The sequence below is a fragment of the Streptomyces sp. NPDC018029 genome (genome assembly GCF_044327655.1).
Classification (GTDB): domain Bacteria; phylum Actinomycetota; class Actinomycetes; order Streptomycetales; family Streptomycetaceae; genus Streptomyces.
Window position 1 is genome coordinate 114,513 of record NZ_JBIRFV010000003.1, and the last position, 225,502, is coordinate 340,014.

The 225,502-nt window shown below is 71.0% G+C and carries 217 protein-coding genes, 2 pseudogenes and 2 riboswitches (1 of these 221 running past the window's edge); of the genes and pseudogenes, 156 read left to right on the forward strand and 63 right to left on the reverse strand.

Annotation, left to right across the window (positions count from 1 at the left end; all coding sequences use genetic code 11):
* Positions 1-135: 135 nt before the first annotated feature.
* From rpsL to truA, 35 genes are all read left to right on the forward strand, one after another.
* On the forward strand, positions 136-507 hold the full coding sequence (rpsL, locus tag ACH4D5_RS09085) for a 30S ribosomal protein S12 (protein WP_003948652.1): 372 nt from the start codon (positions 136-138) through the stop codon (positions 505-507).
* Between the two features lie 2 nt (positions 508-509).
* Complete coding sequence (gene rpsG / locus ACH4D5_RS09090) at positions 510-980, forward strand: 30S ribosomal protein S7 (RefSeq protein ID WP_003974303.1); 471 nt, start codon at positions 510-512, stop codon at positions 978-980.
* 39 nt (positions 981-1,019) lie between these two features.
* Positions 1,020-3,146, forward strand: a complete 2,127-nt coding sequence (gene fusA / locus ACH4D5_RS09095; RefSeq protein ID WP_362994424.1) for an elongation factor G — start codon at positions 1,020-1,022, stop codon at positions 3,144-3,146.
* Positions 3,147-3,290: 144 nt separating this feature from the next.
* A complete protein-coding gene (gene tuf / locus ACH4D5_RS09100; protein WP_150171078.1) occupies positions 3,291-4,484 on the forward strand; it encodes an elongation factor Tu in 1,194 nt (397 codons plus the stop codon).
* A 596-nt stretch (positions 4,485-5,080) separates the two neighbouring features.
* Positions 5,081-5,389 (forward strand): 30S ribosomal protein S10, encoded by a 309-nt coding sequence (gene rpsJ, locus ACH4D5_RS09105; RefSeq protein ID WP_003948644.1) that lies wholly within the window; start codon positions 5,081-5,083, stop codon positions 5,387-5,389.
* 14 nt (positions 5,390-5,403) lie between these two features.
* Entirely contained in the window at positions 5,404-6,048 is a 645-nt protein-coding gene (gene rplC / locus ACH4D5_RS09110) for a 50S ribosomal protein L3 (RefSeq protein ID WP_030782583.1), read from the forward strand.
* Positions 6,049-6,056: 8 nt separating this feature from the next.
* Positions 6,057-6,710, forward strand: a complete 654-nt coding sequence (gene rplD, locus ACH4D5_RS09115; RefSeq protein ID WP_150171088.1) for a 50S ribosomal protein L4 — start codon at positions 6,057-6,059, stop codon at positions 6,708-6,710.
* Positions 6,710-7,129 (forward strand): 50S ribosomal protein L23, encoded by a 420-nt coding sequence (rplW, locus tag ACH4D5_RS09120; RefSeq protein ID WP_055564827.1) that lies wholly within the window; start codon positions 6,710-6,712, stop codon positions 7,127-7,129. The genes rplD and rplW overlap by 1 nt, the downstream gene beginning before the upstream one ends.
* 39 nt (positions 7,130-7,168) lie before the next feature.
* Positions 7,169-8,005, forward strand: a complete 837-nt coding sequence (rplB, locus tag ACH4D5_RS09125) for a 50S ribosomal protein L2 (protein WP_268772968.1) — start codon at positions 7,169-7,171, stop codon at positions 8,003-8,005.
* A 12-nt stretch (positions 8,006-8,017) separates the two neighbouring features.
* Positions 8,018-8,299 (forward strand): 30S ribosomal protein S19, encoded by a 282-nt coding sequence (rpsS, locus tag ACH4D5_RS09130; RefSeq protein WP_030782571.1) that lies wholly within the window; start codon positions 8,018-8,020, stop codon positions 8,297-8,299.
* 41 nt (positions 8,300-8,340) lie between these two features.
* Complete coding sequence (gene rplV, locus ACH4D5_RS09135; RefSeq protein ID WP_004571827.1) at positions 8,341-8,688, forward strand: 50S ribosomal protein L22; 348 nt, start codon at positions 8,341-8,343, stop codon at positions 8,686-8,688.
* Positions 8,688-9,521: a 30S ribosomal protein S3 gene (gene rpsC / locus ACH4D5_RS09140; RefSeq protein ID WP_055564829.1), complete on the forward strand. Its 834-nt coding sequence runs from the start codon at positions 8,688-8,690 to the stop codon at positions 9,519-9,521. The genes rplV and rpsC overlap by 1 nt, the downstream gene beginning before the upstream one ends.
* A gap of 5 nt (positions 9,522-9,526) precedes the next feature.
* A complete protein-coding gene (gene rplP, locus ACH4D5_RS09145) occupies positions 9,527-9,946 on the forward strand; it encodes a 50S ribosomal protein L16 (RefSeq protein ID WP_055698227.1) in 420 nt (139 codons plus the stop codon).
* Positions 9,946-10,170: a 50S ribosomal protein L29 gene (gene rpmC / locus ACH4D5_RS09150; protein WP_006347226.1), complete on the forward strand. Its 225-nt coding sequence runs from the start codon at positions 9,946-9,948 to the stop codon at positions 10,168-10,170. Before rplP ends, rpmC begins: the two co-directional genes overlap by 1 nt.
* Positions 10,170-10,457, forward strand: a complete 288-nt coding sequence (gene rpsQ, locus ACH4D5_RS09155) for a 30S ribosomal protein S17 (RefSeq protein ID WP_164321735.1) — start codon at positions 10,170-10,172, stop codon at positions 10,455-10,457. Before rpmC ends, rpsQ begins: the two co-directional genes overlap by 1 nt.
* 100 nt (positions 10,458-10,557) lie before the next feature.
* Positions 10,558-10,926 carry a 50S ribosomal protein L14 gene (gene rplN / locus ACH4D5_RS09160; RefSeq protein WP_003974257.1) on the forward strand — a complete coding sequence of 123 codons (369 nt, stop codon included), beginning with the start codon at positions 10,558-10,560 and terminating at the stop codon, positions 10,924-10,926.
* A 2-nt stretch (positions 10,927-10,928) separates the two neighbouring features.
* Complete coding sequence (gene rplX, locus ACH4D5_RS09165) at positions 10,929-11,252, forward strand: 50S ribosomal protein L24 (RefSeq protein ID WP_030685463.1); 324 nt, start codon at positions 10,929-10,931, stop codon at positions 11,250-11,252.
* Positions 11,252-11,809 (forward strand): 50S ribosomal protein L5, encoded by a 558-nt coding sequence (gene rplE / locus ACH4D5_RS09170; protein ID WP_362994433.1) that lies wholly within the window; start codon positions 11,252-11,254, stop codon positions 11,807-11,809. Before rplX ends, rplE begins: the two co-directional genes overlap by 1 nt.
* A gap of 5 nt (positions 11,810-11,814) precedes the next feature.
* Positions 11,815-12,000 carry a type Z 30S ribosomal protein S14 gene (locus tag ACH4D5_RS09175; protein WP_003956452.1) on the forward strand — a complete coding sequence of 62 codons (186 nt, stop codon included), beginning with the start codon at positions 11,815-11,817 and terminating at the stop codon, positions 11,998-12,000.
* 221 nt (positions 12,001-12,221) lie between these two features.
* A complete protein-coding gene (rpsH, locus tag ACH4D5_RS09180; protein ID WP_018528360.1) occupies positions 12,222-12,620 on the forward strand; it encodes a 30S ribosomal protein S8 in 399 nt (132 codons plus the stop codon).
* Between the two features lie 21 nt (positions 12,621-12,641).
* Entirely contained in the window at positions 12,642-13,181 is a 540-nt protein-coding gene (rplF, locus tag ACH4D5_RS09185) for a 50S ribosomal protein L6 (protein ID WP_055527119.1), read from the forward strand.
* Between the two features lie 3 nt (positions 13,182-13,184).
* Positions 13,185-13,568 (forward strand): 50S ribosomal protein L18, encoded by a 384-nt coding sequence (rplR, locus tag ACH4D5_RS09190; protein WP_398300201.1) that lies wholly within the window; start codon positions 13,185-13,187, stop codon positions 13,566-13,568.
* A 41-nt stretch (positions 13,569-13,609) separates the two neighbouring features.
* Complete coding sequence (gene rpsE, locus ACH4D5_RS09195) at positions 13,610-14,215, forward strand: 30S ribosomal protein S5 (RefSeq protein WP_055564834.1); 606 nt, start codon at positions 13,610-13,612, stop codon at positions 14,213-14,215.
* Positions 14,215-14,397, forward strand: coding sequence for a 50S ribosomal protein L30 (gene rpmD, locus ACH4D5_RS09200; protein WP_005481207.1), 183 nt, complete (start codon positions 14,215-14,217; stop codon positions 14,395-14,397). The genes rpsE and rpmD overlap by 1 nt, the downstream gene beginning before the upstream one ends.
* 1 nt (position 14,398) lies before the next feature.
* Positions 14,399-14,854 (forward strand): 50S ribosomal protein L15, encoded by a 456-nt coding sequence (gene rplO, locus ACH4D5_RS09205; protein ID WP_062775150.1) that lies wholly within the window; start codon positions 14,399-14,401, stop codon positions 14,852-14,854.
* A 224-nt stretch (positions 14,855-15,078) separates the two neighbouring features.
* Positions 15,079-16,392: a preprotein translocase subunit SecY gene (gene secY, locus ACH4D5_RS09210; protein WP_398300204.1), complete on the forward strand. Its 1,314-nt coding sequence runs from the start codon at positions 15,079-15,081 to the stop codon at positions 16,390-16,392.
* The gene (locus ACH4D5_RS09215; protein WP_398300206.1) at positions 16,392-17,045 is read left to right on the forward strand and encodes an adenylate kinase; all 654 of its coding nucleotides are present in this window, start codon (positions 16,392-16,394) and stop codon (positions 17,043-17,045) included. The genes secY and ACH4D5_RS09215 overlap by 1 nt, the downstream gene beginning before the upstream one ends.
* A 124-nt stretch (positions 17,046-17,169) precedes the next feature.
* Complete coding sequence (gene map / locus ACH4D5_RS09220; protein WP_398300208.1) at positions 17,170-18,006, forward strand: type I methionyl aminopeptidase; 837 nt, start codon at positions 17,170-17,172, stop codon at positions 18,004-18,006.
* A gap of 315 nt (positions 18,007-18,321) precedes the next feature.
* Positions 18,322-18,543, forward strand: a complete 222-nt coding sequence (gene infA, locus ACH4D5_RS09225; protein ID WP_003948620.1) for a translation initiation factor IF-1 — start codon at positions 18,322-18,324, stop codon at positions 18,541-18,543.
* Positions 18,544-18,601: 58 nt separating this feature from the next.
* The gene (rpmJ, locus tag ACH4D5_RS09230) at positions 18,602-18,715 is read left to right on the forward strand and encodes a 50S ribosomal protein L36 (protein ID WP_003948619.1); all 114 of its coding nucleotides are present in this window, start codon (positions 18,602-18,604) and stop codon (positions 18,713-18,715) included.
* Positions 18,716-18,905: 190 nt separating this feature from the next.
* Positions 18,906-19,286 carry a 30S ribosomal protein S13 gene (gene rpsM / locus ACH4D5_RS09235; RefSeq protein WP_030782528.1) on the forward strand — a complete coding sequence of 127 codons (381 nt, stop codon included), beginning with the start codon at positions 18,906-18,908 and terminating at the stop codon, positions 19,284-19,286.
* Between the two features lie 65 nt (positions 19,287-19,351).
* Positions 19,352-19,756, forward strand: a complete 405-nt coding sequence (rpsK, locus tag ACH4D5_RS09240) for a 30S ribosomal protein S11 (protein ID WP_003948617.1) — start codon at positions 19,352-19,354, stop codon at positions 19,754-19,756.
* Between the two features lie 118 nt (positions 19,757-19,874).
* Positions 19,875-20,897, forward strand: a complete 1,023-nt coding sequence (locus tag ACH4D5_RS09245) for a DNA-directed RNA polymerase subunit alpha (RefSeq protein WP_016645160.1) — start codon at positions 19,875-19,877, stop codon at positions 20,895-20,897.
* A gap of 135 nt (positions 20,898-21,032) precedes the next feature.
* Positions 21,033-21,521, forward strand: a complete 489-nt coding sequence (gene rplQ, locus ACH4D5_RS09250) for a 50S ribosomal protein L17 (protein WP_398300211.1) — start codon at positions 21,033-21,035, stop codon at positions 21,519-21,521.
* Between the two features lie 92 nt (positions 21,522-21,613).
* Complete coding sequence (gene truA / locus ACH4D5_RS09255; protein WP_398300213.1) at positions 21,614-22,468, forward strand: tRNA pseudouridine(38-40) synthase TruA; 855 nt, start codon at positions 21,614-21,616, stop codon at positions 22,466-22,468.
* Between the two features lie 15 nt (positions 22,469-22,483).
* Here the strand turns inward: truA and ACH4D5_RS09260 are convergent, their stop codons facing one another.
* Complete coding sequence (locus ACH4D5_RS09260; protein ID WP_398300215.1) at positions 22,484-23,350, reverse strand: hypothetical protein; 867 nt, start codon at positions 23,348-23,350, stop codon at positions 22,484-22,486.
* Between the two features lie 74 nt (positions 23,351-23,424).
* Between ACH4D5_RS09260 and ACH4D5_RS09265 the strand changes: the two genes are divergently transcribed.
* The 4 genes from ACH4D5_RS09265 (at position 23,425) to glmM (ending at position 27,388) form a co-directional block, all read left to right on the forward strand.
* Positions 23,425-24,651: a glycosyltransferase family 87 protein gene (locus ACH4D5_RS09265; protein WP_398300217.1), complete on the forward strand. Its 1,227-nt coding sequence runs from the start codon at positions 23,425-23,427 to the stop codon at positions 24,649-24,651.
* 244 nt (positions 24,652-24,895) lie between these two features.
* Entirely contained in the window at positions 24,896-25,339 is a 444-nt protein-coding gene (rplM, locus tag ACH4D5_RS09270; protein WP_030782512.1) for a 50S ribosomal protein L13, read from the forward strand.
* Positions 25,340-25,381: 42 nt separating this feature from the next.
* A complete protein-coding gene (gene rpsI, locus ACH4D5_RS09275) occupies positions 25,382-25,903 on the forward strand; it encodes a 30S ribosomal protein S9 (RefSeq protein WP_150185750.1) in 522 nt (173 codons plus the stop codon).
* Positions 25,904-26,020: 117 nt separating this feature from the next.
* A complete protein-coding gene (gene glmM, locus ACH4D5_RS09280; RefSeq protein WP_398300219.1) occupies positions 26,021-27,388 on the forward strand; it encodes a phosphoglucosamine mutase in 1,368 nt (455 codons plus the stop codon).
* Here glmM and ACH4D5_RS09285 read toward each other — a convergent pair.
* Together ACH4D5_RS09285 and coaA are read right to left on the reverse strand one after the other, a co-directional pair.
* Entirely contained in the window at positions 27,385-28,332 is a 948-nt protein-coding gene (locus ACH4D5_RS09285) for a DUF389 domain-containing protein (RefSeq protein WP_398300221.1), read from the reverse strand. The two genes, glmM and ACH4D5_RS09285, sit on opposite strands and share 4 nt — an antisense overlap.
* A gap of 22 nt (positions 28,333-28,354) precedes the next feature.
* Entirely contained in the window at positions 28,355-29,353 is a 999-nt protein-coding gene (gene coaA, locus ACH4D5_RS09290) for a type I pantothenate kinase (protein ID WP_398300223.1), read from the reverse strand.
* Positions 29,354-29,458: 105 nt separating this feature from the next.
* Here coaA and ACH4D5_RS09295 point away from each other — a divergent pair, with 105 nt between their 5' ends.
* The 6 genes from ACH4D5_RS09295 (at position 29,459) to ACH4D5_RS09320 (ending at position 34,742) form a co-directional block, all read left to right on the forward strand.
* Positions 29,459-29,827, forward strand: coding sequence for a holo-ACP synthase (locus tag ACH4D5_RS09295; RefSeq protein ID WP_398300225.1), 369 nt, complete (start codon positions 29,459-29,461; stop codon positions 29,825-29,827).
* 28 nt (positions 29,828-29,855) lie between these two features.
* A complete protein-coding gene (locus ACH4D5_RS09300) occupies positions 29,856-31,292 on the forward strand; it encodes an NAD(P)H-hydrate dehydratase (protein WP_398300227.1) in 1,437 nt (478 codons plus the stop codon).
* 96 nt (positions 31,293-31,388) lie between these two features.
* On the forward strand, positions 31,389-32,549 hold the full coding sequence (gene alr, locus ACH4D5_RS09305) for an alanine racemase (protein ID WP_398300229.1): 1,161 nt from the start codon (positions 31,389-31,391) through the stop codon (positions 32,547-32,549).
* Positions 32,550-32,562: 13 nt separating this feature from the next.
* On the forward strand, positions 32,563-33,771 hold the full coding sequence (locus ACH4D5_RS09310) for an alpha/beta fold hydrolase (RefSeq protein ID WP_398300231.1): 1,209 nt from the start codon (positions 32,563-32,565) through the stop codon (positions 33,769-33,771).
* A gap of 78 nt (positions 33,772-33,849) precedes the next feature.
* Positions 33,850-34,362 carry a tRNA (adenosine(37)-N6)-threonylcarbamoyltransferase complex ATPase subunit type 1 TsaE gene (gene tsaE, locus ACH4D5_RS09315; RefSeq protein ID WP_398300233.1) on the forward strand — a complete coding sequence of 171 codons (513 nt, stop codon included), beginning with the start codon at positions 33,850-33,852 and terminating at the stop codon, positions 34,360-34,362.
* A 248-nt stretch (positions 34,363-34,610) separates the two neighbouring features.
* Complete coding sequence (locus ACH4D5_RS09320; protein ID WP_398300235.1) at positions 34,611-34,742, forward strand: hypothetical protein; 132 nt, start codon at positions 34,611-34,613, stop codon at positions 34,740-34,742.
* A gap of 51 nt (positions 34,743-34,793) precedes the next feature.
* On the opposite strand, the gene ACH4D5_RS09325 is transcribed toward ACH4D5_RS09320, so the two are convergent.
* A complete protein-coding gene (locus ACH4D5_RS09325; protein WP_398300237.1) occupies positions 34,794-35,342 on the reverse strand; it encodes a hypothetical protein in 549 nt (182 codons plus the stop codon).
* Between the two features lie 112 nt (positions 35,343-35,454).
* On the opposite strand from ACH4D5_RS09325, the gene tsaB reads away from it, so the two are divergent.
* From tsaB to ACH4D5_RS09345, 4 genes are read left to right on the forward strand one after another with little or no spacing between them, the layout of a single operon-like run.
* On the forward strand, positions 35,455-36,111 hold the full coding sequence (tsaB, locus tag ACH4D5_RS09330) for a tRNA (adenosine(37)-N6)-threonylcarbamoyltransferase complex dimerization subunit type 1 TsaB (protein ID WP_398300239.1): 657 nt from the start codon (positions 35,455-35,457) through the stop codon (positions 36,109-36,111).
* A 41-nt stretch (positions 36,112-36,152) separates the two neighbouring features.
* The gene (gene rimI / locus ACH4D5_RS09335) at positions 36,153-36,635 is read left to right on the forward strand and encodes a ribosomal protein S18-alanine N-acetyltransferase (RefSeq protein WP_398301389.1); all 483 of its coding nucleotides are present in this window, start codon (positions 36,153-36,155) and stop codon (positions 36,633-36,635) included.
* Positions 36,628-37,734 carry a tRNA (adenosine(37)-N6)-threonylcarbamoyltransferase complex transferase subunit TsaD gene (gene tsaD / locus ACH4D5_RS09340; protein ID WP_398300241.1) on the forward strand — a complete coding sequence of 369 codons (1,107 nt, stop codon included), beginning with the start codon at positions 36,628-36,630 and terminating at the stop codon, positions 37,732-37,734. Before rimI ends, tsaD begins: the two co-directional genes overlap by 8 nt.
* A complete protein-coding gene (locus ACH4D5_RS09345; protein ID WP_398300243.1) occupies positions 37,731-37,988 on the forward strand; it encodes a hypothetical protein in 258 nt (85 codons plus the stop codon). The genes tsaD and ACH4D5_RS09345 overlap by 4 nt, the downstream gene beginning before the upstream one ends.
* Here ACH4D5_RS09345 and ACH4D5_RS09350 read toward each other — a convergent pair.
* The 3 genes from ACH4D5_RS09350 to ACH4D5_RS09360 form a co-directional block, all read right to left on the reverse strand.
* Positions 37,985-38,998 (reverse strand): hypothetical protein, encoded by a 1,014-nt coding sequence (locus ACH4D5_RS09350; RefSeq protein WP_398300245.1) that lies wholly within the window; start codon positions 38,996-38,998, stop codon positions 37,985-37,987. The two genes, ACH4D5_RS09345 and ACH4D5_RS09350, sit on opposite strands and share 4 nt — an antisense overlap.
* A gap of 64 nt (positions 38,999-39,062) precedes the next feature.
* Complete coding sequence (locus ACH4D5_RS09355) at positions 39,063-39,692, reverse strand: class I SAM-dependent methyltransferase (protein WP_398300247.1); 630 nt, start codon at positions 39,690-39,692, stop codon at positions 39,063-39,065.
* 28 nt (positions 39,693-39,720) lie between these two features.
* Complete coding sequence (locus ACH4D5_RS09360) at positions 39,721-40,470, reverse strand: TetR/AcrR family transcriptional regulator (protein ID WP_398300249.1); 750 nt, start codon at positions 40,468-40,470, stop codon at positions 39,721-39,723.
* Between the two features lie 108 nt (positions 40,471-40,578).
* Here ACH4D5_RS09360 and ACH4D5_RS09365 point away from each other — a divergent pair, with 108 nt between their 5' ends.
* The 3 genes from ACH4D5_RS09365 to ACH4D5_RS09375 all read left to right on the forward strand — a co-directional run bounded on the left by ACH4D5_RS09365 (position 40,579) and on the right by ACH4D5_RS09375 (position 43,839).
* Entirely contained in the window at positions 40,579-42,099 is a 1,521-nt protein-coding gene (locus ACH4D5_RS09365) for an MFS transporter (RefSeq protein ID WP_398300251.1), read from the forward strand.
* 42 nt (positions 42,100-42,141) lie between these two features.
* A complete protein-coding gene (locus ACH4D5_RS09370; protein WP_398300252.1) occupies positions 42,142-42,495 on the forward strand; it encodes a YciI family protein in 354 nt (117 codons plus the stop codon).
* A 72-nt stretch (positions 42,496-42,567) separates the two neighbouring features.
* Entirely contained in the window at positions 42,568-43,839 is a 1,272-nt protein-coding gene (locus ACH4D5_RS09375; RefSeq protein WP_398300254.1) for an RNA polymerase sigma factor, read from the forward strand.
* On the opposite strand, the gene ACH4D5_RS09380 is transcribed toward ACH4D5_RS09375, so the two are convergent.
* Entirely contained in the window at positions 43,836-45,086 is a 1,251-nt protein-coding gene (locus tag ACH4D5_RS09380) for a methyltransferase domain-containing protein (RefSeq protein ID WP_398300256.1), read from the reverse strand. The two genes, ACH4D5_RS09375 and ACH4D5_RS09380, sit on opposite strands and share 4 nt — an antisense overlap.
* 82 nt (positions 45,087-45,168) lie before the next feature.
* On the opposite strand from ACH4D5_RS09380, the gene ACH4D5_RS09385 reads away from it, so the two are divergent.
* From ACH4D5_RS09385 to groL, 3 genes are all read left to right on the forward strand, one after another.
* Positions 45,169-46,095, forward strand: a complete 927-nt coding sequence (locus ACH4D5_RS09385; protein WP_398300258.1) for a polysaccharide deacetylase family protein — start codon at positions 45,169-45,171, stop codon at positions 46,093-46,095.
* A 517-nt stretch (positions 46,096-46,612) separates the two neighbouring features.
* Positions 46,613-46,921, forward strand: a complete 309-nt coding sequence (gene groES, locus ACH4D5_RS09390) for a co-chaperone GroES (RefSeq protein WP_006347174.1) — start codon at positions 46,613-46,615, stop codon at positions 46,919-46,921.
* 113 nt (positions 46,922-47,034) lie between these two features.
* On the forward strand, positions 47,035-48,663 hold the full coding sequence (gene groL / locus ACH4D5_RS09395; protein WP_398300260.1) for a chaperonin GroEL: 1,629 nt from the start codon (positions 47,035-47,037) through the stop codon (positions 48,661-48,663).
* Between the two features lie 173 nt (positions 48,664-48,836).
* Here groL and ACH4D5_RS09400 read toward each other — a convergent pair whose 3' ends face one another.
* A complete protein-coding gene (locus ACH4D5_RS09400; RefSeq protein WP_398300262.1) occupies positions 48,837-49,610 on the reverse strand; it encodes an SDR family NAD(P)-dependent oxidoreductase in 774 nt (257 codons plus the stop codon).
* 9 nt (positions 49,611-49,619) lie between these two features.
* Positions 49,620-50,300 carry an MOSC domain-containing protein gene (locus tag ACH4D5_RS09405; RefSeq protein ID WP_398300264.1) on the reverse strand — a complete coding sequence of 227 codons (681 nt, stop codon included), beginning with the start codon at positions 50,298-50,300 and terminating at the stop codon, positions 49,620-49,622.
* Positions 50,301-50,381: 81 nt separating this feature from the next.
* Between ACH4D5_RS09405 and ACH4D5_RS09410 the strand changes: the two genes are divergently transcribed.
* The gene (locus ACH4D5_RS09410; protein ID WP_398300266.1) at positions 50,382-51,278 is read left to right on the forward strand and encodes a LysR family transcriptional regulator; all 897 of its coding nucleotides are present in this window, start codon (positions 50,382-50,384) and stop codon (positions 51,276-51,278) included.
* A 40-nt stretch (positions 51,279-51,318) separates the two neighbouring features.
* On the opposite strand, the gene ACH4D5_RS09415 is transcribed toward ACH4D5_RS09410, so the two are convergent.
* On the reverse strand, positions 51,319-51,648 hold the full coding sequence (locus ACH4D5_RS09415) for a WhiB family transcriptional regulator (RefSeq protein ID WP_362993416.1): 330 nt from the start codon (positions 51,646-51,648) through the stop codon (positions 51,319-51,321).
* A 390-nt stretch (positions 51,649-52,038) separates the two neighbouring features.
* On the opposite strand from ACH4D5_RS09415, the gene ACH4D5_RS09420 reads away from it, so the two are divergent.
* The 4 genes from ACH4D5_RS09420 to ACH4D5_RS09435 all read left to right on the forward strand — a co-directional run bounded on the left by ACH4D5_RS09420 (position 52,039) and on the right by ACH4D5_RS09435 (position 56,377).
* Complete coding sequence (locus ACH4D5_RS09420) at positions 52,039-52,650, forward strand: response regulator transcription factor (protein WP_003948568.1); 612 nt, start codon at positions 52,039-52,041, stop codon at positions 52,648-52,650.
* Between the two features lie 245 nt (positions 52,651-52,895).
* On the forward strand, positions 52,896-53,471 hold the full coding sequence (locus ACH4D5_RS09425) for a sigma-70 family RNA polymerase sigma factor (RefSeq protein ID WP_127909693.1): 576 nt from the start codon (positions 52,896-52,898) through the stop codon (positions 53,469-53,471).
* Positions 53,472-53,621: 150 nt separating this feature from the next.
* On the forward strand, positions 53,622-55,139 hold the full coding sequence (gene guaB, locus ACH4D5_RS09430; RefSeq protein WP_398300268.1) for an IMP dehydrogenase: 1,518 nt from the start codon (positions 53,622-53,624) through the stop codon (positions 55,137-55,139).
* 113 nt (positions 55,140-55,252) lie between these two features.
* Complete coding sequence (locus ACH4D5_RS09435) at positions 55,253-56,377, forward strand: GuaB3 family IMP dehydrogenase-related protein (protein ID WP_362993411.1); 1,125 nt, start codon at positions 55,253-55,255, stop codon at positions 56,375-56,377.
* A gap of 65 nt (positions 56,378-56,442) precedes the next feature.
* Here ACH4D5_RS09435 and ACH4D5_RS09440 read toward each other — a convergent pair whose 3' ends face one another.
* Positions 56,443-57,696 carry a nucleotide sugar dehydrogenase gene (locus tag ACH4D5_RS09440; RefSeq protein WP_398300270.1) on the reverse strand — a complete coding sequence of 418 codons (1,254 nt, stop codon included), beginning with the start codon at positions 57,694-57,696 and terminating at the stop codon, positions 56,443-56,445.
* A 227-nt stretch (positions 57,697-57,923) separates the two neighbouring features.
* Here ACH4D5_RS09440 and ACH4D5_RS09445 point away from each other — a divergent pair, with 227 nt between their 5' ends.
* The 8 genes from ACH4D5_RS09445 (at position 57,924) to ACH4D5_RS09480 (ending at position 73,778) form a co-directional block, all read left to right on the forward strand.
* Complete coding sequence (locus tag ACH4D5_RS09445) at positions 57,924-59,633, forward strand: glycerol-3-phosphate dehydrogenase/oxidase (protein ID WP_398300272.1); 1,710 nt, start codon at positions 57,924-57,926, stop codon at positions 59,631-59,633.
* Between the two features lie 344 nt (positions 59,634-59,977).
* Positions 59,978-62,086, forward strand: coding sequence for a protein kinase (locus ACH4D5_RS09450; protein WP_398300274.1), 2,109 nt, complete (start codon positions 59,978-59,980; stop codon positions 62,084-62,086).
* A 128-nt stretch (positions 62,087-62,214) separates the two neighbouring features.
* Positions 62,215-64,614, forward strand: a complete 2,400-nt coding sequence (locus ACH4D5_RS09455) for a protein kinase (protein WP_398300276.1) — start codon at positions 62,215-62,217, stop codon at positions 64,612-64,614.
* Between the two features lie 132 nt (positions 64,615-64,746).
* Positions 64,747-66,348 carry a serine/threonine-protein kinase gene (locus ACH4D5_RS09460; protein WP_398301391.1) on the forward strand — a complete coding sequence of 534 codons (1,602 nt, stop codon included), beginning with the start codon at positions 64,747-64,749 and terminating at the stop codon, positions 66,346-66,348.
* A 112-nt stretch (positions 66,349-66,460) separates the two neighbouring features.
* Entirely contained in the window at positions 66,461-68,272 is a 1,812-nt protein-coding gene (locus ACH4D5_RS09465; protein ID WP_398300277.1) for a protein kinase, read from the forward strand.
* A 145-nt stretch (positions 68,273-68,417) separates the two neighbouring features.
* Positions 68,418-70,169 carry a protein kinase gene (locus ACH4D5_RS09470; RefSeq protein ID WP_398300278.1) on the forward strand — a complete coding sequence of 584 codons (1,752 nt, stop codon included), beginning with the start codon at positions 68,418-68,420 and terminating at the stop codon, positions 70,167-70,169.
* Between the two features lie 144 nt (positions 70,170-70,313).
* The gene (locus tag ACH4D5_RS09475) at positions 70,314-71,930 is read left to right on the forward strand and encodes a succinic semialdehyde dehydrogenase (protein ID WP_398300279.1); all 1,617 of its coding nucleotides are present in this window, start codon (positions 70,314-70,316) and stop codon (positions 71,928-71,930) included.
* A 27-nt stretch (positions 71,931-71,957) separates the two neighbouring features.
* Positions 71,958-73,778, forward strand: a complete 1,821-nt coding sequence (locus tag ACH4D5_RS09480) for a GMC oxidoreductase (protein ID WP_398300280.1) — start codon at positions 71,958-71,960, stop codon at positions 73,776-73,778.
* 79 nt (positions 73,779-73,857) lie between these two features.
* On the opposite strand, the gene ACH4D5_RS09485 is transcribed toward ACH4D5_RS09480, so the two are convergent.
* The gene (locus ACH4D5_RS09485) at positions 73,858-74,973 is read right to left on the reverse strand and encodes an LAETG motif-containing sortase-dependent surface protein (protein WP_398300281.1); all 1,116 of its coding nucleotides are present in this window, start codon (positions 74,971-74,973) and stop codon (positions 73,858-73,860) included.
* A 259-nt stretch (positions 74,974-75,232) separates the two neighbouring features.
* On the opposite strand from ACH4D5_RS09485, the gene ACH4D5_RS09490 reads away from it, so the two are divergent.
* From ACH4D5_RS09490 to ACH4D5_RS09500, 3 genes are all read left to right on the forward strand, one after another.
* Entirely contained in the window at positions 75,233-75,598 is a 366-nt protein-coding gene (locus ACH4D5_RS09490) for a hypothetical protein (RefSeq protein ID WP_398300282.1), read from the forward strand.
* Positions 75,599-75,713: 115 nt separating this feature from the next.
* Positions 75,714-76,535, forward strand: coding sequence for a hypothetical protein (locus ACH4D5_RS09495; protein WP_398300283.1), 822 nt, complete (start codon positions 75,714-75,716; stop codon positions 76,533-76,535).
* Between the two features lie 167 nt (positions 76,536-76,702).
* Complete coding sequence (locus ACH4D5_RS09500; RefSeq protein WP_398300285.1) at positions 76,703-77,431, forward strand: hypothetical protein; 729 nt, start codon at positions 76,703-76,705, stop codon at positions 77,429-77,431.
* A gap of 679 nt (positions 77,432-78,110) precedes the next feature.
* Here ACH4D5_RS09500 and ACH4D5_RS09505 read toward each other — a convergent pair.
* Complete coding sequence (locus ACH4D5_RS09505) at positions 78,111-78,416, reverse strand: chorismate mutase (RefSeq protein ID WP_398300287.1); 306 nt, start codon at positions 78,414-78,416, stop codon at positions 78,111-78,113.
* Positions 78,417-78,861: 445 nt separating this feature from the next.
* Here ACH4D5_RS09505 and guaA point away from each other — a divergent pair, with 445 nt between their 5' ends.
* Positions 78,862-80,448, forward strand: a complete 1,587-nt coding sequence (gene guaA / locus ACH4D5_RS09510; protein WP_398300289.1) for a glutamine-hydrolyzing GMP synthase — start codon at positions 78,862-78,864, stop codon at positions 80,446-80,448.
* An 83-nt stretch (positions 80,449-80,531) separates the two neighbouring features.
* Here the strand turns inward: guaA and ACH4D5_RS09515 are convergent, their stop codons facing one another.
* Positions 80,532-81,011, reverse strand: a complete 480-nt coding sequence (locus tag ACH4D5_RS09515; RefSeq protein ID WP_398300291.1) for a pyridoxamine 5'-phosphate oxidase family protein — start codon at positions 81,009-81,011, stop codon at positions 80,532-80,534.
* A gap of 154 nt (positions 81,012-81,165) precedes the next feature.
* Between ACH4D5_RS09515 and ACH4D5_RS09520 the strand changes: the two genes are divergently transcribed.
* The 4 genes from ACH4D5_RS09520 to ACH4D5_RS09535 all read left to right on the forward strand — a co-directional run bounded on the left by ACH4D5_RS09520 (position 81,166) and on the right by ACH4D5_RS09535 (position 84,875).
* A complete protein-coding gene (locus tag ACH4D5_RS09520; RefSeq protein ID WP_398300293.1) occupies positions 81,166-81,951 on the forward strand; it encodes a class II aldolase/adducin family protein in 786 nt (261 codons plus the stop codon).
* A 151-nt stretch (positions 81,952-82,102) separates the two neighbouring features.
* Positions 82,103-83,368 (forward strand): hypothetical protein, encoded by a 1,266-nt coding sequence (locus tag ACH4D5_RS09525; protein ID WP_398300294.1) that lies wholly within the window; start codon positions 82,103-82,105, stop codon positions 83,366-83,368.
* 131 nt (positions 83,369-83,499) lie between these two features.
* Positions 83,500-84,093, forward strand: coding sequence for a DoxX family protein (locus ACH4D5_RS09530; protein ID WP_398300296.1), 594 nt, complete (start codon positions 83,500-83,502; stop codon positions 84,091-84,093).
* Positions 84,094-84,134: 41 nt separating this feature from the next.
* Positions 84,135-84,875, forward strand: a complete 741-nt coding sequence (locus tag ACH4D5_RS09535) for a class I SAM-dependent methyltransferase (RefSeq protein WP_398300298.1) — start codon at positions 84,135-84,137, stop codon at positions 84,873-84,875.
* A 131-nt stretch (positions 84,876-85,006) separates the two neighbouring features.
* Here the strand turns inward: ACH4D5_RS09535 and ACH4D5_RS09540 are convergent, their stop codons facing one another.
* Both ACH4D5_RS09540 and ACH4D5_RS09545 read right to left on the reverse strand, forming a co-directional pair.
* Complete coding sequence (locus ACH4D5_RS09540; RefSeq protein ID WP_398300300.1) at positions 85,007-85,249, reverse strand: hypothetical protein; 243 nt, start codon at positions 85,247-85,249, stop codon at positions 85,007-85,009.
* The gene (locus ACH4D5_RS09545) at positions 85,236-86,597 is read right to left on the reverse strand and encodes a PspC domain-containing protein (RefSeq protein WP_398300302.1); all 1,362 of its coding nucleotides are present in this window, start codon (positions 86,595-86,597) and stop codon (positions 85,236-85,238) included. The genes ACH4D5_RS09540 and ACH4D5_RS09545 overlap by 14 nt, the downstream gene beginning before the upstream one ends.
* Positions 86,598-86,781: 184 nt before the next feature.
* Here ACH4D5_RS09545 and ACH4D5_RS09550 point away from each other — a divergent pair, with 184 nt between their 5' ends.
* Entirely contained in the window at positions 86,782-88,071 is a 1,290-nt protein-coding gene (locus tag ACH4D5_RS09550; RefSeq protein WP_398300304.1) for a PspC domain-containing protein, read from the forward strand.
* Positions 88,068-88,799, forward strand: a complete 732-nt coding sequence (locus ACH4D5_RS09555; protein WP_398300306.1) for a LuxR C-terminal-related transcriptional regulator — start codon at positions 88,068-88,070, stop codon at positions 88,797-88,799. Before ACH4D5_RS09550 ends, ACH4D5_RS09555 begins: the two co-directional genes overlap by 4 nt.
* Before the next feature lie 27 nt (positions 88,800-88,826).
* On the opposite strand, the gene ACH4D5_RS09560 is transcribed toward ACH4D5_RS09555, so the two are convergent.
* Positions 88,827-89,876: an NlpC/P60 family protein gene (locus tag ACH4D5_RS09560; protein WP_398300308.1), complete on the reverse strand. Its 1,050-nt coding sequence runs from the start codon at positions 89,874-89,876 to the stop codon at positions 88,827-88,829.
* 346 nt (positions 89,877-90,222) lie between these two features.
* Between ACH4D5_RS09560 and ACH4D5_RS09565 the strand changes: the two genes are divergently transcribed.
* Positions 90,223-90,576 (forward strand): hypothetical protein, encoded by a 354-nt coding sequence (locus ACH4D5_RS09565; RefSeq protein WP_398300310.1) that lies wholly within the window; start codon positions 90,223-90,225, stop codon positions 90,574-90,576.
* Between the two features lie 94 nt (positions 90,577-90,670).
* Here ACH4D5_RS09565 and ACH4D5_RS09570 read toward each other — a convergent pair whose 3' ends face one another.
* Positions 90,671-91,909: an NlpC/P60 family protein gene (locus ACH4D5_RS09570; protein WP_398300312.1), complete on the reverse strand. Its 1,239-nt coding sequence runs from the start codon at positions 91,907-91,909 to the stop codon at positions 90,671-90,673.
* 7 nt (positions 91,910-91,916) lie between these two features.
* Positions 91,917-92,073, reverse strand: a riboswitch (cyclic di-AMP (ydaO/yuaA leader).
* 254 nt (positions 92,074-92,327) lie between these two features.
* On the opposite strand from ACH4D5_RS09570, the gene pcrA reads away from it, so the two are divergent.
* Positions 92,328-94,805 (forward strand): DNA helicase PcrA, encoded by a 2,478-nt coding sequence (gene pcrA / locus ACH4D5_RS09575; protein ID WP_398300314.1) that lies wholly within the window; start codon positions 92,328-92,330, stop codon positions 94,803-94,805.
* A gap of 35 nt (positions 94,806-94,840) precedes the next feature.
* Here pcrA and ACH4D5_RS09580 read toward each other — a convergent pair whose 3' ends face one another.
* Entirely contained in the window at positions 94,841-96,307 is a 1,467-nt protein-coding gene (locus tag ACH4D5_RS09580; protein WP_398300315.1) for a peptidoglycan DD-metalloendopeptidase family protein, read from the reverse strand.
* Positions 96,308-96,536: 229 nt separating this feature from the next.
* Positions 96,537-97,472 (reverse strand): lipase family alpha/beta hydrolase, encoded by a 936-nt coding sequence (locus ACH4D5_RS09585; RefSeq protein ID WP_398300316.1) that lies wholly within the window; start codon positions 97,470-97,472, stop codon positions 96,537-96,539.
* A 422-nt stretch (positions 97,473-97,894) separates the two neighbouring features.
* Here ACH4D5_RS09585 and ACH4D5_RS09590 point away from each other — a divergent pair, with 422 nt between their 5' ends.
* Positions 97,895-98,305: a cobalamin B12-binding domain-containing protein gene (locus ACH4D5_RS09590; protein WP_398300317.1), complete on the forward strand. Its 411-nt coding sequence runs from the start codon at positions 97,895-97,897 to the stop codon at positions 98,303-98,305.
* Between the two features lie 62 nt (positions 98,306-98,367).
* On the opposite strand, the gene ACH4D5_RS09595 is transcribed toward ACH4D5_RS09590, so the two are convergent.
* Positions 98,368-99,981, reverse strand: a complete 1,614-nt coding sequence (locus ACH4D5_RS09595; RefSeq protein WP_398300319.1) for a DUF5691 domain-containing protein — start codon at positions 99,979-99,981, stop codon at positions 98,368-98,370.
* 116 nt (positions 99,982-100,097) lie between these two features.
* Positions 100,098-101,450 (reverse strand): SWIM zinc finger domain-containing protein, encoded by a 1,353-nt coding sequence (locus ACH4D5_RS09600; protein ID WP_398300321.1) that lies wholly within the window; start codon positions 101,448-101,450, stop codon positions 100,098-100,100.
* 153 nt (positions 101,451-101,603) lie between these two features.
* Between ACH4D5_RS09600 and ACH4D5_RS09605 the strand changes: the two genes are divergently transcribed.
* The 7 genes from ACH4D5_RS09605 (at position 101,604) to sucD (ending at position 111,082) form a co-directional block, all read left to right on the forward strand.
* Positions 101,604-102,728: an AAA family ATPase gene (locus ACH4D5_RS09605; RefSeq protein WP_398300323.1), complete on the forward strand. Its 1,125-nt coding sequence runs from the start codon at positions 101,604-101,606 to the stop codon at positions 102,726-102,728.
* On the forward strand, positions 102,725-105,286 hold the full coding sequence (locus tag ACH4D5_RS09610; RefSeq protein ID WP_398300325.1) for a DUF5682 family protein: 2,562 nt from the start codon (positions 102,725-102,727) through the stop codon (positions 105,284-105,286). Before ACH4D5_RS09605 ends, ACH4D5_RS09610 begins: the two co-directional genes overlap by 4 nt.
* 199 nt (positions 105,287-105,485) lie before the next feature.
* Positions 105,486-106,655, forward strand: a complete 1,170-nt coding sequence (locus tag ACH4D5_RS09615; protein WP_398300327.1) for a VWA domain-containing protein — start codon at positions 105,486-105,488, stop codon at positions 106,653-106,655.
* Between the two features lie 651 nt (positions 106,656-107,306).
* Complete coding sequence (locus ACH4D5_RS09620) at positions 107,307-107,642, forward strand: hypothetical protein (protein WP_398300328.1); 336 nt, start codon at positions 107,307-107,309, stop codon at positions 107,640-107,642.
* A gap of 139 nt (positions 107,643-107,781) precedes the next feature.
* Positions 107,782-108,642 carry a hypothetical protein gene (locus ACH4D5_RS09625; RefSeq protein WP_398300330.1) on the forward strand — a complete coding sequence of 287 codons (861 nt, stop codon included), beginning with the start codon at positions 107,782-107,784 and terminating at the stop codon, positions 108,640-108,642.
* Positions 108,643-108,997: 355 nt separating this feature from the next.
* On the forward strand, positions 108,998-110,176 hold the full coding sequence (gene sucC / locus ACH4D5_RS09630) for an ADP-forming succinate--CoA ligase subunit beta (RefSeq protein ID WP_398300332.1): 1,179 nt from the start codon (positions 108,998-109,000) through the stop codon (positions 110,174-110,176).
* Positions 110,177-110,197: 21 nt separating this feature from the next.
* A complete protein-coding gene (gene sucD, locus ACH4D5_RS09635) occupies positions 110,198-111,082 on the forward strand; it encodes a succinate--CoA ligase subunit alpha (protein WP_398300334.1) in 885 nt (294 codons plus the stop codon).
* A gap of 210 nt (positions 111,083-111,292) precedes the next feature.
* Here the strand turns inward: sucD and ACH4D5_RS09640 are convergent, their stop codons facing one another.
* The gene (locus ACH4D5_RS09640; protein ID WP_398300336.1) at positions 111,293-112,465 is read right to left on the reverse strand and encodes a helix-turn-helix domain-containing protein; all 1,173 of its coding nucleotides are present in this window, start codon (positions 112,463-112,465) and stop codon (positions 111,293-111,295) included.
* 150 nt (positions 112,466-112,615) lie between these two features.
* Between ACH4D5_RS09640 and ACH4D5_RS09645 the strand changes: the two genes are divergently transcribed.
* On the forward strand, positions 112,616-114,475 hold the full coding sequence (locus ACH4D5_RS09645; RefSeq protein ID WP_398300338.1) for a DUF6350 family protein: 1,860 nt from the start codon (positions 112,616-112,618) through the stop codon (positions 114,473-114,475).
* Positions 114,476-114,527: 52 nt separating this feature from the next.
* Here ACH4D5_RS09645 and ACH4D5_RS09650 read toward each other — a convergent pair whose 3' ends face one another.
* Positions 114,528-115,391 carry a hypothetical protein gene (locus ACH4D5_RS09650; protein WP_398300340.1) on the reverse strand — a complete coding sequence of 288 codons (864 nt, stop codon included), beginning with the start codon at positions 115,389-115,391 and terminating at the stop codon, positions 114,528-114,530.
* A 276-nt stretch (positions 115,392-115,667) separates the two neighbouring features.
* On the opposite strand from ACH4D5_RS09650, the gene purN reads away from it, so the two are divergent.
* Together purN and purH are read left to right on the forward strand one after the other, a co-directional pair.
* Complete coding sequence (gene purN / locus ACH4D5_RS09655; protein WP_398300342.1) at positions 115,668-116,306, forward strand: phosphoribosylglycinamide formyltransferase; 639 nt, start codon at positions 115,668-115,670, stop codon at positions 116,304-116,306.
* On the forward strand, positions 116,303-117,898 hold the full coding sequence (gene purH, locus ACH4D5_RS09660; protein ID WP_398300344.1) for a bifunctional phosphoribosylaminoimidazolecarboxamide formyltransferase/IMP cyclohydrolase: 1,596 nt from the start codon (positions 116,303-116,305) through the stop codon (positions 117,896-117,898). The genes purN and purH overlap by 4 nt, the downstream gene beginning before the upstream one ends.
* A gap of 119 nt (positions 117,899-118,017) precedes the next feature.
* On the opposite strand, the gene ACH4D5_RS09665 is transcribed toward purH, so the two are convergent.
* Positions 118,018-118,758: an RDD family protein gene (locus ACH4D5_RS09665; RefSeq protein WP_398300346.1), complete on the reverse strand. Its 741-nt coding sequence runs from the start codon at positions 118,756-118,758 to the stop codon at positions 118,018-118,020.
* Between the two features lie 254 nt (positions 118,759-119,012).
* Here ACH4D5_RS09665 and ACH4D5_RS09670 point away from each other — a divergent pair, with 254 nt between their 5' ends.
* The 4 genes from ACH4D5_RS09670 (at position 119,013) to ACH4D5_RS09685 (ending at position 122,542) form a co-directional block, all read left to right on the forward strand.
* Entirely contained in the window at positions 119,013-119,867 is an 855-nt protein-coding gene (locus tag ACH4D5_RS09670; RefSeq protein ID WP_398300348.1) for a bifunctional methylenetetrahydrofolate dehydrogenase/methenyltetrahydrofolate cyclohydrolase, read from the forward strand.
* A 19-nt stretch (positions 119,868-119,886) separates the two neighbouring features.
* Positions 119,887-120,375 carry a DUF3017 domain-containing protein gene (locus ACH4D5_RS09675; protein WP_398300350.1) on the forward strand — a complete coding sequence of 163 codons (489 nt, stop codon included), beginning with the start codon at positions 119,887-119,889 and terminating at the stop codon, positions 120,373-120,375.
* Positions 120,376-120,644: 269 nt separating this feature from the next.
* Positions 120,645-121,832, forward strand: coding sequence for a sensor histidine kinase (locus tag ACH4D5_RS09680; protein ID WP_398300351.1), 1,188 nt, complete (start codon positions 120,645-120,647; stop codon positions 121,830-121,832).
* Positions 121,829-122,542 carry a response regulator gene (locus ACH4D5_RS09685; RefSeq protein WP_398300353.1) on the forward strand — a complete coding sequence of 238 codons (714 nt, stop codon included), beginning with the start codon at positions 121,829-121,831 and terminating at the stop codon, positions 122,540-122,542. Before ACH4D5_RS09680 ends, ACH4D5_RS09685 begins: the two co-directional genes overlap by 4 nt.
* Positions 122,543-122,569: 27 nt before the next feature.
* On the opposite strand, the gene ACH4D5_RS09690 is transcribed toward ACH4D5_RS09685, so the two are convergent.
* The gene (locus ACH4D5_RS09690) at positions 122,570-122,911 is read right to left on the reverse strand and encodes a hypothetical protein (protein ID WP_398300355.1); all 342 of its coding nucleotides are present in this window, start codon (positions 122,909-122,911) and stop codon (positions 122,570-122,572) included.
* 600 nt (positions 122,912-123,511) lie between these two features.
* Here ACH4D5_RS09690 and ACH4D5_RS09695 point away from each other — a divergent pair.
* Both ACH4D5_RS09695 and ACH4D5_RS09700 read left to right on the forward strand, forming a co-directional pair.
* Positions 123,512-124,579, forward strand: a complete 1,068-nt coding sequence (locus ACH4D5_RS09695) for a DUF2690 domain-containing protein (protein WP_398300357.1) — start codon at positions 123,512-123,514, stop codon at positions 124,577-124,579.
* A 458-nt stretch (positions 124,580-125,037) separates the two neighbouring features.
* A complete protein-coding gene (locus ACH4D5_RS09700) occupies positions 125,038-126,027 on the forward strand; it encodes a malate dehydrogenase (RefSeq protein WP_398300359.1) in 990 nt (329 codons plus the stop codon).
* Positions 126,028-126,143: 116 nt separating this feature from the next.
* On the opposite strand, the gene ACH4D5_RS09705 is transcribed toward ACH4D5_RS09700, so the two are convergent.
* On the reverse strand, positions 126,144-126,485 hold the full coding sequence (locus ACH4D5_RS09705) for a hypothetical protein (protein ID WP_398300361.1): 342 nt from the start codon (positions 126,483-126,485) through the stop codon (positions 126,144-126,146).
* Positions 126,486-126,557: 72 nt separating this feature from the next.
* Between ACH4D5_RS09705 and ACH4D5_RS09710 the strand changes: the two genes are divergently transcribed.
* The 7 genes from ACH4D5_RS09710 (at position 126,558) to ACH4D5_RS09740 (ending at position 134,625) form a co-directional block, all read left to right on the forward strand.
* Positions 126,558-126,803 (forward strand): helix-turn-helix transcriptional regulator, encoded by a 246-nt coding sequence (locus ACH4D5_RS09710; RefSeq protein ID WP_398300363.1) that lies wholly within the window; start codon positions 126,558-126,560, stop codon positions 126,801-126,803.
* The gene (locus ACH4D5_RS09715; RefSeq protein WP_398300365.1) at positions 126,803-127,363 is read left to right on the forward strand and encodes a hypothetical protein; all 561 of its coding nucleotides are present in this window, start codon (positions 126,803-126,805) and stop codon (positions 127,361-127,363) included. The genes ACH4D5_RS09710 and ACH4D5_RS09715 overlap by 1 nt, the downstream gene beginning before the upstream one ends.
* Before the next feature lie 84 nt (positions 127,364-127,447).
* The gene (locus tag ACH4D5_RS09720; RefSeq protein ID WP_398300367.1) at positions 127,448-128,977 is read left to right on the forward strand and encodes an aldehyde dehydrogenase family protein; all 1,530 of its coding nucleotides are present in this window, start codon (positions 127,448-127,450) and stop codon (positions 128,975-128,977) included.
* A 51-nt stretch (positions 128,978-129,028) separates the two neighbouring features.
* Positions 129,029-130,561, forward strand: coding sequence for a GMC family oxidoreductase (locus tag ACH4D5_RS09725; RefSeq protein ID WP_398300369.1), 1,533 nt, complete (start codon positions 129,029-129,031; stop codon positions 130,559-130,561).
* Positions 130,558-131,667: a glycine betaine/L-proline ABC transporter ATP-binding protein gene (locus ACH4D5_RS09730; RefSeq protein ID WP_398300371.1), complete on the forward strand. Its 1,110-nt coding sequence runs from the start codon at positions 130,558-130,560 to the stop codon at positions 131,665-131,667. The genes ACH4D5_RS09725 and ACH4D5_RS09730 overlap by 4 nt, the downstream gene beginning before the upstream one ends.
* On the forward strand, positions 131,667-133,643 hold the full coding sequence (locus ACH4D5_RS09735) for an ABC transporter permease (RefSeq protein WP_398300373.1): 1,977 nt from the start codon (positions 131,667-131,669) through the stop codon (positions 133,641-133,643). The genes ACH4D5_RS09730 and ACH4D5_RS09735 overlap by 1 nt, the downstream gene beginning before the upstream one ends.
* 1 nt (position 133,644) lies before the next feature.
* Positions 133,645-134,625 carry a glycine betaine ABC transporter substrate-binding protein gene (locus ACH4D5_RS09740; RefSeq protein ID WP_398300375.1) on the forward strand — a complete coding sequence of 327 codons (981 nt, stop codon included), beginning with the start codon at positions 133,645-133,647 and terminating at the stop codon, positions 134,623-134,625.
* Between the two features lie 57 nt (positions 134,626-134,682).
* On the opposite strand, the gene ACH4D5_RS09745 is transcribed toward ACH4D5_RS09740, so the two are convergent.
* From ACH4D5_RS09745 to ACH4D5_RS09755, 3 genes are read right to left on the reverse strand one after another with little or no spacing between them, the layout of a single operon-like run.
* The gene (locus ACH4D5_RS09745; protein WP_398301393.1) at positions 134,683-135,411 is read right to left on the reverse strand and encodes an isocitrate lyase/phosphoenolpyruvate mutase family protein; all 729 of its coding nucleotides are present in this window, start codon (positions 135,409-135,411) and stop codon (positions 134,683-134,685) included.
* Complete coding sequence (locus ACH4D5_RS09750; RefSeq protein WP_398300377.1) at positions 135,408-135,854, reverse strand: carboxymuconolactone decarboxylase family protein; 447 nt, start codon at positions 135,852-135,854, stop codon at positions 135,408-135,410. Before ACH4D5_RS09750 ends, ACH4D5_RS09745 begins: the two co-directional genes overlap by 4 nt.
* Positions 135,851-136,345 (reverse strand): carboxymuconolactone decarboxylase family protein, encoded by a 495-nt coding sequence (locus ACH4D5_RS09755; RefSeq protein WP_398300379.1) that lies wholly within the window; start codon positions 136,343-136,345, stop codon positions 135,851-135,853. Before ACH4D5_RS09755 ends, ACH4D5_RS09750 begins: the two co-directional genes overlap by 4 nt.
* A 46-nt stretch (positions 136,346-136,391) precedes the next feature.
* On the opposite strand from ACH4D5_RS09755, the gene ACH4D5_RS09760 reads away from it, so the two are divergent.
* Complete coding sequence (locus ACH4D5_RS09760; protein ID WP_398300381.1) at positions 136,392-137,798, forward strand: PLP-dependent aminotransferase family protein; 1,407 nt, start codon at positions 136,392-136,394, stop codon at positions 137,796-137,798.
* Between the two features lie 23 nt (positions 137,799-137,821).
* On the opposite strand, the gene ACH4D5_RS09765 is transcribed toward ACH4D5_RS09760, so the two are convergent.
* Positions 137,822-138,706, reverse strand: a complete 885-nt coding sequence (locus ACH4D5_RS09765; RefSeq protein ID WP_398301395.1) for a hypothetical protein — start codon at positions 138,704-138,706, stop codon at positions 137,822-137,824.
* A 154-nt stretch (positions 138,707-138,860) separates the two neighbouring features.
* Between ACH4D5_RS09765 and ACH4D5_RS09770 the strand changes: the two genes are divergently transcribed.
* Together ACH4D5_RS09770 and ACH4D5_RS09775 are read left to right on the forward strand one after the other, a co-directional pair.
* Positions 138,861-139,277 carry a hypothetical protein gene (locus tag ACH4D5_RS09770; RefSeq protein WP_398300383.1) on the forward strand — a complete coding sequence of 139 codons (417 nt, stop codon included), beginning with the start codon at positions 138,861-138,863 and terminating at the stop codon, positions 139,275-139,277.
* An 18-nt stretch (positions 139,278-139,295) separates the two neighbouring features.
* Complete coding sequence (locus ACH4D5_RS09775; RefSeq protein ID WP_398300385.1) at positions 139,296-140,480, forward strand: glutathionylspermidine synthase family protein; 1,185 nt, start codon at positions 139,296-139,298, stop codon at positions 140,478-140,480.
* Positions 140,481-140,492: 12 nt separating this feature from the next.
* On the opposite strand, the gene ACH4D5_RS09780 is transcribed toward ACH4D5_RS09775, so the two are convergent.
* Positions 140,493-141,518 carry an NADP-dependent oxidoreductase gene (locus ACH4D5_RS09780; protein ID WP_398300387.1) on the reverse strand — a complete coding sequence of 342 codons (1,026 nt, stop codon included), beginning with the start codon at positions 141,516-141,518 and terminating at the stop codon, positions 140,493-140,495.
* Positions 141,519-141,705: 187 nt separating this feature from the next.
* On the opposite strand from ACH4D5_RS09780, the gene ACH4D5_RS09785 reads away from it, so the two are divergent.
* Positions 141,706-145,056: an AfsR/SARP family transcriptional regulator gene (locus ACH4D5_RS09785; protein WP_398300389.1), complete on the forward strand. Its 3,351-nt coding sequence runs from the start codon at positions 141,706-141,708 to the stop codon at positions 145,054-145,056.
* A gap of 36 nt (positions 145,057-145,092) precedes the next feature.
* Here ACH4D5_RS09785 and ACH4D5_RS09790 read toward each other — a convergent pair whose 3' ends face one another.
* Both ACH4D5_RS09790 and rocD read right to left on the reverse strand, forming a co-directional pair.
* Positions 145,093-146,316 (reverse strand): serine hydrolase domain-containing protein, encoded by a 1,224-nt coding sequence (locus ACH4D5_RS09790; protein ID WP_398300391.1) that lies wholly within the window; start codon positions 146,314-146,316, stop codon positions 145,093-145,095.
* Positions 146,317-146,473: 157 nt separating this feature from the next.
* Positions 146,474-147,655 (reverse strand): ornithine--oxo-acid transaminase, encoded by a 1,182-nt coding sequence (gene rocD, locus ACH4D5_RS09795; RefSeq protein ID WP_398301397.1) that lies wholly within the window; start codon positions 147,653-147,655, stop codon positions 146,474-146,476.
* 234 nt (positions 147,656-147,889) lie between these two features.
* Positions 147,890-147,980: riboswitch (ZMP/ZTP riboswitch) on the forward strand.
* Positions 147,981-148,020: 40 nt separating this feature from the next.
* Here rocD and glyA point away from each other — a divergent pair.
* Complete coding sequence (gene glyA, locus ACH4D5_RS09800; RefSeq protein WP_398300393.1) at positions 148,021-149,349, forward strand: serine hydroxymethyltransferase; 1,329 nt, start codon at positions 148,021-148,023, stop codon at positions 149,347-149,349.
* Between the two features lie 30 nt (positions 149,350-149,379).
* Here glyA and ACH4D5_RS09805 read toward each other — a convergent pair whose 3' ends face one another.
* The 3 genes from ACH4D5_RS09805 to ACH4D5_RS09815 form a co-directional block, all read right to left on the reverse strand.
* Positions 149,380-150,156, reverse strand: a complete 777-nt coding sequence (locus ACH4D5_RS09805; RefSeq protein WP_398300395.1) for a hypothetical protein — start codon at positions 150,154-150,156, stop codon at positions 149,380-149,382.
* 71 nt (positions 150,157-150,227) lie between these two features.
* Positions 150,228-151,064, reverse strand: a complete 837-nt coding sequence (locus ACH4D5_RS09810; protein WP_398300397.1) for a hypothetical protein — start codon at positions 151,062-151,064, stop codon at positions 150,228-150,230.
* Positions 151,057-151,659 (reverse strand): RNA polymerase sigma factor, encoded by a 603-nt coding sequence (locus ACH4D5_RS09815; protein WP_398300398.1) that lies wholly within the window; start codon positions 151,657-151,659, stop codon positions 151,057-151,059. Before ACH4D5_RS09815 ends, ACH4D5_RS09810 begins: the two co-directional genes overlap by 8 nt.
* Before the next feature lie 89 nt (positions 151,660-151,748).
* Between ACH4D5_RS09815 and trpS the strand changes: the two genes are divergently transcribed.
* The 4 genes from trpS to ACH4D5_RS09835 all read left to right on the forward strand — a co-directional run bounded on the left by trpS (position 151,749) and on the right by ACH4D5_RS09835 (position 155,971).
* Positions 151,749-152,762 carry a tryptophan--tRNA ligase gene (trpS, locus tag ACH4D5_RS09820; RefSeq protein WP_398300400.1) on the forward strand — a complete coding sequence of 338 codons (1,014 nt, stop codon included), beginning with the start codon at positions 151,749-151,751 and terminating at the stop codon, positions 152,760-152,762.
* A gap of 88 nt (positions 152,763-152,850) precedes the next feature.
* Complete coding sequence (locus tag ACH4D5_RS09825; RefSeq protein WP_398300402.1) at positions 152,851-153,432, forward strand: 2'-5' RNA ligase family protein; 582 nt, start codon at positions 152,851-152,853, stop codon at positions 153,430-153,432.
* A 34-nt stretch (positions 153,433-153,466) separates the two neighbouring features.
* Entirely contained in the window at positions 153,467-154,645 is a 1,179-nt protein-coding gene (locus ACH4D5_RS09830) for a hypothetical protein (protein WP_398300404.1), read from the forward strand.
* Positions 154,646-154,654: 9 nt separating this feature from the next.
* Entirely contained in the window at positions 154,655-155,971 is a 1,317-nt protein-coding gene (locus tag ACH4D5_RS09835; RefSeq protein WP_398300406.1) for a hypothetical protein, read from the forward strand.
* Positions 155,972-156,024: 53 nt separating this feature from the next.
* Here the strand turns inward: ACH4D5_RS09835 and ACH4D5_RS09840 are convergent, their stop codons facing one another.
* Positions 156,025-156,780 carry a decaprenylphospho-beta-D-erythro-pentofuranosid-2-ulose 2-reductase gene (locus tag ACH4D5_RS09840; RefSeq protein ID WP_398300408.1) on the reverse strand — a complete coding sequence of 252 codons (756 nt, stop codon included), beginning with the start codon at positions 156,778-156,780 and terminating at the stop codon, positions 156,025-156,027.
* 13 nt (positions 156,781-156,793) lie between these two features.
* A complete protein-coding gene (locus tag ACH4D5_RS09845) occupies positions 156,794-158,194 on the reverse strand; it encodes an FAD-binding protein (RefSeq protein WP_398300410.1) in 1,401 nt (466 codons plus the stop codon).
* Between the two features lie 165 nt (positions 158,195-158,359).
* On the opposite strand from ACH4D5_RS09845, the gene ACH4D5_RS09850 reads away from it, so the two are divergent.
* From ACH4D5_RS09850 to ACH4D5_RS09865, 4 genes are all read left to right on the forward strand, one after another.
* On the forward strand, positions 158,360-158,878 hold the full coding sequence (locus ACH4D5_RS09850; RefSeq protein ID WP_398300412.1) for a phosphatase PAP2 family protein: 519 nt from the start codon (positions 158,360-158,362) through the stop codon (positions 158,876-158,878).
* Entirely contained in the window at positions 158,871-159,821 is a 951-nt protein-coding gene (locus tag ACH4D5_RS09855) for a decaprenyl-phosphate phosphoribosyltransferase (RefSeq protein ID WP_398300414.1), read from the forward strand. The genes ACH4D5_RS09850 and ACH4D5_RS09855 overlap by 8 nt, the downstream gene beginning before the upstream one ends.
* A gap of 74 nt (positions 159,822-159,895) precedes the next feature.
* Complete coding sequence (locus ACH4D5_RS09860) at positions 159,896-160,363, forward strand: GtrA family protein (RefSeq protein ID WP_398301398.1); 468 nt, start codon at positions 159,896-159,898, stop codon at positions 160,361-160,363.
* Entirely contained in the window at positions 160,351-161,250 is a 900-nt protein-coding gene (locus tag ACH4D5_RS09865; protein WP_398300416.1) for a YihY/virulence factor BrkB family protein, read from the forward strand. Before ACH4D5_RS09860 ends, ACH4D5_RS09865 begins: the two co-directional genes overlap by 13 nt.
* Here ACH4D5_RS09865 and ACH4D5_RS09870 read toward each other — a convergent pair.
* Positions 161,240-161,650, reverse strand: coding sequence for an SgcJ/EcaC family oxidoreductase (locus tag ACH4D5_RS09870; RefSeq protein WP_398300418.1), 411 nt, complete (start codon positions 161,648-161,650; stop codon positions 161,240-161,242). The two genes, ACH4D5_RS09865 and ACH4D5_RS09870, sit on opposite strands and share 11 nt — an antisense overlap.
* Before the next feature lie 115 nt (positions 161,651-161,765).
* Between ACH4D5_RS09870 and ACH4D5_RS09875 the strand changes: the two genes are divergently transcribed.
* Positions 161,766-162,425: a TetR/AcrR family transcriptional regulator gene (locus tag ACH4D5_RS09875; RefSeq protein ID WP_398300420.1), complete on the forward strand. Its 660-nt coding sequence runs from the start codon at positions 161,766-161,768 to the stop codon at positions 162,423-162,425.
* A gap of 139 nt (positions 162,426-162,564) precedes the next feature.
* Here ACH4D5_RS09875 and ACH4D5_RS09880 read toward each other — a convergent pair whose 3' ends face one another.
* Positions 162,565-163,827, reverse strand: a complete 1,263-nt coding sequence (locus tag ACH4D5_RS09880; RefSeq protein ID WP_398300422.1) for a D-alanyl-D-alanine carboxypeptidase family protein — start codon at positions 163,825-163,827, stop codon at positions 162,565-162,567.
* Positions 163,828-163,936: 109 nt separating this feature from the next.
* Here ACH4D5_RS09880 and ACH4D5_RS09885 point away from each other — a divergent pair, with 109 nt between their 5' ends.
* From ACH4D5_RS09885 to ACH4D5_RS09905, 5 genes are all read left to right on the forward strand, one after another.
* The gene (locus ACH4D5_RS09885; protein ID WP_062778448.1) at positions 163,937-164,179 is read left to right on the forward strand and encodes an SCO4848 family membrane protein; all 243 of its coding nucleotides are present in this window, start codon (positions 163,937-163,939) and stop codon (positions 164,177-164,179) included.
* 2 nt (positions 164,180-164,181) lie between these two features.
* Entirely contained in the window at positions 164,182-165,474 is a 1,293-nt protein-coding gene (locus ACH4D5_RS09890) for a metallophosphoesterase (RefSeq protein WP_398300424.1), read from the forward strand.
* 143 nt (positions 165,475-165,617) lie between these two features.
* Positions 165,618-166,016: an ATP-binding protein gene (locus ACH4D5_RS09895; RefSeq protein ID WP_398300426.1), complete on the forward strand. Its 399-nt coding sequence runs from the start codon at positions 165,618-165,620 to the stop codon at positions 166,014-166,016.
* A gap of 71 nt (positions 166,017-166,087) precedes the next feature.
* Positions 166,088-166,480 (forward strand): hypothetical protein, encoded by a 393-nt coding sequence (locus tag ACH4D5_RS09900; RefSeq protein ID WP_398300428.1) that lies wholly within the window; start codon positions 166,088-166,090, stop codon positions 166,478-166,480.
* Positions 166,480-168,963, forward strand: coding sequence for a DUF4132 domain-containing protein (locus ACH4D5_RS09905; protein ID WP_398300430.1), 2,484 nt, complete (start codon positions 166,480-166,482; stop codon positions 168,961-168,963). The genes ACH4D5_RS09900 and ACH4D5_RS09905 overlap by 1 nt, the downstream gene beginning before the upstream one ends.
* 131 nt (positions 168,964-169,094) lie before the next feature.
* Here the strand turns inward: ACH4D5_RS09905 and ACH4D5_RS09910 are convergent, their stop codons facing one another.
* The 8 genes from ACH4D5_RS09910 to ACH4D5_RS09945 all read right to left on the reverse strand — a co-directional run bounded on the left by ACH4D5_RS09910 (position 169,095) and on the right by ACH4D5_RS09945 (position 175,818).
* Positions 169,095-169,505, reverse strand: a complete 411-nt coding sequence (locus tag ACH4D5_RS09910; protein WP_398301400.1) for a VOC family protein — start codon at positions 169,503-169,505, stop codon at positions 169,095-169,097.
* Between the two features lie 99 nt (positions 169,506-169,604).
* The gene (locus ACH4D5_RS09915) at positions 169,605-170,690 is read right to left on the reverse strand and encodes a hypothetical protein (RefSeq protein ID WP_398300432.1); all 1,086 of its coding nucleotides are present in this window, start codon (positions 170,688-170,690) and stop codon (positions 169,605-169,607) included.
* Positions 170,678-171,319: a hypothetical protein gene (locus ACH4D5_RS09920; RefSeq protein WP_398300434.1), complete on the reverse strand. Its 642-nt coding sequence runs from the start codon at positions 171,317-171,319 to the stop codon at positions 170,678-170,680. Before ACH4D5_RS09920 ends, ACH4D5_RS09915 begins: the two co-directional genes overlap by 13 nt.
* Positions 171,320-171,634: 315 nt before the next feature.
* Complete coding sequence (locus tag ACH4D5_RS09925; RefSeq protein WP_398300436.1) at positions 171,635-172,405, reverse strand: succinate dehydrogenase iron-sulfur subunit; 771 nt, start codon at positions 172,403-172,405, stop codon at positions 171,635-171,637.
* A complete protein-coding gene (sdhA, locus tag ACH4D5_RS09930) occupies positions 172,405-174,159 on the reverse strand; it encodes a succinate dehydrogenase flavoprotein subunit (RefSeq protein WP_362993247.1) in 1,755 nt (584 codons plus the stop codon). Before sdhA ends, ACH4D5_RS09925 begins: the two co-directional genes overlap by 1 nt.
* Before the next feature lie 16 nt (positions 174,160-174,175).
* Entirely contained in the window at positions 174,176-174,670 is a 495-nt protein-coding gene (locus ACH4D5_RS09935; protein WP_398300438.1) for a succinate dehydrogenase hydrophobic membrane anchor subunit, read from the reverse strand.
* An 8-nt stretch (positions 174,671-174,678) separates the two neighbouring features.
* A complete protein-coding gene (gene sdhC, locus ACH4D5_RS09940) occupies positions 174,679-175,059 on the reverse strand; it encodes a succinate dehydrogenase, cytochrome b556 subunit (RefSeq protein ID WP_369214962.1) in 381 nt (126 codons plus the stop codon).
* A gap of 147 nt (positions 175,060-175,206) precedes the next feature.
* The gene (locus ACH4D5_RS09945; RefSeq protein ID WP_398301402.1) at positions 175,207-175,818 is read right to left on the reverse strand and encodes a 2-oxo-4-hydroxy-4-carboxy-5-ureidoimidazoline decarboxylase; all 612 of its coding nucleotides are present in this window, start codon (positions 175,816-175,818) and stop codon (positions 175,207-175,209) included.
* Between the two features lie 249 nt (positions 175,819-176,067).
* Here ACH4D5_RS09945 and ACH4D5_RS09950 point away from each other — a divergent pair, with 249 nt between their 5' ends.
* The 5 genes from ACH4D5_RS09950 (at position 176,068) to ACH4D5_RS09970 (ending at position 182,981) form a co-directional block, all read left to right on the forward strand.
* Positions 176,068-177,666: a glycoside hydrolase family 20 protein gene (locus ACH4D5_RS09950; RefSeq protein ID WP_398301404.1), complete on the forward strand. Its 1,599-nt coding sequence runs from the start codon at positions 176,068-176,070 to the stop codon at positions 177,664-177,666.
* Between the two features lie 47 nt (positions 177,667-177,713).
* On the forward strand, positions 177,714-178,229 hold the full coding sequence (locus ACH4D5_RS09955; protein ID WP_398300441.1) for a hypothetical protein: 516 nt from the start codon (positions 177,714-177,716) through the stop codon (positions 178,227-178,229).
* 64 nt (positions 178,230-178,293) lie between these two features.
* Positions 178,294-178,881, forward strand: a complete 588-nt coding sequence (locus tag ACH4D5_RS09960; RefSeq protein WP_398300443.1) for a hypothetical protein — start codon at positions 178,294-178,296, stop codon at positions 178,879-178,881.
* Positions 178,882-179,140: 259 nt separating this feature from the next.
* Positions 179,141-181,360 (forward strand): hypothetical protein, encoded by a 2,220-nt coding sequence (locus ACH4D5_RS09965; RefSeq protein WP_398300444.1) that lies wholly within the window; start codon positions 179,141-179,143, stop codon positions 181,358-181,360.
* A 28-nt stretch (positions 181,361-181,388) separates the two neighbouring features.
* Complete coding sequence (locus ACH4D5_RS09970; protein WP_398300446.1) at positions 181,389-182,981, forward strand: amino acid ABC transporter substrate-binding protein; 1,593 nt, start codon at positions 181,389-181,391, stop codon at positions 182,979-182,981.
* Between the two features lie 60 nt (positions 182,982-183,041).
* Here the strand turns inward: ACH4D5_RS09970 and ACH4D5_RS09975 are convergent, their stop codons facing one another.
* Complete coding sequence (locus tag ACH4D5_RS09975; protein WP_398300448.1) at positions 183,042-185,672, reverse strand: FG-GAP-like repeat-containing protein; 2,631 nt, start codon at positions 185,670-185,672, stop codon at positions 183,042-183,044.
* 199 nt (positions 185,673-185,871) lie between these two features.
* On the opposite strand from ACH4D5_RS09975, the gene ACH4D5_RS09980 reads away from it, so the two are divergent.
* From ACH4D5_RS09980 to ACH4D5_RS10000, 5 genes are all read left to right on the forward strand, one after another.
* Positions 185,872-186,717, forward strand: a complete 846-nt coding sequence (locus ACH4D5_RS09980; protein WP_398300450.1) for a hypothetical protein — start codon at positions 185,872-185,874, stop codon at positions 186,715-186,717.
* Between the two features lie 117 nt (positions 186,718-186,834).
* A complete protein-coding gene (locus ACH4D5_RS09985; RefSeq protein ID WP_398300452.1) occupies positions 186,835-187,476 on the forward strand; it encodes an RNA polymerase sigma factor in 642 nt (213 codons plus the stop codon).
* Positions 187,473-188,294, forward strand: coding sequence for a hypothetical protein (locus ACH4D5_RS09990; RefSeq protein WP_398300454.1), 822 nt, complete (start codon positions 187,473-187,475; stop codon positions 188,292-188,294). The genes ACH4D5_RS09985 and ACH4D5_RS09990 overlap by 4 nt, the downstream gene beginning before the upstream one ends.
* Positions 188,295-189,184: 890 nt before the next feature.
* Positions 189,185-189,850, forward strand: coding sequence for an RNA polymerase sigma factor (locus ACH4D5_RS09995; RefSeq protein ID WP_398300456.1), 666 nt, complete (start codon positions 189,185-189,187; stop codon positions 189,848-189,850).
* Complete coding sequence (locus tag ACH4D5_RS10000) at positions 189,850-191,070, forward strand: hypothetical protein (protein ID WP_398300458.1); 1,221 nt, start codon at positions 189,850-189,852, stop codon at positions 191,068-191,070. Before ACH4D5_RS09995 ends, ACH4D5_RS10000 begins: the two co-directional genes overlap by 1 nt.
* 231 nt (positions 191,071-191,301) lie before the next feature.
* Here the strand turns inward: ACH4D5_RS10000 and ACH4D5_RS10005 are convergent, their stop codons facing one another.
* The gene (locus tag ACH4D5_RS10005) at positions 191,302-192,150 is read right to left on the reverse strand and encodes a L,D-transpeptidase family protein (protein WP_398301406.1); all 849 of its coding nucleotides are present in this window, start codon (positions 192,148-192,150) and stop codon (positions 191,302-191,304) included.
* A 108-nt stretch (positions 192,151-192,258) separates the two neighbouring features.
* Here ACH4D5_RS10005 and ACH4D5_RS10010 point away from each other — a divergent pair, with 108 nt between their 5' ends.
* Entirely contained in the window at positions 192,259-193,842 is a 1,584-nt protein-coding gene (locus tag ACH4D5_RS10010) for a methylmalonyl-CoA mutase (protein WP_398300460.1), read from the forward strand.
* Positions 193,843-193,953: 111 nt separating this feature from the next.
* Positions 193,954-194,616: a leucine efflux protein LeuE gene (gene leuE / locus ACH4D5_RS10015; protein ID WP_398300462.1), complete on the forward strand. Its 663-nt coding sequence runs from the start codon at positions 193,954-193,956 to the stop codon at positions 194,614-194,616.
* A gap of 38 nt (positions 194,617-194,654) precedes the next feature.
* Here leuE and ACH4D5_RS10020 read toward each other — a convergent pair whose 3' ends face one another.
* The gene (locus tag ACH4D5_RS10020; RefSeq protein WP_398301408.1) at positions 194,655-195,056 is read right to left on the reverse strand and encodes a MerR family transcriptional regulator; all 402 of its coding nucleotides are present in this window, start codon (positions 195,054-195,056) and stop codon (positions 194,655-194,657) included.
* 48 nt (positions 195,057-195,104) lie between these two features.
* Between ACH4D5_RS10020 and ACH4D5_RS10025 the strand changes: the two genes are divergently transcribed.
* Positions 195,105-196,034, forward strand: a complete 930-nt coding sequence (locus tag ACH4D5_RS10025; RefSeq protein WP_398300464.1) for an NAD(P)-dependent oxidoreductase — start codon at positions 195,105-195,107, stop codon at positions 196,032-196,034.
* 3 nt (positions 196,035-196,037) lie between these two features.
* On the opposite strand, the gene ACH4D5_RS10030 is transcribed toward ACH4D5_RS10025, so the two are convergent.
* Complete coding sequence (locus ACH4D5_RS10030; RefSeq protein WP_398300466.1) at positions 196,038-196,505, reverse strand: MarR family winged helix-turn-helix transcriptional regulator; 468 nt, start codon at positions 196,503-196,505, stop codon at positions 196,038-196,040.
* 34 nt (positions 196,506-196,539) lie between these two features.
* Positions 196,540-198,006, reverse strand: a complete 1,467-nt coding sequence (locus tag ACH4D5_RS10035) for an FAD-dependent monooxygenase (RefSeq protein WP_398300468.1) — start codon at positions 198,004-198,006, stop codon at positions 196,540-196,542.
* Positions 198,007-198,044: 38 nt separating this feature from the next.
* Between ACH4D5_RS10035 and ACH4D5_RS10040 the strand changes: the two genes are divergently transcribed.
* On the forward strand, positions 198,045-198,704 hold the full coding sequence (locus ACH4D5_RS10040; RefSeq protein WP_398300470.1) for a TetR/AcrR family transcriptional regulator C-terminal domain-containing protein: 660 nt from the start codon (positions 198,045-198,047) through the stop codon (positions 198,702-198,704).
* On the opposite strand, the gene ACH4D5_RS10045 is transcribed toward ACH4D5_RS10040, so the two are convergent.
* From ACH4D5_RS10045 to ACH4D5_RS10055, 3 genes are read right to left on the reverse strand one after another with little or no spacing between them, the layout of a single operon-like run.
* A complete protein-coding gene (locus ACH4D5_RS10045; RefSeq protein ID WP_398300472.1) occupies positions 198,685-199,854 on the reverse strand; it encodes an acyltransferase family protein in 1,170 nt (389 codons plus the stop codon). The genes ACH4D5_RS10040 and ACH4D5_RS10045 overlap by 20 nt on opposite strands.
* Positions 199,851-201,239, reverse strand: coding sequence for a polysialyltransferase family glycosyltransferase (locus ACH4D5_RS10050; protein WP_398300474.1), 1,389 nt, complete (start codon positions 201,237-201,239; stop codon positions 199,851-199,853). Before ACH4D5_RS10050 ends, ACH4D5_RS10045 begins: the two co-directional genes overlap by 4 nt.
* On the reverse strand, positions 201,239-202,216 hold the full coding sequence (locus ACH4D5_RS10055; protein WP_398300476.1) for a glycosyltransferase family 2 protein: 978 nt from the start codon (positions 202,214-202,216) through the stop codon (positions 201,239-201,241). The genes ACH4D5_RS10050 and ACH4D5_RS10055 overlap by 1 nt, the downstream gene beginning before the upstream one ends.
* Positions 202,217-202,414: 198 nt before the next feature.
* On the opposite strand from ACH4D5_RS10055, the gene ACH4D5_RS10060 reads away from it, so the two are divergent.
* From ACH4D5_RS10060 to ACH4D5_RS10075, 4 genes are read left to right on the forward strand one after another with little or no spacing between them, the layout of a single operon-like run.
* A complete protein-coding gene (locus ACH4D5_RS10060) occupies positions 202,415-203,746 on the forward strand; it encodes a DUF6716 putative glycosyltransferase (protein WP_398300478.1) in 1,332 nt (443 codons plus the stop codon).
* Between the two features lie 44 nt (positions 203,747-203,790).
* Positions 203,791-205,104 (forward strand): cytidylyltransferase domain-containing protein, encoded by a 1,314-nt coding sequence (locus ACH4D5_RS10065; protein ID WP_398300480.1) that lies wholly within the window; start codon positions 203,791-203,793, stop codon positions 205,102-205,104.
* Positions 205,105-205,117: 13 nt separating this feature from the next.
* Positions 205,118-206,071: an N-acetylneuraminate synthase family protein gene (locus ACH4D5_RS10070; protein WP_398300482.1), complete on the forward strand. Its 954-nt coding sequence runs from the start codon at positions 205,118-205,120 to the stop codon at positions 206,069-206,071.
* A 29-nt stretch (positions 206,072-206,100) separates the two neighbouring features.
* Positions 206,101-207,213: a hypothetical protein gene (locus tag ACH4D5_RS10075; protein WP_398300484.1), complete on the forward strand. Its 1,113-nt coding sequence runs from the start codon at positions 206,101-206,103 to the stop codon at positions 207,211-207,213.
* A 25-nt stretch (positions 207,214-207,238) separates the two neighbouring features.
* Here ACH4D5_RS10075 and ACH4D5_RS10080 read toward each other — a convergent pair whose 3' ends face one another.
* Positions 207,239-207,700: a protein phosphatase gene (locus tag ACH4D5_RS10080; protein ID WP_398300486.1), complete on the reverse strand. Its 462-nt coding sequence runs from the start codon at positions 207,698-207,700 to the stop codon at positions 207,239-207,241.
* A gap of 34 nt (positions 207,701-207,734) precedes the next feature.
* Here ACH4D5_RS10080 and ACH4D5_RS10085 point away from each other — a divergent pair.
* Positions 207,735-208,027, forward strand: a pseudogene (locus ACH4D5_RS10085) (hypothetical protein).
* A pseudogene (locus tag ACH4D5_RS10090) lies at positions 208,024-208,419 on the forward strand (GNAT family N-acetyltransferase). Before ACH4D5_RS10085 ends, ACH4D5_RS10090 begins: the two co-directional pseudogenes overlap by 4 nt.
* Here ACH4D5_RS10090 and ACH4D5_RS10095 read toward each other — a convergent pair.
* The 3 genes from ACH4D5_RS10095 to ACH4D5_RS10105 all read right to left on the reverse strand — a co-directional run bounded on the left by ACH4D5_RS10095 (position 208,406) and on the right by ACH4D5_RS10105 (position 211,978).
* The gene (locus ACH4D5_RS10095) at positions 208,406-208,804 is read right to left on the reverse strand and encodes a hypothetical protein (RefSeq protein ID WP_398300488.1); all 399 of its coding nucleotides are present in this window, start codon (positions 208,802-208,804) and stop codon (positions 208,406-208,408) included. The pseudogene ACH4D5_RS10090 and the gene ACH4D5_RS10095 sit on opposite strands and share 14 nt — an antisense overlap.
* 568 nt (positions 208,805-209,372) lie before the next feature.
* On the reverse strand, positions 209,373-209,978 hold the full coding sequence (locus tag ACH4D5_RS10100; protein ID WP_398300490.1) for a hypothetical protein: 606 nt from the start codon (positions 209,976-209,978) through the stop codon (positions 209,373-209,375).
* A gap of 521 nt (positions 209,979-210,499) precedes the next feature.
* On the reverse strand, positions 210,500-211,978 hold the full coding sequence (locus ACH4D5_RS10105; protein WP_398300492.1) for an MFS transporter: 1,479 nt from the start codon (positions 211,976-211,978) through the stop codon (positions 210,500-210,502).
* 99 nt (positions 211,979-212,077) lie between these two features.
* Between ACH4D5_RS10105 and ACH4D5_RS10110 the strand changes: the two genes are divergently transcribed.
* The 13 genes from ACH4D5_RS10110 (at position 212,078) to ACH4D5_RS10170 (ending at position 225,261) form a co-directional block, all read left to right on the forward strand.
* The gene (locus tag ACH4D5_RS10110) at positions 212,078-212,965 is read left to right on the forward strand and encodes a LysR family transcriptional regulator (protein WP_398300494.1); all 888 of its coding nucleotides are present in this window, start codon (positions 212,078-212,080) and stop codon (positions 212,963-212,965) included.
* A gap of 76 nt (positions 212,966-213,041) precedes the next feature.
* Positions 213,042-213,551, forward strand: a complete 510-nt coding sequence (locus ACH4D5_RS10115; protein WP_398300496.1) for a carboxymuconolactone decarboxylase family protein — start codon at positions 213,042-213,044, stop codon at positions 213,549-213,551.
* Positions 213,552-213,632: 81 nt separating this feature from the next.
* Positions 213,633-214,154, forward strand: a complete 522-nt coding sequence (locus ACH4D5_RS10120; protein ID WP_398300498.1) for a hypothetical protein — start codon at positions 213,633-213,635, stop codon at positions 214,152-214,154.
* Between the two features lie 131 nt (positions 214,155-214,285).
* Entirely contained in the window at positions 214,286-215,566 is a 1,281-nt protein-coding gene (locus ACH4D5_RS10125; RefSeq protein ID WP_398301409.1) for an amidohydrolase, read from the forward strand.
* Positions 215,567-215,766: 200 nt separating this feature from the next.
* Positions 215,767-216,867, forward strand: a complete 1,101-nt coding sequence (locus ACH4D5_RS10130) for a BMP family protein (protein WP_398300500.1) — start codon at positions 215,767-215,769, stop codon at positions 216,865-216,867.
* A 230-nt stretch (positions 216,868-217,097) separates the two neighbouring features.
* Positions 217,098-218,150 carry a BMP family protein gene (locus tag ACH4D5_RS10135; protein ID WP_398300501.1) on the forward strand — a complete coding sequence of 351 codons (1,053 nt, stop codon included), beginning with the start codon at positions 217,098-217,100 and terminating at the stop codon, positions 218,148-218,150.
* Between the two features lie 67 nt (positions 218,151-218,217).
* Positions 218,218-219,909 carry an ABC transporter ATP-binding protein gene (locus ACH4D5_RS10140; protein WP_398300503.1) on the forward strand — a complete coding sequence of 564 codons (1,692 nt, stop codon included), beginning with the start codon at positions 218,218-218,220 and terminating at the stop codon, positions 219,907-219,909.
* Positions 219,906-221,036, forward strand: coding sequence for an ABC transporter permease (locus ACH4D5_RS10145; protein WP_398300505.1), 1,131 nt, complete (start codon positions 219,906-219,908; stop codon positions 221,034-221,036). Before ACH4D5_RS10140 ends, ACH4D5_RS10145 begins: the two co-directional genes overlap by 4 nt.
* On the forward strand, positions 221,033-222,295 hold the full coding sequence (locus ACH4D5_RS10150; protein WP_398300507.1) for an ABC transporter permease: 1,263 nt from the start codon (positions 221,033-221,035) through the stop codon (positions 222,293-222,295). The genes ACH4D5_RS10145 and ACH4D5_RS10150 overlap by 4 nt, the downstream gene beginning before the upstream one ends.
* A complete protein-coding gene (locus ACH4D5_RS10155) occupies positions 222,292-222,693 on the forward strand; it encodes a cytidine deaminase (protein ID WP_398300509.1) in 402 nt (133 codons plus the stop codon). The genes ACH4D5_RS10150 and ACH4D5_RS10155 overlap by 4 nt, the downstream gene beginning before the upstream one ends.
* 129 nt (positions 222,694-222,822) lie before the next feature.
* Complete coding sequence (locus ACH4D5_RS10160) at positions 222,823-224,100, forward strand: thymidine phosphorylase (protein WP_398300511.1); 1,278 nt, start codon at positions 222,823-222,825, stop codon at positions 224,098-224,100.
* A 126-nt stretch (positions 224,101-224,226) separates the two neighbouring features.
* The gene (locus ACH4D5_RS10165; RefSeq protein ID WP_398300513.1) at positions 224,227-224,817 is read left to right on the forward strand and encodes a Uma2 family endonuclease; all 591 of its coding nucleotides are present in this window, start codon (positions 224,227-224,229) and stop codon (positions 224,815-224,817) included.
* A gap of 63 nt (positions 224,818-224,880) precedes the next feature.
* The gene (locus tag ACH4D5_RS10170; RefSeq protein WP_398300515.1) at positions 224,881-225,261 is read left to right on the forward strand and encodes an STAS domain-containing protein; all 381 of its coding nucleotides are present in this window, start codon (positions 224,881-224,883) and stop codon (positions 225,259-225,261) included.
* On the opposite strand, the gene ACH4D5_RS10175 is transcribed toward ACH4D5_RS10170, so the two are convergent.
* Positions 225,172-225,502, reverse strand: the 3' end of a protein-coding gene (locus ACH4D5_RS10175; protein WP_398300517.1) for a sigma-70 family RNA polymerase sigma factor. 653 nt of this gene lie beyond the right edge of the window; 331 of the gene's 984 nt are visible here — the last part of the coding sequence; the start codon falls outside the window, past its right edge — the gene reads right to left on this strand; it ends in the stop codon at positions 225,172-225,174. The genes ACH4D5_RS10170 and ACH4D5_RS10175 overlap by 90 nt on opposite strands.

The window sequence follows — 225,502 nt, forward strand, 5'->3', positions numbered from 1 at the left end:
GTCAACAAGGCCACCGTGATCTGCGCCCCTTTCCGCCTTGCGGCGGGAGTCTGCAGGATTCGACACACCCGACCGCGTGGGTCGGCGACGTTCCGGGTTAGCTTTACTATTCGGCACACAGAAACCGGAGAAGTAGTGCCTACGATCCAGCAGCTGGTCCGTAAGGGCCGGCAGGACAAGGTCGAGAAGAACAAGACGCCCGCACTCGAGGGTTCGCCCCAGCGCCGTGGCGTCTGCACGCGTGTGTTCACGACCACCCCGAAGAAGCCGAACTCGGCCCTCCGTAAGGTCGCGCGTGTGCGTCTGACCTCCGGGATCGAGGTCACGGCCTACATTCCGGGTGAGGGACACAACCTGCAGGAGCACTCCATCGTGCTCGTGCGTGGTGGCCGTGTGAAGGACCTGCCTGGTGTTCGTTACAAGATCATCCGCGGTTCCCTCGACACCCAGGGTGTCAAGAACCGCAAGCAGGCCCGCAGCCGCTACGGCGCCAAGAAGGAGAAGTAAGAATGCCTCGTAAGGGCCCCGCCCCGAAGCGCCCGGTCATCATCGACCCGGTCTACGGTTCTCCTCTGGTGACCTCCCTCATCAACAAGGTGCTGCTGAACGGCAAGCGCTCCACCGCCGAGCGCATCGTGTACGGCGCCATGGAGGGCCTGCGCGAGAAGACCGGCAACGACCCGGTCATCACGCTGAAGCGCGCGCTCGAGAACATCAAGCCGACCCTCGAGGTCAAGTCCCGCCGTGTCGGTGGCGCGACCTACCAGGTCCCGATCGAGGTCAAGCCGGGCCGTGCGAACACGCTCGCCCTGCGCTGGCTGGTCGGTTACTCCCGCGCCCGTCGCGAGAAGACCATGACCGAGCGTCTGCTCAACGAGCTCCTCGACGCCTCCAACGGCCTCGGTGCCGCTGTGAAGAAGCGCGAGGACACCCACAAGATGGCCGAGTCCAACAAGGCCTTCGCGCACTACCGCTGGTAGTCGCTACCCACATCGAGACCGAGAGAAGACTGAGCCGACATGGCTACCACTTCACTTGACCTGGCCAAGGTGCGCAACATCGGCATCATGGCTCACATCGACGCGGGCAAGACGACGACCACCGAGCGGATCCTGTTCTACACCGGTGTCTCGTACAAGATCGGTGAGGTCCACGACGGCGCCGCGACGATGGACTGGATGGAGCAGGAGCAGGAGCGTGGCATCACGATCACCTCTGCTGCCACCACCTGTCACTGGCCGCTGAACGACGTCGATCACACCATCAACATCATCGACACCCCGGGCCACGTCGACTTCACCGTCGAGGTGGAGCGTTCGCTCCGCGTGCTCGACGGTGCCGTGACGGTGTTCGACGGCGTCGCCGGCGTTGAGCCCCAGTCCGAGACCGTGTGGCGTCAGGCGGACCGCTACGGCGTCCCGCGTATCTGCTTCGTCAACAAGCTCGACCGCACGGGTGCCGAGTTCCACCGCTGCGTCGACATGATCGTCGACCGCCTCGGTGCGACCCCGCTGGTCATGCAGCTGCCCATCGGCGCAGAGGCTGACTTCAAGGGCGTCGTCGACCTCGTCACCATGAAGGCCTTCGTCTGGTCCGCCGAGACCAAGATGGGCGAGGCCTACGACATCGTCGACATCCCCGACACGCACACCGAGGCTGCCGAGGAGTACCGCGGCAAGCTGCTCGAGGCCGTCGCGGAGAACGACGAAGAGATGATGGAGCTGTACCTCGAGGGCCAGGAGCCCTCGGTGGACCAGCTGTACGCGGCGATCCGTCGCATCACCATCGCCTCCGGCAAGGGCGGCGACACCACCGTCACCCCCGTCTTCTGCGGTACCGCGTTCAAGAACAAGGGCGTCCAGCCCCTGCTCGACGCGGTCGTGCGCTACCTGCCTTCCCCCCTGGACGTCGAGGCCATCGAGGGCCACGACGTCAAGGACCCGGAGCAGGTCATCAAGCGCAAGCCGTCCGACGACGAGCCGCTGTCGGCCCTCGCGTTCAAGATCGCGAGCGACCCGCACCTCGGCAAGCTCACCTTCGTCCGGATCTACTCCGGTCGCCTGGACTCCGGCACCGCGGTGCTGAACTCCGTCAAGGGCAAGAAGGAGCGCATCGGCAAGATCTACCGCATGCACGCGAACAAGCGTGAGGAGATCGAGTCGGTGGGCGCCGGTGACATCGTCGCCGTCATGGGACTGAAGCAGACCACCACGGGTGAGACGCTCTCCGACGACAAGCAGCCGGTGATCCTGGAGTCCATGGACTTCCCGGCGCCGGTCATCGAGGTCGCCATCGAGCCGAAGTCCAAGGGTGACCAGGAGAAGCTGGGTGTCGCCATCCAGCGTCTCTCGGAGGAGGACCCCTCCTTCCGCGTTCACTCGGACGAGGAGACCGGCCAGACCATCATCGGTGGTATGGGCGAGCTTCACCTCGAGGTGCTCGTCGACCGCATGAAGCGCGAATTCCGCGTCGAGGCGAACGTCGGCAAGCCGCAGGTGGCGTACCGCGAGACGATCCGCAAGGCCGTCGAGCGCGTCGACTTCACCCACAAGAAGCAGACCGGTGGTACCGGTCAGTTCGCGAAGGTGCAGATCGCGATCGAGCCCATCGAGGGCGGCGACGCGTCGTACGAGTTCGTGAACAAGGTCACGGGTGGCCGCATCCCCAAGGAGTACATCCCTTCGGTGGACGCGGGTGCTCAGGAGGCCATGCAGTTCGGCATCCTGGCGGGCTACGAGATGACGGGCGTTCGCGTCACGCTCATCGACGGCGCCTACCACGAGGTCGACTCCTCCGAGCTCGCCTTCAAGATCGCCGGTTCGCAGGCCTTCAAGGAGGCCGCGCGCAAGGCCAGCCCCGTGCTGCTCGAGCCGATGATGGCCGTCGAGGTCACCACGCCCGAGGACTACATGGGCGATGTCATCGGTGACATCAACTCCCGCCGTGGCCAGATCCAGGCCATGGAGGAGCGCAGCGGCGCTCGCGTCGTGAAGGGCCTCGTGCCCCTCTCGGAGATGTTCGGCTACGTCGGAGACCTCCGCAGCAAGACGTCGGGTCGCGCAAGCTACTCAATGCAGTTCGACTCCTACGCCGAGGTTCCGCGGAACGTCGCCGAGGAGATCATCGCGAAGGCCAAGGGCGAGTAACTCACCCGAGTTAACGCTTTAGGCTTGACACCATCCGCCGGGGTTCGACCCCAGCAGGGCGAGAACCCCGGCGGCTGGCTTCCCAGCAAAGATCACCTGGCGCCGATGAAGCAAGGCGTACAGAACCACTCCCAGGAGGACCCAGTGGCGAAGGCGAAGTTCGAGCGGACTAAGCCGCACGTCAACATCGGCACCATCGGTCACATTGACCACGGTAAGACGACCCTCACGGCCGCCATTACCAAGGTGCTGCACGACGCGTACCCCGACCTGAACGAGGCCTCGGCCTTCGACCAGATCGACAAGGCTCCCGAGGAGCGCCAGCGCGGTATCACGATCTCGATCGCGCACGTCGAGTACCAGACCGAGGCGCGTCACTACGCCCACGTCGACTGCCCCGGTCACGCGGACTACATCAAGAACATGATCACGGGTGCGGCGCAGATGGACGGCGCCATCCTCGTGGTCGCCGCCACCGACGGCCCGATGCCGCAGACCAAGGAGCACGTGCTCCTGGCCCGCCAGGTCGGCGTTCCGTACATCGTTGTCGCCCTGAACAAGGCCGACATGGTGGACGACGAGGAGATCCTGGAGCTCGTCGAGCTCGAGGTCCGTGAGCTCCTCTCCGAGTACGAGTTCCCGGGCGACGACCTGCCGGTCGTCAAGGTGTCCGCTCTGAAGGCCCTCGAGGGCGACAAGGAGTGGGGCAACACCGTCCTCGAGCTCATGAAGGCCGTGGACGAGTCCATCCCGGAGCCCGAGCGCGACGTCGACAAGCCGTTCCTGATGCCGATCGAGGACGTCTTCACGATCACCGGTCGTGGCACCGTCGTCACCGGCCGCATCGAGCGTGGTGTCCTCAAGGTCAACGAGACCGTCGACATCATCGGCATCAAGACCGAGAAGACCACCACCACGGTCACCGGCATCGAGATGTTCCGCAAGCTGCTCGACGAGGGCCAGGCCGGTGAGAACGTCGGTCTGCTCCTCCGTGGCATCAAGCGCGAGGACGTCGAGCGCGGCCAGGTCATCATCAAGCCCGGTTCGGTCACGCCGCACACCGAGTTCGAGGCCCAGGCCTACATCCTGTCGAAGGACGAGGGTGGCCGTCACACCCCGTTCTTCAACAACTACCGCCCGCAGTTCTACTTCCGTACGACGGACGTGACCGGCGTCGTGACCCTCCCCGAGGGCACCGAGATGGTCATGCCGGGTGACAACACGGAGATGTCCGTGGAGCTCATCCAGCCCGTCGCCATGGAAGAGGGCCTGAAGTTCGCCATCCGTGAGGGTGGCCGGACCGTCGGCGCCGGCCAGGTCACCAAGATCAACAAGTAAGCTTCCCGCTTACGCGTTGATCGGGGTTGCCCGGTCGCTCTGAACTGAGCGCACAGCAGTACCTCGCAGTAGCGGAAGGGCCCGTACGACTTCGGTCGTACGGGCCCTTCTGTGCGCGTGACGTGCGCGTGTCGTGCGCGTGACGCGTGCTGTGGCGGCGCGTCCCGGGTTTGATCTGCGTCACTCAAGGGGTACGCTCTTCGGCTCGATTGGCACCAGACGTGCCCCGTATGGCAGACTGTCATGGTTGCTCGGTTGAGTGCCGATGCTGCGCGCCTCCCGCCGGGAGGACCGGAAGCGAGTCCCACAGTACTCGTCGCCTTATCTGTCGCAGGGCCCGTAAAGGCCCGCAGGCAGCGCTGGGGCGGAAGTACGGGAATCTTTCGGGAAGTGCAGCGCGGTGGTTCAGCCAGGCGCCCGGTGGGTTTCTTCCCCCGGACCCGCGGTCATCAGGGCCGCAGCCCCTAGCAGGGATTCTCCTTCGGGAGAACTGTGTGAGCGGGACTGCGACACGCCCGACCGCGTGGGTCGGAGGAAGTAGAAAAAAGGGCCTATCGGGAGCCAGAGCGTTCGAGACAAAGGACTACTAAGTAGCCATGGCGGGACAGAAGATCCGCATCCGGCTCAAGGCCTACGACCACGAGGTCATCGACTCTTCGGCGAAGAAGATCGTCGAGACGGTGACTCGCACTGGTGCGTCGGTCGCGGGCCCGGTGCCGCTGCCCACTGAGAAGAACGTGTACTGCGTCATCAAGTCGCCGCACAAGTACAAGGACTCGCGCGAGCACTTCGAGATGCGCACGCACAAGCGCCTGATCGACATCCTCGACCCCACCCCCAAGACCGTTGACTCGTTGATGCGCCTGGACCTTCCGGCCGGCGTCGACATCGAGATCAAGCTCTGAAGGGCGCGAAGAAGATGACCAAGCAGATCAAGGGCATCCTGGGCGAGAAGCTCGGCATGACCCAGGTCTGGGACGAGAACAACCGTGTCGTCCCGGTGACCGTGGTCAAGGCCGGGCCCTGCGTCGTTACCCAGGTCCGTACGAATGACAGCGACGGCTACGAGTCGGTCCAGATCGCCTTCGGCGAGATCGACCCGCGCAAGGTGAACAAGCCCCTCAAGGGCCACTTCGCCAAGGCCGACGTGACCCCCCGTCGCCACCTCGTCGAGATCCGTACCGCTGGTGCCAGCGAGTACACCCTCGGCCAGGAGCTGACTGCCGAGACGTTCGAGGCCGGTATCAAGGTCGACGTCACCGGCAAGAGCAAGGGCAAGGGCTTCGCCGGTGTGATGAAGCGTCACAACTTCCACGGCGGCAAGGCCTCCCACGGTGCCCACCGCGTGCACCGCAAGCCCGGTTCCATCGGTGGCTGTGCCACCCCCGGCCGTGTCTTCAAGGGCATGCGCATGGCGGGTCGCATGGGCAACGAGCGGGTCACCACCCAGAACCTGACCGTCCACGCCGTTGACGCGGAGAAGGGTCTGCTGCTCATCAAGGGCGCGGTCCCCGGTCCGAACGGCGGCCTCGTCCTGGTCCGTACCGCGGCCAAGGGGGCCTGAGGTAACCCATGAGCACCATTGACATCCTTTCGCCGGCAGGCGACAAGACCGGGACGGTCGAGCTCCCCGCGGAGATCTTCGACGTCGAGAAGATCAGCATCCCGCTGATCCACCAGGTCGTCGTCGCGCAGCTGGCCGCGGCCCGTCAGGGCACGCACAAGACCAAGACCCGCGGTGAAGTCCGTGGTGGTGGCAAGAAGCCTTACCGCCAGAAGGGCACCGGCCGCGCGCGCCAGGGTTCGACCCGTGCGCCGCAGTTCGCCGGCGGTGGCGTCGTCCACGGCCCCGTGCCGCGTGACTACTCCCAGCGCACCCCCAAGAAGATGAAGGCTGCCGCCCTGCGTCACGCCCTCACCGACCGGGCGCGCAACTCCCGCATCCACGTCGTCTCCGGCGTGGTCGAGGGCGAGATCTCGACGAAGGCCGCGAAGAGCCTGCTCGGCAAGGTCAGCGAGCGCAAGAACGTGCTCCTGGTCATCGAGCGCTCGGACGAGCTGTCGCTGCTCTCCGCCCGCAACCTGCCCCAGGTCCACATCCTGGAGCCGGGCCAGCTGAACACGTACGACGTGCTCGTCTCGGACGACGTGGTCTTCACCAAGGCCGCGTTCGAGTCCTTCGTGTCCGGCCCGAAGGCCACCGACACCGAAGGGAGCGAAGCCTGATGGCCATCCGTCACCAGAGCATCGCGTCCAAGGCTGCGAAGGCCGCCAAGGCCGCGCGCGTCGCCAAGGCGAAGCGCATCGCGACCGAGGGCAAGATCGCCGTTGAGCCCACCCCGCTGAGCAAGTCCTTCTCGGACCCGCGCGACGTCCTCGTCAAGCCGGTCGTCTCCGAGAAGTCGTACGCGCTGCTCGACGAGGGCAAGTACACGTTCATCGTGGCCCCGGGCGCCAACAAGACCCAGATCAAGCAGGCCGTCGAGGCGGTCTTCTCGGTCAAGGTCACCGGCGTCAACACGATCAACCGTCAGGGCAAGCGGAAGCGTACGCGCACCGGTTTCGGCAAGCGTGCCGACACCAAGCGCGCGATCGTGACCCTTGCTGAGGGCGACCGTATCGACATCTTCGGCCAGGCCTCCTAACGGAGCGCCCTGGTCCGAATATCGGACGAGGACTGAGAAATGGGAATCCGCAAGTACAAGCCGACTACGCCGGGCCGCCGTGGCTCCTCCGTAGCCGACTTCGTCGAGGTAACGCGGTCCACGCCGGAGAAGTCGCTGGTTCGCCCGCTGCACAGCAAGGGCGGCCGTAACAATTCCGGTCGTGTGACCGTTCGCCACCAGGGTGGTGGCCACAAGCGCGCCTACCGCGTGATCGACTTCCGTCGCCACGACAAGGACGGCGTGCCGGCCAAGGTCGCGCACATCGAGTACGACCCCAACCGCACCGCGCGCATCGCGCTGCTGCACTACGCGGACGGCGAGAAGCGCTACATCCTCGCCCCGCGCGGCACGCAGCAGGGTGACCGGATCGAGAGTGGCGCCGGCGCCGACATCAAGCCCGGCAACAACATGGCGCTGCGCAACATCCCGGTCGGTACGACCATCCACGCCATCGAGCTGCGGCCCGGCGGCGGCGCGAAGTTCGCCCGCTCCGCGGGTGCCTCCGTGCAGCTGCTCGCGAAGGAAGGCGCCATGGCGCACCTTCGCATGCCGTCCGGTGAGATCCGTCTGGTCGACGTCCGCTGCCGCGCCACCATCGGCGAGGTCGGCAACGCCGAGCAGTCGAACATCAACTGGGGCAAGGCCGGCCGTATGCGCTGGAAGGGCGTCCGCCCGACCGTGCGTGGTGTCGTGATGAACCCGGTCGACCACCCGCACGGTGGTGGTGAAGGCAAGACCTCCGGTGGTCGTCACCCGGTCTCGCCGTGGGGCAAGAAGGAGGGTCGTACTCGTGATCGCAACAAGGCGAGCAACAAGTACATCGTCCGCCGCCGCAAGTCGAACAAGAAGCGCTAGGAGCGGGTTTAGATGCCGCGCAGTCTCAAGAAGGGGCCCTTCGTCGACGACCACCTCGTAAAGAAGGTGGACGCCCAGAACGAAGCCGGCACCAAGAACGTCATCAAGACCTGGTCCCGTCGCTCGATGATCATTCCCAGCATGCTGGGTCACACGATCGCGGTGCACAACGGCAAGACCCACATCCCGGTGTTCGTCACCGAGTCGATGGTCGGCCACAAGCTCGGCGAGTTCTCGCCGACTCGCACCTTCCGCGGCCACGTCAAGGACGACCGGAAGTCGAAGCGCCGCTAACGCGGGGTGGAACGACTATGACTAACACCGAAGGGACAACCATGGAAGCCAGGGCCCAGGCGCGGTACATCCGCGTCACGCCCATGAAGGCCCGCCGCGTGGTGGACCTCATCCGTGGCATGGATGCCACGGAGGCTCAGGCGGTCCTGCGTTTCGCCCCGCAGGCCGCGAGCGTGCCGGTCGGCAAGGTGCTGGACAGCGCCATTGCCAACGCCGCGCACAACTACGACCACACCGACGCCTCTTCGCTGGTCATCAGCGAGGCGTACGTGGATGAGGGCCCGACCCTGAAGCGGTTCCGTCCGCGTGCTCAGGGCCGTGCCTACCGGATCCGTAAGCGGACCAGCCACATCACCGTGGTCGTCAGCAGCAAGGAAGGAACCCGGTAATGGGCCAGAAGGTAAACCCGCACGGGTTCCGGCTCGGTGTCACGACCGACTTCAAGTCGCGTTGGTACGCCGACAAGCTGTACAAGGACTACGTCAAGGAAGACGTCGCCATCCGTCGGATGATGACGTCCGGCATGGAGCGCGCCGGCATCTCGAAGGTTGAGATCGAGCGCACCCGTGACCGCGTGCGTGTGGACATCCACACCGCCCGTCCCGGCATCGTCATCGGCCGCCGTGGCGCCGAGGCCGACCGCATCCGCGGTGACCTCGAGAAGCTCACGGGCAAGCAGGTCCAGCTGAACATCCTCGAGGTCAAGAACCCCGAGGTCGACGCTCAGCTCGTGGCCCAGGCCGTGGCGGAGCAGCTGTCCTCCCGCGTCTCCTTCCGTCGCGCCATGCGTAAGAGCATGCAGTCGGCGATGAAGGCGGGCGCCAAGGGCATCAAGATCCAGTGTGGTGGCCGTCTCGGCGGCGCCGAGATGTCGCGCTCGGAGTTCTACCGCGAGGGCCGCGTGCCCCTGCACACGCTCCGTGCCAACGTCGACTACGGCTTCTTCGAGGCCAAGACGACCTTCGGCCGCATCGGCGTGAAGGTCTGGATCTACAAGGGCGACGTCAAGAACATCGCCGAGGTCCGCGCCGAGAACGCCGCTGCCCGCGCCGGCAACCGCCCGGCCCGTGGTGGCAACGACCGCCCGGCCCGTGGTGGCCGCGGTGGCGAGCGTGGCGGTCGCGGCCGCAAGCCGCAGCAGTCGGCTCCGGCCGCCGAGGCCCCCAAGGCCGAGGCGCCCGCCGCTGCTCCGGCTGCTGAGAGCACCGGAACGGAGGCCTGACCGAAATGCTGATCCCCCGTAGGGTCAAGCACCGCAAGCAGCACCACCCGAAGCGCAGCGGTATGTCCAAGGGTGGCACGCAGGTTGCGTTCGGCGAGTACGGCATCCAGGCGCTGACCCCGGCGTACGTGACGAACCGTCAGATCGAGGCAGCTCGTATCGCGATGACGCGTCACATCAAGCGTGGCGGCAAGGTCTGGATCAACATTTACCCGGACCGCCCCCTCACCAAGAAGCCTGCCGAGACCCGCATGGGTTCCGGTAAGGGTTCTCCGGAGTGGTGGGTCGCCAACGTCAAGCCCGGACGCGTCATGTTCGAGCTGTCGTACCCGAACGAGAAGATTGCTCGTGAGGCGCTTACCCGCGCTGCTCACAAGCTTCCGATGAAGTGCCGCATCGTCCGGCGCGAGGCAGGTGAGTCGTGATGTCGGCCGGTACCAAGGCGTCCGAGCTGCGCGAGCTGGGCAACGAGGAGCTTGTCAACAAGCTTCGCGAGGCCAAGGAAGAGCTGTTCAACCTCCGCTTCCAGGCGGCGACGGGCCAGCTCGAGAACCACGGTCGGCTCAAGGCCGTCCGTAAGGACATCGCGCGGATCTACACCCTGATGCGTGAGCGCGAGCTGGGCATCGAGACGGTGGAGAGCGCCTGATGAGCGAGAGCAACGTGACTGAAGAGACGAAGGCCGCGCGCGGCTTCCGCAAGACCCGTGAGGGTCTTGTCGTCAGCGACAAGATGGACAAGACCGTCGTCGTCGCCGTCGAGGACCGCGTCAAGCACGCGCTGTACGGCAAGGTCATCCGCCGTACCAACAAGCTCAAGGCGCACGACGAGCAGAACGCTGCCGGCGTCGGCGACCGCGTCCTCCTGATGGAGACGCGTCCGCTGTCCGCCACCAAGCGCTGGCGCATCGTCGAGATCCTCGAGAAGGCCAAGTAATCCCTCTGAGGGGCACCCCCCTCGGAGTTCGTTCCGCCAGGCTCCCGGGGCAGTTCGCTGAACTGCCCCGGGGGAACCGGCAGACAATCAGGAGATAGACGTGATCCAGCAGGAGTCGCGACTGCGCGTCGCCGACAACACGGGTGCGAAGGAAATTCTCACCATCCGTGTTCTCGGTGGCTCGGGTCGCCGCTACGCGGGCATCGGTGACGTCATCGTCGCCACCGTCAAGGACGCGATCCCCGGTGGCAACGTGAAGAAGGGTGACGTCGTCAAGGCGGTCATCGTTCGCACCGTCAAGGAGCGCCGCCGTCCGGACGGCTCGTACATCCGCTTCGACGAGAACGCCGCCGTCATTCTGAAGAACGACGGCGACCCTCGCGGCACCCGTATCTTCGGCCCTGTCGGCCGTGAGCTGCGCGAGAAGAAGTTCATGAAGATCATCTCGCTCGCGCCGGAGGTGCTGTAAGCATGAAGATCAAGAAGGGCGACCTGGTCCAGGTCATCACCGGTAAGGACAAGGGCAAGCAGGGCAAGGTCATTGCCGCTTACCCGCGCGAGGAGCGCGTCCTGGTCGAGGGTGTCAACCGGGTCAAGAAGCACACGAAGGCCGGCCCGACCGCCAGCGGCTCGCAGGCCGGCGGCATCGTGACCACCGAGGCCCCCGTCCACGTCTCCAACGTCCAGCTGGTCGTGGAGAAGGACGGCAACAAGGTTGTCACGCGCGTCGGATACCGCTTCGACGACGAGGGCAACAAGATCCGCGTTGCCAAGCGGACGGGTGAGGACATCTGATGACGACCACCACCACTCCGCGTCTCAAGACGAAGTACCGCGACGAGATCAAGGACAAGCTGCGTGAGGAGTTCTCTTACGAGAACGTCATGCAGATCCCCGGCCTGGTCAAGATCGTGGTCAACATGGGTGTCGGCGACGCCGCCCGTGACTCGAAGCTGATCGACGGCGCCATCCGCGACCTCACCACGATCACCGGCCAGAAGCCGGCCGTGACGAAGGCCCGGAAGTCCATCGCGCAGTTCAAGCTGCGCGAGGGCCAGCCGATCGGCTGCCACGTCACGCTCCGTGGCGACCGCATGTGGGAGTTCCTGGACCGCACCCTGTCGCTCGCGCTGCCGCGCATCCGCGACTTCCGTGGTCTGTCCCCCAAGCAGTTCGACGGCCGTGGCAACTACACCTTCGGTCTCACGGAGCAGGTCATGTTCCACGAGATCGACCAGGACAAGATCGACCGCGTCCGGGGTATGGACATCACCGTGGTGACCACGGCGACCAACGACGCTGAGGGCCGTGCGCTCCTTCGTCACCTCGGCTTCCCGTTCAAGGAGGCGTAAGCGAGATGGCGAAGAAGGCTCTGATTGCCAAGGCTGCTCGTAAGCCCAAGTTCGGTGTGCGTGCGTACACCCGCTGCCAGCGCTGCGGCCGCCCGCACTCCGTCTACCGCAAGTTCGGCCTCTGCCGCGTGTGCCTTCGTGAGATGGCTCACCGTGGCGAGCTCCCGGGCGTGACCAAGAGCTCCTGGTAGTCCCCACCTTTTCGAAGGTTTCTGGGACTCCTGGATCTCTCGGTAAGTAAAGGGTTGGCAGATGCCGTCCTCCACATGGCTTAGGCTAGGAGGGTTGGGCGTCTGCCGCCCTGACCGACTTACTACGCCGTAGGTCCCCGCGCCGCACCCGTCCTGCCTCTGAGTGGGGAGAGGGATGGCGCAGATAGGAAACCCCGGCGAGAGAGGCCGAAGGCCAATTCATGACCATGACTGATCCGATCGCGGACATGCTGACTCGTCTGCGTAACGCGAACTCGGCGTACCACGACACCGTGGCGATGCCGCACAGCAAGATCAAGTCTCACATCGCGGAGATCCTCCAGCAGGAGGGCTTCATCACGGGCTGGAAGGTCGAGGACGCCGAGGTCGGCAAGAACCTCGTTCTCGAGCTGAAGTTCGGCCCGAACCGTGAGCGCTCCATCGCGGGCATCAAGCGGATCTCCAAGCCCGGTCTCCGGGTTTACGCGAAGTCCACCAACCTGCCGAAGGTCCTCGGCGGCCTCGGCGTGGCGATCATCTCCACGTCGCACGGTCTCCTGACCGGCCAGCAGGCAGGCAAGAAGGGCGTAGGTGGGGAAGTCCTCGCCTACGTCTGGTAGTCGGGAACGGAGGAATAGCTAATGTCGCGTATTGGCAAGCTCCCCATCACGGTTCCCGCCGGCGTGGACGTCACCATCGACGGCCAGACGGTCGCGGTCAAGGGTCCCAAGGGCACCCTGAGCCACACCATCGTCGCGCCGATCGAGATCGCTAAGGGTGAGGACGGCGTTCTGAACGTCACCCGCCCGAACGACGAGCGTCAGAACAAGGCCCTCCACGGCCTGTCCCGCACGCTGGTGGCGAACATGATCACCGGCGTGACCCAGGGTTACGTGAAGAAGCTCGAAATCAGCGGTGTCGGTTACCGCGTCCTGGCGAAGGGCTCCAACCTGGAGTTCTCGCTCGGCTACAGCCACCCGATCCTGATCGAGGCGCCCGAGGGCATCTCCTTCAAGGTCGAATCGGCGACCAAGTTCTCGGTCGAGGGCATCGACAAGCAGAAGGTCGGCGAGGTTGCGGCCAACATCCGCAAGCTGCGCAAGCCCGACCCGTACAAGGCCAAGGGCGTCAAGTACGAAGGCGAAGTCATCCGCCGCAAGGTCGGAAAGGCGGGTAAGTAAGCCATGGCATACGGTGTCAAGATTGCTAAGGGCGACGCTTACAAGCGTGCTGCCATCAAGCGTCGTCACATCCGCATCCGTAAGCACATCTCGGGTACGGCTGAGCGTCCGCGCCTGGTCGTGACGCGTTCCAACCGCCACATCGTGGCCCAGGTCATCGACGACATCAAGGGTCACACCCTGGCGTCGGCTTCGACCCTGGACACCACGATCCGCGGCGCCGAGGGCGACAAGTCCGCGCAGGCCAAGTCGGTCGGCGCCCTGGTCGCCGAGCGCGCCAAGGCCGCCGGTGTCGAGACTGTCGTGTTCGACCGTGGTGGTAACCAGTACGCCGGGCGCATCGCCGCCCTGGCGGACGCCGCCCGCGAAGCCGGACTCAAGTTCTGAGTCGGTTCCGTAGCTAGCGGAAACAGAGAGAGGTAATTCCAATGGCTGGACCCCAGCGCCGCGGTGGCGGTGCCGGTGGCGGCGAGCGGCGGGACCGGAAGGGTCGCGACGGTGGCAACGCCGCCGCCGAGAAGACCGCGTACGTTGAGCGCGTTGTCGCGATCAACCGCGTCGCCAAGGTTGTGAAGGGTGGTCGTCGCTTCAGCTTCACTGCGCTCGTCGTAGTGGGCGACGGTGACGGCACCGTGGGTGTCGGTTACGGCAAGGCCAAGGAGGTGCCGGCCGCCATCGCCAAGGGTGTTGAGGAGGCCAAGAAGCACTTCTTCAAGGTCCCCCGTATCCAGGGCACCATCCCGCACCCCATCCAGGGTGAGAAGGCCGCGGGCGTCGTCCTGCTGAAGCCTGCTTCCCCCGGTACCGGTGTTATCGCCGGTGGCCCGGTGCGTGCGGTGCTCGAGTGCGCCGGCGTTCACGACATCCTGTCGAAGTCCCTGGGCTCCGACAACGCGATCAACATCGTGCACGCGACCGTGGCGGCCCTCAAGGGCCTGCAGCGTCCCGAGGAGATCGCGGCTCGCCGTGGTCTGCCCCTCGAGGACGTCGCCCCCGCGGCTCTGCTTCGTGCTCGTGCGGGAGCGGGTGCGTAATGGCACAGCTCAAGATCACGCAGACGAAGTCGTACATCGGCAGCAAGCAGAACCACCGCGACACCCTGCGTTCCCTTGGTCTCAAGGGCATCAACACGCAGGTCGTCAAGGAGGACCGCCCCGAGTTCCGCGGAATGGTGCACACCGTCCGCCACCTCGTGACGGTTGAGGAGGTCGACTGACATGGCGGAGCAGAACCCGCTGAAGGTCCACAACCTCCGGCCCGCCCCGGGCGCCAAGACCGCCAAGACCCGTGTGGGTCGTGGTGAGGCGTCCAAGGGTAAGACCGCTGGTCGTGGTACCAAGGGCACCAAGGCCCGTTACCAGGTTCCGGAGCGCTTCGAGGGTGGCCAGATGCCCCTCCACATGCGTCTCCCGAAGCTCAAGGGCTTCAAGAACCCGTTCAAGACCGAGTTCCAGGTCGTGAACCTCGACAAGCTGAGCGCGCTGTACCCCGAGGGTGGCGAGGTCACCGTCGAGGGTCTCGTCGCCAAGGGTGCCGTTCGCAAGAACAGCCTCGTCAAGGTGCTCGGCCAGGGTGAGCTCACCGTGGCGCTGCAGGTGACGGTCGACGCCGTCTCCGGCTCCGCCAAGGAGAAGATCACCGCCGCGGGCGGTACCGTCACCGAGCTCGTCTGATTCATCAAGACGTGTCGATGACATGAGCGATTCCCAGCCGGGGATGCCCCACAAAAGGGGCATCCCCGGTTGGTCGTTCCAAGGGGGGCACGGTCGCCGGTAAGGTGGCGTGCACTGTCTAAGCTCCGTGCGGTCTGCCCGCACGGTTTTCTTGACTGATATGTATTCGTCGATCCTCAGACCATCACCTCTGGCGCACGCGCGCGGGGGTCGCAGGAGGCACCGTGCTCACCGCGTTCGCCCGGGCGTTCAAGACGCCCGACCTGCGCAAGAAGCTGCTCTTCACGCTCGGCATCATCGTGATCTACCGGGTGGGTACGCATGTGCCGATCCCCGGTGTCGACTACAAGAACGTCCAGGCCTGCATCGACAACGCCAATGCGAACCAGGGCCTGTTCGGTCTCGTCAACATGTTCAGCGGTGGCGCGCTGCTGCAGATCACGATCTTCGCGCTCGGCATCATGCCGTACATCACGGCGAGCATCATTCTGCAGCTGTTGACCGTGGTGATCCCGCGACTCGAGGCCCTCAAGAAGGAGGGCCAGGCCGGCACAGCGAAGATCACGCAGTACACGCGCTATCTGACCATCGCGCTCGCGATTCTTCAGGGCACCGGCCTGGTGGCCACCGCCCGCACCGGCACCCTCTTCCAGGGCTGCCCCGTCGCCAGTGAGATCGTCCCCGACCAGTCGATCTTCGTGACGATCACGATGGTCATCACGATGACCGCCGGTACGGCCTGTGTGATGTGGCTCGGTGAGCTCATCACCGACCGCGGCATCGGCAACGGCATGTCGATCCTGATGTTCATCTCGATCGCCGCGACCTTCCCGAGCGCCCTGTGGGCCATCAAGCAGCAGGGTGACCTGGCCAACGGCTGGATCGAGTTCGGCACCGTCATCGCGGTCGGTCTCGTCATGGTCGGCCTGGTGGTCTTCGTCGAGCAGGCGCAGCGCCGCATTCCGGTCCAGTACGCGAAGCGCATGATCGGCCGCCGGTCCTACGGCGGGACGTCGACGTACATCCCGTTGAAGGTCAATCAGGCGGGCATCATCCCTGTGATCTTCGCCTCGTCGCTGCTCTACATTCCGGCGCTGGTCGCCCAGTTCGCGGGTGGCAACTCGGGCTGGAAGACGTGGATCGAGGCGAACCTGACCAAGGGTGACCATCCGATTTACATCGCCACGTACTTCATCCTGATCGTCTTCTTCGCCTTCTTCTACGTCGCGATCTCCTTCAACCCCGAGGAAGTCGCCGACAACATGAAGAAGTATGGTGGCTTCATCCCGGGCATCCGGGCTGGCCGTCCGACCGCTGAGTATCTGAGCTACGTACTCAACCGGATCACCTGGCCGGGTTCGCTGTATCTGGGTCTGATCGCTCTTGTGCCGACGATGGCGTTGGTGGGCTTCGGGGCAAACCAGAACTTCCCGTTCGGCGGGACGAGCATCCTCATCATCGTGGGTGTGGGTCTGGAAACCGTGAAGCAGATCGAGAGCCAGCTCCAGCAGCGCAATTACGAAGGGTTCCTCCGCTGATGCGTATCGTCCTCGTCGGGCCGCCCGGTGCGGGCAAGGGAACGCAGGCCGCGTTCCTCGCCAAGAACCTGTCGATCCCGCACATCTCCACGGGCGACCTCTTCCGTGCCAACATCAGCCAGGGCACGGAGCTGGGCAAGCAGGCGAAGGCGTACATGGACGCCGGCAACCTCGTGCCCGACGAGGTGACCATCGGCATGGCGAAGGACCGGATGGCGCAGCCGGACGCCGAGAACGGCTTCCTGCTCGACGGGTTCCCGCGCAACGTGTCGCAGGCGGAGGCGCTGGACGTGGCGCTCAAGGCCGATGACGTGAAGCTCGACGCCGTCCTGGACCTGGAGGTCCCGGAGGACGAGGTCGTCAAGCGGATCGCCGGCCGGCGGATCTGCCGCAAGGACTCCAGCCACGTCTTCCACGTGACGTACAGCAAGCCGAAGCAGGAGGGCGTCTGTGACGTCTGCGGCGGCGAGCTCTACCAGCGCGAGGACGACAGCGAGGACACCGTCCGCAAGCGCCTCGAGGTCTACCACACGCAGACCGAGCCGATCATCGACTACTACCGGACCCAGGGTCTGGTCGTGACGATCTCCGCGCTCGGCAAGGTGGACGAGGTCACGGCGCGTGCGATGGACGCGCTCAAGGGCGACAAGTAGCCACGAGTAACCAGTACGCTGTTTCGGCCGCGGTGCCCTTCGGGGGACCGCGGCCGTACTGTTGTGTACGTAGTCGGTTCGTACGTAGCCGGTTGTTGGACGGATGACGGAGAGCGGAAGCCCCATGGTGCAGATCAAGACCCCCGAGCAGATCGCGAAGATGCGTGAGGCGGGCCTTGTCGTCGCCGCGATTCACGCCGCGACCCGTGAGGCCGCGGTGCCCGGCGCCACCACGAAGGATCTCGACGACGTCGCCCGCAAGGTGATCGCCGAGCACGGCGCGAAGTCCAACTTCCTGGGGTACGGCGGCTTCCCCGCGACGATCTGCACCTCGGTCAATGAGGTCGTCGTGCACGGCATCCCGGACGACAAGACCGTCCTCAAGGACGGCGACATCATCTCCATCGACGCCGGCGCGATCGTCGACGGCTGGCACGGTGACGCCGCCTACACCGCCTTCGTGGGCACCGGTCACGCCCCGGAGCTGATCGAGCTCTCCCGGGTGACCGAGGAGTCGATGTGGGCCGGCATCGCGGCCATGAAGCAGGGCAACCGGCTCGTCGACGTCTCGCGTGCCATCGAGACGTACATCCGCCGCCAGCCGAAGCCGGGCGGCGGGAAGTACGGGATCGTCGAGGACTACGGCGGGCACGGCATCGGCACCGAGATGCACATGGACCCCCACCTCCTGAACTACGTCGAGCGCCGCCGCGGCAAGGGCCCCAAGTTGGTCCCCGGCTTCTGCCTGGCCATCGAGCCCATGGTCTCCCTCGGCACGCCCCGCACGGAGGTCCTGGAGGACGACTGGACCGTCATCACGACGGACGGCACGTGGTCCTCGCACTGGGAGCACTCGGTCGCCCTCACGGAGGCGGGCCCGCTCGTCCTGACGGCCCCGGACTGCGGACGCGAGCGCCTCGCGGCGTACGGGGTGACCCCGGCCCCGGACCCGCTGGGCTGAGGGGTCCGGCTGCGCCGGGGCGAGAGCCGTGGTTCTCGCGGGGCGGCGCCGTGGGCTGTGCCCACCCGTGCCGCCCTGCGGCACGCCTGCCCACAGCAGTGCGGCACCACTGGGCGCGTCTGCCCATAGGAGTGCGGTGCGACATGCGGCGCTGGTGGGCCGGCCGGTTGCTTAACGATCTACGGCATGGGGCAGACTTTCTCGATTCGTCTTTCCGAGTGCACTGACGTAGACTGACGCGTCGGCTCTCGTGCATCCGTGTGTCTGCATACGGAGCATGTAGTCGATCAAGGTAGTCGATTCGAAGGGCGAAGCGTGGCCAAGAAGCAAGGTGCCATCGAGATCGAAGGCACTGTCGTCGAGTCTCTTCCGAACGCCATGTTCAAGGTGGAGCTCCAGAACGGCCACCAGGTCCTGGCACACATCAGCGGCAAGATGCGCATGCACTACATCCGCATCCTCCCTGACGACCGGGTCGTGGTGGAGCTGTCTCCGTACGACCTGACGCGTGGCCGGATCGTCTACCGGTACAAGTAGATCTTGCCCGCATCCCGCTCACGCGGGGTGGTGGCACTGACCCGGAGAACCTCACCCAATGAAGGTCAAGCCGAGCGTCAAGAAGATCTGCGACAAGTGCAGGGTGATCCGCCGTCACGGCCGGGTCATGATCATCTGCGACAACCCGCGCCACAAGCAGCGCCAGGGCTGACGCACGACTGCAGTTCGCAGATTTTCGCGCGACGCAAGTAAGTAGATACGCAGCACCCGTCCCTCTTCAGTTCCATTCAGGTAATGGAGGGCGACACCCCCGGTCGGAGGCCGGGGACCCAGTAGGTACCTCGTACGGCCGCTGGGAGTGGTTCTGCTGAAGACCTCCGAAGAATCAACAGGAGCCATGAATGGCACGCGTTGAAGGCGTTGACCTCCCGCGCGAAAAGCGCATCGAGGTCGCCCTCACCTACGTGTTCGGCATCGGCCGCACGCTGGCCCAGCAGACGCTGGACGCCACCGAGGTGGACCGCAACACCCGCGTTCGCGACCTGACCGAGGAAGACCTCGTCAAGATCCGCGAGTACGTGGACGCCAACATCAAGACCGAGGGTGACCTGCGTCGCGAGATCCAGGCCGACATCCGTCGCAAGGTCGAGATCGGCTGCTACCAGGGTCTGCGCCACCGTCGTGGCCTGCCCGTCCGCGGTCAGCGCACCAGCACGAACGCCCGCACCCGCAAGGGCCCGCGTCGCGCCATCGCCGGTAAGAAGAAGCCGGGCAAGAAGTAGTCCTCGCTCAGCGGTCTATCGACAGCTGACGCTGCAGGACCGACCACCTCCCGTAGGAGTTATAGATGCCCCCCAAGGGTCGTCAGGGCGCTGCCAAGAAGGTGCGCCGCAAGGAAAAGAAGAACGTTGCCCACGGGCACGCTCACATCAAGAGCACGTTCAACAACACGATCGTGTCCATCACGGACCCGACCGGCAACGTGATCTCGTGGGCCTCCGCCGGCCACGTCGGCTTCAAGGGCTCGCGCAAGTCCACGCCGTTCGCCGCGCAGATGGCCGCCGAGTCGGCTGCCCGTCGCGCGCAGGAGCACGGCATGCGCAAGGTCGACGTGTTCGTCAAGGGCCCGGGTTCCGGTCGCGAGACCGCCATCCGTTCGCTCCAGGCGACCGGCCTCGAGGTCGGCTCGATCCAGGACGTGACGCCCACGCCGCACAACGGCTGCCGTCCGCCCAAGCGCCGCCGCGTCTGACGCAGGCTGCTTGATCTGAGAGTGCGGGCGGTACGGCTCTTCGGAGGCGTGCCGCCCGTACCCTTGTAGTGATTTCAGGGCATCAAATAGTGGGTGCCCCTGACTGAAGGATTCCTTCATGCTTATTGCACAGCGCCCGTCGCTGACCGAAGAGGTCGTCGACGAGTTCCGCTCGCGGTTCGTCATCGAGCCGCTGGAGCCGGGCTTCGGCTACACCCTCGGCAACTCCCTCCGCCGGACCCTTCTCTCCTCGATCCCGGGTGCGGCGGTCACGTCGATCCGTATCGACGGTGTCCTGCACGAGTTCACCACCGTGCCGGGTGTCAAGGAAGACGTCACCGACCTCATCCTCAACATCAAGCAGCTGGTCGTCTCCTCGGAGCACGACGAGCCCGTCGTGATGTACCTGCGCAAGCAGGGCCCGGGTCTGGTCACCGCCGCCGACATCGCCCCGCCGGCCGGCGTCGAGGTGCACAACCCCGACCTCGTCCTCGCCACGCTCAACGGCAAGGGCAAGCTGGAGATGGAGCTGACCGTCGAGCGCGGCCGCGGCTACGTCTCCGCCGTCCAGAACAAGCAGGTCGGTCAGGAGATCGGGCGCATCCCGGTCGACTCGATCTACTCCCCGGTGCTCAAGGTCACGTACAAGGTCGAGGCGACCCGTGTCGAGCAGCGCACCGACTTCGACAAGCTGATCGTCGACGTCGAGACCAAGCAGGCCATGCGTCCGCGCGACGCCATGGCGTCGGCCGGCAAGACCCTGGTCGAGCTGTTCGGTCTGGCCCGCGAGCTCAACATCGACGCCGAGGGCATCGACATGGGCCCGTCCCCGACGGACGCCGCCCTCGCCGCCGACCTGGCGCTGCCGATCGAGGAGCTCGAGCTCACCGTCCGGTCGTACAACTGCCTCAAGCGTGAGGGCATCCACTCGGTGGGCGAGCTCGTGGCCCGCTCCGAGGCGGACCTGCTCGACATTCGCAACTTCGGTGCGAAGTCGATCGACGAGGTCAAGATGAAGCTCAACGGCATGGGTCTCGCGCTGAAGGACTCGCCTCCCGGGTTCGACCCGACCGCCGCCGCGGACGCCTTCGGTGCGGACGACGACGCGGACGCCGGCTTCGTTGAGACCGAGCAGTACTAAGAGCTCGGGACCAGCGGTTTGAATTTGGCTGCGGGATCGTTGTGGTTGATCGCGCAGTTCCCCGCGCCCCTATCGGGGCGCGGCCACTGACCCCGGTACCTGATACGGCCGGGGCAGACATCAAGGAGAAACACCATGCCGAAGCCCACCAAGGGTGCCCGTCTGGGCGGCAGCGCCGCGCACGAGAAGCTTCTGCTGGCGAACCTCGCCAAGCAGCTCTTCGAGCACGGCCGCATCACCACCACCGAGGCGAAGGCCCGTCGCCTGCGTCCGTACGCGGAGCGTCTGGTCACCAAGGCGAAGAAGGGTGACCTTCACAACCGCCGCCAGGTGCTGTCCGTCATCACCGACAAGAGCATCGTGCACACGCTCTTCACGGAGATCGGCCCGCGCTACGAGAACCGCCCGGGTGGCTACACCCGTATCACCAAGATCGGTAACCGCCGTGGCGACAACGCGCCCATGGCGATCATCGAGCTGGTGGAGGCCCTGACCGTGGCCCAGGAGGCCACCGGTGAGGCCGAGGCCGCCACCAAGCGCGCCGCCAAGGACGCCGAGGTTTCGGAGCCCAAGGTCGACACGACCAAGGGTGACGAGGCCGCCGAGGAGTCGAAGGACGCCTGAGGCTCTGCCTTGCTGTGAGCGGGTCCGCCCTTCGGGGCGGGCCCGCTTTCGCGTGTACCTGGTGCTGAGCTGGTGCTGAGAGGATTGTTGGTGTGAGCGATGAAGTAGAGCCCGGGTTCGTGCGGGTGCGGCTGGACCTTTCGTACGACGGGAAGGACTTCTCCGGCTGGGCCAAGCAGCGCCAGGGGCAGCGGACCGTCCAGGGGGAGATCGAGGCCGCGCTGCGGACCGTGACGCGGTCCCAGGAGACGTACGATCTGACGGTCGCGGGCCGGACCGACAGCGGGGTGCACGCGCGGGGGCAGGTGGCGCACGTGGACCTGCCCGAGGCCGTCTGGGACGAGCACCGCGACAAGCTGCTGCGGCGGCTCGCCGGGCGGCTGCCGCACGACGTGCGGGTGTGGAAGGTCGCCGAGGCGCCCGCCGGGTTCAACGCGCGCTTCTCCGCGGTGTGGCGGCGCTACGCCTACCGCGTCACCGACCACCCCGGCGGCGTCGACCCGCTGCTGCGCGGCCATGTGCTGTGGCACGACTGGGAGTTGGACCTCGACGCCATGAACGCCGCCGCCGAGCGGCTCATCGGCGAGCACGACTTCGCCGCCTACTGCAAGCGGCGTGAGGGTGCCACGACCATTCGTACGCTGCAGGAGCTGCGGTGGGAGCGGCGGGCCGACGGGATCCTCGAAGCGACCGTGCGGGCCGACGCGTTCTGCCACAACATGGTGCGCTCGCTCGTCGGCGCCATGCTGTTCGTGGGGGACGGGCACCGGCCCGTGGAGTGGCCGGGCAAGGTGCTCGCGGCCGGTGTGCGGGACTCCGCCGTGCATGTCGTGCGGCCGCACGGGCTCACCCTCGAAGAGGTCGGCTATCCCGCCGACGAGCTGCTCGCCGCGCGCAACAAGGAGGCGCGCAACAAGCGGACGCTGCCCGGGGCCGGGTGCTGCTGAGCCCCGGGCCGGGCGCTACTGCGGGGCATTGGCCGCGGCCGACGCCTGGGCCTCGCCCCGCTGGTTGATGCGGTGGAAGGCGAAGCGGGCCAGGTCGTCGCCGACGGCGTAGGCCTTGCGGTCCGACGTCGTCACGTTCTTGCCGCTGGTGTAGCCGGTGGTGGTGAAGTAGGCGTAGCGGCCGTAGGCGTTGTAGGTGCCGCGGCACACGCCCGTGCGGCAGAAGGAGGGCACGCCCTTGCCGGAGAGGGAGGTGACGAGGCCCTTCTTCACCTCGTCCTTGACCTTCGCCGCGTCGGACGCGGTGTCGAAGACGGCGACGCCGACCGTGACGGCGATGCCGTTCCTGATGTAGCTGGCGCGGATCAGGCGCGTGCAGTCGTGCTTGGCCAGGACGGAGCCGAGGGCGAGCTGGGTGACGGACGCGCAGTTGGCGGTGGAGTCGGTCGGGCCCTTCTTGTAGACGCGCTCGCCCGCTCGCAGGGACTTGCCGGGGAAGAGGCCCTCGGGGGTGAGCGGCGCCTTGTCCTTCTTGGCGCTGGAGATGAAGTCCTTGGGGTCCGGCGGGGGCGGCGGTGTGGTCGCCTCGAAGGTCGGTCCTGAGTCGGTGCTCGCGCCGGGGATGTCCGCGGCCGTCGGCAGTTCGCTCGCGGGTTTGTTCGACGCGGTGGTGTCGTCGCTGTTCGCGGAGACGACCGTGATGGCCACGGCGGCCGCGATGCCGATGGTGGCGAGCGCGCCGCCGCCGATCATCAGCCACTTCCGGCGGCGGGTGCGCGCCTCGGCGGCCTCGGCGAGCGCCGCCCAGTCGGGCGCGGGTCCGCCGCCGGGTCCGCCCGTTCCGCCCGGACCCCACTGAGGTCCCCCTTGCCCAAAGCTCATGGGGCGCATCTTAGACGTGCTTTCAGGGATGTTGAGCGGGGGTTGCGTGGGCTCTGAGCCCTAGCCTGAGGCGTATGGAAACGGGCAAAACGGCGGTTAGTGGGTGGTTGTTGCGGCCGGCCGAGTGGCACGTCCGGTGGGTGCTCGGGGTGGTCCTGGTCGCCGCGGTGGTCCGGGTGGGGCTGCGCGTGCCGGACGGCGGCATGGACAACGACATCGTGGTGCGGGCCGCCGAGGCGTGGCTCGACGGCCGCTCGCCCTACGCCGACCCGCACTTCCTCTATCTCCCCGGTGCCGTGCTCGCGGCGGTGCCGCAGGCGCTGCTGCCCGTGGACGTCGTGCGGTTCCTCGTGCCCGCGGGCGTGACCGCCGGGCTCGTCGTCGGGTGGGCGTGCGCCCTGCGCGTGCACGGGGTGCCGTGGCGCAGCCGGTTCGCGGCGTACGGCCTGCTCGGGCTCGCGCTCGGCTTCGCGCCCTTCGGGCACCTCGTCCAGCTCGGCAACTGGACGGTGGGCTCCGTCGCCGCGCTGCCGCTCGCCCTGCTGCTCGGCTGCCGCGGCCGGTGGGTCGCGGCCGGGCTCGTCATCGGCGCCGCCGTCGCCGTGAAGCCGCTGCTCGCGCCCGTCGTGCTGCTCTTCGTCCTGGCGCGCCGGTGGCGGGCGCTGGGGGCCGCGGTGGGCGTGCCCGTCCTGGTGTCGGCGGCCGCGGCGCTCGTCATGCCGGACCCCGCCGGGTTCTTCACGCGGACGCTGCCCTTCCTGCTGCGGGGGGAGGACTCCTTCGTACGTCTCTATGAGGCGTCGCCGTCCGCGGTGCTCGCGCGGGTCGGGGTGCCGCAGACGGGCGCCACGCTGCTGGCCCTGTGTGCGGCGACGGCCGGGGTGTGGTGTGCCTGGCGGCGGTGGCGTCGGGGGGACGAGGGGCCGGCGAGGACCGTGGAATGCGCCGTGATGCTGATGCTGTCGGCCTTCCTCGTCTCCCGTCCCTCGTACGACCACTACCTCCTCGTCGTGGTCCCGCTGCTGCTCGCGGGGGTGCTGACGCCGGGGGCGGTGGCGCGGAGCCCGTGGTTCTGGGTGGCGCTGGTGCCGCAGGTGCCGGGTTTCGCGTGGCCGTGGCTCGAACCGGGGACGCGGCGGGCCTTCAAGGACGCGGTCACGTTGTGCCTGCTCGCGGGCGCGGCCGGGTGGGCGTGCGCGTCGGGGGCGTGGGCGTGCGCGGCGGGGGCGCTGTGCGGTCGGTGCGGGGTGGGGCGGGCGGGCCGTTACCCTGATGAGTGCAGACCTGTCCGTGGTGTGTGAGTCGCCGGTGCCGGTCTTCAGAGCCGCGTTTTGACCGGTACGGGGCGGCACGGGTACTCTCGGGGATTGATACGTATTGGTGTCCTCGATCTCACGCGAAAGGGCCCTTACGTAGGTTCCCTGGAGCAGTTACCAGTGGCTCGCATACGGGCAGCGTCCCCGGCATTGTGAGCCCCAGCTGCATGATCGCTTCCTGGGTGCCGTGTGTCTGGACCCCATCCACTGAAGAAGCGAAGGCTACTAAGTGCGTACGTACAGCCCCAAGCCCGGCGATGTGACCCGCCAGTGGCACGTCATCGACGCCCGGGACATCGTCCTCGGTCGTCTGGCGACCACCGCTGCCACCCTCCTGCGTGGCAAGCACAAGCCGATCTACGCCCCCCACGTTGACACCGGTGACTTCGTCATCATCATCAACGCGGAGAAGGTGCACCTCTCCGGCAACAAGAAGACCCAGAAGATGGCGTACCGCCACTCCGGCTACCCGGGTGGTCTGCGTTCCGTCCGTTACGACGAGCTGCTCGAGAAGAGCCCCGAGAAGGCTGTCGAGAAGGCCGTCAAGGGCATGCTCCCCAAGAACACCCTGGGCCGTCAGATGCTCTCGAAGCTGAAGGTCTACGCGGGCGACCAGCACCCGCACGGCGCTCAGCAGCCGGTCCCGTTCGAGATCACCCAGGTCGCGCAGTAGTTCCGGCCACCCCCAAAGACGTAAAGAAATCTGAGGAGAATCGTGGCCGAGACCACCGTTGAGCAGCCGGTCGAAGAGACCGAGGGTGTCGACGTAGAGCAGTACACCACCGAGTCCGAGGCGCCCGTCGAGGGCGAGTACACCTCGGAGTCGAACGCCGCGCGCTTCGGCGACCCCCAGCCGGCCGCCGGCCTGGGCCGTCGCAAGAACGCCATCGCCCGCGTCCGGATCGTCCCGGGCACCGGCAAGTGGAAGGTCAACGGGCGCACGCTCGAGGACTACTTCCCGAACAAGGTCCACCAGCAGGAAGTCAACGAGCCCTTCAAGGTGCTCGAGCTCGACGGCCGCTACGACGTCATCGCCCGCATCTCGGGTGGCGGCGTCTCCGGTCAGGCCGGTGCGCTCCGTCTCGGTGTCGCCCGTGCGCTGAACGAGGCCGACGTCGAGAACAACCGCGGCGCCCTCAAGAAGGCCGGTTACCTCAAGCGTGACGACCGTGCGGTCGAGCGCAAGAAGGCAGGTCTCAAGAAGGCCCGCAAGGCCCCGCAGTACAGCAAGCGCTAATCGCTGCCTGCTCGTACTTCTCGTTCGCCCCGGCGGCACTCACCGTGCTGCCGGGGCGTTCGTCTATTCAGGAACCCCTGAGGCAATTCGTTTTTCTGGAACGTTCGGAGGACAGCAGTGGGACGACTCTTCGGCACGGACGGCGTGCGCGGTGTCGCCAACGCGGATCTGACGGCCGAGCTCGCGCTCGGACTCTCCGTGGCGGCGGCGCACGTACTGGCCGAGGCGGGCACCTTTGAAGGCCATCGCCCGGTGGCGGTGGTCGGGCGTGACCCGCGCGCGTCCGGGGAGTTCCTGGAGGCCGCCGTGGTCGCGGGCCTCGCGAGCGCGGGTGTGGACGTCCTGCGCGTCGGTGTGCTGCCCACCCCCGCGGTGGCGCATCTCACCGGTGCGCTGGGCGCCGACCTCGGCGTGATGCTCTCCGCCAGCCACAACGCCATGCCGGACAACGGCATCAAGTTCTTCGCCCGCGGCGGCCACAAGCTCGCCGACGAGCTGGAGGACCGCATCGAGGCCGAGTACGACCAGCAGTTCGTGAGCCGCACCGGCACCCCCCGGCAGCGGCCCACCGGCGCTGCCGTCGGCCGCGTGAAGGCGTACGACCAGGGACTCGACCAGTACGTCGCCCACCTCATCGGCGTCCTCCCCAACCGCCTCGACGGACTGAAGATCGTCCTCGACGAGGCGCACGGCGCCGCCGCCCGCGTCTCGCCCGAGGCCTTCGCCCGCGCCGGCGCCGAGGTCATCACGATCGGCGCCCAGCCCGACGGCCTGAACATCAACGACGGGTGCGGGTCCACGCACCTCGACCTGCTCAAGGCCGCCGTCGTCGAGCACAAGGCCGACTTCGGCGTCGCGCACGACGGGGACGCCGACCGGTGCCTCGCCGTGGACCACACCGGTGCCGAGGTCGACGGCGACCAGATCCTCGCCGTGCTGGCCCTCGCCATGCGGGAGCACGGCACGCTGCGTCACGACACCGTTGTCGCCACGGTCATGTCCAACCTCGGCTTCAAGCTCGCCATGGAGGGCCAGGGGCTCTCCCTGGTGCAGACCGCCGTCGGCGACCGGTATGTCCTGGAGGCGATGAAGGAGCACGGCTTCGCCCTCGGCGGCGAGCAGTCCGGGCACGTCATCGTCCTGGACCACGCCACGACCGGCGACGGCACGCTGACCGGGCTGCTGCTCGCGGCCCGGGTCGCCGAGACGGGACGGTCCCTCGCGGACCTCGCGAGCGTCATGGAGCGGCTCCCGCAGGTCCTGATCAACGTGCCGGACGTCGACAAGTCGCGCGTGAAGACCTCCGCGGAGCTGTCCGCCGCCGTCACCGAGGCCGAGCGCGAGCTGGGCTCCACGGGCCGGGTGCTGCTGCGCCCCTCCGGGACCGAGCCGCTGGTGCGGGTCATGGTCGAGGCCGCCGACATCGAGCAGGCCCGGTCCGTCGCGGGACGGCTCGCCGACGTGGTGAAGTCGGCGCTGGGCTAGGAGCGCGGTGATTTCGCGGTGCGCTCGCGCTGTGCGGCCCAGAGGAGTTTCTGGATCAGCAGCGTGAGCGTGCCGGCGAGGACGATGCCGAGCAGGTTCAGGAGAAGCTGCTCGGTGGAGCCCCAGGCCTGCTTGTACTCGGAGTAGCTGAAGGCGACCGCCGCGTTCGCCGCCGCGGGGACCGTCGTCACGGAGATCGCCACGCCGACCAGGGCGCCCGACTTCGCCGAGGTGAGCGAGAGCATGCCCGCCGACCCCGCGAGGACCGCGACGACGAACGAGAACCAGTCGGGGCGGTAGATGAAGTTGGTGTTCGGGCGCTCCGACTCCAGCGCGTCGTGCGTGAACAGGTCCAGCGCGTCCATGAAGTAGCTGAACCCCACCGTCACCACCATCGCCGCCGCGAAGCCCACGAGCAGGGCGACCAGGGAGCGCAGGGCGAGGCGGGGCGTGCGCTGGGCCACGGCCGTGCAGACCCCGGCCAGCGGGCCGAACTCCGGGCCCACCGCCATCGCGCCCACGATCAGGATGGCGTTGTCGAGGACCACGCCGCAGGCCGCGATCATCGTGGCGAGCGTGATGAACGTGACGTACGTGGCCGAGAGCGTCGACTCCTCGTGGGTCGCGTCGGCCAGCTGCTCCCAGAGAACCGCGTCGGCCGCCTCGCCCGGCGCGTCGTCCTCCGCCCGGTCCGCGCGCCTGGAGAGCGACAGGTCGATGTTCTCGACGGCGATCGACCCCGACTCGTCGATGCCGAGCGCGCGCAGGCCGCCGATCAGCTCGTCGCCCGCCTCGCGGGCCACGTCGCACATGACGACGTCGCCCGCCGGGTTGCGGGCTGCGCCCGTGAGCACCGCGAGGTGGGTGGTGCCGACCGTTCGCTCGATCAGGTGGACCACGTCGTCGGTTCTGTCCGGGGGTGTGATCAGGCGCAGGTGCAGCATGTGCGCAGGTTAGCGGGGCTTTTCAGAGCTTGCGCAGGCTCAGGCGCTGGACCTTGTGGTCCGGGCCCTTGCGGACGACGAGCGTGGCGCGGCTGCGGGTCGGGGCCACGTTCTCGACGAGGTTCAGCTTGTTGATGGTGCGCCAGGTCGTGCGGGCGTAGTCGAGGGCTTCCTCCTCCGACACCTGGGTGTACTTGCGGAAGTATGAGGACGGGTCCTGGAACGCCGTCTGGCGCAGCTTCTTGAAGCGGTTCAGGTACCAGCGCTCGATGTCGTCGGCGCGGGCGTCGACGTACACGCTGAAGTCGAAGTAGTCCGCGAGGCCCACGCGGGTGCGGCCGTCCTTGCCGGGGAGGGCGGGCTGCAGGACGTTCAGGCCCTCGACGATGAGGATGTCGGGGCGGCGGACCGTGAGGCGCCGGTCCGGCACGATGTCGTAGATCAGGTGCGAGTAGACGGGCGCCGTGACCTCGTCCTTGCCGGCCTTGATGTCCGCGACGAAACGGGTGAGGGCGCGGCGGTCGTACGACTCCGGGAAGCCCTTGCGCGACATCAGGCCGCGGGCCTCCAGCTCCTTGGTGGGCAGCAGGAAGCCGTCCGTCGTGACCCGCTCCACGCGGGGGTGTTCCGGCCAGCGGGAGAGCAGGGCCTGGAGGAGGCGGGCGACGGTGGACTTGCCGACCGCGACGGAGCCGGCGACCCCTATGACGAAGGGGGTGCCGGACTGGGACCCCTTCTCGCCGAGGAACGTGTTGAGGGCGCCGCGCAGGCCGTCCGTCGCGCCCACGTAGAGGTTCAGGAGGCGGGAGAGCGGGAGGTAGATGTCACGGACCTCGTCCAGGTCGATGACGTCGCCGAGGCCGCGGAGCCGTTCCAGCTCCTCCGCGGTGAGGGGGAGGGGCGTCTTCTCGCGAAGCGCGCTCCACTCGGTGCGGGTGAGGTCGAGGTAGGGAGTCGCCTCCGGCCTGTGCCGGTGGGCGCTCCGCGGTGCCGTCGGGGGCACAGAGACCGAAGAGATCACGGTCCATTGTTACGGCTGGTTGAACGGGATGGGGTGGTGGGTGGGGGGTGGGGTACGTCACCCGGGCCGCGCCGGGGGGCCGGGGAGCTGTGTCACGCTGAGCCGGTGATTATCGGGGTTGGCATTGACGTTGCGGAGATCGAGCGGTTCGGGGCGGCGCTGGAGCGGACGCCCGGGATGGCCGATCGGCTGTTCGTGGAGAGCGAGTTGCTGCTGCCGGGCGGCGAGCGGCGGGGGATCGCTTCGCTGGCGGCGCGGTTCGCCGCGAAGGAGGCGCTGGCGAAGGCGCTGGGGGCGCCCGCGGGGCTCCGGTGGACGGACGCCGAGGTGTATGTGGAGGAGAGCGGGCAGCCGCGGGTGCGGGTGCGGGGGACCGTGGCCGAGCGGGCTTCCGCGCTGGGGGTCCGGTCCTGGCACGTGTCGCTGAGCCATGACGCGGGGGTTGCTTCCGCGGTGGTGGTGGCGGAGGGCTAGGAAGTTCCGCGCGGGGGAGACTGGGGGGATGCGTACTGCGTATGGCGTGGAGAGGGTTCGAGCGGGTGAGCGCGCGGTCATGGCGCGGGAGCCCGAAGGTGTGCTGATGCAGCGCGCGGCGGCGGGGCTCGCCGCCGAGTGCGCGCGGCTGCTCGGCAAGGTGTACGGCACGAGAGTGACGCTGCTGGTGGGCAGCGGGGACAACGGCGGCGACGCCCTGTACGCCGGGGCCCGGCTGGCGCGGCGAGGGGCCGGGGTCAGTGCCGTGCTGCTCGATCCGGAGCGGGCCCATGCCGGTGGGCTCGCCGCTCTGCGGAGGGCCGGCGGCTCGGTGGTGGGCGCCGATGACCCGCGGGCCGAGGAGCTGGTGCGTGGGGCGCGGCTCGTGGTCGACGGGATCGTGGGGATCGGTGGGCGGGGCGGGCTGCGGGAGCGCGCCGCGGCGCTCGTCGCGGCTGCCGGGGAGGACGCGCTGGTCGTCGCCGTCGACGTGCCCAGTGGGGTGGACTCCGATACCGGCGAGGTGCACGGGGACGCGGTGCGGGCCGATGTGACGGTGACCTTCGGGGCGTACAAGCCGGGGCTGCTGGTCGATCCCGGGCGGGAGTACGCCGGTGTCGTGCGGCTCGTGGACATCGGGCTCGGACTGGGCGCGGACGACGCGGAGTTGGAGGCTCTCCAGTTCGCGGACGCCGCCCGGCTGCTGCCCGTGCCCGGCGGGGAGAGCGACAAGTACCGGCGGGGCGTGGTGGGGATCGTCGCCGGGTCCGCCCGGTATCCGGGGGCCGCGGTACTCGCCGTGGCGGGGGCGTTGCGCGGGGGCGCGGGCGCCGTGCGGTACGTGGGGCCGGCCGCCGATGCCGTCATCGCGCGGTTCCCCGAGACCCTGGTGTCCGCGGGGCCGCCGTCGAAGGCCGGGCGCGTGCAGGCGTGGGTCGTGGGCCCCGGGCTCGGGGACGACGCGGAGCGGCTGGGCGAGGTGCTTGCCGCCGACGTGCCCGTCCTGATCGACGCCGACGGGCTGCGGCTCGCCGGGGAGCGGGAGGTGCGGGAGCGCACTGCTCCCACGCTGCTCACCCCGCACGCGGGGGAGGCCGCCGCCCTGCTCGGCGTCGCCCGCGAGGAGGTCGAGGCGGGGCGGCTCTCCGCCGTACGGGAGCTGGCGCGGCGGTACGGGGCGACGGTGCTGTTGAAGGGGTCCACGACCTTGGTCGCCTCGGAGACAGGGGCCGTGCGCGTCAATCCGACCGGGACGGCCTGGCTCGCCACCGCGGGCAGCGGCGACGTGCTGTCCGGGCTCGCCGGGTCGCTGCTCGCGGCGGGGCTCGACGCGCGGGACGCCGGGTCCGTCGGCGCGTATCTGCACGGTCTCGCCGGGCGGCACGCGGCGGACGGCGCTCCCGTGGCGGCACAGGACGTGGCCGAGGCGATCCCCGCCGTGTGGCGGGAGGTCAGGAGGCCGTAGCGGCGTCGGGTCTCGGGAGGGGAGGGCGCTGCTTGTGGGGCGGCCCGAACCGGTGGGAGCGGGGGCTGTCGGCGGGCTCTGAGACACTTGTCCGCGATGAACGAGACAGCCCCTTTCCGTGTCCGCGCCGAGATCGACCTCGCCGCCCTCCGCGCCAACGTGCGCGCGCTGCGCGCCCACGCGCCGGGCGCCGAGTTCATGGCCGTGGTGAAGGCCGACGCGTACGGCCACGGAATGGTGCCCTGCGCCAAGGCCGCCCGCCAGGCCGGCGCCACCTGGATCGGCACCGCGACGCCCGAGGAGGCCCTCGCGCTGCGTGCCGCGGGCCTGCCGGGGCGGATCATGTGCTGGCTGTGGACGCCGGGCGGCCCCTGGCGCGAGGGCGTCGAGGCCGACCTGGACATGTCGGTGAGCGCCCTGTGGGCGCTGGACGAGGTGACGGCCGCCGCCCGTGCGGCCGGACGGACCGCGCGCATCCAGCTGAAGGCCGACACCGGCCTCGGGCGGAACGGCTGCATGCCGGCCGACTGGCCCGAGCTCGTCGACCGGGCCCTGCGCGCCGAGGCCGAAGGACTGGTCCGGGTCACCGGCCTCTGGTCGCACTTCGCGTGCGCCGACGAGCCGGGACACCCGTCGATCGCCGGCCAGCTCACGGTCTTCCGCGAGATGGTGGCGCAGGCCGAGGACATGGGCGTACGGCCGGAGGTGCGGCACATCGCCAACTCGCCGGGGACGCTGACGCTTCCGGAGACGCACTTCGATCTCGTCCGCCCCGGCATCGCGATGTACGGCATATCGCCGAGCCCCGAGGTGGGCACCCCCGAGGACTTCGGGCTGCGGCCCGTCATGACGCTCACCGCCTCGCTCGCCCATGTGAAGCACGCCCCGGCCGGCCACGGCGTGAGCTACGGCCATCACTACGTCACCCCCGGCGAGACGACCCTCGGCCTCGTCCCCGCGGGTTACGGCGACGGGCTCCCGCGGCACGCCTCCGGCACGGGCCCGGTGCTCGTCGGCGGGAAGCTGCGGACGGCCGCGGGCCGGATCGCGATGGACCAGTTCGTGGTGGACCTCGGCGGCGACGAGCCCGAGGTCGGCGCGGAGGCGGTGCTGTTCGGGCCCGGCGACCGGGGTGAGCCGACCGCCGAGGACTGGGCGCAGGCCGCCGGCACCATCGCGTACGAGATCGTCACCCGCATCGGACCGCGCGTCCCGCGCGTCTTCCTGAACGAGCGGCCTGACGACACCGGGAACTGACGAGGAGCGGCACGTGAGCGAGAGCAGCACGGGGGCGGCCGCGGCGGAAGCGGTGACGGTGGCCGCCGCCGCGGCCGGGAACTGGCGCCGGGCCGGGGTGGCGGGCGCCGCGATAGGCGTGATCGCCGCGGGCGCGGCCGCCGGTGTCGCCATAGAGCGGCTGACCGTGGGCCGCGGCATGCGCAAGAAGGCCCGCCTCGCGCTCGACGCGGCGGGGCCGTACGGCTCGCTGCGCGGCATGCCCGGCACGGCGTACGCGGACGACGGCACGGAGCTTTCGTACGAGGTCGAGGAGGTCGAGGACGACGGCGGCGAGGACCCGCGGCGGCGCAGGCTCTTCGGCCGCCGGGCCCCCGCGCCCGTCACCGTCGTCTTCAGCCACGGCTACTGCCTGAACCAGGACTCCTGGCACTTCCAGCGGGCCGCCCTGCGCGGCGTCGTCCGCGCCGTCTACTGGGACCAGCGCAGCCACGCCAGGTCGGGGCGCGGCGTCGACCAGCTGGAGCACGGCGTGCCGGTCTCCATCGACCAGCTCGGGCGCGACCTGAAGGCCGTCATCGACGCGGCGGCGCCCGAGGGGCCGCTCGTCCTCGTCGGGCACTCCATGGGCGGCATGACGACCATGGCGCTCGCCGACCAGTTCCCGGAGCTGATCCGTGAGCGCGTGGTCGGCGTCGCCCTGGTCGGTACGTCGTCGGGGCAGCTCGGGCAGGTGAACTTCGGCCTTCCGGTGGCCGGGATGAACGCGGTGCGGCGGGTACTGCCCGGTCTGCTGCGGGCGATGGGTTCGCAGGCCGAGCTGGTGGAGCGGGGGCGGCGGGCCACCGCGGACCTGTTCGCGGGCGTCATCAAGCGCTACTCGTTCTCGCGCAGGGACGTGGACCCGGCCATCGCGCGGTTCGCCGAGCGGATGATCGAGTCGACGCCGATCGACGTGGTCGCGGAGTTCTATCCGGCGTTCGCCGAGCACGACAAGGCGGAGGCGCTCAAGCACTTCGCCGAGCTGCCGGTGCTCGTGCTCGCCGGGGACAAGGACTTGGTCACGCCGAGCGAGCACAGTGAGGCGATCGCGCAGCTGCTGCCGGACGCCGAGCTGGTCCTCGTCCCGGACGCCGGGCACCTGGTCATGCTGGAGCACCCGGAGGTCGTCATGGACCGCCTCGCGGATCTGCTGGTGCGGGCGGGGGCGGTGCCGGAGGCGGGCCTGGCCGACGGGGGCTGAGCGCGGGGGTGGTCCCGGGGGAGGGTCCCGGCCGAAGGCGGCTGAGCGGGGCGGGTTCCAGCCGCTACCGTGGGCGGTATGGAAGCACCGCACCACCAGGCCCCCGCCGCCACCCTCAAGATCTCCGTCAACTCCCCCGAACAGATGGGCGAGTTGGGCCGCCGCCTGGCCAAACTCCTGCGCCCCGGCGACCTCGTCATGCTCACCGGCGAGCTCGGCGCCGGCAAGACCACGCTGACCCGCGGCCTCGGTGAGGGCCTCGGTGTGCGCGGCGCCGTCACCTCCCCGACCTTCGTCATCGCCCGTGTGCACCCGCCGCTCGGCGACGGCCCCGCGCTGGTGCACGTCGACGCCTACCGCCTGGGCGGCGGGCTCGACGAGATGGAGGACCTGGACCTCGACGTCTCCCTGCCCGAGTCGGTGATCGTCGTGGAGTGGGGCGACGGCAAGGTGGAGGAGCTGTCGGAGGACCGGCTGCACGTCGTGATCGACCGCGCGGTGGGCGACACGACGGACGACGGGCGCGAGGTGACGCTGACCGGACTCGGCGAGCGGTGGGCGGACGCGGACCTGGCGTCCCTGGGCGCCTGACCCTCCCCGAAACCCCAGCCCCGGGCCCGGCGCCCGGGGCTTTCTCGTACGTTCGACCGAACGTTCCGACAAGACGTCGGCAAAATGTTGCGCTGCGTGCGTCGGGCGTGGTCACATGGATACCGGAGCTGGTTAGGTCTACCTAACTTCGTCTGCCCCGGAGCCCCCAGGAGGCATCCATGTCGGCTTCAGAACATGACGCACACGCTCAGCCGCGCGGGACAAGGCTGCCGGGACCCTCGGCCGGCGTGAGCCCCTCGCACCTGTCGATGAGTGACCTGCTCGCGTCGTGCGCCGCCGCGAGCGCCGTCTCCACGCCTCCGCGCGACCCGGAACCGGTCGGGGGCGTCCGCGCGGAACGGCGGCGTCCGGCCCACTGATCGCCGTCAGCCCAGCCGATCGACGTCAGCTGCTCAGGGGACGTCAGTTGATCAGGGAACGACGACGACCTTCTTCTCGCGCAGCGCGAACTCCCACATCGCGTTGCCGTGCGCACGCGACTCGCGGATGCCGCCGGTCTTCTTCGACGGGTCCGGCTTCGGCGTCGAGCCGTCGACGGCCGCGCTGAAGCCGATCGCGACCCCGTCGGTGAGCGTGAAGACCACGACGTGCTCGATCGGCACACCGTCCGTGCCCATGACGCGACCCGTGCGCGAGGTGACGGCGTACGTCCCGGGGTCGGGGTCGACCGTGCCCGGGGTCACCCCGAAGGTGAGCTTCACCTTGCCGGACGCCTCGACGAGCCAGACCCGGTCCTCCGCGAGCGAGTAGACGACCCGCTCGCCGGTGCCGGACCGGGCGGGCAGCGCCGCGGGGTCCTTCTTGTCCTTGGGGGAACGTGAGGCCGAGACCGAGGGGGACGCGTCGGGTTTCCCCATGCTGTCCGGGGCGTTGGCCGAGGCCTGGTAGGCGAGGAAGCCGACCGCGGCGAGCGCAGCGGCGGTGAGCCCGGCCACGAATCCCGAGCTGCTCCTTGACACCTTGCGCCACCCACCTCTTCGTACTGCGTACGGCTACGGAGTGACGGTAGCAGCAGGCGCCCCGCATCCCGGGTCGGCCGTGCGCCGGGCGCCGGAGCCGTAGGCTGTTCGCGTGCTCTTGCTCGCTCTGGATACCGCAACGCCCGCCGTCACCGTCGCCCTCCACGACGGCTCCTCCGTCATCGCGGAGTCGAGCCAGGTCGACGCCCGGCGCCATGGAGAACTGCTCCTGCCGGCCGTCGACCGCGTGCTCGCCGACGCAGGCCTGGGACTGGACGCCGTCACCGGCATCGTCGTCGGCGTGGGCCCCGGCCCGTACACCGGCCTCCGCGTCGGCCTGATGACCGCCGACACGTTCGGCCTCGTGCTCGGCGTCCCCGTGCACGGGGTGTGCACGCTGGACGGCCTCGCCTACGCCTCCGGGATCGAAGGCGGCCCCTTCGTGGTGGCCACCGACGCCCGGCGCAAGGAGGTCTACTGGGCCCGCTACGACGACGTACGCACTCGTGCGAGTGACGCCGCCGTCGACCGGCCCGCCGCCATCGCCGCCGCCGTCGAGGGCCTGCCCGCCGTCGGCGCGGGCGCGCTCCTCTACCCCGACATGTTCCCCGACGCGCGCGCCCCCGAGCACGTGTCGGCGGGCGCCCTCGCGTCGCTGGCCGCCGAGAAGCTGGCCGCGGGCGAGGAGCTCATGGAGCCCCGGCCGCTGTACCTGCGCAGGCCCGACGCGCAGGTGCCCAAGAACTACAAGGTGGTCACCCCCAAGTGACCCGGGCGACGCAGGTGACCGAGCCCGCCGCGCTGCGTGAGATGCGCTGGTGGGACATCGACGCGGTGTTCGTCCTGGAGAAGGAGCTCTTCCCTGACGACGCCTGGTCGCGCGGGATGTTCTGGTCCGAGCTCGCCCACTCGCGCGGGCCGCTCGCCACCCGCCGCTACGTCGTCGCCATGGCCGGCGACCGTCTCGTCGGCTACGCGGGCCTCGCCGCGTCCGGCGACCTGGCCGATGTCCAGACCATCGCGGTGGCCCGCGACCACTGGGGCACCGGGCTCGGCGCCCGGCTCCTCACCGACCTGCTCCAGGCCGCGACCGCCTTCGAGTGCTCCGAAGTGATGCTGGAAGTGCGGGTCGACAACACCCGGGCGCAGAAGCTGTACGAGCGCTTCGGCTTCGAGCCCATCGGCTTCCGGCGCGGCTACTACCAGCCCGGCAACGTGGACGCCCTGGTCATGCGCCGCACCGATCCCTCCACCCCCGTATCAGGCGTACAAGGAACCGAGATTCATGGCTGACTCGCGCGACGAACCCCTCGTCCTCGGCATCGAGACCTCCTGCGACGAGACCGGCGTCGGCATCGTCCGCGGCACCACGCTGCTCGCGGACGCCGTCGCCTCCAGCGTCGACGAGCACGCACGCTTCGGCGGCGTCGTGCCCGAGGTGGCCTCCCGCGCCCACCTCGAAGCGATGGTGCCCACCATCGACCGCGCCCTGAAGGAAGCGGGTGTGAGCGCGAAGGACCTCGACGGCATCGCGGTCACCGCGGGTCCCGGCCTCGCGGGCGCGCTGCTCGTCGGCGTCTCCGCCGCCAAGGCGTACGCGTACGCGCTCGGCAAGCCGCTCTACGGCGTCAACCACCTCGCCTCGCACATCTGTGTGGACCAGCTGGAGCACGGGCCGCTGCCCGAGCCCACCATGGCGCTCCTGGTGTCCGGCGGCCACTCGTCGCTGCTGCTGTCCGCCGACATCACCTCGGACGTGCGGCCGCTCGGGTCGACCATCGACGACGCGGCGGGCGAGGCCTTCGACAAGATCGCGCGGGTGCTGAACCTCGGCTTCCCCGGCGGCCCCGTCATCGACCGCTACGCCCGCGAGGGCGACCCGACGGCGATCGCCTTCCCGCGCGGTCTGACCGGCCCGCGCGACCCGGCCTACGACTTCTCCTTCTCCGGGCTCAAGACGTCCGTCGCCCGCTGGATCGAGGCGAAGCGGGCCGCGGGCGAGGAGGTGCCGGTGCGGGACGTGTCGGCGTCCTTCCAGGAGGCTGTCGTCGACGTGCTGACCCGCAAGGCCGTGCGGGCCTGCAAGGACGAGGGCGTCGACCACCTCATGATCGGCGGTGGCGTGGCCGCCAACTCGCGGCTGCGGGCGCTGGCGCAGGAGCGGTGCGAGAAGGCCGGGATCCGGCTGCGCGTGCCGCGCCCGAAGCTGTGCACGGACAACGGCGCGATGGTCGCGGCCCTCGGCGCCGAGATGGTGGCCCGCAACCGGGCCGCCTCGTCCTGGGACCTCTCGGCCGACTCGTCGCTCCCGGTGACCGAGCCGCACGTGCCGGGGCACACGCACACGCACGACCACGTGCACGAGGTCAGCAAGGAGAACCTGTACTCGTGAGCGTTGCCCTGATGTGGGAGGCCCGGGCCGTCGAGGGGCGGGGGGCGGAGCTGCTCGCGTGGGCGCGGGCACAGGAGCTCGACGGCACCCCGCTGCGCCGCGAGACCTTCCGGGCGCCGCAGGACCGGGTGCTCGTCATCACCTGGTGGGACGCCACGCTCGACACCGAACTGCCCGAACTGCCGGAGCCCGGCGAAGGCCTGGCGACGCGGGCGGTGCACCGGTGGCGCTTCGAGTCGGTCGAGGAGGCCTAGGTCTCCTCGGCGCCCAGCAGCACCGCGGCCGTCACGAGCGACAGGACCGTCGTGACGGCCGTGGAGAGCACCGCCAGGGTGCCGAGCGTGCTGTCGAAGTACAGGTCGAGGGCGTCGTCGGCGACGAACGCGTACAGGCCGCGCCCGTCCACGTAGAGCAGGACGAAGGCCAGCGCGAGGCCCGCGCCCCGGCCCGCCGGGCGCCCCGCCACCAGCAGCGCCCCGACGGCCAGGGGCGCGAGGGCGAACGCCACGGTGTGGAAGGTGTAGGGGATCGACGTCGAGTACGAGGCGTCGACCGCGTCCCGGAAGAAGCCGCCGACCCCGGCGTCGGGCGAGCCGCCCACGAGGAAGACCTGCGCCCGCGTCAGCCGGTGGATCAGCCAGGCGACGGCCACCGCACCCGACAGGAGCAGGCACGCCCCGGCGACGGTGAGCCGCCGGCGCGCCGCCGTCGGCAGTGGACCGTACGCGGAGTACGGGGCGGGCGGGGCGTCGTAGGGGACGTACGACTTGGGGATGAGGGAGCGGCGTCCCGCGCGCGTCATCGCGATGAGCGTCGCGACGCCCACCAGCAGCCCGGTCGCCCGGAAGGCGCTGAGCAGCTGCCCGTAGTGGGAGCGCTCGAGGACGGCGCGGTGGTCCGAGGAGACCGCGAGGCCCACCAGTTCCCGCAGGGCGAGGCCGATCAGCAGCACCGCCAGGAGCGTCAGCGCGCCCCGCGCCACCCGGCGCCGGGCGAACGCGAGCCCGCCGAAGACGAGCGCGGCCGCGAGCAGCGCCCAGTCGTGCGGGGTCAGGGCCCAGGGGGTGAGCGGCGCCCGCGGGTCGTACAGGGCCGTGAGGAAGTCACCGGCGTCCGCGCCACTGGCCTCCACCTCGTAGCCGAGCCAGCCCGCTCCGGCGACCGCGTACAGGCCGACGGCCAGACCGGTCCGCAGGTACGCCGCTGAGCTCTCAGGTCCCGCGCGGTTCAGGTCCCCGTGTGTGCCGTGGTGCAGCATGGCCATGCGTGTCCCCCGCCCCCCGGAGGCTTCCGAAGCCCCTGCTGTCAGGGACACGCCGTGGGACCGGTCAGTTCCCTTCGGTCCCTTCGGGCTTCCGGTACGTCAGCAGGTAGCGCCAGAAGAGCAGTTGGCGCACGCTGCTGCCGGGCAGGAGGCGGGCCGCCTCGGCGCGGATCTCGGGGAGCCGCATGTCCGGCTGTCGCACGGGGGGCTTGAGCGGGGGCTCGTACCCGCCGCGCAGCCGCTCCGCCGCGTACACCGTCACCCGGGCCACCGCGTTGGCGGGGGACGCCACGAGGTCCCACCAGGTCGTCCCGGCGTAGCAGCCGAGCACGAGGAGGGTGCCGCCCGGGGCGAGCGCGTCGCGCAGGCGCGTGACCGTGGCGAACGGCATGTGGTGCAGGCTGGCCAGGCAGGTGACGGCGTCGTAGTGGGCCTCGGGCAGCGCCTCCTCGGTCACGTCCGCCTGCCGGAAACGGGGGCCTCCACCGAGCTCGCGGGCCTTGGCGATGACCTCCGCCGACGGGTCGAGCGCGTCGACCTCGTAACCGCGGGCCGCGAGGAGGCGGGCGAAGCGGCCGGTGCCGCAGCCGATGTCGAGGACGGTACGGCTTCTCCCCGGGCCCTCCGGAGGGGTCGGCGACGGCAGGTTCCGCAGGAGCAGCCGGTGGTAGTGGTCGTTGTGGTCGAAGGGCATGCGGGGGAGCCTCGCACATCCCTTCCGGTCACCCGGGGCGTTGCGCCCGGCCCAGCAACCCGTCGATCACGGCGTCCAGTTGCCGCGCCACGTCGTAGTCCTCGGTCAGCTCGGACCAGCGGCCCGCGAGTGCCGCGAGATGGGGGAGCTCGGCGGGGTCCACGTCCGCGAGCAGGTCGGGGAAGTGGCGCTTGCGGCCCGGGTCCTCGGCGCGGCGCTCCATCGCGTGGCGGAAGACGAGGTCTCCGTAGACGCAGTGCCAGATGGTCCGGTACGCGCGGACGGCGTCCGCGGGGGTGAGCCCGCAGTCGATGCCCGCGCCGACGATCTCCTCGACCATCCAGAGCGCGCCCTTGTCCGTGAGGTCGCCGAGGCTGAGCACCTCGACCACCCAGGGCATCCGCGCCAGCATGCCGTGCATGTGCAGGGAGACGGCGAGGAGGCGCTCGCGCGGGTCGGCCGGCAGCTCCGGGCGGGGGAGCGCGGCGGCCGTACCGGAGAGCGTGAGCATCAGGAGCTCGTCCTTGTCGCGCACGTGGTGGTAGAGCGCCATCGGCGTCGTACCGACCTCCTTGGCGACCCGACGCATGCTCAGGGCGGCGACGCCTTCCGCCGCCAGGATCCGACGGGCGACCTCGACGATCGTCTCCGTCTGAATACGCCGGGGACGCCCCACGCGCCGCTTCTTCACCCCACCGCTGGGCGCACCGACAGTCTCGGCGTTCGCCGCGCTGCCCGGCTCTCCGGCTGCCCCGTGCGGATCTCTCTCTGCTGCCACCCGCCCATTGTCGTGCCTGCCGGATGGCGAGGGTCTGGCCGAGCCGGGCCGAGCCGGGGCCGAGCAGGACTTGCGGAGTTTCTATACGCGTATAGTAATGTCCGTCGCATGGTGACCAAGGTGAACTCGAACGCTCCGCAAGGGCGTTGGCTGCTGCCGGTGTTGCTCACCGTGCAGTTCCTCGTCTCCCTCGACATGTCCGTCGTCAACATCGCCCTGCCCGACATGGGCGACGACCTCGGCTTCGACCCCGGCTCGCTGCTCTGGGTCGTCAATGCCTACGCGCTCGCCTTCGGCGGCCTGCTCATGCTCGGTGGGCGACTCGCCGATCTGGTCGGGCGGCGGCGCACTCTCCTCTGGGGCTTCGCGCTCTTCGGCGCGGCGAGCCTCGCGGGCGGGCTCGCTCTCACGCCGGGGCAGCTCATCGCGGCGCGCGCGGTCCAGGGCGCCGGCGCGGCGGCACTCGCTCCCGTCGCGCTCGCCCTGATCACCGTCAACTACGCGGCGGGTCCCGCGCGGTCCCGGGCGCTCGGCCTGTGGGGCGTCTCCGGCGCGCTCGGCGGCGCGGTCGGCATCATGGCGGGGGGCCTGCTCACCGACGGGGTCGGCTGGCGCTCCGTGATGCTCGTCAACGTCCCCGTCGTGCTCGCCGCGCTCCTCGCCGCGCGCCACGGCGTGCCCGCCGACCGCCGCACCGGGCCCGCGCCCCGCCTCGACGTCACGGGCGCCCTGCTCGTCACGGCGGGAATGACGGTGCTCGTACTCGGCCTCGTGCGCACGGAGACGTACGCGTGGGGATCAGGGGTCACGCTGGGAACCCTCGGCACGGCGGCCGCGCTGCTCGGGGCCTTCGTCGCCGTCGAGGCCCGCAAGCGGGAACCCCTGCTGCGGCTCGGCCTGCTCGGCACGGCACACCGCCCCGTGCTCTCCGCGAACGTCTTCGCCCTGCTGATGTCGTCCGGGCAGTTCGCCGCCTTCTACTTCACCTCGCTCTACCTCCAGCAGGTGATGGGGTACGGGCCGACGGCGGCCGGCGCCGCGTTCCTGCCGTTCTGCGCGGGCGTCGTGGCCGGGTCGACGGTCGCGACCAGGACCGTGGGGCACCTGGGCGAGCGGGCGCTGCTCGTGACGGGCGGGCTGCTCGGGGCCGCCGGATTCGGCTGGTTCGCACTGACGGTCGAGGCGGGAGGCACGTTCCTGAGCTCCGTCCTCGGGCCCTCGCTCGTCGCGAGCGTCGGCATCGGCATGTGCTTCGTGCCGCTGGGCACCGCGGCGACCAGCGGCGTCGACCCCGCGGAGACCGGCATGGCCGCCGGCCTGCTCAACAGCTCGCGCCAGCTCGGCGGCTCGCTGGGCCTCGCGGTCCTGGTCACGGTCGCCGCGCACGCCACGGGCCCGGAGCGGGGCCCGGGCGCGCTCGCCGAGGGGTACGCGGCGGCCTTCGCCGTGTCGGCGGCCCTCCTGGTGGCGGCCGCCCTCGCGACGGCGGTGCTGCACGGACGCCGTACACCCACCCCGGCACCGCTGCGACCTGCGGAAACCCCCTCCGGCGCAGACACACGCGAAGAAACTTCGAAAAATCTCGGCGACGATGTCGAAACGGGCGTCTCCCGTTCGTCGCAAGGGTGAGAGGCGAGGAGAAGCCCCGCCGCCACCCGATGGGAGACCACCATGCCGCGCTACCTGACACTGATCCGCATCGACGAGAACAACGCCCCCGAGGGCGGCCCGAGCCCCGAGATGCAGGAGCGCATGGGCGCACTGCTCGAAGAGATCACCAAGGCCGGGGTGATGCTCGACACCGCGGGCCTGAAGCCGACCTCCGAAGGCACCCGCGTGACGTGGGACAAGGGCGAAGTGTCCACCACCGACGGCCCCTTCACCGAGACCAAGGAGGTCATCGGCGGCTACTCGATCTGCCAGGCCAAGGACATGGCCGAGGCGGTCGAGTGGACCACACGGTTCCTCAAGACCCACGACGACCACTGGACGATCACCGCGGAGGTCCGGGAGATCGAGGGCTGAGAGCCACAGGCTCCGAGAGCCGCCAAGACCGGCGCGCGCCTTTGCGGGTCCCGTGCGGGGATGCTCTGATGGATGGCCGTGAGCCATCCGCCGGAGCAGCCCCGCCAGGTCATCGAGACCGTCTTCCGCATGGAGTCGCCACGCATCATCGCCGGCGTCACGCGGATCGTACGGGACGTCGGCATCGCCGAGGAGCTGGCACAGGACGCCCTGGTGGCGGCCCTCGAACGGTGGCCCGGGGAGGGCGTCCCGGACAACCCGGGCGCCTGGCTCATGGCCACCGCCCGGCACCGCGCCATCGACCTGGTGCGCCGCCGCGAGCGCTACGCCCAGAAGCTCGCGGAGGTCGGCCGCGACCTGGAGACCACGGCGCCCCACGTCGACGAGACCGCCGACCCCGACGCCATCGACGACGATCTGCTGCGCCTCATCTTCACGGCCTGCCACCCGGTGCTCTCCGCCGAGTCCCGGGTGGCGCTCACGCTGCGCCTCCTCGGCGGCCTGACCACCGGCGAGATCGCCCGCGCCGTGCTCGCCTCCGAGTCGACCGTGGCGCAGCGGATCGTGCGCGCCAAGCGCGCCCTCGCCGCCGGGGGCATCGACTTCGAGGTCCCCTACGGCCCGGACCGCGACGCCCGCCTCGGCTCGGTCCTCGAAGTCATCTACCTGATCTTCAACGAGGGGTACGCCGCCACGGCGGGGGACGACCTGCTGCGCCCCGCCCTGTGCGAGGACGCGCTGCGCCTCGCCCGGGTGCTCGCCGCCCTGATGCCCGACGAGTCCGAAGTGCACGGCCTGGCCGCGCTGTTGGAACTGCAGGCCTCGCGCACGGCGGCGCGCACGGGCCCCTCAGGCGAGCCCGTGCTGCTCAAGGACCAGAACCGCACCCGCTGGAACCAGCTGCTGATCCGGCGCGGTTTCGCCGCGCTCGCGCGGGCGCAGAGCATGGCGGCCTCGCCCGCCGGGGGCCTCGGTCCGTACGCCCTCCAGGCCGCGATCGCCGCCTGCCACGCGCACGCGCACACGTACGAGGACACCGACTGGCAGCAGATCGCCGTCCTCTACGGCCTGCTCGCCGCCCGCGCCCCCTCCCCGGTGGTCGAGCTGAACCGGGCGGTCGCGGTCGCGATGGCCCAGGGCACGGAGGCCGGCCTGGTCCTGGTCGACGCGCTCGCCGCCGAGTCCGCGCTGCGCGACTACCACTTGCTGCCCAGCGTGCGCGGTGACCTGCTGGCGCGGCTCGGCCGGCGGGCGGAGGCCCGCGCGGAGTTCGAGCGGGCGGCGTCGCTGGCCAGGAACATGCGGGAACGCGAACTGCTGCTGGAGCGGGCGGCCGGCTGTTAGGGCTGTGTCCCCCGGGTGACCGGGTGGCCGATCAGCATGGTCGGGGCGCCCGCGACGCGGGTGAGGAAGACGGTCGCCGCGTTCTTCCCCTGCGGCTTCACCTTGCGCCGCAGCTCCTCCGGCTCGACGGCGGAGCCGCGCTTCTTGACGGTGAGGATGCCGACCCCGCGCTCCCGCAGCAGCGCCTTCAGCTTCTTCACGTTGAAGGGCAGCTGGTCGGTGATCTCGTACGCGGTGGCGTACGGGGTGTCGTGCCGGGCGTCGGAGGTGACGTACGCGATGGTCTCGTCGATGAGCCCGCCCCCGACCCGCGCGGCGACCTCGGCGACCAGGTGGGCGCGGATGACGGCGCCGTCCGGCTCGTACAGGTAACGCCCGACGGGACGCACCTCCGGGTCCGGCAGCATCGCGGCGAGCGAGGTCCACAGGGAGGCGCCGCCGGGCAGGAGCGTCGCGCGGTGCGAGGCGGGGGTGTCCGTGCCGAACCACAGCACGGCCTCCTTCACGTCGCCGCCGTCCGAGATCCACTCGGCGCCGGCCTCGGCGGGGATCGCCTCGTGCGGGATGCCGGGCGCGATCTTCAGCGCGGCGAGCGTGGCCTCGAGCGCGGCGCCGATCGCCCAGGACAGGGGCGGGGAGTAGGCCTCGGGGTCGAAGATCCGGCCGCGCCCGCCCCGCCGTGCCGGGTCGACGAAGACGGCGTCGTACGCGGAGGTGTCCACCTCGGTGACATCCGCCTCCCGGACCTCGATGAGGTCAGCGAGACCGAGGGCGTCGGCGTTGGCGCGGGCGACCGCGCAGGTCAGGGGGTCGCGGTCGACAGCGAGCACGGAGATCCCGGCCCGCGCGAGCGCGATGGCGTCGCCGCCGATGCCGCAGCAGAGGTCGGCGAGTGAACGGACGCCCAGGTCCCGGAAGCTCGTGGCGCGGTGGGCGGCGACGGAGGCGCGCGTGGACTGCTCGACGCCGTTCGGCGTGAAGAACATCCGGGCCGCGTCCTCGGCGCCGAACTTCGCGGCGGCTCGGCGGCGCAGCCGGGCCTGCGCGATGGCGGCGGAGACCAGGAGCGCCGGGTGCGTGCGGCGCAGCCGGGTGGCGGCGGCGAGCTCCTGCGCGGGCTCGACGTCCCGCACCTCGTCGAGCAGGGCAAGGCCCTCGTCGGTGCGCAGGGCGGCGAAGGCGGCGAGGGGGTCGCCGAGGTCGGTCTCGTGGCCGCTCGGCGTGTTCGGGTCGTTCACCTGCCCCATTGTGGGCCAGTCGGTGGATGGTGGTCGGCCGGTGGCGGTGTCGGGCCCTCGCCACGGCCTTGAACTGCGAGGATCCGGCGCCATGCAACTAGTACGACAAAAGGAAGAATCCGCCAGAAGGCGGAAGAATCAGGTGCGTGTCCTGGTGGCCGCCCTGTCCGTCGCGGCGATCGCATCGGGCTGCGTCTCCGGGGACGAATCCGACGGCGTGAGACCCGCCCACGGCCAGCAGCCGCTCAACGCCCCACCCGCCCGCGCCCTCGACGCCTACGCCAGGAAACTCGCAGCGGTCCAGGTGGCACGGGCCGCGGCGGCCAAACGCTGGGGCCTGGCGAAGACCCCGCTCGCGGCACCCGCGCCACCCCGGACCAAGCCGCGGCTCACCACCCGCAAGGGCTTCGAGGTCAAGGGGCACAAGGGCCTGCCGCCGGTCTTCACGACCATCCCCACCAAGAAGAAGGTCGTCTTCCTGACCATCGACGACGGTGCCGAGAAGGACCCGGCGCTGCTGAGGATGATGAGCGACCTGCGGATCCCGTACACCGCGTTCCTCAGCGACTACCTCGTCAAGGAGGACTATGCCTACTTCAAGAAGATGCAGTCCCGCGGCGTCGTCCTGAACAACCACACCCTCAACCACCCCTACATGCCCGGACTTTCGTACGAGGGTCAGCGCCGCGAGATCTGCGGCATGCAGGACGTCATCCAGAAGCGCTACGGCAAACGCCCCAAGCTCTTCCGCCCGCCGTACGGCAACTACAACGAGGACACCCTGCGCGCCGCCAAGGCCTGCGGGATCAAGGCGGTGCCCCTCTGGGCGTCGGAGGCCTTCGCCGACCGCATGGAGTGGCGCGAGTGGGACAAGGACCTGCACCCCGGCGACATCATCCTCACGCATTTCCGGGGGCGTGAGGACTGGAAGGGCACCATGCCCGACATGGTCCGCCGGGTCATGAAGACCGTCACCGCCAAGGGGTACGCGGTGGCCAGGCTGGAGGACTACCTGTGACCCCGCGGGCGCGAGCGCACCGCCGCATCCTCGCCGCGGCCCTCCTGTGCGGAGCACTCGCGCCCGCACTGCTCACGGGCTGCGCGGATTCGGTGGACCCGATCGAGCGACTGGGCAGAAAGGCAGCGGAGAAACTCCCCTCACGCAAGCCCACGGGAGAACCGGACGCTCGCCGCTGTGGGCAGGCGTTCCGCTGGGCGGAACGGGTGGGCACAGCCCACGGTGCCGAGCACGAAGAACCGAGGCGCCCCCCTGTCGCCGACGGGGAACCCCGGACGACCGCAACCCGTTGCCCCGAAGGGGCAACGAGTACCCCCCTCCGCTGACGCCCGGCGCGCAGCCGATTGGCACTCCGCTTGACCGAGTGCTAACCCGCGTCCTAGTCTCGCTTCTGGCACTCCCCACTGGAGAGTGCCAACAGCGACGGGCAGGTCCGGCACCCGCGACGACGGATCCACCTGGTCGCCACACCTCAGACTCTTAACCCCGTGAGATCTCCGAAGGGGGAGACCGGATCGTGACGACCGCCAGCTCCAAGGTTGCCATCAAGCCGCTTGAGGACCGCATTGTGGTCCAGCCGCTCGACGCCGAGCAGACCACGGCCTCCGGCCTGGTCATTCCGGACACCGCGAAGGAGAAGCCCCAGGAGGGTGCTGTCCTCGCCGTGGGCCCGGGCCGCTTCGAGAACGGCGAGCGCCTGCCGCTCGACGTGAAGGTCGGCGATGTCGTGCTGTACAGCAAGTACGGCGGCACCGAGGTGAAGTACAACGGTGACGAGTACCTCGTCCTCTCGGCCCGCGACGTGCTCGCGATCGTCGAGAAGTAGTTCACCCAGCAGATTTGCTTTCCGAGCTGCGCCCCTGGTCACCCCGCTGATTGCCGGGCGGCGAGGGGCGTAGTTCGTTACAACCGAGTTTTCGAGAGGGCTGAATCGCTCCCATGGCGAAGATCCTGAAGTTCGACGAGGACGCCCGTCGCGCCCTTGAGCGCGGCGTCAACAAGCTTGCCGACACGGTCAAGGTGACGATCGGCCCCCGCGGCCGCAACGTCGTCATCGACAAGAAGTTCGGCGCCCCGACCATCACCAACGACGGCGTCACCATCGCCCGCGAGGTAGAGGTCGACGACCCGTACGAGAACCTCGGCGCCCAGCTGGTGAAGGAGGTGGCGACCAAGACCAACGACATCGCGGGTGACGGCACCACCACCGCCACCGTGCTCGCCCAGGCCCTCGTCAAGGAAGGCCTGCGCAACGTCGCCGCCGGCGCCTCCCCGGCCGCCCTGAAGAAGGGCATCGACGCCGCCGTCGCGGCCGTCTCCGAGGAGCTCCTCGCCACCGCCCGCCCGATCGACGACAAGGCCGACATCGCGGCCGTCGCCGGTCTGTCGGCCCAGGACCCGCAGGTCGGCGAGCTCATCGCCGAGGCGATGGACAAGGTCGGCAAGGACGGTGTCATCACCGTCGAGGAGTCCAACACCTTCGGCCTGGAGCTCGACTTCACCGAGGGCATGGCCTTCGACAAGGGCTACCTGTCGCCGTACATGGTGTCCGACCAGGAGCGTATGGAGGCCGTCCTCGACGACCCGTACATCCTGATCCACCAGGGCAAGATCTCGTCGATCCAGGACCTCCTGCCGCTGCTCGAGAAGGTCATCCAGGCCAACTCCTCGAAGCCGCTCCTGATCATCGCCGAGGACGTCGAGGGCGAGGCCCTGTCGACCCTGGTCGTGAACAAGATCCGCGGCACCTTCAACGCCGTCGCGGTGAAGGCCCCCGGCTTCGGCGACCGCCGCAAGGCGATGCTCGGCGACATGGCCACCCTCACCGGTGCCACCGTCATCGCCGAGGAGGTCGGCCTCAAGCTCGACCAGGTCGGCCTGGACGTGCTCGGCACCGCCCGCCGCGTCACCATCACCAAGGACGACACCACGATCGTCGACGGCGGCGGCAACAAGGCCGACGCCGACGCCCGCGTCGCCCAGATCAAGGCCGAGATCGAGGCCACGGACTCCGACTGGGACCGCGAGAAGCTCCAGGAGCGCCTCGCGAAGCTGGCCGGCGGCGTGTGCGTCATCAAGGTCGGCGCCGCCACCGAGGTGGAGCTGAAGGAGAAGAAGCACCGTCTGGAGGACGCCATCTCCGCGACCCGCGCCGCGGTCGAGGAGGGCATCGTCTCCGGTGGTGGCTCCGCCCTGGTGCACGCCGTCAAGGTCCTCGAGGGCAACCTCGGCAAGGAGGGCGACGAGGCCACCGGTGTCGCCGTCGTCCGCCGCGCCGCCGTCGAGCCGCTGCGCTGGATCGCCGAGAACGCCGGCCTCGAGGGCTACGTCATCACCTCGAAGGTCGCCGAGCTCGAGAAGGGCTTCGGCTTCAACGCCGCGACCGGTGAGTACGGCGACCTGGTCAAGGCCGGCGTCATCGACCCGGTCAAGGTCACCCGCTCCGCCCTGGAGAACGCCGCGTCGATCGCCTCCCTGCTCCTCACGACCGAGACCCTGGTCGTCGAGAAGCCGGCCGAGGAAGAGGCCGACGCCGGTCACAGCCACGGTCACGGCCACTCGCACTGACCGCTGCGCTCGCTTGAACGGTGACTGAGGCCCGGCTTCCCTTACGGGGAGCCGGGCCTCAGCCCATTCCGGCTTCGCGTCTGCCGGGTTGCGCTCACGTGGACGGGTGCGGGCCGTGGTCCGTCCTCGCGCAGTTCCCCGCGCCCCTTAAGGGGCGTCCCCTCCCCGGGAAGCTACTGCGGCCCGTACTTGCGGCCCGTCCGCGACGTGACCCCGCCCAGCAGATTCCGCGGCGTCACCTTCACCACCCCCATCAGCGCCTTGTACCGCGGGTCGGGGACGGACAGCGTCTTGCCGCGGGCGAGGTCGGCCAGGGCGACCGCGACCAGCTTGTCCGCGTCGAGCCACATCCAGTTGGGGATGTTCGACGTACCCATCCCGGCACGCTGGTGGAACTCCGTGCGTACGAAGCCGGGGCAGAGCGCCATCAGCCGCACCCCGGACCCGGCCAGGTCCTTCGCCGCGCCCTGCGTGAACTGCACGACCCACGCCTTGGACGCGCCGTACGTCCCGCGCGGCACGAACGCCGCCACCGACGCCACGTTCACGACACCGCCGCGGCCGCGGTCCCGCATCGACGCCGTCGCCGCCGACGTCAGCCGGAGCACCGCCTCGCAGTGCACCTTGAGCATCGTCAGCTCGTCCTCGAGCGACACCTCCAGATAGCGGCCCTTGTTGCCGAACCCCGCGTTGTTGATCAGCAGGTCGACCGCGTCCCGCCGGTTCGACAGCCGCTCCTCGACCGCCTCGATGCCCGCGTCCGTCGCGAGGTCGGCGGTGAGCACCTCCGCCTCGATGCCGTGCCGGTCGTGCAGCTCGGTCGCCTGTTCGCGCAGCCGCTTGGTGTCGCGAGCCACCAGCACGAGGTTGTGCCCGTCACCCGCGAGGCGCCGCGCGAAGGCGGCGCCGATGCCGGCGGTAGATCCCGTAATCAGAGCCGTAGTCATGGCCCAAGGCTAGTGAGATCCCGTGACCGCGTGCTGCGCCACGTACTTGCGCGCGCGTGCGGCCGTCTCCGGGTGCAGTGCGTCGCCCGCCGCGAGCAGCTGCGGCAGCAGCGCCTTCTCCGTCGTGACGGCCCGGTACTGCAGGCCGACGGTGACCTCGTGCGCCGGCCGGTGCAGGATCTCGATGCGGTCCCCGGCCCGGATCTCACCCGGTTCGATGACCCGCAGATACGCGCCGGGGGCGTCCCCCTCGGTGAACCGCTTGATCCACCCCTTCTCGCCGAGGTGGCCCTGGAACGTACGGCAGGGAATGCGGCCGCTCGTCACCTCCAGCACCAGATCGGCACCTATCCGCCAGCGCTCGCCGATCTTCGCGCCGTTCACGTCGACCCCGGACGTCGTGAGGTTCTCGCCGAAGGAGCCGTCGGGCAGGGCCCGCCCGAGCGTCCGCTCCCAGGCGTCGAGGTCCTCGCGGGCGTAGGCGTACACCGCCTGGTCGTCGCCTCCGTGGTGCCGCAGGTCGGAGATCTCGTCACCCTCGACGCCGCTGCCGCCGACCCCCTTCGCGCCCGGCGCGGCCACGCGCACGGGTCCGGGAACCGGACGCTTGTCGATGCCGGTGAGACCGGAGGGCGCGGCGGTGTGGTCGGACGGCTTGCGGCGGCCCACATTGACAGAAAGAAGCTTCATGGCAGGCAGGCTAAGGGAGTCACCCTCAAAGACGCGACGTAATATTTCGCGACATGTCCAAGCGTCGCTTATGATCGAACCATGATCGAGGCCCGTCATCTCCGTGTGCTGCGCGCCGTGGCCGCCACCGGCTCCTTCTCGGCCGCGGCCCGTGAGCTCGGCTGCACCCAGCCCGCCGTCAGCCAGCAGATGAAGGCACTCGAAGCCTCGGCCGGCACGCCGCTGCTGATCCGCACGGGCCGTGAGATGCGCCTGACGCAGGCGGGCGAGGCCCTCGTCCGGCACGCGGCGGGCATCCTCGCCGGGCTCACCGCCGCCGAGGAGGAGGTCGCCGCGATCGCGGGCCTGCGCGCGGGCCGGGTCCGGCTCGTTTCCTTCCCGAGCGGCAGCTCGACCCTCGTCCCCTGCGCCCTCGCGGCCTTGCGTGCGGCACATCCCGGCACGCGCGTGTCGCTCGTGGAGGCCGAACCGCCGCGCTCCGTGGAGATGCTGCGCGAGGGCGACTGCGACGTGGCGCTGGCGTTCCGGTACGAAGGGGCGACGGCGGCGGAGGAGTGGAGCGACCTCGTCGTGCGTCCGCTGCTCGCGGACCGGCTTGTCGGCCTCGTGCCGGAGGGGCACCGGCTCGCCGACGCGGAATCGGTCACCATCGGGGAGTTCGCGGACGAGTCGTGGATCGCGGGCTGCCCCCGCTGCCGCAGGCAACTGGTGGAGGTCTGCGAGAGCGCGGGCTTCGTGCCCCGGATCGATTTCGCGACCGACGACTATCCGGCGGTGATCGGCCTGGTCGGGGCCGGTCTGGGGGTGGCGGTGCTGCCCGAGCTCGCGATCGAGTCGGTGCGCCCCAAGGGCGCCCGCACCGTGACGGTGGAGCCTGCCGTGCAGCGGGAGATCGTCGCGCTCACCCTGCCGGATCTGGCGCAGGTGCCTGCCGTCGCCGCCACGCTGGACCACCTCGCGCGGGCCGCGGCCCGCTGATCGGCACCCCCGCGGGGGCGCCTTGTGAAGAAACGTTCCTTCAGCTGTGGGACACGGCGCCGCTCGTCGAGGCGGACGCCGTGACGAGCCGGTTGCGGGCCCGCCCCATCAGCTCTTCGCGCTCGTCCTCGGTCAGCCCGCCCCATACGCCGTAGGGCTCGCGCACCGCGAGCGCGTGCGCGGCGCACTCCGCCCGCACCGGGCACCGCATGCAGACCTCCTTGGCCGAGTTCTCGCGTGCACTGCGAGCCGCTCCCCGCTCGCCCTCCGGGTGGAAGAAGAGTGAGCTGTCGACCCCGCGGCAGGCCGCGAGGAGCTGCCAGTCCCACAGATCTGCGTTCGGTCCGGGAAGGCGGGAGAAATCTGCCATTGCTGGTCCCCTTGGTGCCGTTCTGACGCGGATACGGTGCCGATGACCGTACATCTACTGTCTAAGGAGATGAAAATATGACTCATTGCGAATCTAGCCATAGACACCAGGAAAAGGGAAGAAAAGGCGCTAAATGGGGCATAGGTTGTGATGAAAGATTGAGAGTGTCCCGCGCGCTCTGCGCTGTGTCCGCCCCCTCACGTAGAGTGCCGAAGGTGGCTGACCGCCCCGTAACTCTTTCGGGTGACCGTCGTTGAGAGTGCGGAGGCGGTTGAAGAAACAAGCGCTCGGGCAGGTGTCCGAGAGCGTCAACCGCACAGGTGACGAATAAGTACCAGCCTGGAGGCTCAAGGTGACGCGCAGCAGCTGTGAGAGCCGCGGAGGACAGTCATGACATCGGTCCTCGTCTGCGACGACTCCCCGCTTGCCCGAGAGGCGCTCCGCCGCGCGGTCGCGACCGTGCCCGGCGTAGAGCGTGTGACGACTGCGGCCAACGGCGAGGAAGTCCTCCGCCGCTGGGGCGCCGACCGCTCGGACCTGATTCTGATGGACGTACGCATGCCCGGTCTCGGGGGTGTGGAGACCGTCCGGCGGCTGCTGTCCGCCGACCCGGGTGCGCGCATCATCATGCTCACCGTCGCCGAGGACCTGGACGGGGTCGCACTCGCGGTCGCGGCCGGCGCCCGCGGCTATCTGCACAAGGACGCCTCGCGCGCCGAGCTGCGGGCGACCGTCACCCAGGCGCTCGCCGACCCGACGTGGCGGCTCGCGCCGCGCAGACTGCGCTCGGCCGAGATGGGCGCCGCGCCCACCCTCACCGCGCGTGAGATCCAGGTCCTCGAAGGCATGAGCCACGGCCGCTCGAACGCGGAGATCGGCCGTGAGCTCTTCCTCTCCGAGGACACGGTGAAGACGCACGCCAGGCGCCTGTTCAAGAAGCTCGGCGCCTCGGACCGGGCACACGCCGTGGCGCTCGGATTCCGCTGGGGTCTGGTCCGCTGAGTGCACCGCCACGGGGGCACGGCGATCCCCGTCCGCCACCCGGTGGGCGGGGCGGCCGACGCCCGTGGCTGCTTGTTTCGCCGCCGATGCCGCATCCTTGAGGTGTGGAGTTCCTCGGGGACGAGTCGATCGAGCGGGAGGGGAGGGCGCAGGAGATGAGTTCCGGCGCACCTGCTCATAACGCTTCAGTGCACAACTACGGACGCGGTGCCACGGATCAGTCGCCGTCAAGGCACCATGGACCGATGCGCGATGACAAGACGACGGTGATCGGTGCCCTCGTTCTTCGCGCTGTGGAGGGCGACGAGCAGGCCACCCACGACCTGCTGGCACACGTCCACCCCCTCGCGCTGCGCTACTGCCGCACCCGTCTGTCCCGGCTTCCGGGTGACGCACGGCACTTCGTGGAGGACCTGGCCCAGGAAGTCTGTGTCGCCGTCCTCCTCGCCCTGCCGCGCTACAAGGACACGGGGCGCCCCTTCGAAGCCTTCGTCTTCGCGATCGCGGCGCACAAGGTCGCCGACCTGCAGCGCGCGGCCATGCGGCACCCCGGATCCACCGCGGTGCCCTCCGACGAGATGCCCGAGCGGCCCGACGACTCGCTCGGCCCTGAGGAGCGCGCGCTGCTCAGCAGCGACGCGGAGTGGGCCAAGAAGCTCCTCGCCAACCTCCCGGAGAACCAGCGCGAGCTGCTGCTCCTGCGGATCGCCGTCGGCCTCACGGCCGAGGAGACCGGACAGATGCTGGGGATGTCCCCCGGGGCGGTGCGGGTCGCGCAGCACCGGGCTCTCAGCCGTCTGCGGGCGCTCGCCGAGCAGTGAGGCCCGGCTGTCCACGGGCGCTCGCCGAGCGCTGAGCGCCGCCGTACGAACGTACAAAGAACCGCGATGATCTTGATCGTGGAATGAGACACCCTCGAAGCCCGTTAGCATGGACATCCGCACCGATCAAGGCCATTTGGGGAAGGTGTCATGACTGCAAACGGCGGTTCTTCGACTGGGGTGCCCGAGAAATTCGCGACACTCGGGCTGACCTACGACGACGTGCTGCTGCTGCCGGGCGCGTCGGACATGGCGCCCGACCAGATCGACACCTCCTCGCTCGTCTCCAAGAACGTCAGGGTGAACGTCCCGCTGCTCTCCGCGGCGATGGACAAGGTCACCGAGGCCCGCATGGCGATCGCCATGGCGCGCCAGGGCGGCGTCGGTGTGCTGCACCGCAATCTCTCCATCGCCGACCAGGCCAACCAGGTCGACCTGGTGAAGCGCTCCGAGTCCGGCATGGTCACCGACCCGATCACGGTGCACCCGGACGCGACGCTCGGTGAGGCCGACGCGATCTGCGCGAAGTTCCGCATCAGCGGTGTCCCGGTGACCGACGCGGCCGGCAAGCTGCTCGGCATCGTCACCAACCGCGACATGGCCTTCGAGAACGACCGGAGCCGTCAGGTCCGCGAGGTCATGACGCCGATGCCGCTGGTCACCGGCAAGGTCGGCATCTCCGGCGTGGACGCCATGGAGCTGCTGCGCCGCCACAAGATCGAGAAGCTGCCGCTGGTGGACGACGCGGGCATCCTCAAGGGCCTCATCACGGTCAAGGACTTCGTGAAGGCCGAGAAGTACCCGAACGCCGCCAAGGACGGCGAGGGCCGCCTGCTGGTCGGCGCCGCCGTCGGTGTCGCGGGTGACGCCTTCGAGCGCGCCCAGGCCCTGGTCGCCGCGGGCGTCGACTTCATCGTCGTCGACACCGCGCACGGCCACTCCCGCCTGGTCGGCGACATGGTCGCCAAGATCAAGTCGGACGCCCCGCGCGTGGACGTCATCGGCGGCAACATCGCCACCCGCGAGGGCGCCCAGGCGCTCATCGACGCCGGTGTGGACGGCATCAAGGTCGGCGTCGGCCCCGGCTCCATCTGCACCACGCGTGTCGTCGCCGGCATCGGCGTACCGCAGGTAACGGCCATCTACGAAGCGTCGCTCGCCGCCAAGGAGGCCGGTGTCCCGGTCATCGGCGACGGCGGCCTGCAGTACTCCGGAGACATCGCCAAGGCGCTCGTCGCCGGCGCGGACACGGTCATGCTGGGCTCGCTCCTCGCCGGCTGTGAGGAGTCGCCGGGCGAGCTGATGTTCATCAACGGCAAGCAGTTCAAGTCGTACCGCGGCATGGGCTCGCTGGGCGCGATGCAGACCCGCGGCGAGCGCAAGTCCTTCTCCAAGGACCGCTACTTCCAGGAGGGCGTCGCCTCCGACGAGAAGCTGGTGCCCGAGGGCATCGAGGGCCAGGTGCCCTACCGCGGCCCGCTCTCGGCGGTCGTCCACCAGCTGGTGGGCGGACTGCGCCAGTCGATGTTCTACGTCGGCGGACGCACCGTCCCCGACCTCCAGGCCAACGGCCGCTTCGTCCGCATCACGTCCGCGGGTCTCAAGGAGAGCCACCCGCACGACATCCAGATGACGGTCGAGGCACCGAACTACAGCCGTACGAAGTAGCCTGTCGGCTCCACACGCACGCGACAGGGGCGGCCCCGGATCAACCGGGACCGCCCCTTCCGTGTGCGTCGGGGATACTGGACAGGCAGACCAAGAGGGAAAGGCCCCACAACGTGACTGAGATCGAGATCGGGCGCGGCAAGCGCGGCCGCCGCGCGTACGCCTTCGACGACATCGCCGTCGTACCGAGCCGGCGCACCCGCGACCCGAAGGAGGTCTCGATCGCGTGGCAGATCGACGCCTACCGCTTCGAGCTGCCCTTCCTGGCGGCCCCGATGGACTCCGTGGTCTCTCCGCAGACCGCCATCCGCATCGGTGAGCTGGGGGGCCTCGGCGTCCTGAACCTCGAAGGCCTCTGGACGCGGTACGAGGACCCGCAGCCGCTGCTCGACGAGATCGCCGAGCTCGACTCGGAGACCGCGACCCGCCGCCTCCAGGAGATCTACGCGGCCCCGATCAAGGCCGACCTGATCGGACAGCGCATCAAGGAGGTGCGCGACGCGGGCGTCGTCACCGCCGCCGCGCTCTCGCCGCAGCGCACCGCCGAGTTCTCCAAGGCCGTCGTCGACGCCGGCGTGGACATCTTCGTGATCCGCGGCACCACGGTCTCCGCCGAGCACGTCTCCGGAGCCGCCGAGCCGCTGAACCTGAAGCAGTTCATCTACGAGCTCGACGTCCCGGTCATCGTCGGCGGCTGCGCCACGTACACCGCGGCCCTGCACCTGATGCGCACCGGCGCCGCGGGCGTCCTGGTCGGCTTCGGCGGCGGCGCCGCGCACACCACGCGCAACGTCCTTGGCATCCAGGTCCCGATGGCCACCGCCGTCGCCGACGTCGCGGCCGCCCGCCGTGACTACATGGACGAGTCCGGCGGCCGGTACGTGCACGTCATCGCCGACGGCGGCGTGGGCTGGTCCGGCGACCTGCCCAAGGCCATCGCGTGCGGCGCCGACTCCGTGATGGTGGGCTCCCCGCTGGCCCGCGCCACGGACGCGCCCGGCAAGGGCCACCACTGGGGCATGGAGGCCGTCCACGAGGACGTGCCGCGCGGCAAGAAGGTCGACCTCGGCACGGTCGGCACCACCGAGGAGATCCTCACGGGCCCTTCGCACATCCCGGACGGCTCGATGAACTTCTTCGGAGCGCTGCGCCGCGCCATGGCGACCACGGGCTACAGCGAGCTCAAGGAGTTCCAGCGCGTCGAGGTGACGGTCGCGGACTCGCAGCACAAGCGCTGACGGATCGTTCGCAAAAGGGCCCCGGTACTTCGTACCGGGGCCCTTTTCGTCGTCCCTTTTCGTCGTCACAGACGGTGGGCGGCGCCTGCCGGAGTGGCGCCCCTGGTGTCCAGGAGCAGTTGGGCCTTCACCGCGAGCCCCTGGAGGTCGTACGTGCGGTGGTGCTGGAGGAGGATCGTCAGGTCGGCGTCGGCGGCCGCCTCGTAGAGGGAGTCCGCGCGCGGGACGGGGCGGCCGAGCACGCTCCAGCTGGGCACGTAGGGGTCGTGGTAGCTGACGGCCGCGCCGAGCTCCATGAGGCGGGTCGCCACCTCCTGCGCGGGCGCGCCCTGCTGATCGGCGAGGTCGGGCTTGTAGGTGACGCCGAGGAGCAGGACGCGGGCGCCGCGGGCGGACTTGCCGTGTTCGTTGAGCAGGGTCGCCGAGCGCTGGATGACGTACTGCGGCATGCGGTCGTTGACCTGCTGGGCCAGTTCGACCATGCGCAGGGGGCGGACTCCGCGGGACGGGTTCGGGATGTCCAGGGGGACGCCGTGGCCGCCGACTCCGGGCCCGGGGCGGAAGGCCTGGAAGCCGAACGGCTTGGTCTCGGCGCAGCGGATGACGTCCCACAGGTCGATGCCGAGGTCGTGGCAGAGGACCGCCATCTCGTTGACCAGGGCCATGTTCACGTGCCGGTAGTTGGTCTCCAGGAGGTGGACGGTCTCGGCCTCGCGGGGGCCCCGGGCGCGGACGACCTTGTCGGTGAGCCGGCCGTAGAAGGCGGCGGCCGATTCGGTGCAGGCCGGGGTGAGGCCGCCGATGACCTTGGGGGTGCCCGCGTAGCCGTGGGTGCGGTTGCCGGGGTCGAGGCGGCCGGGGGAGTACGCGAGGTGGAAGTCGCGGCCCGCCCGCAGGCCGGAACCCGATTCGAGGATCGGGCGGAGGAATTCCTCGGTGGTCCCCGGGTAGGCGGGGGATTCGAGGATCACGGTGGTGTGCGGCCGCAGACGCGCGGCCAGCGCCCCGGCCGCCTCGGCGACCTGGCTCAGGTCGAGCGAGCGGTCCGCGGCAGGCGGGGTGGGGGCGCAGATGACGGCGGTGCGGACCCGGCCGAGCTCGGCCGGGTTGACGGTCGGCCGGAAGCCCCCCGAGAGCATCCGGCGGACGTCGGCGGCGGTGAGGGTGCCTTCGGCGCCGTCGCAGGGCAGCCGGCCGCCGGCCAGGTCGGCGGCGCGGACCGGGTCGTAGCCGATGGTGGCGATGCCGCCGGAAACGGCGGCCTGGGCGAGGGGCAGGCCGAGGTGGCCGAGGCCGATGACAGCGAGATCTGCGGGCATGGCGGTGGGCCGTCCTCCCAATAGCCGGACCGGGACGAGTGCGCAAGCCCTGTGGACAAGGCGGAGCAGCGCAATGTCAGACTAGGAGTAAATATGACCGATTTGCGGTATTGCACCGCGTGGAGCTCCGGAGTGTTGTCCACAGGCTGGGTTCGTGTTCAGCGGGCGACGGAGAAATCTGGGCATGATGTGAGTCCGACCACACCCGATCTCAACGGGAGGCAGCGGTGAGGACAGCGACACTGGGGCCGGCCGAGCGTGCCGAGTCACTGGCGGGAATGGCCGAACGGGAGCTGGACATCCTGGTCGTCGGCGCGGGCGTGGTCGGCGCCGGGACGGCACTCGACGCGGTGACCCGCGGCCTGTCCACCGGCCTCGTCGAGGCGCGGGACTGGGCCTCCGGCACGTCGAGCCGGTCGAGCAAGCTGATCCACGGCGGCCTCCGCTATCTGGAGATGCTCGACTTCGCGCTGGTGCGCGAGGCCCTGAAGGAGCGCGGCCTGCTCCTGGAGCGTCTCGCCCCCCACCTCGTGAAGCCCGTGCCGTTCCTCTACCCCTTGCAGCACAAGGGCTGGGAGAGGGTGTACGCCGGATCGGGCGTCGCGCTGTACGACGCCATGTCCATGTCCCGCGGACACGGCCGCGGCCTGCCCATGCACCGCCACCTGACACGCCGCCACGCCCTGCGCGTCGCCCCCTGCCTGAAGAAGGACGCCCTGGTCGGCGCCATGCAGTACTACGACGCCCAAATGGACGACGCGCGCTACGTGGCCACCTTGGTCCGCACCGCTTCGGCGTACGGCGCGAAGGTCGCCAACCGCGCGAAGGTCACCGGCTTCCTGCGCGAGGGCGAGCGCGTCGTCGGCGCCCGCGTGCAGGACGTCGAGGGCGGCGGGGAGTACGAGATCCGCGCCAAGCAGGTCGTCAACGCGACCGGTGTGTGGACGGACGACACCCAGGCCATGGTGGGCGAGCGCGGCCAGTTCCACGTCAGGGCGTCCAAGGGCATCCACTTGGTCGTGCCCAAGGACCGGATCAACGCCTCCACCGGACTGATCCTGCGCACCGAGAAGAGCGTCCTCTTCGTCATCCCGTGGGGGCGGCACTGGATCATCGGGACGACCGACACGGACTGGGACCTGGACAAGGCGCACCCGGCCGCCTCCAGCGCCGACATCGACTATCTCCTGGAGCATGTGAACTCGGTGCTCGCCGTGCCCCTCTCCCGGGACGACGTCCAGGGGGTGTACGCCGGGCTCCGGCCGCTGCTCGCCGGCGAGTCGGACGCCACGAGCAAGCTGTCCCGCGAGCACACGGTCGCGCATCCGGCGCCGGGCCTGGTGGTCGTCGCGGGCGGCAAGTACACGACGTACCGCGTGATGGCCAAGGACGCCGTCGACGAGGCGGTGCACGGCCTCGACCAGCGGGTCGCCGACTGCGTCACGGAGGACATCCCCCTCGTCGGCGCCGAGGGGTACAAGGCGCTGTGGAACGCCCGCGCGAGGATCGCCGCGCAGACGGGTCTTCATGTGGTGCGCGTGGAGCACCTGTTGAACCGGTACGGCTCGATGGCCGAGGAAGTGCTCGAACTCATCACCAACGACCCGGACCTGGGCAAACCGCTGCCGGGCGCCGACGACTACCTGCGCGCCGAGGTGGTCTACGCCGCGTCCCACGAAGGCGCACGCCACCTCGACGACGTCCTGACGCGGCGGACCCGCATCTCGATCGAGACGTTCGACCGCGGCACGCGCAGCGCCAGGGAGTGCGCCGAGCTGATGGCACCCGTTCTCGGCTGGGACAAGGACCAGATCGAGCGGGAGGTGCAGCACTACGAGAAGCGGGTGGAGGCCGAGCGGGAGTCGCAGCGGCAGCCGGACGACCTGACGGCGGACGCGGCGCGGCTCGGAGCACCGGACATCGTGCCGCTCTCCTAGTGATTACGTCCGGCCCAGGGGTACTTCCGGCTGTCTTGCGGCGAGTTGAAGGACGGCCGTCGCGGTGAACGCCCGGGTGCGGGTGGCGTAGGGTGCGTGCGCCCGGGACGACCGTGACGGCCGGGGCTTGCCTCGGATGGTCGGTGGCGGAAGAGTATGGCCGGTATTCAGCGCTGTGTTGGCATGCCGGTACCTCCTCGTGCGCTGTCCCTCATGAGGGACGGGACGAGGGGCGGGCAGGGGGTCGTTGGACCCTGGGCGTCGGCCGGTCCCCGAGTAAGGGACAATGAAGGCTCTGTCAGGGCGGGTTGCTCGGGTAGCAGCGGTAGCAGCAGAGGGGACGCATGTCGGACGCGGAGCAGACGGGTGACGCCCGTCGGGACAAGAGCCAACGTCTCCTCGCCGGCCGGTACCGGCTGGGAGAGGTGCTCGGCCGCGGCGGCATGGGCACCGTCTGGCGCGCCAAGGACGAGACCCTTGGTCGTACGGTCGCGGTGAAGGAACTGCGTTTCCCCTCCAGCATCGACGAGGAGGAGAAGCGGCGGCTCATCACGCGTACGTTGCGTGAGGCGAAGGCGATCGCGCGGATCCGCAACACCAGCGCCGTGACCGTCTACGACGTGGTCGACGAGGACGACCGGCCGTGGATCGTCATGGAGCTGGTCGAGGGCAAGTCGCTCGCGGAGGCGATCCGCGAGGACGGCACGCTCACGCCGCGGCGGGCGGCCGAGGTCGGCCTCGCCATCCTCGACGTGCTGCGGTCCGCGCACCGCGAGGGCATCCTGCACCGCGACGTGAAGCCGTCGAACGTGCTGATCGCCGAGGACGGGCGCGTCGTGCTGACGGACTTCGGCATCGCGCAGGTCGAGGGCGACCCGTCGATCACGTCCACCGGCATGCTCGTCGGCGCCCCGTCCTACATCTCTCCGGAGCGCGCCCGCGGCCACAAGCCGGGCCCCGCGGCCGACCTGTGGTCGCTGGGCGGCCTGCTGTACGCGGCCGTGGAGGGCGTGCCCCCGTACGACAAGGGGTCGGCCATCGCGACCCTCACCGCGGTGATGACGGAGGACGTCGAAAAGCCGGTGAACGCGGGCCCGTTGGAGAAGGTCATCTACGGCCTGCTCGCCAAGGACCCGGAGCAGCGGCTCGACGACGCGGGAGCGCGGGCGCTCCTCATGGACGTCATCCACGCACCCGAGGCCAAGGCCGTGCGGGAGCCGGTGGAGGCGACCAAGGTGGTGCCGCTGCCGCCCGTGCCGCCGAACCAGCCGCCGAAGGCTCCGAAGACGCCGAGGACGCCGTTGTCCACGCGGCTCACGAAGTCCGCGAGGACCACGAAGGGTTCCGGTGCCGTCGGCGGTGCCGCGGGCGCCGGTGCGGCCGGCGCGGCCGGTGTCTCGGGTGGCACCGCCGGATCGCCCGCTTCTGCCGGGAGCACCGGGGCCGCAGGGGCTGCCGGGACTGCCGGGGCCAGTGGTTCCACGGGGTCGGCCGCGCGCAAGGCCGAGGAGGTCGCCGACCGGCTGAAGGGTGCCCTTCAGTCGGTGCGGAAGACGGCCGCGACGGCTCCGGCCGCCGGCGAGCGCGGCACCGGGGCGGCCACGACCCGCTCCGCGTCCACCTCCGCCGGATCCCCCGCCAACGGCCGGAGCGTGCCGCCGCGGGTGCCGCCCAAGGCGTCGCTCACCGATGTGGTGCCGCGCCGGACACTGGTGATCGTGTCCGTGGTGGCCCTGCTCGCCGTGCTCGGCACGGTGCTCGCCTTCGCGCTGTCCGGCGGGGACGAGGGCGACTCCGGCAAGGACAGCAAGGGCGGCGACAAGGCCGCGTCCAGCGGGGCGACCGCCGGTGGCGACGGCCAGGGCGATGCCGACAAGGACGCGGGCAAGGACACCGGCAAGGAAACGGACAAGGGCTCCGGGGCCGGCGACGGCAAGGGCAAGGAAGAGAGCCCCGACCCGGACGAGGGCAAGGGCACCGACCCGAGCAAGGGCGAGGACGACGGCAAGAAGCCGGAGGACGGCGCCGAAACGACGTACAAGCACTCCCAGGGCTTCGAGATCGGGCTCCCGAAGGGGTGGAAGTACCAGTCCACGGGCCGCGCGGGCGCGCGGTTCGGCGGGCCCAACGGCCAGAAGCTGCTGGTCGGCTGGACCACCACGCCCAAGGACAACCCGGTCGGCGACTGGAAGAACCAGGAGAAGTTCATGGTCCGGCCGCAGTACGACCGGATCCGGATAGAGAAGGTCGGCTTCCGCGGCTGGAACACCGCCGACTGGGAGTTCACCTATGTGGACGGCGGGACCAAGTACCGGTCCATCGACCGCGGCTTCGTCGTCAACGGCGGGCTGGGCTACGGAATCATGTACACCGCCAAGGCCGACGCATGGGGCGGCGAGGAGCGGCGGAGCGCGTGGCGGACGTTCACAAGGACGTTCGAGCCGAAGTCCTGAGCTGAGATCTCGTATCCCCTCATTGCGGTTCGCCCACGGCACGTATCGTGAGTGCTTGCGGACCGTACACAGCCGCAACGGGCCGCAAGACGAACGGATTTGACCACCGGGCGGACGGGGAAGGCATCGTGGACGACTACGCGGGTCGGGTGCTCGCCGACCGCTACCGCCTGCCGCTGCCGCCTTCCGACGCGTACGAACTCGCCGAGTCACGCGCCTTCGACACGTACAGCGGGCAGGAAGTGCTCGTCAGGCAGGTGCCGCTGCCCGAGATCGTCGACGCGGAGATGCTCGACGAGGAGCACGACCTGCCCGACGGCTTCGCGCCGCGGGCGGGGAGCGGCGGGGCCGGTGTGCGGCGGGCCGCGGCACGGACGACGCGCAGGCCGGCGGAGCCGGCGGTGCGGCGCGCCATCGAGGCGGCGCAGACCGCCGCGCAGATACCGGACCACCCACGGCTCGACCAGGTCTTCGACGTGTTCGCGGAGGGCGGCTCGCTGTGGATCGTCAGCGAGTTGGTGGCGGCCAGGCCGCTGGCGGCGCTCCTCGCGGACCGGCCGCTGAGTCCGTACCGGGCCGCCGAGGTCGCGGCGGACGTCCTCGCGGCGCTGCGCGTCCTGCACGGGCACGGCTGGGTCCACCGGAATATCACCGCGCGGACCGTGCTTATCTGCGACGACGGCCGCGTGATGCTGACGGGCCTGGCGGCCGGAGCGGCCGAGGAGGCGCTCTGCGGGTACGACCCACGGCCGGTGGAGGCGGGGGAGCCCGCCGGTTCGGCGGGGTCGGTCGGCAATCTGGCCGGGCACGGCGGCGCGCCTGCCGAGGGGGCGTACGAGACCGGGGACACGGAGCTCGCCCCAGCCCCGGAGTCCGCCGCGAGCGGCGCGCGGGCCGGGCGCACGGGCGCGGCCGCGGCGTACCGCGCGGGAGCGAGGGCCGCGGCGCGGGCGACCGAAGAGGACGCCGAGGGCCGGGGGCCCGGCCCGACCGGGCAGATACCCGACCCGTACGGCGTGGCGGGCAGGCAGCCGCCCTGGCACGGCGCCGTGCCGCGGAACGGAATCCCGACGGCGCGGACCACGGCGGACGAGAGCGGCGGCCCGCAGGGGGACACGTACGAGCAGGGCCACGGGGACACAGGGGGCACACGCGAGCAGGCCCGTGGGGGATGGGACGACGGTTCCGCCGACGGAGCCCCCTCGCGCGGTCCCTCCACCGCCCTGGCCGCCGAGCGAGCCCGGCACGCGCGCATGGTGGTGGTCGGCGCCGTCACCGAGCGGTGGGCGCCCGAACAGGCCGGCCCCGTGCACGAGAACTGGCGCCTCGCCGCGCCGATAGGCCCCTCCACTGACCTGTGGGCCCTGGGGGCGCTGCTCTTCCGTGCCGTGCAGGGACACGCGCCCTACCCGGAGGACAGCCCGGCCGAACTCGTCCAGCTCGTCTGCGCCGAGCCGCCCGCCTTCGCCGAGGAGTGCGGCCCGCTGCGTCCCGTGGTCGAGTCGCTGCTGCGTCAGGACCCCACCGAGCGGCTCGACTTCGAGGAGCTGAGCGGCTGGCTGCGCTCGCTGGTGCGGTCCGCGCCCGAGCCGGAGGCCGGGGCGCACGTCGTGCCGGTGCCGCCGTACGACGCGGGGCGGCTGCCCGTCGTACGCCGCCGTGGCGAGGTCGTGCGCAAGCGGCGCGGCGCCGCGGCGGCCGCTGCCGCGGGGAACGGCCAGGGGAACGGCCACGGGCGGCACAAGCGCGGCAAGGGGCCGGCCCGCGTGCCGCAGAGCCGTGGCCCGGCCCGGCCCCGTTCGCTCGGGCGGCTGCTGCTGATCGCCATTCTGGTCGGGCTCGCCGCGGCCATCGTGTACGCCATGGTGTTCATGCCCAAGGCGGATGACGGGGCGTCGGGCGACCGCGCGGGGACGGCGGGCGAGGTCAGCTCGGCCCCGCAGGCACCGGGGGAACCCACCGAAGGCAAGGACAAAGACACAGAGAAAGAGAAAGAGAAAAACAGAGACAAAGACGAAGACGAGTCCGGCAAGAACCCTGGTTCGCAGGAGCCGCAGACCACCAACCCCGACCTGCCGCAGGGATTCACCCTCCGCAAGGACCCCGAGGGCTTCCACGTCGCCGTCGCCGGCGGCTGGGACCGGCAGCCCAAGAACGGCCGGGGCCAGGTCCGTTACACGCACGCCGACTTCGAGCTGCTGATCGTGCCCGGGCGCGACACCACCGACGGCTACGGCAGCGACCCCATGAAGTACCAGCGTGAGGACGAGCGCGAGCTGCAGCCCTTCCGTGACTCGTCCTGGGCGACCTCCAGCGGCATGCGCCGTATCGACGTCGGCGGACGGGCCATGGCGGAGGGGCAGTTCACCTGGCAGGACGCCGCGGGCCGCGAGGTCTTCGTACGCAATCTCGTGATGATCGTCGGCGGGAAGTACCACGTGGTGCAGGTGCGAGGGCCCGAGGCCGAGCGGGACGAGGTGACGCGGTTGTACGAGCAGGCTTCGGCCACCTACCGGGTCACCGGCTGAGCCGATTCCGGCACTCCGGACATGCACGGCATGCGTCACAGTGCGGTCTCCTAAGGGCCCCTGTGGTTCCCTGTGCGCTTCCCGCTCCTTAACCTGGCCCTGTCAAGACCATTGCGGGGGAACGTGAACCAGATGCAGGGCCTGCTCCTCGCGGGCCGCTACCGACTCACTGAGACCATCGGCCGCGGTGGCATGGGACGGGTGTGGCGTGCGCAGGACGAGGTGCTGCACCGTGCCGTCGCCGTCAAGGAGCTGACGGCGGCGCAGTTCGTGCAGGAGGCCGACCGCGCCGTCCTCTTCGCGCGTACGCAGACGGAGGCGCGGGCCGCCGCCCGCATCAACCACCCCGCCGTGGTCACCGTGCACGACGTGCTGCAGTACGACGACCGGCCCTGGATCGTGATGGAGCTGGTCGAGGGGCGTTCGCTGGCGGACGCCGTCAAGGACGACGAGCGCGTCGAGCCCGTCGAGGCGGCCCGCATCGGCCTGTGGACCCTGAAGGCCCTGCGTGCCGCACACGCCGCGGGCGTCCTGCACCGCGACGTCAAACCCGGCAACGTCCTCCTCGCCGACGACCGGCGCATCCTGCTCACCGACTTCGGGATCGCCGCGATCGAGGGCGACTCCACGATCACGCGGACCGGGGAAGTCGTCGGCTCGGTCGACTACCTGGCGCCCGAGCGTGTCAGCGGCGGCAACCCCGGCCCCGCCTCCGACCTGTGGGCGCTCGGCGCCACGCTGTACACGGCCGTCGAGGGTTTCTCGCCCTTCCGGCGCACGTCACCGCTCGGCACGATGCAGGCCGTGGTCACGGAGGAGCCCGCGCCGTCCCGGCACGCGGGTGTCCTCGCACCCGTCATCAGCGCGCTGCTGCGCAAGGACCCGGAGACCCGGCCCTCCGCCGAAGAGGCCGAGCAGATGCTGGCGGAGGCGGCGGAGGGACGCCGTCCGCACCACGCGCAGGCGTACGTGCCGACGCAGACGCACCCGGCCACCGGCACGCACACGGACACGTACGTGGACGCGCTGGGCGGGGCCCGCTCGACGTCCACGTACGGGCCCCCGCCCCCGCAGGCCGGCGCCACCCCCACGGGCCGCGACATCCTCACCGTCGTCGGCGGGCAGGGGCAGTCCTCGCGCGAGCGCCGTCGCTGGCCCGGGATCGTCGCCCTCGTCGTGGTGGCCGCGCTGCTCGGCGGCGGTGGCGTCCTGGGGTACGTGCGCTTCGCCGGCGGGACGGAGCAGCAGTCGAAGGGCGAGCGGGGCACGGCGGTGGGCGGCATCCCCGACGACTGGCGGCGGGTGAACGATCCCGAGGGCTTCAGCCTCATGCTGCCCAAGGAGTGGAAGCGCGAGGTGAACGGCAACCAGATCGACTACACGCCCGACGGCGGCCGCCGGTTCCTGCGCATCGCCGTCGAGAAGAACCCGCAGTACGAGAGCTCCTACGCGCATCAGTTGTCCCTGGAGAAGAACCTACGGGTGAAACTTCCGCAGTACCGGCGGCTGGAACTGAACTCGAACACGTTTCGGGATCAGTCGGGCTCTCTCTGGGAGTTCAGCTGGACGGCGGGTGCCAACGACACGACCAAGGGGCCGCGCCGGGCCATCTCGCAGACGTATCTCAGCCGTGACGGTGTCGAGTACGTGCTGTACATGTCCGCCCCGGCAGGGGGCTGGGACACCACGCGGGAGCAGTTCGACGCGATGCTCCGGGGGTGGCGGGAGCACTGAGCGCCCACGCTCACCTCTGGTGACGCTGTGGCGACCCGCGCCGACGGCCGGAACCGGCCCCGCGCTCGCTCCGCCCCATTCCGTTCGCACACGTGTGGGGCATGATGGCCGCATGGGGAGCCTGGGAGACCACGCCGGTGGGTCAGGTGCCGGTGGGGGCGGCGTCGGCGGCGTCGATGGCGGCGGTGCCGGTGAGGGCAACGCCCGTGTGATCGCGGGCCGTTACCGCCTCGAGGCGCGGCTCGGCCGGGGCGGCATGGGGGTCGTGTGGCGTGCCACCGATCTGCTCCTGGGGCGCCAGGTCGCCGTCAAGGAACTGGCGCGCGACGAGACGCTCTCCGACGCCGAGGCGGAGCAGCAGCGCGAGCGGACCCTGCGCGAGGCGCGGGCGGTGGCACAGCTGCGGCACCCGCACGTCATCGTCGTCCATGACGTCGTCGTGCAGGACGAACAGCCGTACATAGTGATGGAGTTGATCGACGGCGGCTCACTGGCCGGGCAGATCGCGCGGAGCGGACCGCTGGACGCGGACGCCGTCGCACGCATGGGCATCGACCTGGTCGGAGCGCTGCGCACCGCCCACGAGGCGGGCATCCTGCACCGTGACCTCAAGCCCGCCAACGTACTCCTGGAGCGGGCGACCGGCCGTGTCGTGCTCACCGACTTCGGCATCGCGCAGCTGACCGGCGCGACGACGCTCACGGAGGTCGGGTCGTTCGTGGGTTCGCCCGAGTACACCGCGCCGGAGCGGATGGCGGGGGAGCGGACGGGTCCCGAGTCCGACCTGTGGTCGCTCGGCGCGCTGCTGGTCACCGCGCTGACCGGCGAGTCGCCGTTCCGCCGCGACTCCATCGGCGGGGTGCTGCACGCCGTCGTCTACGACGACTTCCGCCCGCCCGCGGCCGCCGCGCCGCTGCTGCCCGTGGTCCTCGGCCTCCTCGACCGCGATCCGGACCGGCGGCTGGACGCGGCGGAGGTGGAGGGCCTGCTGAAGGCGTACGTCGAGACGGGGCGGATGCCGGCGGTGGTGCGGGAGAGACCGGGGTCCGGGCTGACTGAACTTCCGGGACGGGCGGGGCGGGCAGGACGAGTGGGGCGGGTGGGACGGGCCGGCCTTTCGGGGCGGCAGGGCCCGCCGGGTCCCCCGGGGTTCTCGGGAAGGTCGGGTCTGCCGGGGTTCCAGGGGCGAACGGGTCGGCCGGGACGGCCGGGGCGTGGCGGCCAGACGCCCGCCGAGCGGGAGCTGCTCGCGAGCCAGGCCGCCGCGGGGCTCGTCAAACCGGAGCGGCACGGCCGGGCGTTCATGGTCGCCGCCGCGCTGGCGGCCGCCCTCACGGGTGCGGGGGTCTCCGCCGCGCTGCTGCTGGGCAGGGGCGGCGACGGTGATGACACGCCGGCCACCCCCTCGTCCTCCGCGACGCTGGTCTCGCCGACGCCCACGGTCACCGTGACGACGCGCACGCCGAGGCCGTCGTCGCCCGAGGCGCCCCAGGGCTACCGCATCGCGAAGGACCCCAGGGGCTTCGCGCTCGCCGTGCCCGAACGCTTCCGTCGCCAGGAGGACGGCCCCCGCGTCTTCTACGTGTCGCCCGACGGCACCTACCGCATCGGCATCAAAGAGGCGGCCTCCGAGCCTGGCGGCCCGCTCGCCGCACAGCGCCGCGCCGACGCCGAAGGACCGCGCACCAACCCCGGTTACCGCGACGGCAGGGTCACGGAGACCACGCGCAACGGCAGGCCCGCCGCCCTGTGGGAGTACACCTGGGACGGCTACAGCGAGGAGAAGGGCGGCCGGCGCACGCTCGACCTGTGCTGGCAGGAGGGCGGCCGGCTGTTCGACGTGTGGGTCTCGGCGCCGGCTGCGGACGCGGGGCAGGCGCGGCGGTACTTCGACGCGGCGGTGGACACGTTCGTACGCCGGTGAGGTGCGGTTCGCGGGTTCGTGCACGCCGATGAGGTGCGGTTCGCGTGTCCGCGTACGCCGTTGACGTCCCTCGGCGTGCATCACCCCGGTCACAATGGGGGGCCTGGCTGGAAACGTGGGGGCCCGGCACGGTAGTGATGTGGGCATGAGTAACGACGGGGGAGCCTCTTACGGGCCGTACGAACCCACCAGCTTCGGCCTGCAGCCACCACAACGACCGGGAACACCGGGCGCACCAGGCGCAGCCGGCGTACCGGGAGCACCGGGAATACCGGAACAATCCAGCCAACACGGTGGCCCTCACCCGCACCCCGGCAACCCGTATGCCCAGCCCGCCCAAGCCCAGCCCACCCCAGCCGTGCCCACCCAGGCCGTGCCCCACCAGCCGTCCCAGCCCGAGCCGGGCGCCGGCCGGCTGATCGCGAACCGCTATCGGCTGCTCGCCAAGCTCGGCCACGGCGGCATGGGCACGGTGTGGCGGGCCAAGGACGAGACGGTGGACCGCGAGGTCGCCGTGAAGGAGCCGCGCCTCCCCGACCACCTGCCGGAGCGCGAGCGCGCCAACGCCTTCGAGCGGATGCGCCGCGAGGCGCGCGCCGCGGCCCGCCTCGACCACCCGGCCGTGGTCAACGTCCACGACGTGGCGGTCGAGGACGGCCAGCCGTGGATCGTGATGGAGCTCGTCCAGGGCCGTTCCCTGGGCGCCGCGCTCCAGGAGGGCACGCTCGGCGCCCGCGACGCCGCGCGCGTCGGCCTCGACGTGCTGAACGCGCTGGACGCCGCGCACCAGGCGGGCATCCTGCACCGCGACGTGAAGCCGGACAACGTCATGCTCGGCCGCCACGACCGCGTCGTCCTCACCGACTTCGGCATCGCCCAGATCGAGGGCGAGACGAATCTGACGGACACCGGCGGTTTCGTCGGCTCGCCCGAATTCATCGCGCCGGAGCGGGTGTTGGGCCAGCGGCCGGGACCGGCGTCCGACCTCTGGTCGCTGGGTGTCGTCCTGTACGCCGCGACCGAGGGCGTCTCGCCCTTCCGCCGCAACAACACCCCCGCGACCCTCCAGTCCGTCCTGAACGCCACTCCTGCCGCGCCCGCCTCCGCCTCCGGACCGCTCGCCGAGGCGATCAACCGGCTGCTGGTCAAGGACCCGGCCCAGCGTCCGAACGCCGCGCAGGTCCGCGCCCTCCTGGAGGAGGCGGCCAGGCCTCCGCAGCCGGCGCCGACGCAGGTCGTCACGGTCGCGGGCGGTGACGCCGGGCAGCGGGGCAAGGGCATCTTCCTGAGCCGCAAGGCCTTGGCGGTCGTCGCGGGTGTGGTCGTCGCGGCCGTGGCCGCCGGGGTCCTGGTGGCGGTGAACCCCTTCGGCGGCTCGGAGGGCGAGGACTGGAAGAAGCACGAGGCGAAGGCGGTCGCCGCCACGGTCTCCACCCCCGAGGGGTACGTGGAGAGCAAGCCGGAGGCCACCGACACGGACAAGTCCTGGGTCAGGTACACCGATCCCAGCGGTGCCGTCTTCATCACGCTCGACCTCGCGGAGAAGAAGGACACCTCACTGGAGGTCGCGGGGACCGCGGCGGCCCAGGCGTACGCCGACGCGGAGACGTTCGAGGAGAGTGGCGAGACCAAGTACAGCCACATGTCCGGCGACCCCGCGCCCGTCGCCAGGACCAAGGAGACGAAGTACCAGGGCCGGAGCGCCGCCGAGAACACGGTCACGTACACCGACTCGCAGACCGAACTGCCGCACGAGGCCAAGATTCTCTACTACCGGACCAAGTCGGGTGACATGTACCGGCTGTGGATCGACTATCCCGGCAAGGGCGACTTCACCGCCCGCGGCCGCGAGGTCGCCGAGACCGCCATCGCCGACCTGGCGCTCGACAAGCTCTGAAAACTGCTCCGAGGTTCGTCCTGCTGGCGACAACGCCCTGATCAGCGGCTTTGTCGCCAGCAATCACTGGCGCGGTGTGAGTGAGCCGTGAAGCCCATTACCGATGGGTACCCAAAAGCCTGACGTGCGCCTACTCTCACGAGCATGACGGACTCGCAGGCCATCGCAGCGCCCCTCGGCACGAACCCGACCGCCCCGGCCCCCGCAGGCGCGCGCACCGCCGCCGACGTGGTCACGCCCGAGCTGATCGCCCAGCTCACCCGTGACGTCATCGGTTCGGGGCGTACGGCCAACCACACGCCGCTCACCGGCGAGAAGCTGGCCGACCTGCCCGAGTCCACCCCCGCGGACGTGGCCACCGCCTTCGAGCGGGCCCGCACCGCCCAGATCGCCTGGGCCAGGACCCCCGTGAAGCAGCGCGCCGCCGTCCTGCTGCGCTTCCACGACCTGGTGCTCCAGCGCCAGGCCGAGGTCCTGGACCTCATTCAGCTGGAGACCGGCAAGTCCCGGCTGCACGCGCACGAGGAGATCCAGGCCGTCGCGGTCGCCGCCCGGCACTACGGCCGCAAGGCCCCCTCGTATCTGAGCCCGAAGCGGCACACCGGCGTCGTCCCGACCCTCACCAAGGTCACCGAGAACCGCCAGCCGCGCGGCGTCGTCGGTCAGATCGCCCCCTGGAACTACCCGTTCGAGCTCTCCATCGGCGACGCGCTGCCCGCTCTCGTCGCGGGCAACGCCCTCGTGATGAAGCCCGACACGGAGACCTGCCTGACCGCCCTGTGGGCCCGCGACCTCATCATCGAGGCCGGCCTGCCGTCGGAGGTCTTCCAGGTCGTCCTCGGCGAGGGCCCTGTCATCGGCCCCGAGGTCGTCAAGCACGCCGACTACGTCTCCTTCACCGGCTCCACCCGCACCGGACGCGAGGTCGCGCAGGGCGCCGCCGCACGCCTGGTCGGCGTCTCGCTCGAACTCGGCGGCAAGAACGCCATGCTGGTGCTGCACGACGCCGACATCGACAAGGCGGCGTCGGGCGCGCTGCGCGCCTGCTTCTCCTCCGCGGGCCAGCTGTGCATCTCCATCGAGCGGCTGTACGTCCACGAGTCGATCGCGGACGAGTTCGTGGCGCGCTTCGCGGAGCGTACGAAGGCGATGCGGCTCGGCAAGTCCCTCGCGTACGGCGCAGACATGGGCTCTCTCGCCGGCGAGCGGCAGCTGGAGACCGTGACCCGGCACGTCGAGGAGGCCGTCGCCAAGGGCGCCACGCTCGTCGCGGGCGGCGTGGCGCGCCCGGACATCGGCCCCTACTTCTTCGAGCCGACGATCCTGGACGGCGTCGAGGCCCCGATGGCGGTCTGCACCGAGGAGACCTTCGGCCCGGTCGTCTCCATCTACCGCTTCACGGACGAGAACGAGGCGGTCGAGCTCGCCAACGCCACGCCGTACGGCCTGAACTCCTCGGTCTGGACGAAGGACGGCGCCCGCGGCCGCAAGGTCGCCGCCCGCCTGCGCACCGGCACGGTCAACGTCAACGAGGGCTACGCGCCCGCCTACGGCAGCGTGCAGTCCCCGATGGGCGGCATGAAGGACTCCGGTCTCGGCCGCCGACACGGCTCCGAGGGCATCCTCAAGTACACCGAGGCGCAGACCGTCGCCACCCAGCGGATCATGCCGCTCGCCCCGTCGTTCGGTCTTGACGACGAGAAGTACGCGGCGTTCATGACCGCGAGCCTCAAGGTCATGAAGGCGTTCCGCCTCCGATAGTGCGCTAGTTCTCAACGAGGAGAGTCGATGTCACAGGAGAGCTCTGCCCAAAACCAGGTGGGCGATGACGCGTACGACTACGACGTGATCGTCGTGGGCAGCGGTTTCGGCGGCGCGGTGTCCGCGCTGCGGTTGACGGAGAAAGGTTACTGCGTCGGCGTACTGGAGGCGGGCCGCCGCTTCACGCGCGCGACGCTGCCCAAGAACTCCTGGGACCTGAAGAACTACCTGTGGGCCCCCGCGCTCGGCCTCTTCGGCATCCAGCGCATCCACCTGCTCGGCAATGTGATGGTCCTCGCGGGCGCCGGGGTCGGCGGCGGCTCGCTGAACTACGCCAACACCCTCTACGTACCACCCGAGCCGTTCTTCAAGGACGCGCAGTGGAAGGACATCACGGACTGGCAGGACGAACTGCACCCTTACTACGAGCAGGCCAAGCGCATGCTCGGGGTGCGGCTCAACCCGACGACGACGCCCTCGGACGTCCATCTGAAGGCCGCCGCCCGGGAGATGGGGGTCGGCGACAGCTTCCACATGGCGCCCGTCGGCGTCTTCTTCGGTGACGAGAACGACGCGGACGGTCGTTCAACGACCCGTCCCGGCACGGAAGTTCCCGATCCCTACTTCGGTGGCGCCGGCCCCTCCCGCAGGGCCTGCACCGAATGCGGCGAGTGCATGACGGGCTGCCGGCACGGCGCGAAGAACACCCTCAACGAGAACTACCTCTACCTGGCGGAGAAGGCCGGCGCGGTCGTCCACCCGATGACGTCGGTCGTCGCCGTCACCGAGGACTCGCGGGGCGGTTTCGCCGTCGCCACCCTGCCCACCGACGACAAGCGCAAGGGCCGGGGCCGGACGTTCCGGGCACGCAAGGTGGTCATCGCCGCCGGGACGTACGGGACGCAGACCCTCCTGCACCGCATGAAGGACACCGGCCTGCTGCCGCACATATCGAAGCGGCTCGGCACGCTCACCCGCACCAACTCCGAAGCGCTGGTCGGCGCCCAGACCACCGACCGCCGCTACCGCAAGCGCCACGGCGCCGAGAAGGTCGACTTCACCAAGGGCGTCGCGATCACCTCGTCGATCCACCCGAACGCCAACACCCACATCGAGCCCGTCCGCTACGGCAAGAAGTCCAACGCCATGGGCAGCCTGACGGTGCTCCAGGTCCCGTACAGCGTCAAGGGCGGCAAGGCCCGGGTCGCGGGATGGCTCGGCAACGTCGCCCGCCACCCCTCGCTCCTCGTCCGCTCCCTCTCCAACCGCCGCTGGTCGGAGCGGACCATCATCGGCCTGGTCATGCAGTCGCTCGACAACTCCCTGACCACGTACCGCAAGGAAAAGGGCATCGGGAAGGGGTTGCTCACCGCCCGCCAGGGCCACGGCGCGCCCAACCCCGACCAGATACCCGAGGCCACCCGGGCGGCGACGATCCTCTCCAAGGAGATCAACGGCTTCGCGGGCTCCAACATCGGCGAGCTCATGGGCACCCCGCTGACCGCGCACTTCCTCGGCGGCTGCCCGATCGGCGACTCACCGGAAACGGGCGTCATCGACCCCTACCACCGGCTCTACGGACACCCCGGCATCTCGGTCGTCGACGGCGCCGCGGTCTCCGCGAACCTCGGGGTGAACCCGTCCCTGACGATCACCGCGCAGGCCGAGCGCGCGATGTCGTTCTGGCCCAACAAGGGCGGCGAGGACCCGCGTCCGGCGCAGGGCGAGCGGTACGTGCGGCTCGCCGCCGTCGAACCGAAGACCCCGGCGGTCCCGGCGGACGCCTTCGGCGCGCTGAAGCTGCCGTTCCTCGGGATGCCGGCGGTGCCGCCCAAGTCCGAGGACTGAGCGGCACCGGGCTTCGGATACACGTAAGGACCTGCGCCCCCCTCCGAGCGCAGGTCCTTCCGCGTGATCAGGTGCCGCGTTACGCGGCGGTGTCGGCCTTGCGGCGACGCACGGTGAACACCGCGCCCGCCCCGGCGACGACGGCGATCCCGCCCACGAGGGCGACAGTCGGCAGCATCGAGCTGGAGCCGGTCTCGGCGAGGCTGCCCGTGTCGCCGGTGGTGTTGGCGCTCGGGAGCTCCTTGGCTGCGCCCTGCGGCGACTTTTCGGCGGTCGGCGTCGGCGTCGGCTTGCTCGGGGTGTGGGTGGCCTCGCCGGGCGTCTCGTCGGTGCTGCCCGCCTTGACGACCGTCAGCGGCTGGTACGCGTCCGAGTTGTGCGTGCAGTTCTCCTCGGTGTCGAGGTACCCGCCGAGGCCGACCGCGTAGCCGTCACCGGATGGGGCCTTGGCGTCGATGTCGACCCGCAGCTTGATGTCGACCTGCTCGTCGGGGCCGAGGTCGGTGACGTCGAAGGCGAGGCCGCCGTTCACATCGCCGTCGATCGTCTTCCAGTCGCCGCTCTCGGCGTCGAAGTACTGCAGGTCGGCGTGGCTGCCCAGCCGGTCCTCGTCGTCCTTGCCGTACGAGAAGTCGTTGACGGCCGCGATCCACTTGACCTCACCGAGCTCCTCGTCGCTGGAGTTGGTGAGCGACAGCTCGAACCGGTGCCAGCCGCTGCCCTTGACGATCTTCTTGGGCAGGCCGACGAGGTCGACCTCCAGTTCGGAGTCGGGGTCGACGCCGTTCTCGTCGACCGGGCAGTCGACCGGCTCCTCCGCGTCCCCGTCCTCCAGCTCCTCGTCGAGGTCCTCGTCGAGGTCCTCGTCCTTGATGTCGTCGAGGACGTCGTCACTCTTCGAGGGCTTCGGGGACTTCGCGGGCTGGGCGGTCTTTCCGGGCTTCGCGGGCGGCGTGGAGGTCGGCTTGCCCTCCGGCTCGTCCGTGTCCTTGTCCGTGTCCTCGTCCGGCGCGGGCGGCGTGGAGGTGGGCGTGCCCGAGGGCGTCCCGGACGGCGTGGGCGTCCCGGAGGGCGTCGTGGCCGACGTCGCGGAGCCGGCCTCTTCGGTCGCGAAGGAGGCCGGGGCCGAGAGCAGCGCGAGCGGGGCCAGGGCAGCCGTAGCGGCCGCGGCAGCCATGGCACGACGAAGCTTCATGAAGACCTCAGGAAGTCCGGCGTGCTGCCTGGTGGGGCAGCACGGAGGTGGAGGCGTCCGAGGTGGGGACGCGGGTGTGGCCGTTGTTACTGCATGCATGACCTGCGATCCCTGTGAATGGTTGTCCCCGAACTGACGGAATTCTTATGTGGGGTGGATCACAGCGCTTGTGCTGTCGTGAAGGGGTGCCGTAGAACTGCCCCCGCTCCAGAGGCGTATGGGTGCCGAAGGGGCAACGGCAGCAAGGGGAGGGGACAGGGTGGCCATACCCGACGAGGTGTGGGAGAGATTCGAGAACGACAGCGAGCGGGACATCCGCTCGTCCGCACCGAAGGAGCCGTCCGCGCGGGCCCGCATGGTGGCCGAAAGGCTGCGGCGCCTCGACGAGGAGGCCGCGCGCCAACGGGTCGAGGAGGCGGGGCGGTTCCGCCGCAGGCGCGCGAAGCGCGAGGCCGCGAGCGAGCGGTGGCGGCCGGACGACTGGCGGGCGGCGCCGACGGGTCCGCGGCGCAGTCCACGGTCCGAGCGCAGCCGCAGGGTGTGGAGCGTGGTGATCGTCATCGGCGGCATGGCCCTCGCGATCGTCCTGCTCAGCCCGTTCCGCTTCTGGCTCTGGGGCTGGTGACGGCGGCGCGCGGAACCGGAATGGATCTTCCCCCGTCGTAGAAGTGCAAGCAGTACTGAGTTGGCAGCAACAAGCAAGCAGTACCAAGCAGGAAAGCCTTCGGGGGAAACAGAACGTGAAGTCAGCTGTGTCGCGTGTCGTGGTGACCGTCTCGGTCGTGGCGGCCCTCGGAGCGAGCGCCGCGTGCAGCGGCAGCGGTGACGATGACGCCAAGAAGCCGGCGAAGCCGCGTGCCAGTGCGGGTGCCGTGCTGGAGAAGGCGGCCCTCGCCGCGGGGGACGTCAAGGGCTACAAGGTCGAGACGCCCAAGAAGTCCGAGGAGGCCAAGGGGCCCGACGGCGGGAAGCGGTTGCCCGCGGAGTGCGCCCCGCTCGCGGCGATGCTCGGTTCCGGTCTTGGTTCCGGCCCTGCCTCCGGCTCCGGCTCTGGCTCTGGCTCTGGTTCCGGCTCTGGTTCCGGTTCCGGTGGTTCGGTGAAGGCGAAGGCTTACGTCGACCGGGTCCTGACCTCGACCGACGACGCGGACTACACGACGACGCGCGTCGAGCTGGCCTCCTCCACCGAGGCCGATGCCAAGCGGGCGATGACGGACCTGCGCACGGCGTCGAAGTCCGAGAAGTGCGCCGCCTTCCGCATCGGCGAGCAGCGCTACCTCGGCGTCAAGGCGCTGCCGGCCCCGGAGGGCGGTGGCGATGAGGTCGTTTCGTACAAAATCGCCCATCGCACGGGTGAGTTCATGGTGCGGGACAGCGTCACCGTCGCGCGCAGCGGCTCGACGCTCGCGGTCTTCGACGCGTCGAACCTGTACGACCCGGAGAGCGTCCAGAGGGACAAGGACGCCGCGAAGGACGGCGAGGACGGCGCCGGGGCGCCCACGGCGGACGAGGACCCGAAGGTGGACCCCGCGATCGTCGAGGCGCAGCTCGGCAAGCTCTGACCTGGCCTGACGAGCTCCGACCTAACTCACACGCGCCGCGTACAACCTTTTCGGCGGTTTCCGATCGTTACGGAAAACGCTGGTGACAGGCGCGCCTTTACCGCTTTCATGTCGCCTCGGCGCGGGCCGTCGCCCGCGCCGCGAAACTGAAGGCAGGAAACGCAAAAGTGAAGTCATCTGTGTCTCGGGCCGTCATGGCCGCGTCCGTCACGGTCGCGCTGGGCCTGACCGCAGCCTGTGGCAGCGACAACGGCAACGGCGCCAGCGGCGACAACGGCAAGAAGTCGTCGGAGAAGCCCGCCGCGGTCAAGCCGGCAGCGAAGAAGCCGGCCGTGCTGACCACCGCCGACCTGAACAAGGCGGCACTCGTCAAGGGCGACCTCAAGGGCTACAAGGTCGAGAAGATGTCCGCGGCGGACATGCCCGCGCAGACCGTGCCCGCGGACCCGGCCGCTTGCCAGCCGCTCGCCAACATGTTCATGTTCGCCGGCCGGCCGGCGGCGGAAGCCCGCATCGGCCGGAACGTGACCAGCAAGAACGAGATGGACGCCACCGTCATCTCGTTCGCGCTGCTCGCGCACGAGCAGGGCGACGCGGAGAAGGTCATGGACGGCCTGCGGACGGCCACGAAGAAGTGCACCTCGTACGAGCACGCGGGCTCCAAGTACCGCGACGTCGCGGCCCTGACCGCCCCGAAGGCGGGCGACGACGCCGTCTCGTACAAGGTCGTGGGCGACATCGAGGGCCAGAAGACACCGATGAGCTTCACCGTCGTCCGCAGCGGGTCGACGGTCGCGGCCTTCTACTCGATCAACCTGCTCAAGCCGAAGAAGTTCGGTGTGCCGACGGAGATCGTCGAGGCGCAGGTGAACAAGTTGGAGAAGGCGAGCAAGTAGCTCAAGCAGCTCAAGTAGATCGGGCAGATCGAGCAGCTCAAGCAGATCGGGCAGAGGGCGGAGCGAAGGGCCCCGCGGGACGGATCCGCGGGGCCCTTGGCCGTCGGCACCGACGTCAGGGCTGCGTCGGGGCCTCGGAGCGGCGCCGGGGGGAGTGCGCCGCTTGGTCTAGGTGCCAGTGGCCGACCCGGCGCACGAGGGGCGCGCACGTGGTATCGACCAATGGCAATGAAGCTGTGGACGGGGGCTTGCGCGGTCCGCCCTTCTACGCATCGTGCTGGAAGTGCTGTTGGCTGCGCAACCGTTTCGGCCCACTTCTCTATGGAGAGGGCCGGGATCCTGGGAGGGCGTTGGGGACAGCGTTCAGGACGGCATCGGACGGCATTCAGGACGGCGTCGGGGACGGAGGCCGGCCGGCTCCGGGCGTCCCCGGAACCGACCGTTCTCTTGGGTGACCGGGCTGCTGTCCCCTGCCGTCCGGTCACATCACTGGAGTGAGGTCCCACGGCGCGAGGACGCAATCCTCACGCCTCATCGCTCCAGCGGAGCCACGCGTGGTTCTTACGGGCCCGCACCTGGCTGACACGGACACCGGGACCAACGAAGCCCGCCCGGAACCGGTCACGCGCCGTACGGGTGAGAACGGACCCGAACTCGTGCGCGGGGCGGCACCGCGGGGTCAGACACGGCCCCGGCACAGTTCGAGGAGCGTCATCGCGAGCGCCGTGCCGGGCTTGCCGAGGGCGTCCCTGTAGTGGCCGAGGATCTCCATCTCGCGGGAGAGGTTCACGCGGCGGCCGCCGGAGGTGATGCGTGCTTCCTGGATGACGGCCGAGACGGCCATGCGTTCCTGTACGAGGCCGATGATCCGGTCGTCGAGCGCGTCGATCCGCTCCCGGGCGTTCTCGATCACGCCGGCGGCCTCGGGGGTGCGGGCGCCGGTCTTGTCGGCGGTGGTGGTGGCGGTGGCAGCGGTGGCGGTCATCTGGGGCTCCTTGTCGGAAGAGGTGAGGTGCCCCGGAGCGGCAGGACCCGCGTACGACAGAGCGCCCCGGGCCTTGTCGGCCCGGGGCGCCCGGTAAGTCGCTTGTCAGTGGATCAAGCAGCTCGACCATGGCAGCCGGCAGGCCGGGTGCCATAGGTAAAGAGGAAGCTGAGGTGCTTGGTCACGGGCTCAGTATGCCCCCACGCGCGCGTGCCGGGTCAATCGGGACCCGCGTACGGCTCGGATGCTGAGACGCCCGTCCACGCTCCGACGTTCCGTGCGGCCGGAAGCCTCCGGTATGCGGTCGGTGCCTCCGGTGCGGGCCCCGTCGGATACGACGAAGCGGTCGCGCCGAGCCCGTTAGAATTGACAAACACAGACCCCCTGCTCACGCACGAGCCTCTGCTCACGCACCGCTCAAGCTCAACGCCGGAAGGCCGCCGCCGTGCCATCAGCGTCCCCCGCTGCCGCCGCTCCCGACACCGTTCTGGTCGTCGACTTCGGAGCGCAGTACGCCCAGCTCATCGCCCGTCGCGTCCGTGAGGCCCGCGTCTACAGCGAGATCGTGCCGAGCACGATGCCCGTCTCCGAGATGCTCGCCAAGAAGCCCGCCGCCATAATCCTGTCCGGCGGCCCCTCGTCGGTCTACGCGGAGAACGCGCCGGTCGTCGACCGTCAGCTCTTCGAGGCCGGCGTCCCCGTCTTCGGCATGTGCTACGGCTTCCAGCTGATGGCCACCACCCTCGGCGGCACGGTCGACAACACGGGCGCCCGTGAGTACGGCCGGACGCCGCTGGCCGTCTCCAAGGCCGGCTCCACCCTCTTCGAGGGCACCCCCACCGAGCAGTCCGTGTGGATGTCGCACGGTGACGCGTGCAGCGCCGCGCCCGAGGGCTTCACGGTCACCGCGTCCACGGACGTCGTGCCGGTCGCCGCCTTCGAGGACGACGAGAAGAAGCTGTACGGCGTGCAGTACCACCCCGAGGTGATGCACTCCACGCACGGCCAGCAGGTCCTCGAGCACTTCCTCTACCGCGGCGCCGGCCTCAAGCCGAACTGGACGACCGGCAACGTCATCGACGAGCAGGTCGCCGCGATCCGTGAGCAGGTCGGCACCAAGCGTGCGATCTGCGGCCTCTCCGGCGGCGTGGACTCCGCGGTCGCCGCGGCTCTCGTGCAGAAGGCCATCGGCTCGCAGCTGACCTGTGTGTACGTCGACCACGGCCTGATGCGCAAGGGCGAGACCGAGCAGGTCGAGAAGGACTTCGTCGCCGCGACCGGCGTCAAGCTGAAGGTCGTCGACGCTCAGGAGCGGTTCCTGAACGCCCTCGCCGGGGTCAGCGACCCCGAGGAGAAGCGGAAGATCATCGGGCGCGAGTTCATCCGCGTCTTCGAGCAGGCCCAGGCGGAGATCGTCGCCGAGGCCCCGGGCGACCAGCCCGTGGAGTTCCTGGTCCAGGGCACCCTCTACCCCGACGTGGTCGAGTCCGGTGGCGGCAGCGGCACCGCGAACATCAAGTCCCACCACAACGTGGGCGGGCTCCCCGAGGACCTCGAGTTCAAGCTCATCGAGCCGCTGCGCAAGCTGTTCAAGGACGAGGTCCGGATGGTCGGCGCCGAGCTCGGCCTGCCGGACGAGATCGTCCAGCGCCAGCCCTTCCCTGGCCCCGGCCTTGGCATCCGCATCGTCGGCGAGGTCACCAAGGACCGCCTCGACCTGCTGCGCGAGGCCGACGCCATCGCCCGCGAGGAGCTGACGGCGGCCGGTCTGGACCGCGAGATCTGGCAGTGCCCCGTGGTGCTGCTCGCGGACGTCCGCAGCGTCGGCGTCCAGGGCGACGGCCGCACCTACGGCCACCCGATCGTCCTGCGCCCCGTCTCGTCCGAGGACGCCATGACGGCCGACTGGACCCGCATGCCGTACGACGTCCTCGCGAAGATCTCGACCCGCATCACGAACGAGGTCGCCGATGTGAACCGCGTCGTCCTCGACGTGACGTCGAAGCCGCCGGGGACCATTGAGTGGGAGTGACCCCCGCGGTCGACCTTCCCACGCCTTGCTGAGCGCCGGTGCCGCCCTTTCGTCCACATCACGGAGGGGCGGCACCGGCGTTCTCACGTCCGGCGCGTGGTGCGCACCCCGGCGCCCGGCTTCCACAGCTGCACCGCCAGGTACTTCTCGTCCTCGATGAAGGTCCGCACGACCTCCGTCAGCTCGGTGCGGAAGAGGTGGAAGGCGTCCGGGTCCGGCGGATTCACCGCGTCCGTGTACCGCGCGACGGTCGCCGGGTCCCGCACCTCCACCGCCCGCCCCGCGATACGGACGTCGCCGCCCGCCATCTCCGTGCCCGCCCCCGGGTTCGCCTGCAGCGCGAAGCGTGGATCGCGGCGCAGGTCGAGCGCCTTGAGGGAGTTCGGCATCATGCCGAGCCACAGCTCCCCGTTGAGGAAGCGGACTTCCAGCCCGGTCGTGCGCGGCGACCCGTCCTTGCGGAGCGTCGCGAGAACGTGGTGCGTGAACGCGCCGAACCGCTTCTCGACGGTCGCGGCGAGATCCGGCTCTGCGGTGGCGAAGGCTTCCCAATTGCACGTCATACGTCGAGTCTGCCGCCGATACCCGACATCTCCTGTCGCCTTTTACCGCCCCTCCGAACGTGCCGCACCTCGCACCCTTGATCGCGTCGCACCCCTGTCCTCCTGTGCTTCCCGCCGGTAACTTCCGCCCCGTACGACCACGGATGGAGGACACATGCAGGCGCCCACACCGATACCCGTCGAACGGTTGCAGTTCGCGATGCCGCCCGTCCACGAGTCCGTGACGGACGAACGCCGGCACCGCAAGGAGAGGCTCGCCGGCGCGCTGCGGATCTTCGGACGGTTCGGGTACGAGGACGGGGTCTCCGGCCACATCACCGCGCGCGACCCGGAACACACCGACTGCTTCTGGGTGAACCCCTTCGGCATGCCCTTCAAGCACATCACCGTCGGCGACCTCGTCCTCGTCAACGCCGAGGGGCAGGTGGTCGAGGGGCGCCATCACGTCAACCAGGCCGCGTTCACCGTCCACGCCCAGGCCCACCTGGCGCGGCCCGACGTGGTCGCCGTCGCCCACTGCCACTCGCTGCACGGCCGCGCGCTCTCCACCCTCGGCGAGCTCCTGGACCCGATCACCCAGGAGGCCTGCGCCTTCTACGAGAACCACGCGCTGTACGACGGCTACACCGGTGTCGTCGTCGACGCCGAGGAGGGCCGCAGGATCGCGACCGCTCTCGGCGACCACAAGGCGGTCATCCTGCGCAACCACGGTCTGCTCACCGTCGGGGACTCCGTCGACGCCGCCGCCTGGTGGTTCATCTCCATGGAACGCTCCTGCCAGGTCCAGCTGAGCGCGCGGGCCGCCGGCCGGCCGGTGCTGATCGGCCACAAGCAGGCGGTGCAGACCCGCGAGCAGCTCGGCAGCGATCTGGTCGCGTGGATCAACTACCAGTCCCTGTGGCAGGACATCAGCCGCAGCGAACCGGACCTGCTGGCCTGACCCGGCCGTCAACGCCGGTCCGGGCCGTTCACCCCCGCTGACCTGACCCCGGCAGTGCGTTCGCCCTTCAGTGCGGCACAATTCGCTTGCTCTGTAAGGAAGTTCGCATGGGGCCCCAGGGGCTTCGAGGGTGGGGAAGGCGGCGTACGCGGTGGCAGTGCAGGAGGCGGGGCAGGGCGCGCACGGGGGTGGCTGCACATGCGGCGGCTGCCCGCACGGGGCGCGCGAGGGGCACCGAAGAGCCGTGGCCGCGTTCCTCGCCAAGCGGGACGAACTCGCCTCCGGGCAGGGGCTGCCGGCGGCCGTCGCCCACTCGGCGGGCGCCTCACGGCAGTGGGTGTCGGACGAGCTGACGCAGTCCGCGCACACCGTCGCCGAGCGCGGCAGGGCCGAGGGCGAGGCCTGGCTGCGACGGCTCTGGACGCGCACGCTCGGCGTCGTCTGGATCTCCTTCGGCGTGCTGCTCCTCGTCCAGGCGCTCACCGCGATCGGCGCCGGCTGGTCGGACGCGCGGACGGCCGGGCTCCTCGCGGCCCTCGTCGTGGGCGGGCTGCTGACCGGCGCGGCGTACACCCACCGGGCGCGCGGCGGGATCCTCGCGCCGGTGATCGGCGAGGACAACCGGCTCTCCACCTCGCGTGCCGTGGCCGCCGCCTGGGTGGTCCTCGTCGTCTTCGCCGTGCTCGTCCTCGCCGGCGAACTGGCCGCTGCCTCGGACCACCGGCAGCGCGACGAACTGATCGCCGGTCTCGACCTGGCCCGCGCCGCCGGAACGGTGACCGTCCTCGCCGTGGTGTGCGCGGTCGCCGTCCTGGTACGCAGGGTCGTCGGCCTGCGTGTGCTCGGCCAGCGCCTGCAGAAGGTGCGCGCGGACCGGCCGCGGGCCGCCGACCCGCTCACCGACGACGAGGGGCGCGGCAGCTTCAGCGACGCCCAGTACGTCCTGGTCAACGCCGTCGCCGTGGTCTTCGCCGCCGTACGCCTCGCGCGGCGGCCCGAGCAGCTGCCCGACCTGCCGTGGGGTCTCGCCCTGCTCGTGCTGGTGTCGGCCGCGACGTATCTGGCGGGGAAGTACTCCGAGGGGGGCCGTCCCGTGATCCTCTCCGTCGTCCGCGCCCGGGAGGCCGGTGACCTCGACGCGCCCATCCGCACGGGCGACGACATCGAGATCCGCGGCGCCGGCTTCGTCCCGCCCGGCGCCGGGGACGCGGACCGCCTCGCCCGCACGGTCGTCCGCATCGGCGCCGTGCACGTCCACGTGCCGCTCGTGCCCGTGCCGGGCGGCTTCACCAACCCGACCGACGCCACGCTGACCGTGCCCGTCCCCGTCGACGTCGAACCCGGCCGCGTCGACGTCCAGGTCGTCACGGCCGCGGGCGTCGAGACGAACCGCGTCACGATCGACGTCACCGACTGAACCACCTCTGCCTCCCCCCTCTCCGGATCACCCGGACCTGTCTCGTGGAATCCGCCGCACATGGGTGAGCAGCGGCGCCTCTTCGTACGTATCGTCGGAAGACGGGACCACGCGAGAGGCGGCGGAGTGCCATGGCGCACGGCATGCGTACGAACAGCCACACCCACCACGTCGGGCAAGACGACTGGCGGGACTCCGCCACCCGCTACGCCCTGCTCCCCCTCCGGATCTTCCTGGGCGTCACCTTCATCTACGCCGGCCTGGACAAGCTCACCGACAGCGCCTTCATGCAGGCGAGCGGCGCAGGCTCGATCGGCGCCCAGATGGAGGGCGTCCGGGACATCTCCGCGATCCCCCCGCTCGTCGACCTCTCCCTCAAAAGCCCCGTCGGCTTCGGTTACGCCATCGCCCTGGGCGAACTGGCCGTCGGCATCGGCACACTCATCGGCCTGTTCGCCCGGGTCGCGGCGCTCGGCGGAGCATTCATCTCGCTGAGCCTCTGGCTGACCGTCAGCTGGCAAGAGACGCCCTACTACTACGGCAACGACCTGGCGTACCTGATGGCGTGGCTGCCACTGGTGCTCGCCGGAGCCGCGGTCTTCTCCATCGACGCCCGGCGCGCCGCCCGCCGCCGCGGGAACGCCCCGGGGCCCGGCCAGAACCCGTCCGACGCCGCATGGGCCGAGCCAGGGCAGGACCGAGGCGAAGGCCGACCAGTGCCCTAATCGTGTTGACCACCTCCAGCAGCCAGTGCTGGAGTCGGCACGTGGACAGCATCCCCGCCAACCGGCGGCTCTGGAACCAGATCAGCAGCGCCTACCAGCACAAGCACGACCCCCGAATCGGCGCCACACCCCGGCTGTGGGGCATGTACTCCATTCCCGACGCCCACCTGCACGCCCTGGGCGACGTCACCGGCAAGCGCGTCCTCGAACTCGGCTGCGGCGCCGGCCAGTGGTCCAGGGCACTCGCCGCCGAGGGCGCCACCGTGGTCGGGCTCGACCTGTCCGAAGCCCAACTCGCCGCCGCCTCCCGCGGGATGGGAGCGCCCCGCTACCCGCTGGTGCAAGGCGCCGCCGAACAACTCCCTTTCGCCGCCGACAGCTTCGACCTGGTGTTCTGTGACTTCGGTGGGCTCAGCTGGGCGCCCCCGCACCTGGCCGTCCCGGAGGCCGCACGCATCCTTGGCCGAGGCGGGCGCCTGGTGTTCAACGTCGCCAGCCCATGGTTCGAAGCGTGCTACGACGAAGCCGCCGGCCGCGTGACCACGACGCTGCAGAAGGACTACTTCGGCCTGGACGCCATCGCCGAAGACGACGGAGCGATCAGCTATCAGCTCACCTACGGCGACTGGGTCAAGGTCCTGCGCGGCGCGGGTCTCATCATCGACGACCTCATCGAACCGCGGCCCGCACTCGGAACACCCAACGGCTACAACGAGACCGACCCACCCGACTGGGCACACCGCTGGCCGGCGGAACTGCTCTGGGTGACCCACAAACCGTAGGTTCCGCCGAGCCGAGCCGAGCCGAGCCGAGCGGAGCTGAGCCGAGCGGAGCCGAGCGGAGCCGAGCCGAGCGGAGCCGAGCGGAGCCGCGTTGAGCCGAGCCGTGAAGGCATCCCCTCCCCGGACAGGCCCTAGTCCTGCCGCTGGCCCTTCGCGCCCCGGGAGCGGCCGACCGGGCGGGCCGCTCCCCTCGGACGTATCCCGTGGATCGCCGCCGTCACGCCCGCGAGGAGCAGACCGGCCATCACGAGCGGCAGCGCGACGAACCAGGGCGCGTCCCAGGCACCGCCCGCGTCGCCCGCGTACACGACGGCGACCAACAGCAGGAAGAGGCCTGCCACCAGCTTTCCGGGGTGGAATTCATGACGTAGCACGGATCACCTTCGCTTGTCCGACGCCGACTTCGAGGCGCAGATCTATCGTGCCGCCGTCCTTGCTGCCCGCAGGCGGCTCCAGCGTCACCTTCTTCTCCCGACCCGGAGCGATGTCCAGGTCCTTGCCCTTGTCGTCCGGCAACACGATGTCGCCGACGCCCACTTCCGCGTCGAGCCGCACGGTGGCGTCCTTCGGCACGATCACCCGGAGGTCGCCCGCACCGACCTCGGCGCCGGTCTCGAGCGTCTTCCCCTTGCCTACGTCGATCCTGCTCAGATCTAGCGTGCCTCTGCCGAGCCCCACCTCGTACTGCGGCCGGACGTCCGCCACGGCCGTGGGTATCCAGTCCGTGCGGGTGTAGTGCGTCGTGATGTTCTTCGGCAGGGCAGCCGATGCCGCGAGGAGCCCTGCGGTGAGCACCGCCAGCACGATCGATCCCGCGCCGGTGCGCCCGAGGAAGGCGCTGACCGCGATACCGAGGCCGAACACCGCCAGCGCGCACGTGAGACCGGTCTGCAACGTCGTGCCGAGCGGTTGGTCCTCCCAGGTCAGGCCGGTGCCGAGGCCGCCGGCGAGCAGGGCGAGGAGGAACACCGAGCCGCCGATCCAGCGGGGCCCGCTGGGCTGCGGCGCCGGGTCGGCCGCAGCTGTCTCCTTGCGGGGCATACCGCGGTGGCCCGTCGGCTGATAGCCGATGTCGATGCCTTCCGGACCCCAGAAGTACCCCGAGATCCCGTCGTACGTCCCGTCCTTGACTATCGGGTCGCGCCACCAGGAAGGGCCTCCGGCGACGGGCGGTGCCTTCGCCTCGGGCGGGGCGTCCGCCGCCGCCTGCGCCGCCGGATCGGTGTCGAGGGTGTCGCGCTGCTGCGACCAGTACCCCGCGCCCGCGAGGAGCAGGGTCAGGACGGCGGCGAAGGTGAGCGCCCCACCGTTGTTCAACAGGGTGAGGAAGACGCCGCAGCCGACCAGGGCGAAGAGCACCGCGGTCAGCGCCTGGCCGTCGACCCGGCCGGAGAGGAGCCTGCGCGCCTCGTTCTCCTCCTCGTCCTCGTACGGCACGAAGAGCCAGGCGAAGCCGTAGAAGACCAGGCCGAGGCCGCTGGTTATGGCCAGGACGGCGAGGCCGATGCGGAAGATCACCGGATCCATGTCGCAGTGCCGACCGAGCCCGGCGCACACGCCGCCGAGCTTCTTCTGCCGACGGTCGCGGCGGAAGGTCCGCTCCTCCGCGGGCAGGCCCGGCGCGTGACCGCCCGCGGGACCGTCCGGCTCGCCGTGCGCGGTGCGCAGGGCATCGCGCACGGCGGCCTCGGTCTCCGTCTCGGCGGGCTGCTGATCTCTCATGCGTCCATGGTGACTGCCGCAGGCCTGCCGCGGCAGTCGGGACGACCCTGGCCGAACCCTGATATCGCCCCTGAGACGCCTCGGGTCCCGCCCCTGACAGGGGCGGGGCAGGGGCCGAGATCAGGGAAGTCTCGGGGGTCGACCCTGATGCTCGTACCCGAGCCCGCGTGTGAGGATCGATGACATGCCGGAAGCCGCTGCCCCGCCCATCGAGGACGTCCGACCGCTGCGCAAGCTCTATCGCAGCGGTGACGGCCGGTGGCTCGGTGGCGTCGCGCGCGGCCTGGCCGGACACCTCGGGCTGCCCGTGATCTGGGTCCGGCTGGTCTTCGTCGGCCTGTTCACCGCGGACGGCCTGGGCGCGCTGCTCTATGCGGCGTTCTGGTTCTTCGTCCCGCTCGGTGTGGGCGGCGTCGACTCCGAGCGGCCGCCCGCGGCCGTCACCTCCGAGACCGCGCCGGACGGCCGCCGAAGACTCGTGGCCCGCAAGCCCGACAAGGGGCAGCTCGTCGCGCTCCTCGCGATGGTCGTCGTCGCCATGGTCTTCGTCGGCAATGTGGACCTGGACGGCTCGACCAAGGCCTATGTCGTCCCGACCCTGCTCGTCGCCGCCGGTGTCGCCCTGGTCTGGCGGCAGGCCGACAACGCCCGCCGGGCGCGCTGGATGGCCGTCGGCCGTCGCAGGCGCACCCTCACCATCGCCCGGTCGGCGGCCGGCGTGCTCCTGGTCGGCGCCGGCGTCTCCGGCATCTTCGTGCTGCAGGGCTCCGCCGCGCATCTCGGCGCCGTGCTGCAGGCCTCGCTCGCCGTGCTCGTCGGCATCGCGCTGCTCGCCGGCCCCTATCTCGTCCGCATGATGCAGGACCTCTCCGAGGAGCGGCTGATGCGCATCCGCGCCCAGGAGAGAGCCGAGGTCGCCGCCCATGTCCACGACTCCGTGCTGCACACCCTCACCCTGATCCAGCGCAACGCGGAGAGCGCCGGCGAGGTCCGCCGGCTCGCCCGCGCCCAGGAGCGGGAGCTGCGGGCCTGGCTCTACAACCCCGAGGGCAGCGGCAAGGACGAGGACGAGGAGCCCGACACCCTCGCCGAGGCGGTCCGCCGCAGCGCCGCCGAGGTCGAGGACAAGCACGGCGTCCCCATCGAGGTCGTCATAGTGGGCGACTGCCCGCTCGACGAGCCGCTGACCGCACAGATGCAGGCCGCGAGGGAAGCGATGGTCAACGCCGCCAAGTACGGTGGCGAGGGCGGCGCGGTGCAGGTCTTCGCCGAAGTCGAGGAGGAGACGGTGTTCGTGTCCGTCCGGGACCGCGGTCCGGGCTTCGATCTGGATTCCGTGCCGGACGACCGCATGGGCGTACGAGAATCGATCATCGGCCGCATGCAGCGCAACGGCGGCACGGCGCGGCTGCGCGCGGTGCCCGGCGGCGGCACGGAAGTCGAGCTGGAGATGGAGAGGACGGCGACGACATGAGCGACGCGACCGGGGCGAGCGAGCCCACGGAGCCGACCGGGACGGACGAGGGCGGCGGTGCGGGCGGGCGTCGCGTGCGAGTCGTCCTGGTCGACGACCACCGGATGTTCCGTACGGGAGTGCAGGCGGAGATCGGCCGGACCGACATCACCGGCGTCGAGGTCGTCGGCGAGGCCGCCGACGTCGACCAGGCGGTCACGGTCATCACGGCCACCCGGCCGGAGGTCGTCCTGCTGGACGTGCACCTGCCGGGCGGCGGTGGCTTGGAAGTCCTGCGCCGCTGCTCGCCGTTGATGGCCGACGCGGAGAGCCCGGTGCGCTTCCTCGCGCTGTCGGTCTCCGACGCCGCTGAGGACGTCATCGGTGTCATCCGGGGCGGTGCCCGCGGGTATGTCACCAAGACCATCACCGGCACCGACCTGGTGGACTCCATCTTCCGGGTGCAGGACGGGGACGCGGTGTTCTCGCCGCGCCTCGCCGGGTTCGTCCTGGACGCCTTCGCCTCGACGGACGCGCCCCCGATCGACGAGGACCTGGACCGCCTCACACAGCGCGAGCGGGAGGTCCTGCGCCTCATCGCCCGCGGGTACGCGTACAAGGAGATCGCCAAGCAGCTCTACATCTCCGTGAAGACCGTCGAGTCGCACGTCTCGGCCGTCCTGCGGAAGCTGCAGCTGTCCAACCGCCATGAGCTGACCCGGTGGGCGACGGCGCGGCGGCTGGTCTGACCGGACGAAGGCGCGCGGGGAGTCGGCTCACGCCACGCGCGTGGCTCCTGCGAACGGCATCTGGTCGATGGGTGCGAGCCGCACCGGGGCGCTCGGATTCGGGGCGTGGATCATCTGGCCGTTGCCGACGTAGAGGCCGACGTGGCTGATGCCGGAGTAGAAGAACACCAGGTCGCCGGGGCGTAGTTCGGAGCGGGAGACGCGCTTGCCCGAGTCGATCTGGGCGTACGTGGTGCGGGGCAGCGCGACACCCGCCGAGCGGTACGCGGCCTGGGTGAGCCCCGAGCAGTCGAACGCGTTCGGGCCGGTGGCGCCCCAGACGTAGGGGCTGCCGATCGCCTTGTACGCGTAGGAGACGGCGGTCGCGGCGCGGGCGTTGGGGGCCTTGGCGGCGCCCAGGGAGGCGTCACGGGTGTCCGAGCGGGAGGCGCGGTCGTCCTCTTCCCGGCCGGCGAGCTCCGCGCGCTGCTCAGCGGTGAGCCGGGACAGCAGCCGCTTCGCCTCGCCGAGCTTCCTGGTGATCGTCTTCTTGTGCTTGTCCAGCTCCGCCTGGCGTGCGCGGAGGGCGGTCAGCCGGTCGTCGGCCGCGCCGCGCAGCCGGTCCATCTCCCGGAGCTGCTTCCGCACATCGCGGACGGCGAGGGCCTGGCGGCTGCCGGCCCGGTCGGCGCGTGCCGCGCGGTCCAGGAACTGTTCCGGGTCGGAGGAGAGCGCGAGCTGCACGGAGGGGTCGATTCCGCCTGCGCGGTACTGCGCGGCGGCGTACGAACCGAGGCTGTTGCGGGCGGTGTTGAGCTTCTCCGTCTTGCGGGCCGCCGTGTCGCGCAGCTCGCGGAGCGCTTTCTCGGCCTTCTCGGCCTTCTCCTTCGCGCCGTTGTACTTCTCGGTGGCTGTCTCCGCCTCGCGGTAGAGCGCGTCGACCTTGGACTTCACCTCGGCGGGGCCGAGCCGGGGGTCCGCGTGCCCCGTGCCGTCCAGGGCGGTCGCCGACGCGGCTCCGGCGAGGGCGAGGGTTGCGGCGGTGCGGGCCGTGCTGCCGCTGAGCGAGCGCTGTCTGGGCTTGCGGTGCGCTGCCACGAAGTGGGGCTCCTTACGTGTCCGGCGGCGGCCCGCACAGGGGGACGGGCCGCCGCCGGTTTTCTCGGCGGTGGCGACCGACAGCCGTCCCGGGTTCGGACGGCGGTTGGGGAGCCGGTCACCTGGTGGAGGACGCTAAACCCGACCGTCACGGGTTGGTGAGGGAGTGCGCGCAACTGGCGGAAGTGGGCGGACAGTGACCGACAACGACCGTGCCGTTCGCGGGACGGCGGCTGCTTGGTGCGCGGCCGTGACCGATGGCTCGTTTCCGGCTTGCCCGGCCGGAGTGTGGTGCTATGGGGGCGCCTGCCACGCCCGGCCCGAGGCCCGGCTAGGCTCCGGCCTCATGGACCTACTCATCCATCTCTTCGTCGGCCTGCACATCATCGGCATCGCCTCGCTCCTGGGCGGCTTCCTGACCCAGATGAAGCAGATGAGCCAGGGCACCGCGCGCTTCAGCCCCGGCATGCTGCACGGCGCGTTGATCATGCTCGTCACTGGTGTGGTCCTGGTGGGCCTCAACCAGGCGGACGACAACACGGTCAACAACGTCAAGATCGGCATCAAGCTGGCCCTGCTGATCGTGATCCTCGCGCTGGTCTATGTGAAGCGGGACGAGGAGAAGGTCGACAAGGGCATGTTCGGTGCGGTCGGCCTGCTGACCACGGCGAACATCTTCATCGCGGTGCTGTGGACCTGAGTTTTCACGCCTCACGCGCGCGTGGCCCGCATCCGGGGAGGATGCGGGCCACGCGCGCGTGAGGGTGTGTCGGCCTCAAGAGCGTGCTTCGTCCTTATGCGGGGCGCACCACGCTGTGGATCGGCATGTAGTAGATCGACTCGACGCGGACGTTCGCGCCCGGCTTCGGGGCGTGGATCATCTTGCCGTTGCCGATGTAGATCCCCACGTGACTGATGTCGTCGTAGAAGAACACCAGGTCACCCGGCTTGGCGTCGGAGGTCTTCACGGTCGTGCCGACCTTCACCTGGTCCCAGGTGGTGCGCGGCAGGGAGATTCCCGCGGCCTTCCAGGCGTCCTGCGTGAGTCCGGAGCAGTCGTAGGAGTCGGGGCCGGTGGCGCCCCAGACGTACGGCTTGCCGATCTGGGCCTCCGCGAAATCGATGACCTTCGCGGCCTTGGTGGCGTAGCTGCCGTCGGTGCTTCCGGAGCCGGAGCCGGTGCCTGTGCCGGTGCCGGAGCCTGAGTCCGAACCCGAACCCGAGCCCGCGTCGGAACCGGAGCCGGAGCCGGAACCAGAGCCCTGGTCGGCCCCCCGCTCCTTCTCCCGCTGCGCCGCCTCCTCGGCCTTCCGCTCGCGCTCCGCCTCCGCGGCCTGTTCGCGGGCCAGCTTCTCGGCCTTGCGCTTGGCCTCCTGCTTCTTCTTCCGCTCGATCTCCGCGAGCCGCGCCTTCTCCTCGGCGGTCAGCTTCGAGAGGAGCTCACGCGCGTCACCCAGCTTCTTCTGGACGGTCCGCTTGCTCGTCCTGAGGTCGTCCCGCGACTCGCTCAGCGTCTTGAGGCTCTTCGCGGCCTTCGTGCGCTGCTCGGTCGCCGACGCCTGCTGCGCCTGGTAGTCGTCGACCGCCTTTTTCTGGCGCGTGGTCAGCCGGTCCGCCAGGTGGTTCTGGTCGAAGTAGCCCTGCGGGTCGTCGGCGAGCATCATTGTGGCCGTCTCCGAGACGGCGCCGGTGCGGTACTGGGCTGCGGCGAAGGAGCCGAGCTCCTTGCGTGCGTCGTTCAGCTCGTCCGTGCGTTCGGCCACGTCGTCGAGCAGGCGGTCGACCTTCTTGCGCTGCTTGTCGGTGCGCTCCTTGGCCGAGTTGTACTTCTGGGTGGCCACGCCGGCCTGCTGGTAGAGCTCGTCGACCTTCTTCTGGATCTCTTCGAGGCTGGGCTTCGCCGGCGCGGAGGGCGCCGCCTGCGCGCTCTGTGCCAGGAGGGCGACGGAGGTGAGGGCCGCCGTCGTGATGCCGAGGGCGGGGGCCGTGCGTATGCCGGCTGAACGGGTCCGCGGCTTGCGGTGCGACGCCAAGGGAGGCGACTCCTTCCGTAGACCGCCTACCGGGTTAGCTGTCGGGTTCGGGCGGGTGGTTCGGAAGGCTGCCCTACAGTCCCGTACTTCGTACGGGACCGATTCACCCCAAGGTTCTGGTGGGTCCCCGGCTCCGAACACGTCGGACTCGGCGGAGGCCACCCGTTCCCGGCGGGGTTCGCCGGTGGAGGGCGAGTGGCCCGCCGGGCACGCTAGCCAACCCGTGAGGCCCCTGTGAAGGTTGATGTTCGATATGCCCGATACATTTTCGTGACTTTACGAGGCCCTTGACGCGGACGCGGCTGAGGCGGCGCGAGGCGTAGCGGAGCGTGATCATGTGCGGGCGCGCAGTAGGTGGGCCGGGGTGTGTCCGGAACCGCAGCGGGTTGTCAGTGGGGCCGCCTAGACTCGGGAAGCGATGAGCAGCCTCTTTGATGACAGCTTCCTGGCGGACCTGCAGCCCTCCCGGGCCGCGGACGAAGCGCCCCCGCCGCCGCCCGAGGACAGCGCTCCGGAGCCCATTCCGGACGATTTGTTCGACGGGAAGTTCGACGCGCCCATGACCCGGGAGTCGCACTACCGCGACGGCGCCCCGCGCCCGGTCATCGACCCGGCGTCGCTCCTCGACGGGCTGAACGAGAACCAGCGCGCGGCCGTCGTGCACGCCGGCTCCCCCCTGCTCATCGTGGCCGGCGCCGGTTCCGGCAAGACCCGTGTGCTGACCCACCGCATCGCGTACCTCCTCGCCGAGCGCGGCGTGCACCCGGGCCAGATCCTCGCGATCACCTTCACGAACAAGGCCGCGGGCGAGATGAAGGAGCGCGTCGAGCAGCTCGTCGGCCCCCGGGCGAACGCGATGTGGGTCTCCACCTTCCACAGCGCCTGCGTCCGCATCCTGCGCCGCGAGTACAAGAAGCTGGGCTTCACCTCCTCCTTCTCGATCTACGACGCCGCGGACTCCAAGCGCCTCATGGCCCTGGTCTGCCGCGACCTGGATCTCGACCCGAAGAAGTTCCCGCCGAAGTCCTTCAGCGCCAAGATCTCGAACCTGAAGAACGAGCTGATCGACGAGGAGGACTTCGCCGGACAGGCCGCCGACGGCTTCGAGAAGACCCTCGCCCAGGCCTACGCGATGTACCAGTCACGCCTCCGCGAGGCGAACGCGCTGGACTTCGACGACCTGATCATGACGACGGTCCACCTGCTGCGCGCCTTCCCGGACGTCGCCGAGCACTACAGGCGCCGCTTCCGGCACGTCATGGTCGACGAGTACCAGGACACCAACCACGCGCAGTACGCCCTGGTGCGCGAGCTCGTCGGCCCCTCCGGAGGCGAGGAGGACGACCCGGCCGAGCTGTGCGTCGTGGGTGACGCGGACCAGTCGATCTACGCCTTCCGCGGCGCCACCATCCGCAACATCCTCCAGTTCGAGGAGGACTACACCGACGCGACGACGATCCTCCTGGAGCAGAACTACCGCTCCACGCAGACGATCCTCACCGCCGCGAACGCGGTCATCGAGCGGAACGAGAGCCGCCGCCCCAAGAACCTCTGGACCAACCAGGGCGCGGGCGCCCGCATCACGGGATACGTCGCCGACACCGAGCACGACGAGGCCCAGTTCGTCGCCGACGAGATCGACCGCCTCACCGACGCAGGCGAGGCCAAGGCCGGCGACGTCGCGATCTTCTACCGGACGAACGCCCAGTCCCGTGTCTTCGAAGAGATCTTCATCCGCGTCGGCCTGCCCTACAAGGTCGTCGGCGGCGTCCGCTTCTACGAGCGCAAGGAGGTCCGCGATGTGCTGGCCTACCTGCGCGTCCTCGCCAACCCCGAGGACGCGGTCCCGCTGCGCCGCATTCTGAACGTACCGAAGAGGGGCATCGGCGACCGCGCCGAAGCCATGATCGACGCGCTCTCGCAGCGCGAGAAGATCTCCTTCCCGCAGGCCCTGCGCCGCGTCGACGAGGCGTACGGAATGGCGGCCCGCTCCACCAACGCCGTCAAGCGTTTCAACACGCTCATGGAGGAGCTGCGGACCATCGTCGAGTCCGGCGCGGGCCCGGCCGTCGTCCTGGAAGCCGTCCTCGAACGGACCGGCTACCTCGCCGAGTTGCAGGCCTCGACCGACCCGCAGGACGAGACGCGCATCGAGAACCTCCAGGAGCTCGCGGCCGTGGCGCTGGAGTTCGAGCAGGACAACAGCGCGGCTGCCGAGGGCGAGGAGGGGGCCGCCCCCGCCGGCACGCTCTCCGACTTCCTGGAGCGCGTCGCCCTGGTCGCCGACTCCGACCAGATCCCCGACGAGGAGGACGACGGCTCCGGAGTCATCACGCTCATGACCCTGCACACCGCCAAGGGCCTCGAATTCCCCGTGGTGTTCCTGACCGGCATGGAGGACGGCGTCTTCCCGCACATGCGCGCCCTCGGGCAGGTCAAGGAGCTGGAAGAGGAGCGCCGCCTCGCGTACGTGGGCATCACGCGCGCGCGTGAGCGGCTCTATCTGACGCGGTCCTCGATGCGCAGCGCCTGGGGCCAGCCGTCGTACAACCCTCCGTCGCGTTTCCTCGAGGAGATCCCGGACACGCACCTGGACTGGAAGCGGACCGGCTCGGTGGGTGCGCCCGTGTCGTCCGGGCCCGCCGCGGGGATCGCCTCGTCGCTGTCCTCCTCGCGCTCGCGTTCCGGCGGGGCGCAGGGCTTCGCCACGCGCCGCGCGTCGGAGAAGCCGGTGGTGTCGCTCGCCGTCGGCGACCGGGTCACGCACGACCAGTTCGGCCTCGGGACCGTGGTCGGGGTGAAGGGGACGGGTGCGAACGCCGAGGCGACGGTGGACTTCGGAGAGCCCAAGCCGAAGCGCCTGCTGCTGAGGTACGCGCCGGTGGAAAAGCTCTGACGCCTGGGGCGGCGGCCGGAGAGTGACCCCGGGGGTTACGTCGGGTCGAGGCCGTGGCTGCGCAGCCACGGCAGCGGGTCGATCGCCGAGCCGCCGCCGGGCCGCACCTCGAAGTGCAGGTGCGGTCCTGTGGAGTTGCCGGAGTTCCCGGAGAAGGCGATGGGCTCGCCCGCCTTCACGGGACCGCTGGAGATCTTGTGCGTGGAGAGGTGGCAGTACCACGTCTCCGTGCCGTCCTTGGCGGTGACGATCGCCATGTTGCCGTAGGCGCTGTTCCACTTCGTCGACACGGTGCCGTCGGTCGCGGCGAGGACCTCCGTGCCGTACGACACCGGGAAGTCGATGCCGGAGTGCGCGGACATCCAGTTGACGCCCGCCTGGCCGTAGTAGGCGCTCAGCCCGTGCTGCTTGACCGGCAGGGCGAACTTGGGGCGCAGCCGCTCCTTGCGCGCCGCCTCGGCTGCCGCCTTCTTCTGGGCGGCCACCTTCTCGGCCTTGAGGTCGATGCGTTCCTGCGTGCGGCTCGCGCGGTCCGCGAAGTCGCCGGCGTCGGCGGAGAGGTTCGCCAGCTGGGTGTCCAGCTTGTTGTTGGCGGCGGAGGGCTGCACGGGCGCGGCGTCCGGAGCCGATGCCGCCGTTTCCTTCTTCTCGTCGTCCGCGCCGAAGTTGCCCACGGAGGCGGCGGCCACACCGGCGACGCCCATCACGCAGGCCGAGGGCACCGCGACGGTGAACAGGGCGGAGCGCTTGGCGGGGGTCCGTCGGCGGGTCCTGGAGCGGCCGCCGTCGCCGCCGCTCTTTCCGCGGGTGGCGCGGGACGTGCGGGGAGCGGCGCTCCGGGAGTCCGCGGCGGCCGGTTCGGGATCGGTGGTCCCGTACGCGGCGTCGGTGTCGGCGTCGAGCTCGTACTGGTGGGGGTCGGGCTGCTCGGCCTCGTGCGGCGGGGCCGCGTCGTGCGGGTCGTATGCGCTCGTGTCGAAGGTCTGCGTGTCCCACTCGCCGGGCTGCGGCGTCTGGTCCCAGGCGGGGGTGTCCCACTGGCCCGTGGAGTCGGGGCCCGGCTGCGAGGGGATGTCGGCGAGCTGCTGGTAGCCACCGGTCGACCACATGGAGGCGGTGTCGTAGCTGCCGGTGTCGTACGTGTCGGCGTAGTACTGCGCGGCGTACGGGTCCTGGGCGAGCGTCGTCCGCTGCGGCGGGGCCGTGGTGGCCGCGGTGGCCGCGGTGGTCGCCCACTGGCCCGTGTCGTGGCCGGTGTCGGCGCCGGTGCCGGGCATGTCACCGAAGAGCGGATCGGTGGCGAAAGTACCGGTGTCGAAGCTTCCGGTCTCGAAGCTTCCGGTGTCGAAACCGGTGGTGGCGAAGCTGCCGGTGGAGTAGGTGTCGTAGCCGTACCCGCCGTGCTGGGCGCTCTGTTGGTCGTACGTCGTGTAGTGCGGTTGGTCGGCGCCGGGTGCCGAGGACGGGGGAGTCGAGCTCCCCGACGGGTGACGGTCGTTCACCAACTTCTCTTTCGCCTCGGCAGCAGGGGCAGAGCAGTGCGGCGACTGTACCCGGCGGTATACGGGCGCGACAATCTTCGGCAGGTTTCACGGTTTCAGGAAACGGGCATTCGGCCGTCTTTCGGGGGACTGTGGGCACAGCCTTGGCTCTGCGTTCGAGGTTCGTTCGATAGAGGTGGGGGTGAACGGGGGTGTGGGGGCGGGATGTGACGGGTGAGGTGGGGCCGGGTCAGGCGACCGTCAGTCCGCCCGGTGCGCTCTTGGCGTCGGCTCCTGGATTCGCCAGGTCGAGTGCCTGGCGTATGCCGTTCGCGACGGCGGGGTGCACCGGCAGCGCGAGATGACCGATGCCGGTCACGCGGACGTTCTGCGCGAGCAGGTCGGGGTGGTCGACGCAGGCCGTCTCCAGCGGGTCCATGATCTGGTCCAGGTCGCTCCAGAAACTCACGAACTGCGTGCGGCAGTCCGGTGCCGGCTCCTTGAGTTCCTGGATCACGTCGGAGCCCGGACGCATCTGCCGGACGATCGGGTGGGCGTCCGCGAGCGGTACGACGCGGGTGCCGGCGTGCGGGGTGCCGAGTGTGACCAGCGTGCGTACGCGTGCGTCACCGTCGAGCCGTTGTGCGTAGTAGCGGGCGATCAGGCCGCCGAGGCTGTGCCCGACGATGTCCACCCGGGCGTGTCCCGTGCGTTCGCAGATCTCTTCGATGTGGCGGCCGAGCAGCTCGGCGGCGACGCGGATGTCGCAGGTCAACGGAGAGTAGTTGAGGGTCTCGACCCGGCGGCCGTGTTGGGAGAGCGCGCGGCGCAGCAGTACGAAGACGGAGCGGTTGTCGATGAAGCCGTGCAGGAGCAGGACCGGAGGCCTGCCGTCCGGGGGGAGCCGGGGCGCGCCGGGGGGCGGCTGGACCGGGGCCGGCCTGCGCTCCTGGGCGATGCCCGAGGGGTAGAGGAGCAGGTGGCCCGTGAGGATCGTCAGCTCCAGCGCGGTCGCTTTCAGCAGGGCCCCGGAGAGGCCGGCCACTTTGGCCGGCAGGGCGGGGAGGGATGGGAGGGGCAGGAGGGACGCAAGTGCCGGGAGTGGGGTCAGGCCGAGGATTTTCGGCAGCAGCGAACCGAGTGGACGAAAGGGGCGGGCCCCCGCGTGGGCTTTCGTGACCGGCATCGTCGACCTCCCGTTTGGCGCACGGAAGGGAGGCTCTGTCCCCCGTGTGCCCTAGGGGGAGTCGTGGTCGAGGAGTCGGCTGTGCGATGGCGATCCCGGCCACCGCCCTGCGGTGACTCCGTGCCCCCGTTGCATCGCCGATGCGCGGTGTCACCACGCCGTGCGGCTGCCGGCGCGGTGGCCCGGCGTCTCGTTGCGGCTCCCCTCGCGCCTGGTCCGGATGCGGAGCGTGAACCCCTGGGTTACGGACGGGCGCGCAGCGAACGTGTCCCACGTGTGATTTCCCCCTCGCTCTCCACCGCGAAACTGCCGCTTGCGCGATGCTGGGGATAACGTTCGTTCACTTCCCCGGCCGGTGCGGTGCGGGGTATCTGTGCCGGGACAGACTTTGTCGGTACGGATATCGGTACATGGAGGCAGTGATGGGTGTGGCAGCCGGGCCGATCCGCGTGGTGGTCGCCAAGCCGGGGCTCGACGGGCACGATCGCGGGGCCAAGGTGATCGCGCGGGCGTTGCGTGACGCGGGTATGGAGGTCATCTACACCGGGCTGCACCAGACGCCCGAGCAGGTGGTGGACACCGCGATCCAGGAGGACGCCGACGCGATCGGCCTCTCCATCCTCTCCGGAGCGCACAACACGCTGTTCGCGCGCGTGTTGGAGCTCTTGAAGGAGCGGGACGCGGAGGACATCAAGGTGTTTGGTGGCGGCATCATCCCGGAGGCGGACATCGCGCCGCTGAAGGAGAAGGGCGTCGCGGAGATCTTCACGCCCGGGGCCACCACCACGTCGATCGTGGAGTGGGTTCGGGGGAACGTGCGACAGGCCGTCTGAGGCATTCCCCGTCGCCCGTCTGCCGTGGTCGGCGTCATATCGGCGCATCGTCTCGGTGGACGTCATGGCGGCGGGGGGAGTTCGTCGCGTATCGCCGCGCGGAGGCGCAGGGTGGTGACCAGGCGCTGGAACGCTTCCGACCAGTAGCTGCCCGCGCCGGGTGACGCGTCCTCCGCTTCGTCGGGGACCGCGGTGAGCGCTTCCAGACGGACCGCCTCGGCCGGGTCCAGACAGCGTTCCGCCAGGCCCATCACTCCGCTGAAGCTCCAGGGGTAACTGCCCGCGTCGCGCGCGATGTTCAGGGCGTCCACCACGGCCCGGCCGAGCGGGCCGGCCCAGGGCACCGCGCAGACGCCGAGCAGTTGGAACGCCTCCGACAGGCCGTGTGCCGCTATGAACCCCGCCACCCAGTCCGCGCGCTCGGCGGCAGGCATGGAGGCGAGCAGTTTGGCCCGCTCGGCGAGGGACACGGCGCCCGGACCCGCCGCGTCGGGTGAGGCGGGGGCGCCGAGCAGCGCTCTGGACCAGGCGACGTCACGCTGGCGTACGGCCGCGCGGCACCATGCGGCGTGCAGTTCGCCCCGCCAGTCGTCGGCCACCGGGAGCGCCACGATCTCCGCCGGGGTGCGGTTGCCGAGCCGGGGCGGCCAAGTGGCGAGCGGGGCCGATTCCACGAGCTGGCCGAGCCACCAGGAGCGCTCGCCCCGGCCGGTGGGGGGCTTCGGGACGACGCCGTCCCGCTCCATGCCCGCGTCGCACTCGTGCGGCGCCTCGACGGTGAGGGTCGGCGTGCTCGATGTGTGGTCGACGGCCACGCAGGAGGCCGCGCGTGCCGACATCCGGCCCGCCAGGGCCGATACGGGGAGCGCGGACAGCAGTTCCGCCGCTGTGGAGCGGACGTTGCGACTGCGGTCGGTGAGGGCCTGCTCCAGGAAGGGCTCGTCCACGGCGGAGAGGCCCGTGCGCAGCGAATCGAGGAACATCAGACGGTCCTCCGCCCGCTCCGTCGACCAGGTGGAGGTGAGCAGATCGAGGGCCATGCGGGCGTCTTCCGCGCGCAGCGCGGTGAGGAGGGCCACGCGCTCGGCGAAGAGGCCCTCCTCCCAGAGCTGCCTGACTCTCTGTGCGTCGTCGGTGGACGGGAGCGCCACGCCGCCTCCCGGGGTGGCGCGGAGTGCGAACTTCCAGTCGGGGTTCAGGCGGGCCAACCAGAGAGCTCTCGGGCCCGCGAAGGTGAGTGCCTGGGGGCGCAGGTCCGTGCGGCCGCGGGCCGCGTTCAGGAGCGCGGGCAGGAGCTCCGGTGGTGCGCCGTACCCTCGCGCGTTGGCCAGGGCCAGCCACTGGGGCAGGAGCTCCATCAGATCGGGTGCGGCCCCGCGGCGGCCGCCGCTGCCGGTGCCGGGCTGGTCGGCGAGGAGCGTCGCGAGCCTGCGTCGGGCCGCGGGCGGCACCTGGGGCCTGGGATCGTCCGCGGCGGGCTCGGGCGGCGTGGCGGCCGCGGCCGGGCGCAGGCCCGCCCTGCGGCGCACCGTCTGCACCGCCGCCGCGTCCAAGAGGGCGAGTGGTGCCTCCTTGCCGGAGGCGTGAAGGGCGGGCGGCAGCGCGCGGCGGTCGGTGCCCAGCAAGGCTGCCGTGACCAGGTCGTCCCAGGCGGGGGCGGGGCTTGGAGTAGGCATGCGTGTCTCCTGGTGTGCGTGTGTCCCCTGGTGTTGTGCGTGTGTCTCCTGGTGTGCGGTTGCCCTCTGGTGTCTGTTTGCGCTCTCGTGTGTGTTCGCGCTCTGGTGTGCGGTCGTCAGCACAGCGACACCGGCTCTCGTGAGTCCTTCTGCCAGGCCGTGAGGGGTGTGAAGCCTTGATGGCCGCACTCGCCGAACACCGTCAGCGGTGCGCCTCCGGACAGGGAGACCAGACGCCACAGTCCTGGTCTGGACGTGGCGGCTGGGGACAGGGGGAGGGCGGTGGTGCCCTTGGAGTCCGTCAGTTGCCAGGAGCCTTCGTGCGGGGTCGGTATCACCTCGGAGAGCGTGACCGGCCAGGACTCCAGCCATGGGTCTCCGCGCAGCGCCTCGCCGTAGCGGACGGTGGCCTCTTCCGTACGTACGCCCGGGGGGCGGTGTGCGGTGGGGGCCGGGGCCGCGAACTGTTCGCCCAGGTCCGCGCGCGGCTGGGACGCGCCCGGATAGGCGGTCACCTCGGCGTCGAGCGCGAGGCCCACGGGGAGGGCGAGTGTGGGCGCGCGGCCCGCGGCGCCGTACGAGAGAAGGAGCGCGGTGCGGCCGGATTCCGTGCCGTATAGCCATATGCGGCGTGTGGTGAGTCTGCTGTCAGCCGTGTCGTACTGCGCGAGGACCAGCCAGTGGTCCCGCAGCGGCGGGCCCTCCGGGTGCGCGGGCAGGCCGACGTGCGAGCGGACCGTGGCCGCCAGGTCGGCAGGCAGCCGGTCGCGGTGGAGCCAGCCCTGGTCGAGGAGGTGGAGCAGCGCGCACTCCTCCAGCAGGCGCGCGGGCCAGCCGGGGCCGGAGGACGGGATCGCCCCCAACTCCCTGACGCGCGCCGCGAGTCCCGGCGCCTGCGCGTCGACCATGCGGGCGGCCGTCTCCTCCCACGCGCCGTACCCCGCCTGCTCGGCCGAGGCGGTGCCGCCGCGGAGCAGGTCGGACAGGCGCTGCTCCAGCTCCGACGCCCCCGCGGTGATCCGCTCGGCCCGCTTCTCCGCTCTTTTACGCGCCGCCTCCGGGTCCGCCGAGGTCGCGGACGCCGCGGGCGAACTCCGCTTCTCCTCGGCCTTCTTGCGCCGTGACTTGAGCCATTCCTCGGCCCAGGGCGGCGGGTCTCCGCCTTCCGGCACGGTGCCGTCCGCGCCCGCCCAGACCAGCAGCAGCCCCAGCGCGTGCTTGCACGGGAACTTGCGGCTCGGACAACTGCACTTGTACGCCGGGCCCGCGGCGTCCGCGATGTCGACGACCGTCTGATACGGCTTGCTGCCACTGCCCTTACACAGCCCCCACACCGTCCCCTCGCCAGAACTGCCCGCCTCCGACCATGGGCCGGCGACGCCGAGTTTGCTTCCCGCCTTGCGCGACGGGGCGTCAGGAGCCAGTGCCAGCACCTGATCCGCCGTCCAGCGCACCCCCTGCTGAGTCATGTCTCGAAGGTAGGCGCAGCCACTGACAATCGACCCGGCGACAGGCGTTTGCGCAGGTCAACGGTGCGCGAAGGGTGATTGTCAGTGGCGTGGTGCACCGTGGAGTCATATCCGGGCCAGACGCGTCCGGACGAGCTGGAGGGGGATCGCTCCATGACCGTTTCCGTCGACTCGACGACGTCCGCGACCGCGAATCCGTCGGGTGCCCTGCGGCCGCACGCCGAGCAGGCCTTCGCCGCCGAACTGGCCGCGCTCGCCGCGCAGGACGACCGGCCGAGGCCGCAGCGGTGGAAGCTCTCGCCGTGGGCCGTCGCCACCTATCTGCTCGGCGGCACCCTGCCCGACGGCACAGTGATCACGCCGAAGTACGTGGGGCCGCGACGCATCGTCGAAGTCGCCGTCACCACCCTCGCCACCGACCGCGCCCTGCTGCTGCTCGGCGTCCCCGGCACCGCCAAGACATGGGTGTCCGAGCACCTCGCGGCCGCCGTCAGCGGCGACTCGACCCTGCTCGTCCAGGGCACCGCGGGCACACCGGAGGAAGCCATCCGGTACGGCTGGAACTACGCCCAGCTACTCGCGCACGGCCCCAGCCGCGACGCGCTCGTGCCCAGCCCCGTGATGCGGGCGATGGCGGAGGGCATGACGGCACGCGTCGAAGAGCTGACCCGCATCCCCGCCGACGTGCAGGACACGCTGATCACGATCCTGTCGGAAAAGACGCTGCCCATCCCGGAGTTGGGTCAGGAGCAGCAGGCCGTGCGCGGCTTCAACCTCATCGCCACGGCCAATGACCGCGACCGCGGGGTCAACGACCTGTCGAGCGCCCTGCGCCGCCGCTTCAACACCGTCGTCCTGCCGCTGCCCGAGAGCGCCGACGCCGAGGTCGACATCGTCTCGCGCCGCGTCGACCAGATCGGCCGCTCCCTCGACCTGCCCACGGGTCCCGAGGGCATCGACGAGATACGCCGTGTCGTCACCGTCTTCCGCGAGCTGCGCGACGGCGTGACGGCTGACGGGCGTACGAAACTGAAGTCGCCCAGCGGCACGCTGTCCACGGCCGAGGCGATCTCCGTCGTCACCAACGGGCTCGCGCTGGCCACGCACTTCGGGGACGGCGTCCTGCGTCCCGGCGATGTCGCGGCCGGCATCCTCGGCGCCGTCGTGCGGGACCCGGCGGCGGACCGCGTCATCTGGCAGGAGTACCTGGAGGCGGTCGTGCGGGAGCGCGACGGGTGGAAGGACTTCTACCGCGCGTGCCGCGAGGTGAGCGCATGACGAGGGCGCTGGAACCGCTGCTGCTCGGGGTGCGGCACCACGGGCCGGGCTCCGCGCGTGCGGTGCGGGCGGCGCTCGACGAGGGGCGGCCCGACGCCGTGCTCGTGGAGGGACCGCCCGAGGCCGACGCCCTGGTGCGGCTCGCCGCCGACGAGGGGATGCGGCCGCCGGTGGCGCTGCTCGCACATGTGGTGGACGAGCCGGGGCGTTCGGCGTTCTGGCCGCTCGCCGAGTTCTCTCCGGAGTGGGTTGCCATCAAGTGGGCGCTGGGGCATGGGGCGACGGTGCGTTTCATCGACCTGCCCGCGGCTCACTCTCTGGCGCTGCGTACCGAGGCGGAGGAGGGAGGCGAGAAGGCGCCGCTGGGGGAAGAGGGAGGCGAGAAGGCGCCGCGAGGGGAAGAGGCAGGCGCTGAGGTGCCGCTCGGGGAGGAGGGCGGTGGGGAGGACAGGAGCGCGGGGGACGTGCGGATCGACCCCATCGGCGTCCTCGCCGAGACCGCCGGGTACGACGACCCCGAGCGCTGGTGGGAGGACGTCGTCGAGCACCGGGGGGCGGACGGTGACGCGTTCGCGCCGTTCGAGGCGCTGGGTGACGCGATGGGGGCGCTCCGCGAGGCCTACGGGGACGGCGGGCACGACCGTGACCTGGTGCGTGAGGCGTACATGCGGCTCCAGGTCCGCGCCGCGCAGAAAGAGTTCGGGGCCGAGCGGGTCGCCGTGGTGTGCGGGGCCTGGCACGTCCCTGCGCTGCTGCGGAAGGTCACCGTGGGCGCCGACCGGGCGCTGCTCAAAGGGCTGCCCAAGGTGAAGGCCGAGATGACGTGGGTGCCGTGGACCCACCGCCGGCTCTCCCGCGCCAGCGGTTACGGCGCGGGGATCACTTCCCCAGGCTGGTACGGGCATCTGTTCAGCGCGCCCGACCGGCCCGTCGAGCGGTGGATGACGAAGGTCGCGGGGCTGTTGCGCGACGAGGACATGCTCGTCTCGTCCGCGCACGTCATCGAGGCGGTGCGGCTCGCCGACACGCTGGCCGCGATGCGGGGGCGGCCACTGGCCGGGCTGACCGAGACGACCGACGCCGTGCGCGCGGTGATGTGCGAGGGCTCTGATGTGCCGCTCGCGCTCGTGCACGACAAGCTCGTCGTGGGGGACGTGCTGGGCGAGGTGCCCGAATCGGCGCCCGCCGTGCCGCTGCAGCGGGACCTCACACGGCTGCAGCGCGCGTTGCGGCTCAAACCAGAAGCGGCAGAGCGGGAGTTGGAGCTCGACCTCCGCAAGGAGACGGACGCCGCGCGCAGCAGACTGCTGCACCGGCTGCGGCTGCTCGGCGTGCACTGGGGGGAGCCGGCGGCGTCCCGGGGGAGCACGGGGACGTTCCGGGAGACCTGGCGGCTGCGGTGGGAGCCGGAGCTCTCCGTGCGGGTCGCCGAGGCCGGGGTGTGGGGGACGACGGTCCTCGCCGCTGCCACGGGCAAGGCCTCGTCCGACGCGGTCGACGCGCGGGCCCTCGCCGACGTCACCGCGCTCGCCGAGCGGTGTCTGCTGGCCGAGCTGCCGGACGCCCTGCCCGTGGTGATGCGGGTACTGGCGGACCGCGCGGCGCTGGACGCGGACGTCGGCCACCTCGCGCAGGCGTTGCCCGCGCTGGTGCGGTCCCTTCGGTACGGGGACGTCCGGGGGACCGGCACCGAGGCTCTCGGCGGGGTGGCCCTGGGGCTCGCCGAGCGGATCTTCGTGGGGCTGCCGCCCGCGTGCGCGGGGCTGGACGCGGAGGCGGCCGTCGAGATGCGGGGGCACGTCGACGCCGTTCACGGGGCGGTGGGGCTGCTCGGCGACATCCGCCCGGGCCCGACCGGGGGGCCGGGGCCTCGGCCCTCGGCGCCCGGCGCCGTGGACGCTGCACACGCGGTGGCGGGACGGGGGGTGCGGGAGCGCTGGCACTCCGTGCTTCGGGTGCTGGGGCAGCGGGACACCGTCGCCGGGGTCGTGCGGGGGCGGAGCGTGCGCCTGTTGCTGGACGCAGGCGTGTTGGGGGACGAGGAGGTCGCTCGGCTCATGGAGCTCGCGCTGTCCCGGGGGAGCGCGCCCGCCGAAGGTGCGGCCTGGATCGAGGGGTTCGTCGGAGGCGGATCCGGCGGCGGGATGCTGCTGGTGCACGACGAGCGCCTGCTCGGCCTGGTCGACGACTGGCTGAGCGGGGTGTCGGACAGCGCCTTCACCGACGTACTGCCGTTGCTGCGGCGCACTTTCTCGGCGTACGAGCCGGGGGTGCGGCGGACGTTGGGCGAGCTGGTGAGACGCGGGCCGGCGGGGGCCGGCGCCGGGAGCGGACCTCTGAGCGGGGCAGGGGGAGGCCTCCCCGGGTTCGCCGACGAGGTCGACGCGGCACGCGCGGACGCTGTTGTGCCGATCGTGCACCTGCTGCTGGGCCTGTCGACGGAGGCACAAACGGAAGCGGAGGCGGAAGCGGAAGGGGGAGCAGAGGTGGAGGGGCGTGTGGTGACGGGGGCCGCGGCGGGGGTCAGCGGTGACGGCTGTGTGGGGGTGGCGGGGTGAGTGGGGTGGCTGGGGTGGCTGGTGCTTGGTGGGGACAGTGCTGACGGGGCCGCGGCACGGGGCGGCGGTGACGGCTGTGTGGGGGTGGCGGGGTGAGTGGGGTGGCCGATGAATGGCTGGGGTGGCTGGTGCTTGGTGGGGACAGTGCCGACGGGGCCGCGGCAAGGGTTGACGGCGACGGTTGTGTGGGGGTGGCGGGATGAGTGGGGCTGCTGATGAGCGGTTGCGGCGGTGGCGGCTTGTGTTGGGCGGGGGTGGCGCCGACGGGACGGGATGTGCGCTCACCGGCCAGGACGCGGCGATGGACGGTGCGCTCTCCGCGCTGTACGGGGGAGGGGGCGAGAAGGACGGCCGGGGGCGGGAGCGTTCGGCGGGGCTCGGGGCGTCGGCACCGTCCGTGGCGCGCTGGCTCGGTGACATCCGGACGTACTTCCCCTCGTCCGTCGTCCAGGTCATGCAGCGCGACGCCATCGACCGGCTGGGGCTCTCCGCGCTCCTCCTGGAGCCGGAGATGCTGGAGGCCGTCGACGCGGACGTGCACCTGGTCGGCACCCTGCTCTCGCTCAACAAGGCCATGCCGGAGACGACCAAGGAAACCGCGCGTGCCGTCGTGCGCAAGGTCGTCGAAGACCTGGAGAAGCGGCTCGCGACACGGACCCGTTCCACGCTCACCGGGGCCCTCGACCGCAGCGCCCGCGTCAGCAGGCCCCGCCACCACGACATCGACTGGAACCGCACGATCGCGGTCAATCTCAAGAACTACCTGCCCGAGTACCGGACGATCGTCCCCGAGCGGCTCATCGGGTACGGGCGGGCGTCCCAGTCCGTGAAGAAGGAGGTCATCCTCTGCATCGACCAGTCGGGGTCGATGGCCGCGTCCGTCGTCTACGCCTCCGTGTTCGGGGCCGTGCTCGGGTCCATGCGGTCGCTGAACACACGGCTCGTCGTCTTCGACACGAACGTCGTCGACCTCACCGACCAGCTCGACGACCCGGTCGACGTCCTCTTCGGTACGCAACTGGGTGGCGGGACCGACATCAACAGGGCGCTCGCGTACTGCCAGTCGCAGATCACCCGGCCCGCCGACACGGTCGTCGTCCTCATCAGCGACCTCTACGAAGGCGGCATACGCAACGAGATGCTGAAGCGGGTCGCGGCGATGAAGGCGTCCGGAGTGCAGTTCGTGACGCTGCTCGCGCTCTCCGACGAAGGGGCTCCCGCGTACGACCGCGAGCACGCGGCGGCGCTCGCGGCGCTGGGCGCGCCGGCCTTCGCCTGCACGCCGGACCTCTTCCCGGAGGTGATGGCTGCGGCGATCGAAAGGCGCCCTCTTCCCATACCGGACACGGCAGCGGGGAACGGGACATGAGCAGGCATCGGTGACAGCGGGCTTGCGCGACGGCGTGCGTGCCGTGCGAGTATCTACGCGCCTCGCCCACCCTCTCAGAGGACCTTTCCCGCCTTGACCTCGGTTTTCGCTGTTTCCGCGGACGTTCCGTCCGGTGCCGCTGTGCGCTTCGTGCGTGCTGTGGCCGGTCGGCGTGGGCTGCAAGTGGCCCTGCTGCTCGGTGGGCTGCTCGTCCTCGGGTTCCTCTTCGGGGAGCGGGCGCACGCGGCGGACGGTCTTCCTGTCGGTGACGCCGGGCAGGTGCGGGGCGGGCAGGCTGTTCAGCAAGTTCAGCAAGTTCAGCAAGTCCAGCGGATTCAGCCGGTTCAGCAGGCTCAGCAAGTTGTGCCGGATCGGCCGGTTCGGGAGATTCAGCAGGTTCTGCCGGACGAGCAGGTTCGGTCGCTGCGGGAGGCGGAGCCTGTTCGCGCGGTGACGCGGGCTGTTCCGGAGCCCGTCGTACGCCATGTCGTACGGCCAGTTGCCCGTCCCGTCGTACGGCCTGTCGTACGGCCAGTTGTACGGCCTGTCGTACGTGTTGAGCCTCCGGAGTTGCTTCCCGAGCAGGCCGAGTCGGTTCGGTCGGACGAGCCCGGGCATCGTTCTGAGGCAGCGGAGTCGGCGTCGGCTCCCGTGGGGCCCCGTGTCGATGCCTCGTACCTCTCCGGCCTCTCTGGTCTCTCGTACCTCTCCGGCTTCTCCGAGAACCGGCACCCCGGCACCGAGCCGGACGGCCGCGACGCAGCGCACGGTACGAAGCACGTGCCGCCGCCCTTCGCGCCGGGGCACCCCGGTGGCCAACTCGGCAACGCGACCGTGGGCGAGGGCAGTTCCTCGCGCCACGGTGATCTGCACGCCGCCGCGTTCGGCAGCCGCGCGCCGGTGCGGTTGCAGGCCGGGCCCGGGGTTCCCGCGGACCCCGCGCCGACCCGTGACAGACAGCGGGACATTCCCGAATTCCCCGGCTAGGGCAGCCCTTTCCCCGCGACGACCTGCCGCGCGGGGGCGGTACAGGTCTGCCCTCCGGTCACCGGACATCTCCGGAAGCACCGGGTTCACAGCCGGAGCTCGTGAGTCAGAGCTCGAATTCGAAGGATCCGACGCAAGCATGAACAAGAACATCCGCCGTTCCATCGTCATAGCCGCCGGTGTCACGGGTGCCTGGGCACTCGGTTCCGCCGTCGCCAGCGCCGACGAGCTGCCCCAGCACTCCATCGCGCTGCCGGACCAGGCGTCCGACGCCGTCGGGGACAAGGTCGAGAACCAGGTCCAGGACAAGGTCCAGGACAAGGTCGAGAACAAGGTCCAGGACAAGGTCCAGGACCAGGTCGAGAACAAGGTCCAGGACCAGGTCCACGACCAGGCCCAGGACAAGGTCCGAGACGACCTCCCCAACTCCACCGACGACATCGACTACCTCTTCGGCCCCCTCTCCACCTTCGCGCACACCACGGGCCACGCCCAGGACACCGCCACCCCCATCGCCGACGAGACCGCCGCAGCCGTGCTGCCGCCTGTTGCCGCCACCGCTGTCGACGGTGCCGTGCCGGTCGCGGGGCAGGCCGCCGGGGACGCGTCGGAGCTGGCGCAGGGTGTGGTCGGTGACGTGCGGCCGTTCGCCGGTGGGGTCGTCGGTGAGGTTCCGCCGTTCGCGGAGGCGGTCGTGGGTGAGGACGTGCGCCCGTTCGCGGACGGTGTCGTCGGCTCGGCCACGCCGCTGGTGCGGACCGTCGCCGACCAGGTGCGGCCCGTCGTGCAGGGGGTCGGCGACAGCACGGGCGGCCTGGCGCAGGGTGTGACGGGTGATGTCCGGCCCTTCGCGGGTGGCGTCACCTCGCAGGTCCAGCCGTTCGCGCGGGACCTCGCCGGAACCGTCGCCCCTGACACACGGGACCTCGCGGGCAACGCCGTCACCGGAGTCCGGGGCGTCACCGCGGACGTGACACCGAGCTACCTGCACACCAGCTGACCGCTGAGCAGCTGACCGGCTGACTGGCCGACTGGCCGACTGGCTGATCGGCTGATCGCTGGAGCAACGGGAGCAAACGGGCGGTCCCTGGCGCAACAGGGGCCGCCCGTCGGCACGTCCGCCGGTACTTCGCGGCCGCGATCTGTGACCGTCATCACCGCCCAAATGTGATCTGCGATTTAGGGACCCACGGCCTGCGGCGATAACCTGCGAGACGGACATGCCGCGTACTGGACTCCGTCCTACGCCTCCCTTGTGACAGCGCAGTCACGTTGCCCTCCGCGGCACGCCCATGCAGACAGCTGACACCAATGCAGCAGATCGCAGCGAGATCACGGATAAGGGACGGACGCGCGTGGACCTGTTCGAGTACCAGGCGAGGGACCTCTTCGCCAAGCACGGTGTACCGGTGCTGGCCGGTGAAGTCATCGACACGCCTGAGGCGGCGCGCGAGGCCACCGAACGACTGGGTGGCAAGTCGGTCGTCAAGGCGCAGGTGAAGGTCGGCGGCCGCGGCAAGGCCGGCGGCGTGAAGCTGGCGGCGAACCCGGACGAGGCCGTCGCTCGCGCGACGGACATCCTCGGCATGGACATCAAGGGCCACACGGTCCACAAGGTGATGATCGCCGAGCTGTCCCCGGAGATCGAGGCCGAGTACTACGTCTCGTACCTCCTCGACCGCACCAACCGCACCTTCCTCGCCATGGCGTCGGTGCAGGGCGGCATGGACATCGAGGAGGTCGCGGAGAAGACCCCCGAGGCCCTCGCGAAGGTCCCGGTCAACGCCGTCGAAGGCGTGAACATCGAGAAGGCCCGCGAGATCGTGGCCGAGGCGAAGTTCCCGGCCGACGTGGCCGAGGGTGTCGCCGAGGCCATGGTGACCCTGTGGGAGACCTTCGTCGCCGAGGACGCGCTCCTCGTCGAGGTCAACCCGCTGGTCAAGACCAAGGACGGCCGCATTCTGGCCCTGGACGGCAAGGTCTCGCTCGACGAGAACGCCGACTTCCGCCAGGCCGACCACGAGGCGCTCGAGGACAAGGACGCAGCCAACCCGCTCGAGGCTGCTGCCAAGGCCAAGGGCCTCAACTACGTCAAGCTCGACGGCGAGGTCGGCATCATCGGCAACGGCGCCGGTCTGGTCATGTCGACGCTGGACGTCGTCGCGTACGCCGGTGAGGCGCACGGCGGCGTGAAGCCCGCCAACTTCCTCGACATCGGTGGCGGCGCCTCCGCCGAGGTCATGGCGAACGGCCTGGAGATCATCCTCGGCGACTCGGACGTCAAGTCCGTCTTCGTCAACGTCTTCGGTGGCATCACCGCGTGCGACGAGGTCGCCAACGGCATCGTGCAGGCCCTGGAGCTGCTCGCCTCCAAGGGCGAGAAGGTCGAGAAGCCGCTGGTCGTGCGCCTCGACGGCAACAACGCGGAGCTGGGTCGCAAGATCCTGAGCGACGCCAACCACCCGCTGGTGCAGCGTGTGGACACCATGGACGGCGCGGCCGACAAGGCCGCCGAGCTCGCGGCCGCGAAGTAAGGGACGAGGGAAAGAACAGCCATGGCTATCTTCCTCAACAAGGACAGCAAGGTCATCGTCCAGGGCATGACCGGTGCCACGGGCATGAAGCACACCAAGCTCATGCTGGGTGACGGCACGAACATCGTCGGCGGCGTGAACCCGCGCAAGGCCGGCACGTCCGTCGACTTCGACGGCACCGAGGTACCGGTCTTCGGCACCGTCAAGGAGGCCATGGAGAAGACGGGCGCCAACGTCTCCGTCCTCTTCGTGCCGCCGGCCTTCTCCAAGGCCGCCGTCGTCGAGGCGATCGACGCCGAGATCCCCCTCGCGGTCGTCATCACCGAGGGCATCGCCGTCCACGACTCCGCCGCCTTCTGGGCGTACGCGAAGTCGAAGGGCAACAAGACCCGCATCATCGGCCCGAACTGCCCCGGTCTCATCACCCCGGGCCAGTCGAACGCCGGCATCATCCCGGGCGACATCACGAAGCCGGGCCGCATCGGCCTGGTCTCGAAGTCCGGCACGCTGACGTACCAGATGATGTACGAGCTCCGTGACATCGGCTTCTCGTCGGCCGTCGGCATCGGTGGCGACCCGGTCATCGGCACGACGCACATCGACGCCCTCGAGGCGTTCGAGGCCGACCCCGACACCGACCTGATCGTGATGATCGGTGAGATCGGCGGCGACGCGGAGGAGCGCGCGGCGGACTTCATCAAGGCGAACGTGACGAAGCCGGTCGTCGGCTACGTCGCGGGCTTCACGGCGCCCGAGGGCAAGACGATGGGCCACGCGGGCGCCATCGTCTCCGGCTCCTCCGGCACCGCGGCCGCGAAGAAGGAGGCCCTCGAGGCCGCCGGCGTGAAGGTCGGCAAGACGCCGACCGAGACGGCGAAGCTGGCGCGCGAGATCCTGGCGGGATGACTCCGTCGGTTTAGCAGTGGTTGAAAGTGGGCCCGCACCTCATGCGCATGAGGTGCGGGCCCACTTTTCTTCTTTGGGGCGGGTTCGGCTGCGGGTCGGTGGGGGCTTGGCGCGCAGTTCCCCGCGCCCCTAAATACCGGCCCGGTGGGGGCTTGGTGCGCAGTTCCTCGCGCCCCTGGGATGTTCCCCGCGCCCCTGGGATACCGGCCCCTACGGCAGTTGGGGGGTCAGGCGGGGGTTGCCGGTGGTTAGTTCTGCTCGGAGTTTTTCGCGGAGGGTGGTGTCCTCGTACGAGAGGGGGCCCGGGCCCATGCGGGGTGGTACGCCGTTGATGGCGGTGCCGGGGGCCTGTGGTGGTTCGTACTGGGTGGGTGCGTTCCGCAGGGTCAGCGCTGTCGCGCCGACGATCAGTGCCGTGAACGCGATGGCGGCGCGCGTCCAGAAGCGGGCGCGGTACTCGCTGCCGGTCCTGACCCGCTCCGCCTTGGGCAGCCGCAGCGCCTCGGCCCCGGCGACCTCCATCAGGCGCCGGTGCAGCACTTCGGGGTCCGCCAGTTCGGGCATCTGTTCGGCGACCGTCTCGCGCGCGTGCAGCAGGCGCTTTGCGGTGGCCGGTGTGCTCGCCTCCGTCTCGGCGGCGGTCTCCGGCAGGTCGAGGCCGAGGCCGTCGTAGAGCATCAGGGTGCGGCGCTGCGCGGGCGGCAGGCTCAGGAGTACGTCGAGGAAGGCGCGGTCGGCCGCCGACGCGGGCAGGGCGTCCGGGTGGCGTTGGCCTGGTCGGAAGCGGTGCCAGGGGGACATCGCGTACTCGTACGCCGCCGCGCGCACCCACCCCGCCGGGTCACGGTCGACCGCCACCTCGGGCCAGCGCTGCCACGCCAGCTGGAAGGCCCGCTCCACCGACTCCTGTGCGAGGCCCCGCCGCCCGGTGAGCAGGTACGTCTGGCGTACGAGACCGGGGGCGCAGTAGGCGCAGAGGGCGTCGAAGGCCTGGGCGGGGCTGTGGTCGCGCGGGCCGGGGAACGGGGGCGCGGCCGTCGTCGTCACCCGGAGCGGCTGGGGCTGGGGCTGGGTTGGGGGAGCGGTGCCGGTCGTGGGGGCGGTGGCTGCCACCGGTGCGGGGGTGCGTGCCGGGGTGCGTGCCGGGGTCCGCGACTTCGGCCCGCGCTTGGCGGCCGACGGGGTGGCCCCCGCGTTCAGGAGCTTCACGTACGCCTCACGCTTGCGGCCCCGCGGCGCGGTCCGGCCCGTTTCCCACGAACGGACCGTTTCACGGGTGACGCCGATCTTCGCCGCGATGTCGGCCTGGCTCAGCGACTTCGCCTCGCGCAGCCTGCGGCGTTCCTTGGGGGACGGCAGAGGCGTGGCAGGGCTCTGGGGCATGTCGGACTCTCCGCACCGTGGGCCGACGTACGGCGGGAGGCCGGGCGCGGCTGCCCGCCGTACGAATAATTACATAAACGTATATTGGGCGACACATCCGGTATTCGCCTGTTACGGGAAGAAAGCGCGTGTCGTTGGCAGCATGGCCGCGTGACCCAGACGTTCGATCACCACGCCTCGTCGCCGCCCGCCGAGCCGCCGCGCACGCGGGCCCGCGATCGTTCGCCCGGACTGGCCACCTGCGCGCTGGGCGGGGCCGTCGCCGCGGGTTTGGGGCTCGGCGCGTTCGCTGTGCTGGTCATCATGTTGTGGATCAGCTCGCCGTACCCGGACAGCGGACCCGACGGCGCCCTGCACGTCGCCGCGGGGCTCTGGCTCTTGGCGCACGGCACGGAACTGATCAGGACGGACACGCTCTCGGGCGCACCCGCGCCGATCGGTGTGACGCCGCTCCTCCTCGTCGTCCTGCCGGGCTGGCTGCTGCACCGGGCGGCGCGCGACGCGGCGTCCCCCGAGGGGCGCGGGCACGCCGGGCAGACGGCGTGGTGCGGGGTGGTGGCCGGCTATCTGCTGGTCGGCGGGGCCGCGGCCCTGTACGCGGCGGGCGGTGCGCTGCGGCCCGACTGGCTCAGCGCGGTCGTGCACGTGCCGGTGTTCGCGGTGGGCGCAGCCGGGCTCGGGGTGTGGACGGCGCGCGGCCGGCCGTGCGGGCCGCTGCCGGGAGTCGTGCGCCGCCCGCTGGCCGCGCTTCCCGAGGGGGTGCGGGTGGCTCTGCGCGCCGCGCTCGTACGGAGCTTCCTCGCCCGCCGCCGTGCGGTGGCCGTCACCCGGGCCGGGATGGCGGGAGCGCTGGTGCTCGTCGGCGGTGGCGCGCTGCTCGTCGCGGTGTCGCTCGTGCTGCGCGCCGGGTTGGTGCAGTTGTCGTTCACGCAGGTCACGGACGTGTGGTCGGGGCGGCTCGCGGTGCTGCTGCTGGCCCTCGCCCTCGTGCCGAACGCGGCGGTGTGGGGCGCGGCCTACGGCCTCGGGCCCGGCTTTACCCTCGGCGCGGGCTCCGTCACGAACCCTCTCGCGGCGGGCGCGGCGCCGCTGCTGCCGCCCTTCCCGCTGTTCGCGGCGGTGCCGCCGACGGGGCCGGGGTCACCGCTGACCTGGTCGGCCGCGGTGGTACCCGTGGCGGCGGGGTGCGCGGTCGCGTGGTGCACGGTCCAGGCGGCGGCGCCCGCCTTCGGGGAGCGGGACGAGGCGTGGCCGCCGGGGCGGACGGCTGTGTGTGCCGCGATGGCGGCGGTGGTGTGCGGGGCGGTCATGGCGGTACTCGCGGCGCTCGCGGGCGGTCCGATGGGCGTGGCGGTGCTCGCCGAGTTCGGACCGGTGTGGTGGCAGGTGGGGGCGGCGGCGCTCGGCTGGACGCTCCTGGTCGGGGTGCCGGTGGCGCTGGTCCTGCGGGCGTGGCGGCTGAGGCGGCCCTCTGCGCGGCGGCCTTTCGTGCAGCGGCCCTCCGCGAAGGTGCGACGGACGTGGCTGCCCCGGCCGACGATGCCTCCGCTGCGGCTTCCGTGGCCGGGGCGGTCGGGGTCCGGGCACGGCGGGGCGCGGGAGCCGTCGGAGGCTCCTGACATGCCGGGTCCGGCGGACCCGCTGGAGCTGACTGAACTGCCCGGACTGCCCGGACTGCACGGGCTGCCTGAACCAACGGAAGCCCCGGAACCGCCGGAACTGCCGGAGCTGTCGGAACCGCTGCGATCGTCGGCCCCACAGGACCCGCTGGCCCTACAGGACCCACCGGCCCCACAGAACCCACCGGACCTGTCAGCCCCACCGGCCTCCCCCAACCCCCCAAGGCCACCAGAACCCCCCAAGCCGCCCGAAGCCCCCCACCCCCCGAGCCCCACCTGGCAAGCCGACGCCGCCCGCGAGGCCCGCTGGCAGGCGCTGAAGGAGGAGGGAGAGCGCCTCTGGGAGCGTCGCCCCCCGCCCCCGGGCCAGAGCCGCAGCACCGACAACTGACAACTAGCTGATCGGCTGACTGACTGGCTGACTGGCTGACGAGTCGTCGCCGCTAGTCGTCCTGCTCGCCCAAGAGCGGTCGCAGCTGCTTCGGCAGCAGGTCCTCGCAGGACTGCTTCGACGTGCTGGTGAGCGCGTCGTCCACGCACGTGTAGTAGTCGCGGTACACCAGCTGCGCGGTGAACGTGGCCGCCACCATGACGAGCGCGAGCCCACCCGTCACCAGGCCGCTGATCGCGGCGGTCGTCTGCGGCCGCGTCGATGCCGCCGCGGGGTCGCTCTTGGACCGGCCGGCCGGAGCGGGCATCCCGGGTGCGGCAGGAGTAGCAGGAGTGGCAGGCGCGGCGGGCGTACCCGGCGAGGCCGCCGTCGCAGGCGCCGGTGCCGTCGGATCCGGCGTCCGCGGCTTCGCGCGCAGCGACTGGACCGCCCACATCACCGCCAGCGCGCCGAGCAGCAGCGCGACGTACCGCCAGCCGAACAGCGCGAAGAAGAAGCCCCACATGCCGGAGAGCAGGGCGTAGCGCGCGCGGCGCTGGGCCGGGTCGGTCGGATCCCAGCGCATGCCGCCACCGCCACCGCCGGACCCCGAGGGGCCTTCCTTGCCGGGGCCGTTCTGCTGGTCCTGGCCCTGCCCGGGGCGCTCGCCGAAGCCGCCCTGGGAGCGGCCGGGCTGGCGGTCGCTCCACTGGCTGCCCCAGGGGGAACCGTGGCCCCCGCCCGAGTCCTGGTCGTCCGGCGCGGAGTCGCCGGAGGGACGGCGCGGCTGCCACGGCCGGTCCGGGGTCCCCTCCGGCGGCGGCGCGAAGGGGTTGTCGTCGTCCTTGCCCGTTCCCTGGGCACCCGGGCCCCGGGACTCGGGTCCCTGGGATTCCGGGTCCTGCGGCGGAGACGAAGGGCGGCTACGGTCCGGCATCAGGTGTGCGTCTTCCCCTTGGTAGGGCCGTGGTGGAGCCGTCGTGCGACGGCTCGGCAACTCGGCATTCTTCGGTATTCAGGCGCCTTTCCCCCAGACGCTACCTCCCGCCCGCGCCCCCGTCCCGTGAGGGGCGGTTCCGGGTGCCGGTATCGTTGCTGGCGGTCGGCCGCTTCGTAGGGTTCCCCGTATCGAGGGGCCCGAAGCCTTTGTACGACCGTACAAAGACGCAAAGACGCGCCTTCCAGGACGCATCCTCCGAGAAAGGGCCCCGCTGTGGCCAAGAGCGCTGTGGTCGCGCGCCCCAAGCGCCTCGTCGTGCTGGTGTCCGGGTCGGGCACGAACCTTCAGGCCCTGATCGACACGATCCACGCCGAGGGGGCCGAGCGCTACGGCGCCGAGATCGTCGCGGTCGGCGCCGACCGCGACGGCATCGCGGGCCTGGAGCGCGCCGAGCGCGCCGGGATCCCGACCTTTGTGTGCCGGGTGAAGGACCATGCGACGCGCGACGAGTGGGACACCGCGCTCGCCGAGGCGACGGCCGCGTACGGACCGGACCTGGTGGTCTCCGCCGGGTTCATGAAGATCGTGGGGAAGGCGTTCCTCGCGCGCTTCGGCGGGCGGTTCGTGAACACGCACCCCGCGCTGCTGCCCAGTTTTCCCGGGGCCCACGGCGCGCGCGACGCGCTCGCGTACGGCGTGAAGGTCACCGGCTGCACCGTCCACTTCGTCGACGACGGCGTCGACACCGGACCGATCATCGCCCAGGGCGTGGTCGAGGTCCGGGACGAGGACGACGAGAGCGCTCTGCACGAGCGCATCAAGGAAGTCGAGCGCACGCTGCTCGTCGATGTCGTGGGGCGTCTGGCCCGGCACGGCTACCGCATTGAGGGACGAAAGGTTCTTATCCCGTGACCGCCGAAGCTACGAACACCGCGAACGCCACAGGCACCGACGGCACGCAGCGCCCCGTCAAGCGCGCGCTCGTCAGCGTCTACGACAAGACCGGCCTGGAAGAGCTCGCGCGCGGGCTGCACGAGGCGGGCGTCGAACTCGTCTCCACCGGCTCGACGGCCGCGCGGATCGCCGCCGCCGGAGTGCCCGTCACCAAGGTCGAGGAGCTGACCGGCTTCCCTGAGTGCCTCGACGGCCGGGTCAAGACCCTGCACCCGAAGGTCCACGCGGGCATCCTCGCCGACCTGCGTCTGGCGGACCACCGCCGCCAGCTCGACGAGCTGGGCGTCGAGCCCTTCCAGCTCGTCGTCGTGAACCTGTACCCCTTCAAGGAGACCGTCGCCTCCGGTGCCACGCCCGACGAGTGCGTGGAGCAGATCGACATCGGCGGCCCCTCGATGGTGCGTGCCGCCGCCAAGAACCACCCGTCGGTCGCGGTCGTCACCGACCCGAAGCGGTACGCGGACGTCCTCGCGGCGGTCAAGGCGGGCGGCTTCGACCTGACCGCGCGCAAGCGGCTCGCGGGAGAGGCGTTCCAGCACACGGCGGCGTACGACGTCGCGGTCGCCGGTTGGTTCGCCGACGGCTACGCGGCCGCCGACGACAGCGGCCTCCCCGGTTTCCTCGGCGCCACGTACGAGCGCGAGAACGTGCTCCGTTACGGCGAGAACCCGCACCAGGGCGCGGCTCTCTACGTCGACGGCACGGGCGGCCTCGCCGAGGCCGAGCAGCTGCACGGCAAGGAGATGTCGTACAACAACTTCACGGACACGGACGCCGCGCGCCGTGCCGCGTACGACCACGACGAGCCCTGCGTCGCGATCATCAAGCACGCCAACCCGTGCGGCATCGCGATCGGCGCGGACGTCGCCGAGGCGCACCGCAAGGCGCACGCCTGCGACCCGCTGTCCGCGTTCGGCGGCGTCATCGCCGTCAACCGCCCGGTGAGCAAGGAGATGGCGGAGCAGGTCGCCGACATCTTCACCGAGGTCATCGTCGCGCCCGGGTACGAGGACGGCGCCCTCGAAGTCCTCACCAAGAAGAAGAACATCCGCGTGCTGCGCGCCCACCGGGCGCCGTCGAACGCGGTCGAGGTGAAGCAGATCGACGGCGGCGCGCTGCTCCAGGTCACCGACCGCCTTCAGGCCGAGGGCGACGACCCCGCCAACTGGACGCTCGCCACGGGCGACGCCCTGAACGAGGACGAGCTGGCCGAGCTGGCGTTCGCCTGGAAGGCGTCCCGCGCGGTCAAGTCCAACGCGATCCTGCTCGCCAAGGACGGCGCCTCCGTCGGCGTCGGCATGGGCCAGGTCAACCGCGTCGACTCCGCGAAGCTCGCGGTCGAGCGGGCGGGCGAGGAGCGGGCCCGGGGTTCGTACGCCGCGTCCGACGCGTTCTTCCCCTTCCCCGACGGCTTGGAGATCCTGACCGCCGCGGGCGTCAAGGCCGTGGTCCAGCCGGGCGGTTCGGTCCGCGACGAGCTGGTCGTCGAGGCCGCGAAGAAGGCGGGCGTGACGATGTACTTCACGGGGACGCGGCACTTCTTCCACTGATACCTGCTGATACCCACCGGCCGAGGCCGCTGATACCGAGCTCGACAACGGCGAAGGCCGCGCCCCCTCGTATGAGGGAGGCGCGGCCTTCGCCGGTGGTGGCAACTGCCGTGCGTACGTCAGTTGTTGGACCGCTGGATCACCATCGTCTTGGCCGCCTTGTCGTGCCAGCCCTGCTGACGCCCGCTCTTGTCCCAGAACGGCGACAGGTAGACGAGCAGCGAGCCGATGCCGCAGGCCAGCGAGCCCACCAGCGGAATGATGTAGCGGACGAAGGCAGCGCCGATGCCCGGCTTCTGGCCGCTCTCCGCGTCGATGACGCGGATACCCACGGCGAGCTTGCCGAGCGTGCCGCCGACCATGGCCGTCATCAGCCACTCGTAGAGCAGACCGACGACCGCGAGGGCGCCTATCACGGCGCCGAGGGACCCCATGATGTCGGTGCTCGCGTCGTTCATGCAGCTGTCGTACGCGGCCGAGCCCGGGTCGCAGTCCGCTGCCTCGCCGATGGCGCCCGCGGCGCCGACGACGAGGAGGACGATGTAGATGAGCGTGAAGGCGACACCGTCGATCGCGCGGGCACCGAACCGGCGGCCCATGGACGCGACCGTCGGACCGCCGCCCTGGTAGCCGTAGCCACCGCCGGGCTGCTGCGGGTACGCGCCGTAGGGAGAGGCCGGCTGCTGCGGGTAGCCGTAGCCCTGCTGCGGGACGCCGCCCGGGGCCTGCTGGGGGTAGCCGTACTGCGGCTGGCCCGGCGCCTGGCCGTAGCCGGGCTGGCCCGGAGCCTGGCCGTAGCCACCGGGCTGGCCCTGGGGCTGCTGCTGGCCGTAGGGGTTGTTCGGGTCGCCGAAACTCATGGCGGATTTCCTCCGTTGTTCACTGCGGGGACGACGCGGTGCGACCGGAGGAAAGAGGTGCTGCTGAGCGGTTTGCCCCCCGACACTGCCCGCGGCATGGCCCGGGCCATGGTTCTCAATGGGCCGCCTTCCTGTCCAGTCGGCCACGCCAGGTGTTGTGCAAGTGCAACCTCGCTGATCAGTGGGTGAAGCGGCGGGACGGCAGGGGGCGACCTGATTGGTACCGGGCGGGCCTCATCCGGGAAGATGGAGCCATGACCGCCCAGATTCTCGATGGCAAGGCCACCGCAGCCGCGATCAAGTCCGAACTGACCGCCCGCGTGGCGGCCCTGAAGGAGAAGGGCGTCACGCCCGGACTCGGCACCGTCCTGGTCGGCGACGACCCCGGCAGCCAGAAGTACGTCGCGGGCAAGCACCGCGACTGCGCGCAGGTTGGCATCGCCTCCATCCAGCGTGAACTGCCCGCCACCGCCTCCCAGGAGGAGATCGAGGCAGTGGTCCGCGAGCTCAACGAGGACCCCGCCTGCACCGGCTACATCGTCCAGCTCCCGCTGCCCAAGGGCATCGACGAGAACCGCGTCCTCGAGCTCATGGACCCGGACAAGGACGCCGACGGACTGCACCCGATGAACCTCGGCCGCCTCGTCCTGAACGAGCCGGCGCCGCTGCCCTGCACCCCGTACGGCATCATCCGGCTGCTCCGGCAGCACGACGTGGAGATCAAGGGCGCCGAGGTCGTCGTCGTCGGCCGCGGCGTCACCATCGGCAGGCCCATGCCGCTCCTTCTCACCCGCAAGTCAGAGAACGCCACGGTCACCCAGTGCCACACCGGCACCCGTGACCTTGCCGCCCACCTGAAGCGCGCCGACATCATCGTGGCCGCGGCGGGCGTGCCGCACCTGATCAAGCCCGAGGACGTGAAGCCGGGCGCCGCTGTCCTGGACGTCGGCGTCTCCCGCGACGAGAGCGGCAAGATCGTCGGTGACGTCCACCCGGGCGTCGCCGAGGTCGCCGGATGGATCTCCCCGAACCCGGGCGGTGTCGGCCCGATGACCCGCGCCCAGCTCCTGGTGAACGTCGTCGAGGCCGCGGAACGCGCAGCGCGCTGATCGGGAAAGAGGCGAGGTCATGAGCGAGGCCGGCAGCTCGGAAGCCGAACAGGACAGCAGCATCCCGGAGGGCCCCCGGGCCAAGGGCGCGGTCAGCGCGCCGGGCCCGGACGGGCGGCCGCGGAAGGTGTCGCGCCGCTTCCCGCTGTTCACCCGCGACACCGCACGGCCCGAGGGCGGCGGCCGCGCCGCGGCCGGCGACGCACCCGCACCCGCCCGGCAGTGGCCGCTGCTCAGCGTCGTCTCCCTGGTCGGGCTCGGGCTGCTGCTCACCGCGCTAGACGTGTTCCGCGTCGGCACGCTGCTGGTCGGCGTCGCCCTCGTCGGCGGCGCCGTGCTCCGCTGGGCGCTGCCGGACGTGGGGATGCTGGCGGTGCGCTCCCGGTTCACCGACATGGTCACGTACGGGGCGCTGGGCCTCGCCATCGTGCTGCTCGCGATGATGGCGCAGCCCAACCCGTGGCTGGAGATCCCGTTCCTGGACGACACGTTGCACTACACGATCTAGTCGTACGGCGCGTGCCCGCGCGTGACGGTGGCCCGTCCTCCCCCGAGGGGACGGGCCACCGCTCTGCGGACCGGGCGTCCTCCCCCGTGCGATCCCCCGACGGCCGCGGTCCCTGGTTCCACAAACTACGGGCGGGACGCCTGCCGCGTCGTCACGTCCTGGGTTGAACCCGGCCTGCTCCAGGCGCGGTAGGCCTCCGGTTCCTGCAACTTCCGCGGTACCGCCGCTGGTTGACGTTCCGGCGCCCATACGCGCGTTACGCTGCGGCGATGCGGATCCGCCCCCTCGCCGTAGACGCACTCATCGCGGTCGCCCTGACCACGGTGGCCGTGCTGCTCGGGCAGGAGTCCGTCAAGCAGGGCTGGCCCGCGCTCGACCCCGTGGGATACGCGCTGGTGGCGCTGGTCTGCGTGCCGGTCGCCGCCCGGAGCAGGGCGCCGCTCACCGTCCTGGGCGTCGTCCACCTGGCGTGGTTCGTCTACGTCACCGCCGGCTACTGGCCCGTGGTCGGCACCTTCGGCCCCATGCTCACTGTCTACACGGTCGCCTCGCTGTGCCCGCCACGCACCTCCCTCGCCTGCACCGCGCTGACGGCCACCCTCTGGATCTACGCAGGCGCGATCACCGAGGGCTCCTCGATGCCGTCCGTCGTCGGCCAGGCCGTCGGCTTCTCCATCGTCCTCTGGCGCTTCGGGTACGTCGCACGCCGTACGGCGGAACTGGCCCGGCAGTTGAAGCGGGAGCAGGACGAACGCGCCCGGCGCGAGGTCGCCGAGGAGCGGGGGCGCATCGCACGCGAGCTGCACGACGTGGTCGCCCACCACATGTCGGTGATATCCGTGCAGGCGGGCCTCGCGACGTTCGTCTTCGGCTCCGACCCCGCCACCGCGCGCGCCGCGCTCGGCACCATCTCCGGGACCAGCGGCGAGGCGCTCGAAGAGCTGCGCCGCATGCTGCGGGTGCTGCGGGCCGAGGACGGCGAGCAGACCGGCGACGCCCCCGCCGCCCCCATGCCGGGCCTCGCCCGCCTGGACGAGATGGTCGAACGGGTCCGTGCGGGGGGAGCCCCCGTCGAGCTGCGCGTCAGGGGGACGCCCCGGCCGGTGGCGCCGGGCGTGGAGCTCTGCGCGTACCGCGTGGTGCAGGAGGCGCTCACCAACGTACTGAAACACGCCCGGGGAGCGGCGGTGACCGTCGAACTCGCCTACGAGCGGCGGCACATCGAGGTCTCGGTCGTCAATGACGGAGCGGGCGAGGGGGAGGGGGTGAATCAGGACAGAGTACGGACGGGTAGCGGGCACGGCTTGATTGGGATGCGGGAGCGGGCCAAGCTCTACGGCGGGGCGATCAGTATCGGCCCGCTGAGCGAGGGGGGATTCGCCGTGCGACTCACCCTGCCGACCTCGGCGCGCGCCGCGGCGCGGGGGGACGAGGCAGGGGACGGCGCAACGGAATGAGCCGGGTGACTGCATGCATCAGAGTGCTCGTCGTCGACGACCAATTCCTCATCCGTGCGGGGTTGGTGGGGCTGCTGCGCGCCGCGCCGGGCATCGAGGTCGTCGGCGAGGCGGGTGACGGGGACGAGGCCGTGGAGCTCGCCGCGCGGACCTCACCCGACGTCGTGCTCATGGACATCCGGATGCCGGGCATGAACGGCATCACCGCCACCGCGAAGATCCTGCAGCAGGCCGCCGAACCGGCGCCGCGCATCCTGGTCCTGACGACGTTCGACCTGGACGAGTACGTGTACGGGGCGTTGCGCGCGGGCGCCTCCGGGTTCCTGCTCAAGGACTCGGGGCCCGAGCGGCTGCTCGCCGCGGTGGCGGCGGTCGGCGGCGGTGACGCGCTCTTCGCGCCCAGTGTGACGCGGCGCCTCGTCGAGGCGTTCGCCCGGCAGGGGGCGGGGCACGAGGGAGACGGTCTCGAGGGGGCGAAGAGCCGGCGGCCGCCCGACCTCGCGGCGCTGACCCTGCGCGAGGTCGAGGTCCTGAAGCTGATCGCCCGGGGCCTGACCAACGCGGACATCGCGGAGCGGCTCTACATCAGCGAGGCCACCGTCAAGACCCACCTCAACCGCACGATGAGCAAGCTCGACCTGGACAGCAGGGCGCAGGCGGTGGTGGTGGCGTACGAGACGGGGCTGGTCACGCCCGGGGCCGGGGGATGAGCGGGGTCGGGCCGCCGTTTCGGTGGCTCAGCAGGTGACCACCTTGCCGTAGGAGCCGCGGCCCCAGTTCCACTCCCACTGCTGGTTGGGCTGGTACGTCAGACACGGCGAGTCGTTGCCCCAGTCGATGACGACCTTCAGATGCATGGCCCGGCCGCAGTGGTTGGTCACCTTCACGTACTTGCGGTGCTTGATGACGTCTCGCTTGACGCAGGCGGGGGCGGTGCCGCGGAGCGAGGCGGCCGTGGTGGAGGCCGCCGGGGTGGAGGCCGCCGGGGTGGCTGACGCCGCAGGGGTCGTGGCCAGGGCCGTGCCGAGGAGGGCGGACGCGGTGATGACGGTGCCGGCGAGCCGCTTGCCGTATTTCATGTGCGGGTCCCTTCGGGGGTCGTGCTGAGCGGTGTTGACACCGGTGCGGCTGGTGTCGCTGGTGTCGCTGGTGTCGCAACGACTCTGCCGAGATCCTCGGGTCCGGGGCCGCAAGACATGGCCGAAGTCGCCCTTTCGGGGACGCCGTACGCTCCGTATAGGGAAACGCGTACGGAGGGACGCGTACAGGCACATGGCTGGGGTGACGGCGCCCGTCCCCACCCCCGTGGGAGGACGGGCACCGTCGGTCGGGGAGATGCGATTCCTGCTGGAACCTCCCGATGTAAGCGGTGCGTTCCGCTCGTGATCCAGAGTCATGGACCCGCCAACCCCGGACAAGGGATGACCGGTCCCTGTGGCACGGAGGTGACCATTCCGCAACGGTGTTCGAGGTGTGCAACGGTGCTGGTCGGCCGGGCCGGGGCGGGTGGGGCGAGCAGGGTGTTCGGGGGTGTCTCGTACTGCTGTCCGGGGGCGGTTCTCTGCTTCCGCCCCCGCTTCGGGAACTGACATCCTGGCTCCGAGCATCCCTCTGGGTAGTCCTGGACGGGTCGGCGTGGGGGAGCAGGACGGGAACGTACGGGGGGAATTGGGGGAGCAATGCCTCGTTGGAAGGCGCTACCGGAAGAGCTCGACCCTGAGATCAAGGAGTTCGTCGGGCAGCTGCGCAGACTGGTCGACCGCAGCGGGCTGAGCATCGCGGCGGTGTCCGACAGGACCGGCTACAGCAAGACGTCGTGGGAGCGCTATCTGAACGGGCGGCTCCTCGCGCCCAAGGGGGCGATCGTCGCGCTGGCGGAGGTGACGGGTACGCAGCCCGTGCACCTCATCACCATGTGGGAGCTGGCCGAGCGGGCGTGGAGCCGGTCCGAGATGCGGCACGACATGACGATGCAGGCGATCCGCATCTCGCAGGCGCGGGCCGCGCTGGGCGCGACGGGGGCGCACCCGACCGGGCCGGCGCGGCCCTCTTCCGGCTCTCCCGCTTCCGCTGCCCCTCCTTCCACTCCCGTGTCTCGAGGCGGACCCGTCGTGGGGGTGGCGGGGCCCGCCGGGGTGTCGCCCACCGTGCCGCCGCAAGGGGGCGCCGGGGGCAGCCAAGGAGTCTTCGGAGCTGCGGCCCCCTTCGGTGAAGGGAGCGGAAGCGGGGACTCGCCCGACGGGCAGCGGCGGCGCAGGAAGCTGACGATGTTCCTCGCGGGCGTGGTGGGCGCCCTCGTCGTCATCGCCGCCGCGGTCTTCATGACCGGTTTCGGCGACGACGACAAGGGCGACGACAAGGCGAAGCCGTCCGCGACGCCGACCGCCAAGGACACGAAGCTGCCCGCGGGGGTGGAGTGCAGCGGCAAGGACTGCGCGGGCAAGGACCCCGAGAACATGGGGTGCGGCGACGAGCTGGCGAGGACGACGTCGCGGGCGACGGTCGGCACGACGCTGGTCGAGGTGCGGTACAGCAAGACGTGCGGGGCCGCGTGGGCACGGATCACGCAGGCCACACCCGGGGACGAGCTCACGATCACGGGGTCGGGGAGCGGGGCGTCGGCGAAGCAGAGCAGCACGGTGAACGAGGACTTCGACGCGTATACGCCGATGGTGGCGGTGACGTCGGGGACGGCGGCGAAGGCGTGCGCGACCTTGACCTCCGGTGAGACGGGCTGCACGGACTAGCCCCCCGGCCTGCCCCTGCGGTCAAGCGGCCCTACTGTCCTGCCGCCTCCGCCTGCCGCGCTGCCCCGCAAATGGCTGCTCCGGACGGTGATTTGAGGGGTTGGCGAGAAAGTCGGGTGGGAGGGGGCATGACATGCGTTGCGGAGGGCAGGCGGACCGTACCCCCACGGGAGTGGTCACACCCCCACGGCGGCCGCCACGCTCCCCCCTCACGTGGCGGCCGCCCCCCCGGGCAACAGGGCGTCCCCCCAGCGGAGTGCTGTGGGGCGGGCCACACCGACCCGGCCGCTAGGGGCGGGCGGGGCGCGATAGCCTGACGGCGGATCTCTCTTGATGCCAAGAGATCGATCATCGAGAGGCGATCGAGGACTCGAAGAGGCGTCGGCGGGGATCCAGGAATCAGGGGATCCAGTAGAGGGACACGGGACCCCACCGCCAGCTGTCTTACGGAGATCGCCATGACCCGCACTCCCGTGAATGTCACCGTCACCGGCGCGGCCGGCCAGATCGGCTACGCGCTGCTCTTCCGCATCGCCTCGGGCCACCTGCTCGGCGCGGACGTGCCGGTCAACCTGCGCCTTCTGGAGATCACGCCGGCGCTGAAGGCCGCCGAGGGCACCGCCATGGAGCTCGACGACTGTGCCTTCCCGCTGCTGAACTCCATCGAGATCAGCGACGACCCGAACGTCGCCTTCGACGGTGCCAACGTCGCGCTGCTCGTCGGCGCCCGCCCCCGCACCAAGGGCATGGAGCGCGGTGACCTCCTGGAGGCCAACGGCGGCATCTTCAAGCCGCAGGGCAAGGCCATCAACGACCACGCCGCCGACGACATCAAGGTGCTCGTGGTCGGCAACCCGGCCAACACCAACGCGCTCATCGCGCAGGCCGCCGCCCCGGACGTACCGGCCGAGCGCTTCACCGCGATGACCCGCCTGGACCACAACCGCGCGCTGTCGCAGCTCGCGAAGAAGACCGGCTCGTCCGTCGCCGACATCAAGCGGCTGACCATCTGGGGCAACCACTCGGCCACCCAGTACCCGGACATCTTCCACGCGGAGATCGCCGGCAAGAACGCCGCCGAGGTCGTGAACGACCAGGCCTGGCTCGCCGACGAGTTCATCCCGACCGTCGCCAAGCGCGGTGCCGCGATCATCGAGGCCCGTGGCGCCTCGTCGGCCGCCTCCGCCGCCAACGCCGCCATCGACCACGTCCACACGTGGGTGAACGGCACGGCCGCCGGCGACTGGACCTCCATGGGCATCCCGTCCGACGGTTCGTACGGCGTGCCGGAGGGCCTCATCTCCTCCTTCCCCGTCACCGCGAAGGACGGCAAGTACGAGATCGTCCAGGGCCTGGAGATCAACGACTTCTCGCGTGCGCGCATCGACGCGTCCGTGCAGGAGCTCACCGAGGAGCGCGAGGCCGTCCGCGGTCTCGGCCTCATCTGATTGCGCTGAGCCCACGCGTACGCGCGCGACTGAAAGACCGCCCCCCGGCAGCCGTCAAGGCCGCCGGGGGGCGGTCTTATTGGTCGACGAGCTGTGAGCGCCTCAGTCCCGCCGGCTCAGGTGCGGGAGGCGTCCACCGCCTGCAGTGCCGCCGCCTCCTTGGACAGCAGGACCGCCGACGCCAGGCTCAGGCCCGGTTCGGCCTGGCGCAGGGCCTTGACCGCGTGGACCGAGTCGGCGGGGCCCGTGTGTCCGGCGGCGGTGATCCGGCGCAGGGCCCAGCGGCCGCGTATCTCGGAGTCCGGGACGGCGGCCGCGCGGGCGAGGAGCGCCGCCGCGCGCTCGAGGCCGGGGCGGTCCTTCTCGTCGGCCGTCGCGAGCGCCTCGCGCAGCTCCTCCGCGACCGCGTCCGTGTCGCGCAGGGCGATCACCATCAGTTCCCGCTTCGTGCCGAACATGTCTTCCGCTCCCTGTCCTCGTGGCCCTAGGGGCTCTTGCTGTCGTACTCACAAATGTAGTACTTCTTATACATGAGTGAGCACGTGCACAACAGATTGGCGATGGTGCGCGCCGAGCGGAAGGTGTCGCGTCAGAGCCTGGCCGAGGCAGTGGGAGCCCACTACCAGACCATCGGCTACATCGAGCGAGGGCAGTACAACCCGAGCCTCGACCTCGCGCTGAAGATCTCGAAGTTCTTCGAGCTGCCGGTCGAGGCGCTGTTCTCCCTCGAACCGTTCCGCCCGCTCACGGACGAGGTCTACGGGAGGAAGCAGTGATGAAGACCGACGAGCGCCCCATGACCGGCTACGACCGGCGGATGTACGCGATCATGAACCGCCGCGAGGGCGCTCCGCTCTACGCCACCGCGGCCCGCCGCCGCGCCGCCGTCGTCACCCACATGGTGCTGACCGGCGCGGGCATCGCCTGCTGGCTCTACTCCGTGCTCGGCGACGAGCGCTGGGCGACGTTCGGGATGCTCGGGATCCTGCTGCCGTGGTGCGCGGCGACCGGTGTCATCAACGGCGCGACCCGCGGCCTCCTCGAGCTGCGGCTGCGCGCCCTCGACGAGCGGCAGCGCGCCGAGAAGAACCGCGTGGTGTCCCGTGCGCACTACGTGATGCTGTGGCTCCTGCTGGCCACGACCGTGGGCGTGGGGGTCGCCGGGCTGGCGGGCGTGGAGATCGAGGGGCTGGTCTTCCCCGTGCTGTTCAGCGTGTTCGTCGTGCACTGGCTGATGCCGTTGTGGCTGGCGGGGCTCACGGTCGGTGACGACCCGGTGGGCGACGAGGCCGACGAGATGGTCGCCGTCGGGGGTGCGGAAGCCGCCGGTCGCTAGTGACGCAGCGCACGTATGAGACACGCATGCATTGTTCCGGTCAGGGAAGGTGCACCCGGCTGCCGCGAGTGACGGGCGGGGCATATGACAGGAACGGAAGGCAAACGGGACGTGTCGGCACAACAGACCATCCATGTGGGCGGAGAGTGGCTTGCGGCCGCCTCCGGCGCCACCCGCGAGATCCTCGACCCGGCGGACGCCAAGCCGTTCGCCGTGATCGCCGAGGGCGGAGCGGACGACGCGGACGCCGCCATCGCCGCCGCCCGCAAGGCCTTCGACGAGGGCCCGTGGCCGAGCACTCCGGTCGCCGAGCGCGCCGCGCTGCTGCGCCGCGTCGCCGATCTCCTCGTACGTGACCGCGAGGAGATCGGTCTCCTGGAGAGCCGTGACGCGGGCAAGACCCTCGAAGAGGGCCGTGTCGACGTGGACTGCGTCGCCGACGCCTTCCGTTACTTCGCCGACCTGGTGATCGGCGAGGGCGCAGGGCGCGTCGTGGACGCCGGGTCCGACGACATCCACAGCGTCGTCGTGCACGAGCCCGTCGGCGTCTGCTCGATGATCACGCCCTGGAACTACCCCCTGCTCCAGGCCAGTTGGAAGATCGCGCCCGCCCTCGCCGCCGGCAACACCTTCGTCATCAAGCCCAGCGAGATCACCCCGCTGACGACGGTCGCGCTCATCGAGCTGCTCGTCGAGGCCGGGCTGCCCGCGGGTGTCGCCAACATCGTCACCGGGCCCGGCCACACCGTCGGCGCCCGGCTCGCCGACCACCCCGACGTCGACCTGGTCTCCTTCACCGGCGGCCTCGTCTCCGGCACCAAGGTCGCCCAGGCCGCCGCGCTCGGCGTGAAGAAGGTCGCCCTGGAGCTCGGCGGCAAGAACCCCAACGTCGTCTTCGCCGACGCCTGCGCCACGGACGAGGGTTTCGACACCGCCGTCGACCAGGCGCTGAACGCCGCCTTCATCCACAGCGGGCAGGTCTGCTCCGCCGGTGGCCGCCTCATCATCGAGGAGTCCGTGCGGGAACGTTTCGTCGCCGAACTCGCCCGCCGCGCCCAGAAGATCAAGCTCGGGCGCGGCACCGAGGACGGCGTCGAGTGCGGGCCGCTCGTCTCGGCGCAGCAGCGCGAGAAGACCGAGATGTACGTCGCCTCCGCTCTGGAGGAGGGCGCGGTGCTGCGGTCCGGCGGCAAGCGGCCCGAGCCGAGCGAGGTGCGGCCCGCCGAGGGGTACTTCTACGAGCCGACCGTGCTCGACCAGTGCCACCGCGGGATGAAGGTCGTGCGGGAAGAGGTCTTCGGGCCCGTCCTGACCGTCGAGACCTTCCGTACGGAGGACGAGGCCGTCGCGCTCGCCAACGACACCGAGTACGGCCTCGCGGGCGCCGTGTGGACCAGCGACCAGGGCCGTGCGAGCCGCATGGCACGGCGGATGCGCCACGGCACCATCTGGATCAACGACTTCCACCCCTACCTTCCGCAGGCGGAGTGGGGCGGCTTCGGCAAGAGCGGCGTCGGACGCGAGCTCGGCCCCGCGGGCCTCGCCGAGTACCGCGAGTCCAAGCACGTCTACCAGAACCTGGCACCGCGGCCGGTCCGCTGGTTCGCCGGCTGAGCCCTCGGCACGTACGACCCCTCATTACGCGCAGAACGTTGGAGTAACCGCATGTCCCAGACCGAGTTCGACTACGTCATCGTCGGTGGCGGCACCGCGGGATCGGTGATCGCTTCCCGCCTCACCGAGAACCCGGACGTCACCGTCGCCGTCATCGAGGGCGGCCCCAGCGACATCGACCGTGAGGACGTCCTCACGCTGCGCAAGTGGCTCGGTCTGCTCGGCGGCGAGCTGGACTACGAGTACACGACCACCGAGCAGCCGCGCGGCAACTCGCACATCCTGCACAGCCGCGCCAAGGTGCTCGGCGGCTGCTCGTCGCACAACACCCTGATCTCCTTCAAGCCGCTGCCGTCCGACTGGGACGAGTGGGAGGAGGCGGGCGCGGCCGGCTGGAACGCCAAGGCCATGGACCCCTACTTCGGCAAGCTGCGCAACAACATCGTGCGCGTCGCCAAGAAGGACCAGAACCAGATCGCCACCGACTGGGTCGAGGCGACGAAGACCGCGCTCGGCGTCCCGGAGATCGTCGGCTTCAACGACAAGCCCTTCGACGAGGGCGTCGGTTTCTTCGACCTCTCGTACCACCCGGAGAACAACAAGCGCTCCTCCGCGTCGGTCGCCTACCTGCACCCCCACATGGAGGCCGGTGACCGCCCGAACCTCCACCTCTTCCTGGAGACCTGGGCGACCAAGCTGGAGCTGGACGGCAAGACCGCCCGCGGCGTCCACGTGCGGATGAAGGACGGCGAGGAGTCGCTGCTCACCGCCCGCCGCGAGGTGCTCGTCTGCGCCGGCGCCATCGACACGCCGCGCCTGCTCATGCACTCCGGCATCGGCCCGAAGAAGGACCTCGAAGCCCTCGGCATCCCGGTCGTCCACGACCTGCCGGGCGTCGGCGAGAACCTCATCGACCACCCCGAGTCGGTCATCGTCTGGGAGACCAACGGGCCGATCCCCGGCAACTCCGCGATGGACTCGGACGCCGGTCTGTTCGTGAAGCGGGACCCGGACCACAAGGGCCCGGACCTGATGTTCCACTTCTACCAGATCCCGTTCACCGACAACCCGGAGCGCCTCGGCTACGAGCGCCCCGAGCACGGTGTGTCGATGACCCCGAACATCCCCAAGTCCCGCGCCCGCGGCCGCCTCTACCTCACGTCGGCCGACCCGGAGGTCAAGCCCGCCCTCGACTTCAAGTACTTCGAGGACGAGGGCGACTACGACGGGCAGACCCTCGTCGACGGCATCAAGCTGGCCCGCAAGGTCGCGCAGGCCGAGCCGTTCAAGAAGTGGCTCAAGCGCGAGGTCTTCCCCGGCCCCGACGTCACCGACGACGCCGAGATCAGCGAACTCGTCCGCAAGGCCGCGCACACCGTCTACCACCCGGCGGGCACCTGCCGAATGGGTGCTTCCACTGATGAACTCGCCGTGGTCGACCCGGAGCTGAGAATCCGGGGCCTGGCAGGAATCCGTATCGCGGACGCATCCGTCTTCCCGACGATGCCCGCCGTGAACCCGATGATCGGAGTGCTCATGGTCGGGGAGAAATGTGCCGAGATCCTTGGTGGTGACGGCCGATGAGCGAGGCCACCGCGACGATCGCGGACCAGGAAGAGACAGCAGCGGACGGACCCGTCTTCGCCGTCAAGAACCTCTGGAAGGTCTTCGGACCCGGCGCCGAGCGCATACCCGGCAACGAGGAGGTGCACGGCCTCAGCCCCGCCGAACTGCGCGAGCGGACCGGTTGCACCGCCGCCGTGCGCGACGTGTCCTTCGAGGTCAACAAGGGTGAGGTCTTTGTCGTCATGGGCCTGTCGGGCTCCGGCAAGTCCACCCTCGTACGCTGCCTGACCCGGCTCATCGAGCCCACCTCCGGCGCCCTCGCCATCGACGGCGAGGACGTCCTCGCCATGGACAAGGCCCGCCTGCGCGAACTGCGCCGCCACCGCGCCGCCATGGTCTTCCAGCACTTCGGTCTGCTGCCGCACCGCTCGGTCCTCGACAACGTCGCGTACGGCCTGGAGATCCAGGGCGTCGGCAAGGCCGAACGCCGCGCCAAGGCCCTCGAAGTCGTCAAGAAGGTCGGCCTGGAAGGACTCGAACAGCGCAAGCCCGGCCAGCTCTCCGGCGGCCAGCAGCAGCGCGTGGGCCTGGCCCGCGCCCTCGCCGTGGACCCCGAAGTCCTCCTCTTCGACGAGCCGTTCAGCGCCCTCGACCCGCTGATCCGCCGCGACATGCAGGAAGAAGTCGTCCGCCTGCACCGCGAAGAGGGCCGCACCATGGTCTTCATCACCCACGACCTCAGCGAGGCCCTCAAGCTCGGCGACCGCATCGCCCTGATGCGCGACGGCCGCGTCGTGCAGCTCGGCACGCCCGAGGAGATCGTCGGCTCCCCGGCCGACGACTACGTACGCGACTTCGTGCGCGACGTGGTGCGTGCCGACGTGATGAGCGTGCGCAGCGCCATGCGCCCCGCCGAGGGCGACGAGGAGAGCGCCGGTGCGGCGCTCGCCCCCGACGCCAAGGTCTCCGAGGCCATCGAGGCCGTCGCCCGCACCGGCTCCCCGGTGCGCGTGATGGACGGCAAGCGCTGCCTCGGCGTGGTGGACCACGCCGGGCTGCTCGCCGTGGTCGCGGGCACCGCGACGGCGTCCCCTGTCCCCGGCCGGGGCGAGGCGATCGCCTGATGGCCACCGCCACCGCCTCGGGCCCCGTCCGCGACACCGGAATCGGCGCGCTCCTGCGACACCGTGCCGTCGGCAAGCTCCTGCTGCTCGCCGTCGCCGCGGCCGTACTCGTGCCGATCGTCAACGCCAAGTGGGCCTCCGGCGCCTGGCCCGACGCGCTCACGGTCGATCTGACCGAGCCGCTCGGCAAGACGACCGACTGGATCATCGACAACCGCGACAGCCACCCGCTGTTCACCTACTTCCTCGGGCACGTCTCCAACGCCATCGTGCTCTCCGTGCGCGGCGTCTACCTCGTGCTGCTCGCCGCAGGATGGGCGGGCGTGACCATCGGCGCCGGGCTCGTCGCCTGGCGCGTGGCGGGCGTCAGGCTCGCCGTCCTGGCGTCGGCCTCGTTCGCCGTGTGCGGGCTGCTCGGCATGTGGGTGCCGACCATGCAGACCCTCGCCCTGATGATCGTGGCGGTCCTCGTCTCGGTCGTCATCGGCCTGCTGCTCGGCCTCGCGGGCGGCCTGAACGACCGGATCTTCCGGATCCTGCGGCCGGTCCTCGACACCATGCAGGTGCTGCCCGCCTACGCCTACCTGCTGCCGTTCGCCCTCGTCTTCGGCATGGGCGTCCCCGCGGCCATCATCGCGACCGTCGTCTACGCCGCCCCGCCCATGGCCCGGCTCACCGCGCTCGGCCTGCGCGGCGCCGACGGCGGCGTGATGGAGGCGGTGACCTCGCTCGGCGCGACCGGCCGGCAGCGCCTGTTCTCCGCGCGCCTGCCGCTCGCCCTCAAGGAGCTCCTGCTCGGCCTCAACCAGACGATCATGATGGCGCTCTCCATGGCCGTCATCGCCTCGGTGATCGGCGCCGGCGGTCTCGGCGACCGCGTCTACCAGGCGCTCTCCACCGTCGACGTCGGCCAGGCGCTCGCCGCCGGCATCCCCATCGTGCTGCTCGCCGTGGTCCTCGACCGCGTGACAGGCGCGGCCGGGGAGAGCACGGGCGCGCACGCCGAGGACACCTCGCCGCTGCGCGGCTGGCGCGGCTGGTCCGTCGCGGGCGCCCTGACGGTCGTCGCCGCGCTCGCCGCCCGCTTCGCGGACCGGGTGGACTGGCCGACCGACTGGGTCGTCAACATCGCCCCTTCGGTCAACACCGCCAAGGAGTGGATGGTCGACCACATCTACACCGGCGTGCCCGTCGTCGGCGGCACCGCCGACTGGGCGTCGCACTTCACCACCTGGATCCTCAACCCGGTCAGGGACGGCCTCCAGGGTCTGCCCTGGTGGTCGGTGCTGCTCGTCGTCGCCGCGCTCGCCTGGCTGATCGGCACCTGGCAGACGGCGCTCACCGCCGTCGCCGCGATGGCCGCGATCGGTGTGCTCGGCGTGTGGGACAAGTCCCTCGACACGCTCGCGCAGGTCCTCGCCGGTGTCGCCGTGACCCTGGTCCTCGGCTTCGCGATCGGCATCGCGGCGTCCCGCAGCAAGCGGTTCGAACGCCTGCTCCGCCCGGTGCTCGACGTGTTCCAGACGATGCCGCAGTTCGTCTACCTCATCCCGGTCGTCGCCCTCTTCCGCATCGGCCGCGCCCCCGCGGTCGCCGCTGCGGTCGTCTACGCGCTGCCCGCCGTCGTCCGCATCACCACGCAGGGCATCGGCCAGGTCGACGCCGCCGCGATGGAGTCCTCGCGCTCGCTCGGCGCCACGAGCTGGCAGCAGCTGCGCAAGGTCCAGCTGCCGCTGGCCCGCCCGGCCCTCATGCTCGCCCTGAACCAGGGTGTCGTCCTCGTCCTCGCCGTCGTCGTCATCGGCGGTCTGGTCGGCGGTGGCGCGCTCGGCTACGACGTGGTGTTCGGCATCGCGCAGGGCGACCTGGCGACGGGCCTGGTGGCCGGTGCTGCGATCGTCTGCCTCGGCCTGATGCTCGACCGGGTCACGCAGCCCACGGAACGCCGGCCCCGCCGCGCGAAGAAGGGAGCCTGACATGCGAGTTCGTCACATGCGGGTTCGTACGCGTGTCATGAGTGCCGTCACGGCCGCCGGCGCGCTCCTCGCGCTCTCCGGCTGCGGCGCCGCCGACATGAGCAAGCAGGCGTCGCCGTACGCGAACGCCGCGGGAGCCAAGACGGTGACCCTCTCGGTCCAGTCCTGGGTCGGCGCGCAGGCGGACGTCGCCGTCGCCGAGTACCTGCTCAAGAACGAGCTCGGCTACCGCGTCGACAAGGTCCAGATCGACGAGGTGCCCGCCTGGGACGCCCTCAGCCAGGGCCGCGTCGACGCGATCATGGAGGACTGGGGCCACCCGGACCAGGAGCAGCGGTACGTCAAGGACAAGAAGACGATCGTCCCCGGCGGCGACGTCGGCGTGACGGGGCACATCGGCTGGTACGTCCCGACGTACTTCGCGAAGAAGCACCCGGACGTCACCGACTGGAAGAACCTCAACAAGTACGCCGACCAGTTCCGCACGTCCGAGAGCGGCAGCAAGGGCCAGCTCATGGACGGCTCCCCGTCGTACGTGACGAACGACAAGGCGCTGGTGGAGAACCTGGACCTGGACTACCAGGTCGTCTTCGCGGGTTCCGAGGCGGCGCAGATCACCCAGATCGAGCAGTTCGCCAAGCAGAAGAAGCCGTTCCTCACCTACTGGTACAAGCCGCAGTGGCTGTTCGAGAAGGTGCCGATGACGGAGGTGAAGCTGCCCGAGTACAAGGAGGGCTGCGACGCCGACCCGGCGAAGATCAAGTGCGCCTACCCGCACACGCCCCTGCAGAAGTACTTCAACGCGGACTTCGCCAAGAACGGCGGCAAGGCCGCGGAGTTCCTGAAGAACTTCAAGTGGTCGGAGGAGGACCAGAACGAGGTCTCCCTGATGATCGCCGACAAGAAGATGTCGCCGGAGGACGCGGCGAAGGCGTGGATCGACAAGAACGAGTCGAAGTGGAAGGGCTGGCTGCCGAAGTAGCCCCTCCCGTGGAGTGGTGCCGGGTGCCTCGCGAGGGGGCGCCCGGCACTTCCGCGTCTACCTCAGTTGTTCGGCGATCCCTCGCAGGGCCGACATGGTCTTCCGCAACAGTCCGGGGCCGAACGTGATCCGTGTGGCGCCCAGCGCGCCGAGCTCCCGCGGGGAGGGTCCGTCGGGCATGGCCAGCACGTTGACCGGCCCCTCGATCCCGGCCCGCAGCGCGGGGATCGCCTCGGCCGGCGCCAGGATCGGATACACGCAGTCGGCGCCGGCCGCCACGTACAGGCGGGCCCGTTCGATCGCGGCCGCCGGGTCGTCGACGCCCCGTACGAACGTATCCACGCGGGCGTTGACGAAGAGCCGGTCGCCCGCCGCCTCCCGCACCTCCGCGAGGAAGGCGGCCTGCTCGGCGGGGTCCCGCAGCGTGCCCGTCCCGCCCTTGCCGCCGAAGGAGTCCTCCAGGTTGCAGCCGACGGCCCCGGTCTCCAGGAGCCGGTCCACCAGTTCCTTCGGGGCGAGGCCGTAGCCCGTCTCGACGTCGGCGGTCACGGGCACGGAGACGGACCGCACGATCCGCGCGATCGCCGCGAACATCTCCCGGGGCGGCACCTGCCCGTCCTCGTACCCTAGGGAGAGCGCGATCCCTGCGCTGGGCGTGGCGAGCGCCTCGTACCCCGCCTCCTCGAACACCCGGGCGCTCGCGGCGTCCCACGGCCCGGGCAAAACCAGCGGGTCGTCCTGCGCCCGGCCGTGGTGCAGGGCGCGCAGCGTGTCGACGGGGTTCACCACGCGGGGCCTCCGGGTGCGATGCGGCGGCTGACCATCAGCCGGTTCCAGCTGTTGATGACGGTGATCACGCCGATGAGGTGGGCGAGTTCACCTTCGGTGAAGTGCTCGGCGGCCTTCGCGTACGCCGCGTCGGGCACGAAGCCCTCGGCGAGGACGGTGACGGCCTCGGTGAGCGCGAGGGCCGCGCGTTCGCGCTCGCTGAAGAGGTCACCCGCTTCCTCCCAGGCGTTCAGGAGCGCGATGCGCTTCGGGGTCTCGCCGTGTTCCAGGGCGACGTCCACGTGCATGTCGAGGCAGAAGGCGCAGGCGTTGATCTGCGAGGCCCGCATCATCACGAGCTCAGCGAGGACCGGGTCGCCGAGCCCCTTCTTGGCGGCGGCGCTCAGCGCGCTCATGGCGCCCGCGACCCGCGGGTCCAGGTGGGTGGTGCGTGTGCTCACGCGCCGTTCGCCGCCTTGTAGTGGCCCGGCACCTGGCGCGTGCTGACACCGAAGCGGTTCCACGCGTTGATGACGGTGATGGCGGCGATGAGCTGGGTCAGCTCCGCCTCGTCGAAGTGCGCGGCCGCGTTGTCGTACACCGAGTCCGGCACGAACCCGTCGGTGAGGACGGTGATCGCCTCGGTCAGCTCGATCGCGGCGACCTCCTTGGCCGTGTAGAAGTGCCGCGACTCCTCCCAGGCGCTGAGCTGGACGATCCGCTCGACGCTCTCGCCCGCCGCGAGGGCGTCCTTGGTGTGCATGTCGAGGCAGAGCGCGCAGCGGTTGAGCTGCGAGGCGCGGATCTTGACGAGCTCGAAGATCACCGGGTCGAGGCCCTTACGGGCGGCCGCGTCGAGCTTGATCATGGCCTTGAAGACCTCGGGGGCGTGCTGGGCCCAGGCGAGGCGGGGGGTGTGCTCGTGGACGTATTCCTTGGCTTCCGTAGTCATGGTTCGACGGTATGGCCGGAGTAGCCCACAGGTATGGTCCATTTCCATGGAAGAAACGTGGGCCACTCTGGGGGTCGACCTCCATCTGGAGACCGGCGGCGACGCGTCCCGCCACGGCGTCCGCAAGGGCCTCACGGACGCGCTGCGGGAGGCCGTGCGCGGCGGCCGTCTGGCACCCGGCACCCGCCTGCCGTCGTCCCGCTCGCTCGCCGTCGACCTCGGCATCGCACGGAACACCGTGGCCGACGCGTACGCCGATCTGGTCGCCGAGGGCTGGCTCACCGCCCGCCAGGGTTCGGGCACGCGCGTCGCCGAGCGGGTGGTCGCGCCGCCGGTGCGGTCCGCGCCGCCCCGCAGGAAGGGCGGCACGCCCACGTACAACCTCACCCCGGGCTCGCCGGACCTCGCGTCCTTCCCACGCGCGGAGTGGCTCAAGGCGGCCCGGCGCGCGCTGGCCGCGGCGCCCAACGACGCCCTCGGATACGCGGACCCGCGCGGCCGCGTCGAACTGCGCACCGCACTGGCCGGATACCTCGCGCGGGCCCGCGGGGTGCACGCGGACCCCGACCGCATCGTCGTCACCGCCGGGTTCGTGCACGCGCTCGCGGTCCTCGGCCGGGTGCTGCGGGCGCGCGGGCTGCGGGAGGTGAGCGTGGAGTCGTACGGCCTCGACATCCACTGGAACCTGCTGCACCGCGCGGGCCTGCGCACGGCGCCGCTCGCCTTCGACGAACTCGGCACGGACGTCTCGGCGCTGGGCCCCGCCTCGCCGAAGGCGGTGCTGCTCACCCCCGCGCACCAGTTCCCGATGGGCGTGCCGCTGCACCCCGACCGGCGGGCGGCGGCCGTCGACTGGGCGCGGCGTGCGGGCGGCGTGATCCTGGAGGACGACTACGACGGGGAGTTCCGCTACGACCGCCAGCCCGTCGGCGCGCTCCAGGGCCTCGACCCCGAACGTGTCGTGTACCTCGGCACGGCCAGCAAGTCCCTCGCCCCCGGCCTGCGCCTGGGCTGGATGGTGCTGCCGTCAGGGCTGCACGAGGAGGTCCTCGGCGAGAAGGACGCCGCCGGCGCGTCCTGCGGCGCCCTGGACCAGCTGACGCTCGCGGAGTTCATCACGTCGGGGGCGTACGACCGGCATGTGCGCGGCGCCCGGCTGCGCTACCGGCGCCGCCGCGACCAGCTCGTGGCGGCGCTGGCGGCGCGGGCTCCCGAGGTCCGCGCCACGGGTATCGCGGCGGGCCTGCACGCGGTCCTCGAACTGCCGCCGGGCACCGAACGCTCCATCGTCCAGGCGGCCAACTGGGAGCGCCTCGCGGTCCACGGCCTCGCCGGCTTCCGCCACCCTCTGGCGGGGGCGGGGCGGCGGGATGCCCTGGTGGTGGGGTACGGGACTCCTGCGGAGCACGCGTGGTCGGGGGCGTTGGAGGCGTTGTGCAGGGTGCTGCCGTGAGGCTCCGCCCGTGAGCTGTGCGGTCAGTCGTGGTGGTCTTCGAGGAGCGGGGTCCTGGCCGGCGCCACGGCTTCGGCGGGCGCCACGGCCTCGGCGGGTGCCTCGCCGAACCGTGCGAGCGCCAGCGCCCCCGCGACCGCCACCGCGAAGCCCAGGACGGCCGCCCAGCCCAGGCCGTCCCGGGTGCGGTCACCCAGCCAGACCACGCCCACCAGGGCGGGACCGATCGTCTCGCCGATCACCATGCCCGCCGTGGCCGTCGTCACCGAGCCGCGCTGCAGCGCCGAGGTGAGCAGCAGGAAGGCCGCGCCGCCGCCCACCAGCAGGGCGTACGTCGCCGGGTTGGCCACAAGCGCCCGGGGCGCCACGTCGTCGACGAGGCGTACGGACACCTCGACCACCCCGAAACCGCACCCCGCGCCGAGACCGAGCGCCAGCGCCCGCGCCCGTCCCGGCAGCCGGCCGGCGACCGCGCCGCCGACCAGGACGGCGACGGCGATGCCGAGCATCACGTACCGCAGGGCCGTCGAGCCGGTGCGGTCGCCCTCGTCGCCGGACGCGAGGCCCAGCATCGCAAGCCCCGCGCAGACGACGCCCACCGCACCCCATTCGACGCCGCTGAGCCGCACCCGCAGCAGCCGGGAAGCGACCACGGCAGTGACGGCGAGACTGGCGGCGAGCGCCGCTCCCACGGCGTAGATCGGGACCGAGCGCAACGCCACGACCTGCAACAGGAAGCCGAGTCCGTCGAGGGCGAGCCCGGCGACGTAGCGCCACTGGCGCAGGGCGCGCAGCAGCAGCGCCGGGTCGACGCCGGAGCCGGTGCCGGGCGCGGTGGCGCGGGTGGCGACCGCTTGGAGAACCGAGGCCGTGCCGAAGCAGACCGCTGAGCCGAGTGCGCAAAACATCCCAAGAGACACGAAGTGACTGTAGAGGAAGGTGAGTCAAAGGAGACCCAAGGGACATTCGGTGGAGCCGGTTGGCACGGGGTGCCGGAGCCTCCCTACGCTGCTCCCTGTACGAACCATTCGTACGCGGCACGGCTACGGGGGACGACACCACATGGCACAGAAACCACCGCGGCGACTGCGGTCCAGCACGGTCGCGCTCGGCGGCATGGGCGTCCTCGCCGCGGCGCTCACCTCCTGCGGCTCCGACCCGGACCGCCGGTGCGTGGACCGCGACAGCTACGACCTCGTCAACGGCTACCGCATCGTCAGCGACAGCAACTGCAAGTCGGGCGCTGCCGGTTCCGCCGGGAAGTCCCGCAAGGGTTCCTACGGCACGGGTACCGGCACGGGGACGGGCACGGGCACCGGTAAGTCGTCGGGCCGCACCGACCCGGCCTGGTACTACGACGCCGACGTCGACGGACGCTACGCCGACAACGGCACCTTCAGCCGCAGCGAGGCAGTCGACCGGGACGGCTTCGGCTGCTCGGGCGGCGGCAGCGGTGGCAGCGGCAGCAGCGGCGGCTGAGCGACCGGTACGTACGCCATGGAACGCCGCACCACAGAGCCTCGCCCCGACTGGCAGCGGACCGTCGAGGACCAGGGTCTGATCTACCCCCTGACGCGCTACCCCGACGACACCCTGCGCCCCTACTGGGACGAGAGCGCGTACTACGTCTTCTCGCTCCCCGAGGTCGAGGCGCTGGAGGAGGTCGTCGAGGAGCTGCACGCGATGTGCCTGGCCGCCGCCGCGCACATCGTCGAGCACGACCGGCTCGCCGACCTCGGCATCACCGACCCGCGGGTGGCGGCCGCCGTCACCGAGGCCTGGCACCGCCGCACCGAACTCCCCTCCCTGTACGGCCGGTTCGACCTGCGCTACGACGGCACGGGGCCGGCCAAGATGCTGGAGTACAACGCCGACACCCCCACCTCCCTGGTCGAGGCCGCGAGCCCCCAGTGGTTCTGGATGGAGGAGCGCTTCCCGGGCGCCGACCAGTGGAACTCCCTCCACGAACGGCTCGTCGCCGCCTGGAAGAAGCAGGCCCCGCTCCTCCCGCCGGGCGGCCCGCTGTACTTCGCCCATTCCGCAGGGGACGAGCTCGGCGAGGACCTGATGACGGTCGCGTACCTGCGGGAGACCGCCGAACAGGCCGGTCTCGCCGCCGAGTCCATCTCCATGGAGGACATCGGCTGGGACCGTCTCTCGCGCCGCTTCGTCGACAAGAAGCTCCGCTTCATGCGCAGCTGCTTCAAGCTCTACCCGTGGGAGTGGCTGACCACGGACCGCTTCGCGCCGCACGTCCTGGAGACCCTCGACAACGGCGGCGGCACGGGCTCGACCCTGTGGATCGAGCCGGCCTGGAAGATGCTTCTCTCCAACAAGGCGCTGCTTGCGGTGTTGTGGGAGCTGTACCCGGGCCACCCGAACCTGCTGCCCGCCTATCTGGACGGCCCGCGCGAACTGGCCGTGTCCGGCGGCTACGTCGCCAAGCCGCTGCTCGGGCGGGAGGGTGCGGGGGTGACGGTGCACGAGCCGGGCCCCGCGCCCGTACTCCGCGAAGAGCGCTGTTGCTACCAGGAGCTGGCGCCCCTGCCCGACTTCGACGGCAACCGGGTGGTGCTCGGCGCGTGGGTCGTGGAGGACGAGGCGGCGGGACTCGGCATCAGGGAGTCCTCGGGCCTGATCACGGACGAGTACGCGAGGTTCATCCCGCACGTGATTCTGTGAAGTGATCCTCCCTCAGGGAGTGATGGTGTCGGCGCCGATGCGCACCAGCATCTTGCCGGTGTTCGCCCCGCGCAGTACGCCGAGGAAGGCCTCCGGCGCCCGCTCGATGCCGTCGACGACGGTCTGCTCGGTGCGCAGGGTGCCGTCGGCGAGCAGCGGCGCCGCCCGGCCGATCCACTCCGGGAACAGGTCGAGGTGGCTGGTGACGAGCATGCCCCGCAGGGTCGCCTCCTGCTTGGCGGCCTGGAAGAGGTTGTTCGGCCCCGGCGCCGGCTCGGTCGCGTTGTACGTGCTGATGGCGCCGACCAGCGCGATCCGGCCGCCCGGCCTGATCGCCCCGATCGCTGCCTCCAGGTGGTCGCCGCCGACCGAGTCGAGGTAGACGTCCACGCCGTCGGGCGCGGCCTGGGCGAGCTGCTCGGGCAGGCCGCCCAGGCGGTAGTCGACGGCGGCGTCGTACCCGAAGGTGTCGAGGAGCTTCTTCGTCTTCGCCGGGCCGCCGGCCGAGCCGATCACCCGGGAGGCGCCGAGCTCGCGGGCGATCTGCCCCGCGACACTGCCGACCGCCCCGGCCGCGGCGGACACGAAGACGACGTCGCCCTCGCGCACCGGGGCGGTGCGGGTCAGCGCGGCGTACGCGGTGAGTCCCGTGGCGCCGAGCGGGCCGAGGTAGGCGTCGGCCGGTGCGAGCGTGGTGTCGACGACCGTGGCGGCCGCGGCGTCGAGCACGGAGTACTCCCGCCAGCCCAGGAAGTGCGTGACCGTCGCGCCGACGGGCACCTCGGGGGCGTTCGACGCGACGACCTCGCCGACCGCCGAGCCCTCCAGCGGGGCGCCGAGCCGGAACGGCGGGATGTAGGACGGTACGTCGTCCATGCGGCCCCGCATGTACGGGTCGACCGACATCCAGGTGTTACGGACGACGATCTGCCCCTCGCCGGGCTGGTCGGGCACCTCGGTGGTGGCCAGCTCGAAGAGGTCGGGGGTGGGTTCTCCGACGGGGCGGGCGGCGAGACGGATTTCGCGGGAGATGGTCATGGTGACTCCTGTGTGTTCTGTGTGTTCTGTGTGTTCTGTGTGTTCTGTGTGCTGAGGGGTGAGTGGTGAGTGGTGATCGCGGCGTTGCGATCACGGGAACCACCGTGCCGGGAGCCGCGCACGGAACGCTGACGGTTCACGCACGGTCTCCCGTCAGCGGTGCGCCGGCGGCGATTAACGTGGCCGTATGCGATTCGAGGTGCTGGGCCCGCTGACGGTGCGCACGCAGGACGGGGCGGCCGCGCCTGCCCCGGAGCCGAAGGTCCGCGCGCTGCTCGCCGCCCTCCTCGTGCGGGTCGGACGCCCGGTCCCGGTGGACACGCTGATCGACGACCTGTGGGGCGACCGACCCCCGGCCTCACCGGTCAACTCGCTCCAGACGAAGGTGTCCCAGCTGCGCCGCACGCTGGAGGCGGCCGAGCCCGGCGGCCGCGGGCTCGTCGTGCACGGACCCGCCGGATACGCGCTGCGCATACCGCCCGAGCACGTGGACGCCACCGCTTTCGAGACGCTGATCTCGCGCGCGTACGCGACCGACACGACCGACTCGACGGAAGCTGATACGCGTAAGAAGGCATCCCTTCTGGCTGACGCGCTGGCCCTGTGGCGCGGCCCCGCGTACGCCGACTTCCGCGACGCCGACTTCGCGCGCGCGGCCGTCACGCGCCTGGAGGAGCAGCGCCTGACCGCGCAGGAGACGCTGGCCGAGCTGCGCCTCGCGCACGGTGAACACGCCGTGCTGGCGGACGACCTGGCCCCCTTGGTGGCACGCGAACCCCTGCGCGAACGCCTGCGGGCCAGCCACCTGCGGGCCCTGTACCGCTCCGGCCGCGTGGCCGAGGCCCTGGACTCCTACCGGGACCTCCGACTCCGTCTCGCCGAAGAACTCGGCATCGACCCGAGCCCCGAACTGGCCGAGCTGCACGAGTCGATGCTGCGGCAGGAAGGGGAGCGGGGCCCACAAGGCGCGGCAGCGGCTACAAGCCCCAAGGTGAGCACGGACGTCGCCGTGAACCGCCCGCTCACGAATCTGCCCGCGCAGGTGACGGGTCTCGTCGGCCGCGATGGGGAGATCGCGCGCATACGCGAGCTGATCGCCACGGAACGCCTGGTCACCCTCACGGGACCCGGCGGCGTAGGAAAGACGCGACTTGCCCTGGAGTCGGCGTCAGGCCTGACGGACGCCTTCCCCGAAGGCATTTGGCTCGCCGAACTCGCCGGGACGAGGGGCGAGGTCGCCCCAACGGTCGCCGCTGCCCTGGGCATCCGCGACGACGCACCGACGGAGCCGGCGGACCCGGGGGAGGAGGCCGGGGAGGGGAAGGAGGCCCCGGCCTCGGCCGCCCGGACCCCCGTCGCACGACTCGCGCGGGCGCTCGCCGGACGTCGCCTTCTCCTCGTCCTCGACAACTGCGAACACGTCCTCGGCCCCGTCGCGGACCTGGTCGCCGAACTCCTGCGCCAAGCCCCCCACCTGCACGTACTCGCCACCAGCCAGGAACCCCTCGCCCTCACCGGTGAAACCGTGGAGGCCATCGCTCCGCTCGGCGAGGAGGACGCGGTGCGGCTCTTCGCCGCCCGCGCCGCGGCCACCGCCCCGGGCTTCGCCCTGGACGACGCGAACCGCGAGTCCGTCGCTCTCATCTGCCGCCGCCTCGACGGCATCCCGCTCGCCGTCGAACTCGCCGCCACCCGCGTACGCGCCCTCGGCGTGCACGCCCTCGCCGACCGGCTGCACGACCGCTTCCGCCTCCTCAACCAGGTGCGCCGCGACGCCCCCGCCCGCCAGCGCACCCTGCGCGCGATGATCGACTGGAGCTGGGAGCTCCTGACGCCGCCCGAGCAGCGCGCGCTGCGTCAACTCGCCGTGTTCCACGGCGGTTTCACCCTCGCGCACGCAGAAGCAGTACTGGCACAGACCACCCCGCAGGCCCCACCACAGCCCTCACTACAACCGTCACCACAGCCCCCACCACAACCCTCACCCCAGACCCCACCCGAGGACGACGTTCTCGACCTGGTGACCAGGCTCGTGGACCGCTCCCTCCTCGCGCCGACGACGACCGACGCCCCCGAGCTGCGCTACCGCATGCTCGAATCCGTCACCGCGTACGGCCTCGAACGCCTCGACGACGCGGCCGAGACCGCCGAGGTCCGCCGTCGGCACGCCCGCCACTTCGCCGCCTTCGCCGAACGCGCTGCCGCAGCCCTGCGCGGCCCCGACCAGCGGCTCTGGCTGCGCCGGCTCGACCACGAGACCGTGAACCTCCGTGCCGCGCTGAACTGGACGACCACGGACTCCGACACCCCGACGGCCCTGCGGCTGGTCAATGCCCTGACCTGGTACTGGTTCCTCCGAGGCCGCCTCCGCGAAGCCATGCGCTCCCTGGACCAGGCCTTGAACCTGCCCCTGACTCTGCCCCCGAACCTTTCCCCGAGCCCGCTGCCGCCCACGGCGACCGGGCACGACGAGGCCGGCCCCCTCCTCTCGGCCCGCACCGCCGCCGCGTCGGCCCACGCCGCCTTCGCCCTGCTGGCCGGGGAGCCCGCCTGCGCGCACCGCAACGCCTGTGAGCGCGCGGAGACCACCTCCGCCGACGCCCGTTCCCGCTGGCTGCTCGCCTTCGCGCGGTGCGGGTTCGACCACACGCCTCGCGAGGCCGCGCGGGTCGACGCGCTCCTCGCGGAGTTCCGGGCGGCGGGCGACCGCTGGGGCGAGGCCGCCGCACTGTCCACCCGGGCCACCCGCGCCCTCTACCGCGGCGACCTCCCGGCCCTGCGCCGCGACGCCACACGCAGCGCCGAACTGTTCCGCGAACTGGGCGACGGCTGGGGACAGTTGCAGTCATCCGAACAGCTCGGCGTCCTCGCCGAGATCGCCGCCGACTACGAGGAAGCGGCCCGCCTCCAGCGCGACGGGATGCGCCGCGCCGAGGAACTCCAGCTCTGGACCGATCTCTCCTTCCGCCTCTCCCGCCTCGGCCGCATCGCCCTCCTCACCGGTGACGACCCCGCCGCCACCGCCTTCCACGAACGAGCCGCCGCCCTCGCCGCCCAGCAGTCGCACCGCCCCGCCCAGCAGTTCGCCGAGACGGGTCTCGCCATCGGCGCCCGCCGCCGCGGTGACCTGGACGAGGCCGAGAAACTTCTCCTGCCGTGGCTGGACTTCAACCGCCGCTTCGGCGTCGACTCCGGCACGGCCCTGATCCTGGCCCAACTCGGCTACGTCGCCGAACAACGCGGCGACGCGACGCGCGCGGAGACCCTCCACCGCGAGAGCCTGGCCATGGCCCGTACGACGGGCGACGAGCGCGCGGTGGCCCTGGCCCTGGAAGGCCTCGCGGGCGCCCGCTCCCTCGCCGGCGACCACACCCACGCCGCGGGCCTCCTCGGCACGGCCGCCCGCATCCGCGAGTCAGAGGGAGCACCCCTGCCTCCCGCGGAACGCACGGACGTCACCCGCGCCACCGACCGCACCCGCACCGCCCTCGGCGAAACCGCGTTCAGAACGGCATACGACCGGGGAGCCCACCCCTGACGAGCGCCCGGGGGAGGGCTCATTCCGGCGCGCGGTTCAGCGGCACAGAGCCTTGTCCACGACACCGTCCACCCGGGTCATGACCGTCTTGTCGTTCGGCTGCATGGTCACCGCGACGTTCGCGGCGCGGCCCTTGTCGGTGACTCCGCCCCGGGTCTCGTATCCCGGGTAGCTGCCGCCGTGCCCCCAGTAGACGCCGCCGCACGACAGCGGCTTGCTCACGAGTCCCAGGCCGTAGCGGGCGCCAGGGCCGAAGTAGTCGGCGCGGACGGTGGTGCGCATCTGGTCGAGCTGCTTCTCGGGGAGGAGACGGCCGCGCAGAAGCTCGCCGTAGAACCGGTTGAGGTCGGAGTTGGTGGAGATCATCTGACCCGCCGCCCAGGTCCAGGACGGATCGAGCTCCGTGATGTCGCGCAGGGGCGCGCCCTCTCCTTCCTGCAGATATCCCTTGGGATGGGGTTCGCGGATCGTCGCGTCATGAGGGGCGGGGAAATAGGTGTGACGCAACCCGATCCTCTTGATGATCCGCTGGTCGATCTCCTCCGCCACGGTGCGCTTGGTGACTTCCTCGATGATCAGCCCGGCCAGTACGTAGTTTGTGTTGCTGTACGCCCATCCCTTCCCCGGCTCGAACTCGGCCTTGTACTGCAGCGCGATGTCGAGCAGCTCACGAGGCTCGTAGTAACGCGGCTGGAGATCGTGCTTCGTGTAGTTGGGCAGCCCGCTCGTCTGCTGCAGCAGGTGGCGGATGGTGATGCGGTTGCCGTCGATCCCCTCCCCGCGCACGACCCCCGGCAGATAGGTGTCGACCGAGTCGTCGAGACGCACCTTCCCCTCACCGACCAGCTGGAGCATGACCACCGCGGTGAACGCCTTCGTATTGCTGCCGATCCGCACCTGACCGTCCCGGGGCACCTTTGCCCCGGTGGCCAGATCACCGACCCCTGCCGTGTAGACACGGCTGTGTCCGTCGCGCCCCTTGACGCTCGCCAGCGCGCCGGGCACGCCGTCGTCACGCACCAGCGCATCCAAGCCCCGCTGGACGGCGTCCGGCCTTGACGTGACGGATGCGGATGCGGATGTGGATGCGATTGTGGTCGAGGCGGGTGTCGCGGACGCCGCAGACGGCACCAGAGCACCCACCGTCATGGCGCCCACACCCACGCTGATCGCCACCGCGGTCGCGGTCGACACTGCTCTGCGCCGACCGCCCTGCTGTCGACCGGAAAAACGGAACCTCTGCCATGCCTGCTCACGCACGAGCCAACTCCTGTGGAAGCGTCGGGAATCCGGCGGCACCCGCCGGACCCCACACTTCCGGATGAGAACACCCGCGACGATCCTGCCAACCGCCCACTCCAGGTGGGGGTAGCCCCCGCCCCGGCGCGGGGGTGGTTCACCCCCTCCCGGCCGGCCGCTAGCTCAGCACGGCCCGCAACTGATCCAGCCCCCAGTCCAGATCCTCCTTACTGATCACAAGCGGGGGAGCGATGCGGATCGTCGACCCGTGCGTGTCCTTGACCAGCACCCCCCGCTCCATCAACTTCTCGGAGATCTCCCGTCCCGTGCCGTACGACGGGGCGATGTCGACGCCCGCCCACAAGCCGCGTCCCCGCACCTCCGTCACCTTGCCCGCACCGGTCAGCAGCCCCAGCTCGGCGTGCAGGTGCTCACCCAGCTCCGTGGCGCGCTGCTGGTACTCACCCGTCGACAGCATCTCGACCACCTCGAGTCCCACCGCGCAGGCGAGAGGGTTGCCGCCGAACGTCGAACCGTGCTCACCCGGCTTGAACACCCCGAGCACATCGGCATCCGCCACCACGGCCGACACCGGCACCACGCCGCCTCCGAGCGCCTTGCCCAGCAGATACACGTCCGGCACCACGCCCTCGTGCTCGCACGCGAACGTGCGTCCCGTTCTGCCGAGCCCCGACTGGATCTCGTCCGCGATGAAGAGGACCCCGCGCTCCCGGGTCAACTCCCGCACCCCCGGCAGATAGCCGGCCGGCGGCACGAGCACCCCGGCCTCGCCCTGGATCGGCTCGATCAGCACGGCCACCGTGTCGTCGGTGACCGCGGCCCGCAGCGCCTCCAGGTCGCCGTACGGCACGATCTCGAAGCCCGGTGTGTACGGACCGAAGTCCGCCCGCGCCTCGTCGTCCGTGGAGAAGCTGATGACAGTGGTGGTCCGGCCGTGGAAGTTGCCGGCCGCGACAACGATCTTCGCCCGCCCGTCCGGCACGCCCTTGACCTGATATCCCCACTTCCGGGCGGTCTTCACAGCCGTCTCCACAGCCTCCGCCCCCGTGTTCATGGGCAGCACCATCTCCTTGCCGCAGAGCTCGGCCAGGCGCGTACAGAACTCGGCGAACCGGTCGTGGTGAAACGCCCGCGACGTCAGCGTCACCCGGTCCAGCTGAGCCTTCGCGGCGTCGATCAGTCGGCGGTTGCCGTGCCCGAAGTTGAGCGCGGAGTACCCGGCGAGCATGTCGAGATAGCGGCGCCCCTCGACATCGGTCATCCACGCGCCCGCGGCGGAGGCGACCACGATGGGCAGCGGATGGTAGTTGTGCGCGCTGTGTGCCTCGGCCGAGGCGATGAGCCGCTCGCTGGTCGACCCGGCGCCGGAACCGGCGGCCGACGACGCGGACGAAGGCGACGGAGCGGATGAAGGCGACGGCGATGACGACGATGACGTGCGGGGAGATGGCGTACTCGACACGGGGTCTCCGTTCGTCTTGCGGCGTGGGGCGGGTGTGGCGCCCAATTCCTATCGTCGCTCGCATCGCGGACGAAGAAACCTGCCGGATCGGCGCGCCCGCTAGGCTTGCCCTGACAGCACGGTGACTGGCGCACGGGGAACCGACCCCGATGGAGCCGTGCCAGGCAGAACCTTCGAGGTGCCGCCCGCCTGGGCACCCCGGGACCACGACCGGACACTGACCGCTCGCCCCGGAGGACGCCATGACTTCCACTTCCTCATCCCCTGCCTCTCCCTCTCGCCCTTCCGCTTCCGCCCAGCACCACCCCGCCCTCGCCGCCGAGGACCCCGAACTCGCCGCCCTCGTCGGCGCCGAGGAACAGCTCCAGGCCGACACCCTGCGGCTGATCCCCAGCGAGAACTACGTGTCCACCGCGGTCCTCGAAGCGTCCGGCACCGTCCTCCAGAACAAGTACAGCGAGGGCTACCCCGGCCGCCGCTACTACGAGGGGCAGCAGAACATCGACCCCGTCGAACGCCTGGCCATCGCCCGCGCCAAGGCCGTCTTCGGCGTCGAGCACGCCAACGTCCAGCCCTACTCCGGCTCCCCGGCCAACCTCGCCGTCTACCTCGCCTTCGCCGAGCCCGGCGACACCGTGATGGGCATGGCCCTGCCGATGGGCGGCCACCTCACCCACGGCTGGGGCGTCTCCGCCACCGGCAAGTGGTTCCGCGGCGTGCAGTACGGCGTGCGCCGGACCACCGACCCCGAGACGAACGGCCGCGTCGACCTCGACGAGGTCCGCGACCTCGCGCTCAAGGAGCGCCCCAAGCTGATCTTCTGCGGTGGCACCGCCCTCCCTCGCACCATCGACTTCGCCGCCTTCGCCGAGATCGCCCGCGAGTCCGGCGCCGTCCTGGTGGCCGACATCGCGCACATCGCCGGTCTGATCGCGGGCGGCGCCCACCCCTCGCCGGTGCCGCACGCCGACGTGATCTCCACGACCACCCACAAGACCCTGCGCGGCCCGCGCGGCGCGATGCTGATGTCCCGCGAGGAGCACGCCAAGGCCATCGACAAGGCGGTCTTCCCCGGTCTGCAGGGCGGCCCCCACAACCAGACCACCGCGGCCATCGCGGTCGCCCTCCACGAGGCGTCCCGGCCCTCCTTCCGCGACTACGCCCACGCGATCGTCGACAACGCCAAGGCCCTCGCCGACGCCCTCCTCGCCCGCGGCTTCGACCTGGTCTCCGGCGGCACCGACAACCACCTGATCCTGATGGACCTGACCCCCAAGGACGTCCCGGGCAAGATCGCCGCGAAGGCCCTCGACCGGGCCGGGATCGTCGTGAACCACAACACCGTGCCGTACGACCCCAGGAAGCCGTTCGACCCGTCGGGCATCCGCATCGGCACCCCCTCGCTGACCTCCCGCGGGCTCGGCACGGAGCACATGACAGCCGTCGCCGGATGGATCGACCGTGGTGTCGCCGCGGCACGCACCGGGGACGAGGACGCCCTGACGAAGATCAGGTCCGAGGTCGCCGACCTGATGGCCGCCCACCCGGCACCTGGCCTGCCCACCGCCTGAGCGACCCCGTCACCTCACAGGTTGACAAGTTCACAGGTCCCGCAGCTCCTGCCGGGGCCCCGGCTCGTGCGGTCGCCGTCGCCACGCCGCCGCTGCCGCCCAGCGCTCGGCCACCGGGCGCCGGAGCAGCAGCGCGGCGACCGCACCGGCCCCGGCGCCCGGTATCGCCCACCACCACTCCGAGCCGGTCGTGCCTGGCCCGCCACCGCCCGCGGCGGCCTTCTGCTCGCCGCCGCTCTTCTCGGGGGCCGAGGGCTCCGGCGCCGTCTCCGAGCCCGGCGCGATTCCGGAGGTGCCCCGGTCCGACGCCTTGCCCATCAGGCCGAGCTCCTTGAACAGGGACACCAGGCGCTCCGGCTCCTTCGCCCGGTGCCAGTCACCGGTCAGCGACTCGGTCTCCGTCGACCTGTGCACCCACACGTCCATGTCCTTCTTGCCACCGTCCTTCTTGTCGCCCTCCTTGTCGGAGAGCGGCGCATAGACCCGGTCGACACGCCACGGCGTCACGTCATGGACCATCCACGTGACATTGATCTGCCGGCTCTGGACACCCACACCGAGGCCAGGCGGGTCCTCGCGCGGCTTCCCGCTCGGCTTTCCGCCGGAGGTTGAGGGCTCCAGCCAGCTCTCCAGGTCGCCGTACTCCCCGTCGGTGTAGTACAGCGAGGCGCTCTGGGTGCTCTCCGGTGACACCAGCAGCACGCTCGTCGGCCCGCCCGCCACCGCCTGGGGCGCGCCCGCCACCGTCAGCGCCGCCGTGACGCCCAGCCCGGCCGCCGCCCCACACAGTCCCTTTACCGTCCGCATGTCCGTCCCCCAGCCGCCCGCCGGCGCGGCCCCTCCGCACCGGTTCACTTCTGGTACACCGCCCGAGCCGGTCAGGTTCCCGATTCGGGGATCGACTCCGCGATCTCCAGGGCCCGCTCCTTCGACGCCACCCCTTCCAGCCGCAGCGTCAGCTCCTGCCCGCGTGTCCACAGCAGCGTCGGCCCCGCCGTCCGCTCGGACCGCCGCCAGCGGTCGCCGTCGCCCTCCACCAGCCAGAATGTGAGCCGGTGCGGCCGGGCGAACCACAGCCCGGTCTCCCGGCCGACCTCGACCCAGTCGGGCTGCACCGGCACCGTCTTGGCGAAACCGGGGTCGAGCCGGGCCGCGTACTCATCGAGGCGTATCGTCCGGCCGTCCGCGCGCCAGCAGAGGCTGACCAGGACCCGGGCCCCCGGCTCCCGCGTCACCGACACCGCGTCCGGCGCGCCGAGCGACTTCGGCACCCCGGGCGAGAACCCGGCCAGGCGCCGAGCCTCCGCCGCCGTCACCGGATCACCGCACCCGGGCACGCCCGGCCCGGCCGAGGGCGTCGCCGACGGGTCGTACCGCACTTCGACTCCGCCGAAGTCGAACCATTCGAAGACCGCCGCCCGCACCGGAGGCGTGAGCACGAGGACCGCGAGCAGCCCGCACAGCGCGGCCGTCACCGCTCGCCACCGCATCCGCAGACCCCGCCGCAGGCCGCGCAGCCGCTCGGCGGGGCCGGGCGGCTCGGTCACCGGCACCCCGGCTCTCTCCGCGAGTATCTGCGCGATGACCCGCTCGGCCATCGACTCCCCGCCGGCACCGCCCGCGCCGCCCGCGTCCATCGACCGGCCGAGCGCCCGCAGCTCCTCGCGGAGCCGCGCCGCCTCGGCCGCCTCGCCCCCGCGCTGCCGCTCACTCATCTCCCTCACCTCCCTCCCCGGGCAGCAGCCGGCCCAGCTTGCGCAGCGCGCGATTCAGCCGGGACTTCACCGTGCCCCGCGGCCAGCCGAGGGCCTGGGCCGTCTCCGCCTCGTCCATCTCCAGCAGATAGCGGTAGGTGACGACCAGGCGGTGATCTTCGCCCAGCTGGTCGAGGGCGGCGAGCAGCGCCGCCCTTCGCTCGTCCTCCAGGGCCGCCACCGCCGGGTCCGACGATTCCGGTATCAACGGCTCCGCTTCGGCGAGCGCGGCCTCCCGGCCGACGACGGACCGCTGCCGGACCGCCGAACGCACTGTGTTCCTCGTCTCATTGGCGACGATCGCGAGCAGCCACGGCTTGAACGCCGAGCCGTCCCTAAACCGTCCGAGTGAGCAGTAGGCCTTGAAGAAGGCCTGCTGCACCACGTCTTCCGCGTCCGCTCCCGCGCCGAGTGCCGTAGCCGCCCTGAGCGCGATGCCGGTGAAAGCGCGCACCAATTCCGCGTACGCCTCCGCTTCTCCGGCGCGCACTCGCGCGATCACCGCACGCTCGTCGACGACGCGGCCCCCCTCCAGGACCTCCCCCTGTGCCCTCACACCTTTGATACACCGGCCGTGGCCGATCGGTTCCCACCCGTCACACACCTGTTTCCGAGCTATGAGAGTCACCTGAGAGAATGGGCACCATGGCCTCTGAACGACCTCGTGTGCTCTCCGGAATCCAGCCCACCGCCGGCTCGTTCCACCTCGGCAATTACCTCGGCGCGGTCCGCCAGTGGGTGGCGCTGCAGGAGTCCCACGACGCCTTCTACATGGTGGTGGACCTGCACGCGATCACGGTTCCGCAGGACCCCGCCGAGTTGCGCGCCAACACCCGGCTCGCCGCAGCCCAGCTCCTCGCCGCGGGCCTCGACCCGGAGCGCTGCACGCTCTTCGTCCAGAGCCACGTCCCCGAGCACGCCCAGCTCGCCTGGGTGATGAACTGCCTCACCGGCTTCGGCGAGGCCTCCCGCATGACGCAGTTCAAGGACAAGTCCGCCAAGCAGGGCGCCGACCGCGCCTCCGTCGGCCTCTTCACGTACCCGGTCCTGCAGGTCGCGGACATCCTGCTGTACCAGGCGAACGAGGTGCCGGTCGGCGAGGACCAGCGTCAGCACATCGAGCTCACCCGTGACCTGGCCGAGCGTTTCAACGGCCGCTTCGGGGAGACGTTCACCGTGCCGTCGGCGTACATCCTCAAGGAGACGGCGAAGATCTACGACCTCCAGGACCCGTCGATCAAGATGAGCAAGTCGGCGTCCACGCCGAAGGGTCTGATCAACCTCCTGGACGAGCCCAAGGCCACCGCCAAGAAGGTCAAGAGCGCCGTCACCGACACCGACACGGTGATCCGCTACGACGTGGCGGAGAAGCCGGGCGTCAGCAACCTCCTCAGCATCTACTCCACGCTCACCGGCACCGGTATCGCCGAACTGGAGCAGAAGTACGTCGGCAAGGGCTACGGTGCGCTGAAGACCGACCTCGCCGAGGTCATGGTCGAGTTCGTGACCCCCTTCCGGGACCGCACCCAGCAGTATCTGGACGACCCGGAGACGCTCGACTCGATCCTGGCCAAGGGCGCGGAGAAGGCTCGAGCCGTCGCCGCCGAGACCCTCGCGCAGGCGTACGACAAGGTGGGCTTCCTGCCCGCCAAGCACTGAGTCACCGGACGACCGAGCATCACAGCTTGCACCGCGCTGCCCACCGGGCGGCGTCCCCTGCCCATGGACACGACGACAGGAGTACGACGTGGGGACCGTAACGATCGGCGTCTCGATCGCGGTCCCGGAGCCACACGGCAGCCTGCTCCAGGAGCGGCGTGCGGGCTTCGGGGACCCCGCGGCGCACGGCATCCCCACCCATGTGACCCTGCTGCCGCCCACCGAGGTGGACGCGTCGGCGCTGCCCGCGGTCGAGGCGCATCTGCTGTCGGTCGCGGCGGCGGGCCGCCCCTTCCCGATGCGCCTTTCGGGGACGGGCACCTTCCGTCCGCTGTCGCCCGTCGTCTTCGTACAGGTGGTGTCGGGCGCCTCGGCCTGCTCCTGGTTGCAGGAGCGGGTCCGGGACGCGTCCGGGCCGATGGCACGCGAACTGCAGTTCCCGTACCACCCGCACGTCACGGTGGCGCACGGCATCTCCGAAGAGGCCATGGACCGCGCGTACGAGGAGCTGTCGGAGTACGAGGCCGAGTGGCCGTGCACCGGCTTCGCCCTGTACGAGCAGGGTTCCGACGGTGTCTGGCGCAAGCTGCGCGACTTCGTTTTCGGTGGCCCTGTAGTGCCCCCTCAGGCCTCGGCCCCGTCGGAGCGGGGTACGCTGCCCGCTCGCTGACCGGGGTGCCCCGGCCGACCGTGCTGGGGGGATCATGCGCAACGCAGCGGCAGCCGTCGCCCTGCTCGCCTTCGTGGCGGCCGGCTGTGGGGCACAGAAGTCCGACGGCGCGGCCGACACGCGGCCGGCCGAGGCGCGTGCGGCCGGGCTCTCCTGGACGTACGAGCGCATCGACGACGAGCCGGGGGAGCTGATCGACGGGGCCGCCATGGCTCCGGACGACATCTGGGCTCTCGGGAGCGACGGCGCCCATACCGACGGGCGGTTCGCGAAGGGCCATCTGCTGCACTTCGACGGTGAGAAGTGGACGCGGCAGCCGATGCCGGTCGGCGGCGACCCTCACCTCTCCCGGCTGGAGTACCTCGGGTCGGCGGGCATCCGGCTGCACACCGTGGAAGGCACCACGTCGGGCACGAGGAAGCCGCGTTACGCACTCTGGGACGGCACGCGCTGGGGCCCCGTGAAGGACGCTCCCGCCGGGCCGCTCACGGACATCGAGGTCATCACTCCGGATGACGTGTGGGTGCTCCGGGGCGACGGCGAGGTCACGCACTGGGACGGTGACCGCTGGACGGTGACGCCGATGCCCGCGGAGAAGGTCACCGCCCTCGCCGGTTCGGCGCGGGACGACGTGTGGGCGGTCGGCTCGCGTACGACAGGGCCGGGCGGCGAGGTCGGGCAGCTCGCCGCGATGCACTTCGACGGCGAGAAGTGGACGCTCACCAAGACGCCGACGTACCGCTTCCCCGACCCGGTGCCGCCCGAGCCGTTCGCCGAGTTCACCGGGGTCGACGTCGCGTCCAAGACGTACGTCCGCGCCTACGGAGGGCACTCCTACCGGGGGTACGACGGCGAAGAGGTCCGCGATCCGGCGTCGGAGAACGTCGAGTTGCGCTGGGACGGCTCCCGCTGGCAGGACGCGAAGCCCTTCCCCGGAGCGTGCGCGTACCGGAAACCCGTGGCCCGGGACGGCGACCGCGGCTTCTTCATGAACGGCAACTGGCACCTGACCACCGACGACACCTGCACCAAGATCAAGAAGCCGAGGCTGCCCGAGGGCGGAGGCGTACGCCCCGAGGCGCAGCAGCAGCTCTGGCTGAAGAGGATCATCACGGTGCCGGGCTCGGGCGAGGTGCTGGGGTTCGGCACGGTCGACGTCCTGCAGAGCGGCTTCGCCCCGGACCGGGCCGTCGTCGTCTCCCTGAAGCGCTAGGACAGGGCCATGAAGAAGACCGCCAAGACCCCCAAGACCCCCAAGACCCCCAAGACCGCCAAGACCGCCAAGACCGCCAAGACCCCCAAGACCGCCAAGACCGCCAAGACCCCCAAGAGCGCCGCGATCCTGGCCGTCCTCGCTCTCGCCGCGGCGGGGTGCGGGAGCGACGGCGCCGGGCCCACCCGCACGACCCCCACCGGCCGCGCCTCGTCCGGTGCCGCCGCCGCGGGCGGGTCCTGGAAGCTGGAGTACGTCGACAAGACGGTCGACGGTGAACTGACCTCCGTCACCGCGTCGTCCGCCGACGACATCTGGGCGGCGGGGTACGAGCTGCGCAACGGCACCATGGACGACCCCGGCGGCCAGTTCCTGGTCCGCTACGACGGCAGCGGATGGCAGCGGCAGAAGGTGCCCGCGGAGCTCGACGGGAACCGCTTCCATCCGCTGCTCGGCTCGTCGGGGCCGGACAACGTATGGCTGTTCGGCTTCGGTCCCCGCGGCGGGGCGAGCGCGGCGCGCTGGGACGGCACCCGATGGCAGCGCGTGCCCCGGCCGCCGCTCCAGGGCATCGTCACCGAGATCAAGGTGTTCGCACCCGACGACGTGTGGGTGGTGGGCGGCCAGAAGCGGCTTCTGCACTGGGACGGCGCCCGCTGGAACACCCACACCCTGCCCGCCGAGCCGACCGCGCTCGACGGCACGTCGGGGGACGACCTGTGGGCGGTCGGCCACCGGGACAGCGGCTCCGGGGTCGGCGGTGACGGCGGTGAGCTCAGCCAGCCCGCCGCGATGCACTGGGACGGCAGGACATGGACGCTCACGCGGACGCCCGAGTACCGCTTCCCCGACCCCGTGCCGCCCGAGCCGGGAGCGTCCCTCGACGGCGTCGAGGTGGTCTCTCCGACAGAGGTGTGGGCGTACGGCTCGCACTCCTTCAACCACGGAGAGGTCGAGAAGGAGCCGTCCATCGAGCACATCCTGCTCCGCTGGGACGGTTCGCGCTGGCATCGGCAGAAGGCCGCCGACCGGGACCCGTGCCTCTCCAGAGGCATCGCCGCACACGGGGAGGACGGAGGCCTCCTCTCCGGAGTACGCCGTTATCGCACTCCGGAGGGACGCTGCCTCACGCCGTCCTGGCCGAAGCTGCCCGCGAAGGGAGAGGTCACCGCCGGGGCCAAGCAACAGCTCTGGTTGGACCCGATCACCCCTGTGCCCGGCACGAGGAAGTTCGTCGGCGTGGGCAAGGTCTATGTGCTGCAGAGAGGTGCCAGAACACTGACCCTGCCCACCGTCGCCACCTATGAGCCCCCGAAAGGCCGCTGAGCCCCCCCAAGGGCCGCTGAGTCCCCGAAGCGCTGCTGGCCCCCCAAGGGTCGCTAGACCGGCAGGCGCCGGAACACCGACCGGGGCACGTGGCGCAGGGCCGACATGACCAGCCGCAGCGCCCCGGGCACCCACACCGTCTCCGAGCGCCGCCGCAGGCCGTTCTCGATGGCTTCCGCCACCGCCTCCGGAGTGGTCGCCATGGGCGCCTCCTCCAGGCCCGCGGTCATCTTCGAGCGGACGAAGCCGGGGCGGACGACCATCACGTGCACTCCGGTGCCGTGCAGCGCGTCGCCCAGACCCTGGGCGAACGCGTCGAGTCCGGCCTTGCTGGAGCCGTAGATGAAGTTCGACCGGCGGGCGCGCTCGCCCGCCACCGAGGAGAGCACCACCAAGGAGCCGTGTCCCTGGGTCTGCAGCGACCGGGCGCAGACCAGTCCCGCGGAGACCGCGCCCGTGTAGTTGGTCTGGGCGACGCGTACCGCCGCGACGGGCTCGTCCTCGTCGCGTGCCTGGTCGCCGAGGATGCCGAAGGCGAGCAGCACCATGTCGATGTCGCCCTCGGTGAAGACCTTGCCGAGGGTCGCTTCGTGGGACTCGGGGTCGAGCGCGTCGAAGGCGACGGTCCGCACGTCCGCGCCCATGTCGCGCAGGCCGGCCGCGGCCTTCTCCAGGTCCGGGGACGGGCGCCCGGCCAGCCACACCGTGCGGGCGCGGCGGGCGACGAGGCGCCGCGCGGTGGCGAGGCCGATCTCGGAGGTGCCGCCGAGGACGAGCAGGGACTGGGGGGTGCCGAAGGCGTCTTTCATGAGTACCGGTCTCCTAGAGGGCGAGGCGGCGGGAGAGGTCCGAGCGGAACACTCCACGCGGGTCGAGATCGGCCCGCAGGGCGCGGAAGTCGTCGAGCCGGGGGTACATCGCGGCGAGCATCTCGGGCCGCAGGCGGGAGTCCTTGGCGAGGTAGATGCGCCCGTCGGCGGCGGCGACCTCCTCGTCGAGCTCGTCGAGGAAGGCGCCGAGCCCGGGGAGGTTCGCCGGGATGTCCAGGGCGAGGGTCCAGCCGGGCAGCGGGAAGGAGAGCCAGCCCGGATCGCCCTCTCCGAAGCGCTTCAGTACGGCGAGGAAGGACGGGCAGCCACGCTCCGAGATGCGCTGCACGATGCGGCGCAGGGCCTCCTCCTTGCCGTATCCGACGACGAATTGGTACTGCACGAAGCCGCCGCGGCCGTAGACGCGGTTCCAGTGCGGGACGCCGTCCAGGGGGTGGAAGAAGGTGGAGATCTTCTGGAGCTCGCCGGTGCGGGAGCGGGGTGCCTTGCGGTACCAGAGTTCGTTGAAGAGCCCCACGGAGGCCTTGCCGAGCAGTCCCTCCGGCAGGAAGGAGGGGGCGGCGGGCAGCCGGCCCGGGCGGAACGCGAGAGGGGCCCTACGCGCGCGTGCCCGCTCCGGAAGGGCGTCCAGGGGAGCGTGGTCGCCGCGGGTCAGGACCGAGCGGCCCATGGCGGCGCCGCGCGCGAGGAGGTCGATCCAGGCGACCGAGTAGCGGTAGCGGTGGTCGGTGGCGGTGAGGCGGGCCATCAAGTCGTCGAGGTCCGTGGCGCGTTCCGTGTCGACCGTCATCAAGGACGTCTCGACCGGCAGGAGTTGGACGGTCGCCGAAAGGATCACGCCGGTGAGGCCCATGCCGCCGGCCGTCGCGTCGAACAGCGCGCTGCCGGGTTCGACCGTGCGGACCGTGCCGTCGGCGGTCAGCAGGTCCATCGCCAGGACATGCCGGGAGAAGGAGCCCGAGACGTGGTGGTTCTTGCCGTGGATGTCGGCGCCGATCGCCCCGCCCACCGTCACGTAGCGGGTCCCCGGGGTCACCGGCACGAACCAGCCGAGGGGGAGCAGGACTTCCATCAGGCGGTGCAGTGAGACGCCCGCGTCGCAGACGACCGTGCCCGCTTCGGCGTCGATGACGCGCACCCGGTCGAGGCCCGTCATGTCGAAGACGGCGCCGCCCGCGTTCTGCGCGGCGTCTCCGTAGGCCCGGCCCAGGCCGCGGGCGATGCCGCCGCGCTCCCCGCAGTCGCGCACCGCTGCCGCCGCCTCCTCCTGCGTGCGGGGTCTCACCAGCCGGGCGGTGGTCGGTGCGGTGCGGCCCCAGCCGGAGACGGACACGGCGGATGCCGCGGGGACCGAGGCGCGGGCAGGGGAATCGGCGGGCGAGTCGGCAGGCATGCAAGTGACCGTATCGCCCGTATGTGGACGCTTCGCTCCAACAGTCCCGGTCCTCACCGAAATGGGTGATTGATGGAGTGTCACCCTACATTGACGGAATTATGAGCATGTTGTTTAGAAGAGTTGAGATGCCCGGCTCTCGAACGTCTTCGAAATAGAGGCGACATGCACGACATGGACCACCGGTTGCTGTCGGCCCTCCGCGACTGCGGCACCAACCCGCGTGTGGCGGCCGCCGCACGCGCCCTGTCCCGGACCGGCGAGCACGGCGCGCTCTGGATCGCGGCCGGCCTCGCGGGCGCCGCCGTCGACCGCGAGCGCCGCGGCGCGTGGCTGCGCGGCACGGCGCTCACCGCCACCGCGCACCTGGCCAGCATGGGCGTCAAGCGGATCGTCCGCCGCCCGCGCCCGGGCAGCCACAACGGCGTCGAGCCCCTCGTGCGCACCGCGGGCCGGCACTCCTTCCCCAGCTCGCACGCCACGTCGGCCGCCGCGGCCACCGTCGCGTACGGCACCCTGCGCCCCGTCGGCACCCACCTCGTACCGCCGCTGGCCGCCGCGATGTGCGTCTCCCGGATGGTCGTCGGCGTCCACTACCCCTCGGACGTGGCCGCGGGCGCGGCGCTCGGCGCGCTCACCGCGCGCGTGGGCGCCGCCTGGATGAACGGAGGCAGCGATGCCTGAACGTATCTCCACCGTCCTGGAGCCGCCCCGCCCGGCCCAGCGCCCGGTCACCATCAGCCTGCCGCTCGGCCTCCTGAAGACCGCGCGCCCCCGCCAGTGGGTGAAGAACGTCCTGGTCGTCGCGGCCCCCGCGGCCGCCGGCGAGCTCTTCTCGCGGCACGCCCTCACCCAAGTCGCGATCGTCTTCGCGCTCTTCACGGCGGCCGCCTCCGCCGTCTACCTGATCAACGACGCGCGCGACGCGGACGCCGACCGCGCGCACCCCACCAAGTGCCGCAGGCCGGTCGCCGCCGGGCAGGTCCCGGTGCCCGTCGCATACGCCGTCGGAGGGCTCCTGGCCGTCCTCGCGCCCGCGGCGGCCGCCGTCCTGTGCACGCCGCTCACTGCGGCCCTCCTGGCCGCGTACGTCGGCATGCAACTCGCCTACTGCATCAGCCTCAAGCACGTCCTCGTCGTCGACCTCACGATCGTCACGACCGGCTTCCTGATGCGCGCCATGATCGGCGGCCTCGCCCTGGAGATCCCGCTCTCGCGCTGGTTCCTGATCACCACCGGCTTCGGCGCGCTCTTCATGGTCTCCGCCAAGCGCTACTCCGAATCCGTCCAGATGTCGGCGAGCTCGGAGAAACTGGGCGCCACGCGCGCGTTGCTCACCGAATACACCACCGGCTACCTGCGCTTCGTCTGGCAACTGGCCGCGGGCGTCGCCGTTCTCGCCTACTGCCTGTGGGCCATGGAGGAGGGTGGCACCGCCAACGGAAGCCTGCTGCCCTGGCGCCAGCTGTCCATGGCGGCCTTCATCCTCGCGATCCTGCGCTACGCCGTCTTCGCCGACCGGGGCACGGCGGGCGAACCCGAGGACGTCGTCCTGCGGGACCGGGCGCTCGCCGTGATCGGCCTGGTGTGGCTCGCGATGTACGGACTCGCGGTCGCGGACTGGTGAGTTTGAATTCCCTACGCACGAAGGTGCGTTCCCTGGCCACGGCGGTGCGTTCCCTGGGCACGACCGTGCGTTCTCTGCGCGGACGGCTGCGGACGCTCGGGCCCGAACTGCTCGGCTTCGCCGCCGTCGGGATCTGTGCGTACGCCGCCGACCTCGGGCTGTTCATCTGGCTGCGCGGACCCGTGGGCCTGGACCCGCTGACCGCCAAAGCGCTCTCCTTCGTGGCGGGGTGCTCGGTCGCGTACGCCGGCAATGCGCTCGGCACCTACCGGAGCAGGGCCACGGGGGTCTCGCGGCTGCGCCAGTACGTGGTGTTCTTCGCCGTCAACATCGCGGGCGCCCTCGTCCAACTGCTGTGCATCGCCGTGTCCCACTACGGTCTCGGCCTCACCTCGCAGCGGGCGGACACCGTCTCGGGCGCCGGAATCGGTATGGCGCTCGCCACTGTCCTGCGGTTCTGGGGTACCCGGACGTTGGTCTTCCGCTCACCGGGCAGGACAACAGGCAGAACCACAGGCACGGAGGCGTCATGGACTGGCTGAAGAAACTCCCCGGAATCGGGCCCCTCGTCGAGAAGGGCATGCGCACGCACGCGTGGCAGGCGTACGACCGGCTCGATCACGTGCACTGGACGCGCCTCGCCGCCGCCATGACGTTCATCAGTTTTCTGGCGCTCTTCCCCCTGCTCACCGTCGCCGCCGCGATCGCCGCGGCCACCCTGTCGAAGAAGCAGCAGAACACGCTGGAAGACAAGATCTCCGAACAGGTCCCCGGCATCTCCGATCAGCTGAACCTGGACGCGCTCGTCGCCAACGCCGGCACCGTCGGCCTCGTCGCGGGCGCTCTGCTGCTCTTCACCGGCATCGGCTGGGTCGGCTCGATCAGGGAGTGCCTGCGGGCCGTCTGGGAGCTGCCGGACGAGGAGGAGAACCCCGTCCTGCGCAAGGCCAAGGACGCCGGGGTGCTCATCGGGCTCGGCGGCGTCGGACTCGCGTCGTTCGCCGCGTCCGGGCTCGCATCGACCGCCGTCGGCTGGGCCGCCGACCTCATGGGCATCGACGAGAAGGGCTGGGGCACCGTGCTGCTCCAGGTCGTCGCGTTCGCCATCGCCGTCCTCGCGGACTTCCTGCTGCTGCTCTACGTCCTGACGCTGCTGCCCGGCGTACAGCCGCACCGGCGCGAGCTCGTCACCGCCGGGCTGATCGGCGCGGCCGGATTCGAACTCCTCAAGCTGCTCCTCGGCGGCTACATGAAGGGCGTCGCCGCGAAGAACATGTACGGCGCCTTCGGAGTGCCCGTCGCACTGCTCCTGTGGATCAACTTCACCGCCAAGCTGCTGCTCTTCTGCGCCGCCTGGACGGCGACGCGGAAGGCGGCACGTACGCCGGTACCTGCGGCGGACGACGAGGCGCCGGCGCTCAAGACTTGAGGACCGGGGTGTTCTGGCCGGTGTGCAGGAGCCAGTTCCCGTCGCTCTCCTTGGTCATGACGTACAGCGGAGCGCCTTCGTCGCCGCCTTCCGCGGTGTGGTAGACCTGCCGGACCTTGACGGCCGCCACGTCGGGCCGCAGGAACTGCGTGTGGACGACCTCGTAGGTGACCTCGCCGTCCCACTCGGCGTTCGGCAGCACGGCCCGCGTGAAGTCGGCGATGGCGTCGAACCCGATCAGCACTTTGCCGTGGGCGGTCGTCCACACCGCTTCGGGGTGGAAGAGGGCGAGGAAGCCCTCGGCGTCCTTGGCGCGCTGGGTCCGCTCGACAGCGGCCACCACCTGCTCGATGGCTTTGACGTCGTCGGTGCTGGTGGTGTGGGCAGTGATGGCATTCATCGGATTACTCCCCTGCGCGGACGCTCTCACGTCGACCGTTGTGCGGAGCGATTTGCTCCGCACAACGGTCAATCTAGCGCGGAGTAAATTGCTCCGCAAGGTCTAGGATGGATTCATGGGTGTCTCGAGACAGCAGCAAGCACGACAGGCCGAGGTCGCGCGCAATGACGCGGCGCTGTTGGAGGCGGCGCGGCGGGTGTTCGCCCGGGACGGGGCGCACGTATCCGTCAACGTCATCGCCGAGGCCGCCGGCGTGGGCACGGGCACGCTGTACCGGCGGTATCCGAGCAAGAAGGCGCTGTTCGAGCGGCTGTTGGTGCTGGCGAACGAGCAGTGGCTGGAGGCGGCGCGCCGGGCCGTTGCCCATCCCGATCCGTGGGAAGGGCTGGCGGGTCTGATCCTGGAGAGCGTCGAGTACGGCCAGGGGACACTCTCGCCGCTCGGGAAACTGGCCTCTGTCCCACCGGAGGTGGCCGAGCTCAGCGCTCAGGCGGACCGGGACTTCCAGGCACTGGTCGACCGCGCACACCGCTGCGGCGGGCTGCGTCACGACGTGACGGCGACCGACATCATCCTGCTGATCGAACAACTCGGCCGCTCACCGATGGTCGAGCAGATCCACGACCTCGGCGATGCGGAACTCACCGCCGAGGCGCACGCCGCGCGGCGTCGGCTCATCGCGATCGCACTGGGCGGGATCGCCGCCGCGCCGCGTGCCGATCTGCCCGGGCCGCCGCCCGAGGAGCATCTCCTGAGTGCCCGCTGGAAAGCGTGACCTGCGTCACCTGTTCAACCGTCACCCGGGTCGCCCGCGTACCTCGTAGTGCTGGTGCGCGGGTGACACGGTCCACGCAGGCCCGGCGCGCGGGCTGATCCGTCGCGCCGGGCCGTTGGCCTCGGTGTCCGCCCCGCCGTCAGTCCTGACGCGACTGCCGGCCCGCCTGGCCGGGCAGCGGCATCCGGCGCCTGAGCACGAAGGCGCCCGCGGCGAGCACCGCGAGCACGCCACCGGCGATCCCGAGCGCGATGCCCATGCCGCTCGACCCGCCGTCGGAGGAGTGCGCCGCCTTCTCGACGGCACCCTCGCCGCCGCTGCCCGGGGCGCCCTTGCCGGCGCCACCCGTGGCGGCGCCCTTCGGAGCGACGAGTTCACCCACCGGGTCGACCTTGCCGACGGCCTTGAAGCCCCAGTCGAAGAGCCGCGCCGTCTCGTTGTAGACCGCGTGGGCCTCTCCGGAGGAGGGGTTCATGACGGTGACGAGGAGCACCTTGCCGTCGCGCTCGGCGACACCGGTGAAGGTGTTGCCCGCGTTCGACGTGTAGCCGTTCTTGACGCCCGCGATGCCCTTGTAGGGGGTGACTCCGGAGCCGCCGGTGAGCAGCTTGTTGGTGTTCTGGATCCCGAAGGACTCGCGCTTCGTCTTGCCCTTGTCCTTGCCCTTCTTGATCTTCTTCGTCTCACCGGGGAACTGGGCCGTGGCCGTCGCGCAGTACTCGCGGAAGTCCTTCTTCTGCAGCCCGGAGCGGGCGAACAGCGACAGGTCGTACGCCGAGGAGACCTGCCCCTTGGCGTCGTAACCGTCGGGGGAGACCACGTGCGTGTCGAGGGCCTGCAGCTCCTCGGCGTGCTTCTGCATGTCCTTGACGGTCTGCGGGATGCCGTCGTTCATCGCGGACAGGACGTGCACCGCGTCGTTGCCGGACCGCAGGAAGACGCCGAGCCACAGGTCGTGCACGGAGTACGTCTCGTTCTCCTTGATGCCGACCATGCTGCTGCCCGCGCCGATGCCCTCCAGGTCGGAGAGCGTGACCTTGTGCTTCTGCGACTTGGGGAACTTCGGCAGGACCGTGTCCGCGAACAGCATCTTCAGGGTGCTCGCCGGAGGCAGCCGCCAGTGCGCGTTGTGCGAGGCGAGGACCTCACCCGACTCGGCGTCCGAGACGATCCAGGAACGCCCCGTCAGGTCCTTGGGCAGCACCGGGGCGCCTGCCTTGAGCTTCACCTGGGTGCCCGGCTCGCCGAGCTGCGCACCGCCCACGGTGGACATCCTGGAGGGCGGCTTCGGTTGGTCCTTGTCGTCTCCCGGCTTCCCGTCCGCCAGCGCGGGCGCCGCGGTCGACATGGTCAGCAATGCGGCGGAAGCGACCAACATGGCGGTCTTTTTTACGGCAGGCACGGACGAGAACGTACAGGGCGGGGCTGTGCGACTCGCTCCCGAGGTGCTCTGTGTCCCGTCGTCCCCACCCCGGCGGCGGTGCGGAAGGGGACCTCGCGATACTGAACGCATGAAGCTCAGCCGCCCTGTCTCCTGGTTCCTGCTCGCCTTCGGGGTGTGGAGCTGGTTCATCTGGATCACTTTCGTCAAGAACCTGTGGAAGGACGGCAGCGGGCTCGCCTTCGACGACGCGGACAACCCGACCGGGTACTTCTGGGTGCACCTGACGCTTGCCGTTGTCTCCTTTGTCTTGGGGACGGTGGTAGGGGTCATCGGGTTCCGTGGAGTCCGTGCTCTGCGTAGAACGTCATAGCCGTGGTCGTCCTCACGGTCCTTGTGGGCCTCGCCGTCCTCGCGGCCTTCGCCGCCCTCCACTGGTACGCGTGGCGCCGCCTGGTGCGGGACACCACGGCCGGGCCCGGACTCGCCCGGCGTGCCGGAACGGCCGTCTTCGTGGCGGGGCCCCTGCTGATGTTCGGAGCGCTCGTGGCCGAACGCTCCGGAGCGCCGTTCCTGCTGCAGCAGGTGCTCGCCTGGCCCGGGTTCATGTGGCTGGCCGTCTCGCTCTACCTGTTGCTCGCGCTGCTCGTGGGGGAGCTGGTACGTCCCTTGCTGCGGCGGTGGGTGGGACGGGAGAGCGTTCCAGAGCCCGTATCCGTGTCCGCGGCCGCGGCGGACGTCACACCTGACACGCCGCCCGAGCCCGAGCCTGAACCAAAGCCCGAGCCCGAGCCCGAACCAAAGCCCGAGCCTGCGACCGCACCCGCGCGCCCCGCTCCCGCCCCCTCCCGCCGCCTCTTCGTCTCCCGCGTCGTCGGCGGTGCCGCCGCGGCCGTGGCGGCCGGAACCGTCGGCTACGGAACGTACGGCGTGCTCCGCGGCCCCAAGGTCAAGCGGGTCACCGTGCCGCTGGCGAAACTGCCGCGCGGGGCACACGGGTTCCGCATCGCCGTGGTCAGCGACATCCACCTCGGGCCCATCCTCGGCCGCGGCTTCTCGCAGCGCGTGGTCGACACCGTCAATGCCACGCAGCCCGATCTGATCGCCGTGGTCGGCGACCTGGTGGACGGCAGCGTCGAGGACCTGGGCCCCGCCGCCGCGCCGCTCGCCGGTCTGCGGGCGAAGCACGGCGCGTACTTCGTGACGGGCAACCACGAGTACTTCTCAGGTGCCGAGCAGTGGGTCGACCACGTACGCGAACTGGGTCTGCACCCGCTGCGGAACGCCCGCACCGAACTTCCCGGGTTCGATCTCGCGGGCGTCGACGACGTGGCGGGCGAGGGCGAGGGCAAGGGCCCCGACTTCGCCAAGGCGCTCGGCGACCGGGACCGCTCGCGGGCCTCCGTGCTCCTCGCCCACCAGCCGGTCGTCATCCACGACGCCGTCGAGCACGGCGTGGACCTGCAGCTCTCCGGCCACACTCACGGCGGCCAGCTGTGGCCCGGCAACCTCGTCGCGGACCTGGCCAATCCGACGCTCGCGGGCCTGGAGCGGTACGGCGACACGCAGCTGTACGTGACACGCGGCGCGGGCGCCTGGGGGCCGCCCGTACGGGTCGGGGCACCGTCGGACATCACGGTCGTGGAACTCGCGTCGAGACAGGCCTGAGCCCGCCCGCGGTGCCGCCAACGCGCTTCTCTCCTGGGGTATTTGGTTCAGAACTGGCCAGATATGGGTGAGCCCAGTGGTGCCGCGGTGACACCGCGCGGTTCCTCTGCGCAGCATTGAGGCGTCGGAGGGGGATTGGGGATTTGTTGAGACGTGACGCCTTCAGACTGCCGCCGCACCCCGCGTCGGTGCCGCTCGCCCGTACACGCGTACGCGACCATCTCGCGGCCTGGGGGCAGACGGCGGATGACGGGGCGCTCGACGACACCGTGCTCCTCGTATCGGAGCTGGCGACCAACGCGATCCTCCACGGCCTTGTGGTCGAGCGGGAGTTCGAGGTCGCGGTGACGGTGCTCGCCGACGGCTCGTGCTTCATCGAAGTGTCCGACGAGAGCCCGTCGGAGCCCGAGCTGCGCACGGCGGACGCCTGGGAGGACGAGAGCGGCCGCGGCATGCGGCTCCTCGACGCGGTCGCGGAGGCGTGGGGCGTGTGGCGGCGCGGCAGGTACGGCAAGACGGTGTGGGCGCTGGTGCGGGGCTGAGCGCGCCGGTGCGGGGCTGGGAGCACCGGCGCGGAGGGCCGTTGTCAGTGGTGGCCTCTACTGTCGAGGGCATGGGAATGGTGACGTTCGTCGATGAGACGACAGCGGGGGAGCGCCGTGCCGGCGGGGGGCTCGATGTGGCGGAGGAGCGGCTCGCGCTGCGCGAGGTGATCCGGCGAAGGGTGTTCCAAGAGGTCGCGGAGTACAACGCGAGTACGCCCGGTGTCTTCCGCGGTCTCGTCCGGCCCACGGACGCGGAGCAGACACTGAACGGATACGCGCTGCGCACCCCGCGCCGCATAGATCCCGAGCGGCAGTTCCGGCAGGCCGTCGAGGCGTTCGGGCGCAACGGCTTCCTGGTGCTGGTCGGTGAGCGGCAGGTGGAGGAATTGGACGCGGAGGTCGACCTGGCACCCGGCACGGAGGTCACCTTCCTCAAGCTCGTCCCGCTGGCGGGGGGCTGATGGCCATGTACTACCTGGAGCGCGTGCGGAACGTGGAGCGGTTCGCCGCCGCCGACGACATGCGGGGGCTCGCCGAGGAGCTCCTGAAGACCGCCATCACCAACGACAACGACTGGGGCCACCACGGCGAGAAGGTCCTCGCCGTCGTCCACGGGCTGCCCCAGGAACAGCGCCACCGGATCGCGGACTCCCTCATAGAGCTCAGCAATCCGTATCACCTGGAGTCGCCGACGCGGATCAACGCCCTCACGCTGCTCGCGATCATCGGCAAGGACCTGCCGGGCGACCCGCTCTCGGCGGAGCGTGCCCGGCGCCTGGAGGAGCTCGGCTCGGCGCACTGCGTGCGGTCGACGCGCGAGGCCCTCGCGCTCGTCGAGGCCGAGACGGCGGCCGGCCGCACCCCGCCCGCGCTCGCCGTCGCGGCCCTGCGGCGCACCCTCCTCGTCCAGTACTGGCACGGCGATGCCCGCCTGAAGAAGGTGGTCGCGGCACTGTCGGAGCCGCTGCTCAACCCGGGCGAACCCTGGTCCGACCGGGCCCTGAAGGACCTCGCCGGCCTCGATGACGCCTGGCACGCGCTCGTACGCCACGCGCTCACCGCCAAGAGCGCCAAGCCCACCCCCAAATGGGAGCAGACGGCCCGCACCCTGATCGAGTCCCTGGACCCCGACAAGGTGCGCCGCACGCTGGTGGCATGGCTCGCGCTGGTCGGCGCGCCCCGCACCCAACCGCTCCTGACCTACGGCCACGCCATCACGCCGAACGACGAATACGACCCGTTCAACGCCGACGCGATCCGCGGCCTCGCCTGGACCCTCGCGCTGCTCCCGCCCCACCCGGAGTCGGCCCGCACCCTCGGCGCCCTCGTCGAGACGTCCCTGCGCAAGATCCAGGGGCTCGGCCCCCGCAACCCCAAGGTGGCCAACGCCGGCGTCGTCGCGCTCGCCCGCGCCGACGGTGAGGAGTCCCTCGCCGAACTGTCCCGCCTGGCCTCCCGGGTCACGTACAAGACCACGCTCAAGATGATCAACACCGGCCTGGAGGCGCGTGCCGAGGCGCTCGGGCTGAGCCGTGACGAGGTCGAGGAGCTGGCCGTCCCGGCGTACGACCTGACGGAGGTCGGGCACACCGTGCGCCGGCTCGGCGACTGCGAGGCCGAGTTGACGATCACCGGGACGAAGGCCGCGCTCCGGTGGCGCAATGGCGCGGGCAAGCAGGTCAAGGCGGTGCCCGCCGCCGTGAAGCGCGACCACCCGGACGACCTCAAGGAGCTGAGGGCCGCCGTCAAGGACATCGACAAGATGCTCTCGGCGCAGGCGGAGCGGCTCGACCGGCAGTTCCTGGCCCGCCGCGAGTGGGCGTACGAGGCGTGGCGCGAGCGCCTCATCGACCACCCCCTGGTCGGCACGCTCGCCCGCCGCCTCCTGTGGACCGTCGACGGCACCGCCTGTGGGTACGCCGACGGGGAGCTGCGCACCCTCACCGACGACCCGGTGAAGGACGGGGCGACGGTCCGGCTCTGGCACCCCGTCGGCCACGAGCCCGCAGAGATCGTCGCCTGGCGCGACTGGCTGGAGCGGCACGGCATCACCCAGCCCTTCAAGCAGGCCCACCGCGAGGTGTACCTCCTCACCGACGCCGAGCGCACCACGGGGACGTACTCGAACCGCTTCGCCGCGCACGTCCTGCGCCAGCACCAGTTCAACTCCCTCGCCGCCGCGCGGGGCTGGCGGAACAAGCTGCGCCTGTGTGTGGACGACGAGTACCCGCCCGCGGTGCGGGAGCTGCCGCGGTGGGGGCTGCGCGCCGAGTACTGGATCGAGGGCATCGGCGGGGAGAACTGGACCGAGGACCTCACCGACGCGGGCAGCTATCTGCGGGTCCGCACCGACCAGGTCCGCTTCTACCCGATCGACGCCCCGGAGAACTCCGCGCACGCGGGCGGCGGCGAGTACCGCATGTGGCTCGCCGACGGCCGGGAACCGGTCGACCCGCTGCCCCTGGAGGAGATACCGGAGCTGGTCCTGAGCGAAGTCCTGCGCGACGTCGACCTGTTCGTGGGCGTGGCCAGCGTGGGCAACGACCCCACATGGCAGGACGGCGGCCCCGCGGGACGCTTCCGCGAATACTGGACGGCGTACGGATTCGGGGAGCTCGGGCCGGGCGCGGAGACACGCAGGGACCTGGTCGCCCGCCTGGTGCCGCGGCTCGCGATAGGCGACCGGTGCACGGTCGAGGGCCGGTTCCTGCACGTGCGGGGCGAGTTGCACACGTACAAGATCCACCTGGGGTCGGGGAACATCCTGCGGACGCCCTCGGACCAGTACGTGTGCATAGTCCCCTCGGCGTCGGGGGCGCCCGTGAGCGGCACCGGATATCTGCCCTTCGAGGGCGACCGGACGCTGGCGGTCATCCTCAGCAAGGCGATGATGCTGGCCAGGGACGACAAGATCACGGACCCGACGATCCTCAGCCAGCTCTGACGGCGTCGTCCCCGCCCGCACGGGTGGTGTCCGGCTCGGCGACGGAGGCGGACGGCGGGGCGGGCCGGCGATAACCCAGCGCCTCAGGAGCCGCGCGCCGGCCACGGTCAGGAGCCGCGCGCCGGCCCCGGTCAGAAGCTGCGCGCGAGTTCCGGTCGCTTGAGGTAGTCGGCGAATCCGACGACATTGCCCCACGGGTCGGCGATCTCCACGGTCCACCCGGTGGCCACGGAGAACGGCTCGGCGAGCAGCGGTACCCCGGCGGCCGCCAGCGCCTGCCCCTTCGCGCGGGCGTCCCTGACCTCCAGCCAGAGGCGGGGCGAGGGCCACGAGGGCGTGCGCGGGACGATGCCGTCCTCCACGCGCAGCAGCACGCCCGGTGTCTCCTTGCCCACCTTCAGGATGGCGAGCCCGATCTCGTCGAGGCGGAAGGCGACGGGGAACCCGGCCCGCTCGTAGAAGCCGACGGCCTCGCCCAGGTCGCCGACGGGAAACAGGACGTTGTCGAAGCCGAGAAGCTCTGCGGACTGGTCAGCGGACAGGCCGACCGACTGGTTGTCTGACATTCCGTCAGGGTAGGCCGGGGGCGGCCGCACCGGCGCAGGCGCGCCCCCCCGGCGCCCAATGTCCCACCGTCGGTACTAGCGGTTGATCGACTGGACCTCCTGGACGGCGACGTCCTGCGTCCCGTCGAAGGTGCCGTCGGGCAGGTCGCCGCCGGCGCCGTCGTTGCCCTCCCAGGTGATCTGCCAGGTGATGGAGGCCTTCATCCGGAACGGCTCGCCGTTCGTGGGCCGCAGGTACCTGATGCCGCACGGCGGGTCCTCCTTCGAGGAGCCCTTCGTGTACGGGGTGCCGATGCTGCCGTCGTCTTCGACCGCGCACTCGCCGTCGGCGGGGAAGGTCTCGGCGTCCGACGTGCCGGGGTCCAGGTGCAGGCTGACGGGCTTGGCGGTGGTCTCGGCCCAGAGGCCCGTGCCCGGAAGCTCGGCGCGGACCTTCACCGGCTCGAACTTCCCCTTGTCCAGCCACACCCACGTGGGCAGGTTCACGGTCGACTTGCCCTCGGGCTTCAGTTCGACCTTGGTGTCGGGGACCTTGACCTTGTTGTAGGCGTAGCCGGCCAGGATCTCCGGTGTGGGCGCGTTCTTGATGTCGGGGATCGTGGCGGCGTCCTGCCAGAACAGGTTCGTCTCGCACTGCCGGGCCTCGAAGGTGTCCTCGACGTCGGGGTTCATGACCCCGCGCCAGAACTTGCCGTCCTTGCCCAGGTTGAAGTTCTTGTAGCCCTTGGCGCCGTCGGACTGCTCCTTGCCCTTTTCGTAGTGGTCCACCATGAGCTGTTCGCCCCAGCTGAGCGAGGGCGTCACATGGACCAGGTCGCCGCCCTTCTTGAGCTTCTCGACGCTGTCCTTCAACTCCTCGGGCGACGCCACGGGTTCGTACCAGCAGGAGGGCGGCTTCCAGTTCGGGTCGACCGCCACGATGGGCTTGTTCGACGAACCGCCCTTGCCACCGCTGACCTGCTTCACCGTGACGCTGGTGCCGACGCCCGCCGTGAGCGAGTTGCCGGAAGCGCCGCCGGACGGTCCGCCGGGCCGTCCGGCGGGCGGGTGGTCCGCGTCCTCACCGAACGCGTACGCCGTCGCCGGGCAGGCGCCGAGCGCGAGAGCCGCCGTGACCAGCAGCGGGACAGACCGCTTCAGCGCCCCCGTCACTTGTCGCACCCCCCGCGCTCCGTCTCCAGGGAAACGGTGCTCCACACCCCTTCGGGCGTCTTCTTCAGAGTGGTGCGGTACTGGAGGACGGGGTTCACGTCGTCGGGTGTGCCCGTCCGCTTCTTCGTTTTGCGGTCCTCGGTGTAGCCCTTGCTCTCGTCCACGCAGTAGAAGAGCACGCCACCGGCGTCGGAGAGGCTCACCTGCGGGTTGAACACCCTCGCGGCGCCGACCAGCGTGTGGTTGTTGTCCACGTACCCCTTGATGTACGTCCTGGAGGACTTCAGGGCCTGCTGCGAGGTGTAGAAGCTCACCGCTCCGGCCTGCGGGTCGGCGTCGATGACGGCCGCGTACTCCGCCTTCAGGCGTTCCCTGCCGTCGTCCAGGATCGCCTGCTTCTTCGGGTCGCTGTTGTGCCACCCCACGAAGTCGGCCTTGAACGAGCCCGGCAGCTTCACCTCGGGCCGCCCGGCACCGTCCGGCCGGGCGCTCGGCGACGCCTTGGGCTGCCGGCCGCCGTCGGCCCCCTCGATCTTGTCGGAGGCCCCGCCGTCACCTCCTCCCGAACCACACGCGGTCAACAGCAGGGCTGCGGACACGGTCAGCGCGGCCGTCACGAGACGGGTGGGCCGGTTCACTCTGGACTCCTGATGATCGAATACTGGATGTGGACGTCCGAGGAGACGCAAGAGGCGGAAGTTGCTTTGTGTGAACTCACGCTATCCGGGGGGCCGGTGGCAGCGCCAAGCCCGTTTCGCCTTGTCCGGGAGGGGTGTTGCGGGATTTGTGCGGACAAAAAAGGGCGGCAATCAGCGCGGGATGTGAGCTACGACATCGCCGCCCCCGCCGCCCCGCCGTCACCTCTTCGCCCTGTTCACCATCGCGAGCCGAAACGCGACCGGGCCCCGCTCCCAGAAGGAGCGGGGCCCGGTCGGACCAGAAACGGTGCGAGATCAGTAGCGGCGCGTGATCAGGGCGCGCTTGACCTCCTGGATCGCCTTCGTGACCTCGATGCCGCGCGGGCACGCGTCCGTGCAGTTGAACGTCGTGCGGCAGCGCCACACGCCGTCCTTGTCGTTCAGGATCTCGAGGCGCTGCTCGCCCGCCTCGTCACGCGAGTCGAAGATGAAGCGGTGGGCGTTCACGATCGCCGCGGGGCCGAAGTACTGGCCGTCGTTCCAGAAGACCGGGCACGACGACGTGCAGGCCGCGCAGAGGATGCACTTCGTCGTGTCGTCGAAGCGCTCGCGGTCCTCGGCGGACTGCAGACGCTCGCGCGTCGGCTCGTTGCCCTTCGTGACGAGGAACGGCATCACGTCGCGGTACGCCTGGAAGAACGGGTCCATGTCGACGACCAGGTCCTTCAGGACCGTCAGACCCTTGATGGGCTCGACCGTGATCGGCTTGCCCGGGTTGATGTCCTTGATCAGGGTCTTGCAGGCGAGACGGTTCTTGCCGTTGATCCGCATGGCGTCCGAGCCGCAGATGCCGTGCGCGCAGGAGCGGCGGAACGTCAGCGTGCCGTCCAGGTCCCACTTGACCTTGTGGAGGGCGTCGAGGACACGCTCCTTGGGGTCGATCTCCAGCTGGAAGTCTTCCCAGGTGGCGTCCGCGGAGACCTCGGGGTTGAAGCGGCGGACGCGCAGGGTGATCGTGATGTACGGGGAGTCGGCGAAGCCCGCCTCGGGCTTGGCGTCTTCCTTGTCGAGGGTCGGGGTAGCCATCAGTACTTACGCTCCATCGGCTGGTAGCGGGTCTGGACGACCGGCTTGTAGTCGAGACGGATCGTCTCCGTGCCGTCGTCGCCGACCTCGCGGTACGCCATGGTGTGGCGCATGAAGTTGACGTCGTCGCGGTTCGGGAAGTCCTCGCGGTAGTGACCGCCGCGGGACTCCTTGCGGGCGAGCGCGGACTGCGCCATGACCTCGGCGAGGTCGAGCAGGTTGCCCAGCTCGATGGCCTCCAGGAGGTCGGTGTTGAACCGCTTGCCCTTGTCCTGGATCGAGACGTTGAGGTAGCGCTCGCGGAGCTCCGCGATCTTCTCCACCGCCGTCTTGATCGTCTGCTCGGTGCGGAACACCATGACGTTGGCGTCCATGGTCTCCTGCAGCTCCTTGCGGAGCTCGGCGACCCGCTCGGTGCCCGTGGCGTCGCGCAGCCGCTCGACCTGGGAGACGACCAGCTCCTCCGGGTTCTCCGGGAGCTCGACGAAGTCGTTCTTCGCGGCGTACTCGGCGGCGGCGATGCCCGCGCGCTTGCCGAAGACGTTGATGTCGAGGAGCGAGTTGGTGCCGAGGCGGTTGGCGCCGTGCACGGAGACGCAGGCGACCTCGCCCGCGGCGTACAGGCCCGGGACGACCGTGGTGTTGTCCGCGAGGACCTCACCCTCGACGTTCGTCGGGATGCCGCCCATGGCGTAGTGCGCGGTCGGCTGGATCGGGATCGGGTCCGTGTAGGGCTCGATACCGAGGTAGGTGCGCGCGAACTCCGTGATGTCAGGGAGCTTCGCGTCCAGCTGCTCCGGCGGGAGGTGCGTGAGGTCGAGGTAGACGTGGTCGCCCTCGGGACCGCAGCCGCGGCCCTCACGGATCTCCGTGTAGATGGAGCGCGAGACGACGTCACGGGACGCGAGGTCCTTCATGACCGGCGCGTACTTCTCCATGAAGCGCTCGCCGTCCTTGTTGCGGAGGATGCCGCCCTCACCGCGGGCGCCCTCCGTCAGCAGGATGCCCATGCGCCAGATGCCGGTCGGGTGGAACTGGAAGAACTCCATGTCCTCCAGCGGCAGCCCGCGCCGGTAGCAGGCCGCCTGGCCGTCACCGGTGAGCGTGTGCGCGTTCGACGTCACCTTGAAGAATTTGCCGGTGCCGCCGGACGCGTAGATCACGGACTTGGCCTGGAAGACGTGGATCTCGCCGGTGGCCAGTTCGTACGCGACGACGCCCGCGCTCTTCTTGACTCCGTCGACCTCGACGATGAGCTGGTCGAGGACATAGAACTCGTTGAAGAACTCCACACCCTCCTTGACGCAGTTCTGGTAGAGCGTCTGGAGGATCATGTGGCCGGTGCGGTCCGCGGCGTAGCAGGAGCGGCGCACGGCGGCCTCGCCGTGGTTACGCGTGTGACCGCCGAAGCGGCGCTGGTCGATGGTGCCGTCCGGGGTGCGGTTGAACGGCAGGCCCATCTTCTCCAGGTCGAGGACCGCGTCGATGGCCTCCTTCGCCAGGATCTCGGCGGCGTCCTGGTCGACCAGGTAGTCGCCGCCCTTGATCGTGTCGAAGGTGTGCCACTCCCAGTTGTCCTCCTCCACGTTGGCGAGCGCGGCGGCCATGCCGCCCTGCGCGGCGCCCGTGTGGGAACGCGTGGGGTAGAGCTTGGTGAGCACGGCGGTGCGGCTGCGCTTCGTCGCCTCGATGGCGGCGCGCATGCCGGCGCCGCCCGCGCCGACGATGACGGTGTCGTACTTGTGAATCTTCACGGAAGTCGCCTCGGCTTTAGCGGATGTTCGGGTCGAAGGTGAAGATCACCAGCGTGCCCAGAAGGATGGTGAACACCGTGGCGGTGTACAGCAGGCCCTTGAGCCACAGACGCGTGTTCGGGCGCTCCGCGTAGTCGTTGATGACCGTGCGCAGGCCGTTGGCGCCGTGCAGCATCGCGAGCCACAGCATCAGCAGGTCCCAGACCTGCCAGAACGGCGAGGCCCAGCGGCCGGCGACGAACGCGAAGCCGATCTTCGAGACACCGCCGTCGAGCACCAGCTGGATCAGCAGGTGGCCGAGGACGAGGACGACCAGGACGACGCCGGACAGGCGCATGAAGAGCCATGCGGCCATCTCGAAGTTGCCGCGGGTCGAGCGCGGGGTCTTGCCGGTGCGCTTGCGGGGCGCCTCGATGACCGGTGCGGGGTTGTCGACGTCGTAGAGCGAGGCGCCCTCGACGGGGCCCACTCCGGACGTCGCGGACTTGTCGAGCGTGGTGTCAGCAGACATGTCTGGCGTCAGCTCCCGAAGACTTCGCGGACGGCGTGGCCGAGGACGGGGTAGAGCGCCCCCACCATCAGGACGAGCCAGATGCCGACGACGGTCCAGAGCATCTGCTTCTGGTAACGGGGACCCTTCGACCAGAAGTCGACGGCGATGACGCGCAGGCCGTTGAGGGCGTGGAAGAGGATGGCGGCGACCAGGCCGTACTCAAGGAGTGCGACGATCGGCGTCTTGTAGGTGCTGACGACATCGTCGTACGCCTCCGGGGAGACGCGGACGAGAGCGGTGTCGAGCACATGCACGAACAGGAAGAAGAAGATGAGGACGCCGGTGACTCGATGAGCCACCCAGGACCACATTCCTTCCCGGCCGCGGTACAGCGTTCCAGCCGGCACGGAAGTTCCTCCGGGAGCGGGGGTTGGGGCCGGCCGGCTTCGGCGTCGGACGAGCCCGGCCGGGTACGGTCCACCGGCCGCCCGTCATCGTATCGACGAGTTGTCGGTAGCCCTGCCCCGGGTCCGCAGGTGTGATCAAACAGGCAATCAAACAGGCACGTACGGGCTATCGGGGCGCGTTTGCGGGCGACTCTCCCGGGCGGCGTGTCGGACGGCGTGTCCTGCGGGTGTTTCCGGGGCCGGGCCCAGGGCGAGGCGGGCCAGCCGGCCGCGCGCGAGACGCCGCATTTCCTCGGCGGCGAGGGCGCGCTCGTCCTCCGGATCGTTGCCGAGGCGTGACCGGATGCCGGCGAGCAGGTGGTCGAGGGCCTCGTCCGGGGCGATGTCGTCGAGGCAGATGACGAAGGTGTGGCCGAAGCGGCTCTCGTACGCGGCGTGGGCGGCGCGCAGGGCGGTGTGGGCGGCCGCGGAGGTGGCGGGCGGCACGCTCTGGCGCGGGACGGCGGGATCGAGGGGTTCGCAGGCCAGGGCCTCGGTGAGGTCGGCGTGCGACAGGTCGTACGCCGCCTCGTCGGACGCCGCGAGCAGCGCGTCCACGTCGGGGTAGGGACGGTGGGCGGCGACCCGGCGGGCCCAGCGCCGACTGCCGCAGCAGGTGAGGAGCGCGGCCTCGGCGGCGGTCGGAGTGGCGGAGTTGAGCTCGTCGAGCCGGGTCGGCTGGTGCGGGGGCAGCGTGCGCTCCTGGGCAGGGGGCGGCAGGGGAGGGCGTGGGGGTGACGTAACGCTATCGAGACATGCGGAGAGGTGTCCGAAGGATGAGCGAATTTCACCCGAATAGGAGAGTTTCGCTTCACAGTGTGGACGAGCCGGGTGTGAGAACGCGTCGTAGCGTGGATCTATGGCTCTGGTTCTGACGCTGATTTCAGGTACGGCACCGAGGACATCGCCGCCGGAGGCACCACGGGGTGCGAGGGCGGCGCCGCGAGGTGCGCGGTGAGGCGCGGGCCGATAGCCGCGGCGGGCGGCGCGGCGGTCGCCGGCGCCGTCGTGCTGACCGTGGCGGTCTGGCCCGGCGGCGACGGCGAGGGGGCGGCGAACCGGCCGGCGGGCGGAAAGTCCGCCCCGTCCGTCGCTCCGAGCCCCAGCAAGAGCTATGAGCTCTCCGAAGCCCCGGCCACCATCCCGGCCGTGCGCGAGCACACCGCGGCCCGCGGCCCCGGCTGGCGCCCCGCCGAGAACAAGGGCCGTGTGGTCATACGGGACGACGGCCTGGCCGACGAGGGGCGGCTGCTCGCCGGTGAGCTGAAGCTGCGGTACGGGGGAGACGGGCGGCCCGGGAAGGGCGACGTGGAGCTGGCGCTCACGGACGGCGCCAAGGACGGGGCGAAGGACGCGGCGAAGGCGGGCGGCCCCGAGTCGTACACCCTCTCCGTCAAGGGGGAGCAGGTCCGGATCGCCGCGCCCGCCGAGGCCGGTGTCTTCTACGGGACCCGCACCCTCAAGCAGGAGGTGAGCGGCGGCAGGACCGCTCCCGAGGGCGTCGTGCGGGACCGGCCGGCCAAGCCGCAGCGCGGCTTCATGCTCGACATTGCCCGCAAGCACTTCGACGTGGAGTGGATCGAGGACCGCATACGCGAGCTCGGCGACCTCAAGTACAACCAGCTCGGCCTGCACTTCTCCGACGACCAGGCGTTCCGCATCGAGTCGGACTCGCACCCGGAGATCGTCTCCTCCGACCACCTCACCAAGGACCAGGTCCGGCGCATCCTGAAGCTGGCGGCGAGCCGGCACATCACCGTCGTGCCCGAGATCGACTCGCCAGGACACCTCGGCGCGGTCATCCGCGAGCACCCCTCCCTGCAGCTCCGCAACGCCCGCGGCGGCGCCACACGCGGCGCCGTCGACATCTCGAAGCCGGCGGCGGCGAAGATCGTCGACGAGCTGCTCGATGAGTACGCCGAGCTGTTCCCCGGCGCGTACTGGCACCTCGGAGCCGACGAGTACCAGGCCCTCACGGTCAAGGACCCCGAGGCCTCCTATCCGCAGCTGGCCGCCGCCGCCCGCGAGCGCTACGGCCCCGGCGGCCGCGTGCAGGACCTGGCGACGGGCTGGCTGAACGACCGGGCCGACACCGTGCGCAAGCACGAGAAGAAGCCGAAGGCCTGGAACGACGGCTTCTTCCGGGGCGGGACCGCCGAGGCCGCCGCCGACCTGGAGGTCGCCTACTGGACGGGCAAGGAGATCGGCGCGCGCGAGCCCGACGAGTATCTGAAGGCCGGCCGCAAGCTCGTCAATTACAACGACGAGTACCTCTACTACGTCCTCGGGCAGCCGAACGCCTTCCGCTACCCGACCGGGCAGCGGATCTACGAGGACTGGACCCCGCTGGTCGTCCGCGGCACGCGGCCGGTGAGCGAGAAGTACGACCACCAGATCCTCGGCGGCTCGTTCGCGGTGTGGGGCGACCTCGCGGGGGCGCAGAGCCAGGAGCAGGTCGCCCAGGGCATCCGCATGCCCCTGCGGGCCACCGTGCAGAAGCTCTGGGACCCCAGGAAACCCACCATGACCTGGTCCGACTTCGTGAAACTCGCCGATACGGTCGGTTAGCGACAAAATCGCGGTACGGAGCGGGCGAAACGCGTGGGGGGACGGGCATGGGCTACTGGGGGTACTACGTCGTCGGCAGGAGTGAGCGGCCGCTCGCGGAGCTCGCGGTGTTCTCGACGGGGGACGGCCTGCGGGACGAACTGACCCTCCTCGACCGGCGGCCCGACGGCTGGCAGGTGTGGGAGGTGCCGGGCGGCGACGGCGCGCGTGACGTCGGGAACATGAACACGCTGGCCCGGGAGACGGGCGCGCCCGCCCTCTTCGGTTACGTGATGGACAGCGCCTGCGTGATCGTCGAGGCGGCGGCGCCCGAGAGCGGCGCGTGGACCACGTGCCTGGCGCGGCGCGCGATGGCCGGGTACCTCGGCGACAGCGAACTGACCGTCGAGGACTACTTCCTGGAGCCGCGCGACGCCGCGCACCGAGCCGTCGCCTGGGCCGCGGAATCGGGCAGGACGGTGCCCGCGGGTCCGCTGCTCGACGTACTGAACGCGAAGGCGGAGCCCTCCGCGGAGCAGCTCTTCTTCCGCTTCCTCGACAGACTGGGCGTGGTCCCCCAGTGACGTTCCCGGGGCGGTGCACGCAGTAAGGGGCAGAGCAGGGTCCGTGACGGGGGAGACGTACAGCATGAGCCTGGTGGAGCTGATCGCGCAGGCCGACGAGAGAGGCCTGGCGGCGAGTGGGCTCGCCTGCCTGGACCGGTGTGTTCCGGTGCTCGGCGGGGACGACGACCTGCTGCGCCCGCTGTGGGCGAGGCTCGCCGATGGCGGCGACTGGGGCGGGCCGCTGGCCGACGCGCGCTCGGCGCTCGACGCCGCGGGCGGCCCGGCGGGGCAGGTGCCGGGCACGTCCGGCGAGGCGGCCGCGCTCGCCCGGCGCATGCTCGACGCGGTGCCGCGGGCGCACGCGGGGGCCGATCTCCGGGAGTGGGCCGACGGCTGCTCCGTCGCCGCGCTCCAGGTCCACCGCCTGCTGGACACCGAGCCCACCGGCACCGGCTCGGTGGCGGCGCGCCGCGAGGGCCGCACGGACGGCATGTCCCCGCTGGTCGCGGCCGAACTCCGCCGCCAGATACGCATCCTGGAGCTCCTCGCCAACAAGGGCGCGGGCCCCGCGGGCGGCCTGCGCCAGGCGCTCGACGTCTCCACGGAGGGCCGCCGGGTGCTGCGGGCGGTGGTGTCGCGCCGGGCGCGGGTGCCGCGCCGAGGACTGTGATCAGCCCCGCTCGGATGTTCTGCTCCGGTGGCTTGGCTGCGGCCGCCGGGAAGGCTGATGGTCTTGTCGCTGACGCGGACACCGGCGGCCGGGGCCGGGCCCGACGAGACGGCGAACAGAGTGGCTGCCGCCGCTCCGACCACGGCGGGCGGAGCCCCGGAACGGTGGCTGGTGGTGACTCTCCCCAAAACCCTTGCCGCGCAGCTAACCTGACGAGCCATCATTCGCAGACTTGGCCGTGCCGGCCGCGGAGAGGCCCGTGCCTGACGAACTCGGATTCGACGAGCTGCTGGACGACGACGGCTTGATCGCCCGGCTGCTCGGGAAAACCGCGGCCGGGCGGAAACGGGACCTGCTCTACGGCCCCGACCTCCCCGTCGTCCTTCTCGTCGGCGGCCCCGGCATGGGCAAAGGGCGGCTTTTGCGGTGCATCAGGCGGCAGTTCGGGCCGCGGGTCCCCGTCGCGCATCTGGACTGCGCCCTGACCGACTACCGGGAGCAGGCCGAGGAGCGGCCCGGCAGCCGTTCGGAAGTGACCGAGGTGCTGCGCAAGATCGCCCTGCAGTACGGCGACTGGAGCGGCGACGGCGGCGGGATCACCGTGCCGCGGCTGTACGCGGGCCTCGCGGCCGTGGCGGCCAGCGACCGGCTCGCCCGGGCGGCGCCGCTGGTGGACGAGGTGAGCCGCCTCGACGGGATCCTGCCGCCCGGCTCCTTCTGGCGCGGTGTGCTGAAGGGCACGGCCAGGAACTACCTGGGATATCTGGCGGGGCTCGTCACCAGCCCGCTGGCCGGGCCCTTCCTCAACGCCCTGCTCGACGGGCTGTTCGCCCGCGCCTCGACGGAGGGCAGGGCCGTCCTCACGGCCTGCTACGGCGAATATCCGGGCGCCGGCGGGGGCGCGCAGGCCGGGCTGCGCGCGCTGGGCGAGGACTTCCAGCAGGGCGGCGAGGCCCGGCGGATCGCCGAGGGCTTCCTGTTCCGGGCGCTGCGGCAGGACATCGACGCCGCCTATCACGGGGTGCGCGGGCGCATGTCGCGGGTGGGGCGGCCCGCCCTGCTCCTCGACCACGCGGACGGCGCCCTCGGCCGACGGCTGGTGAAACCGGCCCTGGAGGACCGGGAGCGGGGGCACCTCGACCGTCTGGTGATCTTCGCGACGGCCCGGCGCGAGGACGGCGGCCGCTTCCTCCACCGGGCGGGCAGCAGCCACGACGGCATGGTCAGCTGGCAGCCCTTCACGGGCGTGCTGCCCGAGTGGCGCCGCCCGCCGGGCGGAGTCCCCGACCACGCGCCGCTGTGGCGCGGCGTCCTCCTCGTCCGCATGCCCGTGCTCACCCGCGACCGGCAGAAGGACGAGCTCAGCCGGTTGCGGGGCGGCCACGAGCAGCCGGACAACGCGGTCCGGCTCCGCATCCACAGCGGTGTGCACCGGCTGAGCGGGGGCCGCCCGCTGTTCGTGACCCGGCTCGGCGAGGCGACCGCGGCGGCGGTGTCGACGGCCTTCCCGACGCCGGAGGAGTGCACCGACTGGGCGCTCCTCGACGCCCGGGTGCCCGCGGCCGAGGACGAGCACGGCCGCCCCGTCGCCGACCGCCCGGTGGCCGACGTACTCATCGACGAACTCGTCGTACGCCAGCGCCCCGAGGAACTGCCGCCGGAGCACCGCGGCCACTGGCTCGACCTGCTCACCCACCTGTCGGTCGCGCACGACGTGGAGTGCGCCCAGACCCTGATGCGCGCGGTGCAGGAGGGACGGACCGAGCAGCTCAACGCCTACCGCATCGTCGAACTCCTGGAGGACACCGGCTGGCCCCGCTGCCCCCGGCACTTCATCGGCGACCTCGGCCTGCGCCGCCTGCTGACGCGCCGCCTCCACCGGCTGCGCCCCGGCGGCGCCGCCTGGCACGCCGACCACGCGCTGCTGCAGGGCCACTACCGGGACCTCGGCGACCGCCACCCCGACCCGCTGTTCGTCACCGCCGGCGCGCACCGGATGCACCACCTCCTCGCCTCCGACGGCGCGGACCTCGTCACCCGCTATCTGGCCGACGCCTTCCGCACCCGGCCCGCCGACGAGTGGTGCGAGGAACTGCTCGCCATCGCGGACGCCGCGCTGATCGGCGCCGACGACGACCGGTACGCCCGGGCCCTCGGCGAGACCCATGTGCACGGCGACACCCTGCGGCGCCGGATCGACCGGCTGCTGCACGCGGTGTGGCTGACCGAGGACCGCACGCGGCCCCTGGAGGAGATCGTGCCCGGCGTCCTGCGCGGACCCCTGCGGGAGCTCAGCGAGGAGCTGGCGAAGACCGCCGACGAGGCGGTGCGCGACCAGGGGCCGGAGGGCGCCGACGTGGCCAGGGCGGCGGAGGGGGCCGCGCTCCTCATCCGGATGGCCCGCGACTGGGGGGACCGGGCCGAGGACAAGCAGCCGCTGAAGCGGTGCGTGTGCACGGAGCACATCGGGTTCGGCTGACGTGACGGGACGCAAAGGGAGGGCAGCGGTGAGACAGTTCGGAAACTGGCTGTACAACACGTTCCTGGCCAACTGGACGCGCAGGATCCTTACGCTGGCCGGCGTCGCGGCCGCCGCCGCGCTCCTGTACTGGCTGCTGCCGCCGATCGGCGAACCCGAGAACTGCGCCAAGGGCGTCGAGCGCCACGGCGGCGAGTGCATCGGCGTCAACGGCACGGGATACGCCTTCGGCACGCCGGAGATCGACGCCGTGGCCCGGGCCATCGCCAAGGAGAACGAGGAGTTCGTCGGCGACAAGCCGCACGTCACCGTCGCGCTCATGCTGCCGCTCCAGCCCGACCTCGCCGCCGAGCGCGTACAGCTCCGCAGCGAGGTGCAGGGCGCCTACCTGGCCCAGTACCGGGCCAACCGCGACGAGACCACTCCGCTGCTGCGCCTCGTCCTCGCCAACCCCGGTGACGGATACGCCCAGCAGGAGAGGGTCGTCGACCAGCTGGCGGCCATGGCGGCCGACAAGCGCGACAACCTCCGCGCCGTCACCGGCTTCAACCTCAGCCTGGAGGCGACGAAGAAGGCCATCGCGCGTCTGACCAACGAGCTGCACATCCCCGTCCTCGCCGCCCGCGTCAGCGCCGACGAGCTCGCCAACCCCGAGAACAGCACCGGCAAGGACCCCTATCCCGGCCTCGCCCGCATCATCCCGACCAACCGCCAGCAGGCCGACGCGCTGGCCAGCTTCCACGGCAGGCTCAAGGACGAGGAGACCGTCCTGGTCAGGGACAAACGCCCGCACGACATCTACAACGACTCGCTCGCCGCGGCCTTCAGCCGCGACGAGGACGGGCCGCCGGGACCCAAGGAGCAGCCCTTCGAGTCCCCCTCGATCACCGACCCGGGGGACACGGGGAACGACTTCACCCTGATCGCCCAGAACATCTGCCAGTCCACCGCGAAGTACGTCTACTTCGCGGGCCGCCCCGTGCACCTGCGGCTCTTCGCGCTGAAGCTGGCGGACGTGCAGTGCGAGGGGAAGAAGTACACGATCGTCAGCGGGTCGGGCGCGGCCACGCTCAACCGGTACATGAAGGACGACGACTGGGACCGGCTGCGCGGCGGCGGCAAGGAACCCGTCATCAAGGTGCAGTACGCGGCTCCGGGCCACCCCGACGCCTGGGACCGGGAACTGAGGAAACAGGGCGGGGCCAAGGAGCGGAAGGCCCATCTCACCGAGCCCCGGGCGGAGCTGGAAGCGCTGCGCGCGCTGGTCCGGCGCGGGCGCGCCGGGGACATCGGCGAGGTCCGCCTGGAGGACTCCCGCACCATGCTGGTGCACGACGGCGTACGCACCATCGCCAAGGCCGTGGTGCTGGCGAATGCCCAGACCGAGGGCACGGTGTCGCCGCTGAAACGGGTCGCCGACATGTGGCAGCGCCTCGAAGCCGTCAACCGCGTCCCCGGGACCAGCGGCTGGATCTGTCTGACCAACGCGGGCAACGCCTACAACAAGCCCGTGGCCGTGGTGGAGCTGAACCCGCGCACCGAAAGGCTGGAGTTCGTCGGCATCGGCTGGCCCAAGGGCAAGCCGCAGCCCGAGGGGTGCAGGGTGCCCAGCGAAACGTGAGGCGCCGCCCCCCCCCGGCTGGCCCGGGGAGGGCGGCGCCACGCACCGGATGCGGGACCGCTACGGCGTCAGCGCCTGGCCCAGCTTGGCCCCGGCCGGGGTCCCCAGCAACGTACGCCCGTAATAGACGCCGCTCCCGCCGGGGACGCCCGAAGCGGTGCTGTCCAGCTGGAGGATCGTGCCGTCGCCGGAGTCCTCGCCCTCGGCGCCGATGGCCAGGTCGGCGCGGCCGGAGCCGGACAGGTCGGCCAGCGTCACCGAGGTGCCGAGCCGGTCGCCCGTCTCCGTGGACCCCGGCACGTCGGGCTCGTCCTGGGAGAAGGCCTTCGCGCCCGTGCCGGTGAGGCCGGACGCGGAGCCCTTGAGGAGGAGCGAGGTGCCCGCGTCCTTGCGGTTGGTGCCGGCGCGGGTGATGTCCTCGCCGGGCGCGCCGGTGAGGACGTCCGCGTAGCCGTCGGCGTTGTAGTCGCCCGCCGCGACCGACCAGCCCATGGCGTCGCCCGCCTCGGCCGCGCCGACGACGCCGGACGTCGCCTGGTGGACCGTCTTCATGCCGGTCGTCGTGAAGCCCGTCGACGTGCCGGGGACCACCGTGACCTGGCCGCCCGCGTGGGCGCCCGACTCGGAGGTGTACGGCTGGCCGATGACGAGGTCGTCGTAGCCGTTGCCGTTGACGTCGCCCACGGCGACCGAGCGGCCGCCGGGCACGGAGAGCACGCCGACCCGGCTCAGCCCCGACCTGCCGCCCCTGAACCAGGCGACCTTGCCCTTGCCCGCCTGGTCGCGGTAGGTCAGCGCCACGTCCGCGTAACCGTCGCGGTTGAAGTCGCCGGACGCGGCGTCGGGGTAGGCGATCGCGGTGTCGCCCGGGGTGAGGCTGCCGCCCGACGCGTGGTCGGCGTCGAGCCGCGCGGCCCACGAGCCGCCGGTGCCGGTCGCCGCGGCGAAGACGTCCGCCTTGCCGTCGGCGTTGAAGTCGCCGGACGCGACCGCCGCGCCGAACCGGGCGCCGGGGTAGTGGAAGTCGGCGGAGAGCTGCATGTCCGTGCCGGACGTGAACTTCGGGCCGTACAGCATCGTGACCGCGCCGCGGTCCTTGTGGCCCGACGAGTCGTCCTCGCCGGGGGCGCCGATGACGAGGTCCGCGTGACCGTCGCCGTTCAGATCGCCCCACGCCGTGGCCGCGCCCCAGTCGTCGCCGGTCTCGGAGTTGCCGGGGACACCGGGACTGGTCTGCGTCAGCGAGATCTTCGAGGCGCCCACCGGGCCGTCCACGCCGCCGGGCACGACCGTCACGCGGCCGCGGTTCGACGACGCCTTCGGGGTGCCGGCGATCAGGTCCGTGATGCCGTCGCGGTTGTAGTCGCCCGTCGGTACGGCGGAGTTGCGGCCCGCGCTGCCCGCGTACCGGCGTATCTCACCGAGCTTGGCGTACAGGTTCTTGCCGGGGTAGGCGGTCGTGGCGCCGTCGCGGTGGCCCGAGATGGTGTTGAGCGAGGCCCGCTCGTCCTTCTTCCACACGCCGGTGTCCTCGGACGCGGTCAGCGTGACCTTGCCGGCCGGGTCGCCCGCGTACTGGCCGAGCTTCCAGGCCGCCACACGCGCCACCGACTCCAGGGCGGCGCGGGTCGGCCGGCCCGCGGCCCTGCCCGTCGCCGGGTCGCCCTCGAAGTCGCCGAGGACGGCGATGCCCGTCGAGTCGCCGTCGAAGCCGGCGGTGTGGGCGCCGCGGACGGGCACGTCGATGCCGCCGCCGCGGCCCTCGAATATCTGGCCGCACTTGTCCACGAGGAAGTTGTAGCCGAGGTCGTTCTGGCCCTCGGTCTCCACCTGGTACGTCATGAGGCCGCGCACCAGCGACGCGGACTGGGCGCAGCTGTAGTCGTTCGTGCCGGCCGTGTGGTGGACGAAGACGGCCTTGACCTTGTCGATGTACTCCGGCGGGTCCGTGACGGCGGACTCGTCGGCGCCCCAGGCCGACCGGCTGATCACGGGCGGCCTGGTGACCGTGGACGGCGGGGGTGTCGGCCCGGCGTCGGGGGCGCGGGTGTCGGCGTCGGCCGCGAAGGCGACGGGGGTCATCGCGGTGGCGGTGCCCTTCGCCGCGGTACCGCCGTCGAGTGACGGGTTCCGCGCCTCCTTGGGCGTCACGCCCGGGTCCACGAGGTTGACCTCAAGTCCCTTGGGCAGCCCGGCACTCGACGAGCCGTCGGCCGCGACGACGCGGGCCTCCACGCCGTCCGACGGGCCGACCCAGAGCGGGTCGGACGCGACCCGCGCGCCCGCCTTGCTCCTTTGCGGAGGATGCGGCTCCAGATCGAGCGACCGCCAGCCGCTCCACGCGCCGGACCCGATGGCGCGCGTGCGCACCTGCGCCGTGCCCGCCGGCTCCTTGGCGGCACCGCTCCAGGAGACACCGAGGAGCGAGAACTGCTCGGTCGACGTGCGCGGCAGTGCGCGCTTCGTCGCGCCGTCGGCCGTCAGCGTCAGGTCGTGCACGCTCGCCGGGCGCTCGGCACGCGGATCGGCCCCGGGGCCCTCCCCGTTGCTCGGGCCGGCCGTCGCGTACGTCACCGCACCTGCGCCGCCCAGCACGACGGCCCCGATCGTCAGCCACGCCCTGCGCTTGTGACTCAGCGGCCTGTACGCATGGGTGGTACGGGCCTTTTCACGCGGTTTGCGCGGGATCAATTGCCCCACTCCTCAACGAATTTCAGGTGAACCAAGTCCGTACGACCGGCGGAGGGGCCAAAGGGTTGTAGCGGGGAGGGTGATTTGTCGCGTGATGTATCCCGCATGCGGAGGGTGTGACATCGGGGCGGGCGGGCGCGCTGGGGGATGTGACAGTTGTGACATGGGGACATGGGTGGGGGATCGGGTGGGAGAACGCATGGCGGGCCGTGCCGGGACCGGCGGACGGTGGGTGCGGGGTGCCGCGCTCTGCGTCGCGGTGGGCGCGGTCGCGGGCGGGCTCACGTCCTGCGGCACGGAACGCGAAGTGACGTACTCCGGAGGCACCTTGGAGGACGTCGTGCCCGCCGACGAGGCACGCGGCAAGGAGCTCTCCGGCGAGGCCATGAAGCTGCTCCGCGACGCGGAATCGGTGCGCATCGCCGTCGACATGCCCACCCCGCGGGGCCGTCAGAAGGTGTCGCTGCACATGGACCGCGACAACAACTGCACGGGCTCCTTCGACGCGGGCCCGATGCAGCGCGGCGACCTCATCATGATCGGGGGCGGCTCGACCTACGTACGCTTCAGCGACGAGTCGCTGCAGGCGATCCGTGAGATGGCGGCGAGCCGGGGCCCCGAGACCGCGGCGCGCGTCCAGGAGCGGACGGCGCTGGCGCGCGGAAAGTACCTGAAGATACCGACGGGCGCCGCCGCCGGCCCCTCGATGCCGGTGAACAGCTGCGACCTCGACAAGATCACCAGCGCGATGCCCGGCAGCCCCGGCCCGGACGACGTCGTCAAGGCACAGCCGAAGACCCGGCGTTACGGCGAGGACGTCACCCCGCTCGTCGAGCACGAGGACGACAGCGAGACGGCCGTGTACGTGGCCGCGGAAGGCAAGCCGTACCTCCTCGGCCTGGAGGCGGAGAAGGACGGCGGGACGATGCGGATGCGGCTGTCCGAGTACGGCGAGCCGGTTGCGGCGGTGGCCCCGGCGCCGGGGCAGACGATCGACATCTCGGAGATCGGCCCCGGGGGCGGCGGAGGCCTCTTCGAGGTGTGAGGTCTCCGGCAGGTGGCCGTCCGCCGACGCGCTGTGACATTTCCGCGCCCGGCGACGCTGGTGACCGTGGAGGCACGGGCGCGGTGCACCGTGCCGAGACGGGCGGATGGGAGCGGGTTGGGCCAGGGTGGGGGACCCCGTCGAGCACAGGCGTACGACGAGGAGCTGGGCAGGGCCGTAGCAGCGGCCCAGGAGGGCGACGAGGCCGCGTTCGCGGTCGCGTACCGCCTTGTCCAGCCAGGACTCGTGGGCTATCTGCGCGGCCTCGTCGGCACGGACGGCGAGACCGCGGAGGACGTCGCCGCCGAGGCGTGGCTGGAGATCGCCAGGGACCTCGGGCGGTTCCGTGGGGACGGGGCGGGTTTCCGCGGCTGGACCGCGACGATCGCCCGGCACCGGGCCTTCGACCATCTGCGCCGTCAGAAGGCGCGGCCGCGCCCCACCGCGCTGGAACAGGACGTGCTCGAACTGCCGGGCCCGCACAGCACGCCGGCGTCGGCCCTGGAGGCGATCTCGACGGAACGGGTGCTCGCCCTGGTCGCCACGCTGCCGCGCGACCAGGCGGAAGCGGTGCTGCTGCGGGTGGTCGTCGGGCTCGACGGCCCGACGGCGGCGCGCGTCCTCGGCAAGCGCCCGGGGGCGGTCCGGACGGCCGCGTACCGGGGGCTGAGGAAGCTGGGGGAGCGGCTCGGGATCGACGGTGCGACGCCCGACGGTGTGACGGATGACGGCTCCGGCACGCTGGGGGAGTCGAGATGAACGCAGACGACGCCGCCGGCCCCGGCGGCAAGCCGCCCCCGCCCCCTTCCCTCACCGCCACGCACGAGCTGCTCGAGGCTGCCGTGCGGGCCGGCGCGTACGCCGAGGTCGACACGGACGCGCAGCGCGAGGCGGTCGCGGCGTTCCGGGCGGCCCGCGACGAGGGCGCGCACCGCCGGGCGAGGACGCGTCGCCGCGACGACTGGCGCCCGCGCGAGGACCGCCGGAGCCGGATGTCGCTCCGGGCGGCCGGGGGCGTGGTGCTGGCGGGCGGCCTGCTCGGCGGGGTGGCCCTCGCAGGCGCGGGCACGATCTCCGACCCCCCGCCCCCACACGACCACCCCACCCCGGCCCCGTCGTCCCCCCACTCCCCGACCTCCGAGGGAGGCACCCGCCCCGGCCTCCTCCCCGGCACGGCCGAAACCGGTGAGAAGCCGAGGACGAAACCGAAGAGCAAGGACGACACCACGGAAAGGCCCCCCGCCCCCGGCAGGTCCCGGGACAAGGACAAGGACAAGGACCCGGGCAAGGACCACACGGAGAAGAGGGACAAGAAGCCCACCGCCCCGGACACCGGGACCAAAAAGACCAGCAACCCGAAGGGCAAGCCCCAGACGGGGGAGAAGGCCGGGGGCAAGGCAAAGGCTGAGGGCGGACGCAAGGGGAAGGCCGAGGTCGGGGGCAAGGCGAAGGCCAAGGCCGGGGGTAAGGCGGAAGCTAAGGCCCGGGGCAAGACGGAAGCCGGGGCCGGGCATGAGGCGAAGCCCGGGGCCGGGGGCAAGGCGGGGCGCAAGGCGGACGCCAGGGGCGGGGACTAGGCGAACGCCGAGGGCGGGCACACAAGGCGGAGCCCGGGGCAGGGGGGGCAAGGCGAAGGCCGAGGGCGCACGCAAGGCGAAGGCCAAGGCCGGGGATAGGCGGAAGCAAGGCCCGGGGCAAGACGGAAGCCGAGGGCGGGGACTAGGCGAACGCCAAGGTGGGGCGCAAGGCGAATGCCAAGGGCGGGAAGAAGGCCAAGGTCGCGGTCAAGTGCAAGGCCGGGGGCGACGGTAAGCGGTAGGCGGGGTGGCTGGCGGAGCTGGTGTTGGTCGTCGCCGCAGGGGTCGATGGCGTCCCGGGCGTGTTCACCGGCACGGGCACGCCACGTCGGACGGCGTCCTGCGCAACCGGCGCGGCGAGCACCCGGGCCAGTCGGTCGGCCTGCGCAAGGCGCACGCCGAGGTCGGCCACAAGGGGAAGGCCGAGACCGGGGGCTAGGCGAACGCCGAGGGCGTGGACTAGGCGAAGCCCGAGGTCGGGCGGCCGGGGGCGAGGGGAAGCCGCTCGCGGGAAGAAGGGTGAGGGCGGGGCAGCGGTACGAGGTGGGCGGGGTGGTTGGGGTTGGGCGTTGGCGGGGGCGAGCGTGCCTCGGGTGTGGTCACCCGTGCGTTGTGGCGGACAGCGCGCGTGGTTGTTGATCGCGCCCCGCGAGAAGAACGTGCCCGGCCGGGGCCGCCACCCCCCACAGGAGAGGCCCCGGCCGGCACACGGTACGAACCGCGTGCGGTCCGTACTTCCTTCAGCGCCGCGGGTGCGTTTTCTGTCACACCGCGTTCTGTCACCTGGTAGTTGCGCGTTGTACAAACATGGACGTAGGCCTGTCCGAGCCCGTAGCGTGCTGCTTCGCGCCGGGGCCGGGCGCAGATCTCCGAGTGGCAGGATTGAGAGAGTGCTGGGGGACGACGCGGAGCTGACCGCCGCGGTGCTTGCGGCGCAGGACGGGGACGAGACCGCTTTCCGGACTGTGTACCGCGCCGTGCACCCGCGGCTGTTGGGATACGTACGCACGCTGGTCGCCGACCCGGACGCCGAGGACGTCGCCTCCGAGGCCTGGCTGCAGATAGCGCGCGACCTCGACCGGTTCAGCGGTGACGCGGACCGGTTCCGGGGCTGGGCGGCGCGCATCGCGCGGAACCGCGCCCTCGATCACATACGCATGCGGGGCCGCCGCCCCGCCGTGGGCGGCGACGAGTCGGAGCTGACCGGCAAGCCGGGCGACGCGGACACCGCGGGCGAGGCGATGGAGTCCCTCGCCACCGGCGACGCGCTCGCCCTGATAGCCCGGCTCCCGCAGGACCAGGCGGAGGCCGTCGTGCTCCGCGTCGTCGTCGGTCTCGACGCGAAGAGCGCCGCGCAGACCCTCGGCAAGCGCCCCGGAGCCGTCCGCACGGCGGCGCACCGGGGCCTCAAGCGCCTCGCCGAGCTGCTCGGTTCGGAGGGCGCGGACCCCAAGGACGCGCTCGACGCCGTACCGCCTCAGAGAGAGCCGCGCGGCTGCGCGGTGACGTCCGCCGGTGTGACGCAATGGCGTTCGCGGACGCAGAAGGACATGTGATGGCCGACGAGCAGCACCAGTGGCTGGACCGCGACGCGGCGGAGCGTTTGCTGCGCGGGGAGCCCCTCGAAGGCATCGGCCCTCACGACCGCGCGGAGGCCGACCGGCTGGCCCGGGCGCTCGCCGCGCTGGCCGCGCAGGACGGTGTCGGCGAGGTGGGGCGGGGGACGGAAGCCGTTGCCGGGTCCGTCGCCGAGTCCGTCGCCGAGGCGACCGCAGGGGTCGGCGCGGGCTCCGACATCGTTGCCGGTGAACTTCCGGGCGAGGCCGCGGCGTTGGCCGCGTTCCGGACCGCTCGGGATGCCCGGGCCGCCCAGGACGCCCGCGTCGAGAGCGCGGGGACCGTGCGGGGCGGCGGTTCCAGGACCGCGCCGTACGCGACGGCCGCCCACGAGGCGGCCGCCGGCGAGACCGTACGTCTGGGACGTGCCGGAAACCGTCCCAGCCCCAGCCGCTGGGGCCGCCCCGTCCGGTTCGGGATCGCCGCGGCCCTCGCGGCCTGCATGGCCGGCGGTGTCGCCGTGGCCGCGGGTACGGGCGTGCTGCCCTCGCCGTTCGGTACGCACGGTGACCCGGGCCCCGCCGCCTCCGTGTCGCCGGCCACCACACCGGAGGAGGCGACGGCCACCCCCACTCCGTCGGACGACGCGGGTGAGCCGTCCGAGGACGTGGTTCCGGACGCGAGCACGGCCCCCGACGACGAGCCGACGTCACGGGAGCCGGCGTCGACTCCGCCGCCGGAGGCCGAGGCGGGCGGCGCGCACACCGACGCCCCGCGGCAGCCGAGCGGTGACAGGACGCCGCGCGGCGACGAGGCGAGGACGTGGTACCGCAAGGTGGTGACCGCCTGCCGCGCCTACCGCAGCGGTGAGCTCCAGGGCGACAAGCGCCGCCGCCTGGAGGAGGCCGCCAAGGGACCGGCGCGCGTGGAGGCGTTCTGCGGCCGGATTCTGGGCGGCCCGGGCAGCGGCGGCCACCAAGGCGGCGGCCATCAGGGTGACGGGAACGGCAACGGCGGCGGTGGCGGTCAGGGCGGTGGCGGCGGCCACGGTGGCGACGACGGGCAGAACGGCGACGGAGGAAACGGCTCGGGCGGCGACGAGGACGGCGGCTCGGGCGGCGACACCGGGGGCGCCCCGGTCCCGCCCCCCATGTCCACGCCCTCAACCCCTCACCAGACCCCCAAGCCGTCCCGCAGCGCCCTCCCGCACCTTCCGTAGCCCGGGTCACCCGCCTCCAGGACCTCCCGTGACCCGGGCTTCCCGCAGGGGTGTGACGTTTTTCGAGCAGGAGACGCAGTAAGTAGTGAGCCGACTGGTCATCGGCCCACGCACGAGCCGGGGGTTCCCCCCGTACCTTCGGCTCCGTGCCCTCGGCGTGGGCGGGATACGTTCCCCCGATCCCGCCCACGCCGCTTTTCCCGGAGCACCCGGAGAGCCCGGAAAACCTGATCACTTGTAGATGACGACCCGGTCGCCGTTCCGTACCTGCGCGAACAAGCTCGCGATCTTCTTCTCGTCCCGGACGTTCACACAGCCGTGCGACGCGCCCGCGTACCCCGTGGCCGCGAAGTCCGACGAGTAGTGGACGGCCTGGCCGCCGCTGAAGAACATCGCGTACGGCATGGCCGTGTCGTAGAGCGTCGAGACGTGGTGCCGCGACTTCCAGTAGACGGTGAAGGCGCCCTCGCGGGTCGGCGTGTACTGCGAGCCGAACCGCACGTCCATTGTCGACACCGCCCTGCCGTCGATCATCCACGTCAGGGTGCGGCTGCTCTTGGCGATGCACAGGACCCGGCCGGTCAGGCACCGCTTGTCCGGCGCGGCCGCCGGGATGCCGCCGCCCGCGTACCGCTCGTACCGTGTCGGCTCGCGCGTCATGGCGAGCAGCCGCCGCCAGGTGACCGTGTCCGTGTCACCCGTGGCGGGCAGCCCCCGCTTGGCCTGGAAGCCCTTGACCGCGCCGACGGTGTGGGCCCCGTACGTCCCCGTCGGGTTCTCGTGGAACCAGGCGATCTGCCGCAGCCTGGCCTGCAGCTCCCGCACCTGCCCGGACCTGTCGCCCGCCCGCATGAGCGTCCTGGGAGGGACGGCGGGCGCGGCGGGCGCGGCCGATGAGGCGGGCGGGGCGGACGCGGCGTCGGGAGGGGCGGACGGGGCTGACGTCGCCGGGTGCGTCGGTCTCCCCGCTCCGGCGTCCGCGCCGCCCGGCTTCCCGTCCGTGTCCACCGCGACCGCCTTGCACCCCGCCGTCAGCACCAGCACCGCCACGGCCCCCACCGCTATCGCGCTCCTGCCCATCACGCCCCCGCGTTCCTAGACGACTCACGGCACACGACTCATGACTCTGGAAGTGTTTCCCGGTTTGCCGCGAGTGACGCGTCCCGCGCGCGGGCGCAAGCTGGAGGCATGACACACGAGTCGGAGTCAGGACTGCCCATCGAACCCGTGTACGGCCCCGAGGCCCTGTCGGGCTGGGACCCGGCGGAGCGGCTCGGCGCCCCCGGCGCGTACCCCTACACGCGCGGCGTCTACCCCACGATGTACACCGGCCGCCCCTGGACGATGCGCCAGTACGCGGGCTTCGGCACCGCCGCCGAGTCCAACGCCCGCTACCGGCAGCTGATCGAGCACGGCACGACCGGCCTCTCCGTCGCCTTCGACCTGCCGACGCAGATGGGCCACGACTCCGACGCCCCGATCGCGAGCGGCGAGGTCGGCAAGGTCGGTGTCGCGGTCGACTCGGTCGAGGACATGCGCGTCCTGTTCGGCGGGATCCCGCTGGACAAGGTCTCCACGTCGATGACGATCAACGCCCCCGCCGCGCCGCTGCTCCTCCTGTACCAACTGGTCGCCGAGGAACAGGGCATCCCGTCCGACAAGCTGACCGGCACGATCCAGAACGACGTGCTGAAGGAGTACATCGCACGCGGCACGTACATCTTCCCGCCGCAGCCCTCGCTGCGCCTGGTCGCGGACACCTTCCGGTACTGCGGGGCCGAGATCCCGAAGTGGAACACCATCTCCATCTCCGGCTACCACATGGCCGAGGCGGGCGCCTCGCCCGCGCAGGAGATCGCCTTCACCCTCGCCGACGGCATCGAGTACGTCCGTACGGCGGTCGCGGCCGGCCTGGACGTGGACGACTTCGCGCCGCGCCTCTCCTTCTTCTTCGTGGCGCGTACGACGTTCCTGGAGGAGGTCGCCAAGTTCCGCGCGGCCAGGCGCATGTGGGCCAGGATCATGCGGGAGGAGTTCGGCGCGCGGAACCCCAAGTCGCTGATGCTCCGCTTCCACACGCAGACGGCCGGCGTCCAGCTCACCGCCCAGCAGCCGGAGCTGAACCTCGTCCGGGTCGCCGTCCAGGGCCTCGGCGCGGTCCTCGGCGGCACGCAGTCGCTCCACACCAACTCCTTCGACGAGGCCATCGCCCTCCCCACCGACAAGTCGGCCCGGCTCGCGCTGCGCACCCAGCAGGTCCTCGCGTACGAGACGGACGTGACGGCGACCGTCGACCCCTTCGCGGGGTCGTACGTCATGGAGAGGATGACCAACGACGTCGAGGAGGCGGCCCTCGCCCTCATGCGGCGCGTCGAGGACCTCGGCGGGGCGGTGCACGCCATCGAGCAGGGTTTCCAGAAGGCCGAGATCGAGCGCAACGCGTACCGCATCGCGCAGGAGACGGACAGCGGCGACCGCGTCGTGGTCGGCGTCAACCGCTACCGGCTCGACGAGGAGGAGCCGTACGAACCGCTGCGCGTCGACCCCGCCATCGAGGCCCAGCAGGCCGCCCGCCTGGCCCGGCTGCGCGCGGAGCGGGACGGCGCGGCGGTGAGCGCCGCCCTGGCCGCGCTCCAGGAGGCGGCGAAGGAGGAGGGCGCCAATGTGCTGTACCCGATGAAGGAGGCGCTCCGGGCGCGGGCCACGGTGGGCGAGGTGTGCGACGCGCTGCGGGAGGTGTGGGGGGTGTATGTCCCGACGGACGCGTTCTGACGTACGGGCACGTTGTGGCGGCCTGTAGGCGGTTCTGAAGCCTGAAATCCCGGCCGTCCGTCACACGGACACCCCTGTCCCCGTCCCGCACACCCGTGCGAGACTCCCGCCATGCTGGGTGTCACCGATCTTCCGACCTATCTCGCGGGCCTCGTCCTGATCATCCTCCTGCCGGGGCCGAACTCGCTGTACGTGCTCTCCGTCGCCGCACGCCGCGGCGTCCGCACCGGCTACACCGCGGCCGCCGGCGTCTGGTGCGGCGACGCCGTCCTGATGACGCTCTCGGCGGCCGGCGTGGCCTCGCTGCTCCAGGCCAACGCCGTGCTGTTCGGGATCGTGAAGTACGCCGGTGCCGGCTATCTGACCTGGCTGGCGGTCGGCATGCTGCGGGCGGCGTGGGGCATGTGGCGGGCGCGGCGGGACCAGGCGGCCGAAGGGGGCCGGGCGGTGGACGACGGGGAAGCGGCCGCGGGGGAGCGGCCGTTCCGCAGGGCCCTGGTGATCAGTCTGCTCAACCCCAAGGCGATCCTCTTCTTCATCGCCTTCTTCGTGCAGTTCGTCGATCCGGGGTACGCCTATCCCGCACTGTCCTTCGTCGTGCTCGGCGTCCTGGCCCAGCTGGCGAGCTTCCTCTACCTGACGGCTCTGATCTTCAGCGGCACGAAGCTGGCGGCCGCCTTCCGCAGCCGCAAGCGGCTCTCGGCCGGGGCCACGTCGGCGGCGGGCGCGCTGTTCCTCGGGTTCGCGGCGAAGCTGTCGGTCAGCAGCGTGTGACGGTCGCCGCCGTCACGTCCCGATGACGGTCGCCGCCGTCACTGCCCTGTGACGGCGGCCCCCGTCAAGGGCGCGTAGCTGTCGCCGCCCATCCGGTCGGCCGCGTCGATGTACGTGGCGAGGGCTTCGCGGGACCGCGCGATCTTCTCCATCTGGTCGTCGAGGCGGCGCAGCCGCCCCCGCATCGCGGCCAGCAGCTCGGGGCACGCGGGCAGCCGCGGGGCCTCTCCGTCCGCGCAGGGCAGCACGTACGCGATGTCCTCGGAGGACAGCCCGGCGCCCAGCAGGTGCCGGATCTGCGTCACCCGGAGCACGGCACTCTCGTCGTACTCGCGGTACCCGTTCGCGCCGCGCTCCGCCTCCAGGAGGCCCTGGGCCTCGTAGTAGCGCAACTGGTGGGCGTTGACGCCCGTCCGGCGACCCAGTTCCCCGATCCGCATCGCACCTCGCTTGACCTTCATACCGGTATCAACGTTGACGATGCTGTCATGAACAACGAACCCGAGATCAACAATTCCGCCGCACACACATCCGCGCCCTCGTCCGCACCCGCGCCCGTGACCGTCATAGGACTCGGCCTCATGGGCCAGGCCCTCGCCGCCGCGTTCCTGAGAGCCGGGCACCCCACCACCGTGTGGAACCGCACCGCCGCCAAGGCCGGCCAACTCGTCGCGGACGGAGCCCACTTGGCAACGACCGTCGACGACGCGCTCAGGGCGAGCCCGCTGACGGTCATCTGTCTCACCGACTACGACGCCGTGCGCGAACTGCTCGGCGCGGCCGAACCCGCCCTCGACGGACAGACGTTGGTCAATCTGACCTCGGGCTCCTCCGCCCAGGCCAGGGAGGCCGCGCGGTGGGCCGGGAAGCGGGGCGCCCGCTATCTCGACGGCGCCATCATGGCTGTCCCGCCGGTCATCGGCACCGCCGACGCGGTGATCCTGCACAGCGGCCCCGCGGCGGACTTCGCGGCGCACGAGCCGGCCCTCGCCGCGCTCGGCACCGTCACCCACCTCGGCGAGGACCACGGCCTCGCGGCCCTGTACGACGTGGCCGGGCTCGCCATGATGTGGAGCGTCCTGAACGCCTGGCTCCAGGGCACCGCCCTGCTCAGGACGGCCGGCGTCGACGCCGCGACGTACGCGCCGTTCGCGCGGCAGATCGCCGCCGGCGTGGCCGAATGGCTGCCCGGGTACGCCGGGCAGATCGACGCCGGCGCCTTCCCCGCCGAGGTGTCGGCCCTGGAGACCGACGCGCGGGCCATGGCACACATGGTCGAGGAGAGCGAGGCCGCGGGCGTCGACGCCGAACTGCCGAAGCTGATCCAGGCGATGGCCGCCCGCGCGATCGCCGCCGGGCACGGCGCGGAGCAGTACCCCGTGCTGATCGAGGAGTTCAGCAGGCCCCGCGCCGTCTGACCGTCAGTGGTGCCAGGCGGAGCCGCCCACGTTGTGGATCATCCGCTGGAGGACCTTCAGCGTGCGCACGTAGTCCTCGTCGGTGATGCCCTCGTGGATCTCCGCGCGGACGGCCTTCTGCCGCTCGGCCACGCGGGCCTGGAGTGCGCGGCCGTCCTCGGTGAGGGCGATGCGGCCCGCGGAGTCCTCGGTGATCAGGCCGCGGTCGTGCAGGGCGTTGATGTTGTGGTGCAGGGCGCCCTCGCCGATCTCCAGGTAGCCCTTCAGCACCCCCACGACCTCGTCCCGCGGGCGGCCGTCCGGCGCGGGGACAAGCTGGCTGAGGACCCACCACTGGGGCTGGGTGAGGCCCATCTCGGCGAGCATGGTGCGGATGTGGTTGACGACGGCCGCACCTGCCGCCGAACTCCAGTAGCCGACGGGCTGGTTGACGAGGTCCTGGTCGCTGTGCGAGTACGCGAATGCTGTCATGTTCTTGAACGTAAAACCTCAAGTCCGCTTGAGGTCAAGCAGGAAAATGGGCTCGGGAGGGGGCACCGCACCGGGCCAGGTACGCGGCGAGGCCGCCCCGGGCGTCCGTCCCCGCCCAGCCCACGTACCCGTCGGGGCGGACGAGGAAGAGCCCCTTCCCGTACGGCTCGTACGCGGGAATGCCGTGCACGTGGACCAACTCCTCGTCCACCGAAGGCACTTCCGCGTCCGTGCCCACCGCGAGCAGCGTCCAGTGCGGGCCGCGGAACACGTCGAACAGCGTCCCGGCGCCGCACGGCCCGTCCGGCGCCCGGTCGCCCGCCCGCAGCGCCTCCTCGGGCAGGCCCTCGCGCGTCTCCACCGCCAGTGAAGCGTCGCGGTAGCCGATGCCGAGCTGCCGGGTGGCCGCCCCGCGCCGCGCCTCGCCGCGGTGGATGCGGGTGGACAGGCCCAGCATCCGCGCGGCGTTGGGCCGCCGCTCCTCCTCGTACGTGTCGAGGAGTGCCGCGGGCGCGCCGCGCCGGAGCACCGCGGCCAGCTTCCAGCCCAGGTTGTAGGCGTCCTGGACGCTGGTGTTCAGGCCCTGGCCGCCCGCGGGCGAGTGGATGTGCGCCGCGTCGCCGGCCAGGAAGACGCGGCCCTCGCGGAAGCGGTCCGCCAGCGCCGCGCGTGGCCGGAAGTCCGAGGACCAGCGGACCGCGGTCACGTCGTCGGCGCTCAGGTGCGTCCGGGCGGCGACGAGGTCGCGTACGCCCTGAAGGGAGAGGTCGGGCGTCACCCCGGCCGGGAACTGGGCCGTCAGCTGGAAGTCCTCGGTGCCGGCCAGCGGGCAGATCGCCGTGTAGAGGCCGGTGTCGTCGGCGGGCGGGAACATGTGCCAGTTGTCGCGGTCGAGCGCGGGGACGCGGATGTCCGCGACCAGGACCGGGTTCGGGTCCACGGTCTCGCCCGACATCGTGATGCCCAGCGCCCCGCGGAGGATGGAGCGGCCGCCGTCGGCCGCCACCACGTACGCCGCCCGTACGGCCGCGCCCGTGGACAGCCGGGCGGTGACCCCGTCGGCCTCCTGCGTCAGCTCCGTCACCTCCGCGCCGAAGACGACGTCGCCGCCGAGCTCCCGCAGGCGCGCCAGCAGGATCTCCTGGGTGCGCCACTGGGGGAGCATCCACGGCGCGGTGTACGGGGCGGTCTCCGTGGGTTCGGGTTCGTCGAACATCCGGTGCTCGCCCTGCCGTTCGCCGTCCCGCCACACCATCCCGACCGGGATGGGGCCGCCCGTCGCGAGCACCGCGCCGACCACGCCGAGGTCGTCGAAGACCTCCATCGTGCGGGGCTGAAGGCCCTTGCCGCGCGAGCCGGGGAAGAGAGTCGGGGCCCGCTCGACGACGAGGGCGGGCACCCCGCGCCGTGCGAGGTCGCAGGCGAGGGCAAGCCCGGTGGGACCCGCGCCCACGACGAGCACACCGGTCGTGTCGATTTCCTTAACGTCGTTAAGTGCCATGCTGACGAGGGTGCGCTTAACGGTGTTAAATTGTCAAGGTGGCTACGACGAAACTGGACCGGACCCGCGTGGCGCGCACCGCGCTCGACCTGCTGAACGAGACGGGACTCGAAGGGCTCACCCTGCGCGCCATCGCCCAGCGTCTCGACGTGAAGGCGCCCGCTCTGTACTGGCACTTCAAGGACAAGCAGGCGCTGCTCGACGAGATGGCGACCGAGATGATGCGGCGCATGGCCGAGGACTTCCTGTCCGCCCCTGCCGCCGACTGGCGGACGGCGCTCACCGCCGCGATGCGCGGCCTCCGCGCCCACCTGCTGCGCTACCGCGACGGCGCCAAGGTGTTCAGCGGCACGCGCTACACGGACCTGTCGTACGCGGCCCCCCTCGAAACCCATCTGCGGGCGCTCGGCGAGGCGGGATTCGCGCCGGCCGCGGCGACACGGGCCTGGTTCACCGTGTACAGCTACACGATCGGCTACGTCATCGAGGAGCAGGCCACGGGCCCGAACCGAGGCGGTGACGGCGAAGGCGACGACGGCTATGACCTCGCGGCGCGCGCCGAGCGCCTCGCCGCGTACCCGCTGGCGGCCGCGGCGGGCGAGGAGATGTTCCGCTCGCACGACCGCGGCTTCGAGGAGGGTCTGGCCGCGGTCGTGGCGGGGATCGGGGCGACGCTCGCTACTTCGGGCGAGCGGTAGCGGTGGTCAGGCTGCGGTTGAGGCCGTTGCGGATCAACGGGGTCAGCCGCTCCTCCACGTACCGGTTGAGGAGCCACGCGAGGACCAGCATCGTGGCGATCGTCAGGCCGAGCGTCGCGTACGACGGCAGCCCCAGGTGGCGGTGCAGCACCTCCACTGTCACCCAGCCCAGGTGCTCGTGCACCAGGTAGAAGGGGTACGTCAGAGCGCCGGCCACGGTCAGCCAGCGCCAGTTCGCCCGATCCAGGCGGCCGAGGGCGATCAGCAGCACCGCGGCGAAGCCCGCCGTCACCACCGCCATGATCCCGACCGATGAGCGGTACGAGAAGAAGTCCGGGTTCGGGGCGTGCCACAGCTGGTCGACCGCGTAGTGCTGGCCGATCAGCCAGCTCACGCCCGTGATGCCCCACGCCGTCAGGTCGCGGCGGTCGCGGTGGAGCAGGTAGATGCCGATGCCGCCGACGAAGAACGGCGCGTACTGCGGCATCAGGACCAGGTCGAGCAGCGGCTGGTCCGCGGCCTCCGCGACGGCCGCGGCCAGGGTCCACACCGCGCAGAACAGCACGACGCGCGCGCGGGTCGCGCCCGGCATGACCACACACAGCGCGAACAGCGCGTAGAAGCGCAGCTCGGCCCAGAGCGTCCAGCAGACGCCGAGCACCCGGTCCGCGCCGAGGGGCTGCTGCAGCATGGTGAGGTTGACCAGCGCGTCGCTGGGCGAGACGGCCTCGTACGCGACGGCGGGCAGCGCGAAGACAGCCGTCACCAGGACGATCGCCGCCCAGTACGAGGGCAGCAGGCGGGACGCCCGGGAGGCGAAGAACGAGCGCAGGGGCCTGCCCCAGCCGCTCATGCAGATGACGAAGCCGCTGATCACGAAGAAGATCTGGACGCCCAGGCAGCCGTACGCGAACCACTCACTGGCCGTCGGGAACTGCTGCTTCGGCGAGCTGCCCCAGGCCTCGGCTATCTCGCCGTCGCGGCCGCCGTAGTGATACGCGGCGACCATGAGAGCGGCGACGAGCCGCAGCCCGTCGAGGGCGCGCAGCCGGGGCTTCCCGCGGGCGGGCCGCGGGGCCGGAAGGGTGGGCGGCGCGGCGGATTCCGCCCCCGGTGAGAGCTTCGGGAGCGTTATGTCGGGGGAGGTCATCCGAGCGCGGTCCGCTTGAGCGAGCGCTGGACGGAACGGGCGCGGCGGGCGACGCGGCGGACGGCCGCGTTGCGCGGGATGAAGGCCAGCTGCGCGGGGACGGCACCGGGCAGCGCGAGCGCGGTGAGGCGGCGCCGCTTGAAGTAGCGCCAGGTGGCGGCCGAGAGGTGCCGCGCGAGGTAGCGCTCGGCGTCGGGGCGGAGCCGGGGGTAGATCTGCGGCTGCATCGCGAAGCCGACGGCCTTGAGGAGGTTCGTCAGCTCACCGGTGCCGAGGCCCGGTTGCTGCGCGGAGACAGCAGCTTGGTCGGTGAGTTCGGGCAGCAGGGCGTCGACGATCGTGACGGGGACGCGGTTGCTGTTCTGGTAGGGCGCGAGGCGCTCCAGGAGGAGGTCCGTGCCGGTGCGGGCGGCGGGCAGGCCGTAGAGCGCGGACGCCGTGATCAGGGCGGTGGAGAAGCAGCCGACGACGAGCGCGGGCCGCATCCGCTGGTAGAGGACCTCGGCGAGCACGGGGGTGTCGAGCACCGTCAGCTCGACGCCGATCGCCTGCGCCTCCTTCTCCAGGGCGCGCGACCAGCGGGCCGGCGCGGTGGGGTGGGGCTTGAACACCACGCGCGTGTGACCGAGTTGCGCGGCGCCGCGCACCATGCGGATGTGCAGCTCCTCCTCTTCCTCGGGGGTGAGGATGGAGAGGGCGGAGAGGTACTGGCCGAGGACGAGGGCGGGCGCCTCGATGTCCGGCAGCTGCACGGTGTTCTCGTCGTCCTCGTCCGCTTCGGCGAGTTCACCGAGCACCTTCACGAACGCCTCGGTCGGCACCACCTCCGGCTCCACCCCGAACTCGGTGAGGAGCAGCGGCGTGAGGCCCGGCACCAGGTCCAGGTGCAGCAGGCGCCGCACGCGGGTGCCGACCAGCGGGTCGAGCTTGTTGCGGGTCGGGCCGTAGCTCATCAGGCCGTCGGCGTAGACGTCGACGGGGACGCCGGTGAAGATCTGCGCGAGGGCGAGCGCCGGGTTGACCTGGATCGACTCGACGGCCAGCTCGACGGCGTCGTCACCGAGGCCCCAGAGCAGCCGGACGTAACGCTCCCACAGCACGACGTCGTCGCCGCGCGGGGCCCAGCCGCCCGGGTGGAAGGGGGCGATGGTCTCGTTCCAGGAGCGCACCTCGTCGAACCGGCCGCGCAGCCGCTCGAACCCGGGCATCTCGTCGAGGGGCGTCGTCGTCTCGGGCGTCGCCGCGTTGTTGCTGACCAGGAGGATGCGGCGGTCGGCGGGGCCGAAGCGGTCGGCGTCCAGGGCCGCGGCCAGCGTCGCGGCGCCGTACAGCGTGGACGCCAGGAAGATCTGCGTCGTACGGCGCGACGCCTGCGGGGTCGCCATTACGCGGCCACCTCCGCCGACGCCGGACGCCGGCGCAGCCTGCGCAGCCGGGTCGCCCGCTGGACGTCCATGGAGTCGAGCGCGTCGTCCAGAACGCCCTGCGGCATCCGCTTCAGCGCGGCCGCACTCATTGACTTCAATTTCCGCGCCACGGATGGCTCGAACCTTTCGATGGATCCCAAATGGTGGGAGATGATCGCGCAGTAGGTGCGCACGGCCTTCGGCAGGAGTTCGTCCGCGTCCCGGTCCGCCGCTGTTTCCCTTACGACCTGGTCGAATGCCTTGATGAAATCGAGCTGGCGTACGTCGCCGATCTGTGTCAGTGACGAGGCGACCCCGCGCCGGTAGAACACCCCGAGAAGACCGACCGCGGCGAAGGATTCCGCCTCCCGGTGCAGCCGCCAGATCCAGGGGCGGTCCTCCGCGGTGCGCAGGCCGTCGGTGAAGTGCAGCAGCCCCGCGTCGGCGAGCCTGCGGTGGTAGATGCCCGCCCACGCGTACGCGTAGTCGACGGACGTCGACCGGTCGGCGGGCAGTATCACGTCGCGCGGATTCAGCACGACGCCGCGCCTGCCGTGCGGGACACGGTGCACGGTGCGGGCCCGAGCGGTGCACTGCACATGGTCGGTGCGCACGAAGTCGCAGCCCAACTGCTCGATGGCCGCGACGAGTTGGGAGAAGTAGCCGGGCGCGAGCCAGTCGTCACCGTCCAGGAAGGTGAGGTACTCGCCACGCGCCGCGTCGAGGCCCGTGTTGCGGGCGGTCGCGAGACCGCCGTTCGTCTCATGTCTGAGGTGAACGGCGCCGGGAAGCTCGCGCGCCGCACGCTCCAGGATGTCCGGAGTCTCGTCGCGCGAGCAGTCGTCGACGAGAATGAATTCGAAGTCGTCACGTGCGTTCGCACGCAGACTCCTCAAGGTGTCGGGCGCGTATTGCTGCACGTTGTAGAACGGCACGATGACGGAGAGCTTAACCACGTGGGTGACGTTAGGTGTCGGCCCGTGATTCGTGTCGACCCGCAGCGGTATGCCAGGTGAACGACGCGTGGCGGAATGGTTAACCAGGCTGCCGTACGGGCTTTTCCAGGGCCGATTCGCCATTCGTCGGCGTGCTGTTAACCGTTTGTTGCACCTGAGTTGGGCCGCGAATCGAAATGCCTTCCTAGCGTCTGGGACGTGCAAGGAAGTCATCGAAACCCGCTGCGGGTCGCCGTGCTCGCCGACTCCGACACGCGATGGAAATGGGGCGCTCTCACAGCGAACCGCATCGTGTCGGACGGTCGGCTCAGCGGCTTCCTGCTCCGCGGCCGGGCCACTCCCACCCCCCGGCAGCTCGACGAAGTGGGCGTCAGCGCGGATTCGCTGCGCGAGGTCACCGCCGTCGAGTTCCTGCGCGAGATGGAGCGGGACGCACCCGACGTGATCGTGCTCGCCCTGGTGGGCGGGGCGGTCCAGGCGGTGCTGCACGGACTCGCCCGCGTCACGCAGGACGCCCGCCTCACCGGCGCAGGCAGGAAGCGGCCCGTCGTCGTCACCGGCTACGTCGGCGTCGTCTACGAGAAGCTCGCCGACGGCCTCCTCCTGCGGCACGGCGCGGACGTCGTCCTCGCCAACTCCCGCCAGGACGCGGAACGCTTCCGCGCGGTGTACGAAGGAGTGGGCGCCGATGCGTCGGCGGTGACCGAGGCCGCGCTGCCGTTCCTCGGCGGCGCGCCCTACACGAAGCACGACCCGTACACCGTCGTCTTCGCCGCCCAGCCCTCCGTGCCGGAGACCGCCGCACACCGCACCTACCTGCTGCGCCGCCTCGCCGAGCACGCCAGGCTGCACCCCGACCGCGAGGTCCTGCTCAAGCTGCGCAGCAAGCCCGGCGAGCACACCACGCACATCGAGGAGCTGCCCTACCAGAAGCTGGCGCAGCGGATCGACGGCGGCCTGCCCGCCAACTGCCGCCTCGTCTACGGCCACATGGGCGAGGTCCTCGACCGCACCGACCTCCTCGTCACCGTCAGCTCCACGGCCGCCCTCGAATCGCTGCACCGCCGCATCCCCACCGCCGTCCTCACCGACCTCGGGGTGCGCGAGGCACTCGGCAACCACCACTTCACCGGCTCCGGCTGCCTCGCCTCCTGGGACCAGCTGGACGCGGGCCACCTGCCCGAGCCCGACGAGAGGTGGCTGGCCCGGCAGGGCGTCGCCGCCGACGGGGCGTACGAGAACGCCTTCGACGCGGCACGCGAGCGCGTCACGGAGCTGCTCGCCGACGCGGCCGCCGGCGGGCTCCCGCCCATCGAGCCCTACTACAGCCTCACCACCGCCCGCGGCTATCTGCCCGGCATCCTCGCCCGCCACCACCTCGGCCCCGACGGCGCCCCGCTGCCGGGCGCCCCCACGCCCGGCAAGGACCCCGGCCCCGTACGGCAGATCGTGCGCCGCGCGGCCCGCGGCGCCTACCGCCACGGAGTGCAGCGCGTGGCCCCCGTCATCCGGCGGATGGGCGAGCTGTGAGCCCCGGGCGAGCCGTGCGCACCCACCCCCTCCAAGGAGCCCCCATGCCCCTCCCCGACCCCGCGAGCGCACAGGACCGCCGCGTGCTCGCCGTCATCCCCGCGCGCGGCGGCTCCAAGGGCGTGCCCGCCAAGAACCTCGCCCCGGTCGGCGGTGTGCCGCTGGTGGCCCGCGCCATCCGCGAGTGCCTCGCCGCCCGGCTCGTCACCGACGTCGTCGTCTCCACCGACGACCACGTGATCGCCGAGGCCGCCCGCGCCGCCGGCGCCGAAGTGGTCCTGCGCCCCGCCGCGATCGCCGGGGACACCGCGACCAGCGAGGCCGCCGTGCTGCACGCGATGGACGCCCACGAGGCGCTGCACGGCGCGACCGTCGACATCGTCCTGCTCGTGCAGTGCACCAGCCCCTTCCTCACCCACGAGGACATCGACGGGGTGGCGTCGGCCGTCGCCGAGCACGGCGCCGACACGGCCGTCACGGTGGCGCCCTTCCACGGCTTCATCTGGCGCGACGCGGCGGACGACGCCGACAGCCAGGCCGAGGTCCCCCCGCAGCGCACGGACACCCGGGGCGGCACGGCGATCCTCGCCAACTCCACCCGGATCCGCGGCGGTTACGGCGTCAACCACGACAAGTCGTTCCGCCCGCGCCGCCAGGACCGCCCCCAGGACCTCCTGGAGACCGGCGCCGCCTACGCGATGGACGCGGCGGGCTTCCGCACCGAGAAGCACCGTTTCTTCGGCCGCACCGAGCCCGTCCGCACCGACCCCGCGCGCGTCCTGGAGGTCGACGACCCGCACGACCTCGCCCGCGCCCGCGCGCTCGCCCCCCTCTTCGACGCGGCCCGTCCCGGGGACGAGGCCGCCCTCCCGACCGCCGCCGACATCGACGCGGTCGTCCTCGACTTCGACGGCACCCAGACCGACGACAGGGTGCTGATCGACTCCGAAGGACGGGAGTTCGTCTCCGTGCACCGCGGGGACGGCCTCGGCATCGCGGCCCTCCGCAGGAGCGGCCTGCACATGCTGATCCTGTCCACGGAACAGAACCCGGTCGTCGCCGCGCGCGCCAGGAAGCTCAAGCTTCCCGTCCTGCACGGCATCGACCGCAAGGACCTCGCACTGAAGCAGTGGTGCGAGGAACAGGGCATCGCTCCCGAGCGCGTGCTCTACGTCGGCAACGACGTCAATGACCTCCCGTGCTTCGCCCTCGTGGGCTGGCCCGTGGCGGTCGCGAGCGCCCACGACGTCGTACGCGGCGCCGCACGCGCTGTCACCACCCTCCCCGGCGGTGAAGGCGCGATCCGAGAGATCGCCACCTGGATCCTCGGCCCCTCTCTCGACTCCCTCCACAATTAAGGACTGTTCCCGCATGAGCAACATCACCTCCATCGGCGCCAACTCCCGTCTCCGCCGCTTCGGTTCGAAGACGGCCGGTCCCGGTCAGCCCGTGTACATCACCGGTGAGATCGGCATCAACCACAACGGCGACCTGGAGAACGCGTTCAAGCTGATCGACGTGGCCGCCGAGGCCGGCTGCGACGCGGTGAAGTTCCAGAAGCGCACCCCGGAGATCTGCACCCCGCGCGACCAGTGGGACATCGAGCGCGACACCCCCTGGGGCCGCATGACGTACATCGACTACCGCCACCGCGTGGAGTTCGGCGAGGCCGAGTACCAGGCCATCAGCGAGCACTGCGCCAAGCGCGGCATCGACTGGTTCGCATCCCCGTGGGACACCGAGGCCGTCGCCTTCCTGGAGAAGTTCGACCTGCCCGCCCACAAGGTCGCCTCCGCCTCCCTCACCGACGACGAGCTGCTCCGCGCCCTGCGCGCCACGGGCCGCACGATCATCCTCTCCACGGGCATGTCGACCCCGAAGCAGATCCGCCACGCGGTGGAGGTGCTCGGCTCCGACAACATCCTGATGTGCCACGCCACGTCGACGTACCCGGCGCAGGCCGAGGAGCTCAACCTCCGCGTCATCAACACCCTCCAGGCCGAGTACCCGAACGTCCCGATCGGCTACTCCGGCCACGAGACCGGCCTCCAGACCACCCTCGCGGCGGTCGCCCTCGGCGCCACCTTCGTCGAGCGCCACATCACCCTCGACCGCGCCATGTGGGGCTCCGACCAGGCCGCCTCCGTCGAGCCGCAGGGCCTCACCCGCCTCGTCCGCGACATCCGCACCATCGAGGCGTCCCTCGGCGATGGCGTCAAGAAGGTCTACGAGTCGGAGCTCGGCCCCATGAAGAAGCTCCGCCGCGTCGCCGGTGTCGTCGCCGAGAGCGAGAACTCCTCGGACGCCGAGCCGGTCGCGGTCTGAACCTCTTACCGGGAGACGGACATACGACGATGAGCCCCCGAGTCGGCCGAGCCGACGACACCACGGCCCCGGCCGGGGCCGCCACGACGCTCGCGTTCGTGGAGAGCCCGGTCCAGCTGCTGAACGTCCTGGAGTGGGCGCACTCCGCGGCCGCCACCGGCCCGACCGGGGGCCTCACCGTCGTCGTCCTGTCCCCGAACGACCCCATGACCCGAGGCCAGTTGCGCCGCATGGCGCAGCTCGCCCGCGAAGAAGGCGTCGAGGTCCGCTGGGAGGAGGCGCGCGGCGGCGCGTCGGCTCCCTTCCAGACCATCGGGGGCCTCGCGGGCCCCCTGCGCAGGGCCGACCGGATCGTCATCGGCGACCCGTTCTCCCGCTACGTACAGCTCCTCCTCACCATCACCAGGGCCCGCTCCCTGGTCGTGGTCGACGACGGCACGGCCACGATGGAGTTCATCTCCCAGCTGGCCCACGGCGAACGGCTGCAGCGCTGGCACCGCAAGGGCGGCCGCCCCGGCCCCCGCGACCTGGTCTTCGCCCCGGTCTCGGCCTCGGCGCGGCGCCGCCTCACCCCCGGCGCCACCCGCAGCGTGGAGGTCTTCTCCGCCATGCCGATCGACAGCGCGCCCGACGGCGTGACCGTCTCCGTCAACACCTTCGCCTGGACCAGGGAGCGCTTCGGCCCGCCCCGCATCACGCGCGGCGCCGACCTGGTGGGCACCTCACTGGTGGAGACGGGAGTGGTCGACCCGGACCGCTACGTCGAAGCGGTCCGCACCCTCTCCCGCACCCACGGCGCCAACCGCTACTTCGCCCACCGCCGCGAGAGTTCCGAGAAACTCCACCGGCTCGCGGTCGAGACGGGCCTCCAGGTGGTCCGCCCGGACCTCCCCCTCGAACTCATCGCCCGCCGCGGCCCCGTCGGCCGCACCATCCTCAGCTTCCCCTCCACCGTCGTCCACACCCTGCCGCTCGCCCTGGCGGGCACGGAGGTGAAGGTGGCGGTCTGCGACATCGACCCGGCCTGGCTCACGGAGACGGCGTCGCCACGCGCCCAGGGCTTCCTGTCCGGCGTGACGGGCACGGCCCGGGACGTGCACCGCCTGTCGTCGGTATGGCCCGGGGCGGCAGCCACCGGCTGAAGTTCCGAATGGCCCGGGGTGGCCGCTACCGGCTGAAGTTCCGTACGTACCGCCGCTGCCACGGAGTCTCCACCGCGTGCCGGTCGTAATGCGCGCGTACATAGGCGACGGCCTCGTCCGCGGGCACCCCGTCGAGGACTGCGACGCACGCCAGCGCCGTCCCGGTCCTGCCGCGCCCGCCCCCGCACGCGACCTCGACCCGCTCCCCGGCGGCCCGCTCCCACGCCTCGCGCAGCACCTGCCGCGCGAGCTCCCGGTCCGCGGGAAGCCGGAAGTCGGGCCACCGCAGCCACCGCGCCTCCCAGGGGACTTCGGGCGGCCGCTTGCCGAGCAGGTAGACACCGAAGTCGGGCACGTCTCCGTTGGGCAGCCCCCGCCGAAGCCCCCGCCCCCGAACGAGCCGCCCGGACGGCAGCAGTAAAACCCCGGCGGCACCGATCGTCCATGCGCCTGTCTCATCACTCTCGGGTTTGTCTGGAAGCGTCATGCCTTGGAGGCTAGGTGACGGAAAGGGCGGCGACATGGCGGACAAGGCGCTCCTGGTGATGGACGTCCAACGGGACGTCGTGCGGCTCGCGGACGCCGGTTCCGGATACCTGCCGCGGCTGCGCCCGGCGATGCGGCAGCGAGATCCATGCGACGTGGCGCCCCTGCCCCTGGCGAGACCGGTGTGACCAAGCGGCGGGGCAGCGCGTTCTCGGGCAGCGACATGGGCCTGGGCCCGGAGGTAGACCGCACCCTCACCGAAAGACTGTTCCCCCAATGGGTGGAGGTCACGACGGCCAATGACTGGACGGAGTCGGTCGCCCGGTGATCACGTACGTATGGCGGGACACCTTTGAGGATCACGAGGACAACGCCTCTCACGCCGAGGGCTTCGGGCACCCGGTGCTGGACATCGGGTGGCGTGAGCAGCTGCACCGGCACAGGCTCGGATGGGTCTGCGCACGGGACGAGGGCAGGGTACTTGTCGGGTTCGTCAACGTCGCCTGAGACGGTGGCGTCCCCGCCTTCGTCCTCGCCACCGCCGTGGCGGGGCCGCACCGGAGGCGGGGGATCGGGGCCGGGCTCGTCGCCCGTGCCATGCGGAGCGCGCGGGACGCCCGCTGCGAGTGGCTGCACGTCGACTTCGACGACGAGCACCGCGGCTTCTACTTCGATGCCCGCGGCTTCCGCGAGACGGCGGCGGGTCTCATCGCGTTGTGAGGCCGTGGAAATCGCCGCCGGGCACGCGCACCGGCTCTTCCGCCGACAGAATGAGCCTGGGCAGTGTCACCCGCCCGTCCACGTAGCGGGCAGTCCGCTTCCTCGTGCGTCGGGCACGCACATCAGCACGCACGAGGGCCCGGCGCGCTGCGTGAACGCGGCGGTTTCCGTCACGCCGCTGCAGCTTCCACTGCCGGTGCCGGATGCGGTTGGCCTGCATCGCGACGGCGTCCGCGGATTCTCCAGGGTGCATCGCCTTGATGACCTTGGCCACGGCGGCGGCCCCAGCGCGAATGAGCATTACCAGAGCCAGGATCAGCAGCAGAGGGAAGGCGAGTCCCATCGGGATGCCCGCCGCGATGAGCTCCGAGATCAAACCGTTCAACGTAGGCCTCCACAGTCCGAGGCCCGAGGGGAGCGTCTGGCTCACCAGCAGCTCGGGCCCGTTGCCCACCTTCAGACACGAGAAGGGCCCCCGGTCACCGGGAGCCCTTCTCTAGCGGTGTTCGATCAACGCAAGACCCCCCATGGACCCACGTCGATCGGCCCGAATACTCAGGCCGTGCCTACAACCTCACGACCTGGCCGGACACATCAGTTCGCACGGCCTCCCCCGTTTCCGGCGCGAGGTTGACGCGAGGCAGGCGCACGGCGGAATCCGGCGTGATGGCCGTCATGAACCATGAGACGACCGCATTCCAGATGGCTGCTAGGACAGCCATCACGATAGCGATGCAGTTTCGCACTGGAGCTCCTTCGCGGCAGGAGACGGTTAGCAAGCCGATGCCCTGCCGGTTCATATCGTGGCGGCCTCGTCACCCCTCTGACGAGGCCTATCAGTAACTACCCTTCTGGCGTTGGGCGAGCTCCCAGCTCGCCCCGCCACCGCACGGGCCGGGGTCGCCGTACCGTGTGGCAGCGGGACGGTCCAATCCCTCGTCACGGAGCAGTTTCTACCTCGGCGGGTCGAACCCCAGGTGTGCGAGCGTGCCGTCGCGCCAAGCCTTGTTGATCTCCCGGTTGGCCCGCCACTTGAGCGTGGCGACGGCCCGGGCAGTGGTCGGCGGGTCGAGCCACTCCGCGATCACCTGGTTGTCCTCGCCCAGGATCTGCCCGAGCACGAAAACGGCCATCTGGCGCGGCGTGAGGAGATCGAGCGCGCGTATGCCCCGCACTGTTTCGATCAGCTCAAGATTGAGCCGTACGACATCGTCCGCCATGTGTTCGCCCTGACGCGCACGCAGTACGTCCAGGGTCTCGTCTCCGACCAGGACCTCCACCGTGGCGCGCAGCTTGCTCAGCTGATTGGTGACACAGCGGTTGAGGTACTTGTCGAGGTCTTCAACGGGCCCACGGTTGACGAGCCGCGAGTGCAGACTTCGAAGGACGTTCCCCCACATTTCATCGGCAAGCTCGGGGCCGGCCTTCTTGGCCATACGCCCACGGTGCATGCCTGCCTGCTCCGTGGCACGAAGCAGCTGATCGCGCGCGTCGGGGGACAGCTCGCGCACAACGGTGGATGATGCCGGCTGGCTTCCGCCGCGCATCTCTTCGGGCATCGTTGCTCCCGGAGTGGTTCCGAATGGACATCCACTCTCAGTCGCAACCGGGGGACCTCATCACGCATTCACGGAATGGGAGTCGCGTGTGCTTGACGGCACCTATGAGGGTGCCGAGTTGAGTGCGGGTCATTCTGAGGACGACCTCGGGGTCGTCGCTCTCGCGGAGGCAGATGGTTCCGTCGTTGCCAGAGGCGACGTAGAGGCAGGAGGAGGCCTCGCCTACCGGTACTCCGAAGGGCCCGCCGCTCTCCGGCTGCACGGTACCGACGACCTGTACGGGCTGCGGGTCAGCGTGTGGGACAGCAACCCGCACATCCCCGCCCCCTTCGACAAACCTCCTTGCCGGAGCGGGCCACCGTCCGCCGTACCGCACGAGGCGGACAGCGGGCGCGGGCTCGGCCTCGTGGTGCAGTGGGCCCAGGCGTGGGGCGGTCATCCGCTCGGCGACGACCTCTTCGGGCGGGGCGGCAAGCTGCCGTGGTCGCGTTGCGAGCGCCGGAACAGGTGTGAGGAGGGGATCAGCGTGCCGCGGAAACCTCGGCAGGGGCGCGGTCCCCGGCGGGGTCACCCGATGCCACCACCGGCGCCCCCCGCCTCGACCGCAGCCCGAACGCACTGATCAGCGCCGCCAGCAGCGCCGCCGCCAGCGGCACCCAGAGCGCCGCCCGATAGCCGTCGAGAAGCGCCGCAGGAGAAGTCGACGTCGTCGCCGCGACGTTGACCGCCGTGACCGTCGACAGGCCGACCGCCGCGCCGAATTGGAAGGACGTGTAGAGCAGCGCGCCCGCCAGGCCCTGCTCCTCCTCCGCCACGCCTTCCGTGGCGACGATCGTGAGCGGGCCGTACGCGAGCGAGAACGCGACACCGAGGAGGATCAGGCTCGGGAACATCGTCGCGTACGTCCAGTCGGCGCCGACCGGCAGGAACAGGGCGTACGCCAGCGCGGCGAGCAGCAGGCCGCCGAAGATCACCCGGGCGTTGCCGAAGCGGCTCACGAGCCGGGGCGTGAGGACGGGGGAGAGGATTGCGTCGACCCCGATGACGATCATCGCGAAGCTGGTCTGCAGCGTCGACCAGTCCCGCAACTCCTGGAGGTAGAGGACGACCAGGAACTGGAAGCCGAAGAAGCCCGCGGCGAAGAGCAGCCCCGCGAGGTTGGCGCGGACCAGCGGGCCGTTCCGCAGGATGCCGAGGCGGACCAGCGGGGCCGGCGCGCGGCGCTCGACGGCGACGAACGCGGCCAGCAGGGCGAGCCCGGCGCCGACCGTGAGCGCCGTCCACCCGAAGGCGGTGTGCGCGGCGCGCTCCACGCCGAGGACCAGCAGCACGATGGCGGCGGTGATCGTGAGCCCGCCCGCCAGGTCGACGCTCTGCCCGGCGCGGTCCGGCCGCGGCGAGCGGGGCACCAGCGCGAGGGCGGCGAGCAGGATCACCGCGGACAGCACGACGGGCGCGAAGAACACCCAACGCCAGCCGAGCTGGGTGAGCAGCCCGCCGACGACCAGACCGATGGAGAAGCCCCCGGCGGCCGTACCGGAGTAGAAGAGCAGCGCCTTGTTGCGCCGCGGCCCCTCCTCGAACCCGGTGGTGATGACGGACAGCCCCGCGGGCGTCATGAACGCCGCGGCGATCCCCGTGACGAAGCGGGCGACGATCAGCATCCAGCCCTCGGTGGCGAGGCCGCCGAGCCCGGAGAAGACGAGGAAGACGGCGAGCCAGAGGACGAACATCCGGCGGCGCCCGAAGAGGTCGGCGGCCCGGCCGCCGAGCAGCATGAACCCGCCGTACCCGAGGACGTAGGCGCTCATGACCCACTGCAGCGAGCCGGTGGACAGGCCGAGGTCGGCACGGATGGCGGGGAGGGCGACGTTGAGCATCGCGACGTCGATGCCCTCCAGGAAGATTGCGCCGCAGAGGACAAGGAGGACGCCCCACTCGCGGCCGGTGAGGGGTCTGTCGGGGGACTGGTGCGCGTGCGGCGCGAGGTTCTGACTCATGCCGCCACCCTCGGCCGGGCACGATCACGGAACAACGGCGAACATCGCAACGTTCGTTCAGCCAGGCTGACCGATGCGGACCGACCTGGGGGTACGGCGATGGAACGCGACGAACTGGAGTGCTTCCTGCTTCTCGCCGAGGAACTGCACTTCGGCCGCACCGCCGAGCGGATGCGGCTGTCCAGGGCCCGGGTGAGCCAGCTCGTGCAGCGCCTCGAACGGCGCGTCGGGGCACCGTTGTTCGTCCGCACCAGCCGCCGCGTGGCCCTCACCTCGCTCGGCCGCCAACTGCGCGCCGACCTCGAACCGCACCACCGCGCCATCGAGGACGCCCTGGCCCGGGCCGTGGCGACGGCCCGCGGCATCGACTCCGTCCTGCACGTGGGCTTCGACAACCCCCTCACCGGCGAGATCGTGATGAGGACGACGGAGGCCCTGCGCGTCAGCCACCCCGGCCTGGCCGTGGAGGTGTGCGAGGTGCCGCTCGGCGATCCGTACGGACAGTTGCGCAAGGGCGAGTTCGACGTGCAGCTGACGGAGTTCCCCGTACGGGAGGAGGACCTGCGCGGAGGGTCGGTGCTGCTCGCGGAGGGCCGGGTCCTGGCCCTGCCCGCGAGCCACCCCCTGGCGGCCCGTGCCTCCGTGACCCTGGAGGACCTGGCCGACGTCCCCCTCCTCACCATCGCCGGAGAGGTCCCCGACTACTGGCTCGACCACCACGTCCCGTCCACTACCCCGAGCGGCCGCCCCATCGGCCGCGGCCCCGGCGTGACGAACATGCAGGAGGCCCTGACGCTGGTGGCCGGGGGCAAGGGCGCCCTCTTGGCCCCCGCCCACACCGCCACGTACTTCGCCCGCCCCCGCATCGCCTACGTCCCCCTCACGGACGCGGCCCCGACGGGCTACGGCCTGGTCTGGCGCAGGGACCAGGAGACGGGGGCGGTGGCGGCGTTCGCGCGGACGGCACGAGAAATTTCCGTTTCCTAGCGCGCAACCGGTCACATCTCCCCGACGGGCTCCGTCAGTGGACCGAGAGCAGGCACCACGACACGAGGAGATGACCATGGAAACGCGTTCGATCACGGCAGAGGTCCCGATGGCGCCCCGGATGGCCGAGGACCCCGCGAAGCTCGTGCCCGAGCTGGCGGACGTCTCGGCGGCGCTGTTCAGGGTCACCGGCAACGGCTCGGTGCCGCGCCCGACGATCGGCCTGGTGCAGCTGCGTGCCGGGCAGATCGTCGGCAGCACCTACCTGACCGTGCTGCACACGGGCTTCCTGCGCAAGGGCGGGGTGTCGGAGGAGAGGATCACCTCGGTCGCGTCCTGGCAGGACTCGCCGTACTTCACCGGCGCCGAGCGTGCCGCGCTGGCGCTCGTGGAGGCCGTGCTCCAGCCGGCCGCCCACGGCGAGCAGCGGGTCTCCGACGAGCTGTACGCCGAGGTGGCCGGGCACTACGACGCCAAGGCGCTCGCCACCCTGATGTTCGCGATCGGCCAGGTCAACTTCTTCATCGCCGTGGCACTGGTGGCCAAGCCGGTGCCGGGGCGGTCGTTCTCCGACCCGTGGGGGTGAGTCAGGCTCCCCCGGACGGCGGAGGCACCCGGGCCCCGATGGGGACGTGGGGCGCCCGTGCCCGGCGGGAGCATCGGACGCATGCTGAAAGTGACCGCTCTTCCCGACGTCCCCCGCTGGGCCGCCCTCGCCGCGCACGCCGTGCCGCTCGTCACCCTGCCCTCGGGGCTGTGGCGGGTGGCCCTCGTCGCCGGGCTCCCCGTGGCCGCCCAGCCGCAGCGAGGGGTGGGGGAGGCCGTGTACATCCTGCTGCTCAGCGTCGTGTCCGAGGGGCTGGCCCTGCTCACGCTCGGTCTGGTGCGCGAGTGGGGTGAGGTCGTCCCGGCGTGGGTACCCGTGCTCGGCGGGCGGCAGATCCGGCCGTCGGCCGCCGTCGTACCGGCCCTGCTCGGCGCGGCCGGGCTCTTCGCACTCCTGGGCTGGGCCTGCTACGCCCAGGCCGCCGGACTGGGGAGCGAAACGGGTGTGACGGGCGGAACAGCGCAAACCGCCCTACTCGTGTTCTGCTATATACCGCTGATCGCGTGGCCGCCCTTGCTGACAGCGGTCGCCCTCGCCTACTACAGGCGCCGGACGACTTACGCATCCTCCGAGGCGGCGTAAATCTCTACCCATCCCGATCGGCGGCCATGCGCCACGAGGCCAGTAATTCTTCCCCTATCGGGCTGAACTTTTGTTGATCGTGGGTTAGTTGGCCGTTGCATCGCCTTACCCTTCAGAGGGTGAACCAACTGATGTCCCGTGCGTCCGAAGAGGTGTCCGACGGCGTGTCCGGAACGGAGTCCGCACCTGCGGAAACACTCCCCGGCACGCTGCCCGAAGCGCTGCGTGCCGAACTGGTCGCTTTCCGTCGCGACCTGCACATGCACCCCGAGCTCGGCAACCAGGAGTTCCGTACCACCGCGGCCATCAAGGCCCGCCTCGAGGAGGCGGGCCTCGAGCCCCGTGTGCTCCCCACCGGCACGGGGCTCGTCTGTGACATCGGCGCGCACCCCGTGGCGGCGGAAGGACCCGCCGGGGGCGGCGCGCGCGGCGTGCGCCCCATGCTCGCCCTGCGCGCCGACATCGACGCGCTGCCCATCCCGGACACCAAGCTCGGGGTGCCGTACCGCTCCACCGTGCCCGACCGCGCCCACGCCTGCGGGCACGACGTGCACACCACCGTCGTCCTCGGCGCCGGGCTCGTCCTCGCCGATCTCGCGAGGAAGGGGCAGCTGCCCTTTCCGGTGCGGTTGATCTTCCAGCCCGCCGAGGAGGTCCTGCCGGGCGGCGCCACCGAGGTCATCGCGTCGGGCGCCCTCGACGGCGTCGGCAAGATCATCGCCGTTCACTGCGACCCCCGCGTCGACGCGGGCCGCATCGGGCTGCGGCACGGCCCCATCACCTCCGCCTGCGACCGCCTGGAGGTCTCGCTCGACGGACCCGGCGGCCACACCGCGCGGCCGCACCTCACCACGGACCTCGTCACCGCCGCCGCCAAGGTCGCCACCGAGGTGCCCGCCCTGGTCGCCCGCCGCGTCGACGCCCGCTCCGGCCTCTCCGTGACCTGGGGCCGCATCGAGGCGGGCCACGCGCCGAACGTCATCCCGCAGCACGCCGAGCTCTCCGGCACCGTGCGCTGCCTCGACCTCAGGGCCTGGCGGGAGGCGCCGGACCTGCTGCACAGCGCCGTGCAGGAGGTCGCCGACATGTACCGCGCCAAGTCCGGCATCAACTACATCCGCGGCGTGCCCCCCGTCGTCAACGACGGCGCGGTCGCCGACCTGCTGCGCGACGCGATGTCCGAGCGGCGCGGCCCGCACTCCGTCGAGGACACCGAACAGAGCCTCGGCGGCGAGGACTTCTCCTGGTACCTGGAGCACGTGCCCGGCGCCATGGCCCGGCTCGGCGTGCGCGTCCCGGGGGAGCCCACCGTCCGCGACCTCCACCAGGGCGACTTCGACGTGGACGAGGCGGCGATCACGGCGGGCGTCGAACTCTTCACCGCCGCCGCACTGTTGGACGCGTTGAGCTAGCGGCACGGCACGGCATGACGGCGGGGCCGGTTGCGCGGGGCGTGAGCCCGTCGGCGTAACCGGCCCCCGTCGCGTGGAGCACGAAAAGCACGAAGGGGTAACGGCATCGCGAAAACCCGTTCCCCTCCCTTTCTACGCGCGTTAATGTGCGCCGAAATCAGCGCCGTACACGGCGCGTTGGCGATCAAGGGGTGCTTCCTGTGCGTCGTCTCTCTTCGAAATCCCGTAAATCTCGCGCCACTCACATCACCGCCGCCTTCGCGGTCCTCGCCCTCGCCGCGGCCGGCTGTGGCGAGACGAGCAACGAAGCCTCGCGGGACGACAACGGCAAGGACAAGGGCTCCGCCGGTTCCTCGTACAAGGGGAAGGGCATCGGACTCGCGTACGACATCGGCGGGCAGGGCGACCAGTCCTTCAACGACGCCGCCTACGCGGGCTATTCGAAGGCCCGCAAGGAGTTCAAGATCGGCGGCGTGGACATGGAGCCGGGCGACGGCGAGTCCAGCGCCGACAAGGTCCAGCGCCTCGAACAGCTCGCCAGGCAGGGCTACGACCCGGTGGTCGGCGTCGGCTTCGTCTACGCGCCCGCGGTGGAGGCGGCGGCCAAGAAGTTCCCCGACACCACCTTCGGGATCATCGACGACAACACCGTGAAGGCGGACAACGTCGCCGACCTGGTCTTCCACGAGGAACAGGGCTCCTATCTGGCGGGCGTCGCCGCCGCCAAGGCGACCAAGGCCAAACACGTCGGATTCGTGGGAGGCGTGGACATTCCGCTGATCCACAAATTCGAGGCCGGATTCGTGCAGGGCGTGAAATCCGTCGACCCCAAGATCAAAATCGAGAAGCGGTATCTGACCGAGAAGCCCGAAGAGGGCGGATTCTCCAGCCCGGACCGCGGGCAGAACGCGGCGAGCGGTCAGATCGAGGCCGGCGCGGACGTGATCTACCACGCGGCGGGACTCTCGGGCCAGGGCGTCATCCAGGAGGCAGGATCGCAGAAGAAGTGGGCCATCGGCGTCGACTCGGACCAGTACAAGCAGAAGGCCCTCGCCAAGTACAAGGACTACATCCTCGGCTCGGCGTTCAAGGACGTCGGCGGCGCGGTCTACGACCTGACGAAGTCGGTCGTCGAGGGCAAGCCGATGAAGGGCGAGCAGCGCTACGACCTCAAGTCGGGCCGCGTCGGCTTCTCCGACTCGAATCCGAAATACCGGGAGATGAAGGACGTCGTCGCCGCCGTCGAGAAGGCCGAGAAGGACATCATCAGCGGCAGGGTCGAGGTGAAGATCGTTCCGTAGCGCACGGTCCGGGACGTTTTACGTAGTACTGCGTGTGGCGACTGGGCGCCCCCATCAAGGGGGCGCCCACTCGTCGTTCGGCTGTCCGACACCCGGTGGCCACAGCTCGATAACGGACCGGACAGAAGGGTTCTTATGTCAGGTCTACGCGCGTTACGCTGCGGCGAAATCAGCGCCGGGTGAGGCGCTCGAACGTGCTTGTGCTTGCTTGTACTAAGGAGTTCGTCTCTATGCGCCGGGTGTCTCGAATAGCTGTCGCGGGCGCCGCGACCGCCGCTCTTGCCGTAACCGTCTCCGCCTGTGGTGGCACGTCCAGCGACGCCGCCGCGAGCAAGGACGACAAGAACAAGGGCGTCGCCATCGCCTACGACGTCGGCGGCGCCGGCGACCAGTCCTTCAACGACGCCGCGACCGTCGGTATGAAGAAGGCCGCCAAGGAGTTCAAGACCGGCGAGAAGGCCGTCGAGCCGGTCGACGGCGAGTCCGACGCCGACAAGACGCAGCGCCTGACGCAGCTCGCCAAGCAGGGCTACAACCCGGTCATCGGCGTCGGCTACGCGTACGCGCCCGCCATCAAGGAGGTCTCGGAGCAGTTCCCGAAGACCACCTTCGGCATCGTCGACGACGAGACGGTCAAGGCCGACAACGTCTCCGACCTGGTCTTCAGCGAGCAGGAGGCGTCCTACCTCGCGGGCGTCGTGGCCGCCAAGGCCACCAAGTCCAAGACCGTCGGCTTCGTCGGCGGCGTGGACGTCCCGCTGATCCACAAGTTCGAGGCGGGCTTCGCGCAGGGCGTCAAGGACACGAACCCCAAGGTCAAGGTCGTCAAGCAGTACCTGACCGAGAAGGCCGAGGACGGCGGCTTCTCCAGCCCCGACAAGGGCAAGACCGCCGCGCAGGGCCAGATCGAGAAGGGCGCCGACGTGGTCTACCACGCCGCGGGCCTCTCCGGTCAGGGCGTCATCGAGGCCGCGGCCGCCAAGAAGGTCTGGGCGATCGGTGTCGACTCCGACCAGTACAAGCAGGACGCCCTCGCCAAGTACAAGAAGTACATCCTGACCTCGGCGACCAAGGACGTCGCGGGCTCGGTGTACAACCTGGCGAAGGCCGTCGAGGACGGCACCGCCAAGGGTGGCGTCGTCCGCGCCGACCTGAAGTCGGGCGGTGTCGCGCTCGCCGACTCGAACCCCGAGTTCATGAAGATGAAGGACGTCCAGGCGGCCCTGAAGAAGGCCGAAGAGGGCATCAAGGGCGGCAAGATCAAGGTCAAGACCACGCCGTAAGGCGGGAGTTGATCCGACGACTGCCGTAACGGCAGCGTGATTCTCGTGCGACGGGGTGTGGGGGACGATGGTTCACCCGCGCCCCGTTCGCGCGAGCCACATTCAGCAGCAGGGGCACTGCGCGCGTAGGCGGCCCCTTTCCTTCAGGCCCTTCAGGCCTTCCGGCCCCCGAGGAGAGTGCGCCATCGACGCGTCCACCAACCCTCCGCCCATCGCCGTCGAACTCGTCGGCATCACCAAGCGCTTCCCCGGAGTCGTCGCCAACCACGACATCCACCTGACCGTCCGCAAGGGCACCGTGCACGCCCTCGTCGGTGAGAACGGCGCGGGCAAGTCGACCCTGATGAAGATCCTCTACGGCATGCAGAAGCCGGACGAGGGCACCATCACCGTCGACGGCGAGCAGGTCGCCTTCGGCAGCCCCGCCGACGCCATCGCCCGCGGCATCGGCATGGTGCACCAGCACTTCATGCTCGCCGACCAGCTGACCGTCCTGGAGAACATCGTTCTCGGCAGCGAGAAGCTGCACGGCATCGGCGCCGCCGCCCGCCGCACGATCCTCGACCTCTCCGACCGCTACGGCCTCGGCGTGCGCCCCGACGCGTACGTGGAGGACCTCGGCGTCGCCGACCGGCAGCGCGTGGAGATCCTCAAGGTCCTCTACCGCGGCGCCACCACGCTGATCCTCGACGAGCCGACGGCCGTGCTCGTGCCGCAGGAGGTCGACGCGCTCTTCGACAACCTCCGCGAGCTCAAGGCCGAGGGCCTGTCCGTCATCTTCATCTCGCACAAGCTCGGTGAAGTCCTGTCCGTCGCCGACGACATCACCGTCATCCGGCGCGGCACGACGGTCGGCACGGCGATCCCGGCCGAGACGACCCCGCGCCAGCTCGCCGAGCTGATGGTGGGCAGCGAACTGCCCACCCCCGAGACGGCGGAGTCGACGGTCACCGACCGCCCGATGATCCAGGTCGAGGGCCTCAAGCTGCTCGCCGAGGGCGACTCGGGCCGCGCGCTGCTCGACGACATCTCCTTCACGATCCACGAGGGCGAGGTCCTCGGCATCGCGGGCGTCGAGGGCAACGGCCAGACCGAGCTGATCGACGCGCTCATCGGCCTCAAGCACGCCGACTCCGGCGTCATCCGCATGGCCGGCGAGGACATCACCGGCACGGCGACCCGCAAGCGGCGCGAGGACGGCATCGGGTACATCCCCGAGGACCGCCACCGCCACGGCCTCCTCCTGGAGTCCCCGCTGTGGGAGAACCGCATCCTCGGCCACGTCACCGAGAAGCCCAACGCACGCGGCTTCTGGCTCGACCCCAAGGGCGCGCAGGCCGACACCCGCCGCATCGTCGAGGAGTACGACGTCCGTACGCCCGGCATCGACGTGACGGCGGCCTCCCTCTCCGGCGGCAACCAGCAGAAGCTGATCGTCGGCCGCGAGATGAGCCACAACCCGCGCTTCCTGATCGCCGCCCACCCCACCCGCGGTGTGGACGTCGGCGCGCAGGCACAGATCTGGGACCAGATCCGCGAGGCCCGCCGCGAGGGCCTGGCCGTGCTGCTGATCTCCGCCGACCTGGACGAGCTGATCGGCCTCTCCGACACGCTCCGCGTGATCTACCGCGGCCGGCTCGTGGCGGACGCCGACCCGTCCACCATCACGCCGGAGGAGCTCGGCTCGGCGATGACCGGTGCCGCCTCGGGTCACTTGGAGCACGTGGAAGAAGACGCCCCGGAGGACGAGGCCCGATGAAGAAGTTCGACAAGGAGCGCGTGCTCCTCGCGGTGGCCGGACCGGTCATCGCGCTGATCGCGGCCGTGGCGCTGACCTCGGTCGTGCTGCTCGCGTCGGGCAAGAGCCCGATCGAGCCGTACAGCCTGATGCTGGAGCAGGCCACCTTCTCCGACGTCCAGGTGCTGATCCTCAACCAGGCCGGCATGTACTACCTGGCGGCGCTCGCGGTGGCCATCGGCTTCCGCATGAACCTGTTCAACATCGGCGTGGACGGCCAGTACCGGCTCGCCGCGATGATCACCGCGGTCGTCGGCACGCACCTCGCGCTGCCGTCGTTCCTGCAGATCCCCGTGCTCATGCTGGTGGCCATGCTCACCGGCGCCTTCTGGGCCGGCATCGCGGGCGTCCTCAAGACCACCCGCGGCGTCAGCGAGGTGGTCGCCACGATCATGCTCAACGCCATCGCGACGAGCGTCATCGCCTACCTCACCCTCACCGAGAACTTCGGCGTCCCGGTCGGCAACAACCAGACCACCGGCGTGATGGAGAAGTCCGGCTGGTTCCCCGGCATCAAGGTGGCGGGCGGCGAGATCTACGGCTTCGTGGTCATCGCGGTCCTCGCCGGAGTCCTGTACTGGCTGGTCCTCAACCGCACCCGGTTCGGCTTCGACCTGCGCGCCACCGGCGCCTCCGAGTCGGCCGCCGCGGCCTCCGGCGTCAACGCCAAGCGCATGGTGCTCAGCGCGATGCTGATCTCCGGCGCGGTGTCGGGCCTCGCGGGCCTGCCGATCCTGCTCGGCGACACCCACACGTACAGCCTCTCCTTCCCCGCGGGCCTCGGCTTCACCGCCATCGGCATCGCGCTCCTCGGCCGCAACAACCCCGTCGGCATCGCCTTCGCGGCGCTGCTGTGGGCCTTCCTCGACAAGGCCTCGCCCGCCCTCGACTACGCCCAGCCCGAGGCGTACGACAAGGAGATCGCGGTGATCATGCAGGGCCTCATCGTGATCGCGGTCGTCGTCTCCTACGAGGAGGTGCGCCGCTGGGGCCTGCGCCGCCAGCAGCGCCGCGTCGGTGAGGAACTGGCCGCCGCCGCCCGGGCGAACGGCAACAACGACTCCGTGAAGGAGGTGGCTGCCCGATGAGCTCGGCAACCGTCGCCAAGCCCCCGGCCAAGCAGCCCGCGCCGGGCCGCCGCCGCATCTCGCTCCCCGTCCTCCTGCTGGTCATCGCGGGCGTCCTGGTGCTGACCTCCGTGGTCCGCATGATCACCGGCGCCGACGGCATCACGTCCACCGGCCAGATGTCCACGGCGCTCAAGCTCGCCGTGCCGATCGGCCTCGCGGGCCTCGGCGGCCTCTGGGCCGAGCGCGCGGGCGTCGTCAACATCGGCCTCGAAGGCATGCTGATCCTCGGCACCTGGTTCGGCGCCTGGGCCGGCTTCCAGTGGGGCCCATGGGTGGGCGTCCTGTTCGGCATCGTCGGCGGCGCCCTCGGCGGCCTGCTGCACGCGATCGTCACGATCACCTTCAACGTCAACCACATCGTCTCCGGTGTGGCCCTCAACATCCTGGCCCTCGGCGCCACCCGCTACCTCGCGACCTTCGCCTTCGAGGGCGAGGAGGGCGGTACGTCGAAGCAGTCGCCGCCCGTCGAATCGCTCGGGAACTTCTCCGTGCCGGGCCTCTCCGACTGGCTCGCCGACCTCAACGGCAAGCACTGGTTCCTGGTCTCCGACCTCGCCGGCCTGTTCGGCGGCCTGTTCACCGACCTGTCGCCGCTCACCGTCGTCGCGGTCGCCATGGTCCCGCTGAGCTGGTGGATCCTGTGGCGCACGGCGTTCGGCCTGCGGCTGCGCTCCTGCGGCGAGAACCCGATCGCCGCCGAGTCGCTCGGCGTCAACGTCTACAAGTACAAGTACCTGGCCGTGGTCATCTCCGGCGGCCTCGCGGGCCTCGGCGGCGCCTTCCTCTCGCTGGTCGCCTCCAACATCTACCTGGAGGGCCAGACCGGCGGCCGCGGCTACATCGGCCTCGCCGCGATGATCTTCGGCAACTGGATGCCGGGCGGACTCGCGCTCGGCGCGGGCCTGTTCGGTTACACCGACAGCCTGAAGCTCCGGGGTGGCGGCACCAACGTCCACGCGCTGCTCCTGCTCATCGCGATCCTGCTGGTCATCGGCGCGGTCTACCTCGCATGGCGCAAGCGGTACGTCCCCGCGGTGATCACCGCGGCCGTCTCCGCGCTGATGTTCCTGTGGTACGGCTTGACCGACGAGGTGCCCAACCAGGTCGTCACCGCCACTCCGTACGTGGTGACCCTGCTGGTCCTCTCGCTCTCCGCCCAGCGGCTGCGGATGCCGAAGGCGGACGGAATGCCGTACCGGAAGGGCCAAGGAAAGTGACGACTGCCGCCACGGACACCGACTGGGACGCCCTGCGGGAGGCCGCGCGCGAGGCCATGTCCCGCGCGTACGCCCCCTACTCGGGCTTCCCGGTCGGCGCCGCGGCCCTGGTCGACGACGGCAGGACCGTCTCCGGCTGCAACGTGGAGAACGCCTCGTACGGACTCGGCCTCTGTGCCGAATGCGGCCTGGTCTCCCAGCTCCAGCTGACCGGCGGCGGCCGCCTCACGCACTTCACCTGCGTGGACGGCAAGGGCGAGATCCTGATGCCGTGCGGCCGCTGCCGCCAGCTGCTCTACGAGTTCGGGGGCCCCGAGCTGCTCCTGGAGACGGCGTCGGGCGTGCGCACGCTCGCCGACATGCTCCCCGACGCGTTCGGCCCGCAGCACCTGAACTGACTCAACTGACGGACGGCCCCGCCCCCTTGACGATCTCGGGGGCGGGGCCGCCTTCAGCTCGCGGCTCTATGCGCGTAGAGTCGCGGCATATCTACGTACGTACGCCGTTGTACTGCTGGAAGGACCGCCATGGACGTCATCTCCGTCATCCGCACCAAGCGCGACCGGGGCGAGCTCAGCGACGAGCAGATCGACTGGGTCATCGACGCCTACACCCGCGGCGCGGTCGCCGACGAGCAGATGTCGTCCCTCGCGATGGCGATCCTGCTCAACGGCATGAACCGCAAGGAGATCGCCCGCTGGACCGCCGCGATGATCGCGTCCGGCGAGCGCATGGACTTCTCCTCGCTGTCCCGCCCGACCGCCGACAAGCACTCCACCGGCGGCGTCGGCGACAAGATCACGCTGCCGCTCGCCCCGCTGGTCGCCGCGTGCGGCGCGGCCGTCCCGCAGCTGTCGGGCCGCGGCCTCGGCCACACCGGCGGCACCCTCGACAAGCTGGAGGCCATCCCCGGCTGGCGCGCGCTGCTCTCCAACGAGGAGATGCTGAGCGTCCTCGACGGCGTCGGCTCGGTCATCTGCGCGGCGGGCGACGGCCTGGCCCCCGCCGACAAGAAGCTCTACGCCCTGCGTGACGTCACCGGCACGGTGGAGGCGATCCCGCTGATCGCCTCGTCCATCATGTCGAAGAAGATCGCCGAGGGCACGGGTTCGCTGGTCCTTGACGTGAAGGTCGGCACGGGCGCCTTCATGAAGAACCTGGACGACGCGCGTGAACTGGCCTCCACGATGGTGGAGTTGGGCACGGACAGCGGTGTCCGTACGGTGGCCCTGCTCACGGACATGTCGACGCCGCTCGGCCTCACGGCGGGCAACGCGCTCGAGGTCCGCGAGTCGGTCGAGGTCCTCGCGGGCGGCGGCCCGGCGGACGTCGTCGAGCTCACCCTCGCGCTGGCCCGCGAAATGCTGGACGCGGCGGGCCTGAAGGACGCCGACCCGGCGAAGGCGCTGGCCGACGGCTCGGCGATGGACGTGTGGCGCCGCATGATCGCGGCGCAGGGCGGCGACCCGGACGCGAAGCTGCCGGTGGCACGCGAGCGGCATGTGGTCACCGCGCCGTCGTCGGGCGTGCTGACCCGCCTCGACGCGTACGACGTCGGCGTCGCCGCGTGGCGCCTCGGTGCGGGGCGTGCGCGCAAGGAGGACGTCGTGCAGGCGGGCGCGGGCGTCGAACTCCACGCCAAGCCGGGCGACTCCGTCGAGGCGGGCGCGCCCCTGATGACCCTGCACACGGACACGCCGGAGCGGTTCGCGTACGCGCTGGAGTCCGTGGAGGGTTCGTACGACATCGCTCCGGCGGGGGCGGACTTCTCGCCGGGGGCGATCGTGCTGGACCGGATCGGCTGAGAGCTCGACGGGGCCCTGGCGGGGCTCTGACCAGGGCGTACTCGTACGGGTGAACGGGATCGGTGGACCGCCGCCGGTCCCGTTCGGCATGCTGGGATCGGTGACGCACCGAAAGAGGAGACCGCCATGGGCGCACTCACCGTCGGCCATCCAGCGGGCTACGGCCCTGGATGGGACGATCTTGTCCGGATCTGGCAAGAGACGGACGTACCCGAGGGCTGCAAGGTGGAGATCATTGAAGGGGTCATCACCGTGTCGCCCAGCCCTGCCAAGCAGCACAACCTCATCGCAGCCAAAGTTGCCCGCAGGCTGCTGGCCGCCATCCCGGACGACTGGAACGTTTTCCAGACACAGGCAGTGTCGCTTCCCTCCAGGCTTGGCATGTTCATCCCTGACCTCGTCGTGGCGGCCGAAGCAGAGCTCGACGGGCCCGGCACGGACATGCCGGCCGGCGCCGCCGAGCTCGTCGTCGAGGTGACTTCGCCCTCCAACGCCCGACACGACCGCATCAGCAAGCCCGCCGCCTATGCCACCGCAGGCATCCCCCTCTACCTCCTCATCGACCGCTGGGCCCCCGGCGGCCCCACCATCACCCTCTACGGCGAACCCCGAGGCGACGTCTACCGCGTCCTGAGCGCCTGCAAGTTCGGTGAGCCCATCAAGCTCCCCGAGCCCTTCGACCTGGAGATCGACACCAGCGCGTTCCCCGTGGACTGATGCGGACAGGCCCATTCGGCGGCCCCACCGATGAATTCCGTCGCCCGCGCCGGTCAATCCTGCGTGGCCGATTCCCGAGAGCACCTCATCCGCATCGCCGGGCCCCTGCGCGCCGGCGACATCCCGTCCCTGTGCGAACAGGTCGCCGCCGCCCGGCACGGACCCGGCGACGGCGCGACCAGCGACGTGATCTGCGATGTCTCCGCCGTCACCACCGCCGACCTCACCACCGTCGACGCCATCGCGAGGCTGCACCTCGCCGCCCGCAGGGCCGGGAGCCGGATCCGGCTCAGGAATCCCAGCCCCGGGCTGCTGGCGCTGATCGGTCTCGTCGGGCTCGTCGAACTCTGCGGCCTAGTCGTCGAGATGGAGGGGCACCCCGAAGAGCGGGAACCACCGCTGGGTGTCCAGGAAGCAGTGGAAGCCGGCGATACGGCCCTCTGAGATCTCCACGACCTGGATCGACCAGGGCATGAAGCCGCCGTTGTCGGGGTCGGGCTTGTACTGCGCGAAGCCCGGTGTGCCGTTCACCTGCACCGGCAGGAGGCGGCCGTTGGCACACGCGGCGCCCATGGTGGACATGAAGCCCGTGATGTCCGCCGTGCCGCGCAGCCACAGGTCGAACGGCGGCATCGTCATGACGGCGTCCTCGGCGAGCAGCGCGGTGAGCGCCGCCATGTCATAC

Coding starts and splice junctions, on each gene's coding strand:
- ACH4D5_RS09425 (WP_127909693.1), top strand. CDS start 52,896: ATGCGCGATGACAAGACGACGGTGATCGGTGCCCTCGTTCTTCGCGCT.
- ACH4D5_RS10000 (WP_398300458.1), top strand. CDS start 189,850: ATGGCCGACGAGCAGCACCAGTGGCTGGACCGCGACGCGGCGGAGCGT.
- ACH4D5_RS09460 (WP_398301391.1), top strand. CDS start 64,747: ATGCAGGGCCTGCTCCTCGCGGGCCGCTACCGACTCACTGAGACCATC.
- ACH4D5_RS09780 (WP_398300387.1), bottom strand. CDS start 141,518: ATGACCATCTCCCGCGAAATCCGTCTCGCCGCCCGCCCCGTCGGAGAA.
- ACH4D5_RS09530 (WP_398300296.1), top strand. CDS start 83,500: ATGGCGCACGGCATGCGTACGAACAGCCACACCCACCACGTCGGGCAA.
- ACH4D5_RS10150 (WP_398300507.1), top strand. CDS start 221,033: ATGAGCTCGGCAACCGTCGCCAAGCCCCCGGCCAAGCAGCCCGCGCCG.
- ACH4D5_RS09595 (WP_398300319.1), bottom strand. CDS start 99,981: ATGCCTACTCCAAGCCCCGCCCCCGCCTGGGACGACCTGGTCACGGCA.
- ACH4D5_RS09385 (WP_398300258.1), top strand. CDS start 45,169: ATGCAACTAGTACGACAAAAGGAAGAATCCGCCAGAAGGCGGAAGAAT.
- ACH4D5_RS09715 (WP_398300365.1), top strand. CDS start 126,803: ATGAAGACCGACGAGCGCCCCATGACCGGCTACGACCGGCGGATGTAC.
- rplX (WP_030685463.1), top strand. CDS start 10,929: ATGAAGATCAAGAAGGGCGACCTGGTCCAGGTCATCACCGGTAAGGAC.
- ACH4D5_RS09375 (WP_398300254.1), top strand. CDS start 42,568: ATGGCCGTGAGCCATCCGCCGGAGCAGCCCCGCCAGGTCATCGAGACC.
- ACH4D5_RS09770 (WP_398300383.1), top strand. CDS start 138,861: ATGGCACAGAAACCACCGCGGCGACTGCGGTCCAGCACGGTCGCGCTC.
- tsaE (WP_398300233.1), top strand. CDS start 33,850: ATGGAAGCACCGCACCACCAGGCCCCCGCCGCCACCCTCAAGATCTCC.
- rpmC (WP_006347226.1), top strand. CDS start 9,946: ATGTCGGCCGGTACCAAGGCGTCCGAGCTGCGCGAGCTGGGCAACGAG.
- ACH4D5_RS09865 (WP_398300416.1), top strand. CDS start 160,351: ATGGACTGGCTGAAGAAACTCCCCGGAATCGGGCCCCTCGTCGAGAAG.
- ACH4D5_RS09900 (WP_398300428.1), top strand. CDS start 166,088: ATGGGAATGGTGACGTTCGTCGATGAGACGACAGCGGGGGAGCGCCGT.
- ACH4D5_RS09935 (WP_398300438.1), bottom strand. CDS start 174,670: ATGTCTGCTGACACCACGCTCGACAAGTCCGCGACGTCCGGAGTGGGC.
- ACH4D5_RS10100 (WP_398300490.1), bottom strand. CDS start 209,978: ATGCCCGAAGAGATGCGCGGCGGAAGCCAGCCGGCATCATCCACCGTT.
- ACH4D5_RS09615 (WP_398300327.1), top strand. CDS start 105,486: ATGAGTGGGGCTGCTGATGAGCGGTTGCGGCGGTGGCGGCTTGTGTTG.
- rplW (WP_055564827.1), top strand. CDS start 6,710: ATGGCCATCCGTCACCAGAGCATCGCGTCCAAGGCTGCGAAGGCCGCC.
- ACH4D5_RS09405 (WP_398300264.1), bottom strand. CDS start 50,300: ATGAAGCTTCTTTCTGTCAATGTGGGCCGCCGCAAGCCGTCCGACCAC.
- rpmD (WP_005481207.1), top strand. CDS start 14,215: ATGGCACAGCTCAAGATCACGCAGACGAAGTCGTACATCGGCAGCAAG.
- ACH4D5_RS09765 (WP_398301395.1), bottom strand. CDS start 138,706: ATGTTTTGCGCACTCGGCTCAGCGGTCTGCTTCGGCACGGCCTCGGTT.
- ACH4D5_RS09785 (WP_398300389.1), top strand. CDS start 141,706: ATGCGATTCGAGGTGCTGGGCCCGCTGACGGTGCGCACGCAGGACGGG.
- ACH4D5_RS09465 (WP_398300277.1), top strand. CDS start 66,461: ATGGGGAGCCTGGGAGACCACGCCGGTGGGTCAGGTGCCGGTGGGGGC.
- ACH4D5_RS09245 (WP_016645160.1), top strand. CDS start 19,875: ATGCTTATTGCACAGCGCCCGTCGCTGACCGAAGAGGTCGTCGACGAG.
- ACH4D5_RS09640 (WP_398300336.1), bottom strand. CDS start 112,465: ATGCCCCAGAGCCCTGCCACGCCTCTGCCGTCCCCCAAGGAACGCCGC.
- ACH4D5_RS09475 (WP_398300279.1), top strand. CDS start 70,314: ATGACGGACTCGCAGGCCATCGCAGCGCCCCTCGGCACGAACCCGACC.
- ACH4D5_RS09350 (WP_398300245.1), bottom strand. CDS start 38,998: ATGGCCATGCTGCACCACGGCACACACGGGGACCTGAACCGCGCGGGA.
- ACH4D5_RS09410 (WP_398300266.1), top strand. CDS start 50,382: ATGATCGAGGCCCGTCATCTCCGTGTGCTGCGCGCCGTGGCCGCCACC.
- ACH4D5_RS09590 (WP_398300317.1), top strand. CDS start 97,895: ATGGGTGTGGCAGCCGGGCCGATCCGCGTGGTGGTCGCCAAGCCGGGG.
- ACH4D5_RS09260 (WP_398300215.1), bottom strand. CDS start 23,350: ATGAGCTTTGGGCAAGGGGGACCTCAGTGGGGTCCGGGCGGAACGGGC.
- ACH4D5_RS09885 (WP_062778448.1), top strand. CDS start 163,937: ATGAAGCTCAGCCGCCCTGTCTCCTGGTTCCTGCTCGCCTTCGGGGTG.
- ACH4D5_RS09755 (WP_398300379.1), bottom strand. CDS start 136,345: ATGACTACGGAAGCCAAGGAATACGTCCACGAGCACACCCCCCGCCTC.
- rplV (WP_004571827.1), top strand. CDS start 8,341: ATGGAAGCCAGGGCCCAGGCGCGGTACATCCGCGTCACGCCCATGAAG.
- rplE (WP_362994433.1), top strand. CDS start 11,252: ATGACGACCACCACCACTCCGCGTCTCAAGACGAAGTACCGCGACGAG.
- ACH4D5_RS09625 (WP_398300330.1), top strand. CDS start 107,782: ATGAACAAGAACATCCGCCGTTCCATCGTCATAGCCGCCGGTGTCACG.
- ACH4D5_RS10165 (WP_398300513.1), top strand. CDS start 224,227: ATGGGCGCACTCACCGTCGGCCATCCAGCGGGCTACGGCCCTGGATGG.
- ACH4D5_RS09480 (WP_398300280.1), top strand. CDS start 71,958: ATGTCACAGGAGAGCTCTGCCCAAAACCAGGTGGGCGATGACGCGTAC.
- map (WP_398300208.1), top strand. CDS start 17,170: ATGGTGCAGATCAAGACCCCCGAGCAGATCGCGAAGATGCGTGAGGCG.
- rplB (WP_268772968.1), top strand. CDS start 7,169: ATGGGAATCCGCAAGTACAAGCCGACTACGCCGGGCCGCCGTGGCTCC.
- ACH4D5_RS10070 (WP_398300482.1), top strand. CDS start 205,118: ATGAGCAACATCACCTCCATCGGCGCCAACTCCCGTCTCCGCCGCTTC.
- ACH4D5_RS09735 (WP_398300373.1), top strand. CDS start 131,667: ATGGCCACCGCCACCGCCTCGGGCCCCGTCCGCGACACCGGAATCGGC.
- rpsC (WP_055564829.1), top strand. CDS start 8,688: ATGGGCCAGAAGGTAAACCCGCACGGGTTCCGGCTCGGTGTCACGACC.
- ACH4D5_RS09450 (WP_398300274.1), top strand. CDS start 59,978: ATGTCGGACGCGGAGCAGACGGGTGACGCCCGTCGGGACAAGAGCCAA.
- rpsQ (WP_164321735.1), top strand. CDS start 10,170: ATGAGCGAGAGCAACGTGACTGAAGAGACGAAGGCCGCGCGCGGCTTC.
- ACH4D5_RS09600 (WP_398300321.1), bottom strand. CDS start 101,450: ATGACTCAGCAGGGGGTGCGCTGGACGGCGGATCAGGTGCTGGCACTG.
- tsaD (WP_398300241.1), top strand. CDS start 36,628: ATGGCTGACTCGCGCGACGAACCCCTCGTCCTCGGCATCGAGACCTCC.
- rplF (WP_055527119.1), top strand. CDS start 12,642: ATGTCGCGTATTGGCAAGCTCCCCATCACGGTTCCCGCCGGCGTGGAC.
- ACH4D5_RS10135 (WP_398300501.1), top strand. CDS start 217,098: ATGCGCCGGGTGTCTCGAATAGCTGTCGCGGGCGCCGCGACCGCCGCT.
- ACH4D5_RS10035 (WP_398300468.1), bottom strand. CDS start 198,006: ATGGCACTTAACGACGTTAAGGAAATCGACACGACCGGTGTGCTCGTC.
- ACH4D5_RS09215 (WP_398300206.1), top strand. CDS start 16,392: ATGCGTATCGTCCTCGTCGGGCCGCCCGGTGCGGGCAAGGGAACGCAG.
- rplR (WP_398300201.1), top strand. CDS start 13,185: ATGGCATACGGTGTCAAGATTGCTAAGGGCGACGCTTACAAGCGTGCT.
- ACH4D5_RS09720 (WP_398300367.1), top strand. CDS start 127,448: ATGACAGGAACGGAAGGCAAACGGGACGTGTCGGCACAACAGACCATC.
- ACH4D5_RS09265 (WP_398300217.1), top strand. CDS start 23,425: ATGGAAACGGGCAAAACGGCGGTTAGTGGGTGGTTGTTGCGGCCGGCC.
- ACH4D5_RS09700 (WP_398300359.1), top strand. CDS start 125,038: ATGACCCGCACTCCCGTGAATGTCACCGTCACCGGCGCGGCCGGCCAG.
- ACH4D5_RS09760 (WP_398300381.1), top strand. CDS start 136,392: ATGGAAGAAACGTGGGCCACTCTGGGGGTCGACCTCCATCTGGAGACC.
- rpsJ (WP_003948644.1), top strand. CDS start 5,081: ATGGCGGGACAGAAGATCCGCATCCGGCTCAAGGCCTACGACCACGAG.
- ACH4D5_RS09420 (WP_003948568.1), top strand. CDS start 52,039: ATGACATCGGTCCTCGTCTGCGACGACTCCCCGCTTGCCCGAGAGGCG.
- ACH4D5_RS10045 (WP_398300472.1), bottom strand. CDS start 199,854: ATGACCTCCCCCGACATAACGCTCCCGAAGCTCTCACCGGGGGCGGAA.
- ACH4D5_RS09470 (WP_398300278.1), top strand. CDS start 68,418: ATGAGTAACGACGGGGGAGCCTCTTACGGGCCGTACGAACCCACCAGC.
- ACH4D5_RS09380 (WP_398300256.1), bottom strand. CDS start 45,086: ATGGGGCAGGTGAACGACCCGAACACGCCGAGCGGCCACGAGACCGAC.
- ACH4D5_RS09485 (WP_398300281.1), bottom strand. CDS start 74,973: ATGAAGCTTCGTCGTGCCATGGCTGCCGCGGCCGCTACGGCTGCCCTG.
- rpsK (WP_003948617.1), top strand. CDS start 19,352: ATGCCCCCCAAGGGTCGTCAGGGCGCTGCCAAGAAGGTGCGCCGCAAG.
- ACH4D5_RS09520 (WP_398300293.1), top strand. CDS start 81,166: ATGCAGGCGCCCACACCGATACCCGTCGAACGGTTGCAGTTCGCGATG.
- groL (WP_398300260.1), top strand. CDS start 47,035: ATGGCGAAGATCCTGAAGTTCGACGAGGACGCCCGTCGCGCCCTTGAG.
- ACH4D5_RS10050 (WP_398300474.1), bottom strand. CDS start 201,239: ATGGCGACCCCGCAGGCGTCGCGCCGTACGACGCAGATCTTCCTGGCG.
- ACH4D5_RS09680 (WP_398300351.1), top strand. CDS start 120,645: ATGCGGATCCGCCCCCTCGCCGTAGACGCACTCATCGCGGTCGCCCTG.
- ACH4D5_RS09285 (WP_398300221.1), bottom strand. CDS start 28,332: ATGCTGCACCTGCGCCTGATCACACCCCCGGACAGAACCGACGACGTG.
- ACH4D5_RS09365 (WP_398300251.1), top strand. CDS start 40,579: ATGGTGACCAAGGTGAACTCGAACGCTCCGCAAGGGCGTTGGCTGCTG.
- ACH4D5_RS09440 (WP_398300270.1), bottom strand. CDS start 57,696: ATGCCCGCAGATCTCGCTGTCATCGGCCTCGGCCACCTCGGCCTGCCC.
- ACH4D5_RS09515 (WP_398300291.1), bottom strand. CDS start 81,011: ATGACGTGCAATTGGGAAGCCTTCGCCACCGCAGAGCCGGATCTCGCC.
- ACH4D5_RS09730 (WP_398300371.1), top strand. CDS start 130,558: ATGAGCGAGGCCACCGCGACGATCGCGGACCAGGAAGAGACAGCAGCG.
- rpsM (WP_030782528.1), top strand. CDS start 18,906: ATGGCACGCGTTGAAGGCGTTGACCTCCCGCGCGAAAAGCGCATCGAG.
- ACH4D5_RS09355 (WP_398300247.1), bottom strand. CDS start 39,692: ATGCCCTTCGACCACAACGACCACTACCACCGGCTGCTCCTGCGGAAC.
- sucD (WP_398300334.1), top strand. CDS start 110,198: ATGGCTATCTTCCTCAACAAGGACAGCAAGGTCATCGTCCAGGGCATG.
- trpS (WP_398300400.1), top strand. CDS start 151,749: ATGGCCTCTGAACGACCTCGTGTGCTCTCCGGAATCCAGCCCACCGCC.
- ACH4D5_RS09585 (WP_398300316.1), bottom strand. CDS start 97,472: ATGCCGGTCACGAAAGCCCACGCGGGGGCCCGCCCCTTTCGTCCACTC.
- ACH4D5_RS10025 (WP_398300464.1), top strand. CDS start 195,105: ATGAACAACGAACCCGAGATCAACAATTCCGCCGCACACACATCCGCG.
- ACH4D5_RS09980 (WP_398300450.1), top strand. CDS start 185,872: ATGGCGGGCCGTGCCGGGACCGGCGGACGGTGGGTGCGGGGTGCCGCG.
- ACH4D5_RS09565 (WP_398300310.1), top strand. CDS start 90,223: ATGGACCTACTCATCCATCTCTTCGTCGGCCTGCACATCATCGGCATC.
- ACH4D5_RS09835 (WP_398300406.1), top strand. CDS start 154,655: ATGAAGAAGACCGCCAAGACCCCCAAGACCCCCAAGACCCCCAAGACC.
- fusA (WP_362994424.1), top strand. CDS start 1,020: ATGGCTACCACTTCACTTGACCTGGCCAAGGTGCGCAACATCGGCATC.
- ACH4D5_RS09855 (WP_398300414.1), top strand. CDS start 158,871: ATGCCTGAACGTATCTCCACCGTCCTGGAGCCGCCCCGCCCGGCCCAG.
- ACH4D5_RS10160 (WP_398300511.1), top strand. CDS start 222,823: ATGGACGTCATCTCCGTCATCCGCACCAAGCGCGACCGGGGCGAGCTC.
- ACH4D5_RS09810 (WP_398300397.1), bottom strand. CDS start 151,064: ATGAGTGAGCGGCAGCGCGGGGGCGAGGCGGCCGAGGCGGCGCGGCTC.
- ACH4D5_RS09650 (WP_398300340.1), bottom strand. CDS start 115,391: ATGCCGGACCGTAGCCGCCCTTCGTCTCCGCCGCAGGACCCGGAATCC.
- ACH4D5_RS09850 (WP_398300412.1), top strand. CDS start 158,360: ATGCACGACATGGACCACCGGTTGCTGTCGGCCCTCCGCGACTGCGGC.
- ACH4D5_RS10105 (WP_398300492.1), bottom strand. CDS start 211,978: ATGAGTCAGAACCTCGCGCCGCACGCGCACCAGTCCCCCGACAGACCC.
- ACH4D5_RS09675 (WP_398300350.1), top strand. CDS start 119,887: ATGAGCGAGGCCGGCAGCTCGGAAGCCGAACAGGACAGCAGCATCCCG.
- ACH4D5_RS10020 (WP_398301408.1), bottom strand. CDS start 195,056: ATGCGGATCGGGGAACTGGGTCGCCGGACGGGCGTCAACGCCCACCAG.
- ACH4D5_RS10125 (WP_398301409.1), top strand. CDS start 214,286: ATGTCCCGTGCGTCCGAAGAGGTGTCCGACGGCGTGTCCGGAACGGAG.
- ACH4D5_RS09870 (WP_398300418.1), bottom strand. CDS start 161,650: ATGAATGCCATCACTGCCCACACCACCAGCACCGACGACGTCAAAGCC.
- ACH4D5_RS10065 (WP_398300480.1), top strand. CDS start 203,791: ATGCCCCTCCCCGACCCCGCGAGCGCACAGGACCGCCGCGTGCTCGCC.
- ACH4D5_RS09175 (WP_003956452.1), top strand. CDS start 11,815: ATGGCGAAGAAGGCTCTGATTGCCAAGGCTGCTCGTAAGCCCAAGTTC.
- ACH4D5_RS09775 (WP_398300385.1), top strand. CDS start 139,296: ATGGAACGCCGCACCACAGAGCCTCGCCCCGACTGGCAGCGGACCGTC.
- rpsS (WP_030782571.1), top strand. CDS start 8,018: ATGCCGCGCAGTCTCAAGAAGGGGCCCTTCGTCGACGACCACCTCGTA.
- ACH4D5_RS09605 (WP_398300323.1), top strand. CDS start 101,604: ATGACCGTTTCCGTCGACTCGACGACGTCCGCGACCGCGAATCCGTCG.
- ACH4D5_RS09545 (WP_398300302.1), bottom strand. CDS start 86,597: ATGAGAGATCAGCAGCCCGCCGAGACGGAGACCGAGGCCGCCGTGCGC.
- ACH4D5_RS10080 (WP_398300486.1), bottom strand. CDS start 207,700: ATGACGCTTCCAGACAAACCCGAGAGTGATGAGACAGGCGCATGGACG.
- rpsH (WP_018528360.1), top strand. CDS start 12,222: ATGACCATGACTGATCCGATCGCGGACATGCTGACTCGTCTGCGTAAC.
- ACH4D5_RS10005 (WP_398301406.1), bottom strand. CDS start 192,150: ATGGGCAGGAGCGCGATAGCGGTGGGGGCCGTGGCGGTGCTGGTGCTG.
- ACH4D5_RS09905 (WP_398300430.1), top strand. CDS start 166,480: ATGGCCATGTACTACCTGGAGCGCGTGCGGAACGTGGAGCGGTTCGCC.
- rimI (WP_398301389.1), top strand. CDS start 36,153: ATGCGCTGGTGGGACATCGACGCGGTGTTCGTCCTGGAGAAGGAGCTC.
- ACH4D5_RS09670 (WP_398300348.1), top strand. CDS start 119,013: ATGACCGCCCAGATTCTCGATGGCAAGGCCACCGCAGCCGCGATCAAG.
- rplP (WP_055698227.1), top strand. CDS start 9,527: ATGCTGATCCCCCGTAGGGTCAAGCACCGCAAGCAGCACCACCCGAAG.
- ACH4D5_RS09845 (WP_398300410.1), bottom strand. CDS start 158,194: ATGCCTGCCGACTCGCCCGCCGATTCCCCTGCCCGCGCCTCGGTCCCC.
- leuE (WP_398300462.1), top strand. CDS start 193,954: ATGCTGGGTGTCACCGATCTTCCGACCTATCTCGCGGGCCTCGTCCTG.
- rplC (WP_030782583.1), top strand. CDS start 5,404: ATGACCAAGCAGATCAAGGGCATCCTGGGCGAGAAGCTCGGCATGACC.
- ACH4D5_RS09955 (WP_398300441.1), top strand. CDS start 177,714: ATGGGCTACTGGGGGTACTACGTCGTCGGCAGGAGTGAGCGGCCGCTC.
- ACH4D5_RS09830 (WP_398300404.1), top strand. CDS start 153,467: ATGCGCAACGCAGCGGCAGCCGTCGCCCTGCTCGCCTTCGTGGCGGCC.
- rplD (WP_150171088.1), top strand. CDS start 6,057: ATGAGCACCATTGACATCCTTTCGCCGGCAGGCGACAAGACCGGGACG.
- ACH4D5_RS09555 (WP_398300306.1), top strand. CDS start 88,068: ATGAGCGACGCGACCGGGGCGAGCGAGCCCACGGAGCCGACCGGGACG.
- rpmJ (WP_003948619.1), top strand. CDS start 18,602: ATGAAGGTCAAGCCGAGCGTCAAGAAGATCTGCGACAAGTGCAGGGTG.
- ACH4D5_RS09400 (WP_398300262.1), bottom strand. CDS start 49,610: ATGACTACGGCTCTGATTACGGGATCTACCGCCGGCATCGGCGCCGCC.
- ACH4D5_RS09725 (WP_398300369.1), top strand. CDS start 129,029: ATGTCCCAGACCGAGTTCGACTACGTCATCGTCGGTGGCGGCACCGCG.
- rplO (WP_062775150.1), top strand. CDS start 14,399: ATGGCGGAGCAGAACCCGCTGAAGGTCCACAACCTCCGGCCCGCCCCG.
- ACH4D5_RS09550 (WP_398300304.1), top strand. CDS start 86,782: ATGCCGGAAGCCGCTGCCCCGCCCATCGAGGACGTCCGACCGCTGCGC.
- ACH4D5_RS09665 (WP_398300346.1), bottom strand. CDS start 118,758: ATGAGTTTCGGCGACCCGAACAACCCCTACGGCCAGCAGCAGCCCCAG.
- ACH4D5_RS09300 (WP_398300227.1), top strand. CDS start 29,856: ATGCGTACTGCGTATGGCGTGGAGAGGGTTCGAGCGGGTGAGCGCGCG.
- ACH4D5_RS09695 (WP_398300357.1), top strand. CDS start 123,512: ATGCCTCGTTGGAAGGCGCTACCGGAAGAGCTCGACCCTGAGATCAAG.
- ACH4D5_RS09805 (WP_398300395.1), bottom strand. CDS start 150,156: ATGCGGACGGTAAAGGGACTGTGTGGGGCGGCGGCCGGGCTGGGCGTC.
- ACH4D5_RS09705 (WP_398300361.1), bottom strand. CDS start 126,485: ATGTTCGGCACGAAGCGGGAACTGATGGTGATCGCCCTGCGCGACACG.
- ACH4D5_RS10030 (WP_398300466.1), bottom strand. CDS start 196,505: ATGACAGCATTCGCGTACTCGCACAGCGACCAGGACCTCGTCAACCAG.
- pcrA (WP_398300314.1), top strand. CDS start 92,328: ATGAGCAGCCTCTTTGATGACAGCTTCCTGGCGGACCTGCAGCCCTCC.
- ACH4D5_RS09685 (WP_398300353.1), top strand. CDS start 121,829: ATGAGCCGGGTGACTGCATGCATCAGAGTGCTCGTCGTCGACGACCAA.
- ACH4D5_RS09370 (WP_398300252.1), top strand. CDS start 42,142: ATGCCGCGCTACCTGACACTGATCCGCATCGACGAGAACAACGCCCCC.
- ACH4D5_RS09960 (WP_398300443.1), top strand. CDS start 178,294: ATGAGCCTGGTGGAGCTGATCGCGCAGGCCGACGAGAGAGGCCTGGCG.
- ACH4D5_RS10010 (WP_398300460.1), top strand. CDS start 192,259: ATGACACACGAGTCGGAGTCAGGACTGCCCATCGAACCCGTGTACGGC.
- ACH4D5_RS09925 (WP_398300436.1), bottom strand. CDS start 172,405: ATGGCTACCCCGACCCTCGACAAGGAAGACGCCAAGCCCGAGGCGGGC.
- ACH4D5_RS10110 (WP_398300494.1), top strand. CDS start 212,078: ATGGAACGCGACGAACTGGAGTGCTTCCTGCTTCTCGCCGAGGAACTG.
- ACH4D5_RS09990 (WP_398300454.1), top strand. CDS start 187,473: ATGAACGCAGACGACGCCGCCGGCCCCGGCGGCAAGCCGCCCCCGCCC.
- ACH4D5_RS09505 (WP_398300287.1), bottom strand. CDS start 78,416: ATGACCGCCACCGCTGCCACCGCCACCACCACCGCCGACAAGACCGGC.
- ACH4D5_RS09610 (WP_398300325.1), top strand. CDS start 102,725: ATGACGAGGGCGCTGGAACCGCTGCTGCTCGGGGTGCGGCACCACGGG.
- ACH4D5_RS10140 (WP_398300503.1), top strand. CDS start 218,218: ATGGTTCACCCGCGCCCCGTTCGCGCGAGCCACATTCAGCAGCAGGGG.
- alr (WP_398300229.1), top strand. CDS start 31,389: ATGAACGAGACAGCCCCTTTCCGTGTCCGCGCCGAGATCGACCTCGCC.
- glyA (WP_398300393.1), top strand. CDS start 148,021: ATGACTTCCACTTCCTCATCCCCTGCCTCTCCCTCTCGCCCTTCCGCT.
- rplQ (WP_398300211.1), top strand. CDS start 21,033: ATGCCGAAGCCCACCAAGGGTGCCCGTCTGGGCGGCAGCGCCGCGCAC.
- ACH4D5_RS10115 (WP_398300496.1), top strand. CDS start 213,042: ATGGAAACGCGTTCGATCACGGCAGAGGTCCCGATGGCGCCCCGGATG.
- rpsG (WP_003974303.1), top strand. CDS start 510: ATGCCTCGTAAGGGCCCCGCCCCGAAGCGCCCGGTCATCATCGACCCG.
- ACH4D5_RS09740 (WP_398300375.1), top strand. CDS start 133,645: ATGCGAGTTCGTCACATGCGGGTTCGTACGCGTGTCATGAGTGCCGTC.
- ACH4D5_RS10075 (WP_398300484.1), top strand. CDS start 206,101: ATGAGCCCCCGAGTCGGCCGAGCCGACGACACCACGGCCCCGGCCGGG.
- guaB (WP_398300268.1), top strand. CDS start 53,622: ATGACTGCAAACGGCGGTTCTTCGACTGGGGTGCCCGAGAAATTCGCG.
- ACH4D5_RS10120 (WP_398300498.1), top strand. CDS start 213,633: ATGCTGAAAGTGACCGCTCTTCCCGACGTCCCCCGCTGGGCCGCCCTC.
- ACH4D5_RS10145 (WP_398300505.1), top strand. CDS start 219,906: ATGAAGAAGTTCGACAAGGAGCGCGTGCTCCTCGCGGTGGCCGGACCG.
- ACH4D5_RS09415 (WP_362993416.1), bottom strand. CDS start 51,648: ATGGCAGATTTCTCCCGCCTTCCCGGACCGAACGCAGATCTGTGGGAC.
- rpsE (WP_055564834.1), top strand. CDS start 13,610: ATGGCTGGACCCCAGCGCCGCGGTGGCGGTGCCGGTGGCGGCGAGCGG.
- ACH4D5_RS09875 (WP_398300420.1), top strand. CDS start 161,766: ATGGGTGTCTCGAGACAGCAGCAAGCACGACAGGCCGAGGTCGCGCGC.
- ACH4D5_RS09690 (WP_398300355.1), bottom strand. CDS start 122,911: ATGAAATACGGCAAGCGGCTCGCCGGCACCGTCATCACCGCGTCCGCC.
- ACH4D5_RS09710 (WP_398300363.1), top strand. CDS start 126,558: ATGAGTGAGCACGTGCACAACAGATTGGCGATGGTGCGCGCCGAGCGG.
- ACH4D5_RS09840 (WP_398300408.1), bottom strand. CDS start 156,780: ATGAAAGACGCCTTCGGCACCCCCCAGTCCCTGCTCGTCCTCGGCGGC.